We start from the raw sequence: 226,302 nt of genomic DNA on the forward strand, positions 1-226,302 counted from the left end.
GGTGTAGCGCGCGGAGACCCAGGCGTTGATCGGCGGCAGGGTCTTGTCGGCGACCGCGCGGACGAAGTCGTCGGCGAGGAAGTGGTGGGACCCTTCGTGGCCGTTGTGCAGGCCGGCGAACTCCTGCGGGAGGCGGCTGCGGTCGTGGACCGGGGAGAGGCCGGACAGGAACGCGTCCCGCAGTGCGGGGTCGACGTTCGCCAGGTCGTCGTCCTCGAGGGAACCGCTGGGCTTGGTCTCCATCAGGTGGCTGATGTCCTCGACGCCTTGCTTGTTCTGCCACAGCGTCGTGGTGGCGAGCTGCTCGAAGCTGCCCTCGGTGCCGAACACGCGCAGCCGGGACTCACGGATGTGCGACGGGTACCCGACGCGGCGCATCTCGTTCGTGCGCATGATGCCGCCGTCGGCGAGCTTGAACAGGGCGGTCGCGTTCGAGAAGTCGTTGTTGAACTGGCTGACGTCCTTGTCGAAGACGCCGTCGCCGCGGTCGTCCTTCACGCCGATCGCGGACACGTGCGTGGCGTGCTGGCCGGTCACCGAGAGAACGTTGCCGACGGCATGCGTCGGGTAGAGCAGCGGCGGGAACGACGCGGTCTTCTTCCAGTCGTCGCCGCCAGAGTACTGGTACGCGGCGTAGAAGCCGAGGTCCATGTCGTGGACGTAGTCGCCCTCGGAGTAGAACACCCGGCCGAACGCGCCCTCGGCGAGCTTCTGCCGGCAGTACACCGAGGAGGGGTAGTAGAAGCTGGTCTCGCCCATCATGTAGGTGAGCCCGGTCTCCTTGACCAGCTCGATGATGCGGGCGATCTGGTCGGCCTCGATCGCCATCGGGACCGTCGAGTACACGTGCTTGCCGGCCTCGAGCGCCTTGATCGCCATCTCTCCGTGCAGCCAGCGCTGCGTGAAGATCGCGACCGCGTCCACGTCCGACTCGAGCATCTCCTCGAACGACGCGTGCGTCACCGTGATGCCCTGTTTGGCGGCCATCTCCGCCGTCCGTTCCGGGATGACGTCGGTCAGCCGCACCTCGGACACGTCCGGATGCGCAGACCACAACCGCAGGAACGAGGGGGCGAACTGGCCCGCTCCGACCACACCGATGCTGATTCCCATGCGGACTAGGCAATCACACATTTTTCTTCCACGGAAGAACAAATTCAGACGTTGGAACATGTGACGCTGTCAACACGCCTTCGGCAGGCGTGGCCTGGCTACGGGTGGACCAGGCCGGCTGGGTCCTTGCCGGTGAGGAAGGCGGTGACGGCTTCGGCGGCGAGGGTGGCGGCGCGGTGGGCGGTTTGGCGGGTGGCGCCGGCCAGGTGGGGGGTCATGACGATGTTCGGGGCGGTCAGAAGGCGCGAGCCCTCGGGTAAGGGCTCGGACGGGAAGACGTCGAAGGCCGCGGCGCCCAGGTGTCCGGACTCGAGGGCGTCGACGGTCGCGTCGTAGTCGAGCAGACCGCCGCGTGCCGTGTTCACGAGTACGGCCCCCCGCGGCATCGAGGCGATCTGTTCGGCGCCGATCATGCCGCGGGTCTGGTCGGTCAGCCGCGCGTGCAGACTGACCACGTCCGAGCGACGCAGCAACTCGTGTAGATCGACGAGCTCGATACCGTCCGGTGCCTGTTCGACGTACGGGTCCGAGACGAGAACCCGAGCGCCGAAGGCGAGCATCACGCGGGCGACCCGCTGGCCGATCGCGCCGTACCCGACCAGGCCGACGGTCGACCCGTCGAGCTCAAGGCCGCATTCGTCGTACGCGTACAGATCCGACCGCCACTCACCCTGCTCGAGCGTCCGCTGCAGCCGTGGAAGGTTGCGCAGGGCACCCATCATCAGCGCGACCGCGTGCTCGGCGGCGGCGACCGCGTTCCGGCCGGGCGTCGACGCGACGGCAACGCCGCGTTCGGCAGCGGCCGCCACGTTGACGTTCACCGGTCCACCGCGGCAAACCACCAAGTAGCGCAGGTCGGGCGCGGCATCCAGTACGCGTTCGGTGAAGGGCCCCATCTGCGTGACCGCGAGCTCGACGCCGGCCAGTGCGTCGATCAGCTCGTCCTCGGCATCGCTCGCCTCGTCCACCTCGGCCACGCGCCCGTACGGCGTCAGCGGCCAGGGCAGCGTCACCTCACGGAACTCGAACGCGACGTCCGGGATCGCGCTCAACGCGGCGGCCAGCTGTTCGTTGCGGACGAAGTGGTCGCCGGCGAGCAGGGTCTTGACGGTTCTCATCACGCTCCAGAGAAGGTAGGTGCCGGGTCCGACCAGCGCGGGCGGGCGGCCTCGATCCGGCGCAGGTAGTGGGCGTACCCGTCGGCGTAGAACGCGGCGCGGGCCGGATCCGGGTCGACCTGGCGGGTCTCCGCGATCCATTCCGGGCCAGCGCTGTCCGGGTCGACCGCGCGCCGGGCGCAGATCACCGCGCCGCGGGCCGCGACCTGCTCGGCCTCGGCGGTGTGCAGCGGCGCATTCAGTACGTCGGCGAGGATCTGCGTCCACTCGGCGCTCCGGGCGCCACCGCCGCAGACCGTGACGCGCCCGGTCCAGCCGGCTGCTTCGAGGCAGTGCCGGGCCGCGTACGCGATGCCTTCGCAGGTCGCGCGGACGAGGTCGGCGGTCGTCGTCGCGAGCGAGACACCGTCGATCGTGCCGCGGGCGCGGGTGTCGACGAACGGTGCGCGCTCACCGGCCTCCGACAGGTACGGCAGTACGGTCACACCGCCCGCGCCCGGCGCGCTGTCAGCGAGCAGTGCGGGCAGCTGATCGGTGGTCACACCAACGAGCGCGAGCACTCGATCGAGCGCCGCCGTACCGACCATGGCCGGCATCGCTCGCAACCACACGCCAGGCGTCCACGTCCCGAGGAACAGCCCCGCAGGCTCACCGTCAACCGAGAGCTCCCGCGTCACCACCTGGCACGCCAACGTCGTACCCACCGTCAGCAAGGCATCCCCAGGCTCGGTCACCCCTGCGCCCGCGGCCGCAGCCGGCAGGTCATAAGGCCCCGCCGAAACCCGCGTCCCGGCAACCATTCCAGTAGTTGCGTCCCGCAACTCCCCCACAGGTCCCTCGGCCATCACCGGCGCCAACAACTCCCGCACCCCAACCAAGCCTGTAGCCACCAGGGCTTCCTCGTCGTACTGACCAGTCCTGGGATCAAGAAACGGTGCCGACGCATCGGAAACATCGGTCGCCCGTACGCCGGTCAACGCCTGCATCACCACGTCCTTGCAATACGCCGCCGTACCGGCCGCCTCAACCACAGTAGGCTCTTCGGCAAGCACCGCAGCCAACAACGGCCCGGAAGCCCCAGGGAACATCCGATTTCCGGATCGCCGGAACACCTGTTCCACAACGCCGTCCGCGGTCCACCGCTCGAGGATCGCGCTGCTCCGCGCATCCAGCCACGAGATCGCGGGCCGCACCGCCGCACCGTCCGCGTCCACCAACCACAGCCCGTCGCCTTGCGCGGTGATGGCCAGTACGTCAGGCCGCGTGCCGACGGTGGCCGCAAGCTCGCCTACCACCTCGTTGGCCGAAGCAACTATCTCGGCGGTCTCGTGTTCGAATCGTCCGGTACTGCGATGCAACAGCCGGGTCGGTCGTGATGCCTCGGCCAGCGGGCGTCCGTCGGCGCTGAATGCGACGGCCTTGGTGACGGTGGTGCCTACGTCGACGCCGACGTCCATGTACCCCCTCCTAGATTTCTGCGACCTCCACAGTCGCGCCGTTGTCGCGAAGTGCGGCGATCAGGTCCTGCGGGGTCTTCTCGTCGACGATCACGATGTCGAAGTCGGTCAGTGGGGCGAGCCGGTGCAGTGCGGTGCGCTGCAGCTTGCCATGGTCGACCAGCAGCACCTTGGTCTTCGCCGAGCGCAGCATCGCGCGCTTCACCAGGACGATCTCCTCCTCCTGGTGGAACGCGTGCGTCGGCGACACCGCGGACACCGAGCAGAACAGCAGGTCGGTGTGCAGCGCCTCGACGGCCTCCGCGCACGGCATCCCGCCGAACGAGTCGTGCGTCGCCGAATAGATCCCACCGAGCGCCAGCAGCGTGATGTCCCGCAGTTGCGCGAGCTTGGTGATCGCGGGCAGGAAGTTCGTTGCCACGGTCAACGGAGTGATGTCCTCGAACAGGTCGACCAGCCCCAGCGCACTGGTGGAGTCGTCGAGCATCACCGACATCCCGGGCTCGATCATCGTCCGGGCGTGCCGGGCGATCGCGACCTTCTCCGCGTGCGCGGTGTTCAGCCGGTACGCGACGTTGCTCTCGAACACGCTGGTCGGCTGTGCGCTGACGCCGCCGCGGTACTTGCGGACCACGCCCTGCCGTTCGAGCTCGTCCAGGTCGCGGTGCACGGTCATCACACTCACGCCGAACGCCTCGACCAGGTCGTTCGCCGAGACCGAGCCGTTCTTCACGACGTACGCCGCGATCTCGGCCTGCCGGCGGGCGGGACGGCTCAGTTCGGTGGTGTCGCCGTCGACATCCGATGTCATGCCAGGGTCTCCAAACGTAGAGGAGGAACGTTGTACGCCTCGAGACCCACTGTGCCGTCCTGCCACCGGAAACGCACCAGCGCCGCGGGACCGAGCGCAGGGAGCAGTCTGCGATAGTCGTTCAGCCGCAGCCCCAGCACCCTGCACACGAGCAGCCGGATCAGGGTGTTGTGGGCGACGGCGAACACCTTCTGGCCCTGGTGCCGACGGCCGATCTCGTCGAAGACCTCGTGCACGCGGTCAGCCGCCGCGGCCGGATCCTCGCCGCCCGGGAAGTGGTCGCCGACCGGGTCCAGCTCGAACGCCTTCGCGACCGCGGACGGCAGTTCGCTGAGCATCTTCCCCTCGGCGGAACCGAAGTCGACCTCCCGCAACCGCGCGTCGACGGTCGGCTCCAGCTGCAGAGCCTCGGCGAGCGGCGCGATCGTCTGACGAGCTCGCAGCATCGGCGAACACCAGAGCGCGTCCGGCGCGTAGTCGAGCACCCACTCCTTCAACTGGCCGGCCTGCCGTACGCCGACCTCGTCGATCGGCAGGTCTGTGGAACCGGTGTACCGGTTGCCGTGATGCCACTCGGTCCGGCCGTGGCGGGCCAGCACGATCGTCGTCCTCATGAGCGGTACCCCCGGCGGTCGAGCTCCGCGACGAATTCGCCGTACAAATCGTCGAGCGACCGTTCCATACGGTTTGGTATGTCGGGCCGTCGCTCGCCCGGCTCGAGGACACGGGCGACGCGGACCATCAGGCGCGCGGTGCCGGTCAGATCGTGCCCGCCGGATGCGGCGAGGACGGCCATCCCGAATGCCGGATCGGGTACGGCGGGAAGCTCGACCGGTACGCCGAGGACGTCGGCGCGGAGCTGGTTCCAGTACTCACTGCGGGTCGCGCCGCCAGTGAGCGAGACCGAGCGCACCGGGTCCGCGCCGAGCTTCTCCAGGTGCTCGAACGCGAGCCGCTCGATGAACGCGACCCCTTGGAGGACGGCCGTATACACGTGTAGATCGTCCGCGGTGCTGCCGAGCGTGAACCGCTCGGCCTGCGGCGCGACGAACGGGAACCGCTCACCGGTCTTGGTGAGCGGGTAGATGACCGCGTCGACCGGGTACGCCGCGTGGTCCAAGGCGTCCAGGTCGGCGCCGGGCAGGAGTTCGGTGAGTACGCCGGCGCCGGTGCTCGATGCTCCGCCGGGGAGCCAGCCGCCGTCGGGATGGCGGTGACTGTAAACGGCGCCGGTGGGGTCGGTGATGAGTTCGGCGCTGACGCCCTTGAGGACGAGCGTCGTACCGAGGACCGAATTCCATGCACCCGGGGCGAGGGCGCCGGCGGCGATCTGAGCGGCGCAGCCGTCGGTCATGCCCGCGTACACGGGGATGCCGTCCGGAGTGCGGCCGAGTTCGGTGCCGGGGCGGACGACCTCGGGGAACGCGTCGAGCGGAAGGCCGAGCTTGTCGAATGCGTCGGCGGGCCAGGACTCGGCGACCAGGTCGTACCCGGTCTTGAGTGCGTGGCTGGTGTCGGTCGCGACCGGATGCCCGACGAGGTGGGCCGCGACGAAGTCGGCGCTGTGGACGACGCGACGGTTGGTCACGTCGAGGTCGAGGATCTTCGGTAGCGCCCAGGTGGGTTGCATGCTGGTTGCCCAACGGGCCGGGTCGGCGTCGACGATCTGGTCGCGGCGGGCGGCCGCACGCGCGTCGTCGTACATCAGCGCCGGGGTGACCGGGCGTCCGGTGCGGTCGGTCAGCAGAAAGGTGCCGGACGTGGAGCAGATCGCGATGCCGTCCACGCCGGTCGTGCCGACCTCGGCCAGGACCGCATCGACGGCGGTCAGCCACTCGTGCGGGTCCTGCTCGTGCCGCACTCCGTCACGGTGGCTGGCGAGCGGGCGCGATGCCCGGGACAGTACCGACCCCTTGGCATCGGCGAGCACGGCCCGCACACTTTGCGTGCCGAGATCGAGCCCGATCCAGCCCACGTGACGCCTCCCAGGTGACTGTTATCTGCGCTGGTAACATAACACCAGATCGCGATAACTCCGCGCCAGCCCTCTGGCCGAAGGCGGACACAGGTCGGCTCCCGAACGCCGAAGCATCCGGGAGCCGCAACTGCTCTGGGGTCAGGAGTGCATCAGGAGCAGACCGGGGTCGACCGTCGCCAGCTCGAGCCGACCGGCGTCGACGGCGCCATAGGCACCGATCGGGCCGCTGCTGTGCCGGCCGTTGCGGTTCAGCCAGAACCGCCAGCCCTTCGGCGCCGCGGGCCAGGCCGGGTCCGGTTGCCAGCCGACCGGTGGACGCCAGCTGTCGCTGGGCGGTTCGGGCCAGTCAGGCGGCGTATTGAACTTGTGCACGAGCGGGTCCCTCCGAATTCACGCGATCCGCTACCGGCGGTCTGTTCCTGACGAATCAACGATCCGGCGCACCGAACGTCACGGACAAATCTTCGTAAAGTTTCATCCGGCCTACGTCCACATCCCACCATCGAAACAACCGCCCGGCAAGCGCTCTCTCACTCCCCGGACTGCACGTGCATCCGCATCTGAACTCGTTGCCCGATCCCCAAGTTGTCCACAGCAATCACGTGGATATCCACAGCATTTGCAGCAGTTATCCACAGGAACGATCGCAGCCGACTTCACGAATCACTCGCACGCGACGCCATCTCCGTCACGGTCCAGATGCGCGGCATAGCCAGGCTGCCCGCGATACAGCGGCGCCTTCCCCGCGGCGCGGACGGCCGCACAGTTCGCGTAGTAGACGCTGTCCGACGGCTCGGTCGTCTTCGGCGCCGTACTCTGCGTCCGCTGTACCAACGGGACCGGATCGGTCGTCCTTGTCGTCGTCCGCGGCGCCGGAACTGTCACGGTGCGCGCCGGAAGCGGCGCCTGCGTGACCGTCGCAGTCGGCCCAGGCACGGTCTGCTGCACGGTGACGACCGGCCCGGCCACCGTCACCGTTGCGGTCGGTCCGGGCACCGTGACGGTCGCGCCTGGTGCGGATGCTGCCGGAGTGTTGCCGCCGGCGATCGCGGCCAGGATCACGACGAACGCACCCGCCCCCACGGCCCATGCGGCGATCAGTTTCGTCGGTGACTCCGCGCCGTACCGGCCGCTCGGCCCGCGACTCCGCGCGCCCCGCGCATTCAGCCAGAACGCCCAGCCAGCCGGCGCAGGCGGCCACGCCGGGTCCGGTTTCCAGCCAGGCGGTGGTTGCCAGTCCGCGGACGGCGGTGCCGGCCAGCCGGGTGGCGAATTGAAAGTTGCCATAGTGAGTGCCCCCCTCGGGGTTACATCCAGTCACCATGGCGCTGCGTTACAGATCGTTTCTAAGCAACCTGCGCGTGGGCCTCGCTCAGGCGGCAGGGGATGGTACCCGCGGACTCGAGAGCGGCGAGTTGGGTGCAGGCAAGCGAGATGGCTTCGGCCTGGGTGCGGCAGTCGGCATACCAGAACGGGTCGTCCGGCTGCCGATCCTCGGCGTCGTCGATGTCGGCGTACCAGCAGTCGGGCCGGTAATGCACAACCCGCACCTTGAGCTTCATGCCGAGTTCGACGCCGGGTTCTTCGCGCAGGTTCCTGGGGTTTCGACCGACGTCGAATAGCTCCCCATCCAGGAACCCTGCGTTTTGACGTCGCGTCGTACCCGCCATCAGGTTCGACCAACGACGGAGGAAATGACTATGGCCAGGGAACCGCGGGCAGTCCGGAAGGCGCAGGAGGAGCTCGGCAGGGCCTACCAACGGCAAGAGGACACGGCAGACAACTACGCGGAGATGCGGCGTGCGCTGCGCGGGACGGCACAGGCCCACATGGCCGTCAGGACTGAGAACAAGGCCAACAAGGACGCCGCGAAGAACGTCAAGAAGGCCGAGAAGGCCCTCGAGAGGGCAGCGGAGAAAGCAGCGAAGAAGAGCCGGGGGCGCTGAAGCCTCCGGAGTCCTGTGGCGGCGGGCTGTTCTGTCCTCGTTTCAATGGTTTACAACGATGGCAAAGGCGCGGTAGAACCGAGGACGAGACCGGTCCGCCCCCAGGTTTCGTGAGGTGTGTCGTGAGAGTTGTTCGTGTCGCCGTATGCGTGCTGCTGTTGTGCGGTGGGTTGGTGCCGAGTGCGTCGGCTGCCGAGGTGCGGGAGAAGGCCGTGTTGTCGCAGGCGTTCCGGAATCCGGTGAATTCGTCGGCGGATCCGTCGATGATGTTCTACAACGGGAAGTACTACGTCGCGACCACTCGTGGCGATCGGATCGGGATCTGGTCGTCGGCCAGTCTCGCGACGCTGCTTGTCCAGCCGGAGCAGGTTGTGTGGCGCGACTCCGACCCGTCACGCAACACGCAGATGTGGGCGCCGGCGTTCCGGCACGTCGGTGGTCGCTGGTACATCTACTACACGGCCTCGGACGGCGTGGACGCCAACCACCGGATGTACGTCCTCGAGTCGGCCGGCGACGACCCGCTCGGGCCGTACAGCTTCAAGGCGAAGATCGCCGACTTCGGCGAGTACGCGATCGACGGCGAGCCGTTCACGATCAACGGACAGCAGTACTTCGTCTGGACCGGACCGGGCCGTGGTCAGGGCGGACCGGCGCAGCTGTACATCGTCGCGATGAGCAACCCGTGGACGTCGGTCGGCGGCCGCGTCGCGATCCCGGCCGACGGTGGGTGCAGCGAAGTACGCGAAGGTCCGACCCCGTTGTACGGCGCGACGCGCACGTTCCTGACGTACTCGACGTGCGACACCGGGAAGCCGGACTACCAGCTGTGGATGAAGAGCATCGCGAACGGCGCCGACCCGATGGTCGCGTCGAACTGGGTGCAGCACCCCGGACCGATCTTCTCCCGCAACGACGACACCGGCGTGTGGGGTCCTGGCCACCACTCGTTCTTCAAGTCGCCCGACGGTACCGAGGACTGGATCGCGTACCACGGCAAGAACACCAGCGTGTATACGTATTCCTTCCGGACGACCCGCGTCCAGAAGATCAGCTGGAACGCGGACGGTACGCCGAACCTCGGCCGCCCGCTCGCCGCCGGCGCGACCCAGAACCTGCCGTCGGGTGACCCCGGTTCGTCGAACTACTGGATCAACGACACCGACGCCGCGGTCTCCTACACCGGCGCGTGGAGCTCGGGATCCGGCTGCGGGAACCAGTGCTTCTGGGGCAACGACCATTGGAGCTGGGAACCGAACGCGACCGCCACGATCAGCTTCACCGGCACCCGCGTCGCCCTGCTCAGCGTCGTCGACACCGGCAACGGCATCGCCGCCATCTCCGTCGACGGCGGCGCCGAACAACGCGTCGACTACTACAGTTCGATCCGCGTCGGCGAACAACTCATGTACATCAGCCCGACCCTGCCGCCAGGCCCGCACACCGTCCGGGTGCGCGTGACCGGCGACAAGAACCCGGCCTCCACCAGCGCCGTCATCAGCCTGGACCGCATCGAGGTGTACTAGCCCTTCAGGCCGGAGGCGAAGCCGCGGATTACGTAGCGTTGGAGGAAGAGGAACAGTAGGAGGATCGGCAAGGCCGCGAGGATCAGGCCTGCCGCGACGAGGCCGTAGTTCGAGGTGTATTGGTTGACGAAGGCAAACACTCGGACCGGGACGGTCTCGTGGCCGGAGCCGCCGAGGTAGAGCAGCGGGGTGAAGAAGTCGTTCCAGATCTGTACGGCGTTGAGGATCAGCACCGTGCCGGTGATCGGCCGCAGCAGCGGGAAGATCACGTGCGCGAACGCCTGCAGGTGCGAGGCTCCGTCGATCAGCGCGGCGTTCGTGTAGTCGGCCGGCAGCGAGCGGATGAAGCCGGTGTAGAGGAAGACCGTGAACGGCAGCTGGATCCCGGTGTAGAAGATGATCATGCCCTGGTACGTCCCGAGCAGGCCGAGGTTGTCGACGAGCTGGTACAGCGGGATCATCCCGAGCTGGAACGGCAGGATGATGCCGACCAGGAACAGGATGTAGAGGCTGTAGCTCAGCCGCGTCGCCGTACGCGCGAGGAAGTACGCCGCCAGCGACCCGAGCGCGATCAGCAGCAACACGCTGACGACCGTGATCAACGTGCTGTTCAGCAAGGCCGATCCGAGCCCGGCTTCGCGCCACGCCTCGCCGAAGGCGCCGACGCTCGGTGGCGACGGCAGCGAGAGCGGCCTGTTCGCGATCTGCTGCGGATCCTTGAACGCCAGCGTGACCAGGACGTACACCGGGAACAGGAAGCCGATCGCGACGACGATCATCACGACCTCGAGCAGGAACGTCCGCGGACGGTACTTCATGCCGTCGTCTCCCTCGACCTCAGGTACCCGATCTGCACGAACGACACCGCCGCGACGAAGATCGCCAGCACCAGCGCGACCGCCGTACTGTAGCCGAACTTCCCGTACACGAACGCCTGTTTGTACAGCACTGTCGACAACGTGTCGGTCGCGTACCCGGGGCCGCCGTTCGTCATCGCGATGATCTGTGTGAACAGCGTCAGCCCGCCGACCGTCGACAGCATCACGTTGATCGTGACAGCCGGCGCGAGCAGCGGCCAGGTGATGTGCCGGAACCGCGCGACCGTCCCAGCACCGTCGACCATCGCGGACTCGTGCAGCTCGGCCGGCACGCCCTCGAGTCCCGCCAGGAAGATCACCATCGAGTACCCGGCGCACTGCCAGATCACCGTGAACGCGACCGACCACAACGCGATCGACGGATTACCCAACCAGTCCTGCCGCAACGAACCGAGACCCAACGCACCGAGCGCCGCGTTCAGCCCCGCGTCCGGCGCCGGGTTGTAAACGAACTTCCAGAGAAACGCGACCATCACCGGACTGACCACAACCGGCGCGAAGAACACCAGCCGCAACAACATCCGGCTCTTGATCTGAGTATGCACACCGAGCGCCAGCAGCAGCCCGATCCCGTTCTGCACAACGACAATCGCCACCGTCAGCAACAAGGTGTTGCGCAAGGCCCCCAGCGCCTGGTCGTCCTGGAACAACGCCTTGAAGTTGGCCAAGCCGACGAACGACTTGGCATTCCCCACTCCCGACCAGTCGGTGAACGCCGATCCCGCACCCGCGATACTCGGATACAGCACCACCAACGCATAAACCACCACCGCCGGCACCGCAAACCACCACGGCGGCACTATCCCCCCGCGTCGCCGGATCCGCTTGGCCGCTACCCGCACATCCACCGCTGAAGCCGTCATGCGCCCTTCCGATAGGCGTCGTCCATCTTTTTGAGAGCGTCCTGGACGGTGGTTTTGCCGCCGAGGAGTTGTTGTACTACGGCGAAGTGGGTGGGTTGTACTTCGGCGTTGGGCCAGCGTTGGTCCATGAAAGGTACTGCTTTGTTGGCCTTCAGGAGGGGGAGGAAGGAGGTCAGGGCGGGGTCGACCTTCGCGTCGCCGTAGAGCGGGACGCAGGAGACCGCTTCGGCCCAGGTGTTCAGGTTTTCCTGTTGGCCGCAGTAGTCGAGGAAGGACTTGGCCTGGTCGGCCTTCTTGGATTTCGCGCTGACCGCGATGCCGACCACCACGCCCGCCGGGATCCAGTTGTCGGCGGCAACATCCGTCGCCGGGAAGGGGAACATCGACAGGTCGTCGGGCGTCGTCGCGGCGGCCCGGAACGCCGACAGTACGGCGGACACCTGGACGGCCAGGCCGGCCTTACCAGTCGCCACCATCGAGGTCGCCTGCTCGTACGTCGTACCGTTCGGGTTGTCGTTGAAGTACCCCTTCTTCTGCAGTTCGAGGTACTTGTTCATCGCGTCGACCCAGCCGGAGTCCGCGAACGACGCCTGGCCCGCGGCCATCTTGTCGTCGAAGTCCGGCGTCTTCGAGTAGACCGTGCCGGGGACCAGCGCGTACGGGATCAGCTGGGTGATCCACGGCGTCTGCGCACCGAGGGCGATCGGGGTGATGCCCTTCTTCTTCAGCTTGTCGCAGACCTCGAGCAGCTCGGACCAGGTGGTCGGCGGCTGGACGCCGGCGGTCGCGAACGCCTTCTTGTTGTAGATCGCGCCGAGCATGCTGGAGCCCGGCGAGAAGATGTACGTCTTGCCGTCGTTCTGGAACGCGCCCTTGAACCCGGCCGGGACCTTCTGCGTCCAGGACTGGCTGCTCAGGTCGGCGAGCAGCCCGGCCTTGCTGAGCTGGACCATCGACATCGCGCTGCCGTTGCCCGGATAGACCACATGGACGTCGGGAGCGTTGCCGCCGCCGAGCTGGGTCCGCAGCGCGGTCTGCACCTGGTCGGCGGGCGCGAACGACAGGTTGAAGTCGAACCCGGAGTGCGAACTCTTGTACGAGTCCAGCACCTTGCGCAGGCCGGCCTCCTGGTCGCCGACGCCGATCACCTTCACCGTGCCGCCGCCGGACGACGAGCCGCTGCCGTTGCCACCACCGCAGGCCGCGAGGGCGCCGGCCGCCGCAGCGCTGAGGGTCGCACCGCCGGCCCACTGCAGGAGCCGCCTTCGGCTGACGGACCGATCGAGTGCCATGGTTCCTCCTGAGATACCGGCCGAGCGTGTGAAGTAACCGCTAGATCGTGTTACTTTTGTCATCGGGACGCTACGGTTGGCCCGGGAGGGTGTCAAGACCCTGTTGAAAGGATTCAGTCGATCCCGGTCCGAAAAGCCGTCCGCGAGCGTTTTGGCCCGGTGACTTGGTCGCCTGAGAAGATGACCCCGTGCCCGTGACCGCCTCCCCGCATCGTGCCGGTGTGACGCCCGGTTACTTCTGCGCGCCGCGGCACTCCTCGTCGGCGTACGGATCGGTGCGGGCGTGAGACGAGTTCTTCTGATCGGCCTGCTGTTGCTTGCCTTGGCGCTCGGTGTCGGCGGCGGCTACTACACCGGCAACTACCTGGACAACCCGAAGCCGACGACAGCCGGCGTTGCCGACCCGCTGGGCGCAGTCTCTGCCTCCCCTACGCCGTCCCAGACGCCGTCCGAGCCACCACTCCCGGTGAAGACTCCCAGCCCGAGCAATCTGGACCCGCTGCAACCCGGGTTGGACTACGCGACCCGCACCTTCACCGTCCATCCCGAGCCGGACCAGGCGGTTCAACTCTCGCTCCAGATACCCCAGGGCTGGAGTTTGACCCGGGACTCGAAGCATCCCGACGAGGTCAAGTTCCTGGACGATCTCAGGCAACGCGCGGTGCGGGTCCAGTCCGTCGCGCAGGCCGAGCAGCAGACACCGGCCGCCGCGATGGCCCAGCTCATCATCGACCTCAAGAAGAGCCAGGCCCCTGAGAACGACGTCCAGATCCAGTCACACACGACTGACACCATCGCCGGCGACGACGGCGGGACCCGGGCGGTCGCGACCCTGATCTACACGTATATCCCCGGCGACACCCTCCGCTACGTGATCGTCCGCTGGATCGCGGTCGACGGCCTACTGGCCAACATCTCGATGAGCATCACCGGCATTCCCGCCGACGCCCCGGCCCTCGACGAGATCCTCCGGAAGACCTCGGCCTCGGTGAGTGAGACCGGCTGAGCGGCTTTCACAGAATTGTTACCTCGCTGGTGCAACCTGAGCGGCAGCTGAGGTGTCTTTTGTTAGGGAGACCTGGGGAGGTGGGGCATGGCGAGGACCGTCACCCGGCGTGCGATGCTCGGCGCCGGGCTGCTGACGCTTGCCGCCGTGGGAGGCGCCGGCGGGTACGGCGCGGGCTGGTTCCTGACCGCCGAGCCCAGCCTGGCCGGCACCGCGTCCCCACTGCCGATGGGTTCGATCGGTACGACGAGCGCGCCGTCACCGACCGCGACGCCGACGCCGCGCAAGATCACGTACGACAACTCGCCGGCCCTTCACACGGATGATCTGAGCTACCGGACCCAGACGTTCACCGTGCAGAGCGTGGTCAAGTCACGGATCACAGTGCGCGTTCCGGACGGTTGGGGCTTCACCCAGCCGGATCCGCCGACGACAGGGCGATTCACCGATCCCACCGGCAAGCGATGGCTGCGGATCGAAGGCGGCTTCACGATCAAGCGTGCACCGGCCGTGTCGATGCAGGCTCGGCTCGCCCAGTTGAGCATCCTGCCCGCCAACCAGATGTTCCACCTGCTCTCGCAGGACGTGGAGCAGAACTACGCCACGATCGCGTACACCTCGGTGCCGCCGACCGAGCAGGCACGCGAAGCCGTTCTGCGGTACACGATCGTGCGGTGGGTTGCCAATGAGACCGGGAACTGTGCGGTGGAGATGAGTTCCACGGGGTTGCCGCAGGATCAGGACGCGTTGATGGATGTGCTGGAGCACGCCACCAAGAGCGTTCAACGGCGGGACAGCCCGCTCAACTCATAGGAGTTGCTCCAGCTCTTCGCGGCCTTTGTCCGAGAGGTAGACGGCTCGTTGGTGCGGGCGGCGGTGGAGCCAGTGGCGGTTCAGGAGGGACGTCGCGATTGCTGCGCCCAGCTGGCCAGCCAGGTGGTGGCGTTGTTCGCTCCAGTCGACGCAGAACCTCAGCAGCGGTCGTCGGGTTGGCTGGGTCGCCAGGTCTACTCCTAGTGCTTCGAAAACGCTTGTGGCGTTGGGACCTAGAGCGTAAGGACCGTCGGGGAGTTGCTGCGCCAGGGGATCGTCCGGGCGTCGTTCCGTGCCCTCGAGGCCGTCCGTGCGGATCAGGGCGCCGCGTCGTACGAGGCCTTCCAGTAGGGCCACGCCGAGCCGTCCGGCGAGGTGGTCGTAGCACGTGCGGGCTTCTCGGAGTGCTGCTGCGCGGGTGCTCTGGCGGAGGGACCTGATGGGCTCGGGCTTGGCCAGGCGAGCCAGGGCTTCCACTGCGGCGGCCACCGCGGGCCCGGCGAGTCCGTAGTACCTGTGGCGGCCGGAGCGTTCGACCGTGACAAGTCCGCCGTCCAGGAGCTTGTGGAGGTGTGCGCTGACGGTCTGGGGCGACACACCAGCTTCTGAGGCCAGTAGCGATGCAGGCAGGGATCTGCCGTCAGCCAATGCCATCAGGACCTTCGCCCTGGCAGGCTCGGCCATCAGTGCCGCTACACGGGCTACGTCAGCATCTCCGTCCATGTCTCCATGCTTGCACCGGCACACTTCCATGCAGACCGAAGTGTTGTGATGGGAACTTGGGAGACATGCTCCTTGCACTGCTGTGTGTCGGCATCTTCCTGATCCAGCTGGACGTCACCGTCGTCAACGTCGCCCTGCCAACGATCCGGGTCGACCTCGCGACGAGTCTCGCGGGACAGCAGTGGGTCGTGGCGGCGTACATGATCGCGCTGGCTGTTCTGCTGCTGCCCTCGGGTGCGTTGGGCGACCGCATCGGCCACAGACGCGTACTGCTCACCGGACTCGGCGTCTTCGGCGCTGCGTCGCTCGCCTGCGGTACGGCGCCCAGCATCGAGCTACTGGTCGCTGCGCGAGCAGTACAAGGCATCGGCGCCGCCCTGCTCCTGCCAGGCACACTGGCCGTCATCACCGATCTGTACGTCGACAGCGCCGCAAGGGCACGCGCTGTGGGCATCTGGTCAGGCGCCGGCGCGCTGGCTTTGCCGTCTGGCCCGCTGCTCGGCGGTGCGCTGGTAGCGGGCCTCGGCTGGCGCGCGGTGTTCCTCATCAACCTGCCGATCATCGCCGTAGGACTCCCCCTCGCGTGGCGGCTCGTACCGCGACGCCAGGCCCATCAAGAACGCGCGCGGACCAGACTGCGGATCGGCAAGGACTTCGTCGGCGCCAACGTGATCGCAGGCCTGATGAACTTCGTCGGACTCGGCACGGTCCTCGTACTGACGCTCTACCTGCAGGAACACCTGTCCCAGAAGGCGTTCCGGGCCGGCCTGGAGCTCATCCCGCTCTTCCTTCCGCTGGCCGTACTGGGACCGATCTCCGGCCGCATCACCGCCCGCTCCGGTCCCCGCCTGCCCATGTCGATCGGACTAGGACTCGGTGTCATCGGCTCGTTGTTCCTCCTGCGCGTCAACGACCACAGCGGCTACGCAGCCGTCGTACCGGTTCAGCTGGGCCTGGGAATCGGCATGGGTTTCCTCACCGCTGCTGTGGTGCACGCAGCGATCGCCGCCCTGCCGAAGGAACGCGCGGGCTTCGCCAGCGGCGTCAACAACACCAGCCGTCAGGCCGTCGGCGCGTTAGGCATCGGTGTGTACGGCGCCGTGGTCGGCCACGCGCACAGCTTCGTCAGCGGGCTGCACGTGCTCGGCTGGCTGGGCGGTGTTCTGTGGGCTGTTGCCCTGGGCATCACCTGGCTGACCGTGCAGGGAGGTCAGTCGACCGGCCAGATGGTGCGGAAGATGGTGGAGCGGAGCCGGTAGAAGCTGCGGCGTACGGACTGGAGCAGCGCCGGCGACGGCCGGAGCCGCTCGGACGGGAGACGCATGGGGACTTCCTAGGGGGTGTATTGCACCGTGTCGGCGATCTCGGTGGCGCGCACCGGGTCGGAACCCGGGACCACCACCTGGACCAGGAGCGAGCCGCCGTCCCCGTGATCGACGACTCGTTGGAGCAGCACGATATCCGCACCGAAGCAGCCACTGGAAAGCCGGTCCGTGACCGTCTGTTCACCAACCGGGTGCGGAAGTGGTGTGCCGGGGCTGGCGCACTGGTTGCCGTCCGGCAGCGCCAGCTTGGTGCTGGACGCGCCGATGAACACGCCCGGGGTCTTGCCCGACCAGTCCGCGTCCTCACTCACCCGGAAGGCGGGAGCGCTGGAGTTCGTGCCGGGAGCGGTCCAGTTCGACGTGACGCGGGACTGGGCCCACGCCTCGGGCAGCTCGACCTTGAAATGGCCCTGGCTGACTGGGACCAGCTTGTGGCCGGCGACATACCAGTGGCCGCCGTAGCCGACGCCACCGCCGACGACCAGCGCCAGGAGTGCGGCCACCACCCAGCGGCCGGTCCGGCGCTTCTTCTTCGGAGGTGCTGCCGGAGCAGATTCCGCCTCGGCGGCAACCACTGCGGAGAGCAAGAGCTCTGCCGGCTTCGGGGGCTCGGTCTCGCTGACCACGGCGGTCTCGGACGGTTCCGCAGCCTTCACGATCGTCGGCTGGTTCTCGTCGCTCAGCGCGGTCTTTTCACCCGAATCCTCTGAGTCGTCAGGGGTGACCTCGATCGTCTCGCGGACGGGGAAGGCGCGGGTGTTCTCGTCGAGCGCACCCACCAGTTGTTTGGTGAACGACTGGACGTCCGGCCAGCGCTTCTCCCGATCCGGGTCGAGCGCGCGGACGATCGCCGCGTCCACCTGCTCAGGCAGTTCGAACCCGAGCGAGCTCGGCGGCGGCGCCACCTGTACGCGGCCGGCCGCGCCCAGACCGTCCACCTGGTGCGGTGAGCGCCCGGTCAGAGCGGCGTACGCGACGGCGCCCAGAGAGTACTGGTCGGCGCGCTGGTCCAGGCGTTCACCGAGCGCCTGCTCGGGAGCGACGTACGACGGGGTGCCGCCGGGCATGGTGATCCGCGACACCTCGTCGAGGGACTTGCCCAGGCCGAGGTCGGACAGTACCGCGCGCTCGCCGTCGTCGGTGCTGCGGAACAGGACGTTCGCGGGTTTCACGTCGCGGTGCAGCAGCCCGCGCCGGTGCAGCGCCTGCAGTCCGCGGCCGACCTGGACGACCACGTCGACGGCCTCGGCGAGCTCCAGCGGCTTCTGCTTCAGGCGGTCCGCCAGCGTGCCGCGGTCGGCGTACGTGAGCACCAGGAACGGCCGGCCGTCCTCGAGTTCGCCGACGTCGTGCACCTGGACGACGTGCTCGGACTCGACCCGGCGCAGGAACCGGCCCTCTTCCAGGAATCGTTTCCGGACCGACTCGTCGTGGCCCCAGTTGTCGGCCAGCACCTTGATCGCCACGTCGGCGTCCAGCTGCTCGTCATGAGCCAGCCACACGGTCGCGAAACCGCCTGCGCCCAGGCGTCGGCGCACGACGTACCGACCGAGTCTGGTTGGGACCCCCATACAAGGCATTATGGAGTACTGGAGTGTCCCGTGCCGGGGCCGATCGAGAGCAAAGGCGCAGATGAGCGAGAGCACCAGCCCGACCGACGACCTCGCCACCCTGGCGGAGGCGGCGCAGGCGGGCGACAAGAACGCGATGGACGACCTGCTCCGGCAGGTGTATCCGCGCGTCCTGCGGATCTGCCGGAGCGTCCTGCCGTACTCCGCCGACGCGGAGGACGCGGCGCAGGAGGCCCTGCTGAACATCGCGACCAAGATCAACACGTACTCCGGTCGCAGCAGCTTCTCCACCTGGGTGCACTCCGTCGCGGCCAACTCCGCCCGCTCGACCTATCGCAAGCTCAAGCGCTCCGCACAGGCCGCCCATAACCCGGAGCAGATGGAGAAGCCCGACCCGCGCACCACCAGCGTGATCGCCGGCACCCGTCTCGACCTGCTGGAGGCGCTGGAAACCCTCGAGCGGGACCGGCCACAGATGGTCACCCCGCTGGTCCTGCGGGACGTCTACGGCCTGTCCTACGAGGAGATCGCGGCCGAGGTCGGCGCCCCGCTCGGCACCGTGAAGTCGCGGATCCACGACGCCCGCGAGGTCGTCCGCCCGCTGCTGCGCCCGAAGGACTAGACCGATTGAGCCTGGTGCGGGCATACCCTCGCGGTTATGTCCGCCCGGGGGTTGCTGCGCAACGGTGATTATCTGAAGTTGCTGACCGGCCAAACGGTCAGCTCCATGGGCTCCGCGATGAGCTCGTTCGTCTTCACCCTGCTCGGCCTGGCCATCACCGGCTCTCGCACCGCTCGGCGGCCTGCTGTTCTCGATCAGCCGGGCGCTCCCGATCGCGGCCGACGCGGTGTCGTACCTGGTGATGGCGGTCATGCTGACGACGATCCGGCACCGGCTGCCCGCCGCCGCGCCCGAGGGCGGTACGCACGAACCGATCCTGAAGGCGATCCGCTCGGGACTGTCCTGGCTGTTGCGCCAGCGCGACCTGCGGACCATCGCCGTCACCGCGACGCTGCTCAACTTCGCGGCGAACGGCACCATCCTGGTGCTGATCCTGAGCATGCAGCAGCGCGGCGTCCGGCCGTCGGTGATCGGGCTGCTGGAGACCGCGATGGGCGTCGGCGGCCTGGCCGGCGCGTTCGCGGCGCCCCGGCTGCTCGCCCGGTACAGCGCCGGCAAGATCACCATTCTCGGCGCGTGGATCGTGGCCGTGACGTTCGCGGCGACGGCCCTGAGTACCCTCCCCGCCGTACTGATCGCGCTGCCGGCGGCCGCCGTGTTCCTGCTGCCCGCGCTGAACTCGGGCCTGTTCGGCTACCAGATGCTGATCACCCCGGACCAGTTGCAGGGTCGCGCGCAGAGCGCCTTCATGTTCATGTCCAACACCGCGGGTCCGCTGGCACCGTTCCTCGGCGGGGTCTTCCTGGCGGCGCTGGGCGCGCGGACCGCGCTGCTGGTGTTCGGCGCGCTGCTCGGCGTCGGCGCCGTCCTGCTCACCGCGAGCAAGCCGATCCGGACGATCCCGTTGCTCTCCGAAGTCGAGGCGGCCTGAATCGAGGGCTCCCGTTCCGGGCGGCGGTGTGCTCAGATGGTGGGCATGAAGAAGCTCATCAACGACCCTGCCGATGTTGTGAGTGAAGCGCTGCGCGGGATGGCGGCGGCGCACCCCGACCGGCTCCGGGTGGACCTGGAGAACCGGATCGTCTACCGCAAGGACGCCCCGAGACCCGGAAAGGTCGGGCTGATCTCCGGCGGCGGGTCGGGGCACGAGCCGATGCACGGCGGGTTCGTCGGGGTCGGCATGCTGGACGCGGCCTGCGCGGGTGAGGTCTTCACCTCGCCGGTGCCGGATCAGATGATGGCCGCCACGAAGGCCGTCGACTCGGGCGCCGGCGTGCTGCACATCGTGAAGAACTACACCGGCGACGTGATGAACTTCGAGATGGCCGCCGAGCTGGCCGCGGCCGACGCCGGTACCGAGGTGCTGTCGGTGGTGACCAACGACGACGTCGCCGTCCAGGACAGCCTGTACACGGCCGGCCGGCGCGGCGTCGGCGTGACCGTCCTGCTGGAGAAGATTGTCGGCGCCGCCGCCGAGGAAGGCCGCCCGCTGCAGGAGGTCGCGGATCTCGCCAAGCGCGTGAACGACAACGGCCGCAGCATGGGCATGGCGCTCACGTCGTGCACGGTCCCGGCCGCCGGCAAGCCGACGTTCGACCTCGCCGAGAACGAGATGGAGGTCGGCATCGGCATCCACGGCGAGCCCGGCCGGCAACGGTTGCCGCTGGCACCGGCCCGCGAGATCGCCGAACTGCTGGTCGATCCGGTGGTGTCGGACCTGCCTTACCAGCAAGGCGATTCGGTGATTGCCTTCGTCAACGGCATGGGCGGTACGCCGCTGATCGAGCTGTACGTGATGTACAACGAGGTCGCCCAGCTGCTCGACCGCGCCGGTATCACCGTCGCCCGCTCACTGGTCGGCAACTACATCACCTCGCTCGAGATGGCCGGCTGCTCGGTCACCCTGCTCAAGGCGGACGACGAACTGGTACGCCTCTGGGACGCCCCGGTGAACACCCCCGGCCTACGCTGGGGCGCGTGAGCATGGGAGTGGATTCCTTCGTCAACTGGTTGCGGGACGTTGCCGGTTCGCTGCACGAGAACGCGGCGTACCTGACCGAGCTGGACTCGGCGATCGGGGACGCCGATCACGGCGCGAACATGGACCGTGGGTTCCAGGCAGTGGTCGCGCTGCTGGACGAGACGTCGTTCGAGAGCGCCGACGAGCTGCTGAAGAAGGCCGGGATGACGCTGGTCAGCAAGGTCGGCGGAGCAAGCGGGCCACTGTACGGGACGTTCTTCCTGCGGTTCGGAACCGCACTGGCCGGGGCCGACCTGACGCCGGAGACGATCGGCAAGGGCCTGCACGCCGGCGTCGACGGCGTCCTCGCGCGCGGCAAGGCCGAACTCGGGGACAAGACGATGTACGACGCCTGGGCCCCGGCGCTGACGGCGTACGACGACGCGGTCGCAGGCGGAGCTGACCTCGGTACGGCGCTGACCGCGGCGGCGGAGGCGGCCGCGAAGGGGCGGGACGCGACCACGCCGCTGGTCGCCCGGAAGGGGCGGGCGAGCTACCTGGGCGAGCGCAGCGCCGGTCACCAGGATCCGGGCGCGACGAGTACGACGCTGATCTTGGAGTCGGCGGCCCGCACACTCGCATGATCGGGATCGTGGTGGTGTCGCACAGCCGCGCGCTGGCCGATGCGGCGGTCGGACTGGCCTCGGAGATGGTTGCCGAGGACAAGCGTCCGGTGATCGCGGTCGCGGCCGGGCTGGACGCGACGACGTTCGGGACCGATGCGATGGCGGTGTCGGAGGCGCTCGGGGTCGCGGATAGTCCGGACGGGGTGCTGGTCCTGCTGGACCTCGGGTCGGCGGTGTTGAGCGCCGAGATGGCGCTGGAGTTCGTGGATCCCGAGGTTGCCTCACGGGTGCGGTTGACCAGCGCGCCGTTGGTCGAGGGGCTGGTGGCGGCTGTGGTCACGGCTTCTACTGGTGCGTCGCTGGATGCGGTGGCGGCAGAGGCTGCTCGTGGGTTGGCGGGTAAGCAGGACCATCTCGGCGATGTCGGGGTTGTTGCGGCGCCGGTGGCTGCGGGTGATCGCAGTCTTGAGGTGGTCGTTGGGAACGAGCACGGGCTGCATGCACGGCCGGCAGCGCGATTGGTTGCTGTGGTCAACGGTTTCGATGCCGCGGTGACGCTGACCGATCTGGACACCGGCAAGGGGCCGGTGGATGCGGGCAGTTTGAGCATGGTCGCAACCTTGAACGCCCAGCAGGGACATCGATTGCGGGTCGGTGCGAGCGGTCCGCAGGCTGACGAGGCCCTGGCGGCGGTCGAGGCCCTGGCCGCCGACAACTTCGGTGATGCTGTAGTGCAGAAGGCCGCCGTAGCGTTGGCCGGCGGGTCGGGGCTCGATGTGGCGATCGGTCCGGCGGTGCTTTCCGGTGCCGAGGTCAGCCTCGACAGTTATGTTGCCGGAGACAACGAGCAGGCCCGGCTGGACACTGCCGTCGAAACCGCCGCCGCCGAGTTGCGCACCCTGCGCGACACCACCGACGCGCACGGCGCCATCTTCGACGCCCACCTCGCGCTGCTCACCGACCGCAAACTCCTGGACGAGATCCGCGCGACACTCGTCGACGGCACATCAGCCCCCGTCGCCTGGAAACAAACGTACGACGCCCTGGCCACCACCTTCGAAGCCCTCGACGACCCCTACCAACGCGAACGCGCCCAAGACGTACGGGCCGTACGGGACCGGGTCCTGCGACTATTGGTCGGCGTCACCGAAGAGCCACCCGCTGACGGAATCCTCGTCGTACCCGAGCTGGATGCGGCCACGGCCGCCACCCTGGACGCGACGAAGGTCGCGGGAGTTGCCGTGCGGGCAGCCGGGACTACCGGGCACGGAGTGATTGTGGCTCGGTCTCGGGGGATTCCTCTGATTGCCGGGATCGGGGACGTCGAAGTGCCTGTCGGCGAGATGGTGGCGTTCGACGCTCGGGCCGGTTCGTTCGAGGTTGCGCCGGATGCGGACGCCGTACGCGCCACGATCGCGGAGCGACTGGGCGAGCGGGAGCGGGCGGTCGCGGAAGCCTCGGAGCCGGCGATCACGCGGGACGGCAAGCATCTCCACGTGCTGGTGAACGTCGGAGTCGTGCAGGACGCCGTCGAGGCGCGAGGGGCGGACGGGTCCGGGCTGGTGCGGACCGAGGTGCTGTTCGGGGAGTGGCGTGCGGCGCCGACCGTCGGCGAGCAGGTCGACGCGTTCCGGGCGATCGCGCGGGCCCTCGACGGCAAGCCGATCACGATCCGGACCTGGGACGTCGGCGGTGACAAGCCGCTTCCGTTCCTCCCGCAGGACCGGGAGCCGAACCCGTTCCTCGGCGAACGCGGTATCCGGGTCTTCCGCCGCCGCCCCGAACTGCTCCGCGATCAGCTCGACGCGATCCGCCGTACGGCGGCCGAAACCCCTGTCCACGTGATGTTCCCGATGGTGACGACCGCCGACGAGGTCGCCTGGGCCCTCGAAGAGCTCGGCCCGCGCGACAACCTCGAGGTCGGCATCATGGTCGAGGTACCGGCCGCCGCCCTTCGCGTGCACACGCTCGCGAGGGACCTCGACTTCGTCAGCATCGGCACCAACGACCTCACGCAGTACACGACCGCGGCGGACCGCACCAACGCCGCCGTGGCCCCACTGGCCGACGGGCTGGATCCCGCGGTACTCCAGCTGATCAGCCACGTCGTGCAGAACGCCGGAGTACGAGTAGCCGTCTGTGGTGACCTGGCCAGCGACCCTCAGGCAGCGGTACTGCTGGCAGCCCTGGGCGTGACCGAACTAAGTGCTATCGGCCCCCAGGTCCCCCTGGTCAAGGCAGCGCTGCGGCAGACTGACCTGAGTCAGATCGACACCGCCGCAGCACTAGCTGCCCGCGACGCGGCTCAGGTACGCGGCTTGCTGTAGTAGCGGAGCTCCACCAGGTTGAAACCCGAGGTGCGTTCCGGCTTGGCCGGGAGCGTGTAGGACTCGCCCGGCTCGAGGTAGGTCAGGTCCGGGTGTTCCAGGTCCAGATCGACCACCAGAGCCGGGTAGGCGCCGGTGTGCCAGGTGTAGGACTCTCCCGCTTCAGGAGTCACGTGCTGGACACGTACGTCGTCCTCGTCGACCACGACCTTGGTCGGGATCTCCCCGGCCTCTTCGAAGCCTGCCTCGGCCGGTATGCCGGTGATCGCGAAGTACGGGTCACCCGAGGCCTCCTCGCCCAGGTCGAGGATCTCGATCAGGCGGTTGAGGTACAGGTTGTCGCCGTCGTTGGTGAGCATGTGGACCGGGGACACGGGACGGTAGACCGAGCCGCCGACGGTCTCGCTCAGGTGGCGCGCGGGGCTACCGTCGAGCCAGTCCATGTGGCAGGGCGACGTCGACAGGCACAGGACGACGTACGGGTTGTGGTGCAGGTGCCAGCCCTGCGCCGTACCGGGCTGCAGCTCGACCTCCCAGACGCGGACGCGCGAGTTCTTCAGCAGCACGCGGGTCCCGATCTCCCCGAGCACGACCTCGGTGCCGTCCGGCGCGGTGACAGTAGTACCAGCAGTCATGCGCTCAGGCTAGCCGGACTCGGGGTTGGGGCACTTCTTAGAATGGGCGGATGCGGAAAGACGGCACACGTTTTCCGACCCGAGTCGGTTAAGCTTCGGGCACGATCGAGAGGACATCAGATGCGGCCACCGGCAGTGCGGATGGTGGATGTCGCCGCGCTCGCGGGCGTCTCCGCCGGCACCGCGTCCAAGGCGCTGAACAACACCGGCCAGCTCAGCCAGGAGACCCGCGACCGGGTGCTGCAGGCCGCCGCGAAGCTGGGTTTCACGCCCGATTCCCGTGGCCGCGCGCTCTCCTCCGGCCGCACGTACACGGTCGCGCTGCTGACCACCGACAGCACCGGCCGGTTCAGCATCCCGATCATGCGCGGCGTCGAGGACGTCCTGAGCGCCGGCGAGCTGGCCACCGTGCTCTGCGACACCCGCGACGACCCGCTGCGCGAGCAGACGTACCTGCGCTCGATGGTTGCCCGCGGCGTCGACGGAATCGTCGTCACCGGCCGGCGGACCGAGCCGCGGCCGCCGATCGACGTACCGCTGCCGGTCGTCTACGCGATGGCCCCCTCGAGCAACCCGCGGGACGCGTCGGTGATCGTCGACGACGCCGGCGGAGCCGCCGCCGCGATCAACCACCTGCTCAGCCTCGGTCGCACCCGGATCGCCCACATCACCGGCCCGGCCACCCATCGGTCCGCCGTCGGGCGGGCCGAGGCGGTCGCCGCGACCGCCGGCGAGGCCCTCTGCGGCGAGCCCTTGTACGGCGAATGGACCGAGCGCTGGGGCCGCCAGGCGACCGACGTCGTACTGCGGCAGAACCCGGACGCGATCAGCTGCGGCAGCGACCAGATCGCGCGCGGCGTCTGCGACCGCCTCCGTGAACTCGGCCGCAGCGTCCCCGAGGACGTTGCCGTGACCGGCTACGACAACTGGCCGGTGATGGCGCTGGCGAGCCGTCCGCCGCTCACCACGGTCGACCCACGGCTCGAGGACCTCGGCCGCCGCGCTGCCACCCTGCTGCTGAAGGCGATCGCGGGCAGGCCGCATCACGGCGTCCTCGAACTCCCGGCCCAGCTGATCACCCGGGAGTCGACGCTAGGGTCCTGATTTCCGGCGGTCTTCGCGCTGCGGCCGGGAGGCCCAGCGGTAGGCGAAGAAGACCCAGGCGAGCGCGGGCAGCCCGAAGATCGCCGCGGCGAACTCGCGCCCGAAGACCAGGAACAGCAGGCCCGCGAGCGCGAACGGCAACGCCATCCAGACCGCGCCGACGAACGCGGCCCACCGCCACTTCCCCGGCTTGCGCGGCGCGGGCTTGTAGAGCGACGGCGTCGGCAGGCCCGCGAAGACCGGGATCAGATCGCCGTGCGTCACCGCGTCGTTGAGCAGGTCGACGCGGCGGTGCAGCTCGTCCTCGTCGAGCCGGCCGATTGCGAACTGCTCGGCCAGCTCGTCGGTACAGACGTGCCGCTCGGAGTCGGTGAGGCGGATGTTGACCATCCGCCGACGGGTCGCGACCTCGCGCGCCTCCTGCCCGGCCGCGGTCGCCAACCCGATCAGATCGGCCGGTTTCACCGGTCGCCGCTCAGCCATTCGCCTCACCTCACCCTCGTCCCTCCGAGTGTGCCAGACGCCCTGGAAGACGTCGTCTGACGTCGCATCGAGGTGCTTGGTTGGCGAGACGCTGATCACAAGAACGGCACTCAACGTCACTGCGGCACCGCGTCATCTCTGATCTCGACGGGCCGACGGAGCCCCTTGACGATGGAGACGAGAACCATGAAGAAGACCCTCACCGCTCGCGTTCTGGCCGGCACCGCGATCCTCGGCGCCGCGGGCCTGCTGCTCGGAATCGCACCCAGCGACGCCGCCGTACCGGCCCGCGCCGCCGCGGTCAGCACGTACGCGAAGCCCGCCCTCAACCCGGCAAGCCTCCACTTCGGCTGGAAGTGCTGGGGCCACCCCACCAACTGCAACGTCGCCGTCTACGCACCGACCGGGTGGAAGTTCACCAAGCTCAGCACGCGGGAAGCCAAGTTCACCGACAGCTCGAACACCTGGATGCTCCGCGTCGACGGCAGCCTCGACGGCAAGGTCAGCACCGGCACCGTGGCCCAGCAGCGGGTGAAGGAACTGCGTCGCGTCCCCGGTCTGAAGATCGTGTCCCGCGCCCACGGAACCGCGCCGTCGCTCGTCGGCGACGGGTCCACCGTCGCGTACAGGTCGCTCACCTACACCTACCGCGACGGCGCCCGCGGGCAGCGGCTGGTCTCCACCCGCTTCCTGGACATCTACTCGAACGGCAAGCGTGCCTACATCGAGGTCACGGTCGCCGGCCGCCCGCAGGACAAGGCCGGCCTCACCAAGATCATGGCCGTCGCGACCCAGCGAGCGACCCTGGTCGGCTGACGTCGTGGACGCCTCGGCCAGGTGACCCGGGCACCAAGGTGCCCGGGTCACACAACCATCAGTTCAGGACCGACGGCAACGTGGACGTCCACGCCTCCCGCAGCTCGGTCAGCGGGATCTCGAACTGGTCCTGGACGTCGAGGGTGTCGCCGGTGATCACGCCGATCTTCGCGTGCGGGAACCGGCGCGCGGTGCACATGTCGGTGAACCGCACCTCTTCGGTCCGCGGTACGGCGACCACTGCACGGCCGGCCGACTCCGCGAACAGGAACAGGAACGGGTCCAGCCCGTCCGGCGCCCAGACCCGCGCGCCGGCGCCGCCGCGCAGCGCGGACTCGACCAGCGTCTGCGCGACCCCGCCGTCGCTGACGTCGTGCGCCGCGTCGATCAGCCCGTCCCGGGACGCGTTGATCAGGATGTCGGCCAGCTGCTTCTCGGCCTCAAGGTCCACCGCCGGCGGCCGCCCACCGAGGTGACCGTGCACGACGTGCGCCCACTCGGACCCGGACAGCTCCTCCTCGGTCTCACCGAGCAGGTACAACTGGTGGCCCTCCATCTCGGCGGTGAAGCCGATCGGCGTACGGCGGGTGACGTCGTCGATCACGCCGAGCACGCCGACCACCGGCGTCGGCAGGATCGGGGTCTCGCCGGTCTGGTTGTAGAACGACACGTTCCCGCCGGTGACCGGCATCCCGAGTTCCTTGCAGGCGTCGACCAGGCCGCGGATCGCCTCGACGAACTGCCACATCACGCCCGGGTCCTCCGGCGAACCGAAGTTCAGGCAGTCGGTGACCGCGACCGGCCGGGCACCCGTGGTCGCGACGTTGCGGAACGACTCGGCGAGCGCGAGCTTGGCACCGGTGTACGGGTCGAGCTTGGCGAACCGGCCGTTGCAGTCGGTGGACACCGCGACGCCGAGGCCGCTGGTCTCGTCGACCCGGATCATCCCGCTGTCCTCGGGCTGCGCGAGCACCGAGTTGCCGAGCACGTACCGGTCGTACTGGTCGGTCACCCAGGACTTGTCGCACAGGTTCGGCGACGCGACCAGCTCGAGCAGCGTGTCCCGCAGCTCCGCACCGGTGCTTGCCCGCGGCAGCTTCTCGGCGCCGTCGGCCTGGAGTTCGTCCTGCCAGTCCGGCCGCGCGAACGGACGCTCGTACACAGGCCCCTCGTGCGCGACGGTGCGCGGCGGTACGTCGACCACGCGCTCGCCGTGCCAGTCGATCTGCAGCCGGCCGGTGTCGGTGACCTCACCGATCACGTCGGCCTGCACGTCCCACTTCGCGCAGATCTTCAGGAACGCCTCGACGTTGTCCGGCGTGACGACCGCCATCATCCGTTCCTGCGACTCGCTCATCAGGATCTCTTCCGGCGCGAGCGACGCGTCCCGCAGCGGCACCTTGTCGAGCGAGACGTGCATACCGCCGTCGCCCGCACTGGCCAGCTCGGAGGTCGCGCAGGACAGCCCGGCACCGCCGAGGTCCTGGATGCCTTCGACGATGTTCGCCTGGAAGAGCTCGAGCGTGCACTCGATCAGGAGCTTCTCCATGAACGGGTCGCCCACCTGGACCGCCGGCCGCTTGGTCGGGCCACCGTCGGCGAAGGTCTCCGACGCGAGCACGGACACGCCGCCGATGCCGTCACCGCCGGTCTTCGCGCCGTACAGGATGATCTGGTTGCCGAGGCCGGTGGCGTTCGCGAGGTGCAGGTCCTCGTGCCGCATGACGCCGACGCAGAGCGCGTTCACCAGCGGGTTGCCGGCGTACGTCGGGTCGAAGACGACCTCACCGCCGATGTTCGGCAGGCCCAGGCTGTTGCCGTACCCGCCGACGCCCGACACGATCCCGGGCAGTACGCGCCGGGTGTCCGGCGCGTCCAGCGGGCCGAACCGCAGCGGGTCCATCACCGCGACCGGGCGGGCGCCCATCGCCAGGATGTCGCGGACGATGCCGCCGACCCCGGTGGCCGCGCCCTGGTACGGCTCGACGTACGACGGGTGGTTGTGCGACTCGACCTTGAAGGTGACCGCGTACCCCTCGCCGATGTCGATCACGCCGGCGTTCTCGCCGATGCCGGCCAGCATCTTGCCGGCCGGGGTCTCCTGCGGGATCTCACCGAAGCGCTTCAGGTGCACCTTGGAGGACTTGTACGAGCAGTGTTCGCTCCACATCACCGAGTACATCGCCAGCTCGCAGCTGGTCGGACGGCGTCCCAGGATGTCCCGGATCCGCTGGTACTCGTCCGGCTTCAGCCCGAGCTCGGCCCACGGCTGCTCGGCCTCCGGCGTGTTGCTGGCATTACTAACGGTGTCGGTCGACACTTCAGGACTCCTGCACTAGGTGGGACTCAGGTGAAACGGTAGCTGGCCGAGGCACGCCCATCAGATGGGCGACCAGCATCGGAACGGCGAAGCCGCCCATGATTCCGGCGACGATGATGCCGACGTCGTTCAGCAGGCTGCCCGCCAGACCGCACACGGTCAGCGCCACCAGCGTCGGGCGGATCATCGGACGGCTGAGATAGAAGGTCCGGTACGACGCGAACGGCACCCGCTCCGGGAGCACGGTCGCGAGCATGCACAGGACCAGTGCGACCAGCAGAATCCAGCCGGCCGGGCTGTGGAAGACAGCCAGCGCGGCCTGCAGCTTGCGGACCAGGACGTCGCCGACGTCGCCCTCGATCACCCGAGCCGCGAAGTTTCCGAAATGGCTGCGCTGCGCCGGCGGGCGCAGGTAGTCGAGGTAGGCAACCGCGGACACCGCCAGTACGCCGCCCACGGCCACGCCGAGCAAGGCCCGCCACGACACACGGCCGCGCCAGGTCATCCAGGCCATCAGCAGCACCGCTGGGGTCAGACCGAGGATGCCGCCGAAATCCGTACCCCATCCTGGTTTTCCGTCCACGACGATCGCGATGCCGCCGACGGCCAGCACGGCTAGCGCCGCCAGCGCGCGGCTCCGGTCCAGCAGCTGCTGGGCGGCCCATCCGGCCAGCACCAGCGCGGCCACGGCCAGTGCAGCGAACGTCGAGTTCCCGAAGCCGTAGAACCGGCCACCGATCACCGGCCCGTCGGCGAACATGCTGCCGAGCTGCATCGGCGTACCGAGGACGGCGTCGATCACGAGCACCACGTACACCGCCAGGGACAGCCCGAGGTACGCATAGCGCTTCAGAAGCAGCAGGGAGAGCGCTGCCGAGGCGGCGCTGATCCCGATCGTCACGCCGTACAGGGCCAAACCTGGCGAAGGCCAGCGCCACCAGACGGTCGCAGTGGACAGGAAGACCGCGACGAAGAAGCCAGCCTGGGTCAGCAGCGCGAAGATCGCCGTACGGCGTGCCCAGAGGCTGTTGCGCCGGATCAGGAACCAACCGAGGGACAAGGCCAACGCAGCCGCTAAGGTGGCTGCCACGGCCTTCAACACCGGGCGGGGCTGCTCGTAGCGCTGGTTCGCGTCCAACCTGTCGTCGATGACCGCAGCCGCGTTCGTGTGGACGTCCCCGGTCGCATGGATCTCGCTACCACCCAGGGGTCCGGCCTTCTCCTCACCGGCCGGGTCGACCGACGCAGCCTGGCCGCGCAGCACGGTGGCGGTGATGTCCGTGAGCTGGATCAGACCGGGTCGCCGGGTCGAGTCGCTGGTCAGCCAGCGGGCACCGTTGTCGGGCGGCAACTGCAGCGCGACCAGCGTTTGCTGGTGCGAAAGCAGCTTCTCCTGACTGACACCCGTGAGCAGCACCCAGCCACCAGCCGCTCGTGCCTTGGCGACCAGATCGGCCACCTTCAGCAAGGCTTCCGTCCGGCCTTCGCGCGGCGGCAGCACACCGCCGTCGACGATCGCGTCCTGACAGGCCGGGCTCGCAAGCTTGGCCGCGTCGAACGCCGGCGACCAGTCGGCCACCGAACCGTCCGGCTTCGCCACCGCGAGCGCTGCACCCGGCCCGAAGCCGCAGATACCGTCTCGGCTGGCGCCGAGCCGGCCGATCGGCGCGCCCGTGTGGTGCTGCGCCTGGCGGTCGACGTAGGTCTGCCAGCCCTCGACCTTGCCGCCGGTCACCGCGGGCAGGTCGGCGCACTCTTGCTCGGTCCCAGTGCCCCAGGCCCGGCTACCCGCGCTGATGGTCAGCCAGCCGTCGACCGGACAGGTCCGCGGACCGGCTGTCTTCACCGACATCGAGCCGACGTTCGACTGGTTCACCAGCGCGGTCAGCCCCGGCGAGGACTTCACATCGCCCCAGGTCAGACCCGAAACACCGATCACCACGACCTTCGCCATCAGCGTCGACGGCTGCGCGAACGCCGTACCAGTGGTGCACAGCAGTGCGGCCGCGATGACGAAGAGCGCGCGCCGCACTCCGGTGAACCTCATCAGGAGGCGACGACGGCCTTCAGCACCGAGGTGAAGAAGCCCAGGCCGTCCGTGCTCGGGCCGGTCAATGTCTCGACGGCGTGCTCCGGGTGCGGCATCAGGCCGACCACGTTGCCGCGCTCGTTGGTGATGCCGGCGATGTCGCGGTAGGAACCGTTGGGGTTGCCGAGGTAGCGGGCGACCACCCGGCCCTCGCCCTCCAGCCGGTCCAGCGTCGCCTCGTCGGCGACGAACGAACCGTCCTGGTTCTTCAGCACGATGGTGATCTCGTGGTTCGCGTCGTAGTCGCTGGTCCACGCGGTGCGGTTGTTCTCGATCCGCAGCGGCTGGTCCTTGCAGACGAACTTGCGGTGGTGGTTCTTGATCAGCGCACCGGGCAGCAGGTGCGACTCGCAGAGCACCTGGAAGCCGTTGCAGATGCCGAGCACCGGCATGCCTTGGCCGGCCTTGGCAATGATCGTGTCCATCACCGGCGCGAACCGGGAGATCGCACCGGCGCGCAGGTAATCGCCGTACGAGAAGCCGCCGGGCAGGACGACCGCGTCCACACCGTGCAGGTCCGCGTCGCCGTGCCAGAGCGCGACCGCCTCGGCACCGGCCACCGCGGCCGCGCGCCGGGCGTCGACGTCGTCGAGTGAACCCGGGAAGGTGACGACCCCGATCTTCACTGGTCGTTCTCCACGTGCAGCGCGTAGTCCTCGATCACCGGGTTGGCCAGGAGGGTATCCGCGGCCTTCCGGATCTCGGCGACCCGCTCCTCGGTCGCCTCACCGTCCAAGGTGATCTCGAAGCGCTTCCCCTGCCGGACATCGGCCACGCCGTCGAAGCCGAGCCGGCCGAACGCGCCGTGCACCGCCTTGCCCTGCGGGTCGAGGATCTCGGGCTTGAGCATGACGTCGACGACAACGCGAGCCACTGACTACTCCAGGTTTCGTTCCGGGGTGACGCCTGAATCCTACCGACCTGCGCGGGGAAGTCCCGCATCGTGAACTATACACTGAGTACATACACGCGAGGTATAGTTCTGGCCATGGCCACTGCGGAGCTCGTTCTCGGGCTGCTGTCGGCCGGGCCCGCCCATGGGTACGACGTGAAGCGCGGCCACGACGCCTGGTTCCCGGACAGCCGTCCGCTGGCGTTCGGGCAGGTGTACACGACGCTGGGGCGGCTGGAGCGCGACGGCCTGGTCGAGGTGGTCGACAAGACGTCCGGCGGCGGACCGGACCGGACCGTCTACGCGATCACCGCGAAGGGCCGGGACCACCTGACGGACTGGCTGAACGACCCCGTTCCACCGGCCTGGGGCAGCGCCGACGAGGTACTGCGGAAGCTCGTGGCGGCGATCCGCACCGGCGGCGACGCCGAGGGGTTCCTGGCCCGGCAGCGCGCCAGCCACCTGCGCCGGATCCGCGAACTGCGCGAGAGCCCGGCCGACGACGACCCGACGTCACCACTGGTCCGCGAGTACATCGTGGCCCACCTGGACGCCGACCTGCGCTGGCTGGACAGCGCCCTGGACCGCATCGCCGAGCAGAGGGGGACTCGCTCATGAACGCAGCCTTGACCCTGGACCAAGTGGAGTACTCGTACCGCCGCAACCCGGCCCTGCGCGGTGTCAGCCTGCAGCTCGAACGGGGAGAGGTGGTGGCCGTCACCGGCGCCAGCGGCTGTGGCAAGTCCACGCTGCTGCACTGTGCGGCCGGCATCCTCACACCGGACGCCGGGGCGGTCCAGGTGGACGGTCAGGACCTGGCCGAACTGCCGGAAGAGCGGCGTGCGGCCCTCCGGCGTACGAAGATCGGCATCGTGCTGCAGTTCGGGCAACTCGTGCCGGACCTGCCGCTGATCGACAATGTGGCGTTACCGCTTCTGCTGAGCGGTCACGAGCGCGGGGAGGCGCATGTATCGGCAATGGACTGGCTCGAGCAGGTGGGGATCGCGGACGACGCCGACGCAGTACCGGCGGAGCTGTCCGGTGGCCAGACGCAGCGTGCGGCTGTAGCGCGCGCCTTGATCACGGGACCTTCTGTGGTGCTGGCGGACGAGCCGACGGGCAGTCTGGACAGCAGGGCCGGCCAGGAGCTGCTGGAGGTGCTGCTGAAGGCCGCCCGGTATCGAGGGGCCGCGCTGATGATGGTGACGCACGACAACCTGGTCGCCGCGTCGGCCGACCGTGAGATCAGGCTGCGTGACGGCGTGATCCAGCACGAGGTAGCGCTATGACCCTCGAGACCCTGGTACAGCTGGCGCGCTCACGGACCCCTGCGGACCGCGGCCGGGTCCAGCTCGCCACGGCTGCCTTCGCCCTCAGCGGGGCTGTTCTGCTCGGAGCGCTGCGCATCGCGCGGATGGGCCAGGGTGAGCTCGACGAAGGCGTCTACAGCAACTACATCGCCGAGAGCGGTCTCCGCTCCGGCCTGATCGCGGCCTTGGTCGTCCTGGCCGTCCTGATCGGCGGTCTGGCGGTGCAGGCGCTGAGGCTCGGTACGGCGGCCCGTGAGCGGCGGCTGACCGCACTACGTCTGGCAGGTGCCTCCCGGAAGCAGCTGCGGCAGTTGACCGTGGCCGACGCAGCCATGGCCGGTCTGGCCGGTGGACTGGTCTCCGGGCCGGCGTACCTGCTGCTGAGCCTGGTCCTCGGTGCGCTCCCGCGGATGGTCCGGGTACTGCCCGGCGCCGAGGTACTGGACGCGGTCGTGTGGGTGTTCGTCGTGGTGATGACCACGGCCGCCGGTGCAGTGATCGGCAGCCTCCTGCACCGCGACGGGTCGCCGCACGCGGTACCGCGTGGCTCGCGGCCCCGTACCGGCCTCATCGCCGGGGCGGTGTTGCTCGCGTTCGGCCTGTTCGCCGCGCCGTACCAGGGCTACGTGGCGGCGACCGCCGCGCCGGCCGGGATCGGGTTGCTCTTCCTCGGCCTGTCGGCGCTCTGGACCGGCTGGCTCGGGCGGCGGATGCAACGGTCCAACGACCCGGCGAACCTGCTGGCCGGCATCCGGCTGATCGCCGACGGCCGGCCGTCGTCCCGGATCGGTGTGCTGCTGGGGTGCTGCGGCTTCCTGGTCGGCACGATGGCCGGCGGGATCGCCACCGTCCTCGGCGACGACCAGCTGGGCGGGTCGGAGACGTTCTACGACACCGGTTTCGGGCTCGCGATCGTCGGCCTGCTGATCGTCGTACTGACCGCGATGGCCGCGCTGATCGTCGGCGTCGCCGACCAGCTCGTCGACCAGCGCCGCCAGTTCGCCGGCCTCACCGCGCTCGGCGTCGATCTGCCGTTCCTGCGCCGGGTGGTCCGCCGCCAGCTGAGCGTGGTCGCGGCACCCGCGCTCGCGGTCGGCCTGCTGTTCGGCACGCTGATCGGCATCGACCGGCTGGCCGGCGGTGCGATGGCGGTCTTCGACCCCGTGATCCTTGTCCTCGCGGCGATCCTGGCCGCGGCGGGCTGGGTGTTCGGCCAGCTCGGCGGCGCGGTCGCCGGTTTCCTGCTTCGCAACCAACTGCGGGACGCACTCGATCCCGAGAATCTGAGGGCGGCCTGATGACCACACTCCCCCTGGCGATCCGGCCGGCGCTGCTGCTCGGGATACCGAACCGGATCACGCTGATCCGGACCGTGATCGCGATGGCGGTCGCGACCTACGCGTTCCGTACCGGCGACCTGACCTGGCTCGTGGTCGGGTACTTCTCGTACTGGTTCGGCGACAGCCTGGACGGCTGGGTGGCCCGCCGGCGCAACGAGGAGTCGCTGTCCGGCGCGGTGTTCGACATCGTCTGCGACCGGGCCTGCTCGTTCCTGCTCGCGGCCGCGTTCATGGCGACGTACCCGGCGACCATCGGCCCGCTGGCGATCTACCTGGTCCAGTTCGGGGTACTGGACACCATGCTGACGTTCTCGTTCCTGCTCTGGCCGTGGATGCTCAGCCCGAACTACTTCTACAAGGTGGACCGGCCGATCTACCTGTGGAACTGGTCCAAGCCGGCCAAGGCACTGAACACCGCCGCCGTGGTGATCTCGCTGGTCGTGGCCGGCCGGACCGGCGCGCAGTGGCTGCCGTACACGGTCGCGATCGCGGCGCTGGTGGTGAAGATCGTGTCGTCGTACCGGGTGATCATGATCATCTGCGGCCGCTGGGCCGCCGTACCAGAGGCGGGGGCCCATGGGTAGTAACCCTGGCCCCGCCCCGAAGTAGGCCTGGGTTCCATGGCAACGGCCGCGATGGCGCTTAGCCTCGGAGTTATGTGGGTCTGGCAACTGGCACTGGCAGTGGGCTTCGGTATCGGGTCCGCCGTCGTACCGTTCATGAACGCGGAGGCCTACGTCCTCGCGCTCGGGGCCACCCACACCCTGAACCCGGTGGTCGCCGCGGTCGGCATCACGATCGGCCAGACCATCGGGAAGGTCGCGATGTTCCTCGCCGTCCGGCACCGCCCCGGCTACGCGGCCCGCAAGGCGAAGAAGGAGCCCAAGCCGGTCAACCTGGACACCCGCTGGGGCCGTTTCGTGCAGTGGAACCGCGACCTCAGCAAGCGGCTGCTGGACGCGATGAGCGACAGCCGGTGGGGTGCCCCGGTCACGCTGCTGAGCGCGTTCGTCGGCATCCCCCCGCTGTACGGCGTGGCGCTGATCGGCGGCGCCTCCCGGATGCGGACCCTCGTGTTCACGCTGTCCGTCCTCGTGGGCCGTGGCGCGCGCTTCGTCCTACTGGCCCTAGGCGTGAGCGCTTTCTAGAACTTCCGCCCGGTGAGCTGCTCGTACGCGTTGATGTATGCGGACCGCGTCCGCTCGATCACCTCGTCGGACAGCCGCGGCGGCGCCTCGCCGGAGGCGCGGTCCCAGCCCGACTCGAACTGCAGCCAGTCCCGGACGATCTGCTTGTCGTACGACGGCTGCTGCTTGCCGGGCTCCCACTGGTCGGCCGGCCAGAACCGGCTCGAGTCCGGTGTCAGCACCTCGTCGGCCAGCACGATCGTGCCGTCCGCGCGGGCGCCGAACTCGAACTTCGTGTCGGCCAGGATGATCCCGCGCTCCTCGGCCATCGCCCGCGCCCTGGTGTAGACGTCCAGCGTGCTGCGCCGGAGCGCCTCCGCCACGTCCGCGCCGACGGTCTGCACGACCGCGTCGTACGAGACGTTCTCGTCGTGCTCGCCGATCTCGGCCTTCGTCGCGGGGGTGAAGATCGGTGTCTCCAGCCGCGATCCCTCGACCAGCCCGCTCGGCAGCGGGATCCCACAGACGGCGCCGGTCGCGTTGTAGTCCAGCAGGCCGGAGCCGCTCAGGTACCCGCGGGCGACGCACTCGACCGGGTACATGGCGAGCTTCTCGCACACCACGGCCCGCCCGGCGACCTCCGCGGGCACATCGGTGGAGACGATGTGGTTCGGCACGTCGAGCTGCTCGAACCACCACAGGCTCATCGCAGTCAGCACCTTGCCCTTGTCCGGAATCGGCGTGTCCAGGATCCAGTCGAACGCGCTCATCCGGTCGCTGGCGACCATCAACAGGTCGCCCGACTCCAGCTCGTACAGGTCGCGGACCTTTCCGGAGTGCAGATGCTTCGCGCCGGGAATTTCAGGAGCCTGCGGAGGAGTGATCACAGGTGGATTGTTCCATCCGGCGCCGGGGGGCGGACGCCCAGCACTCACCAACTTGGGCGATCGGCCCTCCGCCGATGGCAGCGGAGCGTGCACAAGCCCCGTTCCCGCGGGTTGGTGAGTGGTGCAGGTCCGCCCCTAACGCTGCCGGAGCTTCAGGAGTTTCCCGCCCAGCGCGAAGGCGCCGTCGCGGAGCGTGCAGAGCACGGGGTTCTCGGTCTGGGCGACGCGGCCGACGGACCGGGAGCGCTTCACCAGCTTGGTGGTCGCGGGACGGCGTTCGGCGTCGTACGCAGCCAGTGCTGCGTGTAGATCGTCGGTGCCGGCGAGGATCCGGCCGAGCGCGCCGGCGTCCTCGATCGCGGAGCAGGCGCCGCGGCCGAGGTTCGGCGTCATCGCGTGCGCTGCGTCGCCGAGCAGCACGATCCGGCCCTGCGCGAACGGCATCAGCGGCGTGGTCAGGTCGAGGATGTCGTTCTGCAGGATCTTCTCGGTGTTCGCGATCAGCCGCGGGATCGGGTCGTGCCAGCTCTCGAAGACGGTCGGTTCGCTCGTCGTACCGGCCGGTTGGTTCGCCGTTCCGTACCAGTAGAACCGGCCGTCGATCAGCCGTGCGAACCCGAACAGTTGCCCACGGCCCCAGGTCTCGCCGCCGCCGTCGTCGAGGTCGATGTCGGCGATGCCGCGGTAGGCCGTGAACCCGGAGTACCGCGGGCCGGCGTACTGCGGGTACAGCGTGCTGCGGACCGCGCTCCGGATCCCGTCCGCGGCGACGAGGAGGTCGGCCCGCAACTCCCCGTTCACCGTGACGCCGTCGTCATCCTGCACGACCTCCCGCACGTCGTACCCGGTCCGCACCGTCACCTGGCCCATACCAAACGGTTTGGTATGCCTGATGTTTTTGAACTCCGCTGTGATCAGGTCGTGCAGCTGGGCGCGGTGGATCATCACCGGAAGCTCCATGCCGAGCTGGGGTGCGCTGACCACCCACCGGCCGTCGGGCCTGCGCATCCCGGCCGGCTGGGATTGCACGGACGACTTCTCGACGCCCTTCACCCCGAGCTCTTCCAGTACGGCGACCGCCGACGGCCAGACCGAGATGCCGGCTCCTACTTCGCCCAGCTCCGGTGCTCGCTCCAGCACCGTGACCTGCCAACCGCGCCGCTGCAGCGCGACAGCGGCGCTGACCCCTCCGATACCCGCTCCGACCACGATCGCCGTACCCATGCTCTTGACTCTACATCTGTAGAGTCAGCCTGGGAAGTGCGAGACTTTCCGGCGTGACTGTGCCTCGGGGAGCGGATCGGCAGGACGCCATCGCGGACGCCGCGATCCATCTCGTCGCTACGCGCGGGCTGCGTGGGCTCACGCACCGGGCGGTCGACGCCGAAGCAGGCCTACCGCCGGGCTCCACGTCGTACTACCTGCGAACGCGGAACGCGCTGCTCACCGCCTGCGTACGGCGGATGCTCGCCCGGGACGTCACCGGTATGCCACCGCCCGGCGCGGATCCGATCGAGTTGATGGTGGCGATGGTCGCCGGGCTCGCCCAGGAACGGCCGGACGATCTGGTCGCGCGGTACGAGCTGTCCCTGGAGGCGAGCCGTCAGCCCGAACTACGCGCCACGATCGACGAGGGCGGCCGTCAACTGCGAACGATGCTGGCACAGTTGCTCGCCGGGATCGGCGTACCCGATCCGGAAACCGCGGCCTGGCCGGTCGCGGCAATGATGGACGGCTTGCTCTACGACCGAGTCGCCGGCGCCGGCTCAACCCTCCCTCCAGAAGCCTTCAAATCCGCCGTCCGCCGCTCCATAACCGCCCTCCTCACCGGCCTCAAGACCTCCTGACCGGTGGACTCAGAGGCGGTCGGTGACTGCTACGAATGTGAAATAGCAGACGCCGAGCAGCATGCCGACGTGGCCGAGTACGGAGAGTCCTGCGCCGGAACCCCAGGAGTCACTCTGCGCATCCTCGGAATGCTTACCACCGCTCGGCAACCAACGGGCCAACAGCAACAATCCGACCACTGTGAGTGCCCACCAGCCGGCCAGCACGATCAGCGCGATCCCTCGCTGACCGGTGATCAAGGCAACGACCCAGCCGATCAGCGTGACCACCCCGACGATCGTGTGCAGGCGAAGCAGGATCGCCGAGTACCCGTGCCGCCCGGCCCCATGACCGGTGCCGTCGACAACGGTGCCACCGAGCCGTACCCGCGTAATCAACACGACGACCGCCCCGAGCGCGGTCAGAAACCAGGTGACATTCGACCATTCCACGCCCGTTCAATACCCCACCCGACGCCGAGGTGAACCCTTGAGCGCCTTGACAGCCGCCCAGATATGGCGGGCCCTCCCCCCGCTGTCCCGCGGGACACCCGGTCGACTACCGCACGTACGCCGGTCGCGACCACGTCGGCTTGGTCGCGACCGACTCGCCTCTCGTCCCCGAGCTCGTCACCTGGACGACCGACCGCTTCGACCCACCCCACTCCACCTGCTGAAACGCCCGACGGGCCGAGTTGTCCGCTCGAGGCCCGCCGGGCTGCCCATCCCAGCCCAGCTGACGCTGTCTGGCTCAGGTGCCTGTTCAGCTCGTCTGGGTCTGACCCTGAGTCCCCTGCTGGGGCCCGTTCCCCTGCTGCGTGCCGTTCCCCTGCTGAGTCCCCTGCCCGAAGCCCTGGCCGGTGCCGTTCTGGCCGGTGCCGTTCTGGCCGGTGCCGTTCTGGCCTGGGCCGTTGCCGAAACGCTGGCCGTTCCCCGGGAATCCACCGCGCCCGCCGGGCCCACCGAACTGACCCTGCTGGTTGCTGGTTCCGTCCCACGAGTGCCCGACCGCCATTCCACCGAGGAATGCCAGCACCGCAAGAATCGACCCGGCCCCGGCCAACATCAGATTGCTCGGCCGCTTGCCGCCAGTCGGCACGGCTGCAACCGGCTGACCAACACCCGCCGGCGACGGCACGCCGGTCTGCTGCCCAACCGCCGCACCCTGACCACCAGCCGGAGGCTGTACGGCGGCCTGGGGCTGTACTGGAGCCGGGGGCTGTACGCCGACGGCCGGGGGCTGTACTGGAGCCTGGGGCTGTACGCCGACGGGCGGGGGCTGTACTGGGGGCGAGGGCTGCACTCCGGCGGGCTGGTGCGCCGTTCGGGCTGCCTGGAATTGCGCTTCTGGGGACTGCGTCATCTTCATGCTCCCTTTGCGGTCGAGAGGTCGTAGACGGTTGTGGTGCTGACGGTTTGGGCGGTGAAGTTTTCGCTTACCCAGGTGGCGATCTGGCTGGAGGTGCCGTCACTGCCGCCGCGGCCGCCGAAGCCCATGCCGCCGCCGGACCCGATGAAGTAGTGGATCTTGCCTTGGGCAACGAGTTGTTTGAACTCGGCCAGGGTCGGCGCGGGATCTGTTCCGTTGAATCCGCCGATCGCCATGATCGGCTCACCGGATGCGATCTGCATCGGCGCGGCACCGTTCGCGGTCACCGCGGCGGCTGCCCAGGTGTACCCCTTCGCCCCCTGCTGCAACAACGTGATCAGCTCGCTCGACACCCCGCTGATCCCACCGCCACCAAGGAACCCGCCGACACCACCCATACCACCCTGCCGCGTACTGCCAGTCCCACCGGTTCCGGTGCCGCCCGTGCCGGTCGCACCCGTGCCCGTACCGCCAGTGCCAGTGCCCGTACCGCCAGTGCCAGTGCCTGTGCCGCCGGTTCCGGTGCCGGTTTGGCCGGGTGGGGTGCCCATTCCGCCGCCAGGGCCGCCGCCGAAGCCGCCCATTCGGCCCATGCCGGCGACACCAGCGGGGCCCGCCGAGGGTAGGGCGCCGGTGTGGGCTGAGTTGATTGTGGCGACGGAGTACGCCGTCGGTCCGGCCAGGGCGGTCAGCGTCATCACCGCGGCCGCGAACAGCCCGGCCCGACGTGTCGCCGTACGGTTCAGTTTGAGCTCCGGCACCAGCACCAGCAACCCCGCCGCGAGTACGCCGATGAACAGCACGACCCACCGCAACCACGGCTGCCACGAGGACGTCTGGTGCAGCAGCGCAAAGCTCCAACCAGCAGTCAGCAGGATCCCACCTGCAAGAGTTGCCCGTGGCAACAACTCGGCCCGGTGCTTCCAGAGCACCGACATCGCCCCGCCGATCACTGCGCCGATCGCCGGTGCCAGCGCGATCATGTAGTAGCTGTGGATGATGCCCTGCATGTAGCTGAACACCAGCCCGGTACCGAGCAGCCACCCGCCCCACAGCAATGCGAACGCGCGCTTCCGATCCGTCCGCGGAGCCTTGCCCGCGGCAACCACCAGTACGACGATGCCCAGCAGAGCAGCCGGCAGCAACCAAGCGATCTGCGAAGCGAACTCACCACCGAACAACCGCTGCACGCCGGCCGCGCCGCCCCACATGGCGCCACCGCCACCCCCGCCACCGCCGACCGACCCGGTCTCATTGCCGTCGAGCCGCCCGAGACCATTGTAGCCGAGCGTCAGCTCGAGAATGCTGTTGTTCTGCGACCCACCGATGTACGGCCGCGCCGACGCCGGCAGCAGCTCCACGATCGCGACCCACCAGCCGGCGCTGACGATCAACGAGACCGTCGCCAGCACGAGGTGCAGAATCCGCCTGCCCAGCGCCGGCTTGCCGGCAACCAGGTACGCGATACCGAACGCAGGCAGGATCAGGAACGCCTGCAGCATCTTCGTCAGGAACCCGAACCCGACCAGCGCACCCGCCAGAATCATCCAGCGAGCCGCATACTTGGTCGAGTCGATCGCCCGCGTCACCGCCCACGCACCGGCGCACAGCAACAGGACCAGCAACGCGTCCGGATTGTTGAAGCGGAAGATCAGTACGGCGACCGGCGTCAGCGCGAGGATCGCCCCGGCGAGCAGGCCGGCGTTCGCGGAGAACCAGCGGCGTACGGAGACGTACACGAATCCGACACTCGCGACGCCCATCAGCGCCTCGGGCACCAGCATGCTCCAGCTGTTGAACCCGAAGATCCGCGCGGACAGGCCCATCACCCACAACGAGCCGGGGGTCTTGTCGACGGTGATGAAGCTCGACGAGTCGAACGACCCGAAGAACCATGCCTTCCAGCTCTTCGACCCGGCCTGTACGGCGGCCGCGTAGTACTCGTTGGCGTACCCGTTCTTGGACAGGCCCCACAAGTACGCGATCGCGGTCAACGCCAGCAGGCCGCCGTACAGAATCTTGTCGCGACTCAGGGTGTACTGCGTGGTGATCGCGCGAGGTCTGGTTGCCTCGACGGGATCGGAGACGGTTGTCATCGTCAGTGGCTCCGGGTCTGATCGAGAACCGCAGGGGGTTCGAAGGCGGGCAAGGTAGGCGCGTCGTCGTCGAACACCCACGTCTGGAAGAGGCTGAACCGGACGACGGTGGCGGCCAGGTTCGCGATGGTGAGGACAGTGATCTCCACCGCCTGATGTGGAGCAGTGATTGCCGTGTGCAACAACCAGAGCGATGCCGCGGTCAAGCTCCAGCCGATGCCGAAGGCAACCAGACCGCGCAGTTGGTGCCGCCAACGACCCTCGACACCGGTCACACCGAAGGTGATCCGCCGGTTCAGCGTGGTGTTGCCGACCGCGGTGATCAGCAGAGCGAGCAGGTTCGCGACCTGGGCCGGCATCCCTTGGCGCAGGACCAGATAGAGCAACGCGTACGCCGCCGTACTCAGTACGCCGACCGCGCAGAACCGCAGTACTCGCGCCGCGAGCGCGGTCCGTGGGTCGAGGATCCGCGGTCGTCCGTACTTCTGCCGGACCGGCTCGAGGTCGACACGGCTGCGCATCAGCCGGGCGATCCCCCGCAGGTCCTCGCCCACCGTCTTCGCGATCGCGACCCGGGAGTCCAGGTCGTCGATCCAGTCCACCGGGACCTCGTGGATCCGCAGACCGGCCTTCTCGGCCAGCACCAGCAGCTCGGTGTCGAAGAACCAGCTGGTGTCCTCGACCAGCGGCAGCAGTTCCCGCGCGACGTCGGCGCGGATCGCCTTGAACCCACATTGCGCGTCCGAGAAGTGCGCGCTCAGCGTTGCCCGTAGCAACAGGTTGTACGAGCGTGAGATGAACTCCCGCTTCGGCCGCCGGACCACCCGGGAGCTCTTCGCCAACCGGGTGCCGATGGCAACATCACTGTGGCCGGCGAGCAGCGGTGCGACCAGCGGCAGCAGGGCGTTCAGGTTGGTGGACAGGTCGACGTCCATGTAGGCGAGCACCTCGGCAGTGCTGCTCGACCAGACCTGTTTCAGCGCGCGGCCGCGGCCGGACTGCTCGAGCCGGACGACCCGGACCCCGGGCAGCTCGCTCGCGAGCAGGGTGCCGAGCTCATAAGTCGCGTCCGTACTTCCGTTGTCCGCGATGCAGACCTCGGCCGGGAACGGGAAAGCGGTGTCGAGGAATTCACGAAGCCGCCGGATGTTCGGGCCGAGGTCGTTCTCCTCGTTCTTGACGGGTACGACGATCTCGACCCGAGGATGACCTGGAATCTCCATGCCACCGATGCTGTCCGGTGAACCTTGGTCAGCCCCTGCGCATGGCTGGCAGTTCGCTGGCAGTTACCGGGTGCGACGCAGCCAGAGCAAGCCGAGAACCGGAAGCACTACCGGGACGAAGCCGTAGCCCTGGCCGAAGTGAGACCAGACGGTGGCGTCGGGGAAGTCCTGGGGTTCGGCGTAGCTGAAGGCGCCGATCCCGATCACGCCGGCCAGCTCGACCGCGATCGCGATCGTGGCGACCTTGCGGGACACCGCGGTCGCCTTGGCCAGCGCGTACGTCGCCGCGCAATAGATGACCGCGGCAACGGCCGACAACACGTACGCGATCGGTGCGTCGCTGAACTTGGTCGCGATCTGTACGCCGGCCCGGGCGGTCGCGGCCAGCGCGAACACGCCGTACACAGCGATCAGGATCCGGCCGGGGCCGTGTTTGGTGGCGGCGGGATCGGTCATCTCAGGCCGTCCACACGTCGTGCAGCCGGAGCTCGAGGATCGGGATCACCACGCACGCGATCGCCAGCGCACCGGCACCCCAACGGCTGCTCTCGGCCAGCGCCCAGAACGCGCCGATCGGCAGGATCAGCAACGACCCGATCAGGTACCCGACGAAGAACGGCCCGGACACGTGCCGATCGGTCCCGGCCAACTGCACGATCCCCACGACCAGTTGCGCGAGCAGCGCGACCTCGATGACGCCGACCGCGCCCAGCACGGTCCAGTCGATCCGCTTGTTCCGCGCCGCCAGCACAACGGCGTACACCATCGCCGCCAACGACAGCGCAACAAGAAACCAGGTGAGCGGTGCGAACACGGGTTAGAGGATGTCACCCGGGGTGTAGGCGGCTGCCTCGGGGTGGCGTTTGGCGAGTTCGTCGATCTTGGCGACGACGGCTCCGACCTGGGCGACGGCCGCGCCGGTGAAGGACAGGGGCTCGCCGACGATGCCGACGATCTGGTCCTCGGTGAGACCGAGGCGGTCGTCGGTGCCGAGGCGGTGGAACAGGTCGTTCGCCGCGAGACCCTGGCGGAGGTCGAGCGCGGTGGCGACCGCGTGTTCCTTGATCACCTCGTGGGCGGTCTCCCGGCCGACGCCGTTCTTCACCGCGGCCATCAGCACCTTGGTCGTGGTCAGGAACGGCAGGTACCGCTCGAGTTCGCGCGCGACGACCGCCGGGTACACCCCGAACTCGTCGAGCACGGTCAGGAACGTCTCGAACAGCCCGTCCAGCGCGAAGAACGCGTCCGGCAGCGCAACCCGCCGTACGACCGAACAGAAGACGTCGCCCTCGTTCCACTGGTTGCCCGCGAGCTCACCCGCCATCGACGCGTAGCCGCGGAGGATGACCGCGAGTCCGTTGACCCGCTCACAAGACCGGGTGTTCATCTTGTGCGGCATCGCCGACGAACCGACCTGGCCCTCCTTGAAGCCCTCGGTGACCAGCTCGTGCCCGGCCATCAGCCGGATCGTCGTCGCCAGGCTGGACGGTCCGGCGGCGAGCTGCACCAGCGCCGAGACAACCTCGTAGTCGAGCGACCGCGGGTACACCTGCCCCACACTGGTCAGCGCGTTGTTGAAGCCGAGGTGCTGCGCGATCGTCGTCTCCAGCATGGCGAGCTTGTCCGCGTCGCCACCGAACAGGTCGAGCATGTCCTGCGACGTACCGACCGGGCCCTTGATGCCGCGCAGCGGGTACCGCTCGATCAGCTCCTCGATCCGGGCGACGGCGACGAGCAGCTCGTCGGCGGCGGACGCGAACCGCTTGCCGAGCGTGGTCGCCTGCGCGGCCACGTTGTGCGAGCGACCGGTCATCACCAGGGCCGCATGGTCGGCGGCCAGCTGGCCGAGCCGTACGGCGGTGGCGACCGCTCGGTCCCGCACCAGCTCGAGACCGGCGCGGATCTGCAGCTGCTCAACGTTCTCGGTCAGGTCACGGCTCGTCATCCCCTTGTGGATGTGCTCGTGCCCGGCGAGCGCGTTGAACTCCTCGATCCGCGCCTTCACGTCGTGCCGCGTGATCCGTTCACGCTCGGCGATCGAGGCCAGGTCGACCTGGTCGATCACTCGCTCGTAGTCCTCGACGACCCCGTCCGGAACCGTGACCCCGAGCGCGCTCTGGGCCTTCAGTACGGCGACCCAGAGCTTGCGCTCGAGCACGATCTTGTGCTCCGGCGACCACAGCTCCGCCATCGAAAGACTGGCGTAGCGCGCGGCGAGAACGTTGGGGATCCGGGGTTTGGTCACACCCCATTCTCCCAGATCGCGACTACTTGACGGTCAGAGGACTGCAGAGGCGGGCACCGGTCAGGGTGCAGACCTGGTACGCACCGGCCGGGAGGCCCTTCGGGACGGCCAGCGTGTACGGCCCGGCGCCCGTGTACGACGGGAGTCCGATGCCCATCTCACCCGCCAGCTTGAACGAGTACGGCGTCATCGGGTCGCCGGGGACCTTCGCGACCAGCGTGTACAGCTGCTCGTCCGGCTTCGCGGCGGAGAACAGCGCGAACGTCGCCGCGCGGACCGCCTTGTCCGGGAACGCGACCACGAACTGGGCACCGGACGCGACCGTCGACGTCCGCAGCGCCAGCGGGCCGGCGACCTTCGGCAGCGCCGAGGTGGACGGCTGCGTCCCCACCACCGGCGGCGCGACCGCGTTGGTGGGCACCGGGCTGCCAGCCACCGGCGCGTTGTTAGAAGCAGGGCGGAGCGTAGGGATGATGGCAACTGCCGCGACCACCGCGGCTGCTCCGATCACGGTCAAGCCGGCGGTCCGGCGGCGCTTGCGGGTCTTCGCCGCGACCAGCACGGATTCGAAGTCCCCGGTGGACTCGGCGGCGCGGCGGTCGGCGAGCGCCTGCAGGTCCTCCTGCAGCTCAGGCATGGTCGTCACTCCTCAACAGCAAAGAATCGGACAGGGCGTCCCGGGCGCGGGACAGGCGCGACTTGACCGTGCCTTCCGCGATCCGGAGGGTGTCTGCCACCTGAGCCACGCTCAGGTCGCAGACGTAATGGAGGACGACGACCTGCCGGGTCGGTATCGGCAGGCCGGCGAGAGCCTGCTCGAGGTCACCCGAATACCTGTCGGCATGGTCCGGGACGTGCTCGGCGGGCAGCCGGTGGAACAGCTGGCTGACCCGGTTGCCGTCCCGGTGCTTGTTGGCGGCGAGCCGCAGCGCGACCAGCCGCACCCAGGCCTCGGGTGAGTCGTACCGCGACACCTTCTCCCAGCGGGGCACCAACCGCACGAACGCCTCCTGGACGATGTCCTCGGCCTCGGCGCGCGACCCGGTCAGCAACGAGACAACACCCACCAGCCGCGGCTGATGGGCGCTGTAGAACTCCCGCAGCCCCTCCGTCTCCATACCGACCTACACCCCCGAACCGATGATCCGGTTCCATCGAACTGTGACGGATTCCGACCTTCTCATACGCCAGGCTGAACAGATGGACGGACTGACGGACTACGAAGCCGGGTACCTGGTCGGCGGCGCACCGCGCGCGGCGCTGGTGGTGCTCGTCACACTGGTGACGGACGGCCGCCTCGAGGTCGCGTACAACCGGCAGCGGGTCAAGGTCGCCCGGACCGGGTCCAAGTACCCGATCGAGGCGGCAGCGCTCGAGCTGGTCCCGGACAGCGGGCTCGGCGTCGCGGAGTTCCTCGCGGACCTGGCAGCGAGTCCGGCGGTCGCGGACCTCGAGAAGGCACTGCGGGCGAAGGGTCAGCTCCGGTTCCTGCGCTGGTTCAGCCCGACCTACCGCGAGCTCACCGAGCGGCCCGGCACCGGGGTTCGGAGGGTGGCGGTGCTCGGCGTACCCGGGATCGCGGACGACCGGCTGCGCGACGTCCTCGGGCAGCCACGGCCCCCGATGCCGCGGATCAACCCGATGCTCCCGGTCCGGGACAACACCTTCGACGGCTCGATCGCCCCCTCCGAAGGGACGTGGACCGCCGGCACGTGAACCGGTAGCCCCTGGAATCCGGGGTACTTGGACCCGGTGGTAGGGGTCTTTCGGTGCCTGTTGGTGACGCCTGTTGCTGTCGAACACTCGGAGTACAGGCCAATCAAACTCCGCGGCTCTGAGGAGCGCGGCCCGAAAGGACACCATCATGCGCCGCAAGACATTCGACGCGCTGCTCACCTCCGCCGGACTGGTCCTCGCGATTGTCATGGTCGCGGCTGGAGCGATGCTGCTGTGGGCACACTCGTTCGTCGACAGCCAGGTCCACGACCAGCTCGCCGCCCAACAGATCTACTTCCCCAAGGCCGGTTCCGAGTCGCTGAACGACCCGGCCGTCAAGCCGTACCTGTCGCAGTACGCCGGACAGCAGCTGGTCAATGGCGCTCAGGCCGAGGCCTACGCCAACCACTACATCGCCGTACACATCAACGAGATGGCCGGCGGCAAGACCTACGCCCAGCTGTCGGCGCAGTCGCTCGCCAACCCGAACGACACCAAACTGGCCGGTCAGGTGCAGACCGTGTTCCGCGGTGAGACGCTGCGTGGCCTGCTGCTGAACGCCTACGCGTTCTGGAAGATGGGGCAGATCGCCCTGATCGCCGCGATCGCAGCCTTCACCGCCGCCGGGTTGCTGCTGATCCTCTCTGTCCTCGGGTACGCGCACCTGCGCACCGTGCCCGCGAACGCCGAGGTCATGCCCAAGCTGGCTGGGGCAGCTCCCCACACCGCCTGACCCCGGACAGACAGAACCGCCGGCCGCGCTTGGACCGGCGGTTCTGTCGCGTCGTGGTTCAGACCGTGATCTCGCCGCGTTCTGCCTTGAGGGCGATGTCGGTGCGGTGCTGGGAGCCCTTGATCCGGATCTGGCCGACTGCGGCGTACGCGCGTTGGCGAGCCTCGGCCAGGTCCTTGCCGACGGCGCTGACCGCGAGTACGCGGCCGCCTGCGGTCACCAGCTCGCCCTTCTCGATCGCCGTACCGGCGTGGAAGACGCGTACGTCGTCGCTCTCGGCCTGGTCGATCCCCGTGATCACGTCGCCCTTCCGCGGGCTGGCCGGGTACTTCTTCGCGGCCACCACCACCGTGACCGAGGACGCGTTCCGCCAGCTCAGGTCGCCCTGGTCGGCGAGCTTGCCGGTGGCGGCGGCGTACAGCAGGCCGCCGAGCGGGGTCTTCAGCATCGGCAGCAGCGCCTGCGTCTCCGGGTCGCCGAAGCGGCAGTTGAACTCGATCACCCGGACACCGCGCGACGTCAGCGCGAGACCGGCGTACAGCAGGCCGTTGAACGGCGTACCGCGGTGCCGGAGCTCGTCGATCGTCGGCTGCAGGACCTTGTCGGTGATCTCCGCGACCAGGTCGTCCGGCGCCCACGGCAACGGCGTGTATGCGCCCATGCCGCCGGTGTTCGGGCCCTCGTCGCCGTCGCCGAGCCGCTTGAAGTCCTGCGCCGGCTGCATCGGCAGCACGGTCGTACCGTCGGTGATCGCGAACAGCGAGACCTCGGGACCGTCGAGGAACTCCTCGATCAGCACCTGCTCGCACTGGGCCGCGTGGGCGAGCGCTTCCTCGCGGTCCGAGGTCACGACGACGCCCTTGCCCGCGGCGAGCCCGTCGTCCTTCACGACGTACGGCGGCCCGAACGCGTCGATCGCCGTCGCCGCCTCCTCGGGCGTAGTGCACACGTACGCGCGACCGGTCGGCACGCTCGCCGCCGCCATCACGTCCTTGGCGAAGGCCTTCGAGCCCTCGATCTGCGCCGCGTCCCGGGACGGACCGAACACCGCGATGCCGGCATCCCGCAACGGATCGGCAAGCCCCGCGACGAGCGGCGCCTCCGGGCCGACGACCACGAGATCGGACTCGAGCTCCCGGGCCAGCGCGACCACCGCGTCGTGGTCCTCGACGTCCACGGGCCGGCACTCGACCGTCTGCCCGTCGTACACCGGCCGCAACGCCGCGATCCCCGGATTCCCCGGAGCCGCCACCACCTGCACAACTTCCGAATCCTGGGCCAACGCCCAGGCCAGAGCATGCTCGCGCCCACCAGACCCGATCACCAAAACCTTCACGGGCGCTCAGCCTAGCGTGCCCCGACCCGAGCACCGGCAGTCAGTCCCAGGCGTGCTTCGTCGGTTGGTACCGCAGCCGCCCCGCCAACCGGTCGGTTAGGTCAGCGGCGGTTGGCCGACCAGTTTGGTGAAGCGGTCGGGAACTTGGCGACGGTGTCGTCCATGCCCCGACGGACCGGGCAGTTGCGGGGATTCAGCAGTTTCAGCAGTTCAGGTAGATCTTCGGCATCATCACGTCGCCCGGACCGCCCCAGAGCGTTCCGATCACGTAGGCGTAGCCGTTCACGTAGGTCAGCCTGGAAACCGTGGCGAGGACTCAGTATTTCCAGTAGTAGCGGCCGTCAGCGTTCCACTGGAGAGGGACTGTGGTGCGGTTGGTGAAGGCCATGCCTAGGCCTTTGGCTAGTTCTACGGTGCGGGCTAGTTGGAGGGAGTACGCGTGCTGGTTGTCGTCCCACCACTGTTCGGACTGGGTGATGCAGGTCTGGCCTGAGTAGTACGGGTTGGTGCAGGGGTGGGGTGGGAGCCACTTCTGGAGGTGGCGGAAGTGGACTGTGGTGGAGCCGTTCGGGGGTTTGATGGTGCCGGCGGCGTCGAGGCAGTAGCCCGTGGTGGGGACTGTCCATTTGACGTAGTGCTGGCGGCCGTCGGCGGACGGGATCGGCTGCATGTCGGTGCAGTTCGCGTCGCCGATGGTTTCGGTGGTTACGCGCTGGATTTGAGTGAGCGGGCGGCCGGCTCCGTCGTTGTAGCCGTCCAGGAGAACCCAGTCGCCGTCGTGGATGAAGTGTTCGGCTGACGCAGGCGGCCAAGACTGCGGGTCACCCCAGGAAATGTCGGATTCGGTGGCGGACAGGGGCGTCCATGCCCATTGGCCGGCCACGGTGCCGCCGGCGAAGTACTGACCGGCGGATCGCTCGAACATCAGGGAATATTGCGCATAGGTTTCAGGCGTAGGCGACGTCAGCAGGCCGATCACCAAAACCAGTGCTTTGATCACAGAGAGCTAGGTTACCCAAGGACCTCCCGGAGCTTCGCGGCGAACTCGACCGGCTTGCCCGGCTGGCCGTACTCGTTGCCGAGGAAGCCACCGTGGCCGCTCGGGAACACCACCGGCGTCAGACCGAGCCGCTCGGCGACTGCCTTCCCGCCGCGGGCGGCCATCTGGTTGCCGGACTCCTCGCCGACACCGACCACGATCCGGTCCTTGATCTTGTCCAGAGCCTCGAAGTCCGGCTGGTACGACGTGCAGCCGCGGAGGTTCTGCCCGAGCAGTGCGTCGCTACGGGTGCCGTCGTCCTCGGTGGGCAGGCCGAACATCGCGGGATCCGGCGCGGGCTGCTGGGTGTAGTCGGCCGGGATCTCACCGTCGTACCCGACGAACGCGATGAACTTCGCCATCCCGGCGCCCATCCCGTCGCGCTGGTACGTCTCGTACATGTCTGCGACCGCGGTCAGCGCGTTCTCGCTGTCGGGGAGGAGCGCGGCGAGCGGCGGCTCGTGCGCGACCAGGTGGTTGATCAGGTCCGGGCGGTGTGCGGCCAGCGCGAGGGCGTTGACCGCGCCGCCGCTGCTTGCGAACAGGTCGACCGGGCCTGCGTCCAGGTGCTCGATCAGGGCGGCCAGGTCGCCCGCGTGGTCGTCCGGAGAGAGCTCGGTCAGCTCGCCGGTGCGGACGCTGCGCTCGACACCGCGAGGGTCGTACGTCACGACGGTGCGGTCCTCGAAGTGCGAGGCCAGGGTCGGGAATCCGCTCGCGGCCATCGGCGAGCCGATGATCAGCAGCACCGGGCGGTTCGACAGGTCGCCGCGGACGTCGTACGTCAGCGTCGCGCCTGGCACGTCGAGGGTCTGGGTCACGGGCTCCGGCATCGTCGAACTCCTCGCTGCGGCGGCCCACCCCCATTGGTCGGCCTCGTGTCGAGAGCCTAGACGCTCGCGATCTCCCCCAACAGGAACCCAATCGGAACTTTCCCGGCTGTTTCTGCGAGGTCGCGCGGAGCGGTAGTGGTGTAGCAGGCAGCACCGCTCCGGGCGACCTCTAAGCTGGATGTATGACTGACAAGCCAGAGATCGACTTCCCGGACGGTCCGCCGCCGGCGGATCTCGAGATCACCGACATCACCGAGGGCGACGGCGCCGAGGCCAAGGCCGGCTCGCGGGTGAACGTGCACTACGTGGGCGTTGCGCACTCCACCGGCGAGGAGTTCGACGCGTCGTACAACCGCGGCGCCCCGCTGGCGTTCCAGCTCGGCGTCGGCCAGGTCATCCAGGGCTGGGACACCGGCGTCCAGGGCATGAAGGTCGGCGGCCGGCGCAAGCTGGTCATCCCGCCGCACCTGGGCTACGGCGACCGCGGCGCCGGCAGCGCGATCAAGCCGGGCGAGACCCTGATCTTCGTCGTGGACCTGATCAGCGTCAGCTGATCGAACAGCAGCCGGCGGCGACCAGGTGGTCACCGCCGGCTGTTCAGTTTTCACGTAGTTGTACTCATCCACCGCGGCCCTCCCAGCGGTTGACTGAACGGCATGACGACAATGGCGATCCCACAGCCCCGACGGACGAACTGGATCCGGTACGCCGCCGTGGCCGTGAAGCTGCTGCTCTTCGCATTGTTGCTGGCGGCACTCATCTGGCCGGATCTGAGCGGTATCAAAGGAAAGGCATCAACCGCGCGGCTGATCGTCTACCCGGTCGGCGGGATGGTGCTCCCCCTCTGGTGGTGGCTCCGCCGTAAGGACCGTTTCCCCTGGCCGGCCGACCTCCTGATGACGCTGCCCTGGACGATCGACCTGCTCGGCAACCGGCTCAACCTCTTCGACACGGTCAACTGGTGGGACGATGCGATGCACTTCGTCCTCTGGGCCTTCCTGACCGCTGGCGTGCTGCTCGCGTTCGTACCGCGAACCCTCTCCCGCCCCGTCACCACCTTCGTGGCCCTGGGCTTCGGCACCACTGCCGCGGTCGTGTGGGAGGTTGGCGAGTACGTGACGTTCGTCCGCACATCCCCCGAACTCCAAACCGCCTACACCGACACCCTCGGCGACCTGACCCTGGGCACCCTCGGCGCACTGCTGGCCGGCCTCGTGGTCGCGCGGTTCACAACCCCCTCTAGTTTCAACGTATAGCGGGTGGGGGGACTTGCCGCAAGCCCCCCATTTTCTCGGAAAATGGGTGTCTTTGCCGAACTGGGGAACGGAGCCGAACTGTGCGTTTTGTCTTGGTGAGCTGGGGGTCGCGCGGGGACGTGGAGCCGTTGGCGGGGCTTGCGGTGGCGCTTCAGGGGTTGGGCGCCGAGGCGACCGTGTGCGTGCCGCCCGAGGCTGAGTTCGAGGAATTGCTCGCGCGGGCCGGGGTGCCGATGGAGCCACTGGGACCGTCGGTGCGGGAGGTGGTTACGGCGCCCAAGCAGGAGGGGGTGCATCCGGCGTTCGCGTTGGCGCCGCGGCTGGTCGCGGCGCGCTTCGAGACGCTCGGGCGGGTCGCGCCGGGAGCCGACGCGATCGTGGCGAGCGGTCTGATGCCGGCCGGTGCGCGGGACGTCGCCGACAAGCTCGGCATCGGCTATGTACTCGCGGGCTTCCATCTCGGCGGGATCCCGTCACAGCACTTCTCCCCCGGAGCACGTCCCGGTACGCCGACCCCGCCGGACGTGACCGACCGGCGCGTCCAATGGGAGTACGACGCCCGCCGCGTCAACGAGCTGTACGGCCCGGCGCTCAACCGTGAGCGCGCCGCGATCGGCCTCCCGCCGGTCGACAACGTCCGCGACTACGTCTTCACCGAGCACCCGTGGCTCGCGGCGGATCCGACGCTCTGCCCGTCGGCGGGCATGACCGACCTTGAGGTCGTACAAACCGGCGCGTGGATCCTGCCCGACGACCGCCCGCTACCGGACGACCTGCAGGCGTTCCTGGAGGCCGGCGAGCCACCGGTGTACGTCGGCTTCGGCAGCATGGCCGCCCACGCACCGAAGGACATCGCCCGGACAGCCGTCGAAGCCGCCCGGGCGCACGGTCGCCGCGTCGTACTCGGACGCGGCTGGTCCGAACTCGAAGCGGACGACAGCTTCGTCGTCGGCGAGGTCAACCAGCAGGCGCTGTTCCCGCGGGTGGCGGCGGTCGTCCACCACGGCGGCGCCGGTACGACGACCACGGCCGCGCGGGCCGGCGTACCGCAGGTTGTGGTCCCGCTCGTCGCCGACCAGCCGTACTGGGCTTCCCGCGTCGCGGCGTTGGGCATCGGCGCCGCCCACGAGGGCTCGCCGCCGATCGTCGACTCGCTGTCGGCCGCGCTCGGCACGGCGCTCGCAGCAGCACCGCGAGCCCGCGAGGTGAGCGGCTCGATCAAAGGCGATGGCGCGACAGTCGCTGCGAAGCTCCTAATCGACCGGACGTTGGAGCGCGTCGAGCAACTGTGAGACGACGGCCTCCGGCGAGCGGGTCCAGTCCGTGGTGAGCACGTGATGGACCCGCCACCCGGAGGTCATCAGCGCGCTCGGGTGCGTGGTGAGCCGCTCCAGCAGCGTGTCGTCCGCCACCCGCTCAGGCGTATCCACAAGCACAGCGAGCCGATAGCCGCTGTCGCCGGGCAGCTTCAGCGCAAGGTCGCAGCGGAAGACCGACTCCCCCACCGCGACATCGACCTCGACGCCGACCTTGCGAAGCTCCGCAGCAAGCTGCTCGACGACCGGTGTCGGCTTTCGAACGCCGGCAGGTTTCACCGTCGACAGCGCGGACTTCGCGGCGGCCTGATCCCCACGCGACACGGCCGCGGCGTACCCGAGGAACCGGCGCAACGTGTTGGCGCCGTCGTTGTAGGTGTTGGTGATCGCGTCGGGCTCGATGCTGCTGACGATCACCATGTGTTCGCGGGCGCGGCTGAAGATCACGTTCAGCCGCTTCTCGCCGCCCGACGTGTTGATCGGGCCGAAGTTCATCAGCATCCGCCCGTCCGGACCGGCCGCGTAGCAGACGCTCATCAGGACGATGTCCCGCTCGTCGCCCTGCACGTTCTCCAGGTTCTTCACGAACAACCCGGCGTCCTGCTCACCGCGCGTCCGCACCTGCTCGGCCTCGTACAGCGCGGCGAATGCCGGATCGCTCTCGCCCAGCTCGTCGAGCGCCCGCTCGATCTCACCCTGCTGCGCCTCGGAGAACGCCACGATGCCGATACTCTTCCCGATCTCGCGGACGAGCAGCTCCCGCACCAGCGACGCGATCCACCGCGCCTCCGCCGGGTTGGTACGCCGTACGTAGACACCGTCGACGAGCCGCACCGCGGTGATGCTGCCGGCGAGCACGTTGTCGCACACCTCGGCCACCGGCGAGTCCGAACGCAACGTCCACGGCGGCGCGGCATGCGGCGGCATCCGGTCCGGTACCGTCGCCAGCTTCCCCTGGTAGAACGCCGCGTTGCTGAACGAGATCAACGCCTCCGACCGGCTCCGGTAGTGCCACGTCAGCATCGTCGACGCGAGCCGCAGCGCACTGATCGAGAGGAAGCTGTCGTCGGTCAGCGCGACGCCGACCTCGTCCTCGGCGTCATCATGCTGGACACGGAAGTACTGCGTCGGTGGCAGCTGCATCTGGTCGCCGACGACGATCACCTGCGGCGCCCGGTGCAGCGCCGGGATCGCCTCCTCGACCGGGATCTGGCTCGCCTCGTCGTACACCACGACGTCGAAGGAAGTTGTCAACGGCAACGTGTCGGACACCGAGGACGGGCTCATCAGCCAGACCGGCCGTAGCATCGACACCACCTCGCCGGGCGGGCCGGACGCGAGGTCGCGGATCGACCGGTACCGCATCACCTTGCCGAACTCGTGCTCCAGCTCGCGTCGTCCGGTCGCGAACGTCTTCTTCCGCTCGCGGTCCTCCGGCGACATCCCGGACACGCTCTGCTCGGAGTGCGTGACCTCCACGAGGAAGCGGCGCCGTACCTGCGCGATCACGACCTGCGCGTTGACCTCGGTCAGGTCGTCGTACACCATGCTCAATTCACCGACGATCGCATCGACCTTTGCCGAGGACAGCTGCAACGGCGCGGCGGTCCGGGCCCGCTCCCACTCCGCGGCACAGACGGCGTACTCGAGCTGGTCCGGTGACGCATCCAGTCGACGTACGGCGGTCTGCACGGACGCCGGCGTTGTCGCGAGCTCCCGCAGCTTGGGGCCGATCGCGCGGACGACGGGACCAGCAGCGGCGAGGCGGTCGATCAGCTCTCGGAGGCTGTCCAACGACAAGTCGTCCACGTCGTCGGTGAGGACGTCGCGGGTCGCCTCATCGGCGGGCTCGGAGGCGTCGGCCAGACCGGACAAGCGAGCCGAGGCGCCGTCATCCAGCACCAACTGCCAGTCGGGAACGCTCTTGCGGGCGGCCGCCAACTGGTCGATCAACTCGCACGGATCGTCGTAGCCCCACTCGTGGCGGATCTGCTCGGTGTGCTGCTCGACGGCGGCTGTCGCGGACTGGGCGGCGACGAGATCAGTCAGGATCTCCGTGACGGACGGCTGGACCGCTCGGGCACTGCTGTCGAACCGGCTGCGGACGAGATTCCTCACCCGGCGCCAATCGCCACTCAGGAAGGAGAACACGCCACCTTCCTTGCTCTGGGCAACCTTCAGCGCCGAACGCGCGTCGGCCGGCGCGAGCGGCTCCTGCCAGCCCGCGGCCTCGTTCCACGCGGCTCGTTCAGCGGCCACCAGCTTCTTTCGCTCGTTCGCGGCGTCGGCCAGGTCACGCGCGAGCATTGACCGCGGGACGATCGCCTCGACCCGGTCCGCGGCCGCCAACGGCTCGATCAACCGCCCGAGCCCCGCCAACGCCCGGACTTCCCGGACCGTGGCAGCATCGGCAACGACCGCAGACCACCGAGTGCGGAGATCCCCGAGGTCGACGTTGTCCCACCGATGGGCCGCAACGAACGCGAGCGGGCTCCGCGCCAGCACCCCACCGGTTGCCGGATCAGCAGCAGCCAGCGCCTGCGCGACATCCCGAACGACCTCCCGCGCCTCCCACCAATCCGTCACCGGCGGAACGGAAGGCTCCGCCATCCCAGGACTCCAGGCGTGGTCATGCAATTTCGCGAGGCGATCCACCACCTCACGCAACCGCGGCGTACCGCTCGCCAACTGCTGTTCGAACTCGTCGACAGTCGCCAGCAGGCGATCCACGCGCGTCACCAGCTCCGCGCGTCGTGCCGTCAGCACATCCAGGTCGTCCGAGGCCTCCAACCACGATTCGTACGTCTCCCGCAGCCCATGAACGAACGCCTTCTTGTCCGCCTGCGAGTCATGGATCAGCGCACACAACCCGTTCAACCGCCGACTCGCCAGCCGCGCATGCACAACGTCCAGCGCCGCCCGCTTCTGGCAGACGAACAGCACTCGCTTCCCACGGGCCACGAAGTCCGCGATCAGGTTGGTAATCGTTTGCGACTTGCCGGTCCCCGGCGGGCCCTGGATCACGAAGCTCTCGCCCCGCCGGGCCCGCGCGATCGCCGCCACCTGCGACCCGTCCGCCGGCACCACCAGATGTCGATCGCCCGGCGGCAGCTCCGGCAGCGCACTGCCCACCGGCCGCGGCCGGTCCGAGAACAGCTGCTCGAACGACGCGGCCGACTCGCCAGTCGTCAGCAGCTCGTCGTAGTCCCGGACGAGACCGAGCGTCCGGTAGTTGAAGTTCGCCAGCGATACCGCGCACAGGTCGACGTCCCACGAGTACGGACCACCGTCGGTGTCGATCGAGTAGATGTCCGTCTCGAGCACCCCGGGCCGCCGCGGTTCCTCGCCGAGCGCGATCCCCAGCGGCAGCGTCTGCTGCGCGATCTGCGTCCGGAAGATCTGCACTCCGAGCGGCTGGTAGTCCGAACGCCGGTACGAGTACGCGTACTGCTTCCCGCCGAAGCCGGTCTCCACGTCGCCACGCCGGCGCCGGTTGTACGTACGCAGCCGTGTCACCGCACGCTGCCGAACGAGATCGATCCGAGGCTTCTCGCGGAGGTGGAGCTGCAGCCCTGGTTCAGTCGCCTGGATCTCCTTCGCGAGCCGCTCGTGCAACTCGTGCAGTGCACCGGGAACCGACAAGTCGACACTTTCCGGCAGGGAGATCCCGTACAGCTGGCGCAGGCTGTGCCGCAGCGTCGGGTTCACCTCCGCGATCGGGTCAGTCACCCGCAACGTGTAGGAGTCACGCACACCCCGCTTGCGAGTCAGCTCCACCTTGGCCAGGACGAGCGGCGAGGCAAGGCGGGTGTCGCGATCGTTCTTCAGGTCGTGCCAGCGCAGGAACGCCGGCACCAGCCGCAGCTGGTCCTGGCCGTAGTCGGCGCGGTCCCGGCGCGCCGTGGAGATCAGCTTGTCCAAGGTGTTCGCGGCGTACGGCGCCTCGTCCCAGCGGATCCACTTGCCGAGCGGCTGCGCCTTCGCGAGCAGTTGGCCCGCGAGGTCGTCGCGCCAGGTGAACAGTTGCTCCGAGCGGATCGTCCGTACGTCGAGCATCAGTGGGACCGAGACCTCGGTGAGGTTCAGCGTCTGGGCGGTCGGGCGGAAGTTGATCAGCCGGTTCCGCCGGGAGAGGTCGAAGAGCCGGTCGCGGAGGGCGCCGAGCACCGCGGTACGCCGGTCCGCCGCGCCGCGCACGACCGCCTCGACGTCGAAGTCCAGCGGCTGATCGCGGTAGTTCTCGAGCTGCTCGATCAGCGAGTGCAGATCCTGCGCCCGCCGGTACCGGTCCGGCTCGGCCATCTGCGCGGCGACCGACACGATCACCGGGTGCAGGTCCGGATCCAGCTGATACAAGTTGCCCCGGGCATCGATCAGCGTCGCGACGTCCGCGGTCCTGGACAGATCCAGGCCACACCCGAGCGCGAGCAGCAACTGGCCGAGGCTGAAGATGTCGGTGAGCTGGTCGTGATGCCCGACCACGTGCTCCCAGCTCTGCCACCCCGCAACCAGCGTCGGCGCCGTGATCGTCTCGGGTACGACGGTTTGCTCGCTTCCCCCGTCTTCGCCGAGGTCGAGTTCGGACTGCCGATGCGCGACCACCTCGACGGCGCTGGGCCGCTTCCCTTGCACAGCGTCGATCCGCGCGATCGCCAACGTCGGTCGGCCCGCGTCCTCCGGCGCGAACCCCAACCTGCTCTGCTCGTCGATCGTGATCCGATCCAGCCCGCGCAACGGCGCGACCAGCCCGCGCTCGTGCACGGCCGCCGTCTCGTGGAACAACGGCAGCACCGCCGCCAGCAGCGCGTCGTTTCCGAGCCCGCCCTGCGAGACGGCCAGTGCGACCAGGTCGTGGGCGCTCATCCGGCCACCTCCGCGGCAGCCTGGACGAACCGCGCCCGCTGCTTGTCGCTCCAGCCCAGCTCGTCGTCGGCGATATCGACGTACCCACTGAGCCCGGACCGGCGCGCCACGGCCAGGGACGCGATCAGGCCGTCGTCACCGACCTCGGGATCCGCCGTCGCCAGATCGAGCAGCAGATAACACAGGTAGCGCATCGTTGAGGGTGCCAACGGTCGCCGCCTCGGCAACGGCGCCCCGTCAACAGGACGCACCGCCAGCGGTTCGTCGAAGCGCACCTCGCCGCCGGCCGCACCAAGACCGTCCGAGAACGTCGCCGCGGCAGTAGCGATCGCGTCCGTCCGCAAGCCCTCGGTCAGTGCAATCGCCCCAGCGAAGTCCCGGCTCAGCTCGCGCAACAGCGCCGCGTCGAGCAGATCCGGCGCGTCCACGTCGAGCGGCCCGGTCACCAGCGCCTCGACGTCCTCGCCGGCGAGCCAGTTCTTCAGCGCCCAGGCGCGACCGACCGCCTCGGGATGCGACGTACCGCGGCTGCCCGAACTGAGGTCGAGTGCCTCCGCCTGCCGCAGGTACGCATCGGGGTCCGCTGTACTCAACCCGGTCTCCAGCTTCAGCAACGCGCGCACTGTCGTCCGCAGATCGCCGCACGCCGTGTACGCGCCGCGATCCGCGAACAGCTCCGTCGCGAGCGACCAGCGCCGATGAGTCTCCAAGTACTGCGAGGGGGTTCGCGCGTCACCCGCCGCCGCGTCCAGCAGCCGATCGACCGCCAGGAACCCACCTTTGTCGGCCTGCCACAACAACCGGTGCGCCAGCTCGTGTCCGATCACCGCAGTCAACTCGTCCTCGTCGAGCCGCTCGAGCAGCGGCCCTTGGAAGACGATCACCGCGTTGCCGGCCTGATGCACGTACGACGCGTTGGGTGCGCGGTTCACCTGGTAATAGTCGACGTCCGCCGCCAGCTCCAACGCTCGCGCCGCCCGCTCGCCGGCCCGGAACACGTCCGGATGGACATCGGCCTCCAAGCGGTACGCGTTCCGCAACAGAAGGTCGTCGAGCGAACCCTCCGGATCACCGTGCAGGGCCGCCCAGGCACGCTCGTCCACCCGGCGGACAACCGCCAGGACGGACCGGTGATACGCGAGCGCTGACAACATGCCCGCCACGATAACCACCCCGACCGACAGAAACCGAGCCCCGTCAGACGGGGCTGTGGACAACCTCAGCGGTCGGTCGGGCGGCAGATCCCGTTCGCCGCGGCACCGGCCGCGAGTGCTGCCGCCGCGGCGTTGCCCGGAGCCGGGGTAGCCTGCCGGGTGGTGTGGCGGCCGATCGGAACCACCATCGGCGTACCGGCGACCGGGTCCGGAACGACCTTGACCGCCAGGCCGAACACGTCCTGCACGACCTGTTCGGTGATCACCTCGGATGGGTTGCCTTCGGCAACGATCGCGCCGTCCTTCATCGCGATCAGGTGGTCGCCGAACCGGCAGGCCTGGTTCAGGTCGTGCAGGACCAGCACGATCGTCCGGTCGTCGGACCTGTTCAGGTCGACGAGCAGATCGAGCACCTCGAACTGATGGGTCAGGTCGAGGAACGTGGTCGGCTCGTCCAGCAACAGGATGTCGGTCTCCTGCGCGAGCGCCATCGCGATCCACACCCGCTGCCGCTGCCCGCCGGACAGTTCGTCGATCGGGCGGTCCGCGATCGACAGTACGTCGGTCGACGTCATCGCCTCCGCGACCGCCTCGTCGTCCGCGCGCGACCACTGCCGGATCCACCGGGTCCGCGGGTACCGCCCCCGGCCGACCAGGTCCGCGACCGTGATCCCCTCCGGCGCGGTCGGCGACTGCGGCAGCAGGCCGAGTTTGGTCGCGACCTCGCGGGTCGGGATCTGCTGGATGCTCTTCCCGTCCAGCAACACCGTTCCACGCGACGGCTTCAGCAGCCGGGCCAAGGTCTTCAGCAGCGTCGACTTGCCGCACGCGTTCGCGCCGACGATGACGGTGATCTTGCCGGTCGGGATGCGCACCGACAGGTCATGGATGATCTCGCGCTGGTCGTACCCCACCATGAGACCGTCAGCGGCCAAGCTGTGCCGGATCGTGGGTTCCACAGACTTCTCCTCCATCTCAGCCACCACTCCCGACGCGATTGGTCCTGGCCAGCAGGAACATCAGGTACGGCGCACCTACCACGCCGGTCACCACCCCGACCGGCAGTTGCGTCGCACCGAAGGCGTGCTGCGCGATCAGGTCCGACACCGCCACCACGAGCGCCCCGAGCAGACCGGACGCGATCATCGCCGGCCCCGCTGACCGGGTCAGCCGGCGCGCGATCGGCGGCGCCACGAACGCCACGAACCCGATCGGCCCGGCCGCCGCCGTCGCCACCGCGGCCAGCAGTACGGCAATCACGATCAATCCGAGCCGGGACGCCTCGACCCGCAACCCCAGCCCGTACGCCGTATCGTCGCCGAGTTGCAGGATCCGCAACTGCTGGACCAACAACACCATGAACGGCAGCAGCACGACGAGGGTGATCGCCAGCGACCGCACGTTCGACCAGTCCCGTCCGTTCAGACTGCCGGTCAACCAGACGAGTGCCTGCTGCGCGATCTCCACCCGGGCCTTGGTCAGCAGGTACGACGTGATGCTGGTCGCGATCGCGCCGATACCGATGCCGATCAGGATCAGCCGGTAGCTCGACACCCCGTGCCGCCACGCGAGTACGTACATGACGAACGCGGTCAGCACCGCGCCGGCGATCGCCAGCGCCGATACCGCGACCCCCGTCAGTCCGAGCGTCACGATCCCGAGTACGGCGAACGCGCTCGCGCCGTAGGTCACACCGATGATGTCGGGGCTGGCCAACGGGTTGCGGGCGATGTTCTGGAAGATCGCGCCGGACAGCCCGAGCGCCGCGCCGACCAGCAACCCGGTCAGTGCCCTGGGCAACCGAAGCTGGTTGACGATGAACTCGGTCGCGTGATCGCCACCACCGAACAGTGTCTTCACCACGTCGATCACTGGGATCTTGAAGTCGCCCAGCGACAACGAGACACAGAACACCGCGAACACCAGGGCGGCCAGTACGACGATGACGGCCAGCGAACGCGTCTGCCGAGCGACGCGAGCACGCGCAACGAGGTGGACCGCGGAAGCCGTCACAGGTCGGCCAGTTTCCGGCGGCGAACCAGCATGATGAAGAACGGGGCGCCGAAGACCGCGGTGACGATGCCGACCTGCAGTTCGCCTGGCTGCGCGACGACGCGGCCGATCACATCCGAACCGAGGAGCAGGATCGGCGCCAGCAGAGCGGAGTACGGCAGGATCCAGCGGTAGTCCGGGCCGGTCACCAGCCGTGCGACATGCGGGATGGTCAGCCCGACGAAGCCGATCGGACCGGCCGCCGCGGTTGCCGCACCGCACAGTAGAACGACGACGACCGCGACGAACGCGCGGGCCAACCCGACCCGCTGTCCGAGCGACTTGGCCACGTCGTCCCCGAGTGACAACGCGTTCAGCAGCCGCCCGCAGAAGATCGCCAGCACGATCCCGACCAGGATGAAAGGCGCCACCTGCTTGGCGATGTCCGGACCGCGGCCGGCGAACGACCCCACCGACCAGAACCGGAACTGGTCGAACGTGTCCACGTCGCCGATCAGCAACGCGGTCGTCAACGACCCGAGCATCGCGGTCAGCGCCGCACCGGCGAGCGCGAGCTTCACCGGCGTCGCGCCCTCCCGGCCGAGCGACCCGAGCAGATAGACGACGACCGACGCGGCGGCCGCACCGACGAAGGCCAGCCAGACGTACGACGTCAGCGAGGACATCCCGAACCAGTAGATGCCGCCGACAACGAACAGCGCGGCACCGCCGTTCACGCCGAGGATGCCCGGATCGGCCAGCGGGTTCCTGGTCACGCCCTGCATCAACGCCCCGGACAATCCGAGCGCGGCGCCGACCAGCAGGCCGATCAGGGTCCGCGGCACGCGCAGTGAGCGGACGATCACCTGGTCGGTGTCGGCCTCGTTGTAGTGGCGCAGGGCATCGATCACGGCGGGCAGCGGGATCTGCTTCGAGCCGACCGCGATGCTGAGCAGACAGACCAGCACCAGCAGGACGACGCAACCGATCAGGCCGAGTACGAGCGTGGTCCGCCGGGCCCGGCGTGGACGCGACGGGGCAGCGGTGTCCGGGCCGGCTTCGGCCGTGGCGCTGGGCGGTGGCATTGGACTTTCGGGATCCTCTTAGGTAAGGCTAACCTCTAGACGCCTCACCTTAACCCGGCCGCCCTCGGGTCCGCACGTTCCTCCCCTGCGAAGTGTATGGAGAAACCCGCCATGACGACTGTGCTCGAGCGCCCGATCGTCTTCGACTCGCTGCTGGCCACCGTGGCCGCCGTTGACGACCTGAGCCCGCACCTGCGTCGCGTGACGTTCGTCGCACCGCGGATCAAGGAAGCGGTCACAGCGGGACCGGATCAGCGGATCAAGGTCCTGCTGGCTCCGCCGAACGGCAGCGCGATCCGGCTTCCGTCAGGCCCCGAGTGGTACGCCGACTGGTGCGGACAGCCCGTCGACGAGCGGTTCATCATGCGGACGTACACCGTGCGCGCCCTCCGCCCGGAAGTCGCTGAGCTCGACGTGGAGTTCGTCCTGCACGGAGTGAATGGTCCTGCATCGGCCTGGGTGGGCTCGGCCCAGCCCGGAGATCAGGTGGGTCTTCTGCTTCCGTTTGCAGTCGACACGACCAGCACGAAGGGCCTGCTGCACTCCGGCGTCGACTACATACCTCCGGCGACCAGTGTCCGCCGGGTGCTCGTTGCGGACGAGACCGCGCTGCCTGCGCTGGCCGGCATCCTGGAGGAGCTTCCCGCGGGAGTACATGCGACCGTCTTCGTCGCCGTACCTTCCGAAGCCGACGTACGGCCGTTGGCAGGTGCTGCTGACGTCACGTGGGTCACTGAGGGATCCCTAGTGGACGCGGTGAAGTCAGCAGCGCTGCCGTTCGACCCTGACTACGCCTGGGTCGCTGGTGAGTCGTCAATGATCAAAGAGGTACGCCGCCACCTCGTGAACGCCGTCGGTATGCCGAAGTCGGCCATCTCGTTCCAGGGCTACTGGAAGCGCGGCGAAGCTCACTGCTAGGACGGGTTCTCTGCGTGGGTCAGGGTCTCCCAGGCAACGAACAGGTTGTTGGAGCCGGCCGGACGACGCGACTCGGTCAGTGCCTGGGTGTTGGTCATGGCGATACCCAGGCGGGTGTGCAGAGCGTTGTAGCCCACCTCGGTGATCGGACCGAGTCCCCGGTTCAGTGTGCCGTTGCAGAGCCAGGAGGGCACCGGCTCGAGGTTGCGCTCCCACTTGGACTGGAAGCCGAGTGCCTGGCGCAGCCGCTCGCCGAACTCCGGGTACATGTCGACGCCCTGAATACGTGCCGTCTCCAGTACGTGTGAGATCGAGGAGATGCCGTAGCCGGTGTGGGTGAAGTCGCGGCACGTCTCCTGCGTCAGGCCGGTCACGAACGTCCCCTGGCCCTGCCAGTAGCTGACGATCTTGTCGCGGGTGTTGAGGTTCTGGCTCGGGACGGTCTTCGGCAGCGCACCGTCCGACGCCAGGTACACGTACGCCGGGACTCGCAGCCTGTAGAGCGCTATCGCCTTGTCGTAGATGGTCTTGTCCTCGAGGAACACGCCGATGCCCTGGAGAGCCTCGGTCATGCTCAGCTCCCAGTTCCCGTTGGAGTTGGAGCCGTTGATGATCTTCGGGACATAGACGTTGCGGAGCATGGTGGCGAAGCGGCCCGCGTTCGGCCAGTTGCCGTACTCGTACTTGATGATCTCCGCGGCCTTCGGCCAGGACGACGCGGCCCAGGCTGTCTGCAGCGGGGCGTTGCTGTTGGTGTGGTCCTGGATCGTCGCTGACCACGCGTCCATCAGCTGGATCGACTTCTGCGCGTATCGGTCGTCCCGGGTCAGGTACCAGAGCAGGGCGTCGGTGTAGGCCGCGATCGCGTCCTCACGTTCGTCGGTACAGCCGTAGTTCGGGCTCGAGTACGGACCGCACTCCACGATCGCGCGCGGTTTCGGCGTCCGGGACAGGGAGGCGTACGAACTGTTCTTGGCCTGGTTGTAGGCGTCGGTCCACGGCTGCGCGCCGGCCTGCACCTTGGACCGGACGAAGTCGAGCTGGGCCTGGCTGACGCCGACACCGGGATGGGTGAACGTCGCCGGTGCGTCGGCGGCCTGTGCGGATGGACTGACAAGGGTCCCGGCGAGCAGCGCGGCGGCCAGGACGAAGGGCATCTTTCGCATGGGCGGTGTCCTGTCTTGGGGGCGGTAGGACAGCGGTTTCCACGGCAGTGTCACGACGTACGACGACCAGGGTCAAGACCCCGCCGGTACCGGAACTCCACTGGAACAGAACGCCCCGTTGTCCCATTCCTGTGGAACAAACGGCCCCTTAGTTCAGGGCGAGCTCCTCGGCGCGGACGCCGGCTGCGTCCATCAGGGCGGCGGCCGTCGCCGCGCCGATGCCGCCGAGGGGTTGGGCGCGGACGACGGCGCGAGCGCTGGCGCCGTCGAAGATCATCGTCAACTGGACGGCGAGCGTGGCCGGGTCCTCGGCGCCGGCCTTCACCAGTTCGCGGTGGAAGAAGTCGGTGAGCTGCTGCTTGAAGTGCCGCGCGACCACCGACCCCGGGTGTTCCGGGTTCTTCAGCTCGACCGCGGTACTCACGAGCGGACAGCCAAGGTAGTTGCCCTCAACAACCATCTCGTCCTGGCGCTCGAACACGGTCAGGATCCGCTCCCGCGGCGACCGCTCGTCCTCCGCGCCCGGCTGCAGCGTCGTCTGGTACGCCGGGCCGCGGCTCGCCAGGCTCTCCGCGATCAGCTCGTCCTTCGACCGGAACAGCTGGTACATCGACTTCTTCGACACCCCGGCCGCCTTGCAGAGCGCGTCCACTCCGATGTTGACGCCGTCGCGGTAGAAGAGTTCGCCCGCGGCGTCCAGAAGCCGCTCACGGGGAGTCGCGGAAGTGCTCATGGCATCGAGGGTACCGGCTGGATTTGAAAAGAGAAACCGATCGGTTTACGGTAGCGGAAACAGATCGGTTTCTACTGAGGAGTTTGCATGACCACACTCGAAGGCGCCGTCGTCCTGGTCACCGGCGGGCAGCGCGGCATCGGCAAGGCGATCGTCGACGAACTGCTCACCCGGGGCGTCGCGAAGGTGTACGCCACCGCCCGCAGCCCGAAGCCGAGCGACGACCCGCGGGTCGTACCGCTGCCGCTCGAGGTCACCGACCAGGCGTCGATCGACGCCCTCGCCGAGGCCGCGCCGGACGTCACGGTGCTGATCAACAACGCGGGCGCCAACTCGCCGGACAGCTACCTGGACAGCTCGATCGACGACGTCCGCGCGGTCTTCGACGCGAACTTCTTCGGCCCGCTGCAGCTTACGCGGGCGTTCGTCCCGATCATCGAGCGCAACGGCGGCGGCCACATCCTGAACGCGCACTCGGCGCTGTCCTGGATCGGCCGGCACGGCGCCTACTCCGCGACCAAGGCCGCGTTCTGGCTGCAGACCAACGCGATCCGCCTCGAACTGCTGAACCGCGGCATCGGTGTCACCGGCCTGCACATGGGCTACGTCGACACCGACATGACGACCGCGGTGACCGCACCGAAGTCCCGCCCCGAGGACATCGCCAAGGCCGCGCTCGACGGCATCGAGACCGGAGCGTACGAGGTCCTCGCCGACGACACGGCCCGCGGCGCCAAGGCCGCGCTCTCCGGCGACCTGACCGCCCTCTACCCGGAGCTAGTGGGCTGACGCGTCGACCAGCACATCGGTGGCCTTGTGGGTCCGGTCGACGCCCTCGACGAAGATCACGACGCCGTCGGAGTTCTCGGTCCGCAGCGGCAGGATCTCCCGGTAGTCCGGCGACTCGTACCAGTCCCGGAGGTGGTCGTAGTCGGGGAACTCGATCACGATCGGTGCCCCCTCCCACTCGCCCTCGATCGGCTCGGGGCTCGCGCCGTGCACGATGAAGTGGCCGTCGAAAGGCGCGAGCGTCTCGTCGATGCGTTCGAGGTACTCGACGATCTCGGTGCCCATCCGGACGTTGCGCAGGTAGGCGATCGCGTAAGCCTTCATTCTCTGTCCCATGGCTCCAGCATCGGGGACTCCGTGAATACAGACGATTACCTCTGAGGTCATCGGGATTGCTTGGTCTGCCGGGGACGTACCGTAGATGGCATGTCAGTCACAGGGGGACCGCCTTCCACCCATGAAGAGGAGGTGGAAGAGCGGGTCGGGCCGTACCGGTTGATCCGGCGGCTCGGGCAGGGCGGCATGGGCGTCGTCTACCTGGCCGAGGGACCCGAGCACCAGGAGGTCGCACTCAAGGTACTGCGGCCGCACGTCGCCCACGACCCGATCGCCCGCGCCCGGTTGCAGCGTGAAGCAACCACGTTGCAGAAGGTCAATCACCCTGGTGTGGCAGGCATTCTCGACCACGATCTGGAGGCCGACCAGCCGTATCTGGTCACCCGCTTCGTCCCCGGTCGCCCACTGGACGAGCAGGTCGACGAGCGCGGGCCACTGACTCCCCGTAAGTGGCTCCCACTCGCCGGCTGTCTCGCGGAGTCACTGCAGGCGATCCACGCGGCCGGGGTGATCCACCGCGACCTCAAGCCCGGCAACGTGATGATGTGCAACGGCAAGCCGGTGATGATCGACTTCGGTATCGCCCAGGCCGCCGACGACCTGCGGCTGACGCAGACAGGCCTCGTGATCGGTACGCCGGGCTACCTGGCGCCGGAGCTCATCGAGGGCGAGATGGTGTCGGAGTCCGCCGACTGGTGGGGCTGGGCCGCCACCGTGGCGTTCGCTGCGACCGGACGCCGTCCCTTCGGCAAGGGCCCGTTCGAGGCGGTGCTGGCCCGCGTGCACTCCGGTCAGGCCGACCTGGACGGTCTGGACCCACGGCTGAAGCCACTGCTCGCAGCCGCGCTGTCTCCCGACAAGGCCGACCGCCCGACGCAGGACGAGATCATGACGGGCCTCAGCCGGTACGCCGAGGGCCGCGACGCTCTCCCGCCGCGTGAGATGCCGACGCTGGCCGCCGTACCGCCGACCAGGCTGCTGACGAAGGTGATGCCGACGGAGGAGCCTGCGGTCGACGAAGGGCCCACCCCGACTCAGGTCGCCGAACTGGTACCGCCGGTGATCCCGCCGCTGTCGGCGTTCGCGCCGATCCGCGACAAACTGCGGGAGGCCACGGCGAAGAAGCCGCAACCGCCGCCGCCTTACGGGCAAACGCCGTACCCGGCCGAGCCCTTCGTGGCGAACCCCTACGTTCCGGCGCCGTATCAGCAGCCGTCTCCGCCGCTGCCGGCGCCTGTGCAGCGCGCTCAGCCACCGGTCCAGCAACCCGTCCACCAGCCGGTCCAGCAGCCCGTCAAGGCTCCGCCCACAGGACGTCGTACGGCCGTCATCGTCGGCTTCATGCTGCTGCTGACCGGACTCGTCGCGTTCACACCTGGCTTCGGTACGGCCGTCGCGATCATCCTGCTCGTACTCGCCCGGACAGTGGACCGTTCCAGCACCGCGCTCATGCGACGCCGGCAACTCCGCGGCCGCTCCGGAAAGTCGGACGGTCTGGTGGCGGCAGCAGCCAGCCCGGTGCAGCTGGCTACGGCCGCCCTCATCACAGTGCCCTGCTTGATCCTGCCGCTGCTCACAGCAGTTGTGGTCGGCGGAGTCGTCACAGGCATCGCCGCGTCGACCTACGGCCTCGACTGGCAGCCCCTGTCCGCGGTCGGCTTCGGTACGGCGGCCCTGACTGCCCTGTTCTGCAGCTGGTGGGGCCCTGGCGGCAGCTCGCTACGCCGGGGTGCGCACATCACCGCACGGAACACCTTCCGCGCACACTGGGTGTCCGCACTCGTCGCGGTGGTCCTGCTGGTGATCGGCGGGATCCTGTTCTTCCGGGCGACGCAGGGCGGCGGCGCTGGCTGGGCCCGGCAGCCGATCGAGACGCCGAACATTCAGCGCCCGACCATCGGCGACCTGCGGCACGCGCCGTTCATCCGGGACCTCCCCGTCGTCGGCAACTGACGACAGGGAGGTCCGCCGGGGTCAGAGCTGGACGATCTGGCTGCGTTCCGGGCCGACGCCGATCGCGGAGATCCGCGCACCGCTCAGCGACTCGACCGCGCGCACGTAGGTCTGCGCCTCCTTCGGCAGGTCGTCGAAGGAACGGCAGCCGGTGATGTCGTCCGACCAGCCGTCGAACTCCTCGTAGACCGGGACCGCGTGGTGGAAATCGGTCTGGGTCATCGGCATCTCGTCATGCCGGACGCCGTTCACGTCGTACGCGACGCAGACCGGGATCCGCTCGCGGCCGGTGAGGGTGTCCAGCTTGGTCAGCACGAAGTCCGAGACACCGTTCACGCGGGCGGCGTACCGGGCGATCACCGAGTCGTACCAACCACAACGCCGCGGGCGCCCGGTGGTGACGCCGAACTCCGCGCCCTGGGTGCGCAGCCATTCGCCGTCCGCATCCAGCAGCTCGGTCGGGAACGGGCCCTCGCCGACGCGCGTCGTGTACGCCTTCACGACCGCCATCACCCGGTCGATCCGGGTCGGCGGGATACCGGTCCCGGTGCAGGCACCGGCGGAGATCGCGTTCGACGAGGTGACGAACGGGTACGTGCCGTGGTCGACGTCCAGCAGCGTCGCCTGGCCCGCTTCCATCAGCACGGTCTTGCCCTCGTCGAGGGCCTGGTTCAGCAGCAGGCCGGTGTCCGCGACCATCGGCCGCAGCCGGTCCGCGTACCCGAGCAGCTCGTCGAGGACCTCACGGATCTCGACCGCGCGCCGGTTGTACACCTTCACCAGCAGCTGGTTCTTCTGCTCCAGCGCACCGGTGACCTTCTGCTCGAGGATCTTCTCGTCGTACAGGTCCTGGATCCGGATGCCGACCCGGTTCATCTTGTCGGCGTACGTCGGGCCGATCCCGCGCCCCGTCGTACCGATCTTGCGGCTGCCGAGGAACCGCTCGGTGACCTTGTCGAGGGTCCGGTTGTACGGCGGGATCACGTGGGCGTTGGCGCTCACGACCAGCCGCGACGTGTCCACACCGCGCGCCTGCAGCGCGTCGAGCTCCTGGAACAGCACGCTGAGGTCGACCACGACCCCGTTGCCGATCACCGGGGTGACACCCGGTGTGAGGATCCCGCTCGGGAGCAGGTGCAGCGCGTACTTCTCGGATCCGATCACGACCGTGTGGCCGGCGTTGTTGCCGCCGTTGAACTTGACCACGTAGTCGATGACCTCGCCCGTGTTGCCGAGCAGATCGGTCGCCTTGCCTTTGCCCTCATCGCCCCACTGGGCGCCGACGAGCACGATTGCGGGCATCTCAGCCCTCCTCTTCACGCACCAACTTCACACCCCGTGGCGGTCGGTGCTGGAAACGGTGAAGCCCGGAGACATTCACCGAACGTTCATCCGGCGATGCATCCAGGCTCTTGCGACCAAAGCTTACCGGACCGTGGCGCGAGCGTTTCGGGCCTGTCCAGAAATCTCCAGCGACCGTTTCAAGTCACTGTTTCATCAATTGACGGGTTGCCATTTTGCGTGATCACGTGCACACTCTTAGTCAGCGGCCCGCCGAAACTGCCGCAGGGGACGGTTCCGGCGGGCCGCTTCCTCATGTCCGGGCTATTCCACGCCTGCCGCACCCGAGGCGAGCCACTCGTTGATCCGCCGCTCGGCCTCCTCGCGGGAGACGTCGTCGACCCGCGTCATGATCGCCCAGCGGTGCCCGAACGGGTCGATCACAGTGCCGAACCGGTCGCCGGTCAGGAAGGTCTGCACCGCCTCCACCGACGTCGCGCCGGCCTCGATCGCCTTCGCATAGGTCTTGTCCACGTCCGGCACGTAGTGCACCAGCGACGAGTGCACCCATTCGCCGGTCGGCGCCCGGAGCCCGATCTGCGGCATCTCGTCGCTCAGCTGCAGCAGCGAGTTGCCGAACTTGAGCTCGGCATGCGCGACCCGGCCGTCCGGCAGGTCCTGCCGGCTGATCACCTCGGCGCCGAATACCGACGTGTAGAAGTCGATCGCCTTCGGGCCGTCCGCGACGGCGATGAACGGGGTCAGCGAGTGATAACCGTCGGGGATGGGGTTTACCGTGTTCGTCGTCATGCCCTTAGTCAATCCGACGGCCCCCGCGGGGGTCTTGTAAGAAAGCGACAGCCCGCGTTGACCCACTCCCCCGACAGTGAGAAGGGCATCCTGCATCCACGGGAGCAGGCCCGGCACCGCTCGCTCAACCGGCTCGCGCCCGGGCCGCAGGCGGCCCGCTTCGTGGAGTGGTACTGGATCGTCGAATGGGACCTCGACGAGCCGTACACCGCGGAGGTGCTGCCGTTCCCGGCCGTGAACGTGACGTTCGAGCAGCCGGGTGGCGCGTTCGTGAACGGCGTCTGCACGCGGAAGTTCTCCCGGGAGCTCGTGGGGCGGGGCCGGGCGTTCGGGGTGAAGTTCTGGGCCGGTGGGTTCGGGGCGATCACCGGGCTGGACGTCGGCTCGTTCCGGGACGAGGTGCTGCCGTTGACCGCGGTCTTTCCCGACGGCGACCGGCTCGCGGACCTGATGTTCGAGGCCGAGTCCGACGTCCGGCGGCGCGCGGTGTTCGAGGCGTTCCTGCGTGACCACCTCGCTCCGCCGGACCCGTCGTACGAGCTGGTCCGCGAGATCGTGTCGACGATGGCGGCGGACCGTTCGGTTGCCCGCGTCGACGAGATCACCGAGCGTTTCGGCGTACCGATCCGGACGCTGCAGCGGTTGTTCCGGCGGTACGTCGGCGTCGGTCCGAAGTGGGTGCTGCGCCGGTACCGGTTGCACGACGGCGCGGAGCTGCTGGCGCAGGGCGAAGTCACCGAGCTCGCGGAGCTGTCCGCGGCACTCGGCTACTTCGACCAGGCGCACTTCTCGAAGGAATTCAAACAGCAGATCGGGCTGACCCCGGCCGAGTACGCAGCGCGCGCCGCGGCCGAGCGCCAGGTCACCTACCGCTGACCTTCACCGTCACGGCCATCGCCAGCGCAGTCGTTGCGGCAGCGAGCGCGACCAGGAAGCCGTACTGGGCGCTGTGCCCGTCGACGATCCACCCGGCGAACGCCGAGCCGAGCGCGATACCTGCCGCGCCGCCCGAGTTGAGCCAGGTGAAGGCCTGCGTCAGTACAGCGGAGTCGACCGCCGACTCGGTCAGCACGGCGGACAATGTCTGGAACGGCGCGATCGCCAAGCCCGGGAGCGTCAGTGCGAGCGCGGCGGTCAGTGGCGTGTGTACGGCGATCAGTGGCACGCAGCTCACAGCCAACCAGATGAACGCGATCACGAACTGTGTCTCCGGAGCCGTCCGCCAACGCCTTGCCCCGTAGGCGAATCCCGCGATCAGACTCACCAGGCTGGTGATGCTGTACAGCGGCCCGGCGAGTCCCGGCGTACCCCTGGAGACCGCGAAGGCTGTGACGGACACCTGCATGCTGCCGAAGAACAGACCGATGCCGATGTTCGTACCGACCAGGCCGACGAATCGCTTGTGCAGCAGTCGTTTCGAGCCACCGTGTTGACCGGGTGCCGTCGGCGGTGGCGCCGTACCTCGTTGCACCGCAAGCAGGAAGCCGCCGGCCAGAAGTAGACCTGTAGCGAGCAGTGAGCCTGCTGCAGGACTAGTGGACGAGCTGACGATGCCTACGAGGCCGGGACCGACCATGAACGCGACACCGACGCTAAGGGCTTCCAGGGCGAACGCTGAGGACAGCAGTGGATTCTCTCGGAGCGCATATGCCCAGCGAGCTCCTGTCTGTGCACCCAGCTGAGGCAGTGATCCTCCTGCGAGCACAGCTGCCGCCACGAGTGACCACAGGGACGCGTTGGAGACAGTGAGGACGATCAGCAGCGCCATCATCATGGCGTGCGTGAGCAGGGTGACGGGCAGCATGCGGGTCTGACCGAAACGGTCGATCAGCCGTGCGACCTGTGGCCCGGCGACGGCCTCCGCCACAGCAAACCCGCCGGTGACGGTGCCCGCGGCTGCGTACGAGCCGGTCGATCCGTGGACGAGCCAGACGATGCCGAGGCCCGTCATCGCGATCCCGATCTTGGCCGGGGCCGCCGCGAAGTAGAACTTCCACGCGCCAGGAGTCCGCAGTACCGCTGTGTAGGCGTTGCTGGGCGCGCCGATCCGTCCGGTGAGAGCCGGCACGGTGTGACCTTCCGCTGCCCGATGGGGCGGGGGACCCGACCGTGGGCGTCCTGCTTCGCCGGTCTGTCCGTCCGCCTAGAACCGTCCATGTTCGGCAAGAAGCGGGGACGCACGCCGCCTGCCGGCACTGTCAACGGGCAGAAACTTCGAGTGCTTCAGGTTGACCGGAACAGTCTACCGTCAACGAGCACCGGCACCACATCGCTCGCGTCCACCTCGGCTGCGATCACAACGTCGTCTTGGAAGCCGTACTGGGTGATCTCCCGACCGCCGGCGCACTCGTGGAGGTATTTCGGCAGTTCGTCCGCGACCGCTTCGTACGCCGCCACTGCCGCCCGCGCCTCCGGGGAGAGATCGTCGCTGCGCAGCGCGCTGAGGAAGCCGCCGGCACCCCACAGATCCTCGACGGCGGGACGCAACGAGCCGTCCCGCCAGCGTTCGCCGGCGGCGATCGCAACGACCTTCGGCCGCCTGCCACCGTCTCCACCGCGTATCTGGTTGCGGACCCAGTCCGCGGCAGCCCGCCGGTTACGCAGTGACACCGCGATCACCGTGGCGCCGCTGTCGCTCAGCTGCTTCGCGATCGTCGAGCCGTTGGGTGACGGCAGCACGAGCCTGGTGATTCCGGTCACGCTGCGGATCGATGCCGGCGACAAGCTCACCTCTCCCGGCCCAGCCGCGGAGCGCCCGACCGCCAGCGTCGCGCCGTACTCTTCGGCATACGCGACCGCGGTCTCGTCGCGCCACCGGTACGGGTATACGTCGATGCCGCGATCCACCGCGACAGTCACGGCAGTCGTGAACGACAGCACGTCGACGACCGCGACGATGTCACCGGCAACCACCTCGGCGCCGACCGGACCCCAGTCGAACCCGACACCGAATCCGGCCTGTGCGTATGGGCTGGTCACCCGGCAGATCTTCGCGCCGGGAAACCAGCCCCACAAGCGGGTTTCAGCTCAGTACGTCGGCGGCCGTCGGCGAGCTGTCGCGCAAGAACGTGGCGCACCGCTCGGCCTCGTCCTTCTCGTCGATCAGCGCGGCCGCCTTGCCGAGCGCGGCCAGCGCGCGGAGGAAGCCGCGGTTCGGCTCGTGCTCCCACGGGACCGGGCCATGACCCTTCCAGCCGTTGCGCCGGAGCAGGTCGAGCGCACGGTGGTAGCCGGTCCGCGCGTAGGCGTACCCCTCGATGGTCCGGCCGTCCGCGAGGGCGCCCTCGGCAAGCACCGCCCAGGCCAGCGAGGACGTCGGGTACTTGGCGGCGACGTCCGCCGGAGCGGCCCCGTCGGCGAGTTCCGCCGCGGCCGGGTCGACCGGTAGTAGTGTCTCGGGTGGACCGGAGAGCAGATTGTTCAATTCCATAAGCACATCTTCGCCGATCACGCAGCCGTACCGGCACGTGACCGTCTGACGAAATCCGTTGACCGTTCACCCGGCGGCCACGGATGCTTGAGACCCTGCGTCAAACCGCCGTGGTTCCCAGCTACGGCCGGAAGGAGGCACCGGATGAGCGTCATCGTCCTGAACGCGTCGTACGAACCGCTGCACACCGTCTCGATCCAGCACGCCATCCGGATGCTGGTTCGTGAGGTCGCGGTGGTCGAAGAGGCGCACGGAGAGCGAACCATCGGCCCGTTCCCGGTCCCTCGCGTGCTCCGCCTGGTCCGCTACGTCGTCACCCATTGGCGCTACGCGGCCGGCCGGATGAAGTACAGCAAGCACGGCGTCCTGCGCCGCGACAAGTTCCGCTGCGCGTACTGCGGCCTCGACAACGCCGACACCATGGACCACGTCCAACCCAGGTCCAGAGGCGGCCGCACCGAGTGGCTGAACGCGGTAGCCGCCCATGCCTCCTGCAACGAACGCAAAGGCAACCGGACTCCCGCCGAAGCCAACATGCCCCTCCTCTGGCAACCCTGGGTACCAACCCGCGCCGAGCTCGTCATCGACAGATGACGGGCATTTTTTATGCCCGGAGTTCTCCACAGATCTGAAATCGGCGGCTCCGGGACGGCCGAATCGCGGCAAGTTCTAGGGCATGAATCCTCAGCTTGCTGTGATGGCGTCGATTCGGGGTGGAGTGTTCACCCGGGCCGACGCGCGTGCCTGCGGGTACGCCGACGTTGATATCGACTCGTTTCTCGGGTCCGGGCGCTGGCGCCGGATCCGGCGGGGGACGTATGCCGCCCAGCGGTCGCTGATGCTGGTGACCGACGAGGTGCTGCACCTTCGGCGGACCTACCGGGTGCTGCGAGCGAGCGGGCCTAATGTGTTCGCCAGCCACCAGTCCGCCGCGGCCCTGCATGCGTTGCCGGTCTGGGGTCTCGACCTGACCCGGGTGCATGTGACAGCGCCCGACGGACGATCCGGCCGGCTGCGCGGCGTGCACCGCCACATCCGCGATCCAGTCGGTCCAGGGCTCCAGCTGTGGAACACGCTGCGGATGGTCTCCCCCGCCCGCGCGATCGCCGAGGTGGCCGCGACCGCACCACCCATGCCCGCGGTCGTCCTCGCCGACGCCGCGCTCTACACCGGCATCGTCGATCGACGCGCACTCAAGCAGGCGATCACATTGCTCGACCACGGCAACAAGCGCGCCCTCGACGTAATCGAGCAGCTCACCGGCGCGGCCTCGATCGCCGAGTCCCGTCTGCGCCAGATCCTCGCGACCGCAGGCCTTCCTGCGCCCAGCCCGCACCCGCCACCCGACCTCGATCAACCGGATCCCGACGACGTCGCGGCCGAGGCACTGTGGTTCCCCGACGAGCGCACGGTGGTCGAGTTCGAGCCGCGTTTCCCCTTCTACAGCGAGGAAATCGAGCCCTCCACCGAGGACCCACCGGTCTTCGAGGGCCCCCATCCCGTGGAGCACTGCTGGATCTCCTGGACCGATCTCGACGACCCGGCGACCGTGGCCGACCGCATCCGAACCACGTTCAGCCGAGCAGCCCGTCGCACCGGAATCCGGCACTTCAACCAGGCCCGCGTGCGCTGACGACAAGGAGTCATCCCATGCACACCCGAGACACGAAGCAGGCCCGCCCAGGGAAACCTCCCCCGACGGGCCTGCTCGGAACAGCGTTCGGAACGTCAGGCGTTCAGCGACGTACCGGTGGAGCGCAGGTTCTCGCACGCCTCGCCGACGCGCTTCGCCATGCCCTCTTCGGCCGCCTTGCCCCACGCCCGCGGGTCGTAGGCCTTCTTGTTGCCGACCTCGCCGTCGACCTTCAGCACACCGTCGTAGTTCGTGAACATGTGCGCCGCCGCCGGCCGGGTGAACGCGTACTGCGTGTCGGTGTCGACGTTCATCTTGATCACGCCGTTGTCGACCGCGGCCCGGATCTCCTCGAGCGTCGAGCCGGAACCACCGTGGAAGACCAGGTCGAACGGGCGGTCCTTGCCGAGCTTCGCGCCGACCTGCTCCTGGATCTCGGCCAGGATCTCCGGACGCAGCTTGACCGCACCCGGCTTGTAGACGCCGTGCACGTTACCGAAGGTCAGCGCGGTCAGATAGCGGCCGTTCTCACCGGTGCCGAGCGCCTCGACCGTGGCCAGGCCGTCCTCGACGGTGGTGTAGAGCTTCTCGTTGATCTCGTTGGCGACACCGTCCTCCTCGCCACCGACCACGCCGACCTCGATCTCCAGGACGATCTTGGCCGCGGCCGTCTTGGCCAGCAGCTCCTTGGCGATCTCCAGGTTCTCGGTCAGCGGCACCGCGGAGCCGTCCCACATGTGCGACTGGAACAGCGGGTTCTCGCCGCGCTTGACGCGCTCGGCGGAGATCTCCAGCAGCGGCCGGACGAAGCCGTCCAGCTTGTCCTTCGGGCAGTGGTCGGTGTGCAGCGCGATGTTCACCGGGTAGTTCTTGGCGACCTCGTGCGCGTAGGCCGCCAGCGCGACGGCGCCGGAGACCATGTTCTTGATCGTCGGACCGGACAGGTACTCCGCACCACCGGTGGAAACCTGGATGATGCCGTCCGAGCCAGCCTCGGCGAAACCGCGGATCGCGGCGTTCAGCGTCTGCGAGGAGCTGACATTGATGGCCGGGTAGGCGAAGCGGTTCTGCTTGGCCTTGTCCAGCATCTCGGCGTAGACCTCAGGGGTTGCAATAGGCATGTCTCGCGGTACTCCTCACAACACAGTTCTTGTGGGTTCGGCTCCAGTATTGCCGCCGGCTACTTCGTCGGATCCGGCGGCCCACCTGCTGAACCGGCCCGGTGGCCGGGGAGCGATCGGCAGGGATGCAGACCAGTTGGTGAACAGGACCGATCCAGTTCGTTGCCTGCGGGTTTCCGTCCCGAGACGCCGGACCGGCCGGTGCTGCGGGGCAGGTCAGGCGGACCCGGTTCGCGGGCCGCGCGGGGTCAGGGCCATGTGCAGCCGGTAGCGGTCGGCGCGGTACGCCGACCAGGACAGCTCGACGACCTTGCGGCCGGCGAACGTGGTGCGCTCGAGGACCAGCAGGGGTGCCCGCCGGGCCACGCCGAGCACCCGGGCGACATGACCGTCGGCGTTGTCCGCCCGGACGGTCTGCTCGCCGGAGGTGACGACAACGTCGTACTCACTCGCGAAGACGTCGTACAGAGTGCCGAGCTCACGGCCGAGCAGGCCGGGGAAGAGCGCGGACGGGTAGTAGCCGACCTCGTAGGCCATCGGCGACGCGTCGGCGGTCCGGAGCCGCTCGACCCGGATCACCTTCGTGCCCTTGGCGACCCGCAGGCCCTTCGCGGTCTCGTCGGAGGCCTCGATCTCGCTCGCCGACAGCACCACGGTCCCGGGTTCGAGCCCGCGGGCCCGCATCTCCCGGGAGAACGAGGTGAGGTGCAGCTGGGAGTCGACCTGGGGTCCGGTGACGAAGGTCCCCTTGCCGTGCACCCGCTCCAGCGCACCGGACTCGACCAGGTCGCTGATCGCCTGCCGGACGGTCACCCGGGAGACGTTCAGCTTGTCCACCAGGGCCCGCTCGGAGGGGATCGGGTCCCCGGGATGCAGCTCGACGTCGATCAGCCGTTCCAGCACCGATCGGACCTGGGCCCGCTTCGTCGCCACCATGGAATCTCGATCCTCCAGACCTGGGCGGGCCTCGGGGGTGCCCCGGGGCGCCGCTCACTGCTATCGTGCGCAGCATACCTGTTAAGACCAGATAGGACCAGTGATCCCAGTGGTGTCTGTCCCCAGCCAGGAAACCCGGATGGCGGCCGAGATCGCCGAGCAGCCGGCCGCCCTGGCCGCGACCTTCGAGCACGTCCTGCCGCTGCGGCACGACATCACCCGGCTGGCCGCCGGGCGCCGGAACGTGATCTTCGTGGCCCGCGGATCGTCCGACAACGCGGGCGTCTACGGGCGGTACCTGACCGAGATCCACGCCGGCCGGCAGGCGTCGCTCGCGGCCCCGTCGGTCGCCACGCTGTACGGCGCGAACCTCGACCTCTCGAACTCGCTGGTCGTCGCGGTCAGCCAGTCCGGCGCGACCCAGGAGATCGTCGACACCGCGGAGTGGGCGAAGCGGAACGGCGCCGCGATCGTCGGCATCACGAACGACGGCAACAGCCCGCTGGCGTCGACGGCCGACGTCGCGCTGATCACGCAGGCCGGCAAGGAACTCGCCGTACCGGCCACCAAGACGTACACGACCCAGCTGGCCGCGATCACGGTCGCCGTGGACGCGCTCGCACCGCGGCCGGGGACGCTGGACGCCGACATCGCCCGGGTTCCGGACGCGGCGACCAAGATGCTGTCCGGTTCGGTCGAGGCGGCGGCGGACCTGCTGGCGGGCGCCCACGACGTACTCGCGAGCGGCCGCGGACTAACCTTCGGCACGACGCTCGAGGTCGCCCTCAAGCTCGAGGAGACCTGCCTGCAGCCGGTCCGCGGTCTCTCCTACGCCGACCTCAAGCACGGGCCGATCGCCGTCGTCGACTCCGACCTGGTGACGATCCTGGTCGCCGCCGGCGAAGGCCCCGCACTGCCTGGCATGACCGAGCTGGCCGGCCTGGTCCGCGAGAAGGGCAGCAAGATCCTCGGCATCGGTGGCGACCCCACCTTCGCCGCGCGCTGCGACGTGAACCTCGCCGGCCCGGACCTCCCCGAGACCTTGGCCCCGCTCGCACTGGTCATCCCCGCCCAACGCGCCATCGAACTCCTGGCCCGCAAGCTGGGCCTCGACCCGGACGCCCCGCGCGGCCTCCGCAAGGTCACCCAGACGGACTGAACAAAGTGCTCACTCGGTGAGCACTTTGACTGGAATCGTGGTGGTCATCAACCAGGAACGACCTGAGAGAGGACCACCACGATGTTGCGAGGATTTGCGACCGTCAGCTTCTACGCCACCGACGTGAAGGCGGCGCGAGACTGGTACGAGAAGCTACTGGACACCGAGGCGTACTACGCGGTGCCGACCGCGGAGGCCCCGGCGTATGTCGAGTTCCGCTTCGGCGACCTGCAGTGCGAACTGGGAATCATCGACGCGAAGTACGCACCCCACCAGGTCGGAACCGGCGCCGGCGCCATCATGTACTGGCACGTCGACAACCTGGAAGCCACCCTCGCCCGCCTCCTCGACCTCGGCGCCACGATCAACGAACCCATCGTGGACCGCGGCAACAACACCGGCTTCCGCACAGCCTCGGTAACCGACCCCTTCGGCAACCTCCTGGGCATCATGACCAACCCGCACTACGCCGAAATCCTCAAACAACTCCACCCCGCAAGCTAGCCACCAAACCCGACCTCCACCGCGCGGCAACACTCCCCACGCCCACCCGCCGAGCAACCGCACACCCCAGCCTCCGGGCTCCCAACCAGCTACTCCCCCGAGCGCACCCACCGACGCATCCACCGAGGCCGCCTCAAGACCGGCCGCACCTACGTGCCGCCCAACCCCGTGCACCCGCCGGACCATCCCGCCCACGCCAGCCACCACTCAAAGCGCAACCTCACGCGCAACCTGACCCGCATCCCCCCGACCGCACCCCCGACCCATCCACTGAGCCTGCCTCAAGGCCGACCGCACCTACCTCCCGGTCGACTCGTGCACCCGCCGGACCGTCCCGCCTACGCCAGCCGCCACTCGAAGCGCCACCTCACGCACCACCCGAGCCGCCTCCCCCCGACCCCAGCCGACACGACGTCGCGCCTCGCCTCGTCGACGCGCCTCGGCTCGGCACGGTGGCTCCTCGCGGCTCGTCGGCTTGGCTCGGCGCCGCGGTTCGGCACGGCGACTCAACGCGACTCAACGCGGCGGATCGGCGCGGGGGTACGGCTTGGGTCAGCGGCGTGGGGTGGGGTTAGAGGTGGCCGCGGTGGGTTAGGGCGGTGGTTATTTGGGCGGCGGCTTCTTGTAGGTGGGGGAGGACGTCTTTGCAGAGGGACGTCGGGGTCGAGCGGGAGGCGTGGGCGGAGACGTTCAGGGCGGCGATCACCCGGCCTCGAGAGTTGTGGATGGGGGCGGCGATCGAGCGGAGGCCGAGTTCGAGTTCCTGGTCGACCAAGGCGTAGCCGTCCGCGCGAGCCTTGGCGATGGTGGCGCGGAGGTCGTCGGGGGCGGTTGTCGTGCGGTCGGTGAGCGGTTCGGCTTCGAGGGAGTCGAGGTACGTCGTGAGCTCGTCGTCGGGAAGGCCGGCGAGGAGGACGCGGCCCATCGAGGTCGGGTACGCCGGCAGGCGCGCGCCGACGCCCAGGGCGACCGTCATGATGCGGCTCGTGGGTACGCGGGCGACGTACACGATGTCGGGGAGATCGAGGGTCGCGATCGAGCAGGACTCGCGCGTCTTCGCGCTCAGTTCCTCCATGAACGGGCCGGCCAGTTCGCCGAGGTCGAGAGACGACAGGTAGGCCCAGCCGAGGGCGAGGACGCGTGGGGTGAGCGAGAAGCGGCGGTTGTCGCTGCGTACGTATCCGAGCTCCTCCAGGGTCAGGAGGATGCGGCGGGCGGTCGCGGGGGTGATGCCGACGGCGCGGGCGACCTCGCTGAGAGTCAGCGATCGGGCTTCGGCGGAGAACGCGCGGATCACAGCGAGGCCGCGCTCCAGTCCCTGGAGGAACGTGCCTGTAGACGCGCCACCCGGCATCGGCTAGCCTACTTTTCGTTGAAAGAAGAACTATTCGCTGAGCGAAATCCTAGCGGAGCAGCCGATGTCTCGTCCAGACGATCCGTCGCCGGGCTCGTTCGCGCACACGTTCTGGCCGGGCCGGGTGGTCTTCGGGGCAGGCGCCCTCGAACGGGTGGGTGACGAGGTTGCAGCTCTCGGCGTACGGCGAGTTCTGGTCATCGCAACCAACTCCGCGCGGGATGCGGCTGACGCGGTGGAGACGCAGTTAGGCGACCTGTTCGCCGGCCGAATCGACGGAGTCACCCAACACGTACCGACCGAGGTAGCCGACGCCGCCCGCACCAAAGCACGCGACGTCACCGCCGACGCGATAGTCGCCATCGGAGGCGGCTCAGCAATCGGCCTCGCAAAAGCAGTAGCCCTGACAAGCCCGCCACTCAACAGGCTCGACGGCGCGGGTCCCGCGGCCAGCACGGGTGGCACCGGTGGTGGCGGTGGGGTGGTCTACGCGGGTGGTGTGGGTGGTGGGGCCGTTGCGGGGGGTGGTGGGGTGGTGATTGTGGCGGTGCCTACTACTTATGCGGGGTCTGAGATGACTCCGGTGTGGGGTGAGACCGCGGGTGGGAGTAAGACGACTGGGGTGGATTCGCGGGTGTTGCCGCGGGTGGTTGTGTATGACCCGGTGTTGTCGCAGGGGTTGCCGTTGAAGGTGACGGCGGCGAGTGTGGCTAATGCGATTGCGCATTGTGTGGAGGCGGTTTGGACGCCGAAGGCTGATCCGATCACCGAGATGGTGGCGGTCGAGGGGTTGCGGGCGTTGAGTGCCGGGTTGCGGGCGGTGTTGGTGGAGCCTGAGGACTTGGATGCTCGGGGCAAGCTTTTGTACGGGGCCTGTCTGGCGGGGTCGGCGTTGGCGACGGCGGGTACAGGGTTGCATCACAAGCTGTGTCATTTGCTTGGTGGTACCTACGGATTACCGCACGCGGAGACTCATGCAGCAGTACTTCCGCAGGTCGTACGCGTCAACGCACCAGCCGTCCCCCAGAGCGCCGCACGCCTCGCGGCTGCACTTCGCGATTCCGCTCCGCCCACGACAGGACGACAGGCCTCAGGCGAGCTGGATCGGGCGGGTGGAGCAGGCAGCGCCGGTGGCGCGGCTGGCGCGGGTGGAGGCGACGGGGCGGAAGGGTTGGCGCGGGAGTTGTTTGGGTTGTTTGAGGGGGCTGGGGTGGCGGTTGGGTTGCGGGGGTTGGGGTTGACGGAGGCGCAGGCGGATGAGGCTGCGGTGGGGTTTTCGGTGGTGGGGAATCCGGTGGCGGTGGATGAAGACGTGGTTCGGGAGATCTTGCGGCGGGCGTTGGACGGGGTGCGGCCTTGAGGAGGGTGGATGGATCTGCAGGGTGATGAGCTGACTGATGCGGTGGTCAAGAGTTTTGGTGGTAGCGAGCGGTATCGGGAGGTTATGAGCAGCCTGGTGCGGCATTTGCACGGTTTTGCTCGGGAGGTGGAGTTGACCGAAGAGGAGTACTTCACCGCCATCGACTTCCTCACGAGGACCGGGCAGATCTCGACCGGGACGCGGCAGGAGTTCGTACTGCTGGCCGATGTGCTCGGGTTGTCGATGCTGACCGTCGGACTCGGCAACAGGAAGCCCCCAGAGGCCACGCAGTCCACCGTGTTCGGGCCGTTCTTCGTCGAAGGATCGCCTGAGGTGCAGCTCGGTGACGACATCTCGAACGGCGCCCCGGGACAACCCTGCCTGGTGAGCGGACGAGTACTCAACACCAAGGGCGAGCCGATCGCCGGCGCACTCGTCGAGACCTGGCAGGCCGACGAGGACGGGTTCTACGACGTACAGAAGGACCTCGACGGGCCGCAGAACCGCGCGCATCTGACGACCGATGCTGACGGCAACTACCGGTTCTGGGCGGTGAAGCCGGTCGCGTATCCGATTCCGGACGACGGTCCCGTCGGTGAGCTGCTGCGGGCCGGCGAGCGTGGGCCGATGCGTCCGGCGCACATCCACTTCATGGTGACCGCGCCCGGCTACGCGCGACTCATCACGCACGTGTTCGCCAACGGCGACCCGTATCTCGACACCGACGCGGTGTTCGGGGTGAAGCAGTCCCTGATCGCCGACTTCACGGAACATGAGGAAGACGGCAAGACCTTCTACACAGTCGACTACGACCTGGTACTCGCAACGATCGAGGAGACCCAGCAATGATCACCACGGACGTGCTGATCGTGGGCAGCGGCCCCGCCGGTGGTGCGGCCTCGTTGTTCCTGTCCACGTACGGCGTCGACAACATCGTCCTCACCCGGTACGGCTGGACCGCCAACACTCCCCGCGCACACATCACCAACCAGCGCACGGTCGAGCTGATGCGCGACATGGGCATCGAGAACGAGATCACCGGCAAGGGCACCGCGCACCACCTGATGGGCCAGACCGCGTTCTGCACCAGCCTCGCCGGCGAGGAGATCGGCCGGATCCGCACCTGGGGCACCCACCCGCGCCGGCTCGCCGACTACACCGAGGCCAGTCCGTGCCTGCCGATGGACCTTCCCCAGACCCTGTTCGAGCCGATCCTCGTGAGTACGGCGGCCGCCCGCGGTGCGCGGATGCGCTTCAACACCGAGTACGAGAACCTCGAGCAGGACGCGGACGGGGTCACCGCGACGGTACGCGACCGGCTGAGCGACACGACGTACCAGATCCGGGCCAAGTACCTGATCGGTGCGGACGGCGGTCGCAGCAAGGTCGCGCAGGACATCGGGCTGCCGATGGCCGGCGCGATGGACATCGAAGGCTCGATGAACATCGTCTTCGAGGCCGACCTCAGCCGGTACGTCGCTCATCGCCCGAGCGTCCTGTACTGGGTGCTGCAGCCCGGCGCGCAGATCGGCGGCATCGGCGCCGGCCTGATCCGGATGGTCCGCCCGTGGAACGAGTGGCTGATCGTCTGGGGGTACGACATCACCCAGCCCGCCCCGGTGGTCGACGAGGCGATGGCGACCGAGATCGTGCACAACCTGGTGGGTGACGACACGATCGACGTGAAGCTGAAGGGTACGTCGGTGTGGAGCGTCAACCACATGTACGCCGAGAAGGCCTCCCAGGGCCGCGTGTTCTGCATGGGTGACGCGATCCACCGGCACCCGCCGAGCAACGGCCTCGGGTCGAACACGTCGATCCAGGACGCGTACAACCTGGCCTGGAAACTCGCGCTGGTGGTCAATGGAAAGGCGTCGGACAAGCTGCTGGGGAGCTACGACGCGGAGCGCGTCCCGATCGCCCAGCAGATCGTTGACCGCGCCAACAAGAGCCGGAACCAGTTCGGCCAGATCTTCCGCGCGCTCGGGATGACGCCCGATGCACCGGACGGGTGGACGATCGAGTCGCGCAAGGACGACACACCTGCCGGGGCCGCGCAGCGCGAAGAGCTCCGGAAGGCGATCGAACTCAAGGACTACGAGTTCAACGCGCACGGTGTCGAGCTCGGCCAGCGGTACAGGTCCTCGGCTGTCGTGAAAGACGGAACGCCGGAACCGCCGTACGAGCAGGATCCCGAGCTGTACTACCACCCGACGACGTGGCCGGGTGCAAGGATCCCGCATTGTTGGTTGACCCGAGGATCCGAAACCGTGAGCACGTTGGACGTCGTCGGCAAGGGCCGCTTCACGTTGCTCACCGGGATCGGCGGCGACGCATGGGTGAAGGCGGCGCAGTCAGTGTCCGAGCAGCTCGGCGTACCGATCGAGCCGTTCGTGATCGGGCCGGGTCGCGAGCTGGACGACCTGTACGGCGACTGGGCTCGCGTCCGCGAGATCCCGGACACGGGCTGTCTGCTCATCCGTCCGGACGCTCACGTCGCGTACCGCGCGTTCGAGCAGCCGGACGACCCGACCGAAACGCTCAGGCAAACGCTGCAGTCGCTACTAGGCCGCTGACGACGCCGCTGATGACACCTCCGAGGACGATCGGAGGATCTTGTCCAGGATCGCCGAGATCTCCGCGGTCTCGGCGTCCAGGAGCGTGATCAGCGCGACCCGCGACGTCTCCGAGCGCGCCTCGAGGGCCGCAGCGCTCAGCGCGCGGACGGTCCCCAACTCGTGTATCAGTTCGTCCCACAGTGCGTTCATCGACAAAACCCCCATGTTCCCCGTCACCAACGCAGGGCGACGAGAAGGCCTCACTTCTGTCACCAAGCACAACGGGGGTAGGTGGCCGCAAGTTACGAACTCGTCAAGAATTTCCATCCGTTCGCCGGAACCACCGGCGTGTCGGCGAGCGGGAACCGCTGGTCGGCGTCCGACACGTTGAGCAGCAACAGGACCCACTCGTCACCGTGCGCGCTCCGCAGGGCGATCGCCGTGTTGGTCAGATGCTCCACGGTCGTCCGCGCACGGACGAGCCACGGATGACGCCGCCGTACGCCGATCAGCTCCTGGTGCAGGCGGTACGTCGGCCACCCGTAAGACGCCAGCTCGTCCGGCTCGCTCGGGAACGCCGGGCGGATCGCATCGTCCCCGCCGACGCGCTCCTCCTTCAGGCCACGGAACGCCTGCTCGTCCCCGGCGTACACGCTCGGCACGCCGCCGACAATGAACAGGATCGCGAGCGCGTGAGCGAGGTGCCGCTCGTCCGAGAGTCGCGTCGCGAGCCGGGTCACGTCGTGGTTGCCGACGAACGTCTGCGGGACGAACGTGTCGAGCAGCGCGTTGTGCCGGCCGAGCGCGTACGACAGCTCGAAGAAGTTCCGGTCGTTCAGCGAACTCCAGATCGCCTTCCACAGCTCGTACTGCGTGACCGAATCCAGCCCGCTCTTCTCCACGTACGCCGCATAGTCGCCGTGGATGACCTCGCCGAAGTACCAGACGTCGCGGTCCCGCGGCAGCACGGTGCCCCAGAACTCGGGCGGTACGGCGTACGCGGCGTCAAGGCGCCACGCGTCGACGCCGCGGTCGTTCCAGTACCGGAGAACGTCACCGACGTACTGCGCAACCTCGGGATTGCTGTGATCCAACGCCAGCAAATGCTCATGCCCCTCGAAAAAGCCACCGCGGAACCACTCCGGATGCGGGAACGACCGCGCCACGTGGTTGAAGACCCCGTCCAGCGCGATCCGCAGGCCGCGGGCGTGCGCGGCCTCGACCAAGCGATCGAAGTCGGCCTCGTCGCCGAGCCGCGGGTCGATGCGGAAGTGGTCGATCGTGTCGTAACCGTGTGTCTCGGACGCGAAGATCGGGCCTAGCAGGAGGCCCGAGCAGCCGAGGTTGATCGCGTAGTCGAGCCAGTTCTCCAACTGCGGCAGGCGGTGTACGACGTCGGGCACGGCGCTCGGTTCGGCGCCGGTGAAGCCGAGTGGGTAGAGCTGCCACCAGATCGCGTGGTCAGGCCACATGTCGCCTCCTCAGCAGCAGGGTAGGGATGATCGCGAGCAGACAGCCGAGCACGGTGTCGATCAGCCGGTACCCGACGGTCGAGAGTTCCGGCGTCCGGCCGAGGTCCATCAGCAGCACGACGAGCGGAGTCATGATCGTGGCATAGGCGGCGTAGTTGCGTTCCTTGAGGAGCGGGCGCAGGCCGGCCAGCACGCCGACCACGGCGACGATCGCCCACGACGGTGGCACCCAGAGCACCAGTGCGCCGCCGATCAGCACGCCCGCGCAGGTGCCGAGGCAACGTTCGGTTGCCCGGAGCAACGAGTCGCCGCGGCGACGGACGACGATCACCACCGCGAGGGCGATCCAGTACGACTTCTGCTGGTGCCAGTACACGCCGATCACGGACGCGATCGCCAGCGGTGGCAGGAGTTGTACGGCGTACCGCCAACCGTCGAACCGATGCATCATGCCCCACCACCGTCGCCATAGTTGGGGGTACGTCGCTCTAGGACCGGGCGCAGGTGCCGCGGTGAACAGGGCGAGCACGATCGCCCACACCACGCCGGCCGCGAACCACCGGGTGACCTCCCACGTGTCCGCACCGCCCAATCCTGTCGCCATCACAAGGAAGGTGATGAACCGTGTGGTGGAGTCAGCCGTCCACCGGTTGAAGCCACCGACCACCGCAGCAACCGCCGCGACCCCTACCACCACAGCCACAGCCACCCAGCCATGCCCACCCACAAGCGCGCCAAGACAGGCCGCCGACGTCACCACCAAGCCCGTCGCGCCAAGGCCGACCAGTCGCGCTGAGCCGGCTGGTCGAGGACTCGCGAGCGCGAGGGCACCCAAGGCGGCGAACGAGGCTTGCAGGAGGTGGTCGGTGGCGACGCCGTACGTGACTGGCACGGCCATGGCAACGGCTGCGGTCAGCAAGCGGGCCGGTGGGACCGGTGTGTCTCGGGACCAGTGGATGACGTTCACGGTCATAGTAAGCTTAGCTTAGCATTTCCCAGTCCAACCGCCCGAGGAGTAGTAAGTGGAAGCGTATGAAACGGCGGTCGCTCTCCGGCGAGCCAGTACCCGCCTGGCACTCAGGCTGCGGGCTGAGCGGACCGGCGACGGACTGGGGAGTACCGGCGTCGCTGTGCTGGGACAGCTGCATCGGCGGGGCAGCCTGACGGCCAGTGAGATCGCGGCTGCCGAGCGGGTGCAGCCGCAGTCGCTCACGCGCGTGCTGGCGAGCCTTGAGGAGCAGGGCTTGATCAGCAGGCAGCAGGACGTCGCGGACCGGCGGCGGAACACGATTGAGCTCACGGCAGCCGGCCGTGAGCTGTTGAAAGAGCACATGCAGAGTTCGGACGACTGGCTGGCTGACGCGATCTCTGAGCGGCTCAATCCGACCGAGCAGGCTGTGTTGCAGCTGGCGGCCGGGATTCTGGATCAGCTGCTGGACGGTTGACCGAAGGTGTGCCGGCGGATCCACGCGTGCATGGCGATGGCTGCGGCGGCGCTAGCGTTGATCGAGCGGGTGGAGCCGAACTGGGCGATCGAGAGGACGGATGTGCAGACCCGGTGGGCCTCGTCCGTCAGCCCAGGACCCTCCTGACCGAAGAGCAGGACGCAAGCCTTCGGTAGTTCGTAGGTCTCCAGCGGCACCGAGCCCGGCAGGTTGTCGATCCCGATGACCGGTAAGGCGTTCTCGGCGGCAAAGACAGCCAGGTCGGCAAGAGTTGGCTGGTGGCGGACATGTTGGTAGCGGTCGGTGACCATGGCGCCCCGGCGGTTCCACTTGCGGTTGCCGACGATGTGCACCTCGGCGGCCAGGAACGCGTTCGCCGTACGGACGACCGAGCCGATGTTCAGGTCGTGCTGCCAGTTCTCGATCGCGACGTGGAACGGGTTCCGCTGCTCGTCCAGGTCCGCGACGATCGCCTCGAGCTTCCAGTACCGGTACTTGTCGACCACGTTCCGCCGGTCGCCGTGCGCGAGCAGCTCGGGATCCAGCCGCGGATCGTCGGGCCAATCGCCCACCCACGGTCCGACGCCGACCTCGCTCGGCCCCACCATGTCTGCCCCCCGCAGGTCACCATTCAGCTCGTGCACAGGTCGGGACGCTACCCTGTCCGCGTGCTTGCTCTCGCCGCGATGCTGATGCCGTCCTGGATGAACCCGGAAACCCTGCTGCACTGGTTGGGTGACTGGGCGCTGTGGGGCACGCTCCTGGTGGTGTTCATCGAGTGCGGGTTGCTGTTCCCGATCCTGCCCGGTGATTCACTGCTGTTCGCGGTCGGCCTGTTCATCGCGGAGGGCACCATTCATGTCCCGCTGTGGCTCGCCTGTGTGCTACTGACGGTGGCGGCGTTCGCCGGCAACGTGTCCGGCTACTACATCGGGCGTTTCCTCGGTACGTCGTTGTTCAAGAACCCGGACGCCCGGATCCTGAAGCCGAAGTACATCGAGCAGACCCACGAGTTCTTCGAGCGGTACGGCCCGCGGGCGCTGGTGCTGGCGCGGTTCGTGCCGATCGTCCGGACGTTCATCACGATCGTGGCCGGCGCCGGCCGGATGGACCCGAAGAGGTTCTTCGTCTGGACCGCGATCGGTGCGGTGATCTGGGCGCCGGGCATCACACTGCTCGGGCACGCGCTCGGCAACGTCGAGTTCATCCACAAGAACCTCGAGGCCGCACTGGTCGTGCTGGTCCTCATCTCGCTGATCCCGATGGTGGTCGAGTACTTCCTCGCGCGCCGCCGCAACCGCAACGCCGGCAACGGCGACGCGCCGAAGCACGCCGCCCCGAAGCACTCGGCCTAGAGCCTCAATGACCGAAGGGGAAATGCGGGTCCGACCAGACCCAGTCGGTGCTGAGCCCGGACACGTCCGCGACCTCGACCGGGCCGGTCGGGAGTGGGCCGACCACCTGACCGTTGCCGAGTGAGCAGGCCACCCGGATCCGGTCAGCCGCCTGGTACCAGACCAGCGCCCCCCGTGGCGCCGCCCCTTCACGGAGCAGGGCATGGTGGTCGAGCCAACGAACCGCATCGGCCGCGTCGTGCCAGCCGCTGTCGTGCGCGTAGCCGAACGCCATCCGCTGGAACTTCAGCGTCCAGTCCAGCCAGGCGGCCGAACCGACCCGTTCCAGCTGCCAGTTCAGCGCCGCCTCGGTGTCCCGCGGGTTCGCCACCCGCGGGACGTTCCCGCGCTCCACGACAACCTCCCCCCAGGCCATAGGTATCCTCCCCCGAATCCCCCGCCCCTCGGCCGGTCGTGCCGTGGCATCCCGAATCCTGCCGGGCCGCGATACAGCCGCCGTACATTGCTCAACCGGTCGCAGCGCCGACGTCGGATCCGACGAGCAGCCGGCGGCACTCAGCGGCGGCGGAGTCGTTCCCGGCCTGCTGCCACACGCGCGCGGCGCGTTCGAGGGTACGGCGGGCGTTGTCCAGGTTCCCCGTCGACAGGTAGAGCTCGCCGAGGTACTGCGCCGCCTCCCCCTCCACGCTCCGGTCCCCCAGCCGGTGGCCGATGTCGATCGCGTCCAGCAGCGTCTTCCGGGACGCTGCGACCTCGCCGCGCTCCATCAGCGCCCGCCCGAGCAGCGCCCGGGTGTACGCAGCGCAGTGGTCGTCGCCCATCCCGTCGAAGATCGCCAACGCCTTGCGTAGCTGCCGTACCGCCTCGTCGTGCCGCCCTTGGTGTACCCGGAGCGCGGCGATCCGTCGCCGTACCTTGGCCTCCCGGTGGGCGTCGGCCCGTCGTACGGCGATCAGGAACGCCTGGGCGAGGTACTGCCGGGCAGTCTCCAGGTCTCCACGGCCCAGGTAGACGTTGGCGGCCGCGGTCCGGGCGAGTGCCTCGGCGTTCGCGTTGCCGGCCTCGACGAACGCCTCGATCGCCTTCTCGTACATCGCGAGGCCCGCATCGCGCTCACCGCGTTCGCGCAGCCAGGTACCGAGGCCGACGGCGGCGACACCTTCACCGAGCCGGTCGCCGACCTCGGCGAAGATCCGCGCGGCCGCGTCGAGGTGCTTGCGCGCGGTGTCCCAGTCGTCCTGGTAGACCGCGAGCTGGCCGAGGTTGCGGTGCATGATCGCCTCGCCGTGCCGGTTCCCGCAGGCGATCGCGCTCAGCAGGCCCTGCTGGTGCGAGCTGTTCCAGTCGTCGAAGCCGGCGCGGAGGTCCAGGTACGGACCCCAGGCGGCGGCGATCCGCCAGGCGTGCTCGTGCAGGCCGTTCTGCGCCGCGGCGCGGATGGCCGGCACGAACGTACTGCGCTCGCTGTCGAACCAGGCGATCGCGTCCGTCTCGGTGAACGGTGCCGGGTCCGGCGCGGTCAGCGGACCGGTGTGCTCGAGGACACCGAAGTACTCGAAGGACAAGGCGTTGTTGGCGCGCCGGATCTTGTTCAGGATCGCGTCGACGACCGTTTCCACGTCCCGGACCGCCTGCGCCTGCTGCTCCGCGGTACCGACACCGAGCGCGTGCAGCCGGAGCAGGTCGTGCACCCGGTACCGCGCCGTACCGCGGTCGTCGACCGAGCTGATCCGGACCAGGTTGACCTCGATCAGCCGGTCCAGACTGCGCCGTACGGCGGCCGGTGACGCGACGGCCTCGAGCGCTCGCGCCGAGAAGACGCCGACCGCGAAGTGCCCGATCAGCCGGTACAGCCGGGCCTCTTCGGGGCTCAACGCGCCGTAGCTCAGGTCCGCACTGGACCGGACGGCGAGCTCGCCGATGCTCAACTCGTCCAGCCGGGACGTCTCGTCGCGCAGCCGCCGCGCAAGCTCCCGGGCGCTCAGGTCGGGTCGCTGCGCCAATCGGCTACCGACGATCCGGATCGCCAGCGGGAGGTTCGCGCAGGCGGTCAGGATCTCCTCGGCCTCCGGTGACGACGGGTCGATCCGTCCGGCGCCGGCGACCGACGACAGCAGCGCGGCCGCCTCGTGGTCGTCGAACGTGTCCAGCGGCGTACTGTCCGCTCCGGCCAGGTCCATCAGCCGGTTGCGGCTCGTCACCACCACGGCCGACGCACCGGTACCAGGCATCAGCGGGGTCACCTGGCCGGCACTGGCCACGTCGTCGAGGATGATCAGCACCCGACGGCTGGCCAGCTCGGACCGCAGCATCGCGGAGCGGCGCTCCGGGTCCGTGGGGATCGCGTAGTCGGGCAGGTTGAGGCTGAGCAGCAGGTCGGTGAGCGCAGCGGCGGGGTCCCGCGGGTGGGTCGCTCCGTGCATGTCCAGATAGATCTGACCGTCCGGGAAGTGCTCCCGGACCAGGTGCCCGAGCCGTACCGCCAGCGAGGTCTTGCCGGTACCAGGTGCGCCTGAGATGACTGCGATCGGCGGCCGGACCGGGTCACGGCCGCAGACCAGGTCTCGCAGTTGCTCCAGGAGCTCCTGCCGTCCGCTGAAGTCAGCCAGGTCAAGCGGTAGCTGGCTGGGCGGCCTGACCGGGTCGGTCAGCTCCGGCGCGGCCATTGGTCCGGGTGGAGCGCTGGGGCCCGGGCGGTCCGCCGTACGGTCTGCCGGCACGCCTGGGTTCGGCCAGTTGGCCGAGCGGCCGTTCTCGGCGCGGGCGCCGGCCGCCTCCAGCTCCGGGCCCGGTTTGATGTCCAGCTCGTCAGCGAGCGTCTGAACGGCCTTCGCGTACGCCGCCCGCGCCTCGCCCACGCGTCCCGCTGCCACGAGTGCATCGACCAGGCGGCGCCACAGCTGCTCGTCGTACGGGTCCTCTTGCAGACGTGCACTCAGCAGTACGGCGGCACCACTGACGTCGCCGTACTCGAGCCGGAGGTCCAGGAGGCTGTCCACGAGACCGCGGTGTTGTGCCTCGAGCCGGCCGATGGAGCCCTCCCACGCGGCCGGCATCGGCAGGTCCTCCAGCGGACGGCCGCGCCACAGCGAATACGCCCGGGACAGGACCTGCATCGCCTGGCGGCCGTCGCCCTGGTCGCGGAGGTGGCCGCCCTCGGCCAGCAGCGACTCGAACAGGCTGGCGTCGAGCTCGTCGACACCCACTTCGATGCTGTAGCCCGCGGCGGACGTGTCGATCGGCGCGGGCAGCCCGGCGTCCTGCAGGACGCCGCGGAGTGCGCGGACGTACGTGCGGATGTTGGCGGTCGCGGAACGCGGTGGGGTGTTCTCCCAGAGGGCGTCGGCGATCAGGTCGGTCGAGACGAACCGGTTCGGGTGCAGGAGCAGGGTGGCGAGCAGCTGGCGCGGTTTGGCGGCCTTCAGCGGCTGACCCTGGGCGTGGACGAGGCGCAGAGGTCCGAGGATTCCGTACCTCAGACTGTCCACTCGTCCGGCCTCTCCACTCTGGAATCGCCCTATCGTGGCATCCGCGCATACCCGCCGTGAAGCCCGATGTACGCCGGATGTATGTCAGTCCGGCACTGTTTCCCCAGGTACCGGGGGGAGGGCAGGCCCGGAGGTGGCGACTTGACCGCCGTCACACCGGGCCTGGCGCTGGGAGCGAGTCCGGGTTCGGGGGACCTGGACCACGGGGAACCAGTGCCTACTGGCCACCGGTGAATGGCGGCTGTCCGTCCTGCGGTGCGGGGGAACCCGCAGGCGGCCCGCCCACCGGTGGCTCCGCCTGGTACCCCTGCTGCGGGTAACCGCCCGGGATCTGCGGCTGCTGGTAGTTGCCCTGGTCACCCGGCAGCTGCGGGTGGATCTGACCTGACGACGGCTGGCCCGGCTGCATCTGCGGCGGCGCCTGCTCACCGGCGACCGAGCCGATCGTGCCGAACGACACCTGCGGGACCGCGCGCACCGACTCGTCCTTGACCTCGAAGTACCCGGCCTTGGAGAACTTGAAGGAGTTCGCGATCAGGTTCGACGGGAACGCCTCGATCCGGGTGTTGTAGTCGCCGACGTTCGCGTTGTAGAACCGCCGGCCGGCCGCGATCCGGTCCTCGGTGTCGGTCAGCTCGCGTTGCAGGCCGAGGAAGTTCTGGTTCGACTGCAGCTGCGGGTACTGCTCGACCGAGATCATCATCTGACGCAGCGCGCCGGACAGCTGACCCTCCGCGGCGGCCCGCTGCTCCGGGTTCGCGCCCTGCGTGTTCACCGCCTGGGTCCGCAGCCGCGCGACCTCCTCGAACACGTGCCGCTCGTGCGCGGCGTACGCGCGCACGGTCTCGACCAGGTTCGGGATCAGGTCGTACCGGCGGTGCAGCTCGACGTCGATCTGCCGCCACGACTCCTGGATCAGGTTCCGCTGCTTGACGAACCGGTTGTACGACGTGATCAGCAGGATCGCCACGAGGACGACGACCGCGAGGATCGCGATGATGACCCAAAGCATGACAGGAGCTCCCGAGGGTTGGCAGTGCTGCAGCCGACTCTACGGCTCCGCGGGTCCGCCGGGCTGCCGCTCGGCATCAGTCGAGGCCGAGGTCCTCGAGACCGAACACGGACCGGTACTCCAGCCCTGCTGCCTCGACCCGCTCCTGCGCGCCGGTCGCCCGGTCCACGATCACCGCGACCGCGACCACCTCGGCGCCGGCCTCGCGCAGCGCCTCGACCGCGGTCAGCACGGACCCGCCCGTCGTCGAGGTGTCCTCGACCGCGAGCACCCGGCGCCCCTTGACGTCCGGTCCCTCGATCCGCCGCTGCAGACCGTGGGTCTTCTCGGCCTTCCGTACGACGAACGCATCGAGCGTCCGGCCCTGCTGAGCGGCGGCGTGCAGCATCGACATCGCGACCGGGTCGGCACCGAGCGTCAGCCCGCCGACAGCGTCGTACTCCAGGTCCTTGGTGAGCTCGAGCATCGCCGGGCCGATCAACGGCGCCGCGGCCGCGTCCAGCGTGATCCGCCGCAGGTCCACGTAGTAGTCGGCTTCCTTGCCCGACGCCAGCGTCACCTTCCCGTGCACGATGGCCTTCGTCCTGACCTGCTGAAGCAGTGCGTCCCGGTCGTAGCTCATGGGCCTTGAGCTTAGATCACCTGCCGCCCGCGACGTCGTGCAGTAGAACTGCAAAGGCTGTGTACGACGTGTCGATGGACGCCGCTGGTTGCCCAGGACGACGATGTGGCCATGAAGGCGCTTGTGAAGGCCGAGGCGAAGCCGGGCCTGTGGTTGCAGGACGTACCCGAGCCGAAGATCGAGGCCGACGAGGTACTGATCAAGGTCCTCCGGACCGGCTTGTGCGGCACCGACCTGCACATCCAGAACTGGGACGCGTGGGCGCAGAAGAACGTGCCGGTACCGATGGTGACCGGGCACGAGTTCTGCGGTGAGGTCGTCGAGGTCGGTGTCGGTGTTCGCGACGTCGCGGTCGGTGACCTGGTCAGCGGCGAGGGTCACCTGGTCTGCGGCCGCTGCCGGAACTGCCGCGCCGGCCGCCGGCACCTCTGCATCAAGACCCGCGGCCTCGGCGTGCACGTACCGGGCGCGTTCGCGGAGTACGTCGCGCTGCCCGCGACGAACGCCTGGGTGCACAAGGATCCGGTGGACCCCGACGTCGCGGCCGTGTTCGACCCGTTCGGGAACGCCGTACACACCGCGCTGTCCTTCCCGCTGGTCGGCGAGGACGTGCTGATCACCGGCGCCGGGCCGATCGGCGTGATGGCCGCCGCGGTCGCGCTGCACGCCGGTGCGCGGAACGTGGTGATCACGGACCTCTCGGAGTACCGGCTGGACCTGGCCCGCAAGATCGGCGTCACCCGCGCGGTGAACGTCGGCTCCGAGAGCATCGCCGAGGCCCAGGCCGGTCTCGGGATGCGGGAAGGGTTCGACGTCGGGATGGAGATGTCCGGCCAGCCGGCCGCGCTCCGGGACATGCTCGCGAACATGACACACGGCGGCAAGGTGGCGATGCTCGGACTGCCGTCCGACGAGATCGCGATCGACTGGAGCACCGTGGTGCTGAACATGCTGACGATCAAGGGCATCTACGGCCGGGAGATGTTCGAGACCTGGTACTCGATGTCGGTGATGCTGGAGCGTGGCCTGGACCTGACGCCGGTGATCACGCACCGGTTCGGGTACGGCGACTTCGAACGGGCGTTCGACGTGGCGCGCGCCGGGCAGTGCGGCAAGGTGATCATGGACTGGACGACGGAATCGCTGGAGGAGAAGCACTGATGTTCGGACGGATGCGGGACGACCTGGCGGCAACCATCGGCGAGATCCGGGACGCCGGGCTGTACAAGTCCGAGCGGGTGATCACCTCACCGCAGCAGGCGCTGATCTCGGTTGCCACCGGCAACGAGGTGCTGAACTTCTGCGCGAACAACTACCTCGGGCTGTCCGATCACCCGGAGGTTGTCGCCGCGGCCAAACAAGCCTTGGACCGCTGGGGATTCGGGCTTTCGTCCGTCCGCTTCATTTGCGGTACACAACAGATCCACAAGGACCTCGAAGGTGCCTTGAGCAACTTCCTCGGCACCGAGGACACCATTCTCTACAGCTCCTGCTTCGACGCCAACGGCGGCCTGTTCGAGACGCTGCTCGGTGCCGAGGACGCGATCATCTCCGACGAGCTGAACCACGCCAGCATCATCGACGGCGTCCGGTTGTCGAAGGCGCGCCGGTACCGCTACAAGAACCGCGACATGGCCGACCTCGAGGCACAGCTGAAGGACGCCGCCGACGCGCGGTACCGGCTGATCGCCACCGACGGCGTGTTCTCGATGGACGGGTACGTCGCGCCGCTGGACGAGATCTGCGAGCTGGCCGAGCGCTACGACGCGCTCGTGATGGTCGACGACTCGCACGCGGTCGGCTTCGTCGGCCCGGACGGTGCCGGTACGCCGTCGTTGTTCGGCGTACAGGACCGCGTCGACATCGTCACCGGCACCCTCGGCAAGGCGCTCGGCGGCGCGTCCGGCGGGTACGTGTCGGCGCGCCGCGAGATCGTCGAGCTGCTCCGGCAGCGTTCCCGCCCGTACCTGTTCTCGAACTCGCTCGCCCCGGCCGTCACCGCCGCCTCGCTGAAGGCGCTGGAGCTGATCGGCGGTTCGAGCGACCTGCGGGACAAGCTCGCCGCGAACACCAAGCTGTTCCGCACCAAGATGACCGAGGCCGGCTTCGACGTACTGCCCGGTGACCACCCGATCTCCCCGGTGATGATCGGCGACGCCGCGGCCGCCGGACGGCTCGCGGACAAGCTCCTCGAGCTCGGGATCTACGTGATCGGCTTCTCGTATCCCGTCGTACCGCAGGGCAAGGCGCGGATCCGCGTACAGCTGTCCGCGGCGCACTCGACCGAGGACGTGGAGCGGGCGATCGCGGCCTTCATCGAGGCTCGGAAGGCGCTCGCCGACTAGCGCTAGAGTTGCCCGGTCCGTCCCCGGGTGAGGAGCCTCATGCGCCAGTTGGTGGCCGTTGTCGGAGTTGTCAGTGCAGTGTTCGTCGCGGGGTGCGGCGCCGACGAAGGGCCGGCCACCACGGCGCCGTCGCCCGCCTCGTCGAGCAGCACACCGGCGACCGCCGCGCCGGACGAGTCGGGGTACAAACCACCGACAACTCCGCTGGTACAAACGCCCGCCGCGCTGACACTCGCCGCCGCGGGGGCGAAGTACCTGCAGATCACCCGCCCGTACAACGTCGCGCTCGAGAGCTTCGAAAAGGCCGCGAACGAGAACATGTCGGTCACTACCCTCCAGAACCGCGCAAAACTCGTCGCCGCCGCAAACCTCGCCGAGTCCCGCGCCTTGTTGAAGGTCGCCTGGCCAACCGCAGTCTCCAAACAAATCCGAGCCCTCGCCAACGCCGACGCCGCCGCCCGCTCCCACTGGCTCAAGGTCGCGACCGCAGACACCAAGTCCGAAATGGCAAACCACCTCAAGGAAGCCACGGCGGCCGCCAGTAAGGCCCCATCCGCCCAGATCCGCCAACTCCTCCACCTCCCCAAATACAACGAGAAGGACTACAGCTGACTGTGGTACCGACTGCGGTACCATGGTGGTACCGTTGACGCATGGCCATGAACCTGAGACTTCCCGACGAGACCGCGGCGGCGCTGCAGGCCGAGGCTGAGCGGACCGGCCGGTCCCAGCAGGAGATCGTCCGGGACGCGATCGGCCAGCGTCTGCACCTGATCACCGAAGAGTCCCCGGATGCGCAGCTGACCGCGCGCCAGCGCGCCTGGAGCTCCCGCACGGTGCAGCCCGCCCGAGTGCCCTACCGCAAGGTGCGGCCACGCCTGCGGCTGGCGAAGGGCACCACGAGCCTCGACCTGCTCGACCGGGACGACCGCTTCTGATGCGGGTGTACTTCGACAGCAGCGCCCTGATCAAGCGGGTCGTCGCCGAACCGGAGTCCGACGTACTGATCGACTATCTCGACAGGTGCTACCAGGCGGGCGATCTGCTGGCCTCCTCCTCCCTGGCGTGGGTCGAAGTCTCCCGCGCCGTCCTCGCTCGGGTGAAGTCGCCCAGCGACGCCGGCGACCTGATCGACGACGCGATGTCCGGCATCGACGAACGCCCGATGACCGGCGAGGTCGTCAGCGTGGCCCGCCGGATCGAACCGATGATCCTCCGCAGCCTCGACGCCCTCCACCTGGCCACAGCCGTCCTCGTCGATGCGGACATGGTCGTCACGTACGACGACCGCTTGGCCGACGCCTGCCGCCGCAACGCACTCGCCGTCGTATCACCTGGGTAGCTGGGCGAGGTCGGCGCAGTACCAGCTGCGACCCGCGAACACATGGATGGCCGAGCCCCGGCTGATGATGTGGGCGGTCGGCGGCGGCAGCTTCCCCTCCGACAGGACCACGTTGTACGTGCGCTCGACTTCCAGGTCCTCACTTCCGAAGCCGGCAATGACCAACCGCTTTCCGTCGTACAGACCGACGCGGCCTTGGTGGACTGCGATTGCAGTGACTCGCTGGAATTCGTTGCCCCAGGCCCGCACTGCTTCTCCGCGTACCTCCATCACCGGGAAGTCGAGGTAATAGCAGCACCAGGCCGTCTCGCCGATCACGTTCAGCGCCTCGCAGTCGTCGACCGGCGGCAGCCCGTGGCGCGCGTAGGAGAACTTCCAGTCGCTGATCAGCTGGGGGGTGTACCTGATCAGACCTGGCGCTCCGATCGGTTCGGTGCCGGGACCGTCGCCCCATCCGAGGTTGCCGTAGACACCCTCGTCGAAGTAGCCCACCCAGACCTGTCCCGACTCCGTCGCCTGCACGTGCTGAATGCCGTCACCGAGTAGTCCTTCGGCGATGGGCCGCCCGATCGCGTCGTACACGGTCCCGTTCGGCGGTACGCCGTCCGGGCGCCACGTCACGCGGGGTCCGACGAGCAGGAAGGCGCCGTCCGGCATCGGCTGGGCGAGTGGGAACGGGAAGCCGCAATCGGGAATCTCGACGGTGTGGCAGAGGTCAGGCGTGTGCAGGCAGGCGCGCACCGCGACCGGATGGGTGAGCAACCCGGCGTCATAGTCGCCCGTCAGCAGTCTGGCCGCGTCGGCGGCTGCCCAGAGAGCAACTGCCTCGCCGGACGGACCGATGGACACACTCACGAGTTCGTCGCCGGGCAGCGGTGGCTCGAGATCGGCGATGTGGGTCAGAGGCAGTCGGGTCCGCCTGCGGAGGAAAGGCATGGCCCAAGGGTGGCAGGGCAGCGGTGTGTGTGGCATGTGTTTTGTCGGTGCGGGTTGGGAGGATGCGGGCATGGTGGTGATGAGTACGCGGGCCGTGAATCGGGCGACGCTGGCCCGGCAGGTTCTGCTCGGACGGGAAGCGGTGGCCGCGGTTGACGTTGTCCGGCGGTTGGCTGGGATGCAGGGGCAGGAGCCCAAGCATCCGTATGTGGGGTTGTGGTCGCGGATCGACGGGTTTGACGAGGGGGAGCTTGATCGGGCGGTGGTTGGGCGGGAGGTTGTGCGGGCGACGTTCTTGCGCGGGACTCTGCATCTGGTGACGGCGGGGGATTATCTGCGGTTTCGGGTGACGTTGGCGCCGGTGCTCGAGGCCGGGTTGAAGGTGCTCGGGGAACGCGGCGCTGGGCTCGAGCCCGAGAAGGTGGTTGCGGCGGCCGCGAAGCTGCTGGCGAAGGAACCGTTGACGTTCACCGAGGTGCGGGACGCGCTGCAGCAGCAGTTTCCGGAGGTGAACGAGCGTGCGCTCGGGTTCTGTACGCGGATGCTGGTGCCGCTGGTGATGTACCCGGCCGACGTCCGCTGGTCCTGGACGGCGAACTCGAAGTTCACGCCCGCGGAGGACTGGATCGGGGCGAAGCTGCACAAGACCGCCGAAGCTGCCGAGCTCGTCACGCGGTACCTCGCGGCGTTCGGCCCGGCGACACCTGCGGACTTCCAGACCTGGTCCGGGTTGCAGAAGGCCAAACCGTTGTTCGACGAGCTCGAACTCGAGACGTTCAAGGACGAGGGCGGCAAGACGTTGTACGACGTACCCGACGCGCCGCGGCCGGACGCGGACGCGCCGGCGCCGGTCCGGTTCCTGCCGGAGTTCGACAACCTCCTGCTGTCGCACGCGAAACGCGAGCGGATCATCGCCGACGAACACAAGCCGGCCGTCTTCACGAAGAACCTGCGCGTGAAGTCGACGTATACGGTGGACGGCTTCGTCGCCGGGCTGTGGACGAGCGAACTCAAGCGCGGTGTGGCCACTCTCACCCTGACCCCGTTCGGCAAGACCCTGAAGAAAACGCAGACCGAACTGGAGCGGGAAGGCACTGCGCTGCTCCACTTCCTCGAGCCGAACGCCAAGTCCTACGGAGTGGTTACTGCTGGTTAATGAGGTTGTTGTCACACGTCAGATGACTGGGCCGGAAACCTTTTGCCGGGTGGAATAGCTAGATGAGCACAGTCCCCTCCATCACTCTGGACAACGGCGTCGAGATCCCGCAGCTGGGCCTGGGGGTCTGGCAGGTCGAGGACTCGGTCGTCACCGACGTGGTGACGACGGCGTTCGAGACCGGCTACCGGCACATCGACACCGCCGCGATCTACGGCAACGAGGCCGGCGTCGGCCGGGCGATCGCCGCGTCCGGCATCCCGCGTGACGAGCTGTTCATCACCACCAAGGTGTGGAACTCCGACCAGGGCTACGACAGCACGCTGAAGGCGTTCGACACCAGCCTGGCGAAGCTCGGCCTGGAGACCGTCGACCTGTACCTGATCCACTGGCAGTCGCTGCAGCGGGACCTGTACGTCGACACCTGGAAGGCGCTCGAGCAGCTGTACGCCGACAAGCGCGTGCGCGCGATCGGCGTCTCGAACTTCCACGAACCCGCGCTGCGGCGGATCTTCGAGGAGACCACGATCCGCCCGGCGGTGAACCAGATCGAGCTGCACCCGGCGCTGCCGCAGGACGAGCTGCGCGCGTTCAACGCCGAGAACGACATCGTCACCGAGGCCTGGAGCCCGCTGGCCTCCGGCGAGCTGCTCGGCAACGAGGCGCTCGCGGCGATCGGCGCGAAGTACGGCAAGTCGACGGCCCAGGTGATGATCCGCTGGCACCTGCAGCTCGGCAACGTGGTGATCCCGAAGACCGTCACGCCGAGCCGGATCCGGGAGAACTTCGAGGTCTTCGACTTCCAGCTGGACAACGACGACATGGCCGTGATCGCCGACCTCGACACCGGCACCCGCACCGGCGGCGACCCGGACGTCTTCGGCTGAACCAGCCCGGAACCTAAACCAGCGCGGAAAAGCTAAACCAGTTCCAGGAACCGCGCCAGCACGGGCGAGCGGTTGGCCGGCGACCAGGCTACGGAGAGTTGCCACGTGGGCAGGTCGTCGGACAACTCGCGGTAGACGACCGCGTCCGGGTTCGACGGCGGCGTCGGGCCGATCAGCAACGAGACGCCGAGGCCGGCCGCGACCAGCGACACGATCGTCTGTACGTCGGCCGCCTCCTGCTCGATCCGCGGCATGAACCCGGCCGCGCGGCAGAACCCGACGATCGCGTCGTAGACGGCCGGCCCGCTGGGCCGCGAGTAGAACACGAACGGCTCGTCCGCGAGCTCCGCCAGCCGCAGCCGCTTGCGTCGAGCGAGCCGGTGCCGTGCCGGCAGCGCCACCACGAGCCGGTCCTCGGCCACCACCCGCGACGTCAACGCCGGTGCCAGTTGTACGACGGCGGCCCCGCCGGCCGGCGTACTCGGACGCATCAACCCGACGTCGATCCGCCCGTCCCGCAACGCGTCCGTCTGCCGCAGCGTGGTCCACGACTCCAGGTCCAGGACGACGTCCGGGTACGCCCGGCGGAACGCGCCGAGCAGCCGCGGCAGTACTTCGAACGTCGCCGACTGCACGAATCGCAGCCGCAACGTCCCGAACTCCCCGCGCTGCGTCCGCTGCGCCGCGCGGACCGCCTCGTCCGACCGGCGCAACAGGTCCCGAACGTCGGCGAGGAACGTCTCCCCCGCCGCCGTCAGCACGAACCGGCGCTTCACCCGGGCGAACAGTTCGACGCCCAGATCGTGTTCCAGCGCAGCGATCTGGCGACTGAGCGACGGCTGCGTCAGGTGCAGCCGGGCAGCGGCCCGCCCGACGTTCATCTCCTCGGCCACCACCACGAACGACCTGAGCTGCCGTAGTTCCATGGCACACATCATGCACCAAACACATCAAGTCTGCGCAGAACTTTCATTGGACGTATCAATGCCTGCATTTCTACTGTCGAAGACATGCAATACATCCCGTTTTCGATGGTCAAAGCGATCCACGAACAGACCCACTCCGCGATGCCGAACGCCCCGCTCCGCCCGTACGTCCCGAAGCGCCATCCGATCCGCGACGCCGTGAACCGCTGGCGCGCACGCCGTACGCCGCCGAAGGCCGAACTCCAACTGGTGTGCCAAGCTGAACTCCGTGATCGAGGTACGACGCCTGAAGGTGTTGCGCGCGCTTGCTGACCACGGGACCGTGACCGCGGCCGCCGAGGTGCTGCACCTGACACCCTCGGCGGTCTCGCAACAACTGGCGGCGCTCGAGAGCGAGATCGGCCAGGAACTGCTCGAACGCCGCGGCCGCCGGGTCGCGATCACCTCCGCCGGCCGCCTGCTGCTCGCGCACGCGGACACGATCCTGGCCGAGGTGGAACGCGCCGAGGACGCGATGCGGCTGCACGCGAACGGCGCCAGCGGCGAGGTCCGCGTGGTCGCCTTCGCGACCGCGATCACCCTGCTGGTCGCACCGGCCCTCACCCGGCTCCGCGAGACCAGCCCGGGCCTCGACCTTGTCGTCCGCGACGCCGAGGGCCACCAGGGCATCACCTATCTGCTGGACGGCGACGCCGACCTCGCGATCGCGGTCGAACACCGCGGCTCGCCCCGGCCCGACGACCGGCGCCTGACCCGGATCCCGTTGTACGCCGAACCGTTCGTCGCGGTCGTACCACCGACGCATCCCGCCGCCTACGACGGCCCCACCGACCCGGCCAACCCGTCCAGCCCGATCGAACTCGCAACGCTCGCGAACGACGACTGGGTGATGACCACGCCGGGCAACCCGATCCGTGACGTCGTGCTCCTCGCCTGCGAACAGGCCGGCTTCCAGCCGCGCGTCGTCCACCAGTCCGACGACTTCCGCGCGGTTGCCGCCTTGGTCGCGGCCGGCGGTGGCGTCTCCCTCGTCCCACGTCTCGCCGTGCCCGAACCGACACTCGCCGCGATCCGCCCGCTCACCGAGCCGGCCCCCACCCGCCGCGTCTACGCCGCCGTCCGCACCAGCCGCGCCGACCACCCGCTCATCACCGCAACCCTCAACATCCTCACCGAGGTCGCGGAGAAGCTCTGACTCACTTGTCGCCCACCGCCAGGCTCTGGCGAGGGACTGCGACCCGGAGCTCGGCAGTAGTGGCCGCAGAAGCTGTCAGGATTCCGCGTCCGACCCAGTTCGCGATGTTGGCGACCATCGTCGTCACGACCTGCCGTGAAGCCACCGACTCGGCGGGGATCCCCAGGTTCGACGGGCAACGCCGTACCAGGAAGCAGCCGTAGGCGAACGTCGAGCCGTTGAACACCCGCGCTCCCGACGGCGCAACGAACGCCGTCGCGTGCATCGCCGTCGACCGTCCGCTCGTCCGGCACGTCGCGGTGCCGGCGGCAACGATGCTCAGGCCGGGTTGCTTGTACAACCCGGGCCAGACGTAGTCGACCTCGCCGGCGAGGAAACCCGGTACGACGGTCCCGGCCGGGACGCCCTGGAACAGCCAATTGCTACCCGTCCTCAAATTGCCCGCGAGAACACCACACCCGTACTCCGCCCCGAGCAGCGGCTGGGACGCGTAGGCATCGCCCAGGTACCGCCACAGCGTCGAATTCAGGCCCGCGGTGTACCGATCGATGTCCCACGCCCGGCGCGTGCTGTCGGTGAACGTGATGCGCCGGTACGTCGCGTTGGCCCCGAAGCTCGCCACATTGACGCCGCGCTTGATCGCCTGGCTGAGCGACGCCCGCATCCGCAACGAGTAGTACTCGTCGTGCCCTGGCAGGAAGATCGTCGCGGCCCGAGCCGCCAGCTGGCCGCCGTACTGGTCCAGGTCGTTGTCGGTCCAGTACGTGACGTCGAGTCCTCGCGATTCCGCCCACGCGATCAGTCCTTGCTCCAAGGGCAGGAACTCACCGGAGCCTTGGCCCTCGGCGTACGGGCGGTCGAAGGTCAGCCGGCCGGAGCCGGTCGTCGGACTGCTGTAGAAGCTCCGCCCGCCGTACCAGTTGTACGCCTCCCACGTGGTGGTCCCCTGCTGAATCAGGAGGGCGTGTTTGTGGCCGGTGTCGTCGCGAACGGTCAGCGGCGCGTACGCGGCGTACCTGCCGTCACTCACCTTGATCAGGTACGTGCCCGGCACCCAATTGCGATCCACTGCGATCGTCAGCGTCGTCGACCAGTTCGCCGCCGATGCCATCCGCAACGGGTGACCGTTGGCCGCACCACCGATCGTCGGAGCAGGCTGGACGACAGTCGGTACGCCGTTACGACGCCAGATCTCCCGCGCGCCGAGGCCTTGGTAGTAGCCCATCCGGTAAGCCACCACACTGACCGGGCGGCCCGAGGTGACCTTCAGGCCGACCGTGGTGCCGCAGGTCGCGGAGACCTTGGTCAGGTACGCCGCCAGCGGGCCGTTCATCGAGGCCGGGATGACCCACGCGCCGGTGCCCGGTTTCGCGTTCTCGGCGGTCGTCGCCGGCCAACTGGAGGGACATCCGGCCGGGATCGTGGGAAAGGATCCGGCGAGGACTGTGGGCATCGGTGCGGGTGGAGCGATCAGCGCGAGGGTTCCGGTTCCGCCCATCAGCTGCGTCCCGGTCGACGCGGTGGCCGTCATGCCGAGTTGCATGATGCCGCCGTACTTGGACAGCACGACTCCGTAGACCGGAATCGCCAGTCGTGTGCCGCCCCGGACGGTGATCGGCGCGCGTGGCCTCCAGGTCGCATACCCGCTGGCGGCGGACAGCGTCCCGTTGACGCTGGTCAGCGTTCCGCGCGCACCGGTCGGCAGCTTCATCCGGACGGAGCCCAGGACGCCGGGGCGGCCGACCGTCCCTGCGTAGGTGAGCGCCGTCGTCGAGCCGGGGATCGGTCTGGTCGCGGTGATGCGGACGTCGGCCGGACGGACCAGCGTGCCGGTACCGGCGGACAGTACGTTCCCGGTGGTGCTCGTCGCGCGGAAGCTCAGCGTCCACGGACTCCCGCTCGGCAGCCGTACGCCGTAGAACGGAATCGAGAAGCGTGCGCCGACGACGATCGACGTCGTTCTGATCGGACGCCACAGCAAGACGCCCGGCGAGACCGTGCGGACCGACCCGTTGACCGAGGTGATCCGTCCGCCGGAGCCGGCCGGGACCGAGACGACGATGTAGCGCAGCGTTCCCGCGCGGGTCGCCGTAGCTCGATAACTCAACGTCGTCGTGCCGTTCGATGCCGTGGCCGCAGAGATCGCGACACCGGCCACGATCGCCGCCGCTGGTTGGATGACCGTCAAGGTCGCGGATGCGAGCAGACCGGCCGTCACCAACGCGACCCGCCTTACCCATGTGCTCGCGACAGTCCTCGCCACCGTGCTCGTTACAGCGCTGGCCCCGGTGCTCGTTACAGCGCTCGTTACGGTGCATTTCATGGTGCCTCCCCCACCGGCACCTGCCCGCCACCCCCAGCGGCCCCGACAGGTGCCGACTACCAGCAACATCGCACACGATCGGCGGCGCGCCTAGGTCCTGGGTCAGTTCGAGATCACCACGGTCTTCCGGATCAATTCGGTCTTGTCGATGGCGTTGAGCAGGTAGGTCGCGACGTCGGCGCGGGTCATCGTGAAGCCGCCGCGGACGGTGCCTTCGGTGTTGCTGCGGAAGGTGCCTTTGGCGGCCTTGTCCGTCAGGCGGGGCGGGCAGCCGATCGTCCAGTCGGCGGTGCTCGCGGCGATCAGTTCTTCCATCCGGCGGGCGTCCGCGAAGGACTCGCGGAGGAGGCGTTGCAGGATCGGCTTCACGACGTACTGCGTGAACGGGTCGTCGTTGCCCGTGTGGATGCCGGCCACGCTGACGACCAGGTAGCGGCGGACGTCGCCCATCGCCTGCAGGATGCTGGTCGCACTGGCGCTCAGCACGTCGCTCGGGCCCTTCGGACGCGGGCCGAGCGCGGACAGGACGACGTCGTGCCCGGCGATGACCGGGGCGATCGACTTCGGGTCCATCACGTCGGCGGTCACCACCTGCGCGAGGCCACCCGCGACGCCGGCCCGAGCCGCCACCAGCCGCAGCTCCGGTAGTTGTACCTGCAGACTCGAGCCCTCGCGGACCACGGCGGTGACCTCGTGTCCGGCAGCCACACCTTGGCGTACCAGCTCGGTTCCGATCCGTCCGGACGCCCCGAACACCACCAGCTTCATCGTCGACCCCTCTAGGTTAGTGAATACTCACTCACCATGGTTAGTGAACACTCACCAACCTGTCAAGGTACGCTGCGCGGGTGGGCACGAGGGACGAGATTCTGGACGCGGCCGCGGAGGTACTGCGGACGCAGGGGTATGCGCGGGCGACGACCAAGTCGATCGCGCAGGTCGCCGGCTACTCCGAGGCCGCGCTCTACAAGCACTTCGCGGACAAGGCCGCGATCCTGCTCGCTGTCATGCACGAGCGGATGCCCGAACTTCCCGGCTCGTTGAAGGAACTGATCGGCAACCCGGGAACCGGCACGGTTCGCGGCAATCTGACCAAGCTGGCCCGGACCGCGATCGACTTCTACATCGAGGGCTTCCCGATCCTTGTGTCGCTGTTCTCGTCACGCGAACTGCTGGCCGCGCACCGGCTCCGGCTGAAGGAGCTGAATGCCGGCCCGCACCGCGCGCAGGAGGGCCTGGTCCGCTATCTGCGCGAAGAGCAGAAACTCGGCAGGATCCGCCGTAACGCCGATGTCCAGGCCTCGGCGGCACTGCTGTTCGGGGCGTGCTTCCAACGCGGGTTCGAGGTGAGCTACGCCGGGATCACGCCGTCCGCCGAAGAGAACACCAAGTACGCCGCGGCACTCACCAAAGCGCTCTGCGAATCACTGCGCTCGACGCCGGCCGCCGTCCAGTCCGACGGTTGACACCCGCGCGATCAGCGCCCGGGGCGTGAATCGCGCGGCGGCCGCGATCAGCTTGTACCGGCGGCTCGGGATCGAGATCGCCTTGCCGGCCATCAGGTCCTTCCAGGCCGCGTCGACCAGGTCGTTCGCATCCAGCCACATGAACGACGGGATGACCGATTTGTCCATCTCCATCCGCTCGTGGAACTCGGTGTGCACGAACCCCGGGCACAACGCCATCACCGCGACGCCCTTGGCGTGCAGGCCGGTCGCGAGCCCGGCGGAGAAGCTCGTCACCCAGGCCTTGTGCGCGCTGTAGATGTTGCGCTGCAGGAACCCCGCGACCGACGACACGTTGATCACGGCACCCGAGCCGCGTTCGATCATCGGCAGCACAGCGGCGTGCGTGAGCCGCAGGACGACCCGGACGAGGAGGTCGAGCTGCTTCTCCTCGACGTCGACCGGGTTCTCCCAGAACGGCTTCTTCTGTCCGAACCCGGCGTTGTTCACGAGTACTTCGATCGGGCCGGTGCGGAAGCGTTCCTCGACCCGGGCGAGGTCGTCGGTGTCGGTGAGGTCCGCGACCAGCACCTCGCAGTCGACACCGTGCAGCCGGGTGAGTTCGGCCGCGGTCTCCTTGAGCCGCGCCTCGTCCCGCGACACCAGCACCAGGTCGTACCCTTCGCGGGCCAGCTTGTCCGCGAACGCCCGCCCGATCCCGGTCGCGGGCCCGGTGACCAGCGCTGTCGCCCTACTGGACATGGTGCAGTCCTCCCGTCGATGACCCACCCAGTCTGTCACTTACGCTGGTCGGGTGCTGGCGGACATCGACACCTGGGTACTCGACCTCGACAACACCCTGTACCCGGCCGGGTCCGCGCTCGCCGAGCAGCTCACGCACGGCATCCTGTCGACGCTCGCGCAGTACTACGCGACCGACCTCGCCGGCGCCCGCCGGATCCAGTCCGAACTGGTCGCGGCGCACGGCACGTCGCTTCGTGGCGCGATGGTGACCGGGACGATCGACCCGCAGGACTTCCTCGGCTTCGAGCGCCGGATCGACTACTCGGTGATCGCCCCGGACCCGGCGATGGTCGCCGCGCTCGCGGCGCTTCCCGGCCGGCGGTACGTGTACACGAACGGGTCGGCGTACCACGCCGAGCAGGTGCTCGAGCGGCTCGGGCTGACGGACCGGATCGACGGCGTGTTCGACATCCTGGCCGGCGAGCTGATCCCGAAGCCGTACGCCGAGAGTCTCGACGCGTTCCTCGACCGGTTCGGGGTCGATCCGGTGCGGGCGGCGATGTTCGACGATCTCGAGGTGAACCTGGCGCTGCCGCACGAGCGCGGGATGACGACGGTCTGGGTGAGTGCCGGCACGCCGTACGAGCTGCTGGCCGAGCGGCGGTGGCGGACCACTGATCTGCCGGGGTTTGTCCGGGCAAACATCTGATGAATCTTGAGATCGGGCGCGGCGGACGGGCTGCGGTTGGCCAGATATGACTGGAATGGTCTGAGGACTTACGCTGCGCGGAGGAGGTGAGAGATGGCTGCTACGGACAAGGCGCTGGCTGGGTTGCGGCAGATGATCGCGTCCGGCGAGCTCGGGCCGGGGGCGAAGTTTCCGCCGGAGCCGGAGTTGTGCGAGCACCTGGGGGTGTCGCGGAGCTCGCTGCGAGAGGCGGTCCGGTCGCTCGGCGCGCTCGGCGTGATCGAGTCGCGGCACGGCTCGGGGACGTACGTGTCCGCGCTCGACCCGGCGGCGATCATCAGCCGCTTCTCGTTGTCGGTCGAGCTGATCCCGCTCGAGGGAGTGCTCGAGCTGCTGGAGGTACGGCGGGTGCTCGAGTCGCACGCGACCTCGTTGGCCGCGGCACGGCAGGATCCGGAGCTCGCGGACCGGTTGAGCGCCGTACTCGACCGGCTGGAGTCGACCACCGACGCGACCGAGATCCAGCACCTGGATGCCGAGTTCCACGGCCTGATCTGCAGCGCCGGCGGCAACCCGACCGTCACCGCGCTCACCGAGGTGATCCGGGGCCGCGGCGGGCACTACCGGATCTTCGAGCCCGGCGCGGACTTCGACGCGATCAAACAGACCAGCGACCGCGGCCACCGCGAGATCCTCGCCGCCATCCAGTCCCGCGACCCGGCCGCCGCCGCCACCGCCGCCTCCGCCCACATCGCCCGCACCGAACTATGGCTCCGAGCCCTCCGCCCCGAACCAAAACCCGCATGAGCCGAACCCTCCACATCCGGCCGAAACCCGGGTGCATTGGACCGTTCACACCGAACCAAGGCCTGGCATGAACTGGACCCTCCGCCCGGCGACCCCGGCTGACGTGGAGCCGCTCGCCGAGCTCCGTGCCGTCGTCATGCGCGCCGACCTCGAACGCCTGGGCCGCTACGACGAACACCGGGTCCGCCAACGCCTCCGCGACGGCTTCGCACCGACCCACACCCGAATCATCGAGGTCGACGGCGAACTGGCCGGCTCCGTCACCATGCGCCCGACTACTGACGACGTCTGGCTCGAGCACTTCTACCTGGCCCCGCTCCACCAGGGCAAAGGGCTTGGCACCGCTGTCCTCAGAACTGTCCTGGAGAGCACGCAGGCGCCCGTCCGGCTGAACGTCCTCCAAGGGAGCGCGGCGCGGAAGCTGTACGAACGGCACGGGTTCGTGGTCGAGAGCGAAGACCCAGTAGACGTCTTCATGGTGAGAAAATTTCCGTAACCTGTCGAGATCTTGCGCTAACGGCGTCGGCTGCATAACCTCCAGACACTTCGTCACGGAGGGGATCCGCCAATGTCCCGTTCACGCCTGCTCGCGGTCGCGTTCACGCTCGCGCTCCTCGGCACCACAGCCCAGCCGGCGACAGCCGCCACACCCCCACGCATCACCCGCGCCGGCCTCGATCCAGCACTCGTCGCAGGCCGCGGCGCCGACGTACCGTTCGTCGAGCAGGAGGCGGAGAACGCAACCTTCACCGGCGAGCGGATCGGCCCGGGACGGGAGGCGTACACGCTGCCCGCCGAGGCCTCCAACCGCACCGCCGTACGCCTGCAACCCAAGCAGTACGTCGAATTCACCCTGACCCGCCCCGCGAACGCCTTCACCCTGCGCTACAGCATCCCGGACGCACCGACCGGCGGCGGCATCACCGCGCCGCTCGACGTCACGGTCAACGGCAAGCACAAGCGCACGATGACACTGACGTCGCAGTACGCCTGGCTCTACGGGATGTATCCGTTCTCGAACGACCCGAACGTCGACCCGATCCCGGGCTGGTGGAAACCGGAGCCCGACCCGGTCACGAAGCCGTTCCGCCCGAACCACTTCTACGACGAACAGCGAGTGCTGCTAGGCCACACGTACCAGGCCGGCGACCGCGTGCGGTTCGCCGTACCGCGGGACACGCCCGCGGCCTGGACCGTCCTCGACGTCGCGGACTTCGAGCTCGTCCAGGCGCCGCTCGAGCAGCCGAAGCGGTCGCTCGACGTACGCCTGTTCGGCGCCGACCCGACCGGCCATCGCGACGCGGCACTCGCGATCGAGGCGACGATCGCCGCCGCGAAGAAGCTCGGCTGGTCGGTGTTCATCCCCGCGGGCACGTACCAGGTGAACCGCCACATCGTCGTCGACCAGGTCACGATCCGCGGTGCGGGCAACTGGTGGACGATCATCAAGGGCAAGGTTCTGCCGCTGGCCGAGCCCGCGCCGGACAGGTCGACGCACAGCGCGCCGGGCTTCTACGGCAAGTACACCGGCAGCACCGATGTCCACCTGTCCGACTTCGCGATCGAGAGTGACGTCCGCGAGCGGATCGACACCGACCAGGTGAACGGGATCGGCGGCGCGATCGGCGGCGGCTCGACGATCGAGAACCTGTACCTGCACCACACCAAGGTCGGGATCTGGCTGGACGGCCCACTCAACGGCCTGCTGATCCGGAACAACGTGATCACCGACTCGATTGCCGACGGCATCAACCTGCACATGGGTGTGTCCAACGTCCGGGCGACCAACAACTTCATCCGGAACAGCGGCGACGACGGTATGGCGATGTGGTCGGAGAACCTGGCCGACCACGACAACGTCTACGACCACAACACCGTGCAGACGCCCGTACTCGCGAACGACATCGCGATCTACGGCGGCCGGGACAACGCGGTCACCGACAACCTGGTCGCGGACCCGATCCGCGAGGGCAGCACGTTGCACGCCGGTTCCCGGTTCAACGCGACACCGTTCGAAGGAACGCTCACGTTCGCGCGGAACACCACCGTCCGCGGCGGTCCACGCGACCTGAACTGGAACATCGGCCTCGGCGCGATCTGGCTGTACGCGTTGCAGTCCTCGATGTCCGCCACGATCGAGATCACCGACAGCTCGTTCCTGGACTCGACGTACAACGCGATGATGTTCGTCGTCGACTGGCCGGTGAAGGACGACTACGCGATCACAGGAGTTGCCGTCCGCAACATCCACGTCGACGGCACCGGGACGAACGTGGTGAACGCCCGGGTCGGTGGCTGGGCGACGTTCGAGAACGTCGACGCGCGGAACGTCGGCGCGCCGTTCGTGAACAACTGCGGGACGTTCCACTTCAACGGCCCGCCGGAGTTCGAGGCCCGCGACCTGGGCGGCAACGACGGCGGCTGGACCGGCGCGAGCTGGTGCGAGGACCGGCCCACCGTCGTGCCACCACCGCCGCCGTCGCCCTGGGGGTGATAGCGGATCCCCAGGCCATCACGATCAGCCGATGCCGGCGGGCTCCCGCTCAGCCGGGCCCGCGGCGGCCGATTGTGATGGCCTGGCAGTCCGGAATGCGAGCGCGAGCACGATCGCGCCGGTGAGTACGAAGCCCGCGGCGACCACGGCCGCGACATGCATCGCGTGGACGAACGTGTCGTTCGCGGTTTGCACCAGGTCGGGACGGTGCAGTACGGCGGCCGCGTGCCGGGTCGTCTCGGCCGACGTACCGATGGCGTCCCGGTTCGGCAGGCCGGCCAGCGCAGGTGCGATCCGGTGCTGGTACGTCGAGGACACCACGGTCCCGAGTACGGCGACGCCGAGCACGCTGCCGACCTGGCGCAGGGCGTTGTTGACCGCCGAGCCGGCGCCGATCCGGTCCATCGGGAGCGTCGCCATCACGGCCGCGGTGGTCGGCGCGACGGTCATCCCGATCGCGAGACCGGCCAGGCCGCCGACGACGCCGATCAGGACCAACGAGGTGTTCACGTCGTACAGCAGGTTGGCGGCGAAGCACGCCGCGAGCGTGAGGATCGCCGTACCGGAGACCTTGGCGACGCCCAGGCGCGCGGCGAGTCTCGCGCCGAGTGGTGACCCGAGCATCACACCCATTGCGCTGGGCAACGACATCAGGCCGGCGTGGAGAGCCGTCATCCCGCGGGCGCCCTGGAGGTAGAACGCCAGGTAGAAGCTCTGCCCGGTGAGGGTCAGGAAGACCGCGGAGAGCGCGAAGTTTCCGGCCGAGAACCGGCGGTTGCGGAACAGCCGCGGGTCGAAGCTCGGCTGGTGCTCACGCCATTCGGAGAACAGGAATCCGGCGAGCAGGAGGAGGCCGGCGCCGATGCTGGCCCACACCTGCCAGCGGTCCCAGCCGCCCTGGTGACCGCCTTCGATCAGCCCGTACGACAGACCGAGCAGACCGAGCGTGGACAGGCCGAGGCCGATCGGGTCGAGGCGGCGGCGCTGCGGGCTGCGCGGGTTCGGGAGGACGAGGGCCGCGCCGATCACGCCGAACGCGACGATCGGCAGGTTGATGGTGAACACCGACCCCCACCAGAAGTGGTCGATCAGCAGACCGCCGAGCACCGGGCCGACGGCGACTCCGAGACCCGCGGAGGAGGACCAGATCGCGATCGCGCCGGCTCGGCGTTCCGGCGGGAAGGTCCAGCCGATGATCGCCATCGAGGTCGGCATGATCAGTGCGCCGCCGAGCCCCATGGTCGCGCGGGCCAGGATCAGGCCGACCGGATCCGTCGCCCAGGCGGCCCAGGCGGACGCGCCGCCGAAGACCAGCAGACCGATCATCAGCACGGTGCGATGGCCGTACCGGTCGCCGAGCGCGCCGGCGAGGAACAGTGCGGTCGCGAACAGCAGTGAGTAGATGCCGACCGCCCACTGGAGCTGGCCGGGGGTGGCGCCGAGCCCGTCGACGGGGTCGGCGAGGCGTTCGAGAGCGATACCGAGAACGGTCGAGTCGATCCAGATGAGCACGGCCGAGACGACGAGGATGCCAAGAATGCGGCGTTGTTGGCTTGGATTCTGGGAAGGGTCGATGGTGGACACGAAGTCTCCTATAATTGTCAGGACCCTGACGAGAACTCCATCATGATAGATTGACAGGAACCTGTCAATCATCTTTTCGCGTTCTCCCTGGCGCGACCGGCAGAATGGAGCGCATGGACTCCTACGAGGACGACGGGTGTGTGACGTTCCTGGTCCGGCACGCCTGGCTGAGCATGCGCTCGGTGCTCGCCGAGGCGCTCGACGAGCACGGCTTGTCGGTGCAGCAGTACGGGACGTTGCTCTGCGTCCGGAAGGATCCGGGCCTGACCGTCGCCGAGGTCGGGCGCGTGGTCGGGACGACGCGGCAGTCCGCGAACGAGCTGATCACCGGAATGGAGCGCGCCGGGCTGGTCGAGCGGCGCCCAAACCCGAAGGACCGCCGTACCCAGCAGGTCCACCTGACCGAGGGCGGCCGCCGCCGGCTGGCCGAGGCGGCCCCCGCGATCCGCAAGGTCGAGAACGAACTCGAGGCCGCCTTCAGCACGACCGACCGCGCCACCGCGCGCGCCTGGCTTGCACACATGGTCACGGCCGTCGAGGGTTAGACGATGCGCGCACACGCTGAGCGGTTGGACGGGCTGGGTACGACGATCTTCGCGGAGATGTCCGCGCTCGCGGTCGCGACCGGGTCGGTGAACCTGGGACAGGGCTTCCCGGACCGGGACGGGCCGGACTCGCTGCTCGAGGACGCGATCGCGGCGATCCGAACTGGCGCGAACCAGTACCCGCCCGCTCGCGGCGTACCGGCGCTCCGGCAGGCGATCGCCGATCACCAGCAGCGGTTCTACGGGCTCACGTACGACCCGGACACGCAGGTTCTCGTCACCACCGGAGCGACCGAGGCGATCGCGGCCGGGCTGCTCGCATTCGTCGAACCGGGCGACGAGGTGATCGCGCTCGAGCCGTACTACGACTCGTACGCGGCCGGCATCGCCTTCGCCGGCGGCCGGCGGGTCCCGGTCACGCTGCGCGCCCCGGCGTACCGGCTGGATCTCGACGAGCTCCGGGCCGCCGTCACGCCGCGGACGAAGGTGCTGCTGATCAACTCCCCGCACAACCCGACCGGCACCGTGCTCACGGACGAAGAACTCCGCGGTATCCGCGACGTCGCCGTGGAACACGACCTGGTCGTCATCACCGACGAGGTCTACGAGCATCTGGTGTACGACGGCACGCACCGGCCGCTGGCGACGTACGACGGGATGGCGGAGCGGACCGTCTCGATCAGCAGCGCCGGGAAGACGTTCGCGGTCACCGGCTGGAAGATCGGTTGGGTGACCGGATCGCCCGAGGTGGTGACCGCCGTGACGACGGCGAAGCAGTTCCTGACGTACACCTCGGGCGCGCCGTTCCAGCCCGCGGTCGCCAATGCTCTTGCCCTAGGCAACGACTACTACGAGACGCTGTGCGCCGACCTCCGCGCCCGCCGCGACCTGCTCTGCGACGGCCTGGCCACCCTCGGCTTCGAGGTCCACCGCCCCGCCGCGACCTACTTCGTCACCACCGACATCCGTCCCCTCGGCCACACCGACGGCATCACCTTCTGCCGCCAACTCCCCGAAAAGGCCGGCGTCGTAGCCATCCCCACCCAAGTCTTCTACGACCACCAATCAGTCGGCCAACCCCTGGTCCGCTGGGCCTTCTGCAAACAACCCGGCATCCTCCAAGAAGCCCTGACCCGCCTCAAGCAGCTCTAGGACAGGAACTTCGCGAGGGTTTCGGGGTCGCGGGCTATCGCGGTGGTTTGGTCGTCGGCGGTGATGATCGGCCGTTGGATGAGGATGGGGTCGGCGACCATGGCTTCGATCCAGGCGGTGCGGTGGGCGGCGTCGCGGGGGAGGTCGCGGACGGATTCGGCGGCTGGCTCGTTGTGGCGGACCACGTGCCAGGGGTCGAGGTTCAGGCGGGTGAGGACGGCGTCGAGTTCTTCGGGGGTGGGCGGGTCGTCGAGGTAGCGACGTACCGTGTAGGTCACGCCGGCCTCGTCGAGGGCCTTGGTGGCGGCGCGGCATTTCGAGCAGGCCGGGTTGATCCAGATCTCCACGGACGTCTCCCTCAGTGGTGGTGGAACCAGAGCTTGGTGGGGCGTTGGAGCATAAGGGTCAGCAGAGCTACGTGGATCGCCAGCCCCAGCAGGCTCGCCGGGAGGGCCATCAGGCCGCCCGCGATGCCCATGGCGGCTACCGCGACGAGCAGGTAGCGGGCCCAGGCGGAGCGCTTGCGGATGTAGACGGCGGGGACCAGGTAGAGCACCGCGCACACCAGCGCGGCCGCGACCGCGACCGGGGTGTTGCCGCGGGAGCCGGTGAGGACCTCGGAGATCTGGCCGCCGGCCGACGTGAGGGCGAGGGCCGCCAGCAGGAGGCACAACACGCCGAGCCCGCCCGCGATGACCGATGCGACCGTCACCTGTTTCGGAGTGACGAGCTCTCGGTAGCCGTACGAATCCGGAACGCCACCGAACAACCCGCTGTACGGCCCCGGCTCGTCACCGCGCTGCCCTGTCATCGACGTTCCTTCCACGACCCCCCGTATCCCCCGATCCTGCCAGATCACCCAAGCCGGACCACGGAAATGTCGAGGTGCCGGAACCCGTCCAGTGGCGCGAGGTGCGCGGCGGGCAGGAAGTGCACGGTCGTGCCGGTGGTTCCGTCCGACTCGAGCGGCTCCAGCCCGGTCACCGGTACGCCGTACTCGTACCGCTGGGTCCACGACCCGTTCGTCCGGCGGTTCGTGTGGACGAGCCACTGGCTCATGGCCGCGACCACCGACATCCCGCGCCGCGGGTGCCCATCGGGCAACAGCGGGGCGGACGCGTCGTCGAAGAAACGGAGGTCCTTGGTCGCCATCACCGGCTTCTTCACGACGTTCCCGTGCTCGTCGACGCGTGTATCGGTCCCCCGCCCGTAGTCGGTGACCGCGACCGAGCCGTCGGCCTGCAGCTCGACGGTGCACCGCCCACGCTCGCCGATCGACTCCGCCTCGTCCTCCGGGTACGCGAGCACCTCGAGCAGCAGATGCCGCACCCCGCCGGGCGCGTACCGGCCCGGATCCGCGCGGATCGCCTCCAGATGTGCCCGGTCGACCGAGGCCGCCCAGTCGTGGGTCGTGTTGATCCAGTCAGCCCGTGAAGTCACGGTCCATTCTCCCCGATTCCTTTCGCCGTACGGCCGGTCTACACAGCTGACGAGAGGAGAATCATGCGCAAGCTCATCGCATCGACTTTGATCACCCTCGACGGGGTGGTCGAGGACCCGGGCGGCTTCGGCGGTACGCCGTTCGGTGGCTGGGCGCAGCCGTACTTCCAGGAGGAGGCGATCCGGCTGTCGATCGAGAAACTCGCCTCGTGCGACTACTTCCTGTGCGGACGGCGTACCTATGAGCTGTTCGCGGCCGGCTTCGGCGACGCGGACGGCCCGTACGCCGACCGCCTGCGCGAGCTGCCCAAACTTGTTGCCTCCAGCACCTTGGCCGGCACCGAACTGACCTGGAACGCGACCCTCCTGGAGGGCGACACGATTACGGCGCTCAAGCGGATCAAGGCGGAGGACGGCGGCGACATCATGATGTACGGCAACCCGACGCTGCTGCACAGCCTGCTGCAGAACGGCCTGGTCGACGAGCTGGACCTGATGGTGCACCCGCTCGTGCTCGGCGTCGGCGCGAAGCTGGAAGGTCCGCGCACCGAGTGGAAGCTCACCGGCCGGCGCACCCTCGACAGCGGCGTCATCGCCCTCAGCTACGAGAAAGGGGCCCGGTGAGAACCGGGCCCCTGTGAGGTCATGCGGCTGAGACTTCCAACGCGTCCTTGGCCTCGTTGAGGGTCACGCGTACGGTCTCGCCGTCGCGGACCCTGCCGTCCAGCAGGCTGCGGGCGAGCTCGTCGCCGATCGCGGACTGCACCAGCCGGCGCAGCGGACGGGCGCCGTAGACCGGGTCGTACCCGGTCATCGCCAGCCACTCCATCGCGCCCTCGTCGACGTCCAGCGTGATCCGCCGGTCGGTGAGCCGCCGCTGCAGGCTGTCGATCTGCAGGCCGACGATCTGCGTCAGCTCCTCGCTGCCGAGCGCGTCGAACAGCACGATCTCGTCCAGCCGGTTGATGAACTCCGGCTTGAACGACGTCCGTACGACCGCCATCACCTGGTCCCGCTTGACCTTGTCGTCCAGCGACATGTCGGCCAGGTACGCCGAGCCGAGGTTGCTGGTCAGGATCAGGATCACGTTGCGGAAGTCGACCGTCCGGCCCTGGCCGTCGGTCAGCCGCCCGTCGTCGAGCACCTGCAGCAGGATGTCGAAGACCTCGGGGTGCGCCTTCTCCACCTCGTCGAGCAGGATCACCGAGTACGGACGCCGGCGGACCGCTTCGGTCAGCTGACCGCCCTCTTCGTACCCGACGTACCCGGGCGGGGCACCGACGAGCCGCGCGACGCTGTGCTTCTCGCTGTACTCCGACATGTCGATGCGGACCATCGCCCGCTCGTCGTCGAACAGGAAGTCGGCGAGCGCCTTGGCCAGCTCGGTCTTGCCGACACCGGTCGGACCGAGGAACAGGAACGAACCGGTCGGCCGGTCCGGGTCCGAGATACCCGCGCGGGCCCGGCGGACGGCGTCGCTCACGGCCTTGACCGCGGTGCGCTGGCCGATCAGCCGGTGACCGAGCTCGTCCTCCATCCGGAGCAGCTTGCCGGTCTCGCCCTCCAGCAGCCGGCCGGTCGGGATGCCGGTCCACATCGCGATCACCTCGGCGATCTCGGTCGGGCCGACCTCCTCGTTCACCATCGCTTCGGGGCCCTCGGCAACCTCTTCCTCGGCGTCGGCGGCCTCCTCGAGCTCCTTGGTGAGCTGCGGGATCTCGCCGTACAGCAACCGGGACGCGGTCTCCAGGTCACCGTCGCGCTGGGCGCGTTCGGCCTGCCCGCGGAGCTCGTCGATCCGCTCCTTGATCTCGCCGACCCGGTTCAGGCCGGACTTCTCCCGCTCCCACCGGGCCTCGAGCGCCCGCAGCTCCTCCTCGCGGTCGGCGAGGTCGGCGCGCAGCCGCTCCAGCCGCTCCTGCGACGAGGCATCCTCCTCGCGGGACAGCGCGAGCTCCTCCATCTTCAGCCGATCGACGGTACGCCGCAGCGAGTCGATCTCGACCGGGGAGGAGTCGATCTCCATCCGCAGCCGGGATGCGGCCTCGTCGACCAGGTCGATCGCCTTGTCCGGCAGCTGCCGGCCGCTGATGTACCGGTTCGACAGGGTCGCCGCGGCCACCAGCGCGGAGTCGGAGATCGCGACCTTGTGGTGCGCCTCGTACCGCTCCTTCAGGCCACGCAGGATCGCGATCGAGTCCTCGACCGAAGGCTCACCCACGAACACCTGCTGGAACCGGCGCTCCAGGGCCGGGTCCTTCTCGATCCGCGTCCGGTACTCGTCCAGCGTGGTCGCACCGATCATCCGCAGCTCGCCGCGGGCCAGCATCGGCTTCAGCATGTTGCCGGCGTCCATCGCGCCCTCACCGGACGCGCCGGCGCCGACGACCGTGTGCAGCTCGTCGATGAACGTGATGATCTGACCGTCGGACTCCTTGATCTCGGTCAGCACGGCCTTCAGCCGCTCCTCGAACTCACCGCGGTACTTCGCACCCGCGACCATCGCGCCGAGGTCGAGACTGATCAGCCGGCGGCCGCGCAGCGACTCGGGGACGTCGCCCGCGATGATCCGCTGGGCCAGCCCCTCGACAACGGCGGTCTTGCCGACGCCGGGCTCACCGATCAGCACCGGGTTGTTCTTGGTCCGGCGCGACAGCACCTGCACCACCCGCCGGATCTCGGAGTCCCGGCCGATCACCGGGTCGAGCTTGCCGTCGCGGGCCCGCTCGGTCAGGTCGACGCCGTACTTCTCCAGCGTCTTGGTGGTGCCTTCGGCCTCCGGCGAGGTGATCCGGCGATTGCCGCGCATCTCGTCGAACGCCTTCAGCAGCGCGTCCGCGGTCACACCGAGCGCGGACCGGGCCGGCGTCTCGACGGTCGCGAGCGCGATCAGCAGATGCTCGGTGGACACGTACTCGTCACCCAGTCCGAGCGCCCGCTGCTCCGCCTGGTTCAGCACGTCACCGGTCTTCGGCGACAGGCTGGGCGCCTGCACGCTGCCACCGCTCGCCTTCGGCAGCCGGCTCAGCTGCTCGGCGGTCTTGCGGCGGACCGCGTCGAGGTCGCCACCGGCCGCCTCGAGCAGACCGATCGTGGTGCCCTCGGGCTGCGCGAGCAGCGCGGACAGCAGGTGAATCGGTTCCACGGTCGGGTTACCCGCCGCGGAGGTCTGACGGATCGCGACCGACAGGGTTTCCCGGGCCAGGGTCGTCAACCGCTGAACGTCCATCTAGTTCCAGCCTTTCCAGTTCCAGCAACAACAGTCACTAGACACAACCTATCCAAACTTGAGTCCATTCCACTCAACTCTGGATATTTTCAGGGCTGAACCAGGGTTCTCAACCGCGGCCGGCGGTGACCAGGCCGGTGTTGTAGGCGAGGATGACGGCCTGGACCCGGTCGCGGGCGCCGGTCTTGGCGAGCATCCGGCTGACGTGGGTCTTGACCGTGTGCTCGGTGAGGTGGAGTTCGGCGGCGATCTCGGCGTTCGAGTTGCCCTTCGCGACCAGGACGAGGATCTCCCGCTCACGCGCGGTGAGAGCGTCGAGCTTGGCGACGGTCTCGGTGTCGACCTGGTTCTCGGCGAACCGGTCGATCAGCCGCCGGGTGACCGGCGGGGCCAGCAGCGCGTCGCCGGCCGCGATCACCCGGACCGCGTTGATCAGCTCGTCGCGGGACGACCGCTTCAACAGGAAGCCGCTCGCCCCGGCGCGGAGCGCGTCATACACGTATTCGTCCAGGTCGAACGTGGTCAGGATCACCACCCGCGGACCGCCGGCCAGCCGCCGGGTCGCCTCGATCCCGTCCATCACCGGCATCCGGACGTCCATCAGGACGACGGCCAGGTCCAGGATCGCGGCCGCCTGCCGGACCGCGTCCGCGCCGTCGGTCGCCTGCGCGACCACCTCGATGTCCGGCTGCCCGTCCAGGATCATCGCGATCCCGTCCCGGACCAGATCCTGGTCGTCGACGACCATCACCTTGATCGGGTTCACCTTCCGCCTCCGACCGGAAACCAGGCGGCGACGGTCGTTCCCGCTCCCGGCGTACTCCGGACGTCCAGCGTGCCGCCCTCGATCCGGACCCGTTCGCGCATCCCGGCCAGCCCGTGCCGGGTCCCGCGCGCGGCCGCCGCCACGTCGAACCCGCTCCCGTCGTCGGTCACCTCGACCCACACCCCCGCGTCCTCGACCCGTACCAGTACCTGCGCCGCCGACGCCTTCGCGTGCCGTACGACGTTCGTCAACGCCTCCTGCACCAGCCGGTACGCCGCCAGCTGCTGCCCCTCGGGCGGACCGACCGGATCACCCGAGACGTCGAGCGCGATCGGGAGATGACCGTCCGACACATCCGTCACCAACTGTGACAGATCGGCCAGACCAGGCTGCGGCGCCAGCTGCGGATCCGGTACGCCGTCCGCGTCCCGCAGCGCCGACAACAACCGGTCCAGCTCGCTCAGCGCCCGCCGTCCCGCGTCCCCGATCCGCTGGAACCCGGCGAGTACGTCGTCCTCGCCGCGCCGTACCAGGTCCGGCCCGGTCTCGGCCTGGATCACCATCAGGTTCACCGCGTGCGCGACGACGTCGTGCAGGTCGCGGGCGATGTACGAACGCTCGGTCAGCACGACCCGGGCCGCTTCGCGTTCGGTCGCGGCCTGTTCGAGCTCGGCCTCACGCTGTGCGGCCTGCACGTTGCGCCGGTACAGGCGGAACGCGATGCCGGCGCAGATCGGCAGCAGCAACGTCAGCGCGAAGCTGATCGGCCACTGGTGCCTGACGATCGCCTCGTAGTCCGAGTTGTGGAGGATGCCGTCTGCCCGCTGATCGAGGATGCTGTGCTTGATCCGCGGGAAGATCTGCGCCATCACCGGGTACCGCATCCGCCAGGTGATCAGCGGCATCGCGGCGAGCACAGTGATTGCTGTGGGCACCGTCCAGCGCAGGCTCTGATTGCGGGCCGGCAGCACGACCAACCGGTACAGCGAGAGACCGAAGGCGCAGTACAGGGTCAGGATCGGCGTGGACGCCTGCCAGTTCGCGATCAGGGCGGCGACCGCCAGGATCACCACGGGCAGCGCCGGCACACGTCGCAGTACGAGAACCAGGGAGGCGTATGCCACGGCGTAGGGCATCCAGTGCGGGGCGCTCCACCAGTTGCCCTCGATCAGGTCCTGGCCGATCTCGGTCAGCACCAGTCCGCACGCGGCAACAGCCAGCAGTACGTCGCGGTGGTGGTTGTACTGCGGCCCGCGCAGGAACTCTCGCAGGTCGTCCAGTCGCTCCGTCGCGGTGACGGCCTGCGCCCAGCTGCGCCGGCGGATCACCAGGAACACGAGCGCGACAACGACCACGAGAATCGCCTGCCAGCGTTGCCATCCATGGATGCTGAGGTAGTTGTAACCCTCGTCCGACGGCGCGTAGATGAACCGCATCAGGGTGCCGCGGAGCTGATTCAGCAGCAGCGGCAGTGCGGCCGACAAGCCGGCCACGGCGAGCACCGTCGGGACCCGGCAGCGACCGGCCAGCGACCACAGGGCGAGCACGGACCCGGCCAGCAGGAACCAGTCCGGCTGGCCGAGGAGGCCGGCCAGGTAGGCGCCACCGATCAGGCCAGGCAGCGCCACCGCGGGCTCGATCCGGCGGACCGCGATCAGCAGGGGCACCACCATCAGCACCAGGCGGAGCCACAGCGGCGCGTCCGGCCAGCCGCGGGCGCTTCCGTCCGTCGCCCGCGGTTGCAGGCTGACGAGGCCGGCCACCGCGAACGCGACGTCCGGCCAGAATGATCGCCACAGCCGCTGCACGACCCCATTGTGCGATGCGGAACGGCCGCACGCCGTCACTCTCAGGAGTGACACCCGGGTCACTCGTGAGTGCAACGTCAGGTACGGCGGAGTCGGTCGCGGCAGTGATCCGGGTTGGCTCCTGACGGCGATGTGCCGGACCGTGGCTCGCCGGGATCGTCGAGGACATGACGATCGACCTCGAGAAGGAACGCGTCGAACGGCGCCTGCCGGCCGCGACGCTGGTGCTAACGGCAACGATCTTGCCGGCCCTCTGCCTACTGGTCTGGCACCCATGGAGCGCGAACATGGGCGACCTGCGGGTGTACTACCTGTCGGCACGTGCGTTCGTCGACGGGCAGGACATCTACGACATCCCAGGGCAGGGCCTCGGGTTCACATACCCGCCCTTCGCCGCGCTGCTGTTCGCGCCGTTCTCGATCGGTATCGGGTTCGCCCGGGTGCTGATCACGGTCGCGTCCGCGTCCGCGCTGCTGGTGATCGGCTGGACGACAGCGAAGGCGCTTCGCTGGGGACCGCTGACCGCACTGGGGATCGCCTTTGCCGCGTTGGCGTTCGAGCCAGTCCGGTCCACGTTCGGCCTCGGCCAGGTCAACCTGGTACTGCTCGCGCTGCTGATGCTCGACCTGGTCGGGCCGATGCCGCGCCGGTTCCGCGGCGTCCTGATTGGCGTTGCCACCGGCATCAAACTGACGCCGGGGATCTTCATCCTCTTCCTGCTCATCACCAGGCGGTTCCGCGAGGCCGCCGTCGCCGCCGGTACGACGGTCGCGACGATGGCCCTCGCGTACGCGGTGATGCCGCGGGCAACGATCGACTTCTGGACGAGGTACATCTTCGACCCGAGCAGGCCAGGACCGGCGCACTACATCAGCAACCAGTCGCTGCACGGCGCGATCGCCCGGTTGGCAGGCGGTCCCGCCGTACCCCTGTGGTTGCTTGCGGCAACCGTCGTCGGAGTCGGCGGACTGTTGATCGCCCGTCGGCTGCACGACCGTGGCCTGCCGTTCGAGGCGGTCGTGGTCGCCGCGCTGACCGGTCTGCTGGTCTCGCCGATCTCCTGGACCGGTCACTGGGTGTGGATCGTCCCCGCGGCCGCGCTCACCTGGTCGTACTGCTCCAAGGTGTTGTCGTGGCGTACGGCATGGACGGTCGGCCTGACCGCGGTGTTCGTGTCCGGGTTGCCGTGGTGGCTACCCTTCGCGCACGACCAGGAATTCCACTACAACGCCGTACAGTCGGTGATCGCGAACGCGTACCTGCTCGGCGCGGCCGGACTGATCGCTCAGTCGGCGAACTCGGACGCGCGGATCCGGTACACCTGGAGATTGAGGTCGTAGTACTTGTCGGTCTCGCCGACCCACTCCATCCCGAGGCGTTTCGCGGTCGCGATCGCGCGGGTGTTCTGTGGGCGGGCGACGGCGAACAGCTCGTCGACCTCGCCGCCGCTGAACGCCCAGCGCATCAGCCCGCGGCTCGCCTCGGTCGCGTACCCGTGACCCCAGGCGCTCGGCCGCAGCTGCCAGCCGATCTCCAGATCCTCCTCGTACGGCGGGAGCAACCGGATCAGCAACGCGCCGACGACCTCACCGTCGTCGCGTCGCGCGACCGCCCAGCGGCCGGCCGGAACCACGAAGTTCGGCTGGGCCTCGATCCAGGACTGCAGGATCAACCGCATGGTCGCGGCGTCCGGCACCTTGTCGATGGCCGGTGACAGCCAGGGCGCCACGTCGGCGGAGCCGTAGATCTCCAGCGCGGCGTCGGCGTCGTCTTCCTCCCAGTCCCGGATCACGAGCCGGTCCGTCTCCAGCTTCAGCGTCACCTGGCCAGCGTATGCGGTTACTCCACGCAAACAACAGGTCCCGGAAATGAGGAACCGCAGGGCGGTCCTGGAACGGACCACCCTGCGGTGGCCGAAGGGCGCCGGGGGGACAGCGCACCTTCGACTTGCGGAGGCGCCGATGGGGGAACGGCAACCTCCGCCGCGCCGGAAGCCCCGAGGGGGTGGAATTCGGAAAGCCTCCGGTGGCCAGGTTGTGCGAAGGATCAGCGAGGGCCGAGTTCCAGGGGCTGGGTGCGGATCCACCGGGTCGTGGTCTGCTGCCGGCCCATGGCGATCACGTCGCCGGCGGGGCCGGCCGAGAAGACCCGGCTGGCGGCGGGACGCCGGGAGGCGCCGACACCGCGTTGAACCTCTGCCAGTAGCTGGTTGACCCGCCTTCGCAGGTCCTCCACTTCGGACTGTAGCGCGAGAATATGCCGAATTCCCGCGAGGTTGACGCCTTCTTCCTGGGAGAGATGCTGCACGTACCGCAGCTTGGCAACATCGTACGCCGAGTAGCGCCGGCCGCGCCCGGACGCCCGGCTCGGCACCACCAGGCCGAGCCGGTCGTACTGACGCAACGTCTGCGGGTGCATACCGGCCAGCTGGGCCGCCACCGAGATCACGTAGATCGGCGTCCGGTCGTCCCAGGTCGGCACTTGGCTGAACGGGATACCCATCAGGCGCTCCCGAACAACCCGGCCCGCAGATCAGGATGCTCCGAGGCGGAGTTGAACTCCTGCAGCTTTTCCTTCTGCTCGTCGGTCAGCTCGTGCGGTACCTGCACCTCGAGGGTGAGCAGCAGGTCGCCCTTGGTCCCGTCCCGGCGGACCGAACCCTTGCCGCGGACCCGCAGCTTGCTGCCGTTCGCCGTACCGGCCGGGATCCGGACCGTGACCGGCATGCCGTCCAGGGTCGGAACCTTGATCTCGGCACCCAGCGCCGCCTCGGTGAAGCTCACCGGGACGTTCAGCGTCAGGTGCTCACCCTGCCGGCCGAAGATCCGGTGCGGCTTCACGTGCACGGTGACGTACAGGTCGCCCGCGGGGCCACCACGCTCGCCGGCCGCGCCCTTGCCCTTCAACCGGATCCGCTGACCGTCCTGCACGCCCGCGGGGATGCGGACCTGCATGGTCCTGCTCGACTGGCCGCGGCCGGAGCCGTGGCAGGTCTCGCACGGCTGGTCGACGACCAGACCGCGGCCCTTGCACTCGGTGCACGGCTCGGTCATCGCGAACACGCCGCCCTGGACCGAGGTCTGCATACCGGTGCCTTCGCACTTCAGGCAGACCTTGGGCACGGTGCCGTACTTCGCGCCAGTACCGCGACAGGTCGGACACGGCTCGTCGCTGGTCATCCGGAGCCCGACGGTGACACCGTTCACGGCCTCGGCGAACTCGATCGTCGCCTCGGTCTCGATGTCCTGGCCGCGCCGCGGCCGGGCCGTCGTCGAGGTGGTCGTGGTCCGGCCACCGCCGCCGAACATCCCGCCCAGGATGTCGCCGAGCCCGCTGCCACCGCCCTGGCCGCCGCGGTTGAACAGGTCGCCGACGTTGAAGTCGAAGCCGCCGCCCTGGCCACTACCACCCGGCATCCGGAAGCCGCCGCTGCCGAACAGCCGGCGCGCCTCGTCGTACTCCTTGCGCTTCTTGGGGTCGCCGACCACGTCGTACGCCTCGGAGACCTCCTTGAACTTGGCCTCCGCCTTGGTGTCGCCGGCGTTGGAGTCCGGGTGGTACTGCCGCGCGAGCTTGCGGTAGGCCTTCTTGATCTCGTCCTGCTCGGCGGTCTTGGAGACGCCGAGAACCTTGTAGAAGTCCTTCTCGATCCAGTCCTTCGTGCTCATCTGGCGCCTCCCCTCCCGTCGCTACTCCGCGGAATCGTCCGCGGGCTTGTCGTCATCAATGTTCTCCACCGGTACGTCGGCCTTGGTGGCGTCGGCCGGCAGCTGTTCGGTCGGCTCCGACACGGCCACCCGGGCCGCCCGCAGGATCCGCTCGCCGAGCCGGTAGCCCGGTTGCATGATCATCGTCGCGGTCGGGCCGTCGACCTCGTCGGAGTAGTTGTGCAGCAGGGCCTCGTGGATCCGCGGGTCGAAGGTGTCGCCCTTCTCGCCGAACTTCACCAGGCCGAGCTTCTCGGTGACCCGCTCCAGCGACTCGGCGACCGCCTTGAACGCGCCTTCCAGCTCACCCGCCTCGCGGGCCCGGCCGATGTCGTCCAGGATCCCGAGCAGCTCGGTGAGCACGCTGCCGACCACCAGCTCGCGGGCCGCCTCGCGGTCCCGGTCGACCCGGCGCTTGTAGTTCACGTACTCGGCCTGCAGTCGCTGCAGGTCCGCCGTACGCTCCGACAGCGCCTCGGTCAGCAGGGCCTCCTGGGCCGACGGACCGATCAGGTCCGACGGGTCCCGCGGCGGCTGCTGGCCACCGGGGCCACCAGACCCACCGGCGCCACCCGGGCCACTGGCGTCGCCGGGGCCGCCCGCCGCGGAAGCCCCTTGCGAGGGCTCCCGCAGCTTGCCGGTCTCCGGGTCGATCCGGCGCTTGTCGCGGATGACGGGCTCGCCGTCGCCGAACTCAGCCCCGGTCGGTCGATCCGTCACTTGTCCTCCGTCTTGTCCTGCGGCCGGTCCTCGTCCACGATCTCGGCGTCGACGACGTCGTCGTCGTTGCTCGAGCTCGCGTCGTCGGCGGTCGCGCCGTCGGTCGAGCCGCCGGCCGCCTGGGCGTTCGCGTACATCGCGGCACCCATCTTCTGGCTGGACTGGGCGAGCTTCTCCGAGGCGGCCTTGATCGCCTCGGCGTCCTCACCCTCGAGGGCCTTCTTCAGCTCGGCGATGCCGTCCTTGACCTCGGTCTTGACGTCGTCGGGAACCTTGTCCTCGTTCTCCTGCAGGAACTTCTCGGTCTGGTAGACCAGCGACTCCGCCTGGTTGCGGTTCTCCACCGCCTCGCGGCGCTTGCGGTCCTCCTCGGCGTACTGCTCGGCGTCGCGGACCATCTTGTCGATGTCGTCCTTCGGCAGCGCCGAACCGCCGGTGACGGTCATCCGCTGCTCCTTGCCGGTGGCCAGGTCCTTGGCGTTCACGTGCACGATGCCGTTCGCGTCGATGTCGAAGGTGACCTCGATCTGCGGCACGTTCCGCGGCGCCGGCGGCAGGCCGGTCAGCTCGAAGTTGCCGAGCGACTTGTTGTCGCGGGCCATCTCGCGCTCGCCCTGGTACACCTGGATCATCACCGACGGCTGGTTGTCCTCGGCCGTGGTGAAGATCTCCGAACCCTTGGTCGGGATCGTGGTGTTGCGCTCGATGATCTTGGTGAACACGCCGCCCTTGGTCTCGATACCGAGGCTCAGCGGGGTCACGTCGAGCAGCAGGACGTCCTTGACCTCACCCTTCAGCACACCGGCCTGCAGGGAGGCGCCGACCGCGACGACCTCGTCCGGGTTCACGCCCTTGTTCGGGTCCTTGCCACCGGTCAGCTCCTTGACCAGGTCGGCCACCGCGGGCATCCGGGTCGAACCGCCGACCAGGATCACGTGGTCGATCTTGCTGACGTCGATACCGGCGTCCTTGATGACGGCCTTGAACGGCGCGCGGGCGCGCTCGAGCAGGTCGTTGGTCATCTTCTGGAACTCGGCCCGGGAGAGCTTCTCCTCCAGGTGCAGCGGGCCGGACTCGGTCAGGCTCAGGTACGGCAGGTGGATCGTGGTCTCGGCGGCGCTGGACAGCTCGATCTTGGCCTTCTCGGCGGCCTCGTTCAGCCGCTGCATGGCCATCTTGTCGCCGGACAGGTCGGTGCCGTTCTTGTTCTTGAACTGGGTCACCAGCCACTGGACGATCCGGTTGTCCCAGTCGTCACCACCGAGGTGGTTGTCACCGCTGGTCGCCTTCACCTCGAAGACGCCGTCGCCGATCTCCAGCAGCGAGACGTCGAACGTACCGCCACCGAGGTCGAAGACCAGGATGGTCTGCTCGGTGCCCTTGTCCAGGCCGTACGCGAGCGCGGCCGCGGTCGGCTCGTTGACGATCCGGTGCACCTTCAGGCCCGCGATCTCGCCGGCCTCCTTGGTCGCCTGGCGCTGCGCGTCGGAGAAGTACGCCGGCACGGTGATGACCGCGTCGGTGACCTGCTCCCCGAGGTACGCCTCGGCGTCCCGCTTCAGCTTCTGCAGCACGAACGCGCTGATCTGCTGCGGGGTGAACTTCTTGCCGTCGATGTCGACGGACCAGTTCTCGCCCATGTGCCGCTTCACCGAGCGGATGGTGCGGTCGACGTTCGTGGTGGCCTGGCGCTTCGCCACCTCGCCGACCAGGACCTCGCCGTTCTTGGCGAAGGCCACCACCGAGGGCGTCGTGCGCGCTCCCTCGGCGTTGGGGATGACGGTGGGCTCGCCACCTTCCAGTACGGCGATGACGGAGTTCGTCGTACCGAGATCGATTCCGACCGCGCGGGCCATGCTCTTACCTCCACGAAGTTGAGTGATGCAGACTCAATGTTGCCTGTTCGGCCGCCTCGGTTCAAATCCGTGACTGAACAAACTTGAGTTCACTTGACTCAACATTGCACACGCCCCAGGTCATTCCCAAGCCCACCCCCTGATTTCGGGGTCGCGACCAGGGTGCGGCCAGGGTGAGCCCTCCCGAAGCAAACGTTTACCATGTCATCCTGGGCCCTGTGAGACTCCGCCCGATGACCGCTGCCGACGCCGCCGCGGTCGTCGCGCTGAACGCCACCGCCGAGGGCCTGGTCGGCCCGCTCGGCGCCGACCGCCTGGACTGGCTCCGGCTGATCGCCGCGCACGCCGTCGTCGTCGACCTGGACGGCAGACCGGCCGGCTTCGTCCTCACCTTCACCCCCGGATCGGCGTACGACAGCCTCGCCTTCGAGTCGTTCACCCGGACGTACGCGGACCGCTTCCTGCTGGTCGACCGGATCGTCATCGCCACCGAACACCGCCGCCAGGGCATCGGCACCAAGGTCTACCGCGCGATCGAACGCTCCGCGAAGCCGTTCGACCGGGTGGTCGCGGCGGTCCCCACCGACACGCCGGCGCACGCCTTCCACACCGCCCGCGGCTACCAGAAGGTCGCCGAACAACGCCTCCCCGACGGCACCCTCACGACCCTGGTGTCCAAGGACCTGACCGGCTGAGCCGCCGGCGTCCCGGCGGCTCGCACCTACGCGCCTGCCCTGCGCCAGGGCACGCGCTGACCTACAGCTGCCGTACGTCGAGCAGCGCCCGGAGCGGCAACTCGTGCCGTAAGCGCGGATCCATCATCCCGTCGACGATGCAGGCTGCGCCGATCCAGCGGGCTCCGCAGTCGTCGACCAGTGCTCGCGCCACCACCGCCGTCGCCCCGGTGTCGGCCCAGTCGTCGACCATCAACACCCGGTCCCCCGGCCGCACCAGCCGCCGCCGGAACCCGAACACCTGCTGGCGATCCTGGTAATCCGGAGCCGTGGTGCGCGAAACCCACCGATCACTGTCAACCGCCGACCCAGCAGCCTTCCGCATCTCCACAAACCCGACGCCGACCGCAGCCGCCGTCAAAGCACCCACCAGGGACCCCCGAGACACCGGCCCCAACACCACGGTCGGCACCTCGTCGTACAGCCCCGCCAACGCCGGCCCGATCTCCCCGAGCAACCGAGCATCGCGCCACCACCCGGTCAGATCGGCGTAACTACTTCACACGCCCCGATCGGTGCTCCACCGAAACGCACTACGCAACCGCGCCTTTGTGTCCATGACTCCAGCATCTAGTAGATGCGCCACATCACGCAGGTGGTTTTCGCGGGCCGCCAGGCGGTCCGGGCTACGCGGGGCGGCCGGCGATGAAGGTTTGGGTTATGAGGGGGACGGCGGGGCGGTAGGCGAGGTGGAGGTAGGACGGGGCCTCGAGGACGGCTAGGTCGGCCTGCGCGCCCGGGGTCAGGTGGCCTACGTCGGTGCGGCGGAGGGAAGCCGCGCCGCCGGCGGTGGCGGACCAGAGGGCTTCGGCGGGGGTCATGTGCATTTCACGGACTGCCAGTGCGATGCAGAACGGCATCGAGGAGGAGTAGCCGGAGCCTGGGTTGCAGTCGGTGGCCAGGGCAACGGTGACTCCGGCGTCCAGGAGGCGGCGGGCGTCGGGGTACGGGGATCTGGTGGAGAACTCGATCGCGGGAAGGAGGCCCGCAACCACGCCGGTGGAGGCCAGGGCGTCTATGTCCGCGTCGGTCAGGTAGGTGCAGTGGTCGGCTGCGGCGGCGCCTACTTCTGCGGCCAGTTGGACGCCGGGGCCTTCGCCAAGTTGGTTCGCGTGGATTCTCGGGTGCAGGCCGCGGGCGATTCCGGCTTCGAGGATCGTGCGGGCCTGGTCTGCGTCGAAGGCGCCGCGTTCCACGAAGACGTCGATCCATTTCGAGTACTGGGCGGCGGCGTCGAGCATCGGGCCGGTGACCAGGTCGACGTACGCGGCGGGCTCCTGGTCGGCTGGTACGACGTGGGCGCCGAGGTAGGTGGTTTCGTCGGTGAACTGGCCGGCGATGCGGAGGGCGCGGGCTTCGTCCTTCACGGTCAGGCCGTAGCCGGACTTGATCTCGACCGTGGTGGTGCCCTGGCGGCGCATCTCGGTGACCAGGCGGGCGACGTTGGCGGTCAGTTGTTCGTCGGTGGCGTCGCGGGTGGCGGCGACGGTGGTGCGGATGCCGCCGGCCGAGTACGGCGTACCGGTCATCCGGGCGGCGAACTCCTCGGCGCGGTCGCCGGCGAAGACGAGGTGCGAGTGCGAGTCGACGAAGCCGGGGATCACTGCGCGGCCGCCGAGGTCCAGCGCGCTGTCGGCAGGCGGTGCATCCCGCCGCGATCCGACCCAGGCGATCGTTCGCCCGTCGATCACCAGCGCCGCGTCGTGCAACTCACCCAGCAGCCCCCCGTGCGCGGGATCGTTGGTCACCAGGGAGCTGATGCCGGTCAGGAGGAGCGACGTCATTGGGTCACCGCTTGGATCGATTTGGTCAGCTGTGCCGCGACGTCCAGTCGAATGTGCTTGCCATCGGCAACCAGATGGTTCCCGGAGACGACGACATCCGAGACATCGGCGGCGGTTGCCGCGAAGACAGCCGCTTCGGCCGCGCCGGCGGGCGCGATGCCTGAGGTGGGCATCGTGCCGGCGGTGCGGACGGTGTTCGTGCGGATTGCTACCAGGTCGGCTCGGGCGCCGGGGTGAATTGTGCCGGCATCCTCGAAGCCGAGGGAGCGGTGGCCGTCTCGCGTGGCTGCCTTCAGGAGTTCGGGGGCGGACCAGTGGCCGCGTTCCTGGGTGGCCAGGCGCTCGTTGAGTTCGACGGCACGCATTTCCTCGAAGAGGTCGATGATCGCGTGACTGTCGGAGCCGAGCGTCAGCGGTGAACCCGCGTCGCGCAGCTGAACCGACGGGCCGATGCCGTCGGCGAGGTCGCGTTCGGTGGTCGGGCAGAAACAGGAGTACGTCGCGGAACTCCCGAGCAGCCCGATGTCGACGGACGTCAGATGCGTCGCATGGACGGCGCTCGTCCGGCCGCTGAGGAATCCGGCCTCGTCGAGCACCTGCGTCGGCGTCCGCCCGTACGCCGCGAGGCTGGCCTCGTTCTCCGCGGCCTGCTCGGACAGGTGGACGTGCAGCGGTACGTCGGGAAACGCCGACGCGACCGCGCCGAGCTGGTCTCGCGGCACGCCCCGGATCGAATGCGCTGCCGTACCGATCACCACATCGTCCGCACCGCTCAGCCGTGCGACGCGCGACGCCCACGCGCTCGCGTCGCCGTCGCTGAAGCGTTGCTGGACCTCGTTGAGCGGCTGATCGATGCCGCCGGCAACGTAACAGGTGTCGAGCAGCGCGATCCGGATGCCGACGTCGCGCGCGGCGGCGATCAGCGCCGTACCCATCGCGTTCGGGTCGTCGTACGGCCGGCCGCCCGGAGCATGGTGCAGGTAGTGAAACTCGCCGACCGCGGTGATGCCGGCGAGCAGCATCTCGCCGTACACGCCCTTGGCGAGCTCGTAGTACGAGTCGGGGGTGAGTGCGGCGGCGACAGAGTACATCTGCTCGCGCCACGTCCAGAACGTGCCGCGCTCGGTCTGCGTGCGGCCCCGCAGCGCGCGGTGGAACGCGTGGCTGTGACAGTTCGCGAGGCCGGGGACGACGAGGCCGTGCAGGACGGTCGCGTCGCCGCGGTCGGCGTTCGGCTCGACCCCGGTGAAGCGGCCGTTGTCCACGCTGAGCAGGACTCGAGAGGCGAGGCCGTCAGGGAGGAGAGCGGTCTCGCACCAGTACGCCGTCACTTCGCGAGGTCCTTCAGTACTGCGGCCAGGGCGTCGACGCCGGCGAGGCAGTCGTCCATTTCGGCGTACTCGGCCGGGGAGTGCGAGATGCCGGTGGGGTTGCGGACGAACAGCATCGCGGTCGGGATGCCGGCGTCGGAGAACACGCCCGCGTCGTGGCCGGCGCCTGTCGGCAGCACCGGGGCGCCGCCGAGTACGTCGGCCAGGCGGTCCCGCAGGCCGGCCGGGAAGTCGACGATCGGGGACACGGATTCGGGGGTGACCTCGAGCGTCGTGCCGTCGCGTTCGGCGCGTTCGGTGGCTTGCTTGGTGATTGCTGCGAGCAACGATTCGAGCGTGGCGGTGTCGGCGGCGCGGGCGTCGAGCCAGGCGGTGACCTGGGACGGTACGGCGTTGGTGCCGTTCGGCTCGACCGACAACCGGCCGAACGTCGCGCGGGCGCCGGCCAGGCGGGCCTGTTTGTTCGCGGCGAGGGCGGTCATCGCGTACGTCAGCATCGGGTCGTGGCGGTCCTCCATCAGCGTCGTACCCGCGTGGTTAGCCTCACCGCCGAATGTGAACCGGTACCTTCCGTGCGGCCAGATGGAACTCGCCACGCCCACTGGTGCCGTGAGTCCTCGTCCTTGCTCCACATGCAGTTCCACGAAGGTCCCCATCCGCTTCAGGAGCGGTGAAGGACCTACCCCAGCCGGATCGATCCCCGCCTTCTCCAACGCTTCCCCGAGCCCGACACCTGAGCGGTCCTTCAGTTGCAGAGCCTTGTCCGCAGACAGGACCCCAGCCGCGATCCGGGACCCCAAGCAAGGCATCCCGAACCGCGACCCTTCCTCCTCCACAAAAGCCCCGATCCCGATGGGCACCCCCGGCTCGAACCCCTCCGCCCGCAACCGATCCACAGCCGCGAGCGCCGACACAACCCCGAGCGGCCCATCAAAAGCCCCACCATCAATCACCGAGTCCAGATGACTTCCGGTCACGATTCCCGGCCGGGCAGCCGGCCCTCCGGCCGGCTCCCCGGCCGGGGTTGGGTAGGAAGCCCCGGACCGGCGGGTCGGGTCGGAAACCCCGGACCGGTAGGCCGCACCGGCATCGACCGGGGTGTGTTCACCGCCCGCGCCGGGAGCCGGCCGGTCGGCCGGCTCTCGGCGCGGTTCCCACCAGGCGATGAGGTTGCCGATGCCGTCGGATTCCACCGACAGGTTGCGGGTGGCGCACTGGTCCAGGAACCAGTGCGTCGCCTCGCGTTCGGTGGGGGTGTAGCCGCCACGGGTGTAGCCGCCTGTCTCCGGGTCACGGCCGATGGCGGACTGGTCCGCCCACAGGGACTCGAAACTCAAGACAGTGGGTTCTTCGACAGCCAGTCCTTCGCGACCGCGTCCGCGCTCTCCTTGCCGACGTCGATCCGCTTGACCAGGTCGGTCAGCGCGTCGGTGGTCAGCTTGGCGTCGACCGCGTTCAGCGTGGCGACGACGTCGTCGGACTTGTGGTCGGTCCGGATCAGCGGAACGATGTTGTTCGGCGGCAGGATGTGCTCCGGGTCCTCCAGCTGGACCCAGCCCTTGTCCTTGATCACGGCCTGCGTGGTGAACAGGTCGGTCACCTGGATCGTGTTGTCCTCCAGCGCCTTGATGCTCAGCGGGCCACCCGCGTCCAGCGTCTTGTAGTCCTTGAAGTCGACGCCGTACTTCTCCTTCATGCCCTTCAGCCCGGCGGTCCGGACCTTGAACTCGGAGCTGCCGCCGGCGACCAGGTTCTTGCCCTTCAGGTCACCGATCGACTTCAGGCCGTACTTGTCCGCGGTCTGCTTGGTGACCACGATCGTGTCCTCGTCGGTGGCCGGCGACATCTCCAGGATCTCCAGGCCCGGCGTCAGCGCCTTCTTCAGCGCGTCGTACGCCTTCTGCGGGTCGGTCTCCGTGGAGTTCTTGTCGAAGTACGCGAGCGAGGCGCCGGTGTACTCCGGCACCAGGTCCACGGACCCGTCCTTGATCGCGGCCATGTAGGTCTCGCGGTTGCCGATGTTCGGCTTCTTCTTCACGTCGATGCCCTTGGCCGCGAGCGCCTGGCCGTAGATCTCCGCCAGCAGCTGGCTCTCGGAGAAGTCGGCGGACCCGACGGTGATGCTCGTCACCTTGGACGGTGCGGGCGAGGACCCCGCGTTGTCGCTGCCGAGCTGGTTGCCCCCACCCCCACAGCCGGCCAGGCCGAGCACCGCCACGCCGGCGATCGCAGTACGGATGAGTGTGGATCTCAACACGAGAGCCTCCAGTGTTCTCGTTCAGCCACCGGCCGGTGCCGATGGATGTATCTCAAGTTCATCAGGTCGGTCGGACAGTTCAGCCGAGTTTCAGCCCCGGCGAGACGGTGAGCCTTCCGATCAGCGCGAACAGGGCGTCCAGCAGCAGCGCGAGCAGGGCCACCAGCAGCGCCCCGGTGAACATCTGCGGGAAGTCGCGCAGCTTCAGCCCGTCGATCACGTACCGGCCGAGGCCGCCGAGCGAGACCAACGCCGCGATCGTCGCGGTGGACACGATCTGCAGCGTCGCGCTCCGCACGCCCGAGATGATCAACGGCATCGCGATCGGGATCTCCACCTTGGTCAGGATCTCGCGTCCGGTCATCCCCATCCCCCGCGCGGCGTCGATCGTCGCCGGATCGACACCTGAGATCCCGGCGTACGTCGAGGCGAGGATCGGCGGGATGCCCAGCGCGACCAGCGCGATCAGCACCGGCAGGAAGCCGATCTGGTTGGTGAGCAGCACCGCGAGCATCAGCAGTCCGAGGCTCGGCAGCGCCCGGGCCGCGTTGCCGGCGTTGATCGCCAGGAACGCGCCCCGCCGGGTGTGCCCGATCCGCAACCCGATCGGCAGCCCGATCAGGACGGACAGACCGAGCGCGGCAAACGTGTACCAGAGGTGCTGGAGGATCCGGGCCCAGATGCCTTCGTTACCGGACCAGTTGAACGGGTCGGTCAGGTACTGCCACATGTCAGACCACCTCCGCCACAGGCCGGGCGACCCGGGCCCAGGGAGTGAGCGCCCGTTGCAAGGTCACCAGTACGAGGTCCGCGAGCAGTGCCAGGGCCAGGGACAGCACCACGCCGACGACGACCGGGGTGAGGAAGTCCTTCTGGAAGCCGAGCGTGAACAGCTCGCCCAGGCCGCCGATCCCGATCACCGCGCCGACGCTCACCATCGAGATGTTCGCGACGGTCACCACCCGGAGCCCCGTGAAGATCACCGGTACGGCGATCGGCAGGTCGACTGCGATCAGCCGGTGCAGAGCGCCGTACCCGACGGCGATCGCGGACTGCCGGACGTCGGGCGGTACCGAACGGAGTCCGTCGATCACGTTCCGGATCAGCAGCGACACCGTATAGATGGTCAGCGCCACGATGATGTTCAGCGTGGACAGGACTTTCGTCCCGAGGATCGCCGGCAGCACGATGAACAGCGCGATCGACGGCAGCGAGTACAGCAGACCGCCGAACGCGATCAGCGGATTCGCCAGCCAGGAGTAGCGCGTCGCGACGTACCCGAGCGGAATCGAGATGATCAGACCGAGGATCACCGGGACGATCGCCAGATAGAGGTGCTCGCGCAACTGTTCCCAGATCAGACCGAGGTTGTCACCGATCCACGTCATGAGCGGAGCGCTTCCGCAACGGATCCTTGGTCGACAACGCCGACGGCGCGGCCTTCGTCATCGACCACGACACCCAATCCGTTCGGGGACGTCAGTACGGCGTCCAGCGCCGCGCGGAGGGAATCGCCACGCTTGAAGACCGCACCCACAGGCTCGATCTCTTCGGACCCGTTCCGCCAACCGACCGGTACGCCGTCGTTCAGCGCGAGGTCGTCCGGCAACGGCTGCACGGTGAGCTGATCGGTGTAGATGAACGTCAGGGCGCGGTAACCGCGGTCCTGCCCGACGAAGCCGCGGACGAAGTCGTCGGCGGGGTTCGCGAGGAGTTCGGCCGGTGGGGCGAACTGGGCCAGCTTGCCGCCGACCTGCAGGACGGCGACGTTGTCGCCGAGCTTGATCGCCTCGTCGATGTCGTGCGTGACGAACACGATCGTCTTGCCGATGTCGCGCTGCAGCCGGAGCAGCTCCTCCTGCAGCTGGTGCCGCACGATCGGGTCGACCGCGCTGAACGGCTCGTCCATCAGCATGATCGCCGGATCGGCCGCCAGCGCACGGGCGACGCCGACTCGTTGCTGCTGGCCACCGGACAGCTGGGCCGGATACCGCTCGGCCAGCTTCGGGTCCAGGCCGACGCGTTCGATCAGCTCCATCGCCGTAGCGCGGGCTTTGCGCTTGTCCCAGCCGAGCAGCTTCGGCACGGTCGCGATGTTGTCCACCACGGTCTTGTGCGGGAACAGCCCGGCGTTCTGGATCACGTACCCGATCCCGCGTCGCAGGGTGACCGCGTCCTGGGAGTTGATGTCGGTGCCGTCGATCGAGATCGTCCCGCTGGACCGCTCGATCGTCCGGTTGATCATCCGCAGCGACGTGGTCTTGCCGCAGCCGGAGGGCCCGACGAACACGGTGATCTGGTTGCTCGGGATCCGCAGGGACAGCGTGTCGACGGCGACGGTGCCGTCCGGATACCGCTTGGTGACGTCCTCGAACTCGATCATGGCGCCCCTTCGCGCTCGTTGGTCGCCCGATTGACCCTAGCGGACCGAGAGACCGAAGCCACGCGATCCGACGGTTTCTCGGTCCGTGGAAAGTCCCCGTGAAAGTGCACTGTAACGGTCGAGATACTGTGAGTTGTCAGGACTCCCGCATCGGGATCCTGACCCCCTTCTCGTCCGCCACCTCGACGGCTTTGTCGTAGCCGGCGTCGACGTGCCGGATGACACCCATCGCCGGGTCGTTGGTGAGGACCCGCTCCAGCTTCTGCCGGGCCAGGTAGGTGCCGTCGGCAACCGACACCTGGCCGGCGTGGATGGACCGGCCGATGCCGACGCCGCCGCCGTGGTGGATCGACACCCAGGACGCGCCGCTGGCCACGTTCACCATCGCGTTCAGCAACGGCCAGTCCGCGATCGCGTCCGAGCCGTCGAGCATGCCTTCGGTCTCCCGGTACGGCGACGCGACGCTGCCGGTGTCCAGGTGGTCGCGACCGATCACGATCGGGGCCTCGAGTTCACCGGAGGCCACCAGCTCGTTGAACCGGAGTCCGGCCTTGTCCCGCTCGCCCTGGCCGAGCCAGCAGATCCGGGCCGGCAGACCCTGGAACGCGACCCGCTCGCCGGCCAGCTTGATCCAGCGGCTCAGGTGCTCGTTGTCCGGAAAGAGATCGAGAATCGCTTGATCGGTGCGGGCGATGTCGGCGGGGTTGCCGGACAGCGCGGCCCACCGGAACGGGCCCTTCCCTTCGCAGAACAGCGGCCGGATGTACGCCGGTACGAAGCCGGGGAACTCGAACGCCCGGGTGTACCCGGCCTTGCGCGCCTCGTCCCGGATCGAGTTGCCGTAGTCGAACACCTCGGCGCCCGCGTCCTGGAACTCGACCATCGCCTGGACGTGTTTGGCCATCGACTCCTGCGCGCGCTCGGTGAACCCGGCCGGGTCCTTCTCCCGCGCGGTCGCCCAGTCCTCGAACTCGACGCCGATCGGCAGGTACATCAGCGGGTCGTGCGCCGACGTCTGGTCGGTCACGACATCGATCGGCGCGCCCCGCTTGAGCAGGTCCGGCACGATCGTCGCGGCGTTGCCCAGAACGCCGATGGACAAGGGCTTGCGCGCCTTCTTGGCCTCTTCCGCGAGTTGAAGCGCTTCATCCACAGAGGACGCCCGTACGTCGAGGTACCGGTGCTCGATCCGGCGCTGGATCCGCGACTCGTCGACGTCGATGCAGATCGCCACGCCGTCGTTCATCGTCACCGCGAGCGGCTGCGCGCCACCCATCCCGCCGAGGCCGGCGGTGAGCGTGATCGTACCGGCCAGCGAGCCGCCGAACTTCTTCTCGGCGACCGCACCGAACGTCTCGTACGTACCCTGCAGGATGCCCTGCGTGCCGATGTAGATCCACGAGCCGGCCGTCATCTGGCCGTACATCGTCAGCCCCATCGCCTCGAGCTTGCGGAACTCCTCCCAGGTGGCCCAGTCGCCGACCAGGTTCGAGTTCGCGATCAGCACCCGCGGCGCCCACTCGTGCGTCTGCATGACGCCGACCGGACGGCCGGACTGAACGAGCATGGTCTCGTCGTCCTTCAGCGTGGTCAGCGTACGGACCATCGCGTCGAAGGAGTTCCAGTCGCGGGCAGCCTTGCCGGAACCGCCGTACACGACGAGCTCGTCGGGGTGCTCGGCGACCTCCGGGTCGAGGTTGTTCTGCAGCATCCGCAGCGCCGCCTCCTGCTGCCAGCCGCGGGCGGTCAGGGTGGTACCGCGGGGCGCGCGGACAGGACGTGGTCCGGACATGGGTGATCCAGCCTTTCTAGAGGAGCGGGCCGGTGACGGCCTCGGTCGCTTCGATGTAGGTGCCATTAGCAACGAGTTGTACGGAGTGCTCGAGCTCGGGGGCGAGGAACCGGTCGGTGGCCGGACCCTCGACGTACTGCCGCAGCACTGCTTGCGCGGCGGCCGTCGCCGGAGCCGGGGTGAGCGGTGCGCGCAGGTCCAGGGCCCGCGCGGCGGTGAGGATCTCGATCGCGAGTACGCGCTGTAGACCGTCGATCGACTTGCGCAGCTTGCGCGCCGCGGACCAGCCCATCGAGACGTGGTCCTCCTGCATCGCACTGCTCGGGATCGAGTCGACACTCGCTGGTACGGCGAGCCGCTTCAGCTCGGACACGATCGCGGCCTGGGTGTACTGCGCGATCATGTGACCGCTGTCGACGCCCGGATCGTCGGCCAGGAACGCGTTCAGGCCGTGGTTGCGCGCGACGTCGAGGAAGCGGTCGGTACGGCGTTCGCTGATGCTGGCAAGGTCCGCGACGGCGATCGCGAGGAAGTCGAGCACGTACCCGATCGGGGCGCCGTGGAAGTTGCCGTTGGACTCGACCCTCCCGTCGGGTAGGACGACGGGGTTGTCGATCGCGGCTTGGAGTTCGCGTTCCGCAACTGACGCGGCGTGCGCTGCGGTGTCGCGGGCGGCGCCGTGGACCTGGGGCGAGCAGCGGAGCGAGTACGCGTCCTGGACACGGTTGCAGTCCGGGCCGCGGTGGCTGGCGACGATCGCGCTGTCCTTGAGGATCGCGCGCAGATTGGCCGCGGCCCTTGCCTGACCAGGGTGCGGTCGCAGGGCCTGCAGGTCCTCGGCGAAGACGCGGTCGGTACCGAGCTGGGCCTCGACGCTCATCGCGGCGGCCAGGTCGGCGGTCTTGAACAGCCGGTCGAGATCGGCCAGCGCGAGGACCAGCATGCCGAGCATGCCGTCGGTCCCGTTGATCAGCGCGAGGCCTTCCTTCTCCGCGAGCACGATCGGCTGCAGACCGTGCTGGGCCAGGGCCTCGCCGGCGTCGAGAAGGTTGCCGTCGGCATCGCGGACCTTGCCCTCGCCCAGGATCGCCAGCGCGACGTGGGACAGCGGCGCCAGGTCACCCGAGCAGCCGAGGCTGCCGTATTCGTGCACGACCGGCGTCAGATGCGCGTTCAGCAGACCGGCGTACGCCTGGGCCGTCTCGACCTTCACGCCGGTCCGGCCGGTGGCGAGGGTGGACAGTCTGAGCAGCGCGAGCGCGCGGACGACCTCAGGCTCGACCTCGGGGCCCGAGCCGGCCGCGTGCGAGCGGATCAGGCTGCGTTGCAGCTGGGTGCGGAGCTCCGGCGCGATGTGCCGGGTGGCGAGTGCGCCGAACCCGGTCGAGACGCCGTAGTGCGGGGTGTCCGCGTGCGCCAGCGCCTCGATCGCGGCGCGCGACTTCGCGATCTCCTCGAGGGCCTGGTCGTCGATCCGTACCTGAGCGCCGTACCGCGCGACCGCGACCACCTGGGCCGGGGTCAGCGGGCCGATGCCGACATTCACTGTGTGTTCCACCCGAACATTGCACCGCGCCCGATCGGCCCGGGACAGCATCGCCGTACTACTTTTCGTCTCGAATCTGAGACGGCGATGGCGACCCTCGGTAGTCGTAGGGTGGCTGCCATGGGGTTCGAGATCCGGACGGCACGGCCGGAGGATGCGGTCGGGATCGCCCGGGTGTGGGCCGCGACGATGCCGCAGTTGGTGAAGACGGCGCGCGCAGTCGAACTGCAGCTGCGGCACGGTCGTTCGCAGGAGGTACTGGTCGCCGTCGACGGGCCGGACGTGGTCGGGTACGCGAATCTCTACCTGCCGCCGGCGGCGCGTGTCCGGATCACTGTCCAGGTGCCGCCTGCGAATCGCGGGCGTGGGATCGGGACTGCCTTGCTTTCTGCGGTCGAGGGACGGGCGCGGGAGCTCGGGGCCCAGCGGTTGCTGGTCGCCGTGGCCGACGACTCGACTGGGTTCGCTACTCGTCGCGGCTTCACGATCGGGAGGCGGATGACGCATTCCGCGGCTGATCTGACTGTCGCGCGGGAGCCGCTCCCGGTACCGGAGGGGCTGCGGCTGGTGACCTATGCGGAGCTGGAGCCGGTGCAGTTGTACGACGCCGAGGTCCAGGTGCGGGACGACGATCCGAGCGGGTTGTCGGGCGGACCGTCGTACGACGAATGGGTCGAGACGCACTGGGCGAACCCGGACACGCGGTACGACCTGAGCATCGCCGTACTCGACGGAGACCGGGTGCTGTCGTTCGTGACCACGACCGCGGATCCGGACCGTGGGGTGATCTGGTCGAACCTGACCGGGACGATCCTGTCGGCGCGCGGGCGCGGGCTCGCGAAGGTGGTGAAGTCGGTCGCGTTGGCGCGGGCTCGGGACGCCGGGTTCACCGTCGCCTCGACCGGGAACGATGCGGCCAACGAGCCGATGCTCGCGGTGAACCGCTGGCTCGGATACGTGGAGAAGTCGGGCGCGTGGACCGCGGAGAAGGCGCTGTGAGACGACTCGCGATCTCGCTGACGTTCTTCTTGGTGTTGTCCGTCGGCGTCGGGCTGGCGGTGTCCGGACCGGATCTCATCGATTGGGGGATCGCGGGCGGTCTGTTCGCACTCGCGGTTCTCGGCGAGGGTTTTCGATTCTGGCTCCGGCGCAGCCGTGCTGCCAAACGCTCGTCGGGGGTGTGAGAGGGCGTTACGCTGCGGTTGTGAGCGGCAACGTTCCCGCCTCGACCCGTACGTTGCGGGTCCTCACGTTCCTGGCCACCCAGCCGGGTCCGGTACCGATGGAGCGCATCGCGTCCGCGGTCGGGTTGCCACGCTCGTCGACGTACCACTTGCTGCGGGCAATGATCGACGAGGGGTTCGTCGTCCATCTGCCGGAGGAGAAGCGGTACGGGCTGGGGGTGGCCGCGTTCGAGATCGGGTCGGCGTACCTGCGGCACGATCCGCTGGAACGGTTGGCGCGGCCGCTGCTCGTGCAGCTCGTGCATGAGGTGGGGCAGACCGCGCATCTCGGCGTACTGCACGGTCGGGAGCTTGTTTATCTCTTGAAGGAGCAGCCGCCGCGGCCGGTGACGCTGGTGACGGACGTCGGCGTACGTCTCCCCGCCACCCTCACCGCGTCGGGGCGCGCGCTGCTGGCCGAACTACCACCGGCGCAGGTCCGCGCGCTGTTCCCGTCCGCGGAGTCCTTCGTACGCCGAACCGACCACGGCCCGCAGTCTCTCAGCCAACTCCGCCGCATCCTCGCCGACGAAAAACGCCAGGGCTTCGCTGTCGAGGACTCCTTCATCACCCCTGGGATGGCGTCGGTCGCCAGCGCCGCCGTCGACCACGCCGGCCACCCGGTAGCCGCCATCAGCGTCACCTTCCGCACCGACACCGTTCCACCCGCCGACCGCCCCCACCTGGCCCACAAAATCCGCCAAGCCGCCAAGGCCCTGACCCGCCGCCTCCACGGGTAGAAGAGCTGCCAGGGGACGGGCTGCTGGTGGCTGACAACCGAGGTACTGGGAACGACCCCGCGTGCTCCGCGGGCGCTTACTTCGTCGCTCCGCTCCTCACCGCGCCCACTCCGCACACTCCCACCCACCCCCCGCTTAGCGCGGTACATCCCCTTCCGGCTACCGCCGGGAGTTTGTCGGCTGCCGCCGAGGAGCTGCGGCTCCCGCCGCGGTATCCGGCTACCGCCGGGAAGTTGTCGGCTACCGCCGACCAACTGCGGCTCCCGCCGCGACATCCGGCTGCCGCCGGGAAGTTGTCGGCTGCCGCCGACTAGGTTGCTCGCTGGCGCTCGCGAGTGACTGCGAGGCTCTGCGTGAGGACTCGCCCGACCCGGATCGGGCTACAACCGGGCGCGCAACTCCTGACGGATCCCACGGATGAATGACACCGCCGCGTCACCCTTCAGCGCCACGACCGACATTCGCTCGAACGCATCCCGGTAAGCGGCCGTCTGTTCAGGATCCGTGATGTCCACCTTCGCGGTCTCGAGACCGATCTCGACCAAATCGGGTTCGCCGTGATCTCGCTCGGCGAGAATGCTCCAGGCGTGATAGGAGAACGCTCCGAATGGAACCTCGAACGGGACAATGCCGAAGTCGACAGTGCCGTCGGAGGCAAACAGCAGCAGCCTGTCCAACTGACCGATCAACGCGGGCACCGTCGCAATCGGCCAGCGAAGCGCCGCCTCACCGATCAGAAACCGAAGGGTTGTCGTCGGATCGTAGAGCAGGCTCTGGCGGGCCATCCGGGCGGCGACGGCGGCGCTGAGCTCTGGGTCGTGAGGGTGGGCGCCGGCGATGATCTCCCTTGCGTAAGCCGGAGTCTGCAAAAGGCCTTGGACCAGCCGCGGGTGCCAGTCCAGGTGCAGCCGTCCGGTGGCTTCGAGGTCGGCCACATCTCGCTGCAATCGGGCGACCCCGCCCTTGATGCGGCCATGCCACGGCGCTGGATAGACATCCGTCGCGATGCGCTCGGCGAGAGCGTTGATCTCCTCAGCACGCTCCTGATCGAGTTCGCATGCCGCTGTCCATCGCCGAGCGAGTTCCGGGGCGACAGCGGATTGACCGAGCTCTATGCGGGACAGCTTCGACTGTGAGATGGCGAGCTGAGCCGCAAGCCTCTCACCTGACACGCCGGCCAACTTCCGGGCAGCACGCAGCAGCCCACCGAGCCTTACCTGATGGGCTGCTACTTCACTGGCGTACAGGTGTGGTTCGACTGTCGGTCAGCCCTTCAGATCTCCGATGAACTCCATCAACGGCTTGGAGTGCTCCATCGCGACATCGCGATACCCCTTGCAGGACGCGAGTACGGCGGGATCGTCGTCCAGCTCCCAGCCGAGTTTGACACCGGTCTCCATGTTGTAGCGGTACCAGACGACGGTGTCGTCGAACAACGCGAACTCCGAAGGGATCGCTGCGAGGACGGGATGGCTGTTACGGAGGGCGATCCGGACGTCCTGACCGGCCCTCAGGTTGTTCGCCTGATAGGCGGCGAACTCGTACTGCAGGTAGTCGGTCAGCGGTAGGTCGATGACGTGCAGCAACGTGTTCGAGCAGCCGGCCGCGATCTGATCGGCCACCTCTTGCCACTGCGCATCGGTTGACGGGCTGACTTGACCGGTTGCCCGCCACTCGGCGATGCGGTCGGCCTCGTCGGGCCAGTCGTAGACCTGCTGGAGTTCGATCCGGAAGATCGATCGCTTTGCGCCGTCGTACAACTCGATCAAGCTGTCGCTGTCGAGCGGTGTGATCATCGTCCTGCCCGGATGGCGTCGGCCGCCTCGAGGAGCGTTTCAACGGGCAACCGCCCAAGGAGTTCACCGACGGGGATCTCTGCGGGCGCGACCCGCGCTGGGCCGTCGGGGGCTTCGTACAGCTGAACCAGCACGTTGGCCTGGTCCGCGTCGTCGATCCAGATTCGCGCGCAACCAGTCTTGTCGGTGGTGTCTTCCGCGTCTTCGTGAGCAATGAGGCGTAGTGCCACGAGGTTCTCCAATGGACTGTCGGCGGTGTCCAACCATTCACCCATCGCCGTGGGTAAATGTCAATGACCCGACTATACCCATACGCTTGTGGGTAGAAATGGGTAGAATGCGGACATCGATGCCGTCCGAAGGGGTGATCCGATGACGAACGACCGCACGAAAGGCCGGTCAGGTGGTGTCTCGATCGAGGGAGCTTCCGCTGGCGATCGCCGCTGGTTCGTCGAGCGTCCACCGGACGCCTCCTGCGACGGCGTCCACCCGGCCACCCATCAACCGTGCACGCTCGGTCGGCACCACGGATGCCATCAGACCGTCGGCAGGCTGCACTGGCTCGACGACTGATGGGCCAGGCGTGAACGAGGAAGCCGTCGCCGTACTTGACGCCGTACGCCGGGTTCTGAGCGAGCGGCGTGACCCAAAGGAGACCGTGCGGTTGATTCGGCGGCTGCTCGAGCCAGCAGCAGAGCGACGACCGGTTCGGCTGACCGATCGCGGGTGGCCGGTGCTGCGCGCCTCGGGTACGACGGGCCTCTCCGATCCGACTGAATCGGATCGCGGGCATGCCAGGGCCTAGGCCGGGGTGGCGTCCTGCTTGGGGTTAGCTGTCGGCGAGGGTGGTTGCGCGGGGCTCGGGGACTCCTAGGGTCAGGAGGCTTGTGATTGTGGCGGTTTGGGTGTTGAGGGTTGGGTCCGCGCGGGCGTTGTCGGCGATGGTGAAGACCACGCTGTAGGCAATCTGACTCAGAACGGCCGCGGGGAGGTGCCTCGCGAACACGTTGGCGTGTTGGCCTCGTTCGACGAGGGTGGTGAGGAGGTCGTCGAGTGGGCCGAGGAGGCTGTGGATCGCGGCACCGTACTCGCCGCGGCGTAGTGCCAGCAGGACTCGGTAGCGGTGCGCCACCGGCCAGACGCGGGAGACGAATTCGGCCCACGCGGCGTCCGGTTCTGCGTCGGCGGCAGCGGCCTCGGTGAGTACGGCGGTCATCTCGGCGACGGCTCGTTCGGTGAGTGTCCGCACCAGGTCGAGGCGCGACGGGAAGTGACCGTAGACCGTACGACGGACGACGCCGGCCGCGGAGGCGATGTCACCCATCCCGGCATCGGGGTTGTCGCCCAGCACCTCGAGGGCGACATCGAGGATGCGGTCGCGGGTCTCGATCATCGAGCGCGCACGGGAGGACTCGGTGGGCACGACGCCATCATTGCACACCGGTGTGTAATGAAATAGACTGCACACCCATGTGCAACGAAGAGGTCCGCCCGTTCAGCGTCTCGATCCCGGATGCGGAGATCGACGACCTGAAGCAGCGACTGGCCAGAACTCGATGGCCCGATCCGGAAACGGTCGCCGACTGGTCGCAAGGGGTCCGGGCGGCGAACGCCAGGTCCTTGGTCGACTACTGGGAGCACGAGTACGACTGGCGGCGGTTCGAGTCCGAGCTCAACCGCTTCCCGCAGTTCCTGACCGAGATCGACGGGCTGGACATCCACTTCATCCACGTCAGGTCGAAGAACCCGGGCGCGATGCCGCTGATCCTCACGCACGGCTGGCCGGGCTCGATCGTCGAATTCCTGAAGCTGATCGGCCCGCTGACCGATCCGGTCTCGTACGGCGGAGACGCCGCCGACTCGTTCGACGTCGTCGTACCGTCGCTCCCCGGGTTCGGATTCTCCGGGAAGCCCAGGGAGACAGGCTGGACCGTATCGCGCATTGCAAGAGCCTGGGCCGAACTGATGAAGCGTCTCGGCTACACGCACTGGGCGGCGCAAGGCGGCGATTGGGGCGCCGTCATCACCACCATGCTCGGGTCCATGCAACCTGAGGGGCTGCTGGGCATTCACCTGAACACCCAGTACGCCTTCCCCGCACAGATACCCGACACGTTGTCGCCCGAACAGCGCCACGCCGTGGAGACCCTCGCCCTCTACACCGGCGAACTCGGTGGGTCGAACCACCTTCAGCGGACGAAGCCGGAGACCGTGGGATTTGCCCTGGCAGACTCTCCCGCTGGCCAGGCGGCCTGGATCTACGAGAAGTTCCAGTCCAAGACCGACAACCGCGGGCTCGCCGAGGACGCTCTCAGCATGGACGACATGCTCGACGCGATCTCTCTGTACTGGTTCACCAACAGCGCAGCGTCGTCGGGCCGCATCTACTGGGAGAACAACTCGGCCACTTTTGCCGGCCCGAAGCTAACGCTTCCGGTTGCGGTGACGGTCTTCCCGAAGGACATCCCGCGCCTACCGCGGAGCTGGATCGAAGACACCTACAGCAATCTGATCCATTACCGCGAGGCTGACAAGGGCGGACACTTCGCTGCCCTGGAACAGCCCGAGATCCTGGTCAGCGAGATCCGCACCGGCCTGCGGACCCTTCGCTCCTAACGGCGTCTCCCCCGGGAGGAGCCGGAGGAGACGGTTGTCACGAGGAGCCTCGGCGCTCGGAGTAGTGGGCGGCGGGGCTGGTATTGGCGCTGGGCGCCATCAGGCGCGGGCGTGCGACCGCCGGGGCGCGATCGCACGCGGATGCGCGAGCCTGCCTAGCCCCTTCAGCGCTCTTCGCGGAAGTCCGCGTGGGCGCGGAGGGTGGGGTCGTACTTGCGGATGACCAGTCGGTCGGGATTGTTTCGGCGGTTCTTGCGGGTTACGTAGGTGTAGCCGGTGCCCGCCGTGCTGCGGAGTTTGATGATCGGGCGGAGGTCGTTGCGCTTGGCCATGCTGTCCTTTCTTTCGTCAGACAGAACGCCGGCGGGGTGGCGGGCATTCCGTCCGGCAGGGTACTTTGTATTGGTAATCGTTTTCAACAAGATGAGGAGAGTCGATGCTGCCGGTGACCTTGGTGACAGGCCTTGGCGCCGCGGTTCGAGGGGCCGTCGCGGGGAATCTGCTGGCCGAGGCCGGAGCGTCCGGCGTCCTGGTGGAGTACGACGTACGCGACCTGAGCGCCGTCGTCCGGACCGCCCGGACCGCGACCGGAGTGATCGATCGTGAGGTGATCACGCTGGCGCATCCGTGCGTGTCCTGCGCGATGCGCGGTTCGCTCACCCAACTGCTCGCCAGCATCGCGGCCGTCGAGCGGTACGACATGGCGATCGTCGACGTCCCGGCCGCCGGCGACACCCGGGCGATCGCGACCGAGCTCGCCCAGCACCCGGATCTTCGCCTCACCACGGTCGTCACCACCCTCGACCCGAAGACAACAGCCGCCGACCTGACCGGCGAGGATCTGCTGAGAGATCGCGGCATCTCAACCGCCGCCGAGGACGGACGGGCAGTCGCCGAGGTCGTCGTACGCCAACTCGAATACGCCAACGTGGCCGTCGTCAGCGAAGAAGCCCGCGACCTGGTGCAGGCGATCAACCCGAACCTGCTGATCCGGACCAGTCCGGCCGGGCTCCTCGACGTACGGCGTCCCGCCCCGACCCCGGTCGAGCCGGGTTCGATCGCGGCGCCTGTCGACGGGCTGACGTTCGTCTGGCAGAGCAACCGGCCGTTCCATCCGGAGCGGCTGTACGACGCCCTCGAGGACCTGGTCGCCGGGACGGTCCGCGGGCGCGGGACGCTGTGGATCGCGACCCAGCACCGGCACCGGTTGAGCTGGGACAGCTTCGGGTCGAACATCTCGATCGGCGTGCTCGGTCCGTGGCTCGCCGACCTCCCCGCGGACCGCTGGCCGTCCGTCGGGCAGCAGCACCAGGCCCGCTCGGCGCTGGAGTGGCACCCCGAGTACGGCGACCGCGCGTCGTACCTGTCGCTCACCGGCACCGAGCTGGACGTCCGGGAATTACAGGACCGCCTCGATGGTTGTGTCCTCCGTGCGGACGAAGCGGTCCACCCCCTGACCGACCCGTTCGCTCCCTACTTGGAAGGAAGTACCGCAGCATGAAGAAGGACATTCACCCCGACTACCGCCGGGTCGTCTTCCGGGACAAGTCCGGCGACTTCAGCTTCCTCACCGGTTCGACCCGCGAGAGCAACGAGACCGTCGTCTGGACAGACGGGAACACCTATCCCGTCGTCGACGTCGAGATCTCGTCGGCGAGCCACCCGTTCTACACGGGCCAGCAGCGCGTGATGGACACCCAGGGCCGGGTGGAGAAGTTCAAGAGGCGCTACGGCCAGAAGTAACAGCACCAACAACCAGCCCGTCACCTCCACCGAGGGTGACGGGCTGTTTTTGTCTCAGATCTCAGACGGGGACGTCTGCGCGCCAGTTACCGGTGGGCGGGTGAGGGTCTGACAATGACGGGATGGAACCGGTCGAGCTCGGTGGGGCTGGGTTGGCGCCGCTGGAGGCGGTGGCGTTGGGGCAGCGGCGTACGGCGGTGCGCCTGAGTGACGACGCGCGGAAGCGGATGCACGAGTCGGCGCGGGTGGTCGCCGAGGTGGCGTCGCGGCGTGCGGTGTACGGGCGGACCACCGGCGTCGGCGCGAACCGCGACGTACTGACGGCCGACCCGGAGCATGGCGCGCGCCTGCTCGCGTCGCACTCCACGACCGGTACGACGTCGTACCCGAAGGACGTCGTACGGCTCGGACTGCTGATCCGCGTCAACCAGCTCGCGGCCGGCGGATCCGGCCTCGAACCCGAGGTCGCCGACGCGATCGTCGGCCTGCTCAACACCGACGACCTCCCCGACCTGCACCGCGGCGGCGCGATCGGTACCGGCGACCTCGGCCCGCTCGCCGAACTCGGACTCGCGCTCGGCGACGTCATCGACGGCACCAGCGCGCTCCCCCTGCTGTCCAGCAACGCATTCACGCTGGCCGAATGCTGTCTCGCGTACGTTGAAGCGTCCACGCTGATCAACGTCGTACCGCTGGTCGGCGCCCTGACCCATGTCGCGCTCCGCGGCAACGCCGAGGTGTACGACGTGCGCGTCCACGAGGCCCGCCCGCAACCCGGCCAACTGCGGGTCGCGCGGCGAATGCGCGAGCTGCTCGACGGTCTCCCGCTGAAACCTGTCCGCGTCCAGGATCCCTTCGGCCTAAGGGCTTTCGCGCAAGTACTGGGACCCGCCGTCGACCATTGCGATGCTCTGGGCAACAGTGTCCGGATCGACATCAACGCCGCCGCCGAGAACCCGTTGGTTGCCGGCGACACCGTACTGCACAACGGCAACTGGCACGCGATGCCGATCGCGCTCGCGCTGGACTCGCTCCGGCTCAGCCTGCACAGCGTCGCCACGCTGTCCACGACCCGCGTCGCGAACCTCGTCGACCCCGATTACACCGGCCTCAGCCGCTTCCTCGCCAGCGGCGCCGAGGCGAGCTCGGGTGTGATGATGATCGAGTACGTCGCCCACGACGCGCTGGCGTCCGTCCGCGCCGCCGCCCAGCCCGCCACGCTCGGTACCGCGACCTTGTCCCGCGGCGCCGAGCTGCACGCGAGCTTCGCCCCACAGGCCGCCGCGCTGACGAAGCAGTTGCTCGACGCGCTCCGCGAAGTACTCGCCAGCGAGCTCGTCACCGCAGTTCGCGCGATCCGCCTGGCCGGCCTCACGCCCGACGACCTCGCACCCGCGGCGATCGGCCCGTGGCTGGCCGACGCACTCACCGCACTCCCGGGCGACCTGACCGACCGTTCCCTCCGAGAGGATCTGGAGATCGCCCGCGGCCTACTCACCCAATGGGGCGACCGCCAGGTCGAACACCCAGCGGAAGCCGGTTAGAGCCGGTTGTACGCCTTCAGTGTGCGGAGGGCGCCGACGGTGACGATGCCGCGGTATTCGAGGGTCGCGGCTGGGCCTGGGGGTTCCCAGGTGATGGCCCAGCCGCCGTCGGGTTGCTGGTCAGCGATCATGCGGTCCAGGTGGGCGTCGAGTTGTTCGTCGGTGAAGAGGGGACGCCAGTAGCTGTCGGGTGTCGGCGCGAACTGCAGCGGCGTCACGCCGTACGTCGGGTCGGCGGCGTCGGCGCGGTAGTGCTGGAGTTTGGGCAGCCACTCGCGGACCTGGTCGAAGTCGGCGTCGCCGGTGTGTTCGAGGTACTCGAGGACCTCGTGCATACCGTGCGCGTCCTCGGGAAAGCCCTGGGCGATCCGGGTTGCGCACCAGGCGCTCGCCTTGTCGCGCCACGGGTGCTCGATGCCGAGCTTGTGCAGCCGTCCGACGAGGCCCGCGGTCGGGTTCACGTCGGGCTGGTACGTCCATTCGGCGATGTGTTCCGCGCGCGGGTAGCCCTCGACGGCCGGACCACACAGCGGTACGGCGCCTTCCGGCGTGGCCACCGACTCGAGCCAGTCGACGGCTCGGCGGACCATGTCGTCGTCGCGGGCACCGGCCGCGAGCAGCGTGTCGAACGCGACCTCGACGTCCAGCGGCAGGCTGTCCGGGCAGCGCTTGTCCGGCTCCAGCCCCCACCCGAATCCCCCGTCGGCGTTCTGGAACCCGCGCAGCGCGTCGACCACGCCGTGCGGATCAGCCCCTTCGAAGATCGTCGCGAACAGCCGCCGCTCGAGCAGCCGAGCATCCCGCCGTACGAAATCCCGCCCTGCCGTGTAGATGTCCATGTCTCTACCCTCCCGCACACCGACGCGCCCGTCTTGAACGAAACGGACGTCACGGCTCGAAGCGGTAGCCCATGCCTGGTTCGGTCAGCAGGTGCTTGGGGCGGGCGGGGTCCGGCTCGAGTTTGCGGCGGAGTTGGCCCATGTAGAAGCGCAGGTTGCCGCCGGCGGTTTCGTAACCGGGGCCCCAGACCTCGGTCAGCAGCTGGCGCTGGGACATCAGCTTGCCAGGGTTGCGGACCAGCACCTCGAGCAGGTGCCACTCGGTCGGCGTCAGCCGGACGTCCTCACCGTCGTCCAACGTGACGCGTTTCGCGGCGAGATCGACCGTGATCCCGCCGACGGTCACGATCGGCTGCTCCGGCGCGAGGTTGCTGCGGCGCAGTACGGCGCGCATCCGGGCAAGCAGCTCGTCGATCCCGAACGGCTTGGTCACGTAGTCGTCGGCGCCGGCGTCCAGCGCCTCGACCTTGTCGGTCTGGTCGGTGCGCCCGGACAGCACCAGGATCGGCGCGTCGGTCCAGCCGCGCAGCCCGCGGATCACGTCGACGCCGTCGAAGTCGGGCAGCCCGAGGTCGAGGATGACCAGCTCCGGCGGGTGTTGTGCGGCCACCTTCAACGCCGACGTACCGGTACCGGCCAGATGCACCTCGTACCCGCGCGCCTTCAGGTTGATCTGCAACGCCCGCACGATCTGCGGCTCGTCGTCAACCACGAGGACTCTGGTCACTCGCTTTCTCCTGATCTCTCGCGGGTGCCCGGAACCGGTGCCTCGGAAGCCTGCGCCGTCGGGATCGCGACCACCATCGTGAGACCGCCGCCGGGCGTGTCCTCGGGCTGCACGGTGCCGTTCATCGCCTCGGCGAGGCCGCGGGCGAGCGCCAGCCCGAGCCCGACGCCGACCGTGTTGTCGGTGTCGCCCAGCCGCTGGAACGGCGCGAACACCCGGTCGCGGTGCTGCCGCGGGATGCCCGGGCCGCGGTCGATCACCCGGATCTCGACGGTGTCGCCGAGCGCGCTCCCGGTGACCAGCGGCGGCCGCTCGGGCGGCGAGTACCGGATCGCGTTCGCCAGCAGGTTCACCACCACCCGCTCGAGCAGCGCCGGATCCGCCTCGACGAGCGGCAGCGCCGGCGGGACGTCGACGGTCACCTCGTTCGCGTCGTCGCCCAGCTCGGTCAGTACGCCGGGAAGGATCTCGTCCAGCGCCATCGGCCGGGTGAAGACCGGGAGTACGCCGGCCTGCAGACGACTGAGATCGAGCAGGTTGTCGACCAACCGCGACAACCGGTCCAGCGACTCGTCCGCGGTCTCCAGCAGCTCGGCCCGCTCGGACTCGCTCCACTCCACGTCGTCACTGCGCAGCGAAGTCACCGACGCCTTCGCCGAGGCCAACGGGGACCGCAGGTCATGCCCGACCGCCCGCAGCAACGCCGTACGCAGCTTGTCCGCCTCGGCCAGCGGTTTCGCCTCCGCGGCCTGTTCGCTCAGCCGCGCCCGGTCGACGAGCGCCGCCGCGTGCGCCGCGAACGCACCGACCAGCCGGCGCTCGTCCGCCTCTAACTGGTGCCCCTGCAGTACGAGAACCAGGTCGTCGCGCGCCGGGATCTCCGCGTCCGCCTCCTCGGGCCGCGTACAGGTGAGCGTCCCGGCCGACGCCAACGGCCGCCACACCTCGGTCAACTCGTCGTCGTCGATGCGCTCCATCAGGCAGGCGCCGGTCATCCCGAACGCCTCCCGTACCCGTTCCAGCAGCGCGGGCAGCGCCGTCTCACCCCGTAGTACCGAACCGGCCAAGGTCGCCAACGTCTCCGATTCCGCGGCCGCCCGCGCCGCCTCTCTGGTACGACGAGCAGCGCGGTCGACCACTGAGCTGACCATCGCCGCGACCAGGATGAAGGTGAGCAGCGCGAGGGCGTTGTTCACATCGGCGATCGTGAAGGTCCGCTTCGGCGGCGTGAAGAACCAGTTCAGGACGAGCGAGCCGCCGATCGCGGTCAGCATCGCAGGCCACATCCCACCCACCAGCGCGACGACCACGACCGCGAACAGGAACGCCAGTACGTTGCTGGTCAGGTTGAGGGTGTCGCCACCGAGACCGAGGACCAGCGCCAATACCGGCTGCAGGACGACGGCCAGGACGAAACCCTGGATCTTCCGTTTCCGGGACAGGCTGCCGCGCAACCGAGGCAACCGCCCGCGACCCATCAGCGAGTGCGTGACGATGTGTACGTCGATATCGCCCGAGTCGCGGATCGTGGTCGAACCGATGCCGGGGCCGGTGAGCAAGGTGGAGATCCGGCTGCGTCTGGATCCGCCGAGGACGAGCTGCGTCGCGTTCTCGGCCCTCGCGAATGTCAGCAGTGCGTCCGGGATGTCGTCGCCGACCACCTGGTGATACGTGCCACCGAGCTGCTCGACCAGGTTCCGCTGCTGGGCGAGCTTGCTCGGGTTCGCACCGGTCAGCCCGTCGGACCTTGCCACGTGGACGGCGAGCAGGTCGCCGCCGGAGGACCGCGCCGCGATCCGGGCGGCCCGCCGGATCAAGGTCTCCCCCTCGGGGCCGCCGGTCAGGGCGACTACGACCCGCTCGCGGGCCTCCCAAGTCGAGTCGATGTCGTGCTGCGCCCGGTACTCCTGCAGCCCGGCATCCACGCGATCGGCAAGCCACAACAAGGCGAGCTCGCGCAGCGCGGACAGGTTGCCGACCCGGAAATAGTTGCCCAGGGCAGCGTCGATCTTGTCGGCGGCGTACACGTTGCCGTGCGCCATCCGCCGGCGCAGCGCCTCCGGCGTCATGTCGACGAGCTCGATCTGATCGGCGGCCCTGACGACCCGGTCCGGGACCGTCTCCTGCTGCGGTACGCCGGTGATCTTCTCGACCACGTCGTTGATCGATTCGAGGTGCTGGATGTTCAGCGTCGAGATCACGTCGATTCCGGCGTTCAGCAGTTCCTCGATGTCCTGCCAGCGCTTCTCGTTCCGGCTGCCGGGAATGTTGGTGTGCGCGAGCTCGTCGACCAGTGCGATGTCCGGGCGTCGCGCCAGTACGGCGTCGAGGTCCAGCTCGGTGAAGCTGGCGCCGCGGTAGTCGATGATCGACCGCGGTACCGTCTCCAGGCCGTCCAGCATCTGCTCGGTGTACTTGCGGCCGTGGGTCTCCACGAAGCCGACCACGACGTCGGTGCCGCGGGCGCGGCGGCGGCGGCCCTCGCCCAGCATCTTGTAGGTCTTCCCAACGCCGGGCGCGGCCCCCAGGTAGATCCGCAGCTGCCCGCGGCCGCTCTTGCTCATAACTCCATGCTCTCAGAGCCGGGCCAGCGCGGCGTTGAGCTTCACCACGTTCACGACCGGCTCACCCAGGAAGCCGAGCACGCGCCCGTCGGTGTTCTGCTTGACGAGCCTCTGCACCTCGGCCACGCTCAGACCGCGCTCGCGGGCGACCCGGTTGACCTGCAGAGCGGCGTACGCCGGGCTGATGTCCGGGTCCAGACCGCTACCGCTCGCCGTGACCGCGTCCGGCGGGACCTGGGACGGATCGACGCCTTCCAGCGCCGCCACCGCCTTGCGCCGCTGGTCGATCGCGGCGACCAGTTGGGCGTTGTCGGGACCGAGGTTCGAACCGCCGCTGGCTTTCGCGTCGTAGTCGCTCGCGGACGGCCGGGTCTGGAACCATTTCGGATCGGCGATCATGATCTCCTTGCCATCGGCATCCTTCTTCCCGCTGGCCGTCGTATATGCCTGGCCGATCAGCTCGGAGGCGACCGGTTTGCCGTTCACCTCGAGGATGGACCCATTCGCCTTACCGTGGAAGAGCGTCTGCGCGACGCCGGTCATCGCCAGCGGATAGCCGATCCCGAGTACGACCGTGAAGAACAGCAGCACCCGCGCTGCCACCCCGAACTGCCTCATCATGACTGCCTTTCACCGAAGACCCGGGATCAGCGAGATCACCAGGTCGAGAAGCTTGATTCCGACGAACGGGCTGATCAGCCCGCCGGCGCCGTACACCAGCAGGTTCCGGCGGAGCATCGCCGAGGCCGACGCCGGGTGGTACCGGACCCCGCGCAGCGCCAGCGGGACCAGCAGCACGATGATCAGCGCGTTGAACACGATCGCGGACACGATCGCCGACTGCGGCGAGTGCAGGCCCATCACGTTCAGCTTGTCCAGCCCCGGGTACGCCGAGGCGAACAGCGCCGGCAGGATCGCGAAGTACTTCGCCACGTCGTTCGCGATCGAGAACGTGGTCAGCGATCCGCGGGTGATCAGCAACTGCTTGCCGATCTCAACGATCTCGATCAGCTTGGTCGGGTTCGAGTCGAGGTCGACCATGTTGCCGGCCTCCTTCGCGGCCGAGGTACCGGAGTTCATCGCCACGCCGACGTCGGCCTGGGCGAGCGCCGGCGCGTCGTTCGTACCGTCACCGGTCATCGCGACCAGCCGGCCGCCTTCCTGCTCCTTCTTGATCAGCGCCATCTTGTCCTCGGGTGTCGCCTCGGCGAGGAAGTCGTCGACGCCGGCCTCCTCGGCGATCGCCTTCGCGGTCAGCGCGTTGTCGCCGGTGATCATCACGGTCCGGATGCCCATCGCCCGCAACTGGTCGAACCGTTCGCGCATCCCTTCCTTGACGACGTCCTTCAGGTGGATCACGCCGAGCGCACGGGCCTTGCCATCGATGCTCTCGGCAACGACCAGCGGCGTACCCCCGGAGGCGGAGATGCCGTCGACGATCTCACCGAGCTGTATCTCCGTCGTACCGTGGTGTTCGCCGATCCACTTGTTCACGGCACCCGCGGCACCCTTGCGGATCTGCCGGTCGTCGATGTCCACGCCGCTCATCCGGGTCTGCGCGGTGAACTCCACGAACGTTGCGTGCGGCAACTCTCCGGTGTGCCGCTCGCGCAGCCCGTACGCGGTCTTCGCCAGGACGACGATCGACCGGCCCTCCGGCGTCTCGTCGGCGAGGCTGGAAAGTTGCGCCGCGTCGGCCAACTCTGTGTCGGAGGCGCCCTCGACCGGGATGAACTCCGCCGCCTGCCGGTTGCCGAGGGTGATGGTGCCTGTCTTGTCCAGCAGCAGCGTGTTCACGTCGCCCGCGGCCTCGACCGCGCGCCCGGACATCGCCAGTACGTTGCGCTGTACCAGCCGGTCCATCCCGGCGATGCCGATCGCGGACAGCAGCGCGCCGATCGTGGTCGGGATCAGGCATACCAGCAGGGCTACCAGGATCACAAGGCTGAGGCTCGTGTGTGCGTAGTTCGCGAACGTCGGCAGCGTGGCGGTGGCGATCAGGAACACGATCGTGAGGCTCGCCAGCAGGATGTTCAGCGCGATCTCGTTCGGCGTCTTCTGCCGGGACGCGCCTTCGACCAGCGCGATCATCCGGTCGATGAAGCTCTCGCCGGGTCTGGTGGTGATCTTCACGACGATCCGGTCGGACAGTACCTTCGTACCGCCGGTGACCGCGCTCCGGTCGCCGCCGGACTCCCGGATCACCGGGGCCGACTCGCCGGTGATCGCCGACTCGTCCACCGACGCCACGCCCTCGACGACGTCACCGTCGCCGGGGATGATCTGACCGGCCTCGACCACGACCAGGTCACCGAGCTGCAGTTGCGTCGCCGGGACCGCCTCCTCGCCGCCGTCCGGTGTCAGCCGCCTTGCCGCGGTCTCGGTCTTTGCCCGGCGCAGGGTCTCGGCCTGCGCCTTGCCGCGACCTTCCGCAACGGCCTCCGCGAGGTTCGCGAAGATCACGGTCAGCCAGAGCCAGACCACGATCCACCAGACGAACACGCTGGAGTCGGTGACGGCGAAGATCGTCGACGCGACCGCACCGACCTCCACCACGAACATGACCGGGTTCTTCACCATCACCCGCGGATCGAGCTTGCGCAGCGCGTCCGGGAGCGCGGCGACGAGTTGGGTGATCACAGTCCCTCCGCGAGGGGTCCAAGAGTCAGTGCGGGGAAGTAGGTCAGGCCGGTGACGATCAGGACGGTGCCGACGAGCAGCGTCACGAACAGGGCCTTGTGGGTTGGCAGCGTGCCCTGCGTCACCGGTACCGGCTGCTGCTTGGCGAGCGACCCGGCCAGGGCGAGCGCGAACACGATCGGTACGAACCGGCCGAGCAGCATCACCAGCCCGAGAGCCGTGTTGTAGAAGGGGATGTTCGCGTTGAGACCGGCGAACGCGCTGCCGTTGTTGTTACCGGCCGACGTGAACGCGTACAGCACCTCGGAGAACCCGTGCGGGCTGTCCGCGTTGAGGATCGAGGCTCGTGCCGTGGCCAGGCCCATCGCGATCGAGGCGCCGACGAGTACGACGACCGGCGTCGTGAGGATGTACAACGAGACCAGCTTCATCTCGCGCGCGGTGACCTTCTTCTTCAGGTACTCCGGCGTACGCCCGACCATCAGGCCCGCGACGAAGACGGCGAGTACGGCGAGGATCAGCATGCCGTAGAGCCCGGTACCGGTACCGCCTGGTGAGACTTCGCCGAGCATCATGTGGAACAACGCCGTACCGCCGCCGAGGGGGGTGTACGAGTCGTGCATCGAGTTCACCGCGCCGGTCGACGTACCCGTGGTGGAGCTGGCGAACAACGCCGACGCCCATTCGCCGAAGCGCGTCTCCTTGCCCTCCATCGCAGCGCCCGCGGCATGGGTCGCCGTACCGGCACCCTGGTTCTCGAAGAACGTCGCGGAGAAGGTGAACCCCGCCCACAGCGTGCCCATCACGCCGAGGATCGCGTACCCCTGCCGCTTGTCCTTGATCATCACGCCGAACGTCCGGGTCAGACAGACCGGGATGACCAGCAGCAGGAAGATCTCGAAGAGGTTCGACAGGCCGTTCGGATTCTCGAACGGGTGCGCGGAGTTGGCGTTGTAGTAGCCGCCGCCGTTGGTGCCGAGCTCCTTGATGACCTCCTGGCTCGCGACGGGTCCGCCCGGGAGCGTCTGGGTCTGGCCGACCACGGACGTGACCTCGTGACCGCCGGAGAAGTTCTGTACGACGCCCATCGCCACCAGCGCGAGCGTCCCGATCACCGCGATCGGCAGCAGCACCCGTAGTACGGTCCGGGTCAGATCGACCCAGAAGTTGCCGAGCCGATCGGTCTTCGCGCGGGCGAACCCGCGGATCAACGCGATCGCGACCGTGATGCCGACGGCCGCGGACAGGAAGTTCTGGACCGCGAGGCCGGCGAACTGGACCAGGTGGCCCATCGTCGCCTCAGGTGAATACGACTGCCAGTTCGTGTTCGACACGAACGATGCTGCGGTGTTGAAGGCCAGTCCGGAGGCGAAGTTCGGCAGGCCGAGCGACAACGGCAACCAGTGCTGCAGCCGCTGGAGCAGGTACAGCAGGACGACGCTGAGCGCGGAGAACGCGAGCAGCGAGCGTGCGTAGACCGCCCAGGTCTGGTCGACCTGCGGGTCGACGCCGAACAGCTTGTACGTCGCCCGCTCGATCCGCAGGTCCTTGCCGGACGTGTAGACCCGGGCCAGGTACCCGCCGAACGGGCGGTACACGGCCGCCAGGCACGCGAGCAGAAGGCCGACCTGCAACAGGCCGGCCGCGGTGTCGGACATCAGAACCTCTCGGGAAAGACCAGCGCGGCGATCAGATAGACGACCAAGGCAACGGCCACGACCAGGCCGGCGATGTTCTCAGCGTTCACGTCTTCACTGCACACCGCTCGCTGTCCGGTCAGGAGGGTTCTCGCAGGTCTCTCACACCCGCCGACACAGCTCTCACAGGCTTCTCACATACTTACGGCTGGCATCTCCACCAACAGTGAAGGAAAGATTCCGCACGTGACTGAACTGGACACCCCCGCCCCGGCCGAGCAGTTCTTCTCCGCGGAGAGCCGGACCGCGCTGGCCGAAGCCAGCCGCAAGCTCGCCGAGCGGCTGCAGGCGCACACCGACGCGCTGCTCGCGATGACCGGCGACGAGGACACCGCGACCCTCTTCGAGCACAACGCCGCCCTCGAAGGCGTGGTCGAGGACTGGAACGACGCCGTCTTCGAACACACCGGTACGACGCCGCTGCTGCTGGACGACTCCGTCGACGACGAGGACGACGAAGAGACCGAACCGGAGCAGGTGATCAGCGTGGTCTCACGCTTCGACCTGCGCGTGGTCGACCTGGACGCCCTCCTCGAGGCCGGCCGCGCCGCACAGGAAAGGCACCCCGCCGAACTGGACGAATCCGGCGATCGCGAACCGGTCGAAAGCGCCGAGCAGGCGATCTACGAGATCAGCCGCGAGGTCGGCGACGCATGGTTCGAACTCCCCGGCATCGAAATGCTCGCCGGCGCCCGCGCGTACGTAGTCCCCGAACCCCCCTTCGAACCCCTCGACGCCGACGCCGAAGACGTCATCACCGAACTCATCGCCCCCAACGGCACCACCACCCACGCCGAAACCTGGGCCTAACCACCAGAAGCGAATGCGGCGAGGGTCGGAGCTGGTGACGGGTGGATGCAGTCACCCCCCGCGTGCTCCGCGAGTACTCCGGTAGCTCCGCGCCCTCCCGCACCCGCTCCACCCGCCCCCACCCACCGGCTTGACGCCGGCATTCTGCCGACTGCCGCCGGGGTTTTGCGAGCTGCCGCTCGCAGGCGACTACTAGGCGGGATGCACTCCATGAAGCCGCCGGACTCGGCACAAACCGTGGGGTCTGGGCACAGGTAATAGCTCGTTCCCAGACCCCAGCGACTGTTCCCGGTCCGCCGCTCAGCCCGCTGCTCCGTCCGTCGGTCCGTCCGCGCTCCGTCCGCCGTTCTGCCCGTCGCTCGGTCCGCCGCTCGGTTCGCCCGGACTCGGCACACACCCGTGGGGTCTGGGGACACGGGTAATAGCTTGTTCCCAGACCCCAGCGAGTGTGCCCAGTCCGCCGCTCCACCCCGCGCCCCACCCGCCGCTCAGCCCACCGCTCAGCCTGCCGCCCGGTCCGCTGTTCAGTCCGCGCTCCGTCCGCGCTCCTCCGACGGTCCGTCCGCGCTCCGTCCGCCGTTCTGCCCGTCGCTCGGTCCGCCCCCGGACTCGGCACACACCGTGGGGTCTGGGGATAGGTAGTAGCTTCTTCCCAGTCCCCAGCGAATGTGCCCAGTCCGCCGGTCCGTCCGCGTTCCGTCTGTCGGTCCGCGAAGCCGTCGGGGTGGATGGCGGGGGTTCTAGGTGCTGGGTACGGCTGGTCGTCCACCTGGACAGCACGGTGTTCTGCTAGACCTGCGCAGCGCGCCCGGAGAGGGAATGCATCCGGTGATCAGGGCTTCGTCGGCCGCGGACGGCCACTCCTGTGCGGTGCTGCAGATTGCTGGCAAGCTCGGTGATGGGCCGCTCAGAGACAGCGCTGGAGATGATCCGATGAATAGCGACGAGAAGCGGAACCGCGATGCCGCACTGCCCGGCCTGACTGTTCAACGTGAGGTCGCTACCGTGGCGTTGCAGGCTCAGTTGACCGGGACCCTTGGGATCGACGCCTCAACAAACTGCATCGTGGTCCGCAGCCTGATCAGCACCTCCCCCGGCACCGACAGCCTCGTCGACATTGATGTGGCCTGGCCTCCAGGCTGGAGTGTCGGACTCCGTGGCGGCGCTCCCGCACTGATTGATGAAACAGGACAAGTCGCCTGTCGGCCAGGCGACGAGATAGCCCTCGGTGGCGGCTTCAAAGACACAAGCCGAATGGGCGTCGTCTCGTGCACAGGCCAGGGGCGGGTATTCGACGCTTACAGGCTCACGCGGACTTGACCGTACTTGTAAAGCTCGACGCGACTGCCCGCCTCCACCCATCACCCCCACCACGCAACCCGCGCCATCCGCCGCCAGCGGCTTCACCCCGCCACCACCGCTAACGCAGTCACTCGCGAGTGGCAGCTCACAACAACTCCGGCGCCATCCGCGAAGTGCCGGCGCCAGCCGGAGGGTGGGTGGGAGCGCGGGGAGCGGGAGGGAGCGGAGCAACCGGAGCACTCGCGCAGCACGCGGGGAGTGCATCCATTCGTCACGACCTCCACCACACGCAGCCCGCGCCACCCACCACCGGCGGCCTCACGGAGTGCGCCCGCCAAGCAGCCACCCGCGAGCGGCAGCTCGCAACACCCCGGCGGCAGCGGCAGCTCGCAAATTCCCGGGCGGCAGCCGGGAAATACCGGCGCCAAACCGGGGGTGGGTGGGAGTGTGTCGAGCCGGTACGGGAGGGAGCGCAGCGACCGGACAGCTGCGGAGCACGCGAGGGCTAACCACCTCCACCCGTCACCACATCCGCCCGTCAACACGTCCTCCATAGGCAACCCGCGCCACCTCTACGAGTGCTTCGCGGAGGGCGCTCGCCTAGCAGTCATGTGCGAGCGGGAGCTCGCCCGTCCCCGGCGGTAGCCGCAGACTGCCGGCGCAAGCCGGTGGGTGGGTGGGAGCGTGCGGAGTAGGTGCGGGAGGGAGCGGAGCGACCGGAGCGTCTGTGGAGTGCGCGCGGGGCGTGCTAGATGAACAACTCGCCGTCGAGGATGGTGATTGCGTTGCCTTTTAGGTGGACGCGGTCGCCAGCGGGGATGACGTGGACGATGCCGCCGCGGGGGGAGGCCTGGTAGCCGGTTAGTTCGGGGCGGCCGAGGCGTTCGGACCAATATGGGGCGAGGCTTGTGTGGGCGCTGCCTGTTACCGGGTCTTCTGGGATGCCAGCCGCTGGTGCGAAGAAGCGCGACACGAAGTCGTACTCCGACGAGCCCGCTGCCGTGACGACCACCCCGCGGAGGTTGCCGCGCTGGATGATTCCCGCCAGTGCGTCGAAGTCGGGAACTACCGCGCGTACCGTCGCCTCGTCACCCAGCACAACGAGCAGATCGCGGAGCTCGCCGGTCACGTACGTTTCGAGCGGCTCGGCCTGGAGTGCGGCGGCGAGTCCGTCCGGGGCCGGGGTGGCGGTCGGTCGGTTGATCGGGAAGTCCAGCGTGATGCCGTCGTCCGCGACCGTCGCGATCAGGATGCCGCTGAGGGAGGAGAACGCGACCTTCCCGGACACCAGCCCGTCCGCGGCCAGCGCGTGTGTGGTCGCGAGCGTTGCGTGACCGCAGAGCCTCTCCTCGAGTGTCGGCGTGAACCAGCGCAGATCCCAGTCGGCATCTGCTCGTTCCGACGGTCGTACGAAGGCGGTCTCGGCATGGTTCATCTCGGCCGCGACGCTCTGCATCCAACTGTCGTCGGGCCACGGACCCGACTCCAGTACGCACACGCCGGCCGGGTTTCCCGTGAACGGCCGCTCCGCAAAGGCATCAACCACGCGAATCCTCATGCCCCAGACGCTAACCACCGGTGACCGCTGCTCGCCATAACCACTTCTGCTACGAGTGGCCTTGAACCGCCGGCGCCGGCGAGCCGTATCGAGGGTGTCCACATCCCGATCGAGGGGGAAGTCATGTCACTGCGCTCAATCGCAGTTGTGACCGCGTTCGCCGGCAGCCTCGCACTGGTCGCACCCGCGACCGCCGACGCGCACGGTACGTCGCACAATCTCGCCGTACGGCAGGTGAATCTGGTCTCCGACCAGCGGGGCGCCGCCGTCCGTCAGGATCCTGACCTGGTCAACCCGTGGGGCCTGTCGCTCGGCGCGACCACTCCATTGTGGGTGTCCAACAACGGTACGGACTCGTCGACGCTGTACTCGTCCGCACCGGGCTCGAACGACGCCACCAAGGTGACGGCGATCCGGGTCGGAGTGCCGGCGCCGACCGGACAGGTCAACAACCCGACCACCGGGTTCGTCCTCAGCAACGGCAAGGTCAGCGCGCCCGCGAACTTCATCTTCGCCAGCGAGGAGGGAAAGATCGCGGCCTGGAGCCGGCTGGTCGACCCGCCGATCGGCGATGCCGAGATCAAGGCCACGACGCCCGGCGCCGAGTACAAGGGCCTCGCGCTCGCCAACGACCACCTGTTCGCCGCGAACTTCACCCAGCACCGGATCGACGTCTTCGACAACATGTTCCAGCGGGTGCGGCTGCCGCGCTGGGCGTTCCGGGACCACCGGGTGCCGCGCGGGTACGCGCCGTTCAACGTGCAGGCGCTCGGTGACCGCCTCTTCGTCACGTACGCCCTGGTCAACCAGAAGACCGGCGACGAGATCGACGGCCCGGGCCTCGGGTTCGTCGACGAGTTCTCCGTCCACGGCAGGCTGATCGCCCGCGTGGCCGCGCACGGAACCCTCAACGCTCCTTGGGGTCTCGCGCTCGCACCGTCCGCCTGGGGTCAGCCGGCAGGCACGCTGCTCGTCGGCAACTTCGGCAACGGGCGCATCAACGTGTTCCGTCCGCGGCACGACGGCGGCTACGCGTTCGCCGGCCAGGTCCGCGACACCTACGGCAAGACGCTGGTGATCGACGGTCTCTGGGCACTCCTCCAAGGCACCGCCACCACCGGCGGTACCAACGTCCTGTGGTTCTCCGCCGGCCCCGACGACGAGTCCCACGGTCTCCTCGGCCAACTCCAGATGCCGTAACGACCGGGCCGGGGAGGACTTCGGGCGGGAGGTCCTCCCCGACCTGCCGGTTAAGGTCGGCGGGTGGAGCGGACCGTCGAACGACTACTGCGGGAGCTGACCGGGCAGGACGTTCGCGTCGTCGCCCGGTCGGACCTCGGGAGTAGTGCCGACGCTCCGGTGGCCCGGCTGACGCTCGATCGCTCGTACGACGGGATCGGCCGGACCGTCATCGCCAAGGGCCGTCGGCTGGTCGACGACGCCTGGGCGTCGGCCGGGCGCCGGGACAACGAGCAGCGGGCGCTCGAACACCTGCGGGACACCGGTCTCGCGCCGCGGCTCCTCGCGCGTGTTCCGGGTGGGTTGACCGTGATGACGGACCTCGGCGCACCGACGGAGGTCGGCCCGCCGACGGTGCGGTCGGGTGTCGGGGCGGTGACGGTGCAGGGGTTGTTGTTCGGGGAGGATGCGGAGGCGGCGACCCGCGGACTCGTGGCGATGGCGGAGCTCGCCGGCAGGCTGCACCGGACCGTTTCGCCTGACTTCACCGCGGCCCAGGAGATCCCGTTCCTCGACCATCCGTTGGAGCTGTGGCCCGAGGTGACGCAGGCCGTCGGCGAACTCAACTTCCCCACGCCACGCGATGTCGAGCTCGACGAGCTTTCGGCCGCGCTGGAAGAGACGACCTTCACGCACGGCGACTTCACACCGAACAACGTCGTACTCTCGGACGGCCGGGCGCGGATGATCGACCTGGAGGCCGCGGGGCGCCGGCATCCTGGGCTCGACGCGGCGTGCCTGCGGTTGCCGTTTCCGCAGTACGGTCACTGGGCAGTGCTGCCACCCAGCGTGGTGAAGGCGATGGACCGGGCGTATCGGCGCGAGCTCGACGCGGACGATGCGACGTACGAGCGTCTGATGGCCACTGGGTGTGCCACGTGGGCGGTCGTCCGGTTGGCGCGGCTGCGGATGATCGCGTCTGCCGAGCAGGACCTCGTGCGTCGTCGCACGCAGCTCGTGCAGACGTTGGAGTCGGCCGCCGGCGCATCCGGTGTGGTCTATCCGGCCTTCGGCGCGTGGTTCGCGGAGTTGGCCGGTGCGATGCGGCTGCGATGGGAAGAAGCTCGGCTGCCACCGCGGACGTTCAGGTGTTTCTCGAACCAGTGATGCGCGTACGGCTCGTCGTTGAAGGCCGGGACCTCCTGGTAGCCGGAGCTTCGGTAGAGGGCGATCGCCTCGGCGAGGGTCCGGTTGGTTTCCAGCCGTACGGCGGGAGCGCCGTGCGCGGCCGCGGCGTGTTCGAGTTCGGTCAGCAGGCGGCGGCCGAGGCCCAGGCCGCGGGCGTCCGGTGAGACCCACATCCGTTTGATCTCGGCCGGATCGTCGCCGTGCAACTTCAGCGCGCCGCAGCCGATCGGCTCCGAGCAGAGCGTTGCCAGCAGCAACAAGCCGGCCGGGGGCGTGAGTTCGGCGTTGTCCGCCGAGATGCTGCGGGTACGGTCGAACCCGTGGTCGAACCGGCGGCCGAGCTCGGCGAAGTACTCGTTCAAGCAGTACTGCGCCGCCGGCAGTCGTGGATCGACCGGCTCGACCCGCACCATCGACGCGGTCAGCAGCCGCGTGACCTCATCCATCGCGGTCACCAGCCGCCGCCGCTGCGACTCGCTCAACGGTTCCAGGATCGACGTAGCGAGCTCGTCCGATCGCTCGTCCAGTACCTGCCGCTCGGCCTCGCCCGCCGAGGTCAGCCGGGCCATGCGGACTCGTGCATCCGTCGCGCCGGGCTCGACTGTGACGAGTCCGGCGCCTTCCAGTTGGCGGAGCAGGCGGCTCAGGTACCCGGAGTCGAGGTCGAGGCGGGCGCGCAGCGATCGGACGTCGCACCCCGAGCCGATCTCCCACAACACCCGGTCCGCGCCGAGCGGACGGCCGCGGGACAGGTAGTCCTCCTGCAACGCGCCGATCCGCTGCGTGACGAGCCGGTTGAACCGCCGTACCTCGACGACACCCATTCTCTGACTCTAGTCAGAGATCTACCGTTTCGCTACCGCCTGGATCGCCCGCAGCCGACCGTCGACGAGAGCTTCGGTGAGGTTCTTCGCGCGCTGCCGGAAGTCGGGGACGAACGCCTGCAGACCGAGCGGACTCGGCGGCAGCGACTGGATCGTCCGCATCATCGCGCCGACATCCGCGGTCAGGTCCCGCCAGTGATCGACGACGAGCCCGGCTGCTTCGATGGATGAGCGCAGCTCGGCCGGCGTGGCGAGGTAGCTCCGGGCGGGCGTGTCGGCCCACGGCAGCGGGTAGTCGGGCTCCGCTCCCTCGCCGACGGTCAGATCCCACAGCACGAGCCGGCCGCCAGGTTTCAGGACCCGCACCGCCTCGCGGTAGAGGGCAAGCTTGTCGGCCACGTTCATCTGTACGTGCTGACTGAACACGACGTCGTACGTCTTGCCGTCGAACGGCAGGGCGGTCACATCCGCCTGCTGTACGTCGATCCGCTCGCCGAGCCCGACGAGGCCGTTGAGCCAGCGGGCCGTGTCGCAGTACTCGTCCGACAGGTCGACGGCGGTCACCTCGCAGCCGAAGCGGTCCGCGACGTAACGTGCCGTACCGCCGATGCCGGTGCCCGCGTCGAGCACCTTCGCCGACTGGTCGATGCCGGCCAACTCCACCAATTGGGCCGTCGCGAGGCGGCCGCCGGTGTGGTAGTCCTCCAGCATCGCCAGCTCGGCGACCTCGAGCTTGTCCAGCTGCTTGCCCGCGGCAACAAGTGCGCGCTCCACGTCGTCACGCACAGTTCCGGTCCGGTACGGGACCGCTTCGTTCTCGATCATCAGGTCTCCTCTTGGTGGACAATGTCCACATTAGCTCGTGGATGTGGACAGTGTCCACCAAGTAATCTGAACGAATGAGCGAACCAGCAGCGCGCCGACGGTGGCCCCGCGGCGACGTCCGGGCCGGCCTGGTCGCGGCCGGGGTCGAGCTGGCGCGCGGGGGCGGTCCCGATGCCGTCGTACTGCGGGAGGCGACCCGGATCGTCGGGGTCGTACCGAATGCGGCGTACCGGCATTTCGCCGACCGCGACGAGTTGCTCGCCGCGGTCTGCGCGGCGGCGATGGACGAGCTGAGTGCGCGGATGTCCGACGGCATCGCCAAGGTCCGCGGGCGGCGCGGGAATCCGGCGGCGGCCGGGCGGCGGCTCGCGGCGATCGGCGCGGCGTACCTGGAGTTCGCGCGCACGGAGCCCGGACTGTTCGCGGCGGCTTACGCGGTGCCGCAGCAGCACACCTACGCCGCGCGCTCCGATGGCGCGCGGACCCCGCTGGAGCTCCTCTGCTCCCAGCTCGACGAGCTGGTGGAAGCCGGGATCCTCGACCCGCGGCGGCGCAAAGGTATCGAGTACCCGATCTGGTCGCTCGTGCACGGGACAGCCGTGCTCACCGGGCAGGGGCCGCTGCGGGACAGGCCGGAAGCGGACCTGCGGAAAATCGAGGCCTTGACCAGATCCTTCATCGGAAACGGTCTGACCTGAGGCCGGGCCTTGCGACCCGGCCTGCTGGGAGATGCGTCAGTCGATCGGACGGAGTTCGTCGGCGTACGAGACGGAGACCCGGCGGAGTACGCCGTCCTTCACGGAGTACTGGCCCATCCGCCACAGCGGCGGGCTGTACGCGTGCACGGTGACGCTGCCCTTGTCGAGGCCCGTCAGCCGGTGGATGTGATCCGGGCCGAACCCGTACACGTCGCCGGCCTCGACCTCGGTCTCGATCGACTCGGTGCCGATCGCCAGGTTGTGCTCGACGAGCTTGCCCCGGGCAACGGCCACCGCACCGGAGGAGACGTCGTGGTCGTGCCAGCCGGTGTCGTTGACGGGCGTCCAGCAGATCAGCCAGACGTCGACGTTCGCGTCCCGGTGCAGCGAGGCGAAGACCCGCTCCTCGTCGCTGTACGCGACCTGGTCCTCCCACAGGTGCGGCTGCGCGGCGATCGACGCGGCCAGCTCGGACAGCTCCGCCGGCGTCAGGTCGCGGCCCGGAAGGTCGTCCAGCGACAGACAGTTGTTGAGCTCCACGAGCCGGCTGGCCTGACGCGCCGGGACGTTGGGTACGTCGATTGGCTGAGCAGTCACTGCACTCCCCTCTCAGGAGTAGTGGTACCGAACAAAAGTCGGAAGGGGTTGTCACGGCGGATCACCGCGGTTGCGGCGGCGCCTTGGCGGAGGTCGGCGGTGTCGGCGTACGGCCGGTCGGTGCCGTGCACGACCTGGTCGATACCGAGCACGCGCGCGACCGCGTCGATCCCCTGCGGGCCGTAGCTCGAGGTGTCGACGTACAGATTCGGGTCGATGGTGCCGAGCCGCCCGCCGCGGGCGGCGAGCCGTTCGTGGTGCACCGGCGCGAGACCGGCGGCGGCAGCGAAGCAGAGCCGGAGCTTCGGGTACGTACGGCGTCCGCCCAACGCATGCCACGCCCACCACGCCGCCTGCAACTGGGTCGTGTAGTCGACGACCGGCGCCCACCAGCACTGCTCCTCGGAGGTCCGCGCCATACCGGGGTGCACGAGGATCGGCTTGTTCGCCTGCTCGAGTATCTGCAGCAGGTCGGCTTGTGCTTCCCAGCCGGACGGCGTCGTCAGCACGTGCGCCGGCAACTGGAGGCCCAGGAAGCCTTTGTCCAGAAGGTCTTTCAGGCCGGCGGGTTCCCGTAGATCCACGGAGGCCCAAGCGCGGAACGGCTTCGGGAACTCGGCCGCGCCCTCATGCCAGGCAGCCAGCAGGTCGGCGTCGCCAAGCTCTTCTATCCCGAGCGGGCTCGACAGCGACACCGCGGCCAGTTGGGTGCCGGCGTCCTGTTCGAGCGCGACCCGCTTGTCGATCTCGTGCGCGGCCGGATCCACGTCGTACGGCGCCTCGGTGGCGGTGTGCAGCGTCCAGCCGTCGAGGTACGGCGGCTCGCGGCGGGCCCGGAGCCGCTCCACGAAAGCTTCCGGCCAGAGGTGCTGGTGGACGTCGATCATCAGCCTCTCCTCCCGCCGGTTTGATCAGATTGAAGCGCTTCAGGATGAGTAGAGTGAAGCGCTTCAAAGGCTTCGCTGTCAAGTCCGGGTCCAGCGACCGGCGGTGCCGTCGACGTGTTTTGTCGGCGCGGGCAGCTAGGGTCGTGGGCATGTCCGGAACCGGCCGGAGGCCAACCCTCAAGGACATCGCCGCCGAGACCGGGCTCTCGATGGCCGCCGTGTCGTACGCGCTGCGCGGTCTGCACGGCACGCCCGAGACCCGGCAGCGGGTCCAGGAGGCGGCCGAGCGGCTCGGCTACCAGGCCGATCCGGTCGCGCGTGCGCTCGCGTCGGGCCGCAGCGGTTCGATCGGCGTACTCTGCGCCTCGCTCGAAGATCTCTGGCAGCAGCGCGTCGCCGCCGCCCTCGGCCGCGAACTGCTCGCCCCCGACCGGAACGCCTGGATCATCGACTCGGCCGGCGACGCCGACCGCCAGCTCGAGCTGGCCCAGCACCTGGTCGACCACCGCGCCGACGCGATCGTCGTCGTACCCATCAACCCGGCCGCGAAGGCCTGGGCCGCGATCGCCCGCGAGGTCCCGGTGATCGCGATCGGCGACGCACTCCCGGCCGCGAAGGCGAAGTCCGAGGTGATCCTCGACAACGAGACCGGCGTCACCACGGCCCTGCGCCGCCTCGCCGACGCCGGCCACCACAACCTCGCCGTACTCAGCCCGACCCGTCGCTTCGAGGTCGAACGTCCCGCCGAACAGATCGCCCAACGCGTCGGCCGCGACCTCGGCCTGGACATCCGGTTGCTGCAATGCCCGCACGACCTCGCCGGTGCGACCGAGGTCGCCCGTTCCTTGCTGACCGCGGACCGCCGGCCGACCGGAATCCTCGCGCTGGCCGACTCGATGGCCTTCGGCGTGTACGCCGCCAGCCGCGAACTCGGCCTCACCATCCCCGACGACCTGTCCCTGCTCGGCTACGACGACCAGCCCATGTCCCAACTGCTGACGCCGCCGCTGTCCACGTTCCACTGGCCCCTGGACGACCTGGTCGCGCACGTCGTCACCCGCGTGACGTCCGCTGTGGACACCAACCGCCGAGTCCGCCGAACCACGCTCACCCCCACGCTCATCGAACGCGGCTCGGTCGCCGCCCCGCCGGTTTAGGCGCAGCGACGACCGCCGAGCAACAGGTTCCACCCGATTGAAATTAGACTAGATAACTAGACTTACTTCTGGTTGTCCATCATCCGGACGGGCTGTTCACTGCGGTTCGATGGCACTGAGGCCGGTGGCTGTGGCCAGGAGGCGATCGCGGAGGGCGGCCGGGAGGTTGGGCAGGATCGCGCCGAACGTCCGAGCCTCGGCTACCGCATAGCGGCGGCGGGGGCGGCGGGCTTCGACGGCGCGGACGATCACCTCGGCGACCTTGTCGACCGGACCTGGCTTAAAACGGGTCATGGCCTTTTCGTAGGCCGCCAGGTGGGGGCGGTAGAGGTCGACTCGCGCCGGGTCGGTGCGGTGGAGTGCCGCCTCGGCCGCGGCGCCTGCTCGGGTGAAGATCTCGGTTTGCGTCGTGCCGGGTTCTACCACCACGACCGGGATCTTCCAGGGCGCGAGCTCAAGGCGAAGAGCGTTGGAGAGCGCCTCGAGGCCGGCCTTGCTTGCGGACAACGCACCGAGGAGCGGCATCGCGACCCGGCCGGTCGCCGCGCTGACGTTGACGATCCGGCCGGAACCCGCACGGAGCAGCGGCAGGAATTCGCGGATGACCGACGCCGGGCCGAGGGTGTTCACCTCCAGCTGGCGGAGCCATTCGTCGGCAGGTACCAGTTCGAGCGGGCCCTGCACGATCACGCCGGCGTTGTTGATCACCGCGGCCAGCCCGTCGACCTCACTCGCGATCCGTTTCGCCGCCGCCGCGACACTCTCCGGGTCGGCGACGTCCAGCGGTACGACGTGCACGCCCGGCCCGAAGTCGGCCGGTCCGCGCGCCCCGGCGTACACCGTGAATCCGCGGCGCCGCAGCAGTCCGACGGTCGCCGTACCGATGCCGCCGGTGGATCCGGTCACGAGAACCGCACTCATATCGACTCCTTGAGATGGTCTATAGGACATGTCCCTAGGGACATATGAGAGCATGCACATGTCCGTGGGGACATGTCAAGATGTCTCCGGCGAAGGAGGCTGGACATGTCACTGCGGCACGGGCTGCTCGGGTTGCTGGCGGAAGGGCCGGCCAGTGGGTATGACCTGGCGGGGCGGTTCACCGAGGTACTCGGCTCGATCTGGCCGGCGCAGCACCCGAAGATCTACGCCGAGCTGAACAAACTCGCCACCGAGGGACTGGTCGAGGTCGAGAGCGAGGGACCGCGGCGGCGGAAGGCGTACCGGATCACCGACGCCGGCGTCGCGGAGGTCAAACGCTGGCTGACCGAAGTCGACGTCGACCACACGATGCGACTGCAACCACTGCTGCGCTCGCTGTTCTTCTGGATGATGGACCGCGACGAACTCCAGCAACACCTCGAAGCCGAGGCACGCTACTACCGCGAACTGGCCGAGCAGTACAGCGACTACGCCGCCCGCAAGGACCGCGGCGAATTCGGCTACAGCGAACAGACCCAGTCGATGCGCGTCACCATCGAAGCCGGCATCCGCCTGTACACGGCGCTCGCAGACTGGGCCGACTGGGCCCAAACCGTCCCACCCGCCAAGCCCACACCACCGGACCCTCACACTGGTCCGTGAAGCTCGGCCTGGCAGCAATGGATGTAGTCAGCCCCTCGCGTGCTCCGCGGCTGCTCCGGTCGCTGCGCTCCCTCCCGCACCCGCTCCGCACACTCCCACCCACCCCCGCTGCCGCCGTATTTCCCGGCTGCCGCCGGGGAGTTGCGAGCTGCCGCTCGCGGGTGACTGCTTGATTCCTGTGCTGGGTGAGCTGGATGTGGTGAGTGGTTGATGTGGTGAGTGGTTGATGTGGTGAGTGGTGGATGTGGTGAGTGGTGGATGTGGTGAGGGGTGGATGTGGTCAGCCCGCGCGTGCTCCGCAGGTGCTCCGGTCGCTGCGCTCCCTCCCGCACCCGCTCCACACACTCCCACCCACCCACCGGCTTAGCGCCGGCATTTCCCGGCTGCCGCCCGGGACCTGCGAGCTGCCGCTCGCGGATGACTGCTTGACGGAGGCGGTGGGTGAAGCCGCCGTTGGTGGGTGGCGCGGGTTGTAGGTGCTTGAAGTGCGGGTGTAGTGGGGCGCACGGGCTGTAGATGGTTCGAGGGTTAGAGGTGGTGAGGGGGCGGAGGTCGTTTGCCCCAACATCGAGGTTCTAAGCGTCGATCGGGAGCGGCTCACCTTCCTCACCACATTCACCACTCACCACACCCAGCTCCACCCAACACACCCGCCAAGCAGTCACCCGCGAGCGGCAGCTCGCAACTCCCGGCGGCAGCCGGAAACCCCCGGCGCCAGCCGGAAACTCTCCGGGCGATAGCCCGAAACTCCCGGCGGTAGCCGGAAACAGATGCTCCGGGCGCCAGCCCGGGGGTGGGTGGGAGTGCGTGGAGCAGGTGCGGGAGGGAGCACCGCGACCGGAGCACCTGCGAAGCGCGCGCGGGGCTGACCACATCCACCCCTCACCACACCCAGCTCCACCCAACACACCCGCCAAGCAGTCACCCGCGAGCGGCAGCTCGCAACTCCCGGCGGCAGCCGGGAACCTCCGGCGCCAGCCGGAAACTCTTCCGGCGATAGCCGGGAACTCCCGGCGCCAGCCGGAAACGGATGCTCCGGGCGCCAGCCCGGGGGTGGGTGGGAGTGCGCGGAGCAGGTGCGGGAGGGAGCGGAGCGACCGGAGCGCCTGCGGAGCGCGCGCGGGGCTGATTGTTGGTAGAACGCCGGAAGGCCGGTCGAGCGGGGTGCTCGGCCGGCCTTCGCGGGGGTGGTTGGGTTACTTGGTGCCGAAGACCTGGATTTCGGTCATGTCGGTGAACTTGCAGCCGCCGTAGGCGCCGTTCGGGCAGTTGGTCTGGAAGTCCGGGACCTGCGGGCTGAGCATCCAGAAGCGGACGTACTGGACGCCGGTCGCGTTGCCGGTCGGGGCTACCAGGTTGTACTTGCCACGGTTGGCGGAGGTGAAGGTGCCTTCCGCCGCGGTGGCCCAGGTGCTGCCGTCGGCCGAGGTCTCGATCTTGTACTGGCCGGTGGACGAGCTGCCCGGGTCGCCGCAGGTGTTCGACGGGTCGACGTTGAAGTTGCTGACGTTGACCTTCGCCGGCAGCTTGATGTCGACGTGCTTGGCGATCATCTGGTTGGTCGCCGTGCCGTTGTCGTCACCGGTGGTGCTGCCCCAGCCGGTGCCCTGCGCGTTGTCGATCGCGAACGCCGGCCCACACTGCGGGCTGAAGTCGGGACCGTTGAAGCCGGCGATCGTGCCGCCGCCGGAGGCCGCCGCCCAGTTGCGGCGCGGCGTGAAGGCTGCCTTCACACCCGGCGAGACCTTGACCGACTGGACGATCAGCTCGTAACCCGGAGCCGAGACGACGACCTTCGGGTAGGTGCCAGGAGCAACACCGGTGATGCTGTAGTTGCCCTGGGCATCGGTCGAGGCGGCGTAGTCGCCGGCGTAGCCGGACGAGTGACCGCCGATGTAGACCAGTGCGCCGGCGACCGGTGCGCCGGTGTCCTTATCCTTCACGGTGCCGCTGAGGGTGGTGGTCGCACCTGTCGGCGGCTTGTGGAAGTCCTCGACCGGGTATGCGTCGCCGCCGTCGGTGACACCGGCGTACCAGCCCATGCCGCGGTTGGCGAAGACGGTCCAGATGGTATCGGCGTTCCGGCCGCCGCTGGCGATCAGGTCGGCCTGGACGATCGCGTTGCGCATGTCGAGCATCGTCGGGTCCGCCGGAGCGAGCTCCATCGCGCGGGTGATGATGCTCATCGCGTAGCTACGGCCGAACCGCTCGCGCAGGTCCCACAGGGTCTGCGCCCAGACCTCGCCGGAGGCGTGCACCTCGGGCGAACCGCCGATGGTCGGGAAGTCGGCGTAGGTGTAGCCGCCCTTCGAGCCGTCGGGCTGGATGCAGTTCGGGCTGACCGCGTGCACCCGGCAGTCGATCGCCTGGGTACGGAACAGCTCGCCGTGGCTGACGTACCGGCCCTCGAGTACCTCACCCGGGGCGGTGGTGTCCTTCTCCAGGCCGTGCGAGACCAGGTAGTCCATCGCGTAGAAGTCGCTCCAGGCCTCGCCCATCGAGCCGGCCTGGATGCTGTTCAGCGTGGAGTTCCCGGTGGCGTCGACGACCAGGCGGTTCGACAGACCGTGGGTGTACTCGTGGTACAGGATGCTGGCGTCGTTGGCGCCGCTGGACGGGACGTAGCCCTCCTGCGCGTCCGTGGTCCCCGGGAAGTGCCACAGGTACATCTGCATGGTCGGCGGGGTGCCGTCCGGCGGGGTGTTCATGTTCGCGTTGTCGATGTGGTTCGCGTCCGGGCCGCCGTTCGCGGCGGTCGCGGCGCCGTCGAGCGCGTTCAGGTGCACCGGGTCGCCGCCCGCTGCGTCGAACGAACCGGCCGCCGGGGTGAAGCTGATCGGCGGCTTCGCCAGCCAGTCGTGGAAGTTGCTGGCCAGGTAGAACGCGTTGGTGACGTCCTGGTTCATGTTCACCTTCCAGGAGTCCGGCTTCGCCGGGTCCCAGGTGCAGATGAACGAGGCCGAGCAGAACGACGAGGCGTTCTGGAAGGTGGTCAGCTTGTACTGGGCGCCGGTCCCGCTGGGTCCCGCCGTGCCGGGCACCTTGACCGTCTCGCCGGCGTTCGGCTGGTTGTCGTCGTTGACGTCCGCCCAGGCCGCGACCGACGTACCGTCGAGGAGGGTCTTGGCGTTCTTCGGCAGCCACTTGTTGTAGATCAGGTTCTCGACCCGCTGGGTGCCGCCCTTGGCCGCGCCCGGGTAGTAGTCCTGGACGAGCGCGTCGCCGTTGGCGGCGCTGGACAGGTTCCGGCGGTACAGCAGGCCACCGGTCTGCGCGTCGATGACGTGCGAGTAGACCTTGGTGCCGCCCGCGTTGACGTACGTCAGCCAGCCCTTGCGCAGCCCGTCGGCGGTGTGGAACCAAACCTCCTTCGCGGTGTCGCCATTGCTGAAGGTGGTGCTGACGCCGGACGTCTTCGCGGTCGCGGCCTTGACGTTGCCGCCGACGTCCTCGATGGCGGCGCTGCGGGCACCGGCCGCCGACAGCTTCGGAGCCGCCGCGGCGGACCGGCTCTGTGCGGCCGAGGTGAGGCCGGAGACCGGTGAACCCATGATCGAGACGATCTGGCCGTTCTTGGTGACGTTCGCCTTCAGGCCGTTGCCGAAGACCTCGACGCCGTCGACGACCTGGGACCAGAAGACGTGGTGGGTACCGAGGTCGTCCACGTAGTCCTTGCGCAGCTTGAGCGTCTTCAGGTCCGCGTCGGACAGCTTGAAGACCTCGGGGTGCGCCTTCACGTAGTCGAGGACGATGACCTCGGCCTTCTTGGCGCTCTTGCCGGTGAGGAAACCGTTCAGCTTGGTCACCTGAGCCGGGGTACCGGTGTTCGGGTCGAGCTCGACGACACCCTGGGCACCGAGCGAGTTCCGGAACTTCTCGGAGGCCGCGGTCTCCTTGCCGGCCACCTTGGCGGCCCGCGCGTACGTCGTCTTGGCGTCGGGCGTCCGGGCGTCGTAGTAGCCCTTCTGCTCCTTGCCGGTGAAGTTCTCGGACTGGGCGGCCTTGCCCTTGTCAGGACCGGCGGTCTGCGCGGCGTTCGCGCCGGCGGCGGTCATGGCCAGCAAGGTAGCGGCCGCGGAGACGGCTGAGACTGCCAGGAGCCCCCGCCCTCTGCGTGATGTGGTCACAGCAAATCTCCATGGAGTTCGAATCAGCGGGTCGCCCTCCACGACCCGTCCCGGGGGCTGACCTTAAGCCTGCGGGGCGGTCCGGGGAAGAGAAATCCCCGGATTGTCGCGGAGTCGAGGGTTGTCCTTCGTGTTCGGAACAGTACTAGGAGCAATCGGGCAGTTGCACGCAGCCACTACCCGATTGCTCCCGGTGTCGCATTCCTGAGAATTACCCGAATGTCAGAAAGCGCCGGCGCCGTTCGGCGTACCGAGGCCGGTCGGGCCGTCCCACCCGGTGCGGGCGTTGCACCACTGGGTCGTCGGGCAGCTGCCGTTGCTGCCGCTGGTCACGTCGAACAGCGAGCTCGTGTGGCCGTACGGCAACGCGTTCGCGTACCCGGCCGTGTTGCCGGACAGCGCGTACACCGCGGCGATGATCGGCGCGGCCTCACTCGTCCCGCCGAACTGCGCCCACGTGGACGCGGTCTTGCTGGTCGGGTAGTAGATCGCCATACCGCCCTTGCCCGGGTCGGCGGCGGCCGAGACGTCGGCCATCGCACGCTTCGAGCAACCGGTGTCGAACGAGGACGCGGCACTCAGGGCCGTGTTGTACGTCGAGCAACCCGAGCCGGCGCCGCTCCACACGGACTCGCTCCAGCCCCGACTGTTGCTCGCGGCAACCAACGAGGTACCGCCGACGGCGGTGGTGTACGACGAGGACGCCGGGTAGCTGCCGCCCTGATAACCGTTGTCACCGGTGGATGCGGTGACCGCGATGCCCGGGTGGTTGTAGTACGCGCCGTACGTCGCGTCGTCCGCGTCGCCGCCGCCGTAACTGTTGGAGATGGCAACGACTCCCGGCTGCTTGGACGCGGTCACGACCGCGGCACCGAGATCGGCGAAGCTTGCCGAGTTGGCCTGGACGACGACGATCTTCGCGTCCGGCGCCGCCGCCGAGACCGCGTCGACGTCGAGCGCCTGCTCACCGCCCCAGCCGGCGTTGAAGCGCGGTAGCGACGTACCGCCGCTCTGGTTGATGATCCGCAGGCAGCCGTTGGCCGTCGTACACGCCGGCAGGCCGAACTGCGAGCGGTAGACGCCGAGGTCGCGCTCCAGGTTCGGGTAGCCGTACGCGTCGACGATGGCGACCGTACGGCCGTTCGCGTGCAGGCCGGCGAGCTTGTACGCGCTCTGCAGGCCGGACGGGGTCAGACCGGTCGACGGCGGCGTGGTGGACGCGGGCGCGACGCCCTTGTCGTTCACCAGCTTGACCGCGTCGCAGACGGCGGTGTGGGCGGCGGTCGTCGCGGAGCAGACCTTGGCGGCGTGCTTTCCGGCGGTGTACGGCGTCGCTCCGGTCTGTGCCGACGCACTCGACATCGCTGCGGTTGCTCCGACGAGTGCGAGCGCACCGGCGCTCAGGGCGGAGACGAGAATCCGTTGCCTCAACTGGACTCCTCGAGGTTGGGCGAGCCTCCGCATGGTCCCGATCGGCCGTGGGCGGAGGCCGGCTTGATTTGGGGGTGTTCGCATCGTGCGTCGCGCGCCGGTACGGATGCCAGCGATCGGACCACTGACAAATGTCATGGGGAAATCCATGACAGCTGCCCCGGTCCGGGCGGATTTCCCGCGTGATCACGCGGTCACGGTGCGCTGTGACGGCCGTGAAGGATTCCCCCTGAGTTTCCCGTCGCGCGATCTTGACACCGTTTCGGCGGCCGGGACTATGCTGCCGAGAAATCGATTTCCCGCCTAGAGAGGTCCACCATGGCTTTGCTGAGTCGGCGACGGTTCCTTCAGGCCACCGGCGGTACGGCGATGGCCGCCGCGCTGGCCGGCTGCGGTGGCGGCGGGAGCGGTGGCGGCGGCGCGTCGTCGAAAGAGCTGTCGTTCGTCTACATGGGCACGGCGGAGCAGCAGGCGACCTGGAACAAGCTGTTCGCGAAGTTCTCCGAGCAGCACCCGGAGATCAAGCTCAAGGCCGAGGGCATCCCGCTGTCGAACTGGGGCGACTTCTTCAACAAGCTGTCCACCCGGATCGCCGGCGGCCAGGTACCCGACGTCATCCAGATCGCCACCGAGGGCCAGCGGCTGTTCGCGTCCAAGGGCCTGCTTGCGCCGCTCGACGACTACATCAAGAAGGATCAGTCGACGATCGACGAGTACTACGCCGACATGGACCCGAACCTGATCGAGTGGGACAAGAAGTACGCCTCCACCGACGGCAAGACGTACTACCTGCCGGGTGAGTTCAACACGATGTGCATGTGGTACTCCAAGGACCTGTTCGCCAAGGCCGGCGTACCGGCGCCGACGCCGAAGTGGACCTGGGACGACTTCCGGCACGCGTGCGAGCAGATCAAGGCCAAGACCGGCGCGTTCGGGTACGCCGCGGGACCGGAGTACTTCGCGGCGATCATGCCGTGGCTGCTGACCAACGGGACCAGCAGCTTCAGCGAGGACTGGTCGAAGCCGACGTACGACGACCCGCGCGTGATCGAGGCCGCCGAGTTCAACCGGAAGCTGGTCGCGGACAAGCTGTCGCCACCGCCGGGTGGCACGTTCGACGCGACGACCGCGGCGGCACAGGGCAAGCTGGCCATGTTCGGCGGCGGGCGCTGGCCGATCATCAGCATCCGGAACCTGAAGGCGACGGCGAAGATGGGCATCGTGCCGTGGCCGGTGAAGGTCCAGCAGGGCTCACCGGTCGGCTGGAACGGGTACCCGATCCTGAAGGCGTCGAAGAAGAAGGACGACGCCTGGACGTTCATCAAGTTCCTGATCTCCAAGGAAGGGTCGTCGACGTTCGCGCAGCTCGGCGGCACGATCGTCCCGGCCCGGAAGTCGATCGCGAACAGCCAGTCGTTCCTCGAGGACGCCCCGTCCGGAACGGAGTACCTGTACCAGGCGCTGAGCTACGCGACACCGATCCCGTCGCCGGACAAGGGCGCCGCGGTGCAGAAGGTGATCGAGGACGGCTGGAAGCAGGTCCTGACCGGTAACGCCGCGGCCGCCGACGCACTCGGCAAGGCGCAGACGACGCTGGAGGGATTGGTCTGAAACCCCAACGTCGTGATTGGCTGCCGGGCTACCTCTTCATCAGTCCCGCCGTTCTGCTCTTCGTCGTCTTCGTCGCGCTGCCACTGCTCGCCGCCTTCGGACTCAGCCTGTTCCACTGGGATCTGTTGAGTACTCCGGAGTTCGCGGGCCTCGACAACTTCGAAAAGCTGGTCACCGACGGCGCGACGATCCGCGCGGTGGTCAACACGTTCGTGTTCGCGCTGGCGTCGGTGGTCACGCACATCGGCCTCGGCATGCTGCTCGCGCTCGGCGTCCACCGGACGATGACGCGCGGTACGAAGTACTTCGTCCGTACGGCGTACTTCTTCCCGTTCCTGGTCTCGTGGGCGGCGGTTGCGCTGATCTGGAAGTACGTCCTCGACCCGACGTTCGGGCTGGTCAACTACTACCTCTCGGCCACCACGAACTGGCTGGCGTCGCCGACGTGGGCGTTGCCCTCGCTGATCGTCGTCGACTGGTGGCACACGATCGGGTACACGTTCATCATCCTGTTGGCCGGTCTGCAGACCGTACCGGCGCAACTGCACGAGGCGGCCCGGGTCGACGGCGCGAACGCGTGGTGGCGGTTCTGGAGCGTGACGCTGCCGGTGATGTCGCCGACGATCTTCTTCGCGACCGTGATCACGTTCATCGGAGCGTTCCAGATCTTCGATCCGATGGTGATCATGACTCAGGGCGGCCCGGACGGTGCGACGCGGAGCATCGTGCAGTACACCTACGAGAAGGGCTTCCAGTCCTTCGAGGTCGGGTACGCCGCTGCGCTCTCGCTGGTGCTGTTCGTGGTGATCATGATCGTCACCGGACTGCAGTTCCGGCTTTCGCGGCGCTGGGTGCACCAATGAAGGGCAAGTTGCTCGACCTCGTGCTCGTGCTCGGTGGGATCGTGATGATCGCGCCGTTGGTGTGGCTGATCGTCAACGCGTTGTCGGAGCCGATCGACGCGTTCCAGTTGCCGCCGCGGTGGATTCCGCATCCGCCGACCTTGCAGAACTTCCAGCAGGTGCCGGGGCTGATTCCGTTCGCGCGGATGGCGTGGAACAGTGTGCAGATCGCGGTGATCACGACTGCAGGCGCATTGTTCACGAGTGCGCTCGCGGCGTACGCGTTCAACCGGTTGCGGTTTCCGGGGCGGGACCAGATCTTCTCGGTCCTGTTGGCCGCTTTGGTGGTACCGGTGCAGTTGACCGTCGTACCGATCTTCATCATGATGCGCTGGCTGCATCTCGTGGACACCACGGTGGCGATCTGGTTGCCGGCGCTGGTCAACGTGTTCGGGATCTTCTTCCTGCGGCAGTACATCTCGTCGATTCCGCGCGAGCTGGACGAGGCGGCGATCATGGACGGCGCGGGGCATTTCTGGATCCTGTTCCGGGTGATCCTGCCGTTGGCGCGACCCGGGTTGACCGCGCTGGGCATCTTCGTGTTCGAGGCGTCGTGGAACAACTTCTTCTGGCCGTACATCTTCCTCTCGACCCCGGAGAAGATGACGCTTCCTGTTGGCCTGGTGTCGCTGCAGGGCGCAGTCGGAGGTGGGCCCGCAGTGGTGCTGTTCGCAGCGATCACCCTGGTGGTGCTGCCGATCCTCGTGCTGTTCCTGATCTTCCAACGCTCGTTCATCTCGTCCATCGCCACCACAGGCCTCCGCGCATGACCGATCACCTACCTGCAGCTTTCAAGGCGCTCTGGTACGAACTGCCGCTGCTCGCAACCGCCGGCGTACTTGTCTGCACCTCTGCCGGGCTCGTCGTTCTACTCAGTCCTGGGCTGACACCGCTGACCGTTCTGGTAAGTGCGTTGGTCGTCTCTCCCGTGTGGGGCGCCGTTGTGGCGACGACGGACGCGGTGGTGCTGGAGGAACGCGGTGGGGTCCAACTACTCCTCAAGAACCTGCGGAGGCATGCACTTGCAGGCTTGCAAGTGGGGGTGGTGCCGGGCGTTGTGGTTGCGGTGGGGTTGCTGAACTGGCAGTTGTACTTCGGCTGGCGAGCCGGGGTGATGTTCGTGCTTCCGCTGGCTGTCAGTGGGTGTGCGAGTGTGCTGCTACTACTCGCCTCCTGCTACGCGTTCAGTCTGCGTGTGAGCGGACGGTTGCGTGGGAAGCAGCTGTGGTTCACCGCGTTGCAGCTGGTTGCACGGGCTCCGCTTGTGCCGCTCGGGGTGCTGGCGCTCGCGTTTGTTGACTTCTTGCTCGGGACATCGGTGACGGCGTCTCTACTACTCCTCGCCCCCGGTCCGGTGGCGTTGTTCGCTTCTGCTGGAACGGCGACCTTCTATGGGACGGAGAAACATGCACTACACCGATGACAACCGTCGACACTTCGCCATGCCGCTGGGAGGTCTGGGCACCGGCACTGTCGCGCTGGCCGGCAACGGTGCGCTCCGCCAGTGGCAGCTGCACAACGTCGGCAACCACGAAGCGCATGTGCCGGACAGCTTCTTCGCACTGCGCCTGTCCCGCGTGGAACCGCCGCTGGACGAAGTACGTCTTCTCCAAGGTCCTCCGTTGACGCCGTCCAACACGCCGCTGGTCACGGACGACGTAGTACCTGTCAGCGAGCAGCAGCTGTACGACGTGATCCGTCCGATCGGTCCGACCAAGGTGACCGCTACCTATCCCCAGGCACGTGTGGAGTACGAGACGGACCTACCTATCGAGCTGAGCCTCGACGTCTTCAACCCGTTGGTGCCGGGCGATGCCGCGGCGAGCTCCCAGCCGGTGGTCGGATTCACCTTCACGTTGCACAACCCCGGGCCGATCGCACTCCATGGCAAACTGGCCGCCGCGCTCCAGAACACCGTCGGCTGGGACGGCATCACACCGATCAACGGCACGTCCTGCAGCCTGTACGGCGGCAACACCAATCGTGTCCGGAAAGCCGACTGGACCTCGGTGGTGTTTGAGAATGGCAGCCTGTCCGGTGACCATCCGGGGGCTGGCCAGGTAGTGCTTGCTGCTGACGGTGAGGCGTTCGTTCACCCGCAGTGGAATCGGCCGGAGGAGTTTGTTGCTTTTCTCAACGGGCCGGTGACGGCAGCGAGTGGGGCGAGTGCACCGGGCAGCACGTGGAACGGCGGGCTCGCCGTACCGTTTCAGCTGGAGCCTGGTGAGAGCAAGCAGTTCAGGTTCCTCATCGCCTGGCACTTCCCGAACCGATATGTCGACTTCAACCAGTTCGGCCCACACCCTGACTACGGCCACAGCCGGTTCTGGCTCGGCAACGCGTACACGCGCCGTACACCGGACGCCGTCGCCGCAGCCGAGTACTTCATCGAGAACTGGGACGAGCTCGAGCACCGAACCACCCAGTGGACGGCAGCGTTCGACAACAGCACGCTTCCCGGTGAGACCGGCGCGCGCATCGCGGCACTGGCGGCCGACATCCGAACCCCAACCGTCTTCCGAACCGCCCAAGGCGACGTGCTCGGCTTCGAAGGCGTCCTGGGTGCGTCCACCGTCATGTGGGGCGGCCGGTACGGCGGTTCGTGTCCGCTCAACTGCACCCACGTCTGGAACTACGAGCAGACCCTCTCCCGCCTCTTCCCATCGCTCGAACAGAACATGCGCGACACCGAGTACGACGTCATGCAGGCCCCCGAGGGCTACATCCCGCACCGCGTCCGCGCCCCGCTCTACTTCAAGCAACTCTGGGACGTGGTGATCGGCGGCCCGGAAGAGCCTGCCCTCGACGGCATGCTCGGCACAGTGCTCAAGACGTACCGAGAGGTACGCCAAGGCGCCGGCCTCGACTGGCTCCGGCACCGCTGGCCGAACGTCGTACGCCTCCTCGACCACATCCACACCAAGTGGCTGCGCAACGACGTACTCCGAGGCATCCAGCCCAGCACCCACGACATCGACCTGTGCGGCGTCAACTCGTTCATGGGCACGCTCTGGCTGGCCGCACTCCGCTCAGCCGAAGAGATGGCGCTCCTACTAGGTGAGGACCCGAAGCACTACAGGACCCTCTTCGAGACGGGCAGCACGGCGTACGACGAACTGCTCTTCACAGGCGAGTACTACCGCCAGATCCTCGACCCGGACGAGACCCGTGACTTCCAGTGGGGAGACGGTTGCCTCGCGGACCAGCTGGTCGGCCAGTGGTGGGCACACCAACTGGACCTCGGCTACATCCTCCCGGAGGACCACGTCCGTACGGCGCTGCGCAACGTCGTACGGCACAACCTGCGGGCGGGCTTCCACGACTTCGAGCACCCGTACCGGGTCTTCGCCGACGGAGACGACACCGGCCTGCTGATGTGCACCTGGCCGCACGGTGGACGCCCCGAGGTACCCACCCGGTACTGCGACGAGGTGTGGACCGGCTCGGAGTACCAGGTCGCCGCGCACTGCCTGTACGAAGGCCTCGCGGACGAGGGAATGTCCGTCCTGCAAGGCCTCTGGGCGAGGTACGACGGCACCCGCCGCAACCCGTTCAACCCGATCGAATGCGGCGACCACTACATCCGCAACGCCGCCGGCTGGTCCGTCCTGGAGGCCCTGACCGGCTACCGCCACAACGCGATCACCAACACGATCACGTTCGCCCCCATGAAGCTGGCTCGCCAAGCAGACGCGTGGAGCTTCCCGTTCGTCACCAACACCGGCTGGACCACCGCCACCTATACCTCCGGCACTCTCACACTCGCATGCCAAAGCGGCTACCTCGACCTCACAACCGTCCATGTAGACGGCACACCACACGAGGTCAACGCACGGCTGATCCCCGGAAACCCCTTAATCATTTGAGGAATGCGCGAGGCCAACTGGTAAGCGTCCCCGCGCTCCGTGGCCGCGTGCTGCGTGTCCGTGTGCGCCCACTGCTCCGCGTAAGCCTTCCAGTCGACGGGAGCCGGCGGCTGACCAGTAGACAGAGCAGTGTCGAGCGCAGCGAAGTACGTACGCCAGCGACCCGCGTAGTAGTCCCCGACGAGCCCGTTCCACTCCCTGCGCGCATAGTCCTGCAGTGTCGCCGCAGCGGCCCAGTCGGTGATCAGGGTGCGTACGTCGTACCGCAGTGCGGCCGCCTCCTCCGGGTTGGCGGCCTGTGCCGTCGCACCGGCCAGCCACGAGCCCAGGAGGAAGTTGTCGTCCGTGCCGAGCAGGTCGTCGAGCAGCTCGAGCCGCTGCAACCAATCGGCGGTCAGCTTCCGGAACTGCCCAAGGTCACGCGCCTGATAGGCAGCCGAGATGCGCGGCAACAACGTCCGGCTGTCATTGGCCATCACCTGCCGGGCCACATCAACCAGGTCGTACCGGTACGCCGTACTTCGTCGCAGCGCGGGCGGCACCGCCAGCAGCTCGCCGAGCGCCTGGCGGAATGCCGCGGGGTCGTACGGAATCGCCGTACCGGTAACTGCCAGGCTGGGCTCGTAGTCGAACAGTCCGGTCGGGTGCTTGCTGTCCGCGCCCGCAGGCCAGCTGTAGACGGTGCTGCCGAGGATGCGCCAAGCCGCCACCGCGTGCGGATCAGCCGAGCCGTAACGGCTGGTGGCATAGTCGGTGAACCACTGCTGCACGTCCACCGGTTGGCTCTCCCACGCCAGGTCGGTGAAGAACGCGACCGCGGCCGGGTTGTTGTCGATCGCCTCGGGCATCAGCGCGATCCCGTTCAGCGCCGTACCGGGTTTGGCCAGCCAGGCATGGAACTTCTCGTTCCACGCGGGCAGTGAAGCGCCGAGGTTCGAGTGGCCGCCGAAGTTCCAGATCGTGCCGAACGCGTACGGCGTACCGAGGAAGTCCTTGTCGCGGTCGGTGATGTTCGCTGCCTCGGAGATGCCGTCGACGACCAGCATCTTCGAGCGGTCGATGGACTGCAGCGTGGCCGGCAGCGGGTTCTTCTGCCAGCCGAGGATCGCCCAGATCGCGCCCGGGTGTGCGGCCTCAAGAGCGTTCTGGACCGCGCGGGAGGCGTCCGGAACGCTCACGTCGCCCGCGGTACCGCCCTCGTGCAGCAGGTCCATCTTGTACATCGTGCTGGGCCCGAACAGGTCCGTCTGAACGCGGTAGAACTCAGCGGCTACCTCTGCGAAGAGGAGGTTCGTCGGGTCGAGCCAATCCGGCCTGGCGAGCCCGTCCCACTTGCCTTGCGGCACAGTCTTCGCGCCCGGGTTCTTGGCGGCGAAGCTTGGCGGGACGGTGCCGAAGTACCCGGGCAGCACCGGCACCATGCCGAGCTCGCGCAGGTGGTCGGCCAGCTGCCGGCCCAGCACGGTACGGCGGTCGATGAGCTGCTGCGAGATCGGACTGCCGAGGCAGCACTCGTTCTGCAGCAGCCACCAGGCCTGGTGTGCCGGCTGCGGGATCCACGCGCGGAGCTCGTCAGCGGTGTACCCGAACTTCCGGAAAGCCCGTTCGTAGACGGCCTCCTGCCCTTCGTACACGAGGACCTGGTTGATGCCGTGCAGCGCGAGTACGTCGATGCGGTGCTGCCACTGCGGCCAGTCGAGATACGGGCCGGCATACCCCTCGTTGGTGTCGTTCAACGCGAACCGGTTGTCGACGGCGGCCCGCTGCTCCGTCGGCTGCGCCGGGAGCGGGAGCCGTACGGGCAGGTTCAGCTGCGAACCCTCGAGCTCGATGTCGGCGTGCGCCACGTGCCGCAGGTACCAACCGAAACCGGTCAGCTGGACCGCGGGCGTCGTACCGCCGATCAGCACCTTCCGGCCGGCCGAGCCGACCCGGAAGAAGTCCTTCCCGGTGCCGCGGTCGAGCGTCTCGAGGACGACCTGATCGGCGTACCGCTGACCGACCAGCCGCACCAACGCATCCCGCGCCGGCCCACCGGCCACCACGACAGGGCCGGACGGGACAACGAGGACCGAAACCGCCGCAACCACACCGGCCAGCACCAAGCGGACGGGCTTCATAGCCGAGTCACCTCGAACGAAGCGGCAACACTTCCGAAAGATCTTTGCCAAACAGCCTTCCGCCGCGGTGAGGATCTGTCAACAGGACAGGGAGTGCCGGCCGCCCGGCAACGCCACCGGACGGACGGCACTCGTTCAGAGGAGTCCGAGCTCGGCGGACTCTTGGTCGGTGAACAGGCGGGAGCGGATCAGGAAGCGGATACCTTCGGGGGCCTCCACCGAGAATCCGCTGCCGCGGCCTGTCACCACGTCGACGGTCAGCTGGGTGTGCTTCCAGTACTCGTACTGGTTCGCCGACATCCAGAAACCGATCGGCTTGTCCACGCCCTCGACGACCAGGTCAGCGAGATGCACGTCCGCCGACCCCGTTCGAAATTCCCCGTCCGGATAGCACATCGGCGAACTGCCGTCACAGCAACCACCGGACTGGTGGAACATCAGCGGACCGTGCATCCCGGTGAGACGGCGCAACCACTGCGCCGCCTCGTCGGTGAGCAGAACCTTCTCGGCCACTCAGAAGAACCCGAGCTTCGAAGGGCTGTAGCTGACCAGCAGGTTCTTGGTCTGCTGGTAGTGGTCGAGCATCATCTTGTGGTTCTCCCGGCCGATGCCGGAGTTCTTGTACCCGCCGAACGCGGCGTGCGCGGGGTACGCGTGGTAGTTGTTCGTCCACACCCGCCCGGCCTGGATCTCCCGGCCGGCCCGGTACGCCGTGTTGATGTCCCGCGACCAGACGCCCGCGCCGAGGCCGTACAGCGTGTCGTTGGCGATCTTCATCGCGTCGGCGTAATCGTCGAACCGGGTGACCGAGACGACCGGGCCGAAGATCTCCTCCTGGAAGATCCGCATCTTGTTGTCGCCCTCGAAGATCGTCGGCTGGATGTAGTACCCGCCGGCCAGGTCGCCGCCGAGGTCGGCCGGAGCGCCGCCGGTGACCACCCGGGCGCCCTCCTCGCGGCCGATCGCGATGTAGGCCAGGATCTTCTCGTACTGGTCGTTGCTCGCCTGCGCGCCCATCATCGTGTCGGTGTCCAGCGGGTTGCCGAGCTTGATCGCCTGCGTCCGCGCCGTGGCGTCGGCCAGGAACGAGTCGTAGATCGACGACTGGATCAGCGCCCGCGACGGGCAGGTGCAGACCTCGCCCTGGTTCAGCGCGAACATCGTGAAGCCCTCGAGCGCCTTGTCGTAGAAGTCGTCCCGCGACGCGGCGACGTCGGCGAAGAACACGTTCGGGCTCTTGCCGCCGAGCTCGAGCGTCACCGGGATGATGTTCTCGGACGCGTACTGCATGATCAGCCGGCCGGTCGTGGTCTCACCAGTGAACGCGACCTTGGCCACTCTGTTGCTGGAGGCAAGCGGTTTGCCGGCCTCGACGCCGAATCCGTTGACGATGTTCACCACGCCCGGCGGCAGCAGGTCCGCGATCAGCTCGATCAGCACGTGGATGGACGCCGGGGTCTGCTCGGCCGGCTTGAGGACGACGGCGTTGCCGGCCGCCAGCGCCGGCGCCAGCTTCCAGACCGCCATCAGGATCGGGAAGTTCCACGGGATGATCTGCCCGACCACGCCGAGCGGCTCGTGGAAGTGGTACGCGATCGTGTCGTCGTCGATCACCGACACCGAACCCTCCTGGGCCCGGAGCGCGCCGGCGAAGTACCGGAAGTGGTCGATCGCCAGCGGCATGTCGGCGGCCAGCGTCTCGCGGACGGCCTTGCCGTTGTCCCAGGTCTCGGCGACCGCGAGCAGTTCGAGGTTGGCCTCGATCCGGTCAGCGATCTTGTTCAGGATGTTCGCGCGCTCGGCCGGCGAGGTCCGGCCCCAGCCCGGCGCGGCGCCGTGCGCGGCGTCCAGCGCGGCCTCGACGTCCTCGGCCGTACCGCGCGCGATCTCGGTGAAGTTCTCACCCGTCACCGGAGTCGGGTTCTCGAAGTACCCGCCCTTGACCGGCGGCACCCAGTCGCCACCGATGTAGTGCTCGTAGCGCGATTTGTATGCGACCGGGCTGCCATCCTGCCCGGGAGCTGCGAAGATCGTCATTGGTCCTCCAACGGATATGGCGTTGGACCGAACCTAAGGACCGTGACGTTGCATCGACGTTGCACCAAGTGAGGTTGTATGGACGGACCGGAGCAGGCCCGGCGGTTGAGTGGGGTGTACGACGACGTGCTCGGCGGCGGTCGCGCCGGGGCCGAACCGCGTCCACTCGTTGCCGCGTCCTGGGAACGTTCGCTGGCCGCCGCGGTCGACCCGGACCTCGACCTTCCGCCGATGATCCTCGAGCAGGAAATGGTCGAGGAGCTGCGCGAGAACCATCCGCTGCGCGCCGTGCTCCCGGTGCTCCGGCAGACACTCACGTCGATCGCCGACGAGGCCTCGCACATCATGATCATCACCGACGCGCGCGGCATGATCCTGTGGCGCGAGGGCGCCGCCGATGTGAAGCGCACCGCGGACCGGATCGCGTTGTCCGAGGGCGCGGTGTGGTCCGAGGACCAGATCGGGACCAACGGCATGGGTACGGCGCTCGCCGTCGGCGGACCGGTCCAGATCCACTCCGCCGAACACCTGGTCCGGCGGATCCACGAATGGACCTGCGCCGCCGCGCCCGTGCACGACCCGGACACCGGCAAACTGCTCGGCGCCGTCGACGTCTCCGGCCCGTTGCGGACCGTCCATCCCGCGATGGTCGCGCTGGTGACCGCCGCGGCCCAGCTCGCCGAGGGACAGCTGAAGGTCCGGATGGCCGCCGCCGACGAGATGCTCCGCGCCCGCAACATGCGGCACCTGATGGCGCTCGGCGATGCCCCGGGCGCCTTGCTCACGCCGACCGGCCGGGTCCTCGCGGTCCAACCGCTCGAATGGTTGCCCGACCGTCTCGTCGTACCGGACGGCGCCGACCGGATCGACCTCGGCGACGGTCGTGAGGGACTCGTCGAACGCCTCGACGAGGGCTACCTGCTGCGAATGCCCGGTACGCCGGTACGCCGCGCGCGCCAGACCCTCCGGCTGAAGCTCCTCGGCTCAGGGCAGCCGATCGCGGTCGTCGGCGGCCGGGAGATCGCACTGACACTGCGGCGGGCCGAAGTACTCGCACTGCTATTACTGCAGCCGACAGGCCTGACCGCGGAGCAGCTGATGCTCCAGCTGTACGGCGACGAGGGCAACCCGACGACGGTCCGCGCCGAGATGCACCGCCTCCGGAACCTGCTGGGCGACGGCGTTCTCGACACCAAGCCGTACCGGATCGTCGCGGACGTGACCGGCGACGTCACCGAAGTACAAACAGCCCTCCGCAACGGCGACCTGCCGGCGGCGCTGGACCTGTACGCGGGTCCGCTGCTCGCCCGCTCCGACGCCCCCGCCCTCCGCGCCGAACGCGACGAACTCGACGCCACGCTCCGCCGCGCAGTCCTCGACCTCCACGACCCCGACCTCCTCTGGCGCTACGCCCAAACCCCCACCGCCGCCGAGGACCTGGAGATCTTCGAGGCCCTCGCTGTCGGGCTGCCCGCGGAAGACCCCCGCCGCGCCGCGGTCGGCGCCCGTCTCGCCCGTCTCCTCGACTGAGGCGGACCTCCCACACTCACCAACCTCCGCCGGCACCCTCCGGCGCCGCCCGCTTGAGCGTGCGCTCAACCGGACGACGGCGTTTAGTGAGTGTCTGAGGTCCGGGTGACACAGAACACGCGGGCGTGATGAGGGCCGCATCGACATGACTGACGAGTAACCAACCAATAACATCGCTGGTATGCAGATCCTCGCCATCGTCGTCTCGCTCGCGGTGACGCTTGTCGCCGTGGCGCTGTTCGGCAAGACGATCGGGCACATGGTGTCCGTGATCAAGCTCGGGCAGCCGGCCGGGCGGACGAACGACCCGGGTAAGCGGACCGTGACCCTGGTCAAGGAGAGCCTCGGGCACACCCGGATGTTGCAGTGGAGTCATATCGGGGTGATGCACTGGTTCGTCGCGTTCGGGTTCATCGGGCTGTTCCTGACGCTGGTGACCGCGTTCGGGCAGTTGTTCGATCCGCACTGGGCGCTGCCGGTGATCGGTCACTGGTTCGTGTTCGAGTGGGTCAGCGAGGCGTTGACCTGGACCGGCCTGGTCTCGATCGTCGGGTTGATCGGGTACCGGCTGGCACATCTGCCGAAGGGTTCGGAGGGCCGGTACAGCCGGTTCTACGGTTCGCGCGCCTGGCAGGCGTACTACGTCGAGTACACGATCCTCGGCGTACTGGTCTGCATCCTTTTGCTGCGCGGGCTCGAGTACCAGCTGGGCGATCAGGAGAAGTTCCACTTCCCGATGACGTTCTTCATCGGGACCGGCCTGTTCGGCGGGCTGAGCGAGCACGGCCTGGAGAACGCGGTCTACCTGATCGCGATGATCAAGATCCTGATCTCGTTCGCGTGGATGATCACGATCTCGCTGAACGCGACGATGGGTGTCGCGTGGCACCGGTTCACCGCGTGGCCGAACATCTGGTTCAAGCGCGAGGCCGACGGCGGTTCGGCGCTCGGCCCGCTGCAGCCGATCATGGTGAACGGCGCCCCGATCGACTTCGAGAACATCGACGAGCTCGACGAGGACGCCGCCCTCGGCGTCGGCAAGGTCGAGGATTTCACCTGGAAGGGCCTGCTTGACTTCACCACCTGCACCGAGTGCGGCCGCTGCCAGTCGCAGTGCCCGGCGTGGAACACCGACAAGCCGCTGTCGCCGAAGCTCGTGGTGATGAATCTGCGCGAGCACGCCTACGCCAAGGCGCCGTACCTGCTGGCTTCGTCCGACGACGAGCGCAAGTCGCTGCCGCAGTTGGTGCTCGACGAGCAGGAAAGGCCGCTGGTCGGGTCGCCGGACGTCGCGGTCATCGACGAGGACGCGTTGTGGGCGTGTACGTCGTGTGGCGCGTGCGTGCAGCAGTGCCCGGTCGACATCGAGCACGTCGACGCGATCATGGACATGCGCCGCTACCAGGTGCTGATCGAGTCCTCGTTCCCGTCCGAGCTCAACGGGCTGTTCAAGGGCCTGGAGAACAAGGGCAACCCGTGGAACATGAACCCGTCCGGCCGGATGGACTGGGCCAAGGACCTGCCGTTCGAGGTCAAGCAGGTCGGTACCGATGTGGAGTCGCTGGACGAGGTCGAGTACCTGTTCTGGGTCGGCTGCGCCGGTGCGTACGAGGACCGCGCGAAGAAGACCACGCAGGCAGTCGCCGAACTGCTGAACATCGCCGGCGTCTCGTTCGCCGTACTGGGTGACGGCGAGACCTGTACGGGTGACCCGGCCCGGCGTTCGGGCAACGAGTTCGTGTTCCAGCAGCTCGCGATGCAGAACGCCGAGGTCTTCAAGGAAACCAAGGTCCGCAAGGTCGTCGCGACCTGCGCGCACTGCTTCAACACGCTGAAGAACGAGTACTCCCAGCTCGGTGTCGAGCTCGACGTCATCCACCACACCCAGCTGCTGAACCGGCTCGTCCGCGACGGCAAGCTGACCCCGGTCGCACCGGCCGACAGCTCGCTCAACGGGCAGAAGATCACCTACCACGACCCGTGCTACCTCGGCCGCCACAACCAGGTGTACGACGCCCCGCGCGAACTGCTCGACATCATCCCCGGCGCGGAGTACGCCGAAATGCCCCGCAACCAGACCAAGTCGTTCTGCTGCGGCGCCGGCGGCGCGCGGATGTGGATGGAGGAGAAGCTCGGCACCCGGATCAATCTCAACCGCACCACCGAAGCCGTCGAGACCGGCGCCGACAAGATCGCCACCGGCTGCCCGTTCTGCCGCGTCATGCTCTCCGACGGCCTCACCGCCAAGCAGGCCGACGGCTCGGCCCGCGAGTCCGTCGAGGTCCAGGACGTCGCCCAACTGCTGCTCGCTTCTGTAAGGCGTGGCGAAAGCTGAGTTGCAACTAGCTGCAAAACCCTTCCTCCCCAGGCGGTCCAGACCATAAGATCCACCGTCTGCATCACCTGGGGAGGAAACGCATCATGAAGTTCCGCGCCGCCATGGCCACCGCGGCCGTCGTACCGCTCGCCCTCGGCCTCGCCGCCTGCGGCAACGACAAACCCGAGGCCACCGGCTACAAGCCGTCGGTCCCCGCGAGCACGACACCCGCGCCGACGCCGGTCGCCACCAAGACCACCGAGCCGGCCCAGCCCGCGCCGGTCGTGCACCTGAACCGGGTCACGTTCGTCCCGGCGATGACGGCGGCCGTCGGCAAGCAGAAGTCGTGGCACACCATCGGCACGATGTCGATGAACGGCCGCAAGCTGATGACGATGGACGGGTACCAGACCGCGAACCCGGTCGCGATGTCGATGGAGATGACCGGCGAGGCCTTCCAGGGCAAGACCGCGAAGATCGTCGTCGTCAAGAACACCGCCTACGTCTCGATTCCGGGGATGACCCCGGCCGGCAAGTTCGCCGAGTTCAAGTCCGGTGCGAACGAGCAGCTCTCGCAGCTCGTCGAGGGCGGCGACCCGACCAAGATCTACAAGTCGTTCGGCTCCAGCCTGATGGACGCGAAGTTCGCCGGCGAGGAGACGATCGGCGGCCAGAAGCTCGACCGGTACAACGTCACCGTCAACACCGCGAAGGCGCTCGCCGCCCAGGGGAAGAAGGTCCCGGCCGGCGTGCCGGCGGCGCTGACCTACTCCATGTGGATGGACAAGGCGCACCTGATCCGCCGGCTCGCCTTCGACCTGAGCGGCGTCTCGATGGTGATGAACCTGACCGACTACAACAAGCCGGTGCACATCACCGCGCCGCCGGCGAGCAAGATTGTGAAGTAACGGCCGGTATCGGTCATCTTCCCGCCCGATCGTGTGAACTTCTCGTAATCTCCCGTTACGGATGTGATCACCTCGGGATGATCGGGTGGGTGGATGCCGATGTTGAGCAGTCGACGAAACTTCCTCACGGTCAGCGGAGCCGCGGCGGCGCTCGCGCTGAGCGGCAGTCTTCCGGAGATCCGGGCCGCGGCGGCGGGCTGGACCGGCCGGCCGGACCGGCGGGACCCGTTCACGCTCGGCGTCGCGTCCGGCGACCCGTTGCCGGACGCGGTGGTGATCTGGACCCGGCTCGCCCCTGATCCACTCGCGCCGTTCGGCGGGATGGACCGGCGACCGGCCGAGGTCCAGTGGCAGGTGGCGGAGGACGAGCAGTTCCACCGCGTCGTCCGCGCCGGCTCGTACAAGGCCAGGCCCGAGTCCAGCCACTCGGTGCACGTCGACGTCCGCGGGCTGCGGCCGTGGCGGCACTACTGGTACCGCTTCCGCGTGAACGGGCAGTTGAGCCCGGTCGGCCGGACCAAGACCGCACCGGCGTACGACACCCAACTGTCCGAGCTGTCGCTGGCGTTCGCGTCCTGCCAGGCGTGGTGGGAGGGCTGGTACACGGCGTACGCCGACATGGCCCAGCGCGACCACGATGTGGTGTTCTTCCTCGGCGACTACATCTACGAGTTCGGCATCGACCGCGGCATCCGCCCGCATTCGAGCGAGCCGTACATCACCCAGCAGACCGTGACGCTGGACGAGTACCGGCTGCGCTACGCGGCGTACAAGATGGACCCCGATCTGCAGCAGGCGCACGCGGTCGCGCCGTGGATCGTCACGCTGGACGACCACGAGGTCGTCGACAACTGGGCCGACGAGGCGCATCCGAGCGCGCCGCCGGCCCAGTTCCTGGTACGCCGGGCCAACGCGTTCCGGGCGTACTGGGAACACATGCCGCTGCGGTTCGCGCAACTGCCCAGCGGCCCGGACATGCAGCTGTACCGGCGGATCCGGTACGGGCGGCTGGCCGAGTTCAGCGTGCTCGACACACGTCAGTACCGCTCCGACCAGGCGTACGGCGACGGCACGAAGGCGCCCGGTCCGGAAACCGCCGACCCCTCGCGGACGATCACCGGCGACGCGCAGGAGAAGTGGCTTCTCGACGGCTGGGCGGCGTCGCAGACCCGGTGGAACGTGCTCGCCCACCAGACCGCGATCGCCCGGCTGGACACGAAGGACGGGCCGGGGGTGCTGGTCCCGATGGACACCTGGGACGGATACGAGGCGTCCCGGAACCGCGTTCTCGGCGGCGCCGCGCAGCGCAAGGTCCGCAACCTCGTCTCGATCGCCGGCGACCTGCACCGCAGCGTGGCCTCGGACCTGAAGCTGGACTTCACCGATCCGGCGTCCCCGACCGTCGGCGCCGAGTTCGTCGGTACGTCGATCACGTCCGGCATCGACGGCCAGGACCTGGACCCCGGCGGCGCGACCCTGCTCCGGGAGAACCCGCACATGAAGTTCGGCAACTTCCAGCGCGGCTACGTCAGCTGCAGCATCACGCCGCAGCGGTGGATCTCCGACTACCGCGTCGTCGACAAGGTCTCCGTCCAGAACGGCACCGTCAGCACCCGCGCCAAACTCCTCGTCGAGGACGGCCGGCCCGGCATCGCGGAGGTACAGGCATGAAACTCCCTCGCCAGACCGTGGTCGCGGCCGGCACGTTGGTCGCCGCCGGCCTACTCGGCTCCGGTTCGATGCCTTCGGCAACTTCCAATGTGGCGGTCAGCGTTGCCCCGGAGCAGCTCAGCGTGGTCGGCCTCCCATGCTTCCCGGGGCTGCTCAACCTGACAATGACCAACACCGGCGCCCAGCCGCGGTACGCCGACCTGACGCTCGAGCCGACCGGTCCGCTGCAGCTGTCCCGGACGATCTTCTCGTCGTGGCTGCCCGCAGTCGACCCGGACCAGCCCGTATCTGCGCCGGTCGAGGTCCGGGTCCCGCGGGACGCCGAGCCCGGCACGTACCAGCTCGGCGTCGAGGTCGACCAGCAGCGGGTCGACGTACCGGTGACCGTCGAACCACTGCCGCCGAAAGGTCCCGGCGACAACTTGGCTCTCGGCGAGCAGGCGATCGCGTCGTCCACCCACGGCAACTTCACCCTCTGCGGCGCGGTCGACGGCGACAAGGACTCCGAACACTGGGACACCCTGACCGGCTGGAACGACGGCACCCGCGCAGTCTTCCCCGACACGTACGACGTCGCGCTGTCGGCGCCCGCCACCGTCAACCGGGTAGAGCTCTACACCCTGGACTCCACGAAGTACCCGGCCCGCGTCAACGGCCTCCGCGACTGGGACGTCCAGATCAAGTCGAACGGCACCTGGCAAACGGTCGCCCAGGTCCGCGGCAACACCGCCGGCCACGTCACATCCACCTTCCCCCCAACCCAAGCCGAAGCCATCCGCATCCTCTGCCTGGACGGCAACGACCACACCTACTCCCGCATCGTCGAACTCGAGGTCTACGGCAGCTAGTGTCGTGAGTCAGTAATTCGGTGTTAGTCGGTATGCTGTGGTGATGCCGAGCCCGAAGGTTGATCCGGTGGTGTTGTCCGACGAGGAGCGGTCGGTGCTGGCCGGGTGGTCCAGGCGACGGAAAACGTCGCAGGCATTGGCGTTGCGGTCCCGGATCGTGTTGCGGTGTGCTGACGGCGGCACGATCGGCGAGGTCGCTGAGGCTGTCGGGGTGTCGCGGAACATGGTGTCGAAGTGGCGTTCGCGGTTCCTGGCCGAGCGGCTGGACGGGTTGTCGGACGAGCCGCGGCCGGGCCGGCCGCGGACGATCACCGACGACGACATCGAGCAGGTGATCACCAAGACGCTGGAGTCCACGCCGGGCGAGGACACGCACTGGTCGACCCGGTCGATGGCGTCGGCGACGGGGATGTCGCAGTCGGCGGTGTCGCGGATCTGGCGGGCGTTCGGGTTGAAGCCGCATGCGATCGAGACCTGGAAGCTGTCCACGGATCCGTTATTCGTGGACAAGGTCCGCGACGTCGTCGGCCTGTACATGAGCCCGCCGGAGAACGCGTTGGTGCTCGCAGTCGACGAGAAGTCGCAGATGCAGGCCATCGACCGGACGGCGCCGATCCTGCCGGTGATGCCAACGACACCGGCGCGGATGACCCACGACTACGTGCGGCACGGCACCACCAGCCTGTTCGCCGCCCTGGATCTGTCCAGCGGGTCGGTGATCGCTCAGCACTACCGCCGGCATCGGCACCAGGAGTTCCTGCGTTTCCTGAAACTGATCGACGCCGCCGTGCCCAAAGACCTCGACCTGCATCTGGTGCTGGACAACTACGCCACCCACAAAACCCCCAAGGTGAAGGAATGGCTGATCCGCCACCCCAGGTTCCACCTGCACTTCACCCCCACCAGCTCGTCGTGGCTCAACCTGGTGGAACGCTGGTTCGCCGAACTCACCAACCGCAAACTGCGCCGCTCCGCCCACCGCAGCGTCACCGAACTCGAGGCCGACGTCCGCGCCTGGATCAACACCTGGAACGAAGACCCCAAACCCTTCGTCTGGACCAAGACCGCCGACCAAATCCTCGACACCCTCGCCGCATACTGCCAACGAATTACCGACTCACGACACTAGATACGGACTGGAGAACAGACCCTTCAGAAATAAGGGAGAACAAAGAGAAGAAAGAAGAATATAAAATTAGTGGCTGAGTCAGGCACTCGGCGCAGGACGAACTGGCCTCGACCCAGTGTGCCACCGATGCCGACGATCGCGACCAGTAGCTCACCAGGCACGGCGGACTGGAGACTGCTGATTGGACTTGGCCTCCACCCCGAGGCACCAACCACGCGACCGCATTTGGTCGATGGCGCGCACGTGGGAGATGTCACGTGGAAACCACCCCGGTGCGAGCCGGCGCCCTGCGTATTCTCTGGCTCGACCGAAACGGACAACGCACTCCCGGATCGCGATGTCGCGGTTGCGGGAGTTGAGGAGTACTGCATGAAGAAGTGGCGCGTGCTGATGGCAGTTCCGCTGGTGGGGCTGGCGATGACGGCCGGTACGGCGACGGCGGCATCGGCAGCGACGGGTACGCCGAGCGGGGCACCGCCGTCCGGGGTCACCTGCGTGTCGGTAACCGGCGCGAAAGCGTGCTACCAGTCGGGCTCGGACAAGGTCTGGGTGAAGGACACCAAGGCGAACGGCCAGTCCGCGGCCGGCACGATCAAGTCGCTGCCCAGCCACACCAAGTGGTACCGCGAGTGCTTCAATACCCGCGGCGCGGCCGGCGGTTGGGTGGTGTGCGACTTCGACGTACCGAACTACCAGCCCGGCGTGCTGTGGGCCGTCAACAACCCGTTCATCGGCGCCCAGGCCAGTACGTCGATCAACACCGGCCCGATCATCTGACTCAACACGGTTGACCTAAGCAACATCTGCCTAGGTCAATCGTTTGAGCGACCGTCTCAGCCGAGCGCCGCGAGCACGTTCACCAGAACGACCACTGCCAGAATCGCGCCGACAACGCCGAGGAGTACGCCGAGGCCTTTTCGCTTGACCTTGGTGTGGCCGATGCTGCCGGACATGAACTGGTGGTACGGCGACGCGTAGAAGACTGGCACGGCCTGGTTCGGCTGCACTGTGCAGTCGAGTGATGCTTGGCCGTAGGTCCGGATCCACTGCGAATGGATGTCGATGTGCAGCGGCCCGGCGAAGACCGGGATGTCGTTGCGCCCGTACTTCACCGGCACCGGGTAACGGTTCAGGTACACCGTCGGCGGGATCATGTTGGACGTCAGCGCACTCCCCTGGATCGTCAACTGCAGCATCCCGCTAGGAACCTGCTGCTGGTACGACGGCTGGAACTGTGCCTGCTGATACTCCGGCGCCTGGAACTGGGGCGGCTGCTCGTGGCTCATGCGGCCACACGATATGCCAGAACACACCAAGCGGCGGACACCATCTCCGACCTGAGCCCGAACTGTGGAGCGGGTGACGGGAATCGAACCCGCACTGTCAGCTTGGGAAGCTGATGTTCTGCCATTGAACTACACCCGCCTGGCCGGTCTCCCGGCAGCGGAGAAGAGCATAGCCGATGTCGGGGGCGGCAAGCACGCCGGGTCCGCGCGGCGGAAGCAGTTGACTACTTCCAGGCAGGGCGCCGGCCTGCGGCGGCCGGTAGGAGCTTTGCTGCGGTGTCAGCCGGATGCCCGGAAAAAGGTGGCCGGATGCATCGAAAAGAGCTGTGCGGGCGGTTTGCAGCGGGCCTTCCTGGGCAGTTTTCCACAAAGGGCACGTTCAGGACTGGGCAGGTTCGTCATCTTCTGGCAGATTAGAACGCGTTGCCGGGGGCAACATTTGCGCAACGTGAGGATGGCGGTCCTGGACCGGACGATGGTTGCGGGGCAACTGGATGAAGGGGTGAACGGTGGCAACAGACGCAAGTGACGCGGTGGACAACCTGGAGAAGGAGCTCGTCACGTTGGCACGCCGGCTGCGCGGGCTGCAGCGGACGCTGTCCGACGAGGCGCACCCGGACCTGGAGCCGGCACAGTACGCGTTGCTGAACCACGTGGAAGAGCTGGCGCCGGTGCGGATGGCCGACCTGGTCGCCGCTCTCGAGGTCGACAAGGGTCCGGTCAGCCGGGCCTGCGCGCGCCTGGAGGAAGAGGGTCTGCTGAAGCGGGCGGCCGACAAGTCCGACGCCCGGGCGACCCTGCTGACGCTGACCGCGGCCGGCAAGCGCAAGCTGTCGGCGGCTCGGAAGAAGCGCCACAAGGTGATCGAGGACCTGCTCAAGGACTGGTCGCCGGCGCAGGTCAAGACCTTCGCCGGTCAGGTGTCGAAGTTCAACAAGCTGGCCAACTGACGATAGTTGCCTCAGGCCCAGGTCTGGTGGTGCGGCCCCGCCGGAGAGCTGAGGGCTCCGGACGACTCCATCACCAGCACCGGCCCCGGGGTACTGACGCTGTGCGGATGAGCAGCACGCTGCTAACGTGCGACCGTGCTGCTCTCCGATCGCGACATCCTGTCCGAGCTCGACGCGAAGCGGGTCCAGCTGGATCCGTTCGATGCTGCGATGGTGCAGCCGTCGAGCGTCGACGTACGGCTGGACCGGTTCTTCCGGGTCTTCGAGAACCACCGGTACCCGCACATCGACCCCGCCGAGGAACAGCCGGACCTGACCCGGCTGGTCGAGCCCGACGGCGACGAGCCGTTCATCCTGCACCCCGGTGAGTTCGTCCTGGGGTCGACGTACGAGCTGGTCACGCTCCCCGACGACGTCGCCGCGCGGCTCGAGGGCAAGTCGTCGCTGGGCCGGCTCGGTCTGCTGACGCACTCCACGGCCGGCTTCATCGACCCCGGCTTCTCCGGCCACGTGACGCTGGAGCTGTCGAACGTCGCCACGCTGCCGATCAAGCTCTGGCCCGGGATGAAGATCGGACAGCTGTGCTTCTTCCGGCTGTCCTCGCCCGCGGAGAACCCGTACGGCTCGGCCAAGTACGGCTCCCGCTACCAGGGTCAGCGCGGGCCGACACCATCGCGTTCCTACATGAACTTCCACCGCACCGAGATCTGACCAACGAAAGAGGGCCTCGGGAACCCCGGGGCCCTCTGTTTCGACGGCTCAGGCGGTCGGCTTCAGGTAGACGGCGACCGTCTCGACATCGAGGCCGTTGCTGGTCGGAAACTGCGTGTAGACACCGCCGTACGGCGAGACCGCGTCCGGCGACTCCGGGGTGCCGTTGTACTGGCTCATGTCGCTGCCGCCCGGCGTCGAACCGTCCGACGGCGACGGCGTACCGCTGTCGGAGGGGGTATCACCGGCCGTCGGGGAGCCACTGTCCGAGGGTGTGCCACCGGTGGACGGGCTGGTCTCGTTCGGGGTCGCGGAAGGTGTCGGGCTCGGCAGGTCCTGGCCGGTCTTGGCGTCCAGCAGCACCGCCTGCTTCTCGGTCTGCACGTAGACGACGCCGTGCAGCGCCGCAGTCACCTCCGGTACGACGCGCTCGCCGGACAGGCTGTTCCAGCCCCAGACCTTCTTGCCCGTGGTGTCGTCGAACCCGAGGATCTCCTGCGGGCCGGTGGGCTGGTTCTCCCGGCAGACGATCGAGGTCGCCTGGTCCCAGACGCAGCCGTAGCCGCCGGAGTCCCGGGCGGACAGTCCGGGCGCCGACTTCACCACAGCCCCGCTCGCCAGGTCGACGGAGAACAGCGAACCGACCTCGTCGGTGCCGGTGGAGCTCTCCTTGTACACCGTGCCGTAGAAGTAGGCGTGCTTCGCGCCGCCGGCGATCGCGGACAGCGCGACCTGCTTCAGCGGGATCTGCTTGGTGATCTTGCCGCTCGCGCCGTCCGCGAGCACGACCGTCCCGTCGGCGGTGGACTGGTTGTTCGACGCCTTCACCGCCGCGACCACACCGCCGTGCACCGCAGCCGCGCTGACGCCCGGAATGACGGTCGCCTTCTGCATCTTGGGGTCCGCGAACACCGTGACCCTGCCATTCGCATTTCCTGCGACTGCGACCTGGCCGTTGTCGGGGTCGAACTGCAGCGAGGTCAGGTTCGGCGTGCCGGCCGCGGTCGGGCCGGTCCCGTCCACCGTGCTCACCGGGGCGGAGATCTCGGCGACCTTCTGTCCGGAGTCGACGTCGATCCACTGGATCAGCACCAGGCCCTGTGGCTTCTGGGTGCCGTTGCCCTTGTCGGCCTCGGCGTACGCGACGATCGCGACGTCCTTGCCGTCGAGCTTGACGCCGACCGGCGCGGTCACGCCGCTGACGGTCGTGGTGTCCGTCGTGGTCGACTTGACTGTCCAGGACTTGCTCGGGTCGGCGATGTTGTTGCCGATCAGGCCGTCGTAGTGGCCGATCAGCGCCACCGGGCCGACCATGCCGACCTTGGCCTCGTCGTAGATCTCGCGGGTCTGGACCTTCGGCACCGGGAACGCCGCGGCGGCGGTGAAAGCCTTGGGCGGGTCGAAGGAGGGGATGCTCGGTGCGCTCGGCGTCGGCGAGCTGGTGGAACCGCTGCCGTTGGTGCCGGAACCCGAATCGGACTTCTTGTCGTTGCCGCCGCAACCGGCCAGTAGAAGCAGGGCTGCAGTGACAGCTGTGGTCGCCACCATCGGACGCAACATCGTTGGCTTGTCTCCCAGGTCGCCGAAAATGATCGACTGAACGCTAGCAGTGCCGACGGGTCGGCCCGGAAGTTATCCACAGGCATTGCACGAACCTGCAATGTTCCCGGGCCGTCACCCGCCGCCGTGCGTTCCGACCAGCCCCAACCGCCCGAGCACTCCGACGATCGCGACCCCGGTCATCGGCACCCGGGTCACCGGACGATCGAGAGGCCGGTCCCGCGGCGCCGCGGCTGCGGCTCGCTCAGCACCCGCGCTGCCGGCTCGGTCAGCGCCCGGGAGGCCGGCTCCAGCCGGTCGGCCAGCCGGCGCAGTGCGCCCGCCAGCCCCTCCCGAGGGGTGCGGCGGATCTTGCCCTCGTTCCGGTGCGCCCGCGCCTCGGCCACCCGCAGGTGCTCGGCGACCCGGTGCCTGGCAACTTCCTGCTGTTCGCTGATCATGATGGTGCTCCCCTCGGATAGTCCCCGTGCTGTTTTTGGCAGTGCTGAACCGCAGGTCCCACCCCCAGTGGCAGGACCTACATCAAGACAACGAACCCGGCCGCCGCGGTCCGACAGGCGCCGGGCGCCCGATCAGACCTTGACGACGGTGATGTCGCCGGAGACCGTGCGGGCGCGCAGCATCAGGGCACGCTCGCCCTCGGCCGGCTTCTCGCCGGGCTGCAGGTCACACCGGATCCGTCCGGTGACGGTCTTCAGGTCCAGGTACGTCGGGAGTCCGTCCGGGACCCCGATCTGTACGTCGCCCCGGGCCGTCTCGGCCTGGACGCTCGGCCCGTCGGCGATCTCGACTTTGACGTCGCCGGACCCGGAGGTGGCGACCGAGTGGTCGCGGATCCGCTCGATGGTGATGTCACCCGAGCCGACCTTGACGGAGGTGGGACCGGCGGCGTCGCCGATCGTGACGTCGCCGGAGCCGGTGCTCAGCCCGAGCGCGTCCTCGGCCTCCTCGATGTCGATCGAACCCGAGCCGGTACTGGCCCGCACCGCACTCGCGGCGCTCTCGACCTTCACGTCGCCGCTGCCGGTGGTGATGCCGAGCTCGTTCTCGACCCGGCTCAGCCGGACGTCGCCGGAGCCGGTCGCGAGCCGCGCCGATCCGAGCGGTACCTCGGAGACGATGTCGCCGGACCCGGTCTTCACCCGGGCGTCGAGGACGCCGGCGGTGGCGATCCGGACCGTGATCTCCGGTCCACGCCGGAGGTTCTGCGGGCTCTCGATGATCAGCTCGCCGCCGTTGACCTCGAAGATCACGCCGTCGTCGTCACCGTCGACCTCCATCGACACGCTGGTGCCGTCGCCGTCCGGGTTGGGCCCGATCTCGACCAGGCCGGAGCCGATGTCGATCCGGATCCGGTCGATCCGCTCGTTCTCGTCGTCGATGAACTGGGTCGCGCTGTGGTCGCTCATTCCGCCCATCCCGTCACTCGCTGGCCCGGGCCGTGGCCACGACGCCGTTCCTTGTCGTCCCGCCGGCGGTCCTTGTCCTCGCGGCGGCGCTCCCGCTCGTCCCGGCGGCGGTCGCGGCCGCGGTCCGGGCCGAACAGGCCTTCCTCACCGAACGGTCCGTGCGGGCCGAACACGCCGTTCGGGCCGAAGACACCGTCGGGGCCGAGCGGTCCGTTCGGACCCAGCGGGCCGTCCGGGCCGAACACCGGACCACGCGGCGGACGCGGCGGACGCGGCGGGCGCGGACCACCGCGGCGACCGGCGCTGAGCTCGGTCATCACTGTCCGCATCAACCACGCGTTCGACGAGATGCCCTCGGCGTCGGCGGCTTCGTCCACCTTGTTCTTGATCGACATCGGCAGCCGCAGCGTGATCCGCGCGGTCGGCTCGTCGGCGTCCGGCACCAAGTGCTCCGTGTCGGCGTCCGCCTCGTCCTCGATGTCGTCTTCGATCTCGTCCGGTCCGGTCAGCTGGCTGGGCGCCGGCGTGACCACGAACTCCGGGCGGCCGCCGGCCATCCGGAGCTCGACCGAACCCGGGGACAGCTCGCGGCTGATCTCCCCGGCGGCGTCGGACAGGGCTGAGATGAGGGCCAGGCGGCCCGCGTCATCCAGCGTGGCCCCGAGGCGCTGTGCCACGGAGCGAGTTTGCTCGTCGGCCAGGGCGGTCGCGTTCTCGACGCTCCGCCGGACCGACTCGAGGTAGTGGTCAAGTTCCATGACGCAATCATGACGTCATCGTGACGTCACTGTCAACCCTCTCTGATGTCAATATGCCGCCAAGGGCAGAATGGCGTGCAGTCGACCAAGGAGGATCAGTGTCCAGAGGAGTGCTCATCACCGGCGCGTCCCGGGGTGTCGGGGCAGCCGCTGCGCAGGCGTTCGCACGAGCGGGCGACCGGGTCGTGCTGCACTGCCGCGGCGCCGTCGACCGGGCCGAGGACGTGCGGGCCGCGCTACCCGGCGACGGGCATGCGGTGATCGCCGCGGACCTCGGTGATCCGGCCGCAATCCCTGCCCTGGTTGAGGAATCGGCCGCCGCGCTCGGGCGGATCGACGTCCTGGTGAACAACGCCGCGATGTTCGTGGACGAGCCGGTCGCGGGCTCGCGGCGGGTCGGTCACCCGCTGGCCGAGACGGCGTACGACGAATGGGTCGCGACCTGGCGCCGTACGCTCGCGGTCAACCTGGAGGGGGCCGCACATGTGACCTGGTGCGTGGCCCGGCAGATGCTCGACAAGGACCCCGCGGACGGCGTACGGCGGGGCGCGATCGTCAACGTCGGGTCCCGCGGCGCGTACCGCGGGGAGCCCGACGTACCGGCGTACGGCGCCTCTAAGGCCGGGCTGCACGCCCTCGGCCAGTCGCTCGCGGCCTCGTTGGCACCACATGACATCACGGTGACGTCAATCGCGCCCGGATTCATCGCCACCGACATGACCGAGTCGTTCCTGGCCGGCCCCGGCGGCGACGCGATCCGGGCACAGAGCCCGTTCAACCGGGTCGCCACCGCCGAAGAGGTCGGGAACGCGATCTACTGGCTCGCCTCAGCCGACGCAAACTGGGCCAGCGGCGCGGTCCTCGACTTCAACGGTGCGTCGTACCTGCGTTAGGACCACCGCCGCGACCGTCCAGACCGCGGCGAGCACCGCCATCGCGAACACGTCGCCGTTCTCCTCGTCGAAGAGCAGGATCAGCGCGAGGTTGACGGCGGCGTGTGCCGCGGTCGCGACGACGAGGTTGGTACGGCGTGCGCCCTGGAGCACCGCGCCCATCACCACGGACAACGCGATCGCCATCACCACGAACAGGCCCATGTAGACGAGACCGTTGGCGAATCCACCGATGTGCCAGAAGCCCCACAGCACGCCGACGATCAGCGAGGAACGCAGTACCGAGAAGCGCGTCTGTAGATACGGTTGCAGGTACGCGCGCCAGCCGAGTTCCTCGCCCGCCGCGCCGACGATCATGGTGATCACCAACGTCCAGAACGGGAACGGCAGATGGTCCGTCCGCCACGACCGTCCTGCGACCACGTGGACGAGCACCGACACCAGGATGACCGCGACCACGATGCCGATGACCAACACGCTCCGCCCGGCGGCGAGCCGCACCGGAGTGAACCGCGCGTCGACGCGCGTCGTACGGCGGAACAGCAGGAACATCACGCCCACGCCGAGCGCCGGCGCGAACTGGACCAGCTGGATCAGGTCCGGACTCGGACCGGTCGCCGCCTGCAGCGCGTTCAGGATCCCACTGAAGATCATCGTGGCCAGGTAGAAGACCGCCACCCGCAAGAACACTGCTACTCCTGGATGAGATAGGGCGCGATCATCAGGTCGAGCTGCTCGGTGAGGAACTCGGTCAGCGAGCCCCAGCCGTTCACCGCCCAGACCTGGAGCGCGCCGTTGAAACAGACAAGGGTGTGCCGCGCCAGCGCCGGCACGTCGGTGTCCGCGCGCAGCTCGCCCGCCGCCACCGCCGCCCGGTAGAACCGGTCACAGCTGTCGACGATCGCGGCGGAGTGCGCCAGCGCGTGCTGCCGGAACTCCGGATCCGCGACGTCGAGCTGGACGAAACCGAGACCGTTGCCGAGCTGCTCGCGGTTGTCTATGTGCGCGACCGCGGTCAGCGCGAAGTCCCGCAGCGTGGCCAGCGGTGAGGTGTTGCGGCCGGCAACCAGCTCGGCCAGCCGCTGGACCATGACCGGCGAGCGGGCGGCGGACGCGAGCAGCAGACCGCGCTTCGAACCGAACCGCTGCATCAGGGTCGGTGGCGCCAGACCGACGCGGGCCCCGACCGCCGCGAGGGTCAGTTTCACCGGGCCGAGCTCGGCCAGCACCTCGCGGGTCGCGTCGAGGATCACGTCGTCGCTGACCAGCCGTGGCCGGGCCATCCGGTCGCCTCCGAGTTTGTGAATCGCCATTCGTTAATACACGAAATCGTAACAGATCCTTGTTGGATCAGTTAGTCAGTGACAACGGGTAAGCGTTCGGACACCGTGTCAGTCGTGGAGAGGGGTCCGAGGCGTGTGCCCGCCGTCCGGTGCACCCGTCCGTCGCCGGGCACGTCGTACTACGGGAGCCTCTTCATGCGTTTCGCCCGCATCACCCTGGGTCTGTTGCTGACGCTGTCAGGCCTGGCGGCCACTGTCGCCGGAGCGGTCGCAGCCTTCTGGCTGGTCGGCCCGGACAACACGATCACCACCCCCAGCCGACAGCTCGCCAGTACGGGCCTCGCGGTCGTCAGCGCACCGTCGCTGCTGGACCGGCACGGCCCGACGCTGCACGTCAGCGCGACCGGCGACAAGCCGCTGTTCATCGGCGTCGGTCAGGACCTGGATGTTCGCGACTACCTCTCCGGGGTTGCGCACACGCAACTGGTTCGGTTCGACCTGCCGGCCACGTTCGGCACGCAGGAGATGCGTGGTCGCACCAACAAGTTGACGCCGCCCGGTGAGCTGGACTGGTGGGTCGCGCAGTCCGCCACCGGTGCACAGTCGCTCAGCTGGCCGGTCCAGGACGGGCGGTACGACGTCGTCGTGATGAACGCGGACGGCTCACCCGCGGTCGGCGCCCACGTCACCTTCGGCATCCAACTCCACCGCCTCTTCGGCATCTGCCTACTCATCCTCGGCGCCGGCATCCTGGTCCTCGCGTTCGGCCTATGGCTCCTCGGCCACCGCCGCCCCGCCTCTGAGACCGCCGCGGTCCGCGAGGTCGCCGCGGTCGCTGCGGTCGGCGGAGTCGCTGGGGTCGCTGCGGTCGGCGGAGTCGCGGGGGTCGCCGGGGTCGCCGACACCACCGAGCTCCCGACCGCCAAGAACACCCGCATCCCGGTCCTGGTCTCAGCTCCCGCACAACCCGCGGACAACACCCCCGCCTACCACGTCTCCCCCTTCCACCCCCACCGAGTAAGCCCCTTCGCCCCGGTCGAGGAGGAAGCGGAAGAGGACGCGACGCCAGCTGCATCCGTGGAAGAAACCACCGAGCCGGCTCCGGCGGCGGTCCCAGCCGCTTCACCACACCCGGTGGAGGAGCCCGCTCCGTTGGCGGCGTCGGTTGCGGAGACTCCGACGTCGGTTGCGGACCTGGTTGCTCCGGAAGTGCCGGAGCATCCCGCGCTGGTACGGACGGCCGTGGCGCGGACTGCGCCGGTTGCTGTTCCGGCGGCGCCGATGTTCATGTCGGCGGCTGCGGTCGCGCGGGCGAAGGCCCCCGTACTGATCGGCGTCGGTGCGGCGCAGCGGTACGACCAGCACCAGCAGCCGCAGTACGAAGAACCGGCAGCCAGCGAACCGACGTACGACGAAACAGCTGCCGTCGAGGCGAAGGACGTCGACATCGTGCCGTTGGAGGAGTCGCCGGAGTTTGTTCGGAGTGATGAGGCGGTGCGGCGGACGGCGGCGTTGTTGGCTTCGGGGGCTATGTTGCTGACGGCGACTAGTTGTGGGTTGATGCCGGCGAAGAACAGTCTGACGGTGCCGGACAGCCGGCCCGCGGTGACGCTGGCGGATGCGCAGGCGGTGGTCCAGCGGTACAACCAGCTCAACAACCAGGCGAACCGCACCCGCGACGGCAAGCTGTCCGCGACCATCGAGGGCAACCCGACGCTCGCGCAGACGCTGGCCGGCTTCGAGATCGGGCGGAAGCTCGACGCGGCCGGCAAGGAGGTGTCGAAACCGTTCAGCTACACCGACCCGGAGATCGGCGCCCCGCAGTTCTCGTCGTACCCGATGCGCTTCGTGGTCAGCTCCGGCGTCTCGAACGCGCCGGGCAGCCGGCAACTCGGCGTCTGGCAGCGGGAGAACGCCGGCAGCCCATGGCTGCTCACCCACTCGGTCTACCCCGCGAAGTCAGCCGGCGTACCGTCCCTCGACGGCCTCCGCACCCCCGACGCGGCCGACCTGAACAACCTCCGCTCCCAGCCGGCCGCCGTCGCCCGGGACCTCGCGGCGTACCTGACCGGTGGGCCGAAGGCTCCGCAGGCGAGCAGTTTCGCCAAGTCGGCGAGCCTCACCAACCTGCTCGAGCTGCGCACGAAGGCGAAGACCGCCGACACGGCCGAGCCGTACATCGCGAGCGTCACCGACGCGTTCCTCCCGTCCGGCGAACCGCTCGCGTTCATCACCTCGAACGGCGACGCGCTGGTGTTCCTGGCGCTCACCGAGCAGTACCTGCAGCGCGTCGAGCCGGGCTCGAACGCGTACTGGACGAGCGGCGAGGCGACCGCGTTCAGCAGCATGGTGAAGTACACGCAGAGCCTGCACCAGGACTACCTGCACCAGGTCGCGCTGGTGATCCCGTCAAAGGCGTCCGGCAAGGCCGTCCAGGTCCTGTCGATCGATCCTCAACTGGTCGGCGCAGGCGGCGTCTGACGACCGCGGCCGAGCAGCCACCGCCAGCGTGGCTGCTCGGTCACGACACAAGCGACCGCAAGGACGCTGACGACCACGGTGACAGCCGCCGGCCAGGCATACCAGGCGGCCACCACGGCGGCGACCAACTGCAGCAGGACCATCACGACGGTGACGATCCCAGGCACCGGAACGACGACGCGCGGCTTGTCGCCTGGTGTCTGGAAGACCGTCGGCAGCCCGATCAGCACGACCACCGAGCCGATGGCGAGCCACGGGCTGTGCGACCAGAGCGCCCAGGGCGCACCGATCCAGGCGACCAGTTCGGTGGTGAACCGCAGCGCCGCGGCGAGACGGCTGTCCGGCGCGGACGCGGACGTCGGGTCGGACGGCGGAGAGTGCATCGTCACGGCGCCAACAATGACACCTCGAGCGGTTTGTTGAGAAGTCAGCGGTAAGCGGTTGCCGAAAGATAGTTTCTACTGATTGACTCCCGGGGTCAGGTTTTCCCATCCGCCCGGGAGTACCAGTGGATCTCACCCGTCGCCGCCTGCTGTCCTTCGTTCCCGCCACCGCTCTGCTGACCGCCGTACGACCGGCCTCGGCCGCGCGCGCCGCCGCGACCGCCGCCGACCCCGGCGCACTGCTGGCGAACGCGATCGCGATCTACGCCGGTACGGCGGAATCCAACGCACGTCCCGAGGTCGCCGCGAAGATCGCCGCGATCGACAGCACCGCCCGTACCTGGCTGTCCGCCCTCGACCGGGCCGGCACCGGCCAGCTGTTCGCGGGCCTCCCGCTCGGTACGAGCGATCCGAACCTGAGCTCGTCGTACCAGCACCTGTACGAGATCGCGCTCGCGTACCGCCGTCCCGGACCGGCCTCCACCCTGCAGACCTCGGCTGTCCGCGACCGAATCGTGAACGGCCTGATCTGGCTGCACGACAACTACTACGGCGACCAGTCGAAGGGGTACTACGGCAACTGGTTCACCTGGGAGATCGGCATCTCCACGTTCGTCTCGAAGACGCTCGCGCTGATCGACGCACCGGCCGACCTGATCACGACGTACGTCGCCTCGATGGACGCGTACCTGCGGAACGGGAAGAACGGCGACGTCGACCTCGACTCGCGGTTCCACACCGGCGCGAACCTTGTGGACATCACCGCGAACCGCGTACTGCAGGGCGCGCTGCTGAAGGACGACGCCCGGATCCGGAAGGCGCTGCAGGACCAGTTCACCGTGTTCGCGACGGTCGACCCGTACAACCTGCAGCACGGCGTCACCGACGGGTACTACGCGGACGGTTCGTTCATCCAGCACGCGTCGGTCGCGTACACGGGCTCGTACGGCAAGGGCCTGCTGAGCCGCGTCGTCCAGACGATCAAGGTGCTCGCCGGGACGGAGTACGCGCAGGGAGACGACCTGGTCGGCGTGGTGCAGGGCTGGGTCGAGCACGGGTTCGCGCCGTTGATCTTCGAGGGCTGGATGATGGAGATCGTCAAGGGCCGCGCGGTCTCGCGGACCGGTACCGGGTACGACGACGTGGCGGTGATCGTCGAGGCGATCGTGGACCTCGCGGACTATGCGGCCGGGGCGGATGCGCAGCGGCTGAAGGCGTTCGCGAAGTTCACGGCGCGACCGACGATCAACGTGAACAGCTTCGTGTCCCCGGTCAGCATCGGGCGGTTCGCCGACCTCACGGCGGATCCGTCGATCGTGCCGGCCGATCTGAATCCGCCGGCGCTCAGTACGGCGTTCAACGCGATGGACCGTACGGTGCACCGGCGGCCGGGGTACGCGTTCGCGTTGGCGCGGAACTCGACGCGGATCAGCAAGTACGAGTACATGAGCGGGGAGAACCTGCTGCCGTGGTTCCAGGGCGACGGCGCGCACTACCTGTACCTGTCCGGGCAGGACCAGACGCAGGCGTACGGCATCGACTACTTCACGACGGTGTCGCCGTACGCCCTGGCCGGGGTGACCGCGCCGGTCGAAACGCGGAAGTCGGTACCGGAGCTGTACGGAACGGCGTACTACGACAACGCCGCACTCGGCTTCACCGCGTCGTCGGAGTCGCAGAACACGTACGTCTACTTCCCGGTCGGCATGAATACGTATTCAGGCGGCGCGACCCTGGACGCGTACAGCGCCGTCGGGTGGATTCAGTCCGACGACTACGCGTACGCCTCCCGCGCCGAACTCCCGCCCGACTTCGTCACCTACAAGAACGCCGGCGCCACGAAGTCCTGGTTCCTGCTGGACAACGAGATCGTCGTACTGGCCGCAAATGTCGGCGACGACACCCGCGAGGTAACCACCACCCTCGACACCAGAATCGCCGCACCGGGCGCTCCGGTTCAAGTGATCGACGACGACCCACGATGGCTGCACTACTCCGACGGCACAGTTGCCATGGGCTACTACTTCCTGCAACCGGCCGCTGTCTCGGCAGCCGTCCAGGTTGTCACGCGGAGCCGCCGGGTAGTACGGACGTCCAACCCGGATACCCCTGTCACCAAACAGGTCTTCGCAATCACCCACACCCAACCACCGGGCAAGAAGCACACCCTGGCGTACGCATTGGTGCCGAACGCAACGGAATCGGCACTGCGCGGATACCAGCACAATCAGCTCGCCTTACTCTCGAACACCTTCAAAATGCAGGCGATCCAACATCTCGGCCTTCGCCTGACCGCCGCGAACACGTTCACTCCGGGCCAACACCACCTCGCCGGACTCACGATCGACGGCCCGGCCTCAGTGCTCATCCGCCGTCAAGCATCGACGACCGAGATCGCCGTCTCCGACCCGACAACCCAACGCGACACTGTCACCGTCAACCTGAAAGCGCAGTACCTGAAGGGCGCGGCCCCTGGCGTGCAGGTGCAACGCACGACAACCGGCACCCGCGTAACCTTCGACACCCGTCAGACCTACGGAAGCAGCCGGGTGATCAAGCTTCTTCCAGCTTGGTGATCAGCGCCTGCATCGTCCGCAGCGTCGTGCGGAGATCGTCGATGTCGACGGTCTCCGCCAGCTGCGACGTCCACGGATGCTGCGCGACCGCGATCTGCCGAATCGCGTAGTACCCGGCCTCTGTGCACGCGAGCAACTTGGCCCGCCGATGCGCCGGATTGGGACGGTACTCCGCCAGCCCACGCTCGACGAGCAGATCCGCGATCCGCTGCACCCCCTGCCGGCTCACTCCCATGATCCGACCGACGTCGGCAACCGAGTGCGGCTCCCGCAGTACCCCACCGAGCACCTGCCACCACGCCGCGGTCAGACCGCCGTTGGCGGCCAGCCCTTGCGCGGCCTCCATCAGCCGCGCGTTCAGCCGGAAGGTGGCGAGTACGACATCGGTCAACGCCGCACCACCTTCCGACTGCGGCCCAGGCTCCGGCCATTCCTCCCGCGGCGGAACCGCCGCGATCTCGTCGTTGCGCGTCATCCCACCAGCGTCGCGTAGGCAGCCGGCTCGGCGCGGTGGAACACGCCTTCGTACGCGTCCAGCTTCGGCTCGTCCGCGAGCTCGAGCCGCTCGAGCACCGCCCGCGCGAACTGCACCGGGGAATCCGGTCCCGCCGTGACCAGATCCCCGTCGATCACCGCACGCGCGTCGACGTACCGATCCGCACCCTGGTACCCCGTTGCCTGCAGGTATTCCTTGGCCGCGCTCGTGTGCGCCCGCTCGTCCAGCAGTCCGGCCCGCGCCAGCCCGGCGGTCGCTCCACAGATCGCCGCTACCGGTACGCCGTCCTCCAGGAACCGCGCCGCCAACTTCGCGAACTCCTCTCCGCCGCCGGCATCCCACTGCCCCGACCCCGCCAGCACCAACAGGTCCCCGCCATCCGGCTGCACATCGCCGATCACCACATCCGGCACGATCCGCATCCCACCCATGGTCACGACCGGCTCAGCCGACTCCCCCACCGTCGCCACAGTCCACGGCACCCCGGTGAACCGCCCGGTCCGCAACTCCACCAGAAGATGCCCGATCTCCCAGTCCGCAAAGGTCTCGTACACCGCCACATAAGCTGTCCTCATAGACAACATACTGTCATCACGACAGCATGTTGTCAATACTCACACCGGTGCATCCACCGGCAGACCGGCAGGCGGAGTTTCAGAGGGTTGAGGTCGGGTTTTCAGCAGGGTGGTGCCGGCCAGGGCGGTCGCGCCGGCGGCGAGGAGCAGGGCGTGGTGTACGTCGAGGGTGGCGAGGAGGTTCGTCGAGGCGATCAGGGGGACGGTCTGGACGAGGGACAGCAGGGACTGCAGCCGGGTCAGGTGGGACTTCGGCGTACTGCGGACGAACACCGGTGCCAAGTGCGACGTGAAGAGGCCGATGCCGAAGCCTTGGGTGAAGGTTGCGCCGACGGCGAACGGGATGGACGGCGCGACGGCGAGCGCCGCGATTCCGGCTGCGGCCAGCAGGCAGCCTGTTCCGCCTGCCAGGCCGGCGCGGTCGAAGCTCCCGAAGCGCGCGACCAACACGGTCACCAGCAATCCGCCGCATACGTTGCCTGCGACAACTACACCGGCCTGACCGGCGGACCAGCCGTGCGAGCGGGCGAGCAGCGGTACGCATAACGACGTGACGGGCAGGACGAAGGCCGCGACCAGGGCGACCACGCTCAGGATCATTCGCAGTACCGGATCCGCGATCGCTACCCGCAGACCGTCCGCCGCGGCGCGTACGACGGACGGGCGGTCGGCCGGAGGCGGTACGTCGTACGGCGGTCTGAGCATCAGCAGCACCAGGAACTGTACGGCGAACGTGAGGCCGTCGAGCATGAGCGCCCCGACGAGCCCGACCGAGGCGACGAGGAGGCCGCTGAGTGGTCCGCCGGCGAGCGTGATCACCTGGGTAGCGGACGTCCGCAAAGCCATTGCCCTAGGCAACTGATCGTCCGAGACGAAGAGCCGGGGCAGGACCCCGGCCGCAGGCAACCCGAACGCGTCCACGGTGCCAACCGTGATAGACGTGGCCAGCAGCACGCCGGCCGATACGCCGCGGACGCCGACGACCAACGCCAGCAGGAAGCAGCACGTGCCGACGATCGCGGTACAGGTGAGCAGCAGGCGTCGCGGGCCGAGACGGTCGCCGAGTACGCCACCGAGCAGGAGGAGTACGGCGCGGGGCAGGGTGAACCCGGTCAGTACGAGCGCGGCGACCCGCGGGCCGATGCCCGTCGCGGCCCATCCGAGCGCGAAGAACAGCGCGGTGTCGCCGAGTACCGAGAGGGTAGAACCTGCCAGCCAGCCGTAGTACGCCCGGTTCACCCGTCCAGCCGGACGGGCATCACCAGCGTGGTGAACGTCCCCTGATCGGCCGACCGTACGACGACCGGCCGGGACGGCTCGCAGATCTCCAGCAGGACGTCGGGCCCGACACTTGCCGCCAGCGCCGCCGCCAGCAGACTCGCGGTGAACCCGATCCGGGTGGAACCGGTACCGATGACGTCGAGCGTCACTTCATCGCCGATCCGCAGTACTTCCGGATCGATGTCAAAGACAACAACCTCGCGGCCTTCCAGCGCGTTCAACAGCTGAAGGCGATCCACCACTACCCGGCAGACCGGCGGCGCCAACCCGTCGAGGATCTGCTGGTACGCCGGATACTCCGCATCCACTGCCGTCAGCTCCCACGCCTCGTCCCCTCGCACGAGCCGCAGCCCGCCATCCACCTCCACCCGGACTCCGTCCCCCGCCGCAACCCACCGCCCGACCGCGGCCAACTCCGCGGCCGGCACCAACACCCGCGTGCTGGCTCCGCCGAACTCCACCGGCCGCACGCTCCGCACCGCCAACCGGTACCGATCGGTCGCCACAAACACAACTTCCTCGGGAGAGAGCTCAACCAACACACAACGCAAGACAACGTCCAGCTCCCCGGCGGCGGCCGTTGCGGAGGAGACCGGCGCCCCCGACACTTCAGCAGCTGGCGCGGCGGCTGGGGTTACCTGCCGGATGGCGCTCGCGAACTCGGGGCCGCCTAGTACTGCTGTGGTTTGCTCGGAAAGGAGTTGGGTGAGCAGGCGGGTGGCGGCTTCTCGGGTGGCGGTGGATTTGGCTTCCAGAGTGCGGAGGTGGGCCCGGATGAGGTCGACGACCTCGGAGGGCGGAGCGTCGAGCGCCCGGCGGACGTCCGGGAGGGGCAGGTCCAGCTCGCGCAGGTCGCGGAGCAGTCGGGCACGGTCGGCTTGGGACGGGTCGTAGTAGCGGTAGCCGTTGGTGGTGTCGACGTCGGCGGGTGGGAGCAGGCCGCAGTCGTCGTAGAACCGCAAAGCGCTCGGCGCCAACCCCACCAGTCGCGCGAACTCACTGATCGTCATGCGCCCGACCCTCATCCCTGCACCAACTCGAAGGTCAATCCGGTTGTCCGGAAACAATCCGGCGCCAGGTGCAGGAAATGTTCCGCAGATCTCAACTCCGGAGCCGGCCCCACAGGCTGAGGGTCTTGCCGAAACGTTCGCCGCGGATCCAGTCCAGGATGCCCTTCGCGCAGCTCTCCGGGTTCACGTCCGACCGCACCGACCGCGGCACGTACTTGCGCAGTTCGGCCGCGTCCGCCACCGCCTCCTCGATCTGCACCGACGGCCAGCCCCGCGCCGCCAGCCGCTTGCGGCGGATCGCGTCCGGGCAGTCCAGGTGCAGCCACCGCCCCTCGGGCAGCTCGGTCGGCAGCGCGGGCGTGAGCAGCAGTACGGGGATCCCGGACCGCCGGATCAGCTCGGTGATCCGCAACCACAGCGCGTTGTACGCCGGCCAGATCGGCGCCGCCGTCGGACTCGCGATGGAGATCCCGAGCAGCCGCCCGTCGTCGTCCAGCAGCTCGTCCATGTCCATCACAACCAGATTGCCCGGGCTGAGCCGGACCAGCTCCGGCACAACCGTCGACTTCCCCGAACCGGGCGCACCGGTCACCACGAACAACCTAGTCACGGTCCTAGTGTGCGGTCACAAGACTGAGAGAGCTCTGGGAGGTCGTGCCTCTCCGGAAATCGTCGGCAATCCACTCGGTCCCGGCGTCACCGAACCGAGGACGCTCGAATGCCCCGCGCCGGTGCAGCTCGGTACGGTCCCGCCCAGACCGTGCACGGTGAGGAATCCGAGTACGGCGAACGCGTACGCCTCCTTCGCCGGCGACGGGATGCCCAGCTCGTCGGTGGTCCGGACCGGTATCTCCAGCTCGTCCGCGAGCAGGTGCATCAGCGCGGGGTTCCGGATCCCGCCGCCCGAGGCGATCACCTCGGTCCCGCCGTACCGCCGTACCGCGTCGGCCACGGTCCGCGCCGTCAGCGTGGTGACGGTCGCGACGAGGTCCTCGGCCGGAATCACCGGCAGCCCTTCGAGGGCGCGGGCGACGTAGGCGAGGTTGAAGAGCTCCTTGCCGGTCGACTTCGGCGCCGGGCGCGCGTAGTACGGCTCGGCGAGCAACCGGTCGAGCAGTTCGAGCTGCACCTGACCGCGCGCCGCCAGCACCCCGTCCGCGTCGAACGGCTGCCCGGTCAGCTCCTGCACCACCGCGTCGATCAGCGCGTTCGCCGGCCCGGTGTCGAACGCGACCGGATCCCCGTGCACGACGGTGATGTTGGCGATCCCGCCGAGGTTGAGCGCAACCGGTACGCCAGGACGCCCGCGCAGCCACAGTACGTCGATGATGCTGACCAGCGGTGCCCCTTGACCGCCTGCCGCGACGTCGCGTGCACGGAGGTCCGACACCACCGGTACGCCGGTCGCCTCCGCGATCCAGGCGGGCTGACCGAGCTGCAACGTCCCGCGGACCGCCGCACCGTCGACCCAATGGAACATCGTCTGCCCGTGCGAAACGATCAGCTCGGCGTAGCCGCCGCAGAGCTGCTCCACCGCCTGCCGGGCGACCGCAGCGAACGCCTGCCCGATCCCGGTGTCGAGCCGGCACACCTGCTCCATCGTGGTCGGTGCCGGCGGCAAGGCGGCCGCGATCGCGGCTCGGAGCTCGTCCGGGTACGGCTGGCTGAGCATCCCGAGCGGCGTCAGTACCAGCTGGTCCCCCTCCAGCCGCAGGTCCGCGGCGGCGGCGTCGATCGCGTCGTACGACGTCCCGGACATCAGCCCGATCACTCGCATGTCACTCCCGTCGGTGGCCGGTCGCAACCTCCAGTCTCGGTCATCGGCCCGGACTCCGCGAGCCGGGGCCTTGACAGCCGGTGATCACGGCTTGATGATCGGTGACGCTATACCGGTTTATCTGCTCTCACTGCCCGACCCGCAGAGACGGCGGTGGGAGCTACTTAACCGATATAGCGATCCCGCCCACCTTTGACGAGGAGTCGATCAGCTCATGAAGCGAAGGACCCTGTTGTCAGCCCTGGCCGCCGGAACCGCTGCGGCCGCCACCGGTGCCGCGCTGCCGGCCGAGGCCGCGGACAAGCGCCGGCCGTGTGCGAAGAACGGCCCGGTCACCGTCGCGTACATCGAGGTCAACGACCACAGCATGCTCAGCGCCGGCAAGTACACGCTGGCGAACGGCGGCGGGCAGGTGATCGACGTCGCGGTGATCTTCGCGGCGAACATCAACTACGACGGCTCGAACGCCTACCTGTACTTCAACGACCAGGTGACCAACGTACTGAACAACGTCGCCACCCAGGTCCGCCCGCTGCAGGCGAAGGGCATCAAGGTGCTGCTGTCGGTCCTCGGCAACCACCAGGGCGCCGGCTTCGCGAACTTCCCGGACCAGGCGTCCGCCGACGCGTTCGCGCAGCAACTCGCGGACGCCGTCAACCAGTACGGCCTGGACGGCATCGACTTCGACGATGAGTACGCGGAGTACGGCAACAACGGAACCGGCCAGCCGAACGACTTCTCGTTCGTGTACCTGGTGCAGGCGCTCCGCACGAAGCTGCCGAACAAGCTGATCACGCTCTACGACATCGGCCCGGCGGCGGACCGCCTCACCTACAACGGCCAGAGCATCGTCGAGACCTTCGACTACGGCTGGAACCCGTACTACGGCACCTGGTCGGTCCCCGGCGCCCCGAGCGAGAGGTCCCGGGTCTCCCCGGCCGCCGTCTCGTACACCGCGACCAGCTCGTCCACCGCCGCAAGCCTCGCACAGCGAACCGTCAGCGGCGGGTACGGCGTCTTCCTCACCTACAACCTCACCGAGTCCGACACGTCGGCGTACATGTCGGCCTTCACCCAGAAGCTCTACGGCAGCAAAACGGTCTACACCCCGTAGCTGCGGACCTGCGCGGAGAAGCTGAAGAACGATCCTTCAGCTTCTCCGGCGAGGACGACTACGAGCGACCGTCGTTCCGCGCGCCGTCGGATCGGCCGCCCTTCTCCCTGATGTTCTTCGCGGCCTTCGCAGCCGTCGAATCCCCCGCCTGCGCACGCTCGTCGAGCTTGGGAAGCACCGCGTTGTGAGCGTTCATCAGGCTGATCGCCTTGTCACCCGCCCTGTCGTCCTTCGACCCCGGTGCGGGCTGTTCGCCCGAGCTGGTGCTCAACCACTTCGGCGTCTTCATCTGTGCCTCCTGGGCGGTTCATCGACTGTTGGCCGAGAGCTTAGGTCGGTGCAGGGTTCACAGCTCGAACTCCCAGCCTGGTTGCCAGTCGAAGGGGGCTTCGATCAGTTCCTCCATCGGTCGTCCGCTGCCCAGTAGGTGCTCCAAGGCCCATCTGTTCGCGGAATGGGCAACCACAAGGACAGTTGCCGCGTCGTACCACTGCTTCACATCGGCAAGGAACGAACGGGTCAGGTCGACCACGTCGGCGTACGACTGACCGCCCGGGAACGGGTTCCGGACGCGCTCGATCCTGGGGGCGAGCGCGTCCACCGGCGCGCCGTTGAGCTCGCCGTAGTTGCACTCCCGCAGTCGCCAGTCCTGCAGATGCGGCTGGACGAAGCCGGCGACCTCGACGGTCTGCACCGCGCGCAACAGATCAGAGCTGAACACCACGTCGACGTCGCGCCGACGCTCCCCCAGCTCCTTCGCCGGCTGCACACCTGCCGGCGACAGCTCACCCGGCAGCCAGCCGGTCGCGATGCCGTTCTCGTTGTCGACGGTGATCGAGTGGGTCTCGTATATCAGCCTGGTCATGGGGCCTCCCGGTCTGGACTGAGGAGCGGCGGGAGCGAAGCGACCAGAGCGACGAGGGAAGACCGGGAGCAACAGCCCCATGACCCGCCGCGACGGAGTCGCGGCATCAATACTGTCACAGCTCACAGCAAACCCCCTTTGCCCTCGTTACCGACGGGTATATACTTAAGTTACTCGTGAGTAAGGGAGCTTCTGTGAGTCACTACAAGTCGAATCTGCGGGACATCGAGTTCAATCTGCTCGAGGTCCTGGGCCGGGGTGACGTGCTCGGACAGGGCCCGTACGCCGAGATGGACGTCGACACCGCCCGCGAGGTGCTCGCGGAGGTGGACCGGCTGGCCAAGCACGAGCTGGCCGCGTCGTTCGCCGAGGCGGACCGCAATCCGCCGGTCTTCGACCCCGAGGCGCACGAGGTCCGGATGCCCGAGGCGTTCAAGAAGAGCTACCACGCCTACATGGACGCCGAATGGTTCAAGCTCGAGCTGCCGGCTGAGCTCGGAGGTCAGCCGACCCCGCCGTCGCTGCGCTGGGCCGCCGCCGAACTGGTGCTCGGCGCCAACCCGCCGGTACACATGTACGCCGCAGGTCCGAACTTCGCGCACGTGCTCTGGCGCAACGGAACCGAGCGGGACAAGAAGATCGCGCACCACATCATCGAGCGCGGCTGGGGCGCCACGATGGTGCTGACCGAGCCGGACGCCGGCTCCGACGTCGGCGCGGGCCGGACCAAGGCCACGCTGCAGGACGACGGCTCCTGGCACATCGAGGGCGTCAAGCGGTTCATCACCTCGGGCGAGCACGACCTGACCGAGAACATCATCCACCTGGTGCTCGCCCGCCCGCAGGGCATCGAGGGCGTCGGCGGCCCGGGCACGAAGGGCCTGAGCCTGTTCGTGGTTCCGAAGTACGACTTCGACCTCGAGACCGGTGAGCTGACCGGCGAGCGCAACGGCGCCTTCGTCACGAACGTCGAGAAGAAGCTGGGCATCAAGGTCTCCACGACCTGCGAGATCACCTTCGGCGACAGCAACCTCGGCGGCCCGGCGAAGGGCTGGCTGCTCGGCGAGGTGCACGACGGCATCGCGCAGATGTTCCAGGTGATCGAATACGCCCGGATGATGGTCGGCACCAAGGCGATCGCCACGCTCTCGACCGGCTACCTGAACGCGCTGGAGTACGCGAAGGAGCGGGTCCAGGGCGCCGACATGACGGACCCGGCCAAGACCGCGCCGCGTGTCACCATCACCCACCACCCGGACGTCCGCCGTTCGCTGATGACGCAGAAGGCGTACGCCGAGGCGCTGCGGGCGCTCGTCCTGTTCACGGCGACGTACCAGGACCGGGCCGAGCAGGCGCGGTACGCCGGTGAGCACGACGACCTCGCCGAGCGGGTCAACGACCTGCTGCTGCCGCTGGTGAAGGGGTACGGCTCGGAGAAGTCGTGGACGCTGCTCGGCACCGAGTCGCTGCAGACGTTCGGCGGCTCCGGGTTCCTGCAGGACTACCCGATCGAGCAGTACGTCCGGGACGCGAAGATCGACACGCTCTACGAGGGCACGACCGCGATCCAGGGGCAGGACCTGTTCTTCCGCAAGATCATCAAGGACCAGGGCAAGGCCCTCGGCCATCTGGCCGAGCAGGTGCAGGCCTTCATCGCCTCCGAGGCGGGCAACGGCCGCCTGAAGGAGGAGCGTGGACTGCTCGCCAAGGGCCTCGAGGACACCCAGAAGATCCTGGGCATCATGGGGCAGGCCCTGATGGCCAGCAATCCCCAAGCCGAGAACGGCGACCCCCGGAACGTCTACAAGGTCGGCCTGAACACGTCCCGGCTGCTGTACGTCCTCGGTGACGTGGTCTGCTCGTGGCTGATGCTGCGTCAGGCCGAGGTCGCGCTGGAGAAGCTCGGTGGCCAGCTTTCCGCTGCTGACCAGGACTTTTACACCGGCAAGGTGGCCGCGGCGCAGTGGTTCGTACGCTCCACGATGCCGTCGGTCCGGGCCGAGCGGGTGAAGGCCGAGCTCACCGATCTGGACGTGATGGACCTCCCCGAGACCGCGTTCTGAGCACCTCCGGCCCGGCCACTTGCGCGGGTCGAGCCGGAGGACACCGGGGCATGAATTCGCCCGATCTGCCCCAGGTTGCCCCACGATCTGCCCTGTTGCAGAGCGTGAAGATGTAGCAACGTTTCTGCCCTGAAACACCGTGACCCTGGCTTGGTTTCCCCTGTCCGAGCCAGGGTCGCGCCAACTCCGGAGGTGGAACCGTTGGATGAGTGCGCGCGTCCGTCTGGATGTGCCTGCCCCCGGTCGTCGTACGCTGTCCGCGATGCGCGCCCGACTCCTCACCGCCCTGCTCGCGGCCCTCGCGTTCCTGCTCGCTCTGCCGGCCCTGACCGCACAGGCGGACACGCCCGAGCTGCCCGACCGGATCGCCGCCGCCTGGCGGACCGACCACCTGTCGGTCGACCCGCGACTGGCGGCCGGCATCCCGCAGACCGAGCTCGACCGGATCCGGGCGGCGATGCGCGCGGCGCCCGTACCGGTGTACGTCGCGCTCGTACCGCGAACGCCGTACCTGGAGAAGAAGACGTACGACATGCCGACCCTGCTGCACGCCCGGATCGGAACGCCCGGGCTGTACGTGCTCGCGGTTGTGGACGGCAACTACTGGTCGGCGGCCGCAGAGCTGTACCGCCAGGGCGGTCTGCGCGGGCGCGACCTGGTCAGTGTGCAGAACGACGACAAGCAGCGGCTCGACCTGCTCTCGGACCGCCCGGCGCCACGGATCGTCCGGACCATCCAGCAGGCGTCGACGGCGTTCGACGGACGGGCGCTGCCCCCGGTGCCGGCCGGTGATCTGGAGGAAGAGAACGGCGACCACGAACTGTCGACGACCGACAAGGAGGACCGGTCGGCGTACGTCGGTATGGGGGTCGGCGGGGTTCTCGGGTTCGGACTGACGCTGCTGATCGGGCTGCGGCGGCGCCATCGGGTGACCAAGCGGAGCAAGGCCCGGCCGCCGGCCAAGGACGATCCGCCGATCGAGGCGTGGGACGTGCAACTCAAAGCCGACGACAAGATCACCGCGGCCGAGCGGGCGGTGGCCAGGCTCGGCAAGCGGCGCAATCGGACGACCGAGCAACTGGACCAGCGCGACGACGCGTACCGCCGGCTGGACGCGGCGAGGACGCTGCGCGCGGACCATCCGGACGATCTGCTCGCCGCAGCTGGTGCGCTGGTTCTCGCCCGGCAAGCGGAACGCGGTGCTTCCGGTGCCGCCGTACAGCCGCCCTGTTTCTTCGACCCGACCCACAACCCCGGTACGGCGACGGTCGACTGGTCGGACGATGTCGAGGTACCCGCGTGCCAGCAGTGCGCGTCGGTCGTCCGGCGCGGGAAGACGCCGCGCGGGCTGCGGGTGTGGAGCAGGTCCGGGCTGCTCGGCCACGACCGCAAGCAGGTGCCGTACTGGACGCTGGACCCGGAGGACAACCCGATGGTCGCGAGCGGGTTCGGTGCGGTGTCGGACGACCTGCCGGAGCGGGTCGCGGCCTGGAAGGACGAGGTCCGATGAGGCGGCTCCTGTTGTTGCTGGTGGCAACTTCATTCCTGCTGTCGTCACCCGCCTGGGCCGCGGACGATCCGCGAGTGAGCGGTGCGGTCGCGGCGTGGGCGCACGAGCCGTTGTATATCGACCCGGATTACACGTCGATTGCTGATGGCAACGAGATGCTCCGGGAGATCACCGCCGCGAAGGTGCCGGTGTTCGTGGCCGTCGTACCGACCGGCGAGTGGTTTCCGGAGAAGGGCGATACCGCGTTGCTGGCCGGGAGAATGGCCGCTGCCAACGGGAAGCCGGGCGTGTACGTCGTGATGGACGGCGACCGGACCTACGGCGTCGCGAACCAGGTCGCTGCTTATGCGCCGAGCTGGACGTATCCGGACGGCACGGAGACGCTGAGCCAACAGCTCCGGGGCTACCTCGACGGTGTCGAGCAGACCACGGACAGCACGCCGGAGCCGGCGCGGACGACTCCGACGCCCACGCCAGTACCCGACTCGTCGTACTCCGACGGCGACAGGTTCACCGTCGGCAAGGCGCTCGCGAACGGCCTCGGCGGGACCGCGCTCGGGCTGATCGGCGGCGGCGTACTCGGCGGCATCGTACTGATCGTGGCGGCGATCGCCACCCCACGACGACGGAAGGAACGCTCGTGAAGGCCCGTCTATTCGCGTGTCTGGCTGTGACGTTGCTGGCGCTGCTGGGTGCGGCGCCGGCACAGGCTGCGCCGGCCGGCACGCCGGCGGAGCGGGCGCGCGAGATCGCGACCGCGTTGACGAAGGACCCGTTGTACGTCGACCCGGCGTACAAGACCGCGCTGCCCGCGAACCTGCGCGCCGATCTCTCGCAGAAGGCGTCCGCGCTTCCGTATCCGGCGTACACGATCATCCTGCCGCTGACGCCGAGCGACGAGTTCCAGGGCCAGGAGAGCAACGTCCTCACGCTGGTGATGGACGCCCTCCGGAAACCTGGGTTGTACGTCGTCGTGGACGGTGGGAGCCGCTTTCCTTGGTACGACACGAAGGACGTGCCGCAGCTGAGCGAGGAGAAGCTCGACGCGTCGCGGGAGCGTGCGCTCGACGACGAGGGGTACGACGCGGGGCCGACCGAGGTGGTGGCCCGGATGTACGAGCTGCTCGCCCAGCCGGGGATCCCGGGTGTGTCACCGCGGCCCACCTCCTCGGGTACGCCGGAGCGTGCCGCCGAGCCGGGTGGGCACGGGTGGATCGTCGCGGGGTCGATCGTCGGCGGGCTCGTCGTACTGATCGGACTCGGGCTGCTGATCGGGCGGCGGCGTGGTGGTTCGGCTCCGCGGCGCGAGAAGACGTTCCAGATTCCGCCGCATGTCGCCGCGACGGTGGCGGCCGAGCGGCGGCGGAAGCTGACGCGGGACACCACCGCGGAGCTCACCCGGCTCGGCTCGCAGCTCGCGGCGCTGCCCACGACGGCGGGTGCCGGGCTGGTTCATCAGCAGGCGGCGCTGGACGATCACGCTGCCGCTTCGAAGATCCTCGACTCGCCGTCGCCGGAGCTCGTCGATCTGGTCGGCGCGATGGTGCTGCTCGACAAGGGACGGCGCGAGTACGACGCTGCGGTTGCGATCGCGGCCGGGCGCCGCGCGGACGCCGTACCGGACCTGTGTGCGTTCAACCCGCTGCACGGGCGCGCGACCGGGCGACCGACCAAGGTCGAGTCGGACGGCACGACGCTGACGCTGCCGTTGTGCACCGAATGCCGGCAGGCGCTGAAGCGCGGCGCAGCCCCCGCGTCCCTGCCCGGCAAGAACGGCCCCTACTGGTACGAAAACACCCTCTGGGCCCGAACCTTCTACGGCACCACCGACGAAGACCTCGCCTCCGCAGTATCCCGAGGCGACCTCCACCACTGACAAACCCCGACGCAACCACCCACACCACCGGCTCGCCGTACACACCCCCACCACCGACTCCCCCCTGCGCCGCACACACCCCGCACCACCCACTCCCCCCTTGCACCGCACACACCCCGCACCACCCACTCCCCGCTGCGCCGCACATACACCCCGCACCACCAACTCCCCGCTGCGCCGCACATACACCCCGCACCACCAACTCCCCGCTGCGCCGCACACACACCTCGCACCACCGACTCGGCGCCGCGCCGCACATACCCCACCCCTACCACCGGCTCCGCGCTGCGCCGCACACACCCGCACCACCGGCTCCGCGCTGCGCCCCACACCCCCGCCCCCGAGCGAAGCGAGGGGGCGGGGGCTTTTGGCTTTGCTTGTAAAGGCCATCCCTGAGGAAGGCTCAGGGACGGGTCGGGGGATGTGCCGGATTCTAGGTGGCCGCCCCGGCACCTACTGTCGGTGGCGACAACGTGGGTGGGGCTCGAGAAGAGGCGGACGATGGCGGAGAACAAGCAGCTCGGGATCATCCTGCTGGTGGCGGCGGCCGGGCTGGCGTTCTGGCAGTTCGGGGACCGGGACTCCGACGAGACCCACCAGATCACCGACAAGATCACCACCGTCCAGCTCGCGGCCGGCCACTCGGACATCACGATCAAGGTGTCCGACGACGACCGGACGAGCGTGCGGGAGAAGCGCAAGTTCTGGTTCTTCAAGCACGGTGACGCGTACTCGGTGAACGATGGGACGCTGAAGCTCGACGGCGACTGCGGCTGGCAGTGCAGCGCCGACTACGAGGTCACCGTCCCTCGCGGCACCAAGGTGACCGGCGAGAACAGCAGCGGCGACATCCAGATCAGCGGCGTCGCCGGGATCGACGCCAAGTCCACGTCCGGCAAGATCGAACTCCGCGACGTCGAGGGCGACGTCAACCTGCACGTCACCTCCGGCGACGTCTCCGTCCACGGCCTCAACGGCAAACTCGACGTCAAGGCGAACTCCGGCGACATCGAGGCCAAGGACCTCAAGGGCGGCCCGGTCAACGTCGAGACCACCTCCGGCGACATGGAACTGACCCTCGCCGAGGCCAACGACGTAACCGCCAAGGGCACCAGCGGGGACATCGAGATCCGCACCCCTGGCACGGACTACAAGACCAGCCTCGACTCCCAGCACGGCGACATCGAGACCAACCTCGCCAACAACACGGCCGGAACCCACACCATCACCGCCACCACAACCTCCGGCGACATAGAACTCCGCTCGGAGTAGGCCCCCACGCCACCCCCGCGCGACTACTCGGTGACGTCGCGGTGGTGTTCTTCGACCACCCGGTATTCCTCTTCGACGGCCGCAACCCACACCATTCCCCCCGCAAACCTCCGGGCGACAGCCAACCCCGCGAGAAGTAGCTACTCGGTGACGTCGCGGTGGTGTTCTTCGACCACCCGGTATTCCTCTTCGACGGCCGGGTCGATGGCGTTGGTTTCGACGCGGCGGCGGCGGTTGGTGATGTAGAACGAGAGCACGATGCCGGCCGCTCCGGCCAGCAGCAGGATGAAGCCGACGACCTGAAGGTTGACGGCGTCCCAACTGTCTCGCACGGCAAACGCCAGTACGGCGCCTACCACCATCAGAAAGATGCCCACACCGATACTCATCGGAGTCCTCGCTTCCAGCGGCCGCGGCTGTCTGACGACCTCCCTGTACCCCACCCCCAACCCAAAAGATGCCTCCGCGGCTACTTGGCGCCGGACAGCACCAACTCCAGCCGGTTGGCGCCGCCGGGGGTGACGGTCACCGGGACGCCCCAGTCCTGGCGGTGCATGTGACAGGCCGGGAACTCGACTTCGGCGGAGTCGTCGCACGAGACGGCCTGGACGGCGACATGCAGTACGCCGGAGCCGGCGTGCGGGTCGATGACGAGCCGGCGTACCAGGTCCGTGGAATCGCCGGCGCCCTCGCGGAGCAGGTTGTCCGGAGTGGCGGAGACGAGCAACCGGGTCGACGGGCCGTACCGGTCGTCCAGCTTCTGACCGGGCGGCGGCGTGAAGACGACCTCCAACGTCACCTCGCCGGCGGCCAGCTCCATCGGTGGACGCTGCGTCCGGGTACTGAACTCGTCCGCGACCGCAGACGCGCCGAGCGGGATGCGGGTCAGCCGATGCGCGGCGGACTCGACCACCAGCAGCTCATTGCCGACGACAACGGCTCCGCTCGGCTCGGCCAGCCCGGTAGCCATCGTCTCGACGGTCTCGGTCGACGGGTCGTACCGCCGGACGGCGCCGTTGTACGTATCGGCGATCGCCACCGACCCGTCCGGCAGTACGGCCACACCGAGCGGATGCTGCAGCAACGCCTCGCTCGCCTTGCCGTCGCGCAACCCGAAGTCGAACAGCCCGGTCCCGACCGCAGTGTGTACCCCGGCCTCGTCGACCCACCGCAGCGCCGAGATCTCGGAGTCAGCGAGCCACAACCGCTCCCCGTCCGCCGCGAGCCCACTCGTCTGCGCGAACCACGCCTCGTCGAGCGCCCCGTCCTTCAACCCCTCGTTCGTCGTACCGGCAGCAACCTCGGTCACGCCGCTGAACGGATCGAACGTCCACAGCTGATGCACACCAGCCATCGCGATCCACACCTTGCCGCCCCACCACGCGACATCCCACGGCGAACTCAGTACGTCGGTGCCGTCACCGTCCATCCACTGCTTGCCGGTCCCGACGAGCGTCGTCACCTCGCCGCTCTGCAGGTGGATCCCGCGGAGCGCGTGATTGACCGTGTCGGCCACGACCACGTCGTACCCGGTCCGGGCCGCGATGTCGTCCGGGAGCACCACCAGTCCGTTCGGCTCGGAGAAACGTGCCTCGGAGGCGCCGCCGTCCACGAAACCACGCTCGCCGGTACCGATCCGCCGTACGACGGTCGTCGCGTCGGCGGCCAGCTCCACGATGCTGTGGTTACCGGCGTCCGCCACCAGGAAGCCGTTGTCGAGAGCAACCACCTTCGCCGGGAACCGCAGGTCGGTCGGCTCGGCCACCGGCGCGACGTACGGCGACGTGCCGCGCGTCAACGTCCCCGCCGCCTCATGCTCGGGGATCAACTCGGACAGCAGCGCGTCCAACGCGTGCAGATGCCCTTCGCCCGAGTACTGCGCGACGATGTACCCGTTCGGATCCACCAGCACCAGCGTCGGCCAGGCTCGCGCCGTGTAGTTCTGCCAGGTCACGAGCTCCGGATCGTCCAGCACCGGATGCCCCACCTCGTACCGCTCGACGGCGGCCCGAACCGCCGCCTCCTCACCCTCATGCGCGAACTTGGGCGAATGCACACCCACGATCACCAGCGCATCGCCGTACTTGTCCTCCAACGGCCGCAACTCGTCCAGCACATGCAGACAGTTGATGCAACAGAACGTCCAAAAATCGAGCAATAAGTGACGACCCCGAAAGTCCGCAATCGAGTACGCCCTGCCACCGGTGTTCAACCAGGTGCGGCCGCGAAGCTCGGGAGCGCGGACAAGAGGACGGCGCCTACCGGGAACGGGAACAGAAGTCACAGAACCATTGTCGCCGAACCTTCAAGAGGTCCGGCCCAGGTGATCACCAGACGATCGTCCGCAACGAAACGCGCACCGCGTCGTCCCTGCGACACACTGATGAAGTCGATCGCCAGTTGCAGCAGGCCTCTGCGCTCACAAACATTCGCCTCTGACCACTTCTTCTCCCGGAGCACCGGGTCACAGATCCATCCGGTGTCGAGGGTCGGCGTCGGCAGATTTTCCAAGGTTGATTCGAGCTCACAGATGCGACGAGA

At 68.4% G+C, this 226,302-nt stretch carries 220 protein-coding genes, 1 tRNA gene and 1 pseudogene (2 of these 222 cut by a window edge); 94 read left to right on the top strand and 128 right to left on the bottom strand.

From position 1 onward, the window contains the following. The 9 genes from FB475_RS13085 to FB475_RS13125 form a co-directional block, all read right to left on the bottom strand. Positions 1-1,113, bottom strand: partial view of a Gfo/Idh/MocA family protein gene (locus tag FB475_RS13085; RefSeq protein WP_141855780.1) — the 5' portion only. It extends 84 nt beyond the left edge of the window; only the first 1,113 of its 1,197 coding nucleotides appear in the window; its start codon is at positions 1,111-1,113; its stop codon lies beyond the left edge, outside the window. 98 nt (positions 1,114-1,211) lie between these two features. Continuing rightward, positions 1,212-2,231 carry a 2-hydroxyacid dehydrogenase gene (locus FB475_RS13090; protein ID WP_141855782.1) on the bottom strand — a complete coding sequence of 340 codons (1,020 nt, stop codon included), beginning with the start codon at positions 2,229-2,231 and terminating at the stop codon, positions 1,212-1,214. Continuing rightward, positions 2,231-3,688, bottom strand: a complete 1,458-nt coding sequence (locus FB475_RS13095; RefSeq protein ID WP_141855784.1) for an FGGY family carbohydrate kinase — start codon at positions 3,686-3,688, stop codon at positions 2,231-2,233. The genes FB475_RS13090 and FB475_RS13095 overlap by 1 nt, the downstream gene beginning before the upstream one ends. A 10-nt stretch (positions 3,689-3,698) precedes the next feature. After that, the gene (locus FB475_RS13100; RefSeq protein ID WP_141855786.1) at positions 3,699-4,499 is read right to left on the bottom strand and encodes a DeoR/GlpR family DNA-binding transcription regulator; all 801 of its coding nucleotides are present in this window, start codon (positions 4,497-4,499) and stop codon (positions 3,699-3,701) included. Further along, the gene (locus FB475_RS13105; protein ID WP_141855788.1) at positions 4,496-5,113 is read right to left on the bottom strand and encodes a histidine phosphatase family protein; all 618 of its coding nucleotides are present in this window, start codon (positions 5,111-5,113) and stop codon (positions 4,496-4,498) included. The genes FB475_RS13100 and FB475_RS13105 overlap by 4 nt, the downstream gene beginning before the upstream one ends. Beyond that, positions 5,110-6,474 carry an FGGY-family carbohydrate kinase gene (locus tag FB475_RS13110; protein WP_141855791.1) on the bottom strand — a complete coding sequence of 455 codons (1,365 nt, stop codon included), beginning with the start codon at positions 6,472-6,474 and terminating at the stop codon, positions 5,110-5,112. Before FB475_RS13110 ends, FB475_RS13105 begins: the two co-directional genes overlap by 4 nt. A 141-nt stretch (positions 6,475-6,615) precedes the next feature. Further along, positions 6,616-6,849: a hypothetical protein gene (locus FB475_RS13115; protein ID WP_141855793.1), complete on the bottom strand. Its 234-nt coding sequence runs from the start codon at positions 6,847-6,849 to the stop codon at positions 6,616-6,618. Positions 6,850-7,140: 291 nt separating this feature from the next. Beyond that, positions 7,141-7,764, bottom strand: coding sequence for an excalibur calcium-binding domain-containing protein (locus tag FB475_RS13120; protein WP_141855795.1), 624 nt, complete (start codon positions 7,762-7,764; stop codon positions 7,141-7,143). 59 nt (positions 7,765-7,823) lie between these two features. After that, entirely contained in the window at positions 7,824-8,147 is a 324-nt protein-coding gene (locus tag FB475_RS13125) for a hypothetical protein (RefSeq protein ID WP_238332123.1), read from the bottom strand. Positions 8,148-8,177: 30 nt separating this feature from the next. Between FB475_RS13125 and FB475_RS13130 the strand changes: the two genes are divergently transcribed. Together FB475_RS13130 and FB475_RS13135 are read left to right on the top strand one after the other, a co-directional pair. After that, complete coding sequence (locus tag FB475_RS13130; protein ID WP_141855797.1) at positions 8,178-8,423, top strand: hypothetical protein; 246 nt, start codon at positions 8,178-8,180, stop codon at positions 8,421-8,423. A gap of 122 nt (positions 8,424-8,545) precedes the next feature. Beyond that, complete coding sequence (locus FB475_RS13135) at positions 8,546-9,949, top strand: glycoside hydrolase family 43 protein (protein ID WP_238332124.1); 1,404 nt, start codon at positions 8,546-8,548, stop codon at positions 9,947-9,949. Here the strand turns inward: FB475_RS13135 and FB475_RS13140 are convergent. The 3 genes from FB475_RS13140 to FB475_RS13150 all read right to left on the bottom strand — a co-directional run bounded on the left by FB475_RS13140 (position 9,946) and on the right by FB475_RS13150 (position 12,982). Beyond that, entirely contained in the window at positions 9,946-10,767 is an 822-nt protein-coding gene (locus tag FB475_RS13140; RefSeq protein ID WP_141855801.1) for a carbohydrate ABC transporter permease, read from the bottom strand. The two genes, FB475_RS13135 and FB475_RS13140, sit on opposite strands and share 4 nt — an antisense overlap. Continuing rightward, positions 10,764-11,606 (bottom strand): carbohydrate ABC transporter permease, encoded by an 843-nt coding sequence (locus tag FB475_RS13145; RefSeq protein WP_238332125.1) that lies wholly within the window; start codon positions 11,604-11,606, stop codon positions 10,764-10,766. Before FB475_RS13145 ends, FB475_RS13140 begins: the two co-directional genes overlap by 4 nt. Positions 11,607-11,686: 80 nt before the next feature. Next, positions 11,687-12,982, bottom strand: coding sequence for an ABC transporter substrate-binding protein (locus FB475_RS13150; RefSeq protein WP_141855805.1), 1,296 nt, complete (start codon positions 12,980-12,982; stop codon positions 11,687-11,689). A gap of 283 nt (positions 12,983-13,265) precedes the next feature. Between FB475_RS13150 and FB475_RS13155 the strand changes: the two genes are divergently transcribed. Both FB475_RS13155 and FB475_RS13160 read left to right on the top strand, forming a co-directional pair. After that, on the top strand, positions 13,266-13,988 hold the full coding sequence (locus tag FB475_RS13155) for a hypothetical protein (RefSeq protein WP_141855807.1): 723 nt from the start codon (positions 13,266-13,268) through the stop codon (positions 13,986-13,988). A gap of 87 nt (positions 13,989-14,075) precedes the next feature. Continuing rightward, positions 14,076-14,801, top strand: a complete 726-nt coding sequence (locus FB475_RS13160; protein ID WP_141855809.1) for a hypothetical protein — start codon at positions 14,076-14,078, stop codon at positions 14,799-14,801. Here the strand turns inward: FB475_RS13160 and FB475_RS13165 are convergent. Further along, the gene (locus FB475_RS13165) at positions 14,796-15,554 is read right to left on the bottom strand and encodes an ArsR/SmtB family transcription factor (RefSeq protein WP_337678205.1); all 759 of its coding nucleotides are present in this window, start codon (positions 15,552-15,554) and stop codon (positions 14,796-14,798) included. The genes FB475_RS13160 and FB475_RS13165 overlap by 6 nt on opposite strands. 35 nt (positions 15,555-15,589) lie before the next feature. Between FB475_RS13165 and FB475_RS13170 the strand changes: the two genes are divergently transcribed. Next, positions 15,590-16,783: an MFS transporter gene (locus tag FB475_RS13170; RefSeq protein WP_141855813.1), complete on the top strand. Its 1,194-nt coding sequence runs from the start codon at positions 15,590-15,592 to the stop codon at positions 16,781-16,783. Between the two features lie 74 nt (positions 16,784-16,857). On the opposite strand, the gene FB475_RS13175 is transcribed toward FB475_RS13170, so the two are convergent. After that, positions 16,858-18,420, bottom strand: a complete 1,563-nt coding sequence (locus tag FB475_RS13175) for a serine/threonine-protein kinase (protein ID WP_141855815.1) — start codon at positions 18,418-18,420, stop codon at positions 16,858-16,860. Positions 18,421-18,481: 61 nt separating this feature from the next. On the opposite strand from FB475_RS13175, the gene FB475_RS13180 reads away from it, so the two are divergent. The 6 genes and pseudogenes from FB475_RS13180 (at position 18,482) to ptsP (ending at position 23,955) form a co-directional block, all read left to right on the top strand. Then, complete coding sequence (locus FB475_RS13180) at positions 18,482-19,042, top strand: RNA polymerase sigma factor (RefSeq protein ID WP_141855817.1); 561 nt, start codon at positions 18,482-18,484, stop codon at positions 19,040-19,042. A 184-nt stretch (positions 19,043-19,226) separates the two neighbouring features. Next, a complete protein-coding gene (locus FB475_RS13185) occupies positions 19,227-19,973 on the top strand; it encodes an MFS transporter (protein ID WP_272952079.1) in 747 nt (248 codons plus the stop codon). Positions 19,974-20,018: 45 nt separating this feature from the next. Next, positions 20,019-21,023: a dihydroxyacetone kinase subunit DhaK gene (dhaK, locus tag FB475_RS13190; RefSeq protein ID WP_141855820.1), complete on the top strand. Its 1,005-nt coding sequence runs from the start codon at positions 20,019-20,021 to the stop codon at positions 21,021-21,023. 2 nt (positions 21,024-21,025) lie between these two features. Continuing rightward, positions 21,026-21,646 (top strand): dihydroxyacetone kinase subunit DhaL, encoded by a 621-nt coding sequence (dhaL, locus tag FB475_RS13195; RefSeq protein ID WP_141857958.1) that lies wholly within the window; start codon positions 21,026-21,028, stop codon positions 21,644-21,646. Then, positions 21,643-22,053, top strand: a pseudogene (gene dhaM / locus FB475_RS38280) (dihydroxyacetone kinase phosphoryl donor subunit DhaM); the annotation flags it as partial. The gene dhaL and the pseudogene dhaM, both read left to right, overlap by 4 nt. 45 nt (positions 22,054-22,098) lie before the next feature. Then, a complete protein-coding gene (ptsP, locus tag FB475_RS13200) occupies positions 22,099-23,955 on the top strand; it encodes a phosphoenolpyruvate--protein phosphotransferase (protein WP_337678215.1) in 1,857 nt (618 codons plus the stop codon). Here ptsP and FB475_RS13205 read toward each other — a convergent pair. Next, positions 23,934-24,590, bottom strand: coding sequence for a cupin domain-containing protein (locus tag FB475_RS13205; protein ID WP_141855824.1), 657 nt, complete (start codon positions 24,588-24,590; stop codon positions 23,934-23,936). The genes ptsP and FB475_RS13205 overlap by 22 nt on opposite strands. A gap of 120 nt (positions 24,591-24,710) precedes the next feature. Between FB475_RS13205 and FB475_RS13210 the strand changes: the two genes are divergently transcribed. Continuing rightward, positions 24,711-25,694, top strand: a complete 984-nt coding sequence (locus tag FB475_RS13210; protein WP_141855826.1) for a LacI family DNA-binding transcriptional regulator — start codon at positions 24,711-24,713, stop codon at positions 25,692-25,694. On the opposite strand, the gene FB475_RS13215 is transcribed toward FB475_RS13210, so the two are convergent. Next, positions 25,683-26,177 carry a DUF1707 SHOCT-like domain-containing protein gene (locus FB475_RS13215; protein WP_141855829.1) on the bottom strand — a complete coding sequence of 165 codons (495 nt, stop codon included), beginning with the start codon at positions 26,175-26,177 and terminating at the stop codon, positions 25,683-25,685. The genes FB475_RS13210 and FB475_RS13215 overlap by 12 nt on opposite strands. Positions 26,178-26,348: 171 nt before the next feature. On the opposite strand from FB475_RS13215, the gene FB475_RS13220 reads away from it, so the two are divergent. Continuing rightward, complete coding sequence (locus FB475_RS13220; RefSeq protein ID WP_141855831.1) at positions 26,349-26,993, top strand: hypothetical protein; 645 nt, start codon at positions 26,349-26,351, stop codon at positions 26,991-26,993. 58 nt (positions 26,994-27,051) lie between these two features. Here FB475_RS13220 and purL read toward each other — a convergent pair whose 3' ends face one another. Genes purL through purS form a run of 4 tightly spaced genes read right to left on the bottom strand, consistent with a single transcriptional unit; the run spans position 27,052 to position 32,276 of the window. Beyond that, on the bottom strand, positions 27,052-29,313 hold the full coding sequence (gene purL, locus FB475_RS13225) for a phosphoribosylformylglycinamidine synthase subunit PurL (protein ID WP_141855833.1): 2,262 nt from the start codon (positions 29,311-29,313) through the stop codon (positions 27,052-27,054). A 1-nt stretch (position 29,314) separates the two neighbouring features. Continuing rightward, entirely contained in the window at positions 29,315-31,345 is a 2,031-nt protein-coding gene (locus tag FB475_RS13230; protein WP_238332127.1) for a hypothetical protein, read from the bottom strand. Between the two features lie 14 nt (positions 31,346-31,359). Continuing rightward, a complete protein-coding gene (gene purQ / locus FB475_RS13235; RefSeq protein ID WP_141855835.1) occupies positions 31,360-32,028 on the bottom strand; it encodes a phosphoribosylformylglycinamidine synthase subunit PurQ in 669 nt (222 codons plus the stop codon). Continuing rightward, positions 32,025-32,276: a phosphoribosylformylglycinamidine synthase subunit PurS gene (gene purS, locus FB475_RS13240; protein WP_141855837.1), complete on the bottom strand. Its 252-nt coding sequence runs from the start codon at positions 32,274-32,276 to the stop codon at positions 32,025-32,027. Before purS ends, purQ begins: the two co-directional genes overlap by 4 nt. A 114-nt stretch (positions 32,277-32,390) precedes the next feature. Here purS and FB475_RS13245 point away from each other — a divergent pair, with 114 nt between their 5' ends. From FB475_RS13245 to FB475_RS13265, 5 genes are all read left to right on the top strand, one after another. Continuing rightward, positions 32,391-32,912 (top strand): PadR family transcriptional regulator, encoded by a 522-nt coding sequence (locus FB475_RS13245; protein ID WP_141855840.1) that lies wholly within the window; start codon positions 32,391-32,393, stop codon positions 32,910-32,912. Then, positions 32,909-33,583, top strand: a complete 675-nt coding sequence (locus FB475_RS13250; protein ID WP_141855842.1) for an ABC transporter ATP-binding protein — start codon at positions 32,909-32,911, stop codon at positions 33,581-33,583. The genes FB475_RS13245 and FB475_RS13250 overlap by 4 nt, the downstream gene beginning before the upstream one ends. Further along, entirely contained in the window at positions 33,580-34,902 is a 1,323-nt protein-coding gene (locus tag FB475_RS13255) for a hypothetical protein (protein WP_141855844.1), read from the top strand. Before FB475_RS13250 ends, FB475_RS13255 begins: the two co-directional genes overlap by 4 nt. Continuing rightward, complete coding sequence (locus FB475_RS13260; RefSeq protein WP_141855846.1) at positions 34,902-35,528, top strand: CDP-alcohol phosphatidyltransferase family protein; 627 nt, start codon at positions 34,902-34,904, stop codon at positions 35,526-35,528. The genes FB475_RS13255 and FB475_RS13260 overlap by 1 nt, the downstream gene beginning before the upstream one ends. Before the next feature lie 72 nt (positions 35,529-35,600). After that, positions 35,601-36,092 (top strand): hypothetical protein, encoded by a 492-nt coding sequence (locus tag FB475_RS13265; protein WP_238332128.1) that lies wholly within the window; start codon positions 35,601-35,603, stop codon positions 36,090-36,092. Here the strand turns inward: FB475_RS13265 and FB475_RS13270 are convergent. Together FB475_RS13270 and FB475_RS13275 are read right to left on the bottom strand one after the other, a co-directional pair. Beyond that, a complete protein-coding gene (locus tag FB475_RS13270) occupies positions 36,089-36,958 on the bottom strand; it encodes a phosphoribosylaminoimidazolesuccinocarboxamide synthase (RefSeq protein ID WP_141855850.1) in 870 nt (289 codons plus the stop codon). The genes FB475_RS13265 and FB475_RS13270 overlap by 4 nt on opposite strands. Before the next feature lie 135 nt (positions 36,959-37,093). Further along, on the bottom strand, positions 37,094-38,182 hold the full coding sequence (locus FB475_RS13275; RefSeq protein ID WP_141855853.1) for an FAD-dependent oxidoreductase: 1,089 nt from the start codon (positions 38,180-38,182) through the stop codon (positions 37,094-37,096). A gap of 53 nt (positions 38,183-38,235) precedes the next feature. Between FB475_RS13275 and FB475_RS13280 the strand changes: the two genes are divergently transcribed. Next, positions 38,236-38,805 carry a TetR/AcrR family transcriptional regulator gene (locus tag FB475_RS13280; protein WP_141855855.1) on the top strand — a complete coding sequence of 190 codons (570 nt, stop codon included), beginning with the start codon at positions 38,236-38,238 and terminating at the stop codon, positions 38,803-38,805. A gap of 9 nt (positions 38,806-38,814) precedes the next feature. Here FB475_RS13280 and FB475_RS13285 read toward each other — a convergent pair whose 3' ends face one another. The 9 genes from FB475_RS13285 to FB475_RS13325 form a co-directional block, all read right to left on the bottom strand. Continuing rightward, a complete protein-coding gene (locus tag FB475_RS13285) occupies positions 38,815-39,237 on the bottom strand; it encodes a hypothetical protein (protein ID WP_141855857.1) in 423 nt (140 codons plus the stop codon). A 310-nt stretch (positions 39,238-39,547) separates the two neighbouring features. Beyond that, the gene (locus tag FB475_RS13290; protein ID WP_141855859.1) at positions 39,548-39,883 is read right to left on the bottom strand and encodes a hypothetical protein; all 336 of its coding nucleotides are present in this window, start codon (positions 39,881-39,883) and stop codon (positions 39,548-39,550) included. A gap of 266 nt (positions 39,884-40,149) precedes the next feature. Beyond that, positions 40,150-42,249: a glycosyltransferase family 39 protein gene (locus FB475_RS13295; protein ID WP_141855861.1), complete on the bottom strand. Its 2,100-nt coding sequence runs from the start codon at positions 42,247-42,249 to the stop codon at positions 40,150-40,152. Positions 42,250-42,251: 2 nt separating this feature from the next. Beyond that, the gene (locus FB475_RS13300; RefSeq protein WP_141855863.1) at positions 42,252-43,472 is read right to left on the bottom strand and encodes a bifunctional glycosyltransferase family 2/GtrA family protein; all 1,221 of its coding nucleotides are present in this window, start codon (positions 43,470-43,472) and stop codon (positions 42,252-42,254) included. Between the two features lie 63 nt (positions 43,473-43,535). Then, positions 43,536-43,928 (bottom strand): hypothetical protein, encoded by a 393-nt coding sequence (locus FB475_RS13305; RefSeq protein ID WP_141855865.1) that lies wholly within the window; start codon positions 43,926-43,928, stop codon positions 43,536-43,538. 1 nt (position 43,929) lies between these two features. After that, positions 43,930-44,286: a hypothetical protein gene (locus FB475_RS13310; RefSeq protein ID WP_141855867.1), complete on the bottom strand. Its 357-nt coding sequence runs from the start codon at positions 44,284-44,286 to the stop codon at positions 43,930-43,932. Positions 44,287-44,289: 3 nt separating this feature from the next. Beyond that, positions 44,290-45,717, bottom strand: a complete 1,428-nt coding sequence (purB, locus tag FB475_RS13315; protein ID WP_141855869.1) for an adenylosuccinate lyase — start codon at positions 45,715-45,717, stop codon at positions 44,290-44,292. Between the two features lie 22 nt (positions 45,718-45,739). Next, positions 45,740-46,354: a hypothetical protein gene (locus FB475_RS13320; protein ID WP_141855871.1), complete on the bottom strand. Its 615-nt coding sequence runs from the start codon at positions 46,352-46,354 to the stop codon at positions 45,740-45,742. After that, on the bottom strand, positions 46,347-46,835 hold the full coding sequence (locus FB475_RS13325; protein ID WP_141855873.1) for a SigE family RNA polymerase sigma factor: 489 nt from the start codon (positions 46,833-46,835) through the stop codon (positions 46,347-46,349). Before FB475_RS13325 ends, FB475_RS13320 begins: the two co-directional genes overlap by 8 nt. Before the next feature lie 82 nt (positions 46,836-46,917). Between FB475_RS13325 and FB475_RS13330 the strand changes: the two genes are divergently transcribed. Both FB475_RS13330 and FB475_RS13335 read left to right on the top strand, forming a co-directional pair. Beyond that, a complete protein-coding gene (locus tag FB475_RS13330; protein WP_185759237.1) occupies positions 46,918-47,433 on the top strand; it encodes a TIGR04222 domain-containing membrane protein in 516 nt (171 codons plus the stop codon). Positions 47,434-47,581: 148 nt separating this feature from the next. Further along, positions 47,582-48,166 (top strand): hypothetical protein, encoded by a 585-nt coding sequence (locus FB475_RS13335; protein ID WP_185759238.1) that lies wholly within the window; start codon positions 47,582-47,584, stop codon positions 48,164-48,166. Positions 48,167-48,224: 58 nt separating this feature from the next. Here FB475_RS13335 and purD read toward each other — a convergent pair whose 3' ends face one another. The 3 genes from purD to FB475_RS13350 all read right to left on the bottom strand — a co-directional run bounded on the left by purD (position 48,225) and on the right by FB475_RS13350 (position 51,374). Continuing rightward, a complete protein-coding gene (purD, locus tag FB475_RS13340) occupies positions 48,225-49,502 on the bottom strand; it encodes a phosphoribosylamine--glycine ligase (protein ID WP_141855877.1) in 1,278 nt (425 codons plus the stop codon). 316 nt (positions 49,503-49,818) lie between these two features. Then, positions 49,819-50,502, bottom strand: coding sequence for a hypothetical protein (locus FB475_RS13345; RefSeq protein ID WP_141855879.1), 684 nt, complete (start codon positions 50,500-50,502; stop codon positions 49,819-49,821). An 11-nt stretch (positions 50,503-50,513) separates the two neighbouring features. Continuing rightward, positions 50,514-51,374: an alpha/beta fold hydrolase gene (locus FB475_RS13350; protein WP_141855881.1), complete on the bottom strand. Its 861-nt coding sequence runs from the start codon at positions 51,372-51,374 to the stop codon at positions 50,514-50,516. 182 nt (positions 51,375-51,556) lie between these two features. Here FB475_RS13350 and FB475_RS13355 point away from each other — a divergent pair, with 182 nt between their 5' ends. The 3 genes from FB475_RS13355 to FB475_RS38105 all read left to right on the top strand — a co-directional run bounded on the left by FB475_RS13355 (position 51,557) and on the right by FB475_RS38105 (position 53,922). After that, the gene (locus FB475_RS13355; RefSeq protein ID WP_141855883.1) at positions 51,557-51,928 is read left to right on the top strand and encodes an FKBP-type peptidyl-prolyl cis-trans isomerase; all 372 of its coding nucleotides are present in this window, start codon (positions 51,557-51,559) and stop codon (positions 51,926-51,928) included. A gap of 102 nt (positions 51,929-52,030) precedes the next feature. Beyond that, positions 52,031-52,630, top strand: coding sequence for a DUF2238 domain-containing protein (locus tag FB475_RS13360; RefSeq protein ID WP_141855885.1), 600 nt, complete (start codon positions 52,031-52,033; stop codon positions 52,628-52,630). An 80-nt stretch (positions 52,631-52,710) separates the two neighbouring features. Then, on the top strand, positions 52,711-53,922 hold the full coding sequence (locus tag FB475_RS38105; protein ID WP_141855887.1) for a glycosyltransferase: 1,212 nt from the start codon (positions 52,711-52,713) through the stop codon (positions 53,920-53,922). On the opposite strand, the gene FB475_RS13370 is transcribed toward FB475_RS38105, so the two are convergent. The 5 genes from FB475_RS13370 to FB475_RS13390 all read right to left on the bottom strand — a co-directional run bounded on the left by FB475_RS13370 (position 53,884) and on the right by FB475_RS13390 (position 63,040). Beyond that, positions 53,884-58,809: an AAA domain-containing protein gene (locus FB475_RS13370; RefSeq protein WP_141855889.1), complete on the bottom strand. Its 4,926-nt coding sequence runs from the start codon at positions 58,807-58,809 to the stop codon at positions 53,884-53,886. The two genes, FB475_RS38105 and FB475_RS13370, sit on opposite strands and share 39 nt — an antisense overlap. Beyond that, complete coding sequence (locus tag FB475_RS13375; RefSeq protein ID WP_141855891.1) at positions 58,806-59,963, bottom strand: M48 family metalloprotease; 1,158 nt, start codon at positions 59,961-59,963, stop codon at positions 58,806-58,808. Before FB475_RS13375 ends, FB475_RS13370 begins: the two co-directional genes overlap by 4 nt. A 65-nt stretch (positions 59,964-60,028) precedes the next feature. Next, positions 60,029-60,937, bottom strand: coding sequence for an ABC transporter ATP-binding protein (locus FB475_RS13380; protein ID WP_141855893.1), 909 nt, complete (start codon positions 60,935-60,937; stop codon positions 60,029-60,031). A gap of 1 nt (position 60,938) precedes the next feature. Next, complete coding sequence (locus tag FB475_RS13385; RefSeq protein ID WP_141855895.1) at positions 60,939-61,976, bottom strand: FecCD family ABC transporter permease; 1,038 nt, start codon at positions 61,974-61,976, stop codon at positions 60,939-60,941. Next, on the bottom strand, positions 61,973-63,040 hold the full coding sequence (locus FB475_RS13390) for a FecCD family ABC transporter permease (RefSeq protein WP_141855897.1): 1,068 nt from the start codon (positions 63,038-63,040) through the stop codon (positions 61,973-61,975). Before FB475_RS13390 ends, FB475_RS13385 begins: the two co-directional genes overlap by 4 nt. Positions 63,041-63,151: 111 nt before the next feature. Here FB475_RS13390 and FB475_RS13395 point away from each other — a divergent pair, with 111 nt between their 5' ends. Continuing rightward, positions 63,152-63,958, top strand: a complete 807-nt coding sequence (locus FB475_RS13395; protein ID WP_141855899.1) for a siderophore-interacting protein — start codon at positions 63,152-63,154, stop codon at positions 63,956-63,958. Here the strand turns inward: FB475_RS13395 and FB475_RS13400 are convergent. Together FB475_RS13400 and FB475_RS13405 are read right to left on the bottom strand one after the other, a co-directional pair. Further along, the gene (locus FB475_RS13400) at positions 63,955-65,124 is read right to left on the bottom strand and encodes an alginate lyase family protein (RefSeq protein WP_141855900.1); all 1,170 of its coding nucleotides are present in this window, start codon (positions 65,122-65,124) and stop codon (positions 63,955-63,957) included. The two genes, FB475_RS13395 and FB475_RS13400, sit on opposite strands and share 4 nt — an antisense overlap. A gap of 148 nt (positions 65,125-65,272) precedes the next feature. Then, positions 65,273-65,857, bottom strand: a complete 585-nt coding sequence (locus FB475_RS13405; protein WP_141855902.1) for a TetR/AcrR family transcriptional regulator — start codon at positions 65,855-65,857, stop codon at positions 65,273-65,275. A gap of 87 nt (positions 65,858-65,944) precedes the next feature. On the opposite strand from FB475_RS13405, the gene FB475_RS13410 reads away from it, so the two are divergent. Then, on the top strand, positions 65,945-66,646 hold the full coding sequence (locus tag FB475_RS13410; protein ID WP_141855904.1) for an SDR family oxidoreductase: 702 nt from the start codon (positions 65,945-65,947) through the stop codon (positions 66,644-66,646). Here the strand turns inward: FB475_RS13410 and FB475_RS13415 are convergent. After that, positions 66,635-66,970 carry a DUF1330 domain-containing protein gene (locus FB475_RS13415; protein WP_141855906.1) on the bottom strand — a complete coding sequence of 112 codons (336 nt, stop codon included), beginning with the start codon at positions 66,968-66,970 and terminating at the stop codon, positions 66,635-66,637. The genes FB475_RS13410 and FB475_RS13415 overlap by 12 nt on opposite strands. A 102-nt stretch (positions 66,971-67,072) precedes the next feature. Here FB475_RS13415 and FB475_RS13420 point away from each other — a divergent pair, with 102 nt between their 5' ends. Further along, the gene (locus FB475_RS13420; protein ID WP_141855908.1) at positions 67,073-68,935 is read left to right on the top strand and encodes a serine/threonine-protein kinase; all 1,863 of its coding nucleotides are present in this window, start codon (positions 67,073-67,075) and stop codon (positions 68,933-68,935) included. Between the two features lie 21 nt (positions 68,936-68,956). Here FB475_RS13420 and FB475_RS13425 read toward each other — a convergent pair whose 3' ends face one another. Next, a complete protein-coding gene (locus FB475_RS13425) occupies positions 68,957-70,237 on the bottom strand; it encodes an adenylosuccinate synthase (protein ID WP_141855910.1) in 1,281 nt (426 codons plus the stop codon). 303 nt (positions 70,238-70,540) lie between these two features. Next, a complete protein-coding gene (locus FB475_RS13430; RefSeq protein WP_141855912.1) occupies positions 70,541-71,026 on the bottom strand; it encodes a VOC family protein in 486 nt (161 codons plus the stop codon). Between the two features lie 57 nt (positions 71,027-71,083). On the opposite strand from FB475_RS13430, the gene FB475_RS13435 reads away from it, so the two are divergent. Then, the gene (locus FB475_RS13435; protein WP_141855913.1) at positions 71,084-71,902 is read left to right on the top strand and encodes a helix-turn-helix transcriptional regulator; all 819 of its coding nucleotides are present in this window, start codon (positions 71,084-71,086) and stop codon (positions 71,900-71,902) included. Here the strand turns inward: FB475_RS13435 and FB475_RS13440 are convergent. The 3 genes from FB475_RS13440 to FB475_RS13450 form a co-directional block, all read right to left on the bottom strand. Then, the gene (locus FB475_RS13440) at positions 71,889-73,094 is read right to left on the bottom strand and encodes an MFS transporter (protein WP_141855915.1); all 1,206 of its coding nucleotides are present in this window, start codon (positions 73,092-73,094) and stop codon (positions 71,889-71,891) included. The genes FB475_RS13435 and FB475_RS13440 overlap by 14 nt on opposite strands. Before the next feature lie 155 nt (positions 73,095-73,249). Next, entirely contained in the window at positions 73,250-74,005 is a 756-nt protein-coding gene (locus tag FB475_RS13445) for a 2-phosphosulfolactate phosphatase (RefSeq protein ID WP_141855917.1), read from the bottom strand. Between the two features lie 43 nt (positions 74,006-74,048). Continuing rightward, the gene (locus FB475_RS13450) at positions 74,049-74,456 is read right to left on the bottom strand and encodes a DUF3151 domain-containing protein (RefSeq protein WP_141855919.1); all 408 of its coding nucleotides are present in this window, start codon (positions 74,454-74,456) and stop codon (positions 74,049-74,051) included. Between the two features lie 144 nt (positions 74,457-74,600). Between FB475_RS13450 and FB475_RS13455 the strand changes: the two genes are divergently transcribed. Together FB475_RS13455 and FB475_RS13460 are read left to right on the top strand one after the other, a co-directional pair. Continuing rightward, complete coding sequence (locus FB475_RS13455; protein ID WP_141855921.1) at positions 74,601-75,050, top strand: HNH endonuclease; 450 nt, start codon at positions 74,601-74,603, stop codon at positions 75,048-75,050. 103 nt (positions 75,051-75,153) lie between these two features. Then, on the top strand, positions 75,154-76,089 hold the full coding sequence (locus FB475_RS13460) for a type IV toxin-antitoxin system AbiEi family antitoxin domain-containing protein (RefSeq protein WP_141855923.1): 936 nt from the start codon (positions 75,154-75,156) through the stop codon (positions 76,087-76,089). Positions 76,090-76,184: 95 nt separating this feature from the next. Here the strand turns inward: FB475_RS13460 and fbaA are convergent, their stop codons facing one another. Both fbaA and FB475_RS13470 read right to left on the bottom strand, forming a co-directional pair. Then, entirely contained in the window at positions 76,185-77,210 is a 1,026-nt protein-coding gene (gene fbaA, locus FB475_RS13465; protein WP_141855925.1) for a class II fructose-bisphosphate aldolase, read from the bottom strand. A gap of 216 nt (positions 77,211-77,426) precedes the next feature. After that, complete coding sequence (locus FB475_RS13470; protein ID WP_130388014.1) at positions 77,427-78,146, bottom strand: GntR family transcriptional regulator; 720 nt, start codon at positions 78,144-78,146, stop codon at positions 77,427-77,429. A gap of 139 nt (positions 78,147-78,285) precedes the next feature. Between FB475_RS13470 and FB475_RS13475 the strand changes: the two genes are divergently transcribed. Further along, the gene (locus FB475_RS13475) at positions 78,286-79,305 is read left to right on the top strand and encodes an SIS domain-containing protein (RefSeq protein ID WP_141855927.1); all 1,020 of its coding nucleotides are present in this window, start codon (positions 78,286-78,288) and stop codon (positions 79,303-79,305) included. Positions 79,306-79,386: 81 nt separating this feature from the next. Beyond that, entirely contained in the window at positions 79,387-79,809 is a 423-nt protein-coding gene (locus FB475_RS13480; protein ID WP_141855929.1) for a VOC family protein, read from the top strand. Between the two features lie 571 nt (positions 79,810-80,380). Here FB475_RS13480 and FB475_RS13485 read toward each other — a convergent pair. Further along, entirely contained in the window at positions 80,381-81,163 is a 783-nt protein-coding gene (locus FB475_RS13485) for an IclR family transcriptional regulator domain-containing protein (protein WP_141855931.1), read from the bottom strand. 64 nt (positions 81,164-81,227) lie between these two features. Here FB475_RS13485 and FB475_RS13490 point away from each other — a divergent pair, with 64 nt between their 5' ends. From FB475_RS13490 to FB475_RS13500, 3 genes are read left to right on the top strand one after another with little or no spacing between them, the layout of a single operon-like run. Beyond that, on the top strand, positions 81,228-82,523 hold the full coding sequence (locus FB475_RS13490; RefSeq protein WP_141855933.1) for a maleylacetate reductase: 1,296 nt from the start codon (positions 81,228-81,230) through the stop codon (positions 82,521-82,523). 9 nt (positions 82,524-82,532) lie between these two features. Then, positions 82,533-83,372: an intradiol ring-cleavage dioxygenase gene (locus tag FB475_RS13495; RefSeq protein WP_141855935.1), complete on the top strand. Its 840-nt coding sequence runs from the start codon at positions 82,533-82,535 to the stop codon at positions 83,370-83,372. Next, the gene (locus tag FB475_RS13500) at positions 83,369-85,099 is read left to right on the top strand and encodes an FAD-dependent monooxygenase (protein ID WP_141855937.1); all 1,731 of its coding nucleotides are present in this window, start codon (positions 83,369-83,371) and stop codon (positions 85,097-85,099) included. The genes FB475_RS13495 and FB475_RS13500 overlap by 4 nt, the downstream gene beginning before the upstream one ends. Here FB475_RS13500 and FB475_RS13505 read toward each other — a convergent pair. The 3 genes from FB475_RS13505 to FB475_RS13515 form a co-directional block, all read right to left on the bottom strand. Then, positions 85,088-85,291: a hypothetical protein gene (locus tag FB475_RS13505; RefSeq protein ID WP_141855939.1), complete on the bottom strand. Its 204-nt coding sequence runs from the start codon at positions 85,289-85,291 to the stop codon at positions 85,088-85,090. The genes FB475_RS13500 and FB475_RS13505 overlap by 12 nt on opposite strands. Before the next feature lie 92 nt (positions 85,292-85,383). Continuing rightward, on the bottom strand, positions 85,384-86,553 hold the full coding sequence (locus tag FB475_RS13510; protein WP_141855941.1) for an alpha-amylase family protein: 1,170 nt from the start codon (positions 86,551-86,553) through the stop codon (positions 85,384-85,386). After that, entirely contained in the window at positions 86,543-87,526 is a 984-nt protein-coding gene (locus FB475_RS13515; RefSeq protein ID WP_141855943.1) for an FUSC family protein, read from the bottom strand. Before FB475_RS13515 ends, FB475_RS13510 begins: the two co-directional genes overlap by 11 nt. A 157-nt stretch (positions 87,527-87,683) precedes the next feature. Here FB475_RS13515 and FB475_RS13520 point away from each other — a divergent pair, with 157 nt between their 5' ends. After that, the gene (locus tag FB475_RS13520; RefSeq protein WP_185759239.1) at positions 87,684-87,998 is read left to right on the top strand and encodes a MarR family winged helix-turn-helix transcriptional regulator; all 315 of its coding nucleotides are present in this window, start codon (positions 87,684-87,686) and stop codon (positions 87,996-87,998) included. Here the strand turns inward: FB475_RS13520 and FB475_RS13525 are convergent. Next, complete coding sequence (locus tag FB475_RS13525; RefSeq protein ID WP_141857961.1) at positions 87,980-88,606, bottom strand: TrmH family RNA methyltransferase; 627 nt, start codon at positions 88,604-88,606, stop codon at positions 87,980-87,982. The two genes, FB475_RS13520 and FB475_RS13525, sit on opposite strands and share 19 nt — an antisense overlap. Before the next feature lie 60 nt (positions 88,607-88,666). On the opposite strand from FB475_RS13525, the gene FB475_RS13530 reads away from it, so the two are divergent. Further along, complete coding sequence (locus FB475_RS13530) at positions 88,667-89,353, top strand: DedA family protein (RefSeq protein WP_238332130.1); 687 nt, start codon at positions 88,667-88,669, stop codon at positions 89,351-89,353. A 4-nt stretch (positions 89,354-89,357) separates the two neighbouring features. Here FB475_RS13530 and FB475_RS13535 read toward each other — a convergent pair whose 3' ends face one another. The 4 genes from FB475_RS13535 to pyrE all read right to left on the bottom strand — a co-directional run bounded on the left by FB475_RS13535 (position 89,358) and on the right by pyrE (position 94,475). Continuing rightward, positions 89,358-89,768: a hypothetical protein gene (locus FB475_RS13535; RefSeq protein WP_141855947.1), complete on the bottom strand. Its 411-nt coding sequence runs from the start codon at positions 89,766-89,768 to the stop codon at positions 89,358-89,360. A 91-nt stretch (positions 89,769-89,859) separates the two neighbouring features. Further along, a complete protein-coding gene (locus FB475_RS13540) occupies positions 89,860-92,841 on the bottom strand; it encodes an AfsR/SARP family transcriptional regulator (protein WP_141855949.1) in 2,982 nt (993 codons plus the stop codon). Positions 92,842-93,058: 217 nt separating this feature from the next. Next, the gene (locus FB475_RS13545) at positions 93,059-93,853 is read right to left on the bottom strand and encodes a LemA family protein (protein WP_141855951.1); all 795 of its coding nucleotides are present in this window, start codon (positions 93,851-93,853) and stop codon (positions 93,059-93,061) included. A gap of 76 nt (positions 93,854-93,929) precedes the next feature. After that, positions 93,930-94,475: an orotate phosphoribosyltransferase gene (pyrE, locus tag FB475_RS13550; RefSeq protein ID WP_141855953.1), complete on the bottom strand. Its 546-nt coding sequence runs from the start codon at positions 94,473-94,475 to the stop codon at positions 93,930-93,932. A gap of 111 nt (positions 94,476-94,586) precedes the next feature. Between pyrE and tdh the strand changes: the two genes are divergently transcribed. The 5 genes from tdh to FB475_RS13575 are packed head-to-tail and all read left to right on the top strand — an operon-like array spanning position 94,587 to position 98,162. After that, positions 94,587-95,636 carry an L-threonine 3-dehydrogenase gene (tdh, locus tag FB475_RS13555; RefSeq protein ID WP_141855955.1) on the top strand — a complete coding sequence of 350 codons (1,050 nt, stop codon included), beginning with the start codon at positions 94,587-94,589 and terminating at the stop codon, positions 95,634-95,636. Next, positions 95,636-96,820: a glycine C-acetyltransferase gene (locus FB475_RS13560; protein WP_141855957.1), complete on the top strand. Its 1,185-nt coding sequence runs from the start codon at positions 95,636-95,638 to the stop codon at positions 96,818-96,820. The genes tdh and FB475_RS13560 overlap by 1 nt, the downstream gene beginning before the upstream one ends. Positions 96,821-96,859: 39 nt before the next feature. Next, positions 96,860-97,432, top strand: coding sequence for a hypothetical protein (locus FB475_RS13565; protein ID WP_141855960.1), 573 nt, complete (start codon positions 96,860-96,862; stop codon positions 97,430-97,432). A gap of 41 nt (positions 97,433-97,473) precedes the next feature. After that, positions 97,474-97,758 carry a ribbon-helix-helix domain-containing protein gene (locus FB475_RS13570; protein ID WP_141855962.1) on the top strand — a complete coding sequence of 95 codons (285 nt, stop codon included), beginning with the start codon at positions 97,474-97,476 and terminating at the stop codon, positions 97,756-97,758. Next, positions 97,758-98,162, top strand: a complete 405-nt coding sequence (locus FB475_RS13575) for a type II toxin-antitoxin system VapC family toxin (RefSeq protein ID WP_141855964.1) — start codon at positions 97,758-97,760, stop codon at positions 98,160-98,162. Before FB475_RS13570 ends, FB475_RS13575 begins: the two co-directional genes overlap by 1 nt. Here the strand turns inward: FB475_RS13575 and FB475_RS13580 are convergent. Beyond that, positions 98,151-99,098, bottom strand: a complete 948-nt coding sequence (locus FB475_RS13580; RefSeq protein WP_141855966.1) for a hypothetical protein — start codon at positions 99,096-99,098, stop codon at positions 98,151-98,153. The two genes, FB475_RS13575 and FB475_RS13580, sit on opposite strands and share 12 nt — an antisense overlap. 70 nt (positions 99,099-99,168) lie before the next feature. Here FB475_RS13580 and FB475_RS13585 point away from each other — a divergent pair, with 70 nt between their 5' ends. Together FB475_RS13585 and FB475_RS13590 are read left to right on the top strand one after the other, a co-directional pair. Further along, positions 99,169-100,254, top strand: a complete 1,086-nt coding sequence (locus FB475_RS13585; RefSeq protein WP_141855968.1) for a winged helix DNA-binding domain-containing protein — start codon at positions 99,169-99,171, stop codon at positions 100,252-100,254. A gap of 62 nt (positions 100,255-100,316) precedes the next feature. Beyond that, complete coding sequence (locus FB475_RS13590; RefSeq protein ID WP_141855970.1) at positions 100,317-101,141, top strand: aldo/keto reductase; 825 nt, start codon at positions 100,317-100,319, stop codon at positions 101,139-101,141. Positions 101,142-101,173: 32 nt separating this feature from the next. Here FB475_RS13590 and FB475_RS13595 read toward each other — a convergent pair whose 3' ends face one another. Next, positions 101,174-102,067 (bottom strand): LysR family transcriptional regulator, encoded by an 894-nt coding sequence (locus tag FB475_RS13595; RefSeq protein ID WP_185759240.1) that lies wholly within the window; start codon positions 102,065-102,067, stop codon positions 101,174-101,176. An 84-nt stretch (positions 102,068-102,151) separates the two neighbouring features. Here FB475_RS13595 and FB475_RS13600 point away from each other — a divergent pair, with 84 nt between their 5' ends. Together FB475_RS13600 and FB475_RS13605 are read left to right on the top strand one after the other, a co-directional pair. After that, the gene (locus tag FB475_RS13600; protein ID WP_141855974.1) at positions 102,152-102,379 is read left to right on the top strand and encodes a hypothetical protein; all 228 of its coding nucleotides are present in this window, start codon (positions 102,152-102,154) and stop codon (positions 102,377-102,379) included. Next, positions 102,336-103,262 carry a LysR family transcriptional regulator gene (locus FB475_RS13605; RefSeq protein ID WP_141855976.1) on the top strand — a complete coding sequence of 309 codons (927 nt, stop codon included), beginning with the start codon at positions 102,336-102,338 and terminating at the stop codon, positions 103,260-103,262. The genes FB475_RS13600 and FB475_RS13605 overlap by 44 nt, the downstream gene beginning before the upstream one ends. A gap of 1 nt (position 103,263) precedes the next feature. On the opposite strand, the gene FB475_RS13610 is transcribed toward FB475_RS13605, so the two are convergent. Both FB475_RS13610 and FB475_RS13615 read right to left on the bottom strand, forming a co-directional pair. Then, positions 103,264-105,525 (bottom strand): N,N-dimethylformamidase beta subunit family domain-containing protein, encoded by a 2,262-nt coding sequence (locus tag FB475_RS13610; RefSeq protein ID WP_141855978.1) that lies wholly within the window; start codon positions 105,523-105,525, stop codon positions 103,264-103,266. A 162-nt stretch (positions 105,526-105,687) separates the two neighbouring features. Then, a complete protein-coding gene (locus FB475_RS13615; protein ID WP_141855979.1) occupies positions 105,688-106,353 on the bottom strand; it encodes an NAD(P)-dependent oxidoreductase in 666 nt (221 codons plus the stop codon). A gap of 80 nt (positions 106,354-106,433) precedes the next feature. On the opposite strand from FB475_RS13615, the gene FB475_RS13620 reads away from it, so the two are divergent. Then, positions 106,434-107,051 carry a TetR/AcrR family transcriptional regulator gene (locus FB475_RS13620; RefSeq protein WP_141855981.1) on the top strand — a complete coding sequence of 206 codons (618 nt, stop codon included), beginning with the start codon at positions 106,434-106,436 and terminating at the stop codon, positions 107,049-107,051. Here the strand turns inward: FB475_RS13620 and FB475_RS13625 are convergent. After that, positions 107,010-107,792 (bottom strand): SDR family NAD(P)-dependent oxidoreductase, encoded by a 783-nt coding sequence (locus FB475_RS13625; RefSeq protein WP_141855983.1) that lies wholly within the window; start codon positions 107,790-107,792, stop codon positions 107,010-107,012. The genes FB475_RS13620 and FB475_RS13625 overlap by 42 nt on opposite strands. Positions 107,793-107,844: 52 nt before the next feature. On the opposite strand from FB475_RS13625, the gene FB475_RS13630 reads away from it, so the two are divergent. The 4 genes from FB475_RS13630 to FB475_RS13645 all read left to right on the top strand — a co-directional run bounded on the left by FB475_RS13630 (position 107,845) and on the right by FB475_RS13645 (position 111,763). Then, positions 107,845-108,483, top strand: a complete 639-nt coding sequence (locus tag FB475_RS13630) for an HAD family hydrolase (protein ID WP_141855984.1) — start codon at positions 107,845-107,847, stop codon at positions 108,481-108,483. Positions 108,484-108,576: 93 nt separating this feature from the next. Next, positions 108,577-109,269, top strand: a complete 693-nt coding sequence (locus FB475_RS13635) for a FadR/GntR family transcriptional regulator (RefSeq protein ID WP_141855986.1) — start codon at positions 108,577-108,579, stop codon at positions 109,267-109,269. A gap of 67 nt (positions 109,270-109,336) precedes the next feature. Then, positions 109,337-109,765: a GNAT family N-acetyltransferase gene (locus FB475_RS13640; RefSeq protein ID WP_141855988.1), complete on the top strand. Its 429-nt coding sequence runs from the start codon at positions 109,337-109,339 to the stop codon at positions 109,763-109,765. 72 nt (positions 109,766-109,837) lie between these two features. Further along, positions 109,838-111,763, top strand: a complete 1,926-nt coding sequence (locus tag FB475_RS13645) for a glycosyl hydrolase family 28-related protein (protein ID WP_141855990.1) — start codon at positions 109,838-109,840, stop codon at positions 111,761-111,763. 24 nt (positions 111,764-111,787) lie between these two features. Here FB475_RS13645 and FB475_RS13650 read toward each other — a convergent pair whose 3' ends face one another. After that, positions 111,788-113,347, bottom strand: coding sequence for an MFS transporter (locus FB475_RS13650; protein ID WP_202878320.1), 1,560 nt, complete (start codon positions 113,345-113,347; stop codon positions 111,788-111,790). 113 nt (positions 113,348-113,460) lie between these two features. Here FB475_RS13650 and FB475_RS13655 point away from each other — a divergent pair, with 113 nt between their 5' ends. Together FB475_RS13655 and FB475_RS13660 are read left to right on the top strand one after the other, a co-directional pair. Then, the gene (locus FB475_RS13655; RefSeq protein WP_141855992.1) at positions 113,461-113,892 is read left to right on the top strand and encodes a MarR family winged helix-turn-helix transcriptional regulator; all 432 of its coding nucleotides are present in this window, start codon (positions 113,461-113,463) and stop codon (positions 113,890-113,892) included. Positions 113,893-113,895: 3 nt separating this feature from the next. Continuing rightward, a complete protein-coding gene (locus tag FB475_RS13660) occupies positions 113,896-115,044 on the top strand; it encodes a pyridoxal phosphate-dependent aminotransferase (protein WP_141855994.1) in 1,149 nt (382 codons plus the stop codon). Here FB475_RS13660 and FB475_RS13665 read toward each other — a convergent pair. The 3 genes from FB475_RS13665 to FB475_RS13675 are packed head-to-tail and all read right to left on the bottom strand — an operon-like array spanning position 115,041 to position 116,484. Next, positions 115,041-115,391, bottom strand: coding sequence for an ArsC/Spx/MgsR family protein (locus FB475_RS13665; protein WP_141855995.1), 351 nt, complete (start codon positions 115,389-115,391; stop codon positions 115,041-115,043). The two genes, FB475_RS13660 and FB475_RS13665, sit on opposite strands and share 4 nt — an antisense overlap. Before the next feature lie 11 nt (positions 115,392-115,402). Next, on the bottom strand, positions 115,403-115,855 hold the full coding sequence (locus tag FB475_RS13670) for a hypothetical protein (protein ID WP_141855996.1): 453 nt from the start codon (positions 115,853-115,855) through the stop codon (positions 115,403-115,405). A gap of 44 nt (positions 115,856-115,899) precedes the next feature. Continuing rightward, complete coding sequence (locus FB475_RS13675) at positions 115,900-116,484, bottom strand: DNA topoisomerase subunit B (RefSeq protein WP_141855998.1); 585 nt, start codon at positions 116,482-116,484, stop codon at positions 115,900-115,902. A 63-nt stretch (positions 116,485-116,547) separates the two neighbouring features. Here FB475_RS13675 and FB475_RS13680 point away from each other — a divergent pair, with 63 nt between their 5' ends. Continuing rightward, a complete protein-coding gene (locus tag FB475_RS13680; RefSeq protein ID WP_141856000.1) occupies positions 116,548-117,108 on the top strand; it encodes a dihydrofolate reductase family protein in 561 nt (186 codons plus the stop codon). Between the two features lie 19 nt (positions 117,109-117,127). Here the strand turns inward: FB475_RS13680 and clpB are convergent, their stop codons facing one another. The 3 genes from clpB to FB475_RS13695 all read right to left on the bottom strand — a co-directional run bounded on the left by clpB (position 117,128) and on the right by FB475_RS13695 (position 122,287). Then, the gene (gene clpB / locus FB475_RS13685) at positions 117,128-119,713 is read right to left on the bottom strand and encodes an ATP-dependent chaperone ClpB (protein ID WP_141856001.1); all 2,586 of its coding nucleotides are present in this window, start codon (positions 119,711-119,713) and stop codon (positions 117,128-117,130) included. Between the two features lie 109 nt (positions 119,714-119,822). After that, on the bottom strand, positions 119,823-120,479 hold the full coding sequence (locus tag FB475_RS13690) for a response regulator transcription factor (RefSeq protein WP_420359209.1): 657 nt from the start codon (positions 120,477-120,479) through the stop codon (positions 119,823-119,825). Then, positions 120,476-122,287: a sensor histidine kinase gene (locus FB475_RS13695; RefSeq protein ID WP_141856003.1), complete on the bottom strand. Its 1,812-nt coding sequence runs from the start codon at positions 122,285-122,287 to the stop codon at positions 120,476-120,478. The genes FB475_RS13690 and FB475_RS13695 overlap by 4 nt, the downstream gene beginning before the upstream one ends. 167 nt (positions 122,288-122,454) lie before the next feature. On the opposite strand from FB475_RS13695, the gene FB475_RS13700 reads away from it, so the two are divergent. Further along, positions 122,455-123,627: a glycosyltransferase 87 family protein gene (locus FB475_RS13700; protein WP_141856005.1), complete on the top strand. Its 1,173-nt coding sequence runs from the start codon at positions 122,455-122,457 to the stop codon at positions 123,625-123,627. Here the strand turns inward: FB475_RS13700 and FB475_RS13705 are convergent. From FB475_RS13705 to dnaK, 5 genes are all read right to left on the bottom strand, one after another. Next, positions 123,573-124,109 (bottom strand): GNAT family N-acetyltransferase, encoded by a 537-nt coding sequence (locus tag FB475_RS13705; RefSeq protein WP_141856007.1) that lies wholly within the window; start codon positions 124,107-124,109, stop codon positions 123,573-123,575. The genes FB475_RS13700 and FB475_RS13705 overlap by 55 nt on opposite strands. Positions 124,110-124,333: 224 nt before the next feature. Next, the gene (locus tag FB475_RS13710; RefSeq protein WP_141856009.1) at positions 124,334-124,789 is read right to left on the bottom strand and encodes a heat shock protein transcriptional repressor HspR; all 456 of its coding nucleotides are present in this window, start codon (positions 124,787-124,789) and stop codon (positions 124,334-124,336) included. Next, the gene (dnaJ, locus tag FB475_RS13715) at positions 124,789-125,955 is read right to left on the bottom strand and encodes a molecular chaperone DnaJ (protein WP_141856011.1); all 1,167 of its coding nucleotides are present in this window, start codon (positions 125,953-125,955) and stop codon (positions 124,789-124,791) included. Before dnaJ ends, FB475_RS13710 begins: the two co-directional genes overlap by 1 nt. A 21-nt stretch (positions 125,956-125,976) precedes the next feature. After that, positions 125,977-126,714 carry a nucleotide exchange factor GrpE gene (grpE, locus tag FB475_RS13720; RefSeq protein ID WP_141856013.1) on the bottom strand — a complete coding sequence of 246 codons (738 nt, stop codon included), beginning with the start codon at positions 126,712-126,714 and terminating at the stop codon, positions 125,977-125,979. Then, positions 126,711-128,570 carry a molecular chaperone DnaK gene (dnaK, locus tag FB475_RS13725; RefSeq protein ID WP_141856015.1) on the bottom strand — a complete coding sequence of 620 codons (1,860 nt, stop codon included), beginning with the start codon at positions 128,568-128,570 and terminating at the stop codon, positions 126,711-126,713. Before dnaK ends, grpE begins: the two co-directional genes overlap by 4 nt. A gap of 233 nt (positions 128,571-128,803) precedes the next feature. Here dnaK and FB475_RS13730 point away from each other — a divergent pair, with 233 nt between their 5' ends. Continuing rightward, a complete protein-coding gene (locus FB475_RS13730) occupies positions 128,804-129,265 on the top strand; it encodes a GNAT family N-acetyltransferase (protein ID WP_141856017.1) in 462 nt (153 codons plus the stop codon). A 61-nt stretch (positions 129,266-129,326) separates the two neighbouring features. Here FB475_RS13730 and FB475_RS13735 read toward each other — a convergent pair whose 3' ends face one another. From FB475_RS13735 to hutH, 10 genes are all read right to left on the bottom strand, one after another. Continuing rightward, positions 129,327-129,716 (bottom strand): phosphoribosyltransferase family protein, encoded by a 390-nt coding sequence (locus FB475_RS13735; RefSeq protein WP_272952081.1) that lies wholly within the window; start codon positions 129,714-129,716, stop codon positions 129,327-129,329. Between the two features lie 214 nt (positions 129,717-129,930). Further along, a complete protein-coding gene (hutI, locus tag FB475_RS13740) occupies positions 129,931-131,088 on the bottom strand; it encodes an imidazolonepropionase (protein WP_141856019.1) in 1,158 nt (385 codons plus the stop codon). Next, positions 131,085-132,419: a formimidoylglutamate deiminase gene (locus FB475_RS13745; protein WP_141856021.1), complete on the bottom strand. Its 1,335-nt coding sequence runs from the start codon at positions 132,417-132,419 to the stop codon at positions 131,085-131,087. The genes hutI and FB475_RS13745 overlap by 4 nt, the downstream gene beginning before the upstream one ends. After that, complete coding sequence (locus FB475_RS13750) at positions 132,416-133,756, bottom strand: allantoate amidohydrolase (protein ID WP_141856023.1); 1,341 nt, start codon at positions 133,754-133,756, stop codon at positions 132,416-132,418. Before FB475_RS13750 ends, FB475_RS13745 begins: the two co-directional genes overlap by 4 nt. After that, a complete protein-coding gene (locus FB475_RS13755; protein WP_141856025.1) occupies positions 133,753-134,676 on the bottom strand; it encodes an ABC transporter substrate-binding protein in 924 nt (307 codons plus the stop codon). Before FB475_RS13755 ends, FB475_RS13750 begins: the two co-directional genes overlap by 4 nt. Positions 134,677-134,755: 79 nt before the next feature. Continuing rightward, positions 134,756-135,406 (bottom strand): ABC transporter permease, encoded by a 651-nt coding sequence (locus tag FB475_RS13760; RefSeq protein WP_141856027.1) that lies wholly within the window; start codon positions 135,404-135,406, stop codon positions 134,756-134,758. 1 nt (position 135,407) lies between these two features. After that, the gene (locus tag FB475_RS13765; protein ID WP_141856029.1) at positions 135,408-136,064 is read right to left on the bottom strand and encodes an ABC transporter permease; all 657 of its coding nucleotides are present in this window, start codon (positions 136,062-136,064) and stop codon (positions 135,408-135,410) included. After that, on the bottom strand, positions 136,061-137,059 hold the full coding sequence (locus FB475_RS13770; protein ID WP_141856031.1) for an ABC transporter ATP-binding protein: 999 nt from the start codon (positions 137,057-137,059) through the stop codon (positions 136,061-136,063). The genes FB475_RS13765 and FB475_RS13770 overlap by 4 nt, the downstream gene beginning before the upstream one ends. Positions 137,060-137,195: 136 nt before the next feature. Then, positions 137,196-138,851 carry a urocanate hydratase gene (gene hutU, locus FB475_RS13775; protein ID WP_141856033.1) on the bottom strand — a complete coding sequence of 552 codons (1,656 nt, stop codon included), beginning with the start codon at positions 138,849-138,851 and terminating at the stop codon, positions 137,196-137,198. A 16-nt stretch (positions 138,852-138,867) separates the two neighbouring features. Next, the gene (gene hutH / locus FB475_RS13780) at positions 138,868-140,448 is read right to left on the bottom strand and encodes a histidine ammonia-lyase (RefSeq protein WP_141856035.1); all 1,581 of its coding nucleotides are present in this window, start codon (positions 140,446-140,448) and stop codon (positions 138,868-138,870) included. Between the two features lie 69 nt (positions 140,449-140,517). Between hutH and FB475_RS13785 the strand changes: the two genes are divergently transcribed. From FB475_RS13785 to FB475_RS13795, 3 genes are read left to right on the top strand one after another with little or no spacing between them, the layout of a single operon-like run. Further along, complete coding sequence (locus FB475_RS13785) at positions 140,518-141,396, top strand: GNAT family N-acetyltransferase (RefSeq protein ID WP_238332133.1); 879 nt, start codon at positions 140,518-140,520, stop codon at positions 141,394-141,396. After that, positions 141,393-141,581, top strand: coding sequence for a hypothetical protein (locus tag FB475_RS13790; RefSeq protein ID WP_141856037.1), 189 nt, complete (start codon positions 141,393-141,395; stop codon positions 141,579-141,581). Before FB475_RS13785 ends, FB475_RS13790 begins: the two co-directional genes overlap by 4 nt. A 20-nt stretch (positions 141,582-141,601) precedes the next feature. Next, entirely contained in the window at positions 141,602-142,360 is a 759-nt protein-coding gene (locus FB475_RS13795; protein WP_141856039.1) for an IclR family transcriptional regulator, read from the top strand. Positions 142,361-142,740: 380 nt separating this feature from the next. Here the strand turns inward: FB475_RS13795 and FB475_RS13800 are convergent, their stop codons facing one another. The 3 genes from FB475_RS13800 to FB475_RS13810 are packed head-to-tail and all read right to left on the bottom strand — an operon-like array spanning position 142,741 to position 144,419. Further along, complete coding sequence (locus FB475_RS13800; RefSeq protein ID WP_141856041.1) at positions 142,741-143,607, bottom strand: Scr1 family TA system antitoxin-like transcriptional regulator; 867 nt, start codon at positions 143,605-143,607, stop codon at positions 142,741-142,743. An 18-nt stretch (positions 143,608-143,625) separates the two neighbouring features. Continuing rightward, entirely contained in the window at positions 143,626-144,156 is a 531-nt protein-coding gene (locus FB475_RS13805) for a DUF6879 family protein (RefSeq protein ID WP_141856042.1), read from the bottom strand. Continuing rightward, positions 144,153-144,419, bottom strand: a complete 267-nt coding sequence (locus tag FB475_RS13810) for a hypothetical protein (RefSeq protein ID WP_141856044.1) — start codon at positions 144,417-144,419, stop codon at positions 144,153-144,155. Before FB475_RS13810 ends, FB475_RS13805 begins: the two co-directional genes overlap by 4 nt. A gap of 109 nt (positions 144,420-144,528) precedes the next feature. Here FB475_RS13810 and FB475_RS13815 point away from each other — a divergent pair, with 109 nt between their 5' ends. Further along, a complete protein-coding gene (locus tag FB475_RS13815; protein WP_141856046.1) occupies positions 144,529-144,729 on the top strand; it encodes a hypothetical protein in 201 nt (66 codons plus the stop codon). Positions 144,730-144,985: 256 nt separating this feature from the next. On the opposite strand, the gene FB475_RS13820 is transcribed toward FB475_RS13815, so the two are convergent. Further along, positions 144,986-145,579, bottom strand: a complete 594-nt coding sequence (locus tag FB475_RS13820; protein ID WP_141856048.1) for a TetR/AcrR family transcriptional regulator — start codon at positions 145,577-145,579, stop codon at positions 144,986-144,988. A gap of 47 nt (positions 145,580-145,626) precedes the next feature. On the opposite strand from FB475_RS13820, the gene FB475_RS13825 reads away from it, so the two are divergent. Further along, positions 145,627-146,772, top strand: a complete 1,146-nt coding sequence (locus FB475_RS13825) for an epoxide hydrolase family protein (RefSeq protein ID WP_141856050.1) — start codon at positions 145,627-145,629, stop codon at positions 146,770-146,772. A 164-nt stretch (positions 146,773-146,936) separates the two neighbouring features. On the opposite strand, the gene rpmG is transcribed toward FB475_RS13825, so the two are convergent. Further along, a complete protein-coding gene (gene rpmG, locus FB475_RS13830; RefSeq protein ID WP_141856052.1) occupies positions 146,937-147,104 on the bottom strand; it encodes a 50S ribosomal protein L33 in 168 nt (55 codons plus the stop codon). Between the two features lie 104 nt (positions 147,105-147,208). On the opposite strand from rpmG, the gene FB475_RS13835 reads away from it, so the two are divergent. The 3 genes from FB475_RS13835 to FB475_RS13845 all read left to right on the top strand — a co-directional run bounded on the left by FB475_RS13835 (position 147,209) and on the right by FB475_RS13845 (position 150,059). Beyond that, the gene (locus tag FB475_RS13835; RefSeq protein WP_141856054.1) at positions 147,209-148,273 is read left to right on the top strand and encodes a CobW family GTP-binding protein; all 1,065 of its coding nucleotides are present in this window, start codon (positions 147,209-147,211) and stop codon (positions 148,271-148,273) included. After that, positions 148,270-148,515 (top strand): type B 50S ribosomal protein L31, encoded by a 246-nt coding sequence (locus FB475_RS13840; RefSeq protein ID WP_141856056.1) that lies wholly within the window; start codon positions 148,270-148,272, stop codon positions 148,513-148,515. The genes FB475_RS13835 and FB475_RS13840 overlap by 4 nt, the downstream gene beginning before the upstream one ends. 122 nt (positions 148,516-148,637) lie before the next feature. Continuing rightward, positions 148,638-150,059, top strand: a complete 1,422-nt coding sequence (locus tag FB475_RS13845; RefSeq protein WP_141856058.1) for an aromatic amino acid lyase — start codon at positions 148,638-148,640, stop codon at positions 150,057-150,059. Here FB475_RS13845 and FB475_RS13850 read toward each other — a convergent pair. From FB475_RS13850 to kdpF, 7 genes are read right to left on the bottom strand one after another with little or no spacing between them, the layout of a single operon-like run. Further along, entirely contained in the window at positions 150,056-150,898 is an 843-nt protein-coding gene (locus tag FB475_RS13850; RefSeq protein WP_141856060.1) for a prenyltransferase/squalene oxidase repeat-containing protein, read from the bottom strand. The two genes, FB475_RS13845 and FB475_RS13850, sit on opposite strands and share 4 nt — an antisense overlap. A 49-nt stretch (positions 150,899-150,947) precedes the next feature. Next, positions 150,948-151,625 (bottom strand): response regulator, encoded by a 678-nt coding sequence (locus FB475_RS13855; RefSeq protein ID WP_141856061.1) that lies wholly within the window; start codon positions 151,623-151,625, stop codon positions 150,948-150,950. Further along, entirely contained in the window at positions 151,622-154,189 is a 2,568-nt protein-coding gene (locus FB475_RS13860; RefSeq protein ID WP_141856063.1) for a sensor histidine kinase, read from the bottom strand. Before FB475_RS13860 ends, FB475_RS13855 begins: the two co-directional genes overlap by 4 nt. 12 nt (positions 154,190-154,201) lie before the next feature. Further along, the gene (locus FB475_RS13865; RefSeq protein ID WP_141856065.1) at positions 154,202-154,810 is read right to left on the bottom strand and encodes a potassium-transporting ATPase subunit C; all 609 of its coding nucleotides are present in this window, start codon (positions 154,808-154,810) and stop codon (positions 154,202-154,204) included. Positions 154,811-154,819: 9 nt separating this feature from the next. After that, complete coding sequence (gene kdpB, locus FB475_RS13870) at positions 154,820-156,829, bottom strand: potassium-transporting ATPase subunit KdpB (protein WP_141856067.1); 2,010 nt, start codon at positions 156,827-156,829, stop codon at positions 154,820-154,822. After that, on the bottom strand, positions 156,826-158,487 hold the full coding sequence (gene kdpA / locus FB475_RS13875) for a potassium-transporting ATPase subunit KdpA (RefSeq protein ID WP_141856069.1): 1,662 nt from the start codon (positions 158,485-158,487) through the stop codon (positions 156,826-156,828). Before kdpA ends, kdpB begins: the two co-directional genes overlap by 4 nt. After that, a complete protein-coding gene (kdpF, locus tag FB475_RS13880) occupies positions 158,487-158,576 on the bottom strand; it encodes a K(+)-transporting ATPase subunit F (RefSeq protein WP_141856071.1) in 90 nt (29 codons plus the stop codon). The genes kdpA and kdpF overlap by 1 nt, the downstream gene beginning before the upstream one ends. 136 nt (positions 158,577-158,712) lie before the next feature. On the opposite strand from kdpF, the gene FB475_RS13885 reads away from it, so the two are divergent. Together FB475_RS13885 and FB475_RS13890 are read left to right on the top strand one after the other, a co-directional pair. Further along, a complete protein-coding gene (locus tag FB475_RS13885; RefSeq protein ID WP_141856073.1) occupies positions 158,713-159,336 on the top strand; it encodes a hypothetical protein in 624 nt (207 codons plus the stop codon). Positions 159,337-160,155: 819 nt separating this feature from the next. Beyond that, positions 160,156-160,656 carry a hypothetical protein gene (locus FB475_RS13890; protein WP_141856075.1) on the top strand — a complete coding sequence of 167 codons (501 nt, stop codon included), beginning with the start codon at positions 160,156-160,158 and terminating at the stop codon, positions 160,654-160,656. Between the two features lie 730 nt (positions 160,657-161,386). On the opposite strand, the gene FB475_RS13895 is transcribed toward FB475_RS13890, so the two are convergent. Next, positions 161,387-162,196 (bottom strand): PhzF family phenazine biosynthesis protein, encoded by an 810-nt coding sequence (locus FB475_RS13895; RefSeq protein ID WP_141856076.1) that lies wholly within the window; start codon positions 162,194-162,196, stop codon positions 161,387-161,389. Between the two features lie 123 nt (positions 162,197-162,319). On the opposite strand from FB475_RS13895, the gene FB475_RS13900 reads away from it, so the two are divergent. Continuing rightward, on the top strand, positions 162,320-163,396 hold the full coding sequence (locus FB475_RS13900; RefSeq protein ID WP_141856078.1) for a TIGR03118 family protein: 1,077 nt from the start codon (positions 162,320-162,322) through the stop codon (positions 163,394-163,396). Positions 163,397-163,459: 63 nt separating this feature from the next. Then, positions 163,460-164,542: a phosphotransferase family protein gene (locus tag FB475_RS13905; RefSeq protein ID WP_141856080.1), complete on the top strand. Its 1,083-nt coding sequence runs from the start codon at positions 163,460-163,462 to the stop codon at positions 164,540-164,542. On the opposite strand, the gene FB475_RS13910 is transcribed toward FB475_RS13905, so the two are convergent. Beyond that, a complete protein-coding gene (locus FB475_RS13910) occupies positions 164,434-165,387 on the bottom strand; it encodes a MarR family winged helix-turn-helix transcriptional regulator (RefSeq protein WP_141856082.1) in 954 nt (317 codons plus the stop codon). The two genes, FB475_RS13905 and FB475_RS13910, sit on opposite strands and share 109 nt — an antisense overlap. A 21-nt stretch (positions 165,388-165,408) precedes the next feature. Further along, a complete protein-coding gene (locus FB475_RS13915; RefSeq protein ID WP_141856084.1) occupies positions 165,409-166,212 on the bottom strand; it encodes a class I SAM-dependent methyltransferase in 804 nt (267 codons plus the stop codon). A gap of 74 nt (positions 166,213-166,286) precedes the next feature. Here FB475_RS13915 and FB475_RS13920 point away from each other — a divergent pair, with 74 nt between their 5' ends. Next, positions 166,287-166,910 carry a TetR/AcrR family transcriptional regulator gene (locus tag FB475_RS13920; RefSeq protein WP_141856086.1) on the top strand — a complete coding sequence of 208 codons (624 nt, stop codon included), beginning with the start codon at positions 166,287-166,289 and terminating at the stop codon, positions 166,908-166,910. A gap of 36 nt (positions 166,911-166,946) precedes the next feature. Here FB475_RS13920 and FB475_RS13925 read toward each other — a convergent pair whose 3' ends face one another. Together FB475_RS13925 and FB475_RS13930 are read right to left on the bottom strand one after the other, a co-directional pair. After that, complete coding sequence (locus FB475_RS13925; protein WP_134012000.1) at positions 166,947-167,507, bottom strand: cysteine dioxygenase; 561 nt, start codon at positions 167,505-167,507, stop codon at positions 166,947-166,949. Then, positions 167,504-168,394, bottom strand: a complete 891-nt coding sequence (locus FB475_RS13930; RefSeq protein WP_141856088.1) for an amidohydrolase family protein — start codon at positions 168,392-168,394, stop codon at positions 167,504-167,506. Before FB475_RS13930 ends, FB475_RS13925 begins: the two co-directional genes overlap by 4 nt. 149 nt (positions 168,395-168,543) lie before the next feature. Between FB475_RS13930 and FB475_RS13935 the strand changes: the two genes are divergently transcribed. After that, positions 168,544-169,551, top strand: a complete 1,008-nt coding sequence (locus tag FB475_RS13935) for a LacI family DNA-binding transcriptional regulator (RefSeq protein WP_141856090.1) — start codon at positions 168,544-168,546, stop codon at positions 169,549-169,551. A 96-nt stretch (positions 169,552-169,647) separates the two neighbouring features. Here the strand turns inward: FB475_RS13935 and FB475_RS13940 are convergent, their stop codons facing one another. Continuing rightward, positions 169,648-170,472 (bottom strand): SDR family NAD(P)-dependent oxidoreductase, encoded by an 825-nt coding sequence (locus FB475_RS13940; RefSeq protein ID WP_141856092.1) that lies wholly within the window; start codon positions 170,470-170,472, stop codon positions 169,648-169,650. 105 nt (positions 170,473-170,577) lie between these two features. Between FB475_RS13940 and FB475_RS13945 the strand changes: the two genes are divergently transcribed. Beyond that, entirely contained in the window at positions 170,578-171,135 is a 558-nt protein-coding gene (locus FB475_RS13945) for a PadR family transcriptional regulator (RefSeq protein WP_141856094.1), read from the top strand. 1,196 nt (positions 171,136-172,331) lie between these two features. Here the strand turns inward: FB475_RS13945 and FB475_RS13950 are convergent. Together FB475_RS13950 and FB475_RS13955 are read right to left on the bottom strand one after the other, a co-directional pair. Then, complete coding sequence (locus tag FB475_RS13950; protein ID WP_238332135.1) at positions 172,332-175,190, bottom strand: M36 family metallopeptidase; 2,859 nt, start codon at positions 175,188-175,190, stop codon at positions 172,332-172,334. A gap of 294 nt (positions 175,191-175,484) precedes the next feature. Beyond that, positions 175,485-176,693 (bottom strand): S53 family peptidase, encoded by a 1,209-nt coding sequence (locus FB475_RS13955; protein WP_202878321.1) that lies wholly within the window; start codon positions 176,691-176,693, stop codon positions 175,485-175,487. Between the two features lie 318 nt (positions 176,694-177,011). Between FB475_RS13955 and FB475_RS13960 the strand changes: the two genes are divergently transcribed. The 5 genes from FB475_RS13960 to FB475_RS13980 all read left to right on the top strand — a co-directional run bounded on the left by FB475_RS13960 (position 177,012) and on the right by FB475_RS13980 (position 183,072). After that, positions 177,012-178,304: an ABC transporter substrate-binding protein gene (locus FB475_RS13960; protein ID WP_141856098.1), complete on the top strand. Its 1,293-nt coding sequence runs from the start codon at positions 177,012-177,014 to the stop codon at positions 178,302-178,304. A gap of 125 nt (positions 178,305-178,429) precedes the next feature. Beyond that, complete coding sequence (locus tag FB475_RS13965; protein WP_238332136.1) at positions 178,430-179,167, top strand: carbohydrate ABC transporter permease; 738 nt, start codon at positions 178,430-178,432, stop codon at positions 179,165-179,167. Continuing rightward, on the top strand, positions 179,164-179,976 hold the full coding sequence (locus FB475_RS13970; protein WP_141856102.1) for a carbohydrate ABC transporter permease: 813 nt from the start codon (positions 179,164-179,166) through the stop codon (positions 179,974-179,976). The genes FB475_RS13965 and FB475_RS13970 overlap by 4 nt, the downstream gene beginning before the upstream one ends. Then, a complete protein-coding gene (locus FB475_RS13975; protein ID WP_141856104.1) occupies positions 179,973-180,629 on the top strand; it encodes a hypothetical protein in 657 nt (218 codons plus the stop codon). The genes FB475_RS13970 and FB475_RS13975 overlap by 4 nt, the downstream gene beginning before the upstream one ends. Further along, positions 180,613-183,072 carry a GH116 family glycosyl-hydrolase gene (locus FB475_RS13980; protein ID WP_141856106.1) on the top strand — a complete coding sequence of 820 codons (2,460 nt, stop codon included), beginning with the start codon at positions 180,613-180,615 and terminating at the stop codon, positions 183,070-183,072. The genes FB475_RS13975 and FB475_RS13980 overlap by 17 nt, the downstream gene beginning before the upstream one ends. On the opposite strand, the gene FB475_RS13985 is transcribed toward FB475_RS13980, so the two are convergent. The 3 genes from FB475_RS13985 to adh all read right to left on the bottom strand — a co-directional run bounded on the left by FB475_RS13985 (position 182,985) and on the right by adh (position 187,229). Next, a complete protein-coding gene (locus FB475_RS13985) occupies positions 182,985-185,192 on the bottom strand; it encodes an alpha-N-acetylglucosaminidase (RefSeq protein WP_141856108.1) in 2,208 nt (735 codons plus the stop codon). The two genes, FB475_RS13980 and FB475_RS13985, sit on opposite strands and share 88 nt — an antisense overlap. Positions 185,193-185,327: 135 nt before the next feature. Then, a complete protein-coding gene (locus tag FB475_RS13990) occupies positions 185,328-185,705 on the bottom strand; it encodes a DUF779 domain-containing protein (protein ID WP_141856110.1) in 378 nt (125 codons plus the stop codon). Further along, on the bottom strand, positions 185,706-187,229 hold the full coding sequence (gene adh, locus FB475_RS13995; protein WP_141856112.1) for an aldehyde dehydrogenase: 1,524 nt from the start codon (positions 187,227-187,229) through the stop codon (positions 185,706-185,708). It lies immediately after the preceding gene. Between the two features lie 78 nt (positions 187,230-187,307). On the opposite strand from adh, the gene FB475_RS14000 reads away from it, so the two are divergent. The 7 genes from FB475_RS14000 (at position 187,308) to FB475_RS14030 (ending at position 196,409) form a co-directional block, all read left to right on the top strand. After that, a complete protein-coding gene (locus FB475_RS14000; RefSeq protein ID WP_141856114.1) occupies positions 187,308-188,759 on the top strand; it encodes a helix-turn-helix domain-containing protein in 1,452 nt (483 codons plus the stop codon). A 181-nt stretch (positions 188,760-188,940) separates the two neighbouring features. Then, positions 188,941-191,094, top strand: coding sequence for a (Fe-S)-binding protein (locus FB475_RS14005; RefSeq protein ID WP_141856116.1), 2,154 nt, complete (start codon positions 188,941-188,943; stop codon positions 191,092-191,094). 86 nt (positions 191,095-191,180) lie between these two features. Next, positions 191,181-191,984, top strand: coding sequence for an SCO4651 family lipoprotein (locus FB475_RS14010; protein WP_141856118.1), 804 nt, complete (start codon positions 191,181-191,183; stop codon positions 191,982-191,984). Between the two features lie 93 nt (positions 191,985-192,077). Further along, positions 192,078-193,655 (top strand): alkaline phosphatase D family protein, encoded by a 1,578-nt coding sequence (locus FB475_RS14015; RefSeq protein ID WP_141856120.1) that lies wholly within the window; start codon positions 192,078-192,080, stop codon positions 193,653-193,655. Further along, positions 193,652-194,503 carry a galactose-binding domain-containing protein gene (locus tag FB475_RS14020; protein WP_185759242.1) on the top strand — a complete coding sequence of 284 codons (852 nt, stop codon included), beginning with the start codon at positions 193,652-193,654 and terminating at the stop codon, positions 194,501-194,503. The genes FB475_RS14015 and FB475_RS14020 overlap by 4 nt, the downstream gene beginning before the upstream one ends. Positions 194,504-194,546: 43 nt before the next feature. Then, positions 194,547-195,632 carry an IS630 family transposase gene (locus FB475_RS14025; protein ID WP_141852145.1) on the top strand — a complete coding sequence of 362 codons (1,086 nt, stop codon included), beginning with the start codon at positions 194,547-194,549 and terminating at the stop codon, positions 195,630-195,632. A gap of 369 nt (positions 195,633-196,001) precedes the next feature. Further along, a complete protein-coding gene (locus tag FB475_RS14030; protein WP_141856122.1) occupies positions 196,002-196,409 on the top strand; it encodes a hypothetical protein in 408 nt (135 codons plus the stop codon). A gap of 56 nt (positions 196,410-196,465) precedes the next feature. On the opposite strand, the gene FB475_RS14035 is transcribed toward FB475_RS14030, so the two are convergent. Together FB475_RS14035 and FB475_RS14040 are read right to left on the bottom strand one after the other, a co-directional pair. Next, the gene (locus tag FB475_RS14035) at positions 196,466-196,918 is read right to left on the bottom strand and encodes a hypothetical protein (RefSeq protein WP_141856124.1); all 453 of its coding nucleotides are present in this window, start codon (positions 196,916-196,918) and stop codon (positions 196,466-196,468) included. Positions 196,919-196,983: 65 nt separating this feature from the next. Continuing rightward, positions 196,984-197,057, bottom strand: a tRNA-Gly gene (locus tag FB475_RS14040). Between the two features lie 370 nt (positions 197,058-197,427). On the opposite strand from FB475_RS14040, the gene FB475_RS14045 reads away from it, so the two are divergent. Both FB475_RS14045 and dcd read left to right on the top strand, forming a co-directional pair. Then, positions 197,428-197,868, top strand: coding sequence for a MarR family winged helix-turn-helix transcriptional regulator (locus tag FB475_RS14045; RefSeq protein ID WP_141856126.1), 441 nt, complete (start codon positions 197,428-197,430; stop codon positions 197,866-197,868). A 135-nt stretch (positions 197,869-198,003) separates the two neighbouring features. Beyond that, the gene (gene dcd / locus FB475_RS14050) at positions 198,004-198,579 is read left to right on the top strand and encodes a dCTP deaminase (RefSeq protein WP_141856128.1); all 576 of its coding nucleotides are present in this window, start codon (positions 198,004-198,006) and stop codon (positions 198,577-198,579) included. Positions 198,580-198,627: 48 nt separating this feature from the next. Here dcd and FB475_RS14055 read toward each other — a convergent pair whose 3' ends face one another. From FB475_RS14055 to FB475_RS14070, 4 genes are all read right to left on the bottom strand, one after another. Beyond that, positions 198,628-200,139, bottom strand: coding sequence for a YncE family protein (locus FB475_RS14055; protein ID WP_141856130.1), 1,512 nt, complete (start codon positions 200,137-200,139; stop codon positions 198,628-198,630). A gap of 194 nt (positions 200,140-200,333) precedes the next feature. Next, positions 200,334-200,579, bottom strand: coding sequence for a hypothetical protein (locus FB475_RS14060; protein WP_141856132.1), 246 nt, complete (start codon positions 200,577-200,579; stop codon positions 200,334-200,336). 132 nt (positions 200,580-200,711) lie between these two features. Beyond that, the gene (locus FB475_RS14065; protein ID WP_141856134.1) at positions 200,712-201,548 is read right to left on the bottom strand and encodes a DUF4097 family beta strand repeat-containing protein; all 837 of its coding nucleotides are present in this window, start codon (positions 201,546-201,548) and stop codon (positions 200,712-200,714) included. Further along, on the bottom strand, positions 201,545-202,306 hold the full coding sequence (locus FB475_RS14070; RefSeq protein ID WP_141856136.1) for a hypothetical protein: 762 nt from the start codon (positions 202,304-202,306) through the stop codon (positions 201,545-201,547). The genes FB475_RS14065 and FB475_RS14070 overlap by 4 nt, the downstream gene beginning before the upstream one ends. Positions 202,307-202,404: 98 nt before the next feature. On the opposite strand from FB475_RS14070, the gene FB475_RS14075 reads away from it, so the two are divergent. Further along, a complete protein-coding gene (locus FB475_RS14075) occupies positions 202,405-203,199 on the top strand; it encodes an SDR family NAD(P)-dependent oxidoreductase (protein WP_141856138.1) in 795 nt (264 codons plus the stop codon). Here FB475_RS14075 and FB475_RS14080 read toward each other — a convergent pair. Next, entirely contained in the window at positions 203,134-203,889 is a 756-nt protein-coding gene (locus FB475_RS14080) for a CPBP family intramembrane glutamic endopeptidase (RefSeq protein WP_141856140.1), read from the bottom strand. The two genes, FB475_RS14075 and FB475_RS14080, sit on opposite strands and share 66 nt — an antisense overlap. Positions 203,890-203,891: 2 nt before the next feature. After that, the gene (locus tag FB475_RS14085) at positions 203,892-204,512 is read right to left on the bottom strand and encodes a TetR/AcrR family transcriptional regulator (protein WP_141856142.1); all 621 of its coding nucleotides are present in this window, start codon (positions 204,510-204,512) and stop codon (positions 203,892-203,894) included. Positions 204,513-204,677: 165 nt separating this feature from the next. Here FB475_RS14085 and FB475_RS36755 point away from each other — a divergent pair, with 165 nt between their 5' ends. Then, positions 204,678-206,963: a DUF8094 domain-containing protein gene (locus FB475_RS36755; protein WP_185759244.1), complete on the top strand. Its 2,286-nt coding sequence runs from the start codon at positions 204,678-204,680 to the stop codon at positions 206,961-206,963. Here the strand turns inward: FB475_RS36755 and FB475_RS14100 are convergent. Continuing rightward, entirely contained in the window at positions 206,936-207,352 is a 417-nt protein-coding gene (locus tag FB475_RS14100) for a hypothetical protein (protein ID WP_202878322.1), read from the bottom strand. The genes FB475_RS36755 and FB475_RS14100 overlap by 28 nt on opposite strands. Positions 207,353-207,471: 119 nt before the next feature. Between FB475_RS14100 and FB475_RS14105 the strand changes: the two genes are divergently transcribed. Further along, the gene (locus FB475_RS14105; RefSeq protein WP_141856148.1) at positions 207,472-209,922 is read left to right on the top strand and encodes a polysaccharide lyase family 8 super-sandwich domain-containing protein; all 2,451 of its coding nucleotides are present in this window, start codon (positions 207,472-207,474) and stop codon (positions 209,920-209,922) included. On the opposite strand, the gene FB475_RS14110 is transcribed toward FB475_RS14105, so the two are convergent. From FB475_RS14110 to FB475_RS14135, 6 genes are all read right to left on the bottom strand, one after another. Further along, positions 209,900-210,397: a MarR family winged helix-turn-helix transcriptional regulator gene (locus FB475_RS14110; protein ID WP_141856150.1), complete on the bottom strand. Its 498-nt coding sequence runs from the start codon at positions 210,395-210,397 to the stop codon at positions 209,900-209,902. The genes FB475_RS14105 and FB475_RS14110 overlap by 23 nt on opposite strands. Next, positions 210,394-210,993: a DJ-1/PfpI family protein gene (locus FB475_RS14115; protein ID WP_202878323.1), complete on the bottom strand. Its 600-nt coding sequence runs from the start codon at positions 210,991-210,993 to the stop codon at positions 210,394-210,396. The genes FB475_RS14110 and FB475_RS14115 overlap by 4 nt, the downstream gene beginning before the upstream one ends. A gap of 39 nt (positions 210,994-211,032) precedes the next feature. Further along, a complete protein-coding gene (locus tag FB475_RS14120; RefSeq protein WP_185759245.1) occupies positions 211,033-212,232 on the bottom strand; it encodes an MFS transporter in 1,200 nt (399 codons plus the stop codon). Then, positions 212,229-213,284: a DNA polymerase III subunit beta family protein gene (locus tag FB475_RS14125; protein WP_141856155.1), complete on the bottom strand. Its 1,056-nt coding sequence runs from the start codon at positions 213,282-213,284 to the stop codon at positions 212,229-212,231. Before FB475_RS14125 ends, FB475_RS14120 begins: the two co-directional genes overlap by 4 nt. Positions 213,285-213,375: 91 nt before the next feature. Then, entirely contained in the window at positions 213,376-213,894 is a 519-nt protein-coding gene (locus FB475_RS14130; RefSeq protein ID WP_238332137.1) for an AAA family ATPase, read from the bottom strand. A gap of 15 nt (positions 213,895-213,909) precedes the next feature. Beyond that, the gene (locus FB475_RS14135; RefSeq protein ID WP_141856157.1) at positions 213,910-215,061 is read right to left on the bottom strand and encodes an anhydro-N-acetylmuramic acid kinase; all 1,152 of its coding nucleotides are present in this window, start codon (positions 215,059-215,061) and stop codon (positions 213,910-213,912) included. 214 nt (positions 215,062-215,275) lie between these two features. On the opposite strand from FB475_RS14135, the gene FB475_RS14140 reads away from it, so the two are divergent. Then, on the top strand, positions 215,276-216,175 hold the full coding sequence (locus FB475_RS14140) for an endo-beta-N-acetylglucosaminidase H (RefSeq protein WP_141856159.1): 900 nt from the start codon (positions 215,276-215,278) through the stop codon (positions 216,173-216,175). Between the two features lie 58 nt (positions 216,176-216,233). On the opposite strand, the gene FB475_RS14145 is transcribed toward FB475_RS14140, so the two are convergent. Next, positions 216,234-216,464 carry a hypothetical protein gene (locus FB475_RS14145; protein ID WP_141856161.1) on the bottom strand — a complete coding sequence of 77 codons (231 nt, stop codon included), beginning with the start codon at positions 216,462-216,464 and terminating at the stop codon, positions 216,234-216,236. 57 nt (positions 216,465-216,521) lie between these two features. Next, the gene (locus FB475_RS14150; protein WP_141856163.1) at positions 216,522-217,040 is read right to left on the bottom strand and encodes a histidine phosphatase family protein; all 519 of its coding nucleotides are present in this window, start codon (positions 217,038-217,040) and stop codon (positions 216,522-216,524) included. A 194-nt stretch (positions 217,041-217,234) separates the two neighbouring features. On the opposite strand from FB475_RS14150, the gene FB475_RS14155 reads away from it, so the two are divergent. The 5 genes from FB475_RS14155 to FB475_RS14175 all read left to right on the top strand — a co-directional run bounded on the left by FB475_RS14155 (position 217,235) and on the right by FB475_RS14175 (position 223,761). Beyond that, on the top strand, positions 217,235-219,103 hold the full coding sequence (locus tag FB475_RS14155) for an acyl-CoA dehydrogenase (RefSeq protein WP_141856165.1): 1,869 nt from the start codon (positions 217,235-217,237) through the stop codon (positions 219,101-219,103). 262 nt (positions 219,104-219,365) lie between these two features. Next, the gene (locus tag FB475_RS36760) at positions 219,366-220,613 is read left to right on the top strand and encodes a hypothetical protein (protein WP_185759247.1); all 1,248 of its coding nucleotides are present in this window, start codon (positions 219,366-219,368) and stop codon (positions 220,611-220,613) included. Continuing rightward, a complete protein-coding gene (locus FB475_RS14165) occupies positions 220,610-221,257 on the top strand; it encodes a hypothetical protein (RefSeq protein WP_141856167.1) in 648 nt (215 codons plus the stop codon). Before FB475_RS36760 ends, FB475_RS14165 begins: the two co-directional genes overlap by 4 nt. Then, a complete protein-coding gene (locus FB475_RS14170; RefSeq protein WP_141856169.1) occupies positions 221,254-222,489 on the top strand; it encodes a hypothetical protein in 1,236 nt (411 codons plus the stop codon). The genes FB475_RS14165 and FB475_RS14170 overlap by 4 nt, the downstream gene beginning before the upstream one ends. Before the next feature lie 501 nt (positions 222,490-222,990). Continuing rightward, a complete protein-coding gene (locus FB475_RS14175) occupies positions 222,991-223,761 on the top strand; it encodes a DUF4097 family beta strand repeat-containing protein (protein ID WP_141856171.1) in 771 nt (256 codons plus the stop codon). 140 nt (positions 223,762-223,901) lie between these two features. On the opposite strand, the gene FB475_RS14180 is transcribed toward FB475_RS14175, so the two are convergent. The 3 genes from FB475_RS14180 to FB475_RS14190 all read right to left on the bottom strand — a co-directional run. Then, entirely contained in the window at positions 223,902-224,150 is a 249-nt protein-coding gene (locus FB475_RS14180) for a DUF6458 family protein (RefSeq protein ID WP_141856173.1), read from the bottom strand. 80 nt (positions 224,151-224,230) lie between these two features. Further along, entirely contained in the window at positions 224,231-226,045 is a 1,815-nt protein-coding gene (locus tag FB475_RS14185) for an NHL domain-containing thioredoxin family protein (protein WP_141856175.1), read from the bottom strand. Then, on the bottom strand, positions 226,042-226,302 hold the end of the coding sequence (locus tag FB475_RS14190) for a recombinase family protein (protein ID WP_185759248.1). Its footprint extends 1,266 nt past the window's final position; the window shows 261 of its 1,527 coding nt (coding positions 1,267-1,527); the start codon falls outside the window, past its right edge — the gene reads right to left on this strand; the stop codon is at positions 226,042-226,044. Before FB475_RS14190 ends, FB475_RS14185 begins: the two co-directional genes overlap by 4 nt.

Origin of the sequence: Kribbella jejuensis (assembly GCF_006715085.1) — a bacterium.
Lineage (GTDB): Bacteria > Actinomycetota > Actinomycetes > Propionibacteriales > Kribbellaceae > Kribbella > Kribbella jejuensis.

What these genes read in the sequence shown, in the direction of transcription:
- FB475_RS13090 (WP_141855782.1), bottom strand. Translation starts at nt 2,231, where the DNA reads ATGAGAACCGTCAAGACCCTGCTCGCCGGCGACCACTTCGTCCGCAAC.
- FB475_RS13095 (WP_141855784.1), bottom strand. Translation starts at nt 3,688, where the DNA reads ATGGACGTCGGCGTCGACGTAGGCACCACCGTCACCAAGGCCGTCGCA.
- FB475_RS13100 (WP_141855786.1), bottom strand. Translation starts at nt 4,499, where the DNA reads ATGACATCGGATGTCGACGGCGACACCACCGAACTGAGCCGTCCCGCC.
- FB475_RS13105 (WP_141855788.1), bottom strand. Translation starts at nt 5,113, where the DNA reads ATGAGGACGACGATCGTGCTGGCCCGCCACGGCCGGACCGAGTGGCAT.
- FB475_RS13120 (WP_141855795.1), bottom strand. Translation starts at nt 7,764, where the DNA reads ATGGCAACTTTCAATTCGCCACCCGGCTGGCCGGCACCGCCGTCCGCG.
- FB475_RS13125 (WP_238332123.1), bottom strand. Translation starts at nt 8,147, where the DNA reads ATGGCGGGTACGACGCGACGTCAAAACGCAGGGTTCCTGGATGGGGAG.
- FB475_RS13130 (WP_141855797.1), top strand. Translation starts at nt 8,178, where the DNA reads ATGGCCAGGGAACCGCGGGCAGTCCGGAAGGCGCAGGAGGAGCTCGGC.
- FB475_RS13140 (WP_141855801.1), bottom strand. Translation starts at nt 10,767, where the DNA reads ATGAAGTACCGTCCGCGGACGTTCCTGCTCGAGGTCGTGATGATCGTC.
- FB475_RS13150 (WP_141855805.1), bottom strand. Translation starts at nt 12,982, where the DNA reads ATGGCACTCGATCGGTCCGTCAGCCGAAGGCGGCTCCTGCAGTGGGCC.
- FB475_RS13160 (WP_141855809.1), top strand. Translation starts at nt 14,076, where the DNA reads ATGGCGAGGACCGTCACCCGGCGTGCGATGCTCGGCGCCGGGCTGCTG.
- FB475_RS13165 (WP_337678205.1), bottom strand. Translation starts at nt 15,554, where the DNA reads ATGGAAGTGTGCCGGTGCAAGCATGGAGACATGGACGGAGATGCTGAC.
- FB475_RS13170 (WP_141855813.1), top strand. Translation starts at nt 15,590, where the DNA reads ATGCTCCTTGCACTGCTGTGTGTCGGCATCTTCCTGATCCAGCTGGAC.
- FB475_RS13175 (WP_141855815.1), bottom strand. Translation starts at nt 18,420, where the DNA reads ATGGGGGTCCCAACCAGACTCGGTCGGTACGTCGTGCGCCGACGCCTG.
- FB475_RS13180 (WP_141855817.1), top strand. Translation starts at nt 18,482, where the DNA reads ATGAGCGAGAGCACCAGCCCGACCGACGACCTCGCCACCCTGGCGGAG.
- dhaK (WP_141855820.1), top strand. Translation starts at nt 20,019, where the DNA reads ATGAAGAAGCTCATCAACGACCCTGCCGATGTTGTGAGTGAAGCGCTG.
- dhaL (WP_141857958.1), top strand. Translation starts at nt 21,026, where the DNA reads ATGGGAGTGGATTCCTTCGTCAACTGGTTGCGGGACGTTGCCGGTTCG.
- FB475_RS13205 (WP_141855824.1), bottom strand. Translation starts at nt 24,590, where the DNA reads ATGACTGCTGGTACTACTGTCACCGCGCCGGACGGCACCGAGGTCGTG.
- FB475_RS13210 (WP_141855826.1), top strand. Translation starts at nt 24,711, where the DNA reads ATGCGGCCACCGGCAGTGCGGATGGTGGATGTCGCCGCGCTCGCGGGC.
- FB475_RS13215 (WP_141855829.1), bottom strand. Translation starts at nt 26,177, where the DNA reads ATGGCTGAGCGGCGACCGGTGAAACCGGCCGATCTGATCGGGTTGGCG.
- FB475_RS13220 (WP_141855831.1), top strand. Translation starts at nt 26,349, where the DNA reads ATGGAGACGAGAACCATGAAGAAGACCCTCACCGCTCGCGTTCTGGCC.
- FB475_RS13245 (WP_141855840.1), top strand. Translation starts at nt 32,391, where the DNA reads ATGGCCACTGCGGAGCTCGTTCTCGGGCTGCTGTCGGCCGGGCCCGCC.
- FB475_RS13250 (WP_141855842.1), top strand. Translation starts at nt 32,909, where the DNA reads ATGAACGCAGCCTTGACCCTGGACCAAGTGGAGTACTCGTACCGCCGC.
- FB475_RS13255 (WP_141855844.1), top strand. Translation starts at nt 33,580, where the DNA reads ATGACCCTCGAGACCCTGGTACAGCTGGCGCGCTCACGGACCCCTGCG.
- FB475_RS13260 (WP_141855846.1), top strand. Translation starts at nt 34,902, where the DNA reads ATGACCACACTCCCCCTGGCGATCCGGCCGGCGCTGCTGCTCGGGATA.
- FB475_RS13265 (WP_238332128.1), top strand. Translation starts at nt 35,601, where the DNA reads ATGTGGGTCTGGCAACTGGCACTGGCAGTGGGCTTCGGTATCGGGTCC.
- FB475_RS13275 (WP_141855853.1), bottom strand. Translation starts at nt 38,182, where the DNA reads ATGGGTACGGCGATCGTGGTCGGAGCGGGTATCGGAGGGGTCAGCGCC.
- FB475_RS13295 (WP_141855861.1), bottom strand. Translation starts at nt 42,249, where the DNA reads ATGACAACCGTCTCCGATCCCGTCGAGGCAACCAGACCTCGCGCGATC.
- FB475_RS13300 (WP_141855863.1), bottom strand. Translation starts at nt 43,472, where the DNA reads ATGGAGATTCCAGGTCATCCTCGGGTCGAGATCGTCGTACCCGTCAAG.
- FB475_RS13305 (WP_141855865.1), bottom strand. Translation starts at nt 43,928, where the DNA reads ATGACCGATCCCGCCGCCACCAAACACGGCCCCGGCCGGATCCTGATC.
- FB475_RS13320 (WP_141855871.1), bottom strand. Translation starts at nt 46,354, where the DNA reads ATGCCTGAGCTGCAGGAGGACCTGCAGGCGCTCGCCGACCGCCGCGCC.
- FB475_RS13325 (WP_141855873.1), bottom strand. Translation starts at nt 46,835, where the DNA reads ATGGAGACGGAGGGGCTGCGGGAGTTCTACAGCGCCCATCAGCCGCGG.
- FB475_RS13330 (WP_185759237.1), top strand. Translation starts at nt 46,918, where the DNA reads ATGGACGGACTGACGGACTACGAAGCCGGGTACCTGGTCGGCGGCGCA.
- FB475_RS13335 (WP_185759238.1), top strand. Translation starts at nt 47,582, where the DNA reads ATGCGCCGCAAGACATTCGACGCGCTGCTCACCTCCGCCGGACTGGTC.
- FB475_RS13350 (WP_141855881.1), bottom strand. Translation starts at nt 51,374, where the DNA reads ATGCCGGAGCCCGTGACCCAGACCCTCGACGTGCCAGGCGCGACGCTG.
- FB475_RS13355 (WP_141855883.1), top strand. Translation starts at nt 51,557, where the DNA reads ATGACTGACAAGCCAGAGATCGACTTCCCGGACGGTCCGCCGCCGGCG.
- FB475_RS13360 (WP_141855885.1), top strand. Translation starts at nt 52,031, where the DNA reads ATGACGACAATGGCGATCCCACAGCCCCGACGGACGAACTGGATCCGG.
- FB475_RS13370 (WP_141855889.1), bottom strand. Translation starts at nt 58,809, where the DNA reads ATGAGCGCCCACGACCTGGTCGCACTGGCCGTCTCGCAGGGCGGGCTC.
- FB475_RS13375 (WP_141855891.1), bottom strand. Translation starts at nt 59,963, where the DNA reads ATGTTGTCAGCGCTCGCGTATCACCGGTCCGTCCTGGCGGTTGTCCGC.
- FB475_RS13380 (WP_141855893.1), bottom strand. Translation starts at nt 60,937, where the DNA reads ATGGAGGAGAAGTCTGTGGAACCCACGATCCGGCACAGCTTGGCCGCT.
- FB475_RS13390 (WP_141855897.1), bottom strand. Translation starts at nt 63,040, where the DNA reads ATGCCACCGCCCAGCGCCACGGCCGAAGCCGGCCCGGACACCGCTGCC.
- FB475_RS13395 (WP_141855899.1), top strand. Translation starts at nt 63,152, where the DNA reads ATGACGACTGTGCTCGAGCGCCCGATCGTCTTCGACTCGCTGCTGGCC.
- FB475_RS13400 (WP_141855900.1), bottom strand. Translation starts at nt 65,124, where the DNA reads ATGCGAAAGATGCCCTTCGTCCTGGCCGCCGCGCTGCTCGCCGGGACC.
- FB475_RS13405 (WP_141855902.1), bottom strand. Translation starts at nt 65,857, where the DNA reads ATGAGCACTTCCGCGACTCCCCGTGAGCGGCTTCTGGACGCCGCGGGC.
- FB475_RS13410 (WP_141855904.1), top strand. Translation starts at nt 65,945, where the DNA reads ATGACCACACTCGAAGGCGCCGTCGTCCTGGTCACCGGCGGGCAGCGC.
- FB475_RS13415 (WP_141855906.1), bottom strand. Translation starts at nt 66,970, where the DNA reads ATGAAGGCTTACGCGATCGCCTACCTGCGCAACGTCCGGATGGGCACC.
- FB475_RS13420 (WP_141855908.1), top strand. Translation starts at nt 67,073, where the DNA reads ATGTCAGTCACAGGGGGACCGCCTTCCACCCATGAAGAGGAGGTGGAA.
- FB475_RS13425 (WP_141855910.1), bottom strand. Translation starts at nt 70,237, where the DNA reads ATGCCCGCAATCGTGCTCGTCGGCGCCCAGTGGGGCGATGAGGGCAAA.
- FB475_RS13430 (WP_141855912.1), bottom strand. Translation starts at nt 71,026, where the DNA reads ATGACGACGAACACGGTAAACCCCATCCCCGACGGTTATCACTCGCTG.
- FB475_RS13450 (WP_141855919.1), bottom strand. Translation starts at nt 74,456, where the DNA reads ATGGAATTGAACAATCTGCTCTCCGGTCCACCCGAGACACTACTACCG.
- FB475_RS13455 (WP_141855921.1), top strand. Translation starts at nt 74,601, where the DNA reads ATGAGCGTCATCGTCCTGAACGCGTCGTACGAACCGCTGCACACCGTC.
- FB475_RS13460 (WP_141855923.1), top strand. Translation starts at nt 75,154, where the DNA reads ATGGCGTCGATTCGGGGTGGAGTGTTCACCCGGGCCGACGCGCGTGCC.
- fbaA (WP_141855925.1), bottom strand. Translation starts at nt 77,210, where the DNA reads ATGCCTATTGCAACCCCTGAGGTCTACGCCGAGATGCTGGACAAGGCC.
- FB475_RS13470 (WP_130388014.1), bottom strand. Translation starts at nt 78,146, where the DNA reads ATGGTGGCGACGAAGCGGGCCCAGGTCCGATCGGTGCTGGAACGGCTG.
- FB475_RS13475 (WP_141855927.1), top strand. Translation starts at nt 78,286, where the DNA reads ATGGCGGCCGAGATCGCCGAGCAGCCGGCCGCCCTGGCCGCGACCTTC.
- FB475_RS13480 (WP_141855929.1), top strand. Translation starts at nt 79,387, where the DNA reads ATGTTGCGAGGATTTGCGACCGTCAGCTTCTACGCCACCGACGTGAAG.
- FB475_RS13485 (WP_141855931.1), bottom strand. Translation starts at nt 81,163, where the DNA reads ATGCCGGGTGGCGCGTCTACAGGCACGTTCCTCCAGGGACTGGAGCGC.
- FB475_RS13490 (WP_141855933.1), top strand. Translation starts at nt 81,228, where the DNA reads ATGTCTCGTCCAGACGATCCGTCGCCGGGCTCGTTCGCGCACACGTTC.
- FB475_RS13495 (WP_141855935.1), top strand. Translation starts at nt 82,533, where the DNA reads ATGGATCTGCAGGGTGATGAGCTGACTGATGCGGTGGTCAAGAGTTTT.
- FB475_RS13500 (WP_141855937.1), top strand. Translation starts at nt 83,369, where the DNA reads ATGATCACCACGGACGTGCTGATCGTGGGCAGCGGCCCCGCCGGTGGT.
- FB475_RS13505 (WP_141855939.1), bottom strand. Translation starts at nt 85,291, where the DNA reads ATGAACGCACTGTGGGACGAACTGATACACGAGTTGGGGACCGTCCGC.
- FB475_RS13510 (WP_141855941.1), bottom strand. Translation starts at nt 86,553, where the DNA reads ATGTGGCCTGACCACGCGATCTGGTGGCAGCTCTACCCACTCGGCTTC.
- FB475_RS13515 (WP_141855943.1), bottom strand. Translation starts at nt 87,526, where the DNA reads ATGACCGTGAACGTCATCCACTGGTCCCGAGACACACCGGTCCCACCG.
- FB475_RS13525 (WP_141857961.1), bottom strand. Translation starts at nt 88,606, where the DNA reads ATGGTGGGGCCGAGCGAGGTCGGCGTCGGACCGTGGGTGGGCGATTGG.
- FB475_RS13535 (WP_141855947.1), bottom strand. Translation starts at nt 89,768, where the DNA reads ATGGCCTGGGGGGAGGTTGTCGTGGAGCGCGGGAACGTCCCGCGGGTG.
- FB475_RS13545 (WP_141855951.1), bottom strand. Translation starts at nt 93,853, where the DNA reads ATGCTTTGGGTCATCATCGCGATCCTCGCGGTCGTCGTCCTCGTGGCG.
- pyrE (WP_141855953.1), bottom strand. Translation starts at nt 94,475, where the DNA reads ATGAGCTACGACCGGGACGCACTGCTTCAGCAGGTCAGGACGAAGGCC.
- tdh (WP_141855955.1), top strand. Translation starts at nt 94,587, where the DNA reads ATGAAGGCGCTTGTGAAGGCCGAGGCGAAGCCGGGCCTGTGGTTGCAG.
- FB475_RS13560 (WP_141855957.1), top strand. Translation starts at nt 95,636, where the DNA reads ATGTTCGGACGGATGCGGGACGACCTGGCGGCAACCATCGGCGAGATC.
- FB475_RS13565 (WP_141855960.1), top strand. Translation starts at nt 96,860, where the DNA reads ATGCGCCAGTTGGTGGCCGTTGTCGGAGTTGTCAGTGCAGTGTTCGTC.
- FB475_RS13570 (WP_141855962.1), top strand. Translation starts at nt 97,474, where the DNA reads ATGGCCATGAACCTGAGACTTCCCGACGAGACCGCGGCGGCGCTGCAG.
- FB475_RS13575 (WP_141855964.1), top strand. Translation starts at nt 97,758, where the DNA reads ATGCGGGTGTACTTCGACAGCAGCGCCCTGATCAAGCGGGTCGTCGCC.
- FB475_RS13580 (WP_141855966.1), bottom strand. Translation starts at nt 99,098, where the DNA reads ATGCCTTTCCTCCGCAGGCGGACCCGACTGCCTCTGACCCACATCGCC.
- FB475_RS13585 (WP_141855968.1), top strand. Translation starts at nt 99,169, where the DNA reads ATGGTGGTGATGAGTACGCGGGCCGTGAATCGGGCGACGCTGGCCCGG.
- FB475_RS13590 (WP_141855970.1), top strand. Translation starts at nt 100,317, where the DNA reads ATGAGCACAGTCCCCTCCATCACTCTGGACAACGGCGTCGAGATCCCG.
- FB475_RS13595 (WP_185759240.1), bottom strand. Translation starts at nt 102,067, where the DNA reads ATGGAACTACGGCAGCTCAGGTCGTTCGTGGTGGTGGCCGAGGAGATG.
- FB475_RS13600 (WP_141855974.1), top strand. Translation starts at nt 102,152, where the DNA reads ATGCAATACATCCCGTTTTCGATGGTCAAAGCGATCCACGAACAGACC.
- FB475_RS13615 (WP_141855979.1), bottom strand. Translation starts at nt 106,353, where the DNA reads ATGAAGCTGGTGGTGTTCGGGGCGTCCGGACGGATCGGAACCGAGCTG.
- FB475_RS13625 (WP_141855983.1), bottom strand. Translation starts at nt 107,792, where the DNA reads ATGTCCAGTAGGGCGACAGCGCTGGTCACCGGGCCCGCGACCGGGATC.
- FB475_RS13635 (WP_141855986.1), top strand. Translation starts at nt 108,577, where the DNA reads ATGGCTGCTACGGACAAGGCGCTGGCTGGGTTGCGGCAGATGATCGCG.
- FB475_RS13640 (WP_141855988.1), top strand. Translation starts at nt 109,337, where the DNA reads ATGAACTGGACCCTCCGCCCGGCGACCCCGGCTGACGTGGAGCCGCTC.
- FB475_RS13645 (WP_141855990.1), top strand. Translation starts at nt 109,838, where the DNA reads ATGTCCCGTTCACGCCTGCTCGCGGTCGCGTTCACGCTCGCGCTCCTC.
- FB475_RS13655 (WP_141855992.1), top strand. Translation starts at nt 113,461, where the DNA reads ATGGACTCCTACGAGGACGACGGGTGTGTGACGTTCCTGGTCCGGCAC.
- FB475_RS13660 (WP_141855994.1), top strand. Translation starts at nt 113,896, where the DNA reads ATGCGCGCACACGCTGAGCGGTTGGACGGGCTGGGTACGACGATCTTC.
- FB475_RS13670 (WP_141855996.1), bottom strand. Translation starts at nt 115,855, where the DNA reads ATGACAGGGCAGCGCGGTGACGAGCCGGGGCCGTACAGCGGGTTGTTC.
- FB475_RS13680 (WP_141856000.1), top strand. Translation starts at nt 116,548, where the DNA reads ATGCGCAAGCTCATCGCATCGACTTTGATCACCCTCGACGGGGTGGTC.
- clpB (WP_141856001.1), bottom strand. Translation starts at nt 119,713, where the DNA reads ATGGACGTTCAGCGGTTGACGACCCTGGCCCGGGAAACCCTGTCGGTC.
- FB475_RS13700 (WP_141856005.1), top strand. Translation starts at nt 122,455, where the DNA reads ATGACGATCGACCTCGAGAAGGAACGCGTCGAACGGCGCCTGCCGGCC.
- FB475_RS13710 (WP_141856009.1), bottom strand. Translation starts at nt 124,789, where the DNA reads ATGGGTATCCCGTTCAGCCAAGTGCCGACCTGGGACGACCGGACGCCG.
- dnaJ (WP_141856011.1), bottom strand. Translation starts at nt 125,955, where the DNA reads ATGAGCACGAAGGACTGGATCGAGAAGGACTTCTACAAGGTTCTCGGC.
- dnaK (WP_141856015.1), bottom strand. Translation starts at nt 128,570, where the DNA reads ATGGCCCGCGCGGTCGGAATCGATCTCGGTACGACGAACTCCGTCATC.
- FB475_RS13730 (WP_141856017.1), top strand. Translation starts at nt 128,804, where the DNA reads ATGACCGCTGCCGACGCCGCCGCGGTCGTCGCGCTGAACGCCACCGCC.
- hutI (WP_141856019.1), bottom strand. Translation starts at nt 131,088, where the DNA reads ATGACGTCGCTCCTCCTGACCGGCATCAGCTCCCTGGTGACCAACGAT.
- FB475_RS13760 (WP_141856027.1), bottom strand. Translation starts at nt 135,406, where the DNA reads ATGTGGCAGTACCTGACCGACCCGTTCAACTGGTCCGGTAACGAAGGC.
- FB475_RS13765 (WP_141856029.1), bottom strand. Translation starts at nt 136,064, where the DNA reads ATGACGTGGATCGGTGACAACCTCGGTCTGATCTGGGAACAGTTGCGC.
- FB475_RS13770 (WP_141856031.1), bottom strand. Translation starts at nt 137,059, where the DNA reads ATGATCGAGTTCGAGGACGTCACCAAGCGGTATCCGGACGGCACCGTC.
- hutU (WP_141856033.1), bottom strand. Translation starts at nt 138,851, where the DNA reads ATGTCCGGACCACGTCCTGTCCGCGCGCCCCGCGGTACCACCCTGACC.
- hutH (WP_141856035.1), bottom strand. Translation starts at nt 140,448, where the DNA reads ATGCTGTCCCGGGCCGATCGGGCGCGGTGCAATGTTCGGGTGGAACAC.
- FB475_RS13785 (WP_238332133.1), top strand. Translation starts at nt 140,518, where the DNA reads ATGGGGTTCGAGATCCGGACGGCACGGCCGGAGGATGCGGTCGGGATC.
- FB475_RS13805 (WP_141856042.1), bottom strand. Translation starts at nt 144,156, where the DNA reads ATGATCACACCGCTCGACAGCGACAGCTTGATCGAGTTGTACGACGGC.
- FB475_RS13815 (WP_141856046.1), top strand. Translation starts at nt 144,529, where the DNA reads ATGACGAACGACCGCACGAAAGGCCGGTCAGGTGGTGTCTCGATCGAG.
- FB475_RS13825 (WP_141856050.1), top strand. Translation starts at nt 145,627, where the DNA reads ATGTGCAACGAAGAGGTCCGCCCGTTCAGCGTCTCGATCCCGGATGCG.
- rpmG (WP_141856052.1), bottom strand. Translation starts at nt 147,104, where the DNA reads ATGGCCAAGCGCAACGACCTCCGCCCGATCATCAAACTCCGCAGCACG.
- FB475_RS13835 (WP_141856054.1), top strand. Translation starts at nt 147,209, where the DNA reads ATGCTGCCGGTGACCTTGGTGACAGGCCTTGGCGCCGCGGTTCGAGGG.
- FB475_RS13840 (WP_141856056.1), top strand. Translation starts at nt 148,270, where the DNA reads ATGAAGAAGGACATTCACCCCGACTACCGCCGGGTCGTCTTCCGGGAC.
- FB475_RS13845 (WP_141856058.1), top strand. Translation starts at nt 148,638, where the DNA reads ATGGAACCGGTCGAGCTCGGTGGGGCTGGGTTGGCGCCGCTGGAGGCG.
- FB475_RS13850 (WP_141856060.1), bottom strand. Translation starts at nt 150,898, where the DNA reads ATGGACATCTACACGGCAGGGCGGGATTTCGTACGGCGGGATGCTCGG.
- FB475_RS13860 (WP_141856063.1), bottom strand. Translation starts at nt 154,189, where the DNA reads ATGAGCAAGAGCGGCCGCGGGCAGCTGCGGATCTACCTGGGGGCCGCG.
- FB475_RS13865 (WP_141856065.1), bottom strand. Translation starts at nt 154,810, where the DNA reads ATGATGAGGCAGTTCGGGGTGGCAGCGCGGGTGCTGCTGTTCTTCACG.
- kdpA (WP_141856069.1), bottom strand. Translation starts at nt 158,487, where the DNA reads ATGTCCGACACCGCGGCCGGCCTGTTGCAGGTCGGCCTTCTGCTCGCG.
- FB475_RS13890 (WP_141856075.1), top strand. Translation starts at nt 160,156, where the DNA reads ATGCATCCGGTGATCAGGGCTTCGTCGGCCGCGGACGGCCACTCCTGT.
- FB475_RS13895 (WP_141856076.1), bottom strand. Translation starts at nt 162,196, where the DNA reads ATGAGGATTCGCGTGGTTGATGCCTTTGCGGAGCGGCCGTTCACGGGA.
- FB475_RS13900 (WP_141856078.1), top strand. Translation starts at nt 162,320, where the DNA reads ATGTCACTGCGCTCAATCGCAGTTGTGACCGCGTTCGCCGGCAGCCTC.
- FB475_RS13910 (WP_141856082.1), bottom strand. Translation starts at nt 165,387, where the DNA reads ATGGGTGTCGTCGAGGTACGGCGGTTCAACCGGCTCGTCACGCAGCGG.
- FB475_RS13915 (WP_141856084.1), bottom strand. Translation starts at nt 166,212, where the DNA reads ATGATCGAGAACGAAGCGGTCCCGTACCGGACCGGAACTGTGCGTGAC.
- FB475_RS13920 (WP_141856086.1), top strand. Translation starts at nt 166,287, where the DNA reads ATGAGCGAACCAGCAGCGCGCCGACGGTGGCCCCGCGGCGACGTCCGG.
- FB475_RS13930 (WP_141856088.1), bottom strand. Translation starts at nt 168,394, where the DNA reads ATGATCGACGTCCACCAGCACCTCTGGCCGGAAGCTTTCGTGGAGCGG.
- FB475_RS13935 (WP_141856090.1), top strand. Translation starts at nt 168,544, where the DNA reads ATGTCCGGAACCGGCCGGAGGCCAACCCTCAAGGACATCGCCGCCGAG.
- FB475_RS13940 (WP_141856092.1), bottom strand. Translation starts at nt 170,472, where the DNA reads ATGAGTGCGGTTCTCGTGACCGGATCCACCGGCGGCATCGGTACGGCG.
- FB475_RS13945 (WP_141856094.1), top strand. Translation starts at nt 170,578, where the DNA reads ATGTCACTGCGGCACGGGCTGCTCGGGTTGCTGGCGGAAGGGCCGGCC.
- FB475_RS13950 (WP_238332135.1), bottom strand. Translation starts at nt 175,190, where the DNA reads ATGACCGCCGCCGGCGCGAACGCCGCGCAGACCGCCGGTCCTGACAAG.
- FB475_RS13960 (WP_141856098.1), top strand. Translation starts at nt 177,012, where the DNA reads ATGGCTTTGCTGAGTCGGCGACGGTTCCTTCAGGCCACCGGCGGTACG.
- FB475_RS13970 (WP_141856102.1), top strand. Translation starts at nt 179,164, where the DNA reads ATGAAGGGCAAGTTGCTCGACCTCGTGCTCGTGCTCGGTGGGATCGTG.
- FB475_RS13975 (WP_141856104.1), top strand. Translation starts at nt 179,973, where the DNA reads ATGACCGATCACCTACCTGCAGCTTTCAAGGCGCTCTGGTACGAACTG.
- FB475_RS13980 (WP_141856106.1), top strand. Translation starts at nt 180,613, where the DNA reads ATGCACTACACCGATGACAACCGTCGACACTTCGCCATGCCGCTGGGA.
- FB475_RS13985 (WP_141856108.1), bottom strand. Translation starts at nt 185,192, where the DNA reads ATGAAGCCCGTCCGCTTGGTGCTGGCCGGTGTGGTTGCGGCGGTTTCG.
- adh (WP_141856112.1), bottom strand. Translation starts at nt 187,229, where the DNA reads ATGACGATCTTCGCAGCTCCCGGGCAGGATGGCAGCCCGGTCGCATAC.
- FB475_RS14000 (WP_141856114.1), top strand. Translation starts at nt 187,308, where the DNA reads ATGGACGGACCGGAGCAGGCCCGGCGGTTGAGTGGGGTGTACGACGAC.
- FB475_RS14005 (WP_141856116.1), top strand. Translation starts at nt 188,941, where the DNA reads ATGCAGATCCTCGCCATCGTCGTCTCGCTCGCGGTGACGCTTGTCGCC.
- FB475_RS14010 (WP_141856118.1), top strand. Translation starts at nt 191,181, where the DNA reads ATGAAGTTCCGCGCCGCCATGGCCACCGCGGCCGTCGTACCGCTCGCC.
- FB475_RS14015 (WP_141856120.1), top strand. Translation starts at nt 192,078, where the DNA reads ATGCCGATGTTGAGCAGTCGACGAAACTTCCTCACGGTCAGCGGAGCC.
- FB475_RS14020 (WP_185759242.1), top strand. Translation starts at nt 193,652, where the DNA reads ATGAAACTCCCTCGCCAGACCGTGGTCGCGGCCGGCACGTTGGTCGCC.
- FB475_RS14025 (WP_141852145.1), top strand. Translation starts at nt 194,547, where the DNA reads ATGCCGAGCCCGAAGGTTGATCCGGTGGTGTTGTCCGACGAGGAGCGG.
- FB475_RS14030 (WP_141856122.1), top strand. Translation starts at nt 196,002, where the DNA reads ATGAAGAAGTGGCGCGTGCTGATGGCAGTTCCGCTGGTGGGGCTGGCG.
- FB475_RS14035 (WP_141856124.1), bottom strand. Translation starts at nt 196,918, where the DNA reads ATGAGCCACGAGCAGCCGCCCCAGTTCCAGGCGCCGGAGTATCAGCAG.
- FB475_RS14055 (WP_141856130.1), bottom strand. Translation starts at nt 200,139, where the DNA reads ATGTTGCGTCCGATGGTGGCGACCACAGCTGTCACTGCAGCCCTGCTT.
- FB475_RS14060 (WP_141856132.1), bottom strand. Translation starts at nt 200,579, where the DNA reads ATGATCAGCGAACAGCAGGAAGTTGCCAGGCACCGGGTCGCCGAGCAC.
- FB475_RS14065 (WP_141856134.1), bottom strand. Translation starts at nt 201,548, where the DNA reads ATGAGCGACCACAGCGCGACCCAGTTCATCGACGACGAGAACGAGCGG.
- FB475_RS14070 (WP_141856136.1), bottom strand. Translation starts at nt 202,306, where the DNA reads ATGGAACTTGACCACTACCTCGAGTCGGTCCGGCGGAGCGTCGAGAAC.
- FB475_RS14085 (WP_141856142.1), bottom strand. Translation starts at nt 204,512, where the DNA reads ATGGCGATTCACAAACTCGGAGGCGACCGGATGGCCCGGCCACGGCTG.
- FB475_RS36755 (WP_185759244.1), top strand. Translation starts at nt 204,678, where the DNA reads ATGCGTTTCGCCCGCATCACCCTGGGTCTGTTGCTGACGCTGTCAGGC.
- FB475_RS14110 (WP_141856150.1), bottom strand. Translation starts at nt 210,397, where the DNA reads ATGACGCGCAACGACGAGATCGCGGCGGTTCCGCCGCGGGAGGAATGG.
- FB475_RS14115 (WP_202878323.1), bottom strand. Translation starts at nt 210,993, where the DNA reads ATGAGGACAGCTTATGTGGCGGTGTACGAGACCTTTGCGGACTGGGAG.
- FB475_RS14125 (WP_141856155.1), bottom strand. Translation starts at nt 213,284, where the DNA reads ATGACGATCAGTGAGTTCGCGCGACTGGTGGGGTTGGCGCCGAGCGCT.
- FB475_RS14135 (WP_141856157.1), bottom strand. Translation starts at nt 215,061, where the DNA reads ATGCGAGTGATCGGGCTGATGTCCGGGACGTCGTACGACGCGATCGAC.
- FB475_RS14140 (WP_141856159.1), top strand. Translation starts at nt 215,276, where the DNA reads ATGAAGCGAAGGACCCTGTTGTCAGCCCTGGCCGCCGGAACCGCTGCG.
- FB475_RS14145 (WP_141856161.1), bottom strand. Translation starts at nt 216,464, where the DNA reads ATGAAGACGCCGAAGTGGTTGAGCACCAGCTCGGGCGAACAGCCCGCA.
- FB475_RS14150 (WP_141856163.1), bottom strand. Translation starts at nt 217,040, where the DNA reads ATGACCAGGCTGATATACGAGACCCACTCGATCACCGTCGACAACGAG.
- FB475_RS36760 (WP_185759247.1), top strand. Translation starts at nt 219,366, where the DNA reads ATGCGCGCCCGACTCCTCACCGCCCTGCTCGCGGCCCTCGCGTTCCTG.
- FB475_RS14165 (WP_141856167.1), top strand. Translation starts at nt 220,610, where the DNA reads ATGAGGCGGCTCCTGTTGTTGCTGGTGGCAACTTCATTCCTGCTGTCG.
- FB475_RS14175 (WP_141856171.1), top strand. Translation starts at nt 222,991, where the DNA reads ATGGCGGAGAACAAGCAGCTCGGGATCATCCTGCTGGTGGCGGCGGCC.
- FB475_RS14180 (WP_141856173.1), bottom strand. Translation starts at nt 224,150, where the DNA reads ATGAGTATCGGTGTGGGCATCTTTCTGATGGTGGTAGGCGCCGTACTG.